General features: G+C 39.4%; 171 protein-coding genes, 1 tRNA gene and 3 riboswitches (2 of these 175 only partly in view). Of the genes, 70 read left to right on the plus strand and 102 right to left on the minus strand.

Annotation, left to right across the window (positions count from 1 at the left end):
* From R2Q84_RS02590 to R2Q84_RS02630, 9 genes are all read right to left on the minus strand, one after another.
* Positions 1–276: the beginning of a glycosyl hydrolase family 95 catalytic domain-containing protein gene (locus R2Q84_RS02590; RefSeq protein WP_316814963.1), read on the minus strand. The gene continues 2,277 nt to the left of window position 1, outside the view; only the first 276 of its 2,553 coding nucleotides appear in the window; the start codon lies at positions 274–276; the stop codon falls past the left edge of the window.
* On the minus strand, positions 273–2,324 hold the full coding sequence (locus R2Q84_RS02595) for a DUF5696 domain-containing protein (RefSeq protein WP_316814964.1): 2,052 nt from the start codon (positions 2,322–2,324) through the stop codon (positions 273–275). Before R2Q84_RS02595 ends, R2Q84_RS02590 begins: the two co-directional genes overlap by 4 nt.
* Positions 2,325–2,379: 55 nt before the next feature.
* Complete coding sequence (locus R2Q84_RS02600) at positions 2,380–3,939, minus strand: RagB/SusD family nutrient uptake outer membrane protein (protein WP_316814965.1); 1,560 nt, start codon at positions 3,937–3,939, stop codon at positions 2,380–2,382.
* A 10-nt stretch (positions 3,940–3,949) separates the two neighbouring features.
* The gene (locus R2Q84_RS02605; RefSeq protein ID WP_316814966.1) at positions 3,950–7,273 is read right to left on the minus strand and encodes a TonB-dependent receptor; all 3,324 of its coding nucleotides are present in this window, start codon (positions 7,271–7,273) and stop codon (positions 3,950–3,952) included.
* Between the two features lie 261 nt (positions 7,274–7,534).
* On the minus strand, positions 7,535–8,683 hold the full coding sequence (locus R2Q84_RS02610) for a FecR family protein (RefSeq protein ID WP_316814967.1): 1,149 nt from the start codon (positions 8,681–8,683) through the stop codon (positions 7,535–7,537).
* 131 nt (positions 8,684–8,814) lie between these two features.
* Positions 8,815–9,390, minus strand: coding sequence for an RNA polymerase sigma-70 factor (locus R2Q84_RS02615; protein ID WP_316814968.1), 576 nt, complete (start codon positions 9,388–9,390; stop codon positions 8,815–8,817).
* A 29-nt stretch (positions 9,391–9,419) separates the two neighbouring features.
* On the minus strand, positions 9,420–10,628 hold the full coding sequence (locus R2Q84_RS02620) for an alpha/beta hydrolase family protein (protein WP_316814969.1): 1,209 nt from the start codon (positions 10,626–10,628) through the stop codon (positions 9,420–9,422).
* A gap of 261 nt (positions 10,629–10,889) precedes the next feature.
* The gene (locus tag R2Q84_RS02625; RefSeq protein ID WP_316814970.1) at positions 10,890–14,972 is read right to left on the minus strand and encodes a two-component regulator propeller domain-containing protein; all 4,083 of its coding nucleotides are present in this window, start codon (positions 14,970–14,972) and stop codon (positions 10,890–10,892) included.
* Positions 14,973–15,122: 150 nt separating this feature from the next.
* Positions 15,123–16,283, minus strand: a complete 1,161-nt coding sequence (locus R2Q84_RS02630) for an aldose epimerase family protein (RefSeq protein ID WP_316814971.1) — start codon at positions 16,281–16,283, stop codon at positions 15,123–15,125.
* A 157-nt stretch (positions 16,284–16,440) separates the two neighbouring features.
* Between R2Q84_RS02630 and R2Q84_RS02635 the strand changes: the two genes are divergently transcribed.
* From R2Q84_RS02635 to R2Q84_RS02660, 6 genes are all read left to right on the plus strand, one after another.
* Complete coding sequence (locus tag R2Q84_RS02635; RefSeq protein WP_316814972.1) at positions 16,441–17,151, plus strand: NUDIX hydrolase; 711 nt, start codon at positions 16,441–16,443, stop codon at positions 17,149–17,151.
* Between the two features lie 88 nt (positions 17,152–17,239).
* A complete protein-coding gene (locus tag R2Q84_RS02640; RefSeq protein WP_316814973.1) occupies positions 17,240–18,943 on the plus strand; it encodes a ribulokinase in 1,704 nt (567 codons plus the stop codon).
* 30 nt (positions 18,944–18,973) lie between these two features.
* Positions 18,974–19,672, plus strand: coding sequence for an L-ribulose-5-phosphate 4-epimerase (locus tag R2Q84_RS02645; protein ID WP_316814974.1), 699 nt, complete (start codon positions 18,974–18,976; stop codon positions 19,670–19,672).
* Between the two features lie 28 nt (positions 19,673–19,700).
* Positions 19,701–21,191 carry an L-arabinose isomerase gene (gene araA / locus R2Q84_RS02650; RefSeq protein WP_316814975.1) on the plus strand — a complete coding sequence of 497 codons (1,491 nt, stop codon included), beginning with the start codon at positions 19,701–19,703 and terminating at the stop codon, positions 21,189–21,191.
* Between the two features lie 60 nt (positions 21,192–21,251).
* Positions 21,252–22,937 carry a sodium/sugar symporter gene (locus R2Q84_RS02655; protein ID WP_316814976.1) on the plus strand — a complete coding sequence of 562 codons (1,686 nt, stop codon included), beginning with the start codon at positions 21,252–21,254 and terminating at the stop codon, positions 22,935–22,937.
* A gap of 165 nt (positions 22,938–23,102) precedes the next feature.
* Positions 23,103–23,501: a c-type cytochrome gene (locus R2Q84_RS02660; protein WP_316814977.1), complete on the plus strand. Its 399-nt coding sequence runs from the start codon at positions 23,103–23,105 to the stop codon at positions 23,499–23,501.
* A gap of 4 nt (positions 23,502–23,505) precedes the next feature.
* On the opposite strand, the gene R2Q84_RS02665 is transcribed toward R2Q84_RS02660, so the two are convergent.
* The 22 genes from R2Q84_RS02665 to R2Q84_RS02770 form a co-directional block, all read right to left on the minus strand.
* Positions 23,506–24,837, minus strand: a complete 1,332-nt coding sequence (locus R2Q84_RS02665) for a putative sensor domain DACNV-containing protein (protein ID WP_316814978.1) — start codon at positions 24,835–24,837, stop codon at positions 23,506–23,508.
* A 77-nt stretch (positions 24,838–24,914) separates the two neighbouring features.
* Positions 24,915–25,928, minus strand: coding sequence for a zinc-binding alcohol dehydrogenase family protein (locus tag R2Q84_RS02670; protein WP_316814979.1), 1,014 nt, complete (start codon positions 25,926–25,928; stop codon positions 24,915–24,917).
* A gap of 19 nt (positions 25,929–25,947) precedes the next feature.
* Positions 25,948–26,736, minus strand: a complete 789-nt coding sequence (locus tag R2Q84_RS02675; protein ID WP_316814980.1) for an SDR family oxidoreductase — start codon at positions 26,734–26,736, stop codon at positions 25,948–25,950.
* Positions 26,737–26,750: 14 nt separating this feature from the next.
* Entirely contained in the window at positions 26,751–28,667 is a 1,917-nt protein-coding gene (locus R2Q84_RS02680) for a glycoside hydrolase family 105 protein (RefSeq protein WP_316814981.1), read from the minus strand.
* A gap of 100 nt (positions 28,668–28,767) precedes the next feature.
* Positions 28,768–31,074, minus strand: a complete 2,307-nt coding sequence (locus R2Q84_RS02685) for a DUF5703 domain-containing protein (RefSeq protein ID WP_316814982.1) — start codon at positions 31,072–31,074, stop codon at positions 28,768–28,770.
* 12 nt (positions 31,075–31,086) lie between these two features.
* Positions 31,087–32,538: a sialate O-acetylesterase gene (locus R2Q84_RS02690; RefSeq protein ID WP_316814983.1), complete on the minus strand. Its 1,452-nt coding sequence runs from the start codon at positions 32,536–32,538 to the stop codon at positions 31,087–31,089.
* 7 nt (positions 32,539–32,545) lie between these two features.
* Positions 32,546–33,838: a bile acid:sodium symporter family protein gene (locus R2Q84_RS02695; RefSeq protein WP_316814984.1), complete on the minus strand. Its 1,293-nt coding sequence runs from the start codon at positions 33,836–33,838 to the stop codon at positions 32,546–32,548.
* A 6-nt stretch (positions 33,839–33,844) separates the two neighbouring features.
* Positions 33,845–34,507, minus strand: coding sequence for an aspartate/glutamate racemase family protein (locus R2Q84_RS02700; RefSeq protein ID WP_316814985.1), 663 nt, complete (start codon positions 34,505–34,507; stop codon positions 33,845–33,847).
* A gap of 8 nt (positions 34,508–34,515) precedes the next feature.
* Positions 34,516–35,904 (minus strand): four-carbon acid sugar kinase family protein, encoded by a 1,389-nt coding sequence (locus tag R2Q84_RS02705; protein WP_316814986.1) that lies wholly within the window; start codon positions 35,902–35,904, stop codon positions 34,516–34,518.
* A gap of 18 nt (positions 35,905–35,922) precedes the next feature.
* Entirely contained in the window at positions 35,923–37,167 is a 1,245-nt protein-coding gene (locus R2Q84_RS02710) for a ribulose-bisphosphate carboxylase large subunit family protein (protein ID WP_316814987.1), read from the minus strand.
* Between the two features lie 11 nt (positions 37,168–37,178).
* On the minus strand, positions 37,179–39,227 hold the full coding sequence (locus R2Q84_RS02715) for a glycoside hydrolase family 127 protein (protein WP_316814988.1): 2,049 nt from the start codon (positions 39,225–39,227) through the stop codon (positions 37,179–37,181).
* 36 nt (positions 39,228–39,263) lie between these two features.
* On the minus strand, positions 39,264–42,638 hold the full coding sequence (locus R2Q84_RS02720) for a glycosyl hydrolase (RefSeq protein ID WP_316814989.1): 3,375 nt from the start codon (positions 42,636–42,638) through the stop codon (positions 39,264–39,266).
* Positions 42,639–42,649: 11 nt separating this feature from the next.
* Complete coding sequence (gene fucP / locus R2Q84_RS02725) at positions 42,650–43,942, minus strand: L-fucose:H+ symporter permease (protein WP_316814990.1); 1,293 nt, start codon at positions 43,940–43,942, stop codon at positions 42,650–42,652.
* A 47-nt stretch (positions 43,943–43,989) separates the two neighbouring features.
* On the minus strand, positions 43,990–44,430 hold the full coding sequence (locus tag R2Q84_RS02730) for a MaoC/PaaZ C-terminal domain-containing protein (RefSeq protein WP_316814991.1): 441 nt from the start codon (positions 44,428–44,430) through the stop codon (positions 43,990–43,992).
* 86 nt (positions 44,431–44,516) lie between these two features.
* A complete protein-coding gene (locus tag R2Q84_RS02735; RefSeq protein WP_316814992.1) occupies positions 44,517–45,593 on the minus strand; it encodes a Gfo/Idh/MocA family oxidoreductase in 1,077 nt (358 codons plus the stop codon).
* A 6-nt stretch (positions 45,594–45,599) separates the two neighbouring features.
* Complete coding sequence (locus R2Q84_RS02740; protein ID WP_316814993.1) at positions 45,600–46,835, minus strand: extracellular solute-binding protein; 1,236 nt, start codon at positions 46,833–46,835, stop codon at positions 45,600–45,602.
* A gap of 14 nt (positions 46,836–46,849) precedes the next feature.
* Positions 46,850–47,989: a CaiB/BaiF CoA-transferase family protein gene (locus R2Q84_RS02745; RefSeq protein ID WP_316814994.1), complete on the minus strand. Its 1,140-nt coding sequence runs from the start codon at positions 47,987–47,989 to the stop codon at positions 46,850–46,852.
* Between the two features lie 3 nt (positions 47,990–47,992).
* Entirely contained in the window at positions 47,993–49,144 is a 1,152-nt protein-coding gene (locus R2Q84_RS02750; protein ID WP_316814995.1) for a CaiB/BaiF CoA-transferase family protein, read from the minus strand.
* Positions 49,141–50,301, minus strand: a complete 1,161-nt coding sequence (locus R2Q84_RS02755) for an ABC transporter substrate-binding protein (protein WP_316814996.1) — start codon at positions 50,299–50,301, stop codon at positions 49,141–49,143. Before R2Q84_RS02755 ends, R2Q84_RS02750 begins: the two co-directional genes overlap by 4 nt.
* Before the next feature lie 32 nt (positions 50,302–50,333).
* Positions 50,334–52,745, minus strand: coding sequence for a beta-galactosidase GalB (galB, locus tag R2Q84_RS02760; RefSeq protein WP_316814997.1), 2,412 nt, complete (start codon positions 52,743–52,745; stop codon positions 50,334–50,336).
* 15 nt (positions 52,746–52,760) lie between these two features.
* Positions 52,761–53,876 (minus strand): glycosylase, encoded by a 1,116-nt coding sequence (locus R2Q84_RS02765; protein WP_316814998.1) that lies wholly within the window; start codon positions 53,874–53,876, stop codon positions 52,761–52,763.
* Positions 53,877–53,884: 8 nt separating this feature from the next.
* Positions 53,885–56,653, minus strand: coding sequence for a glycoside hydrolase family 78 protein (locus R2Q84_RS02770; RefSeq protein WP_316814999.1), 2,769 nt, complete (start codon positions 56,651–56,653; stop codon positions 53,885–53,887).
* A gap of 213 nt (positions 56,654–56,866) precedes the next feature.
* On the opposite strand from R2Q84_RS02770, the gene R2Q84_RS02775 reads away from it, so the two are divergent.
* Positions 56,867–57,646, plus strand: coding sequence for an IclR family transcriptional regulator (locus tag R2Q84_RS02775; protein WP_316815000.1), 780 nt, complete (start codon positions 56,867–56,869; stop codon positions 57,644–57,646).
* A 72-nt stretch (positions 57,647–57,718) separates the two neighbouring features.
* Here R2Q84_RS02775 and R2Q84_RS02780 read toward each other — a convergent pair whose 3' ends face one another.
* The 7 genes from R2Q84_RS02780 to R2Q84_RS02810 form a co-directional block, all read right to left on the minus strand.
* Positions 57,719–58,288, minus strand: a complete 570-nt coding sequence (locus R2Q84_RS02780; RefSeq protein WP_316815001.1) for a DUF6580 family putative transport protein — start codon at positions 58,286–58,288, stop codon at positions 57,719–57,721.
* Between the two features lie 79 nt (positions 58,289–58,367).
* Positions 58,368–59,465 carry a DUF5074 domain-containing protein gene (locus tag R2Q84_RS02785; protein WP_316815002.1) on the minus strand — a complete coding sequence of 366 codons (1,098 nt, stop codon included), beginning with the start codon at positions 59,463–59,465 and terminating at the stop codon, positions 58,368–58,370.
* A gap of 77 nt (positions 59,466–59,542) precedes the next feature.
* Positions 59,543–60,649 carry a cell surface protein gene (locus tag R2Q84_RS02790; protein ID WP_316815003.1) on the minus strand — a complete coding sequence of 369 codons (1,107 nt, stop codon included), beginning with the start codon at positions 60,647–60,649 and terminating at the stop codon, positions 59,543–59,545.
* 93 nt (positions 60,650–60,742) lie between these two features.
* Positions 60,743–61,885 carry a YncE family protein gene (locus R2Q84_RS02795; RefSeq protein ID WP_316815004.1) on the minus strand — a complete coding sequence of 381 codons (1,143 nt, stop codon included), beginning with the start codon at positions 61,883–61,885 and terminating at the stop codon, positions 60,743–60,745.
* Positions 61,886–61,887: 2 nt separating this feature from the next.
* Positions 61,888–63,939 (minus strand): TonB-dependent receptor plug domain-containing protein, encoded by a 2,052-nt coding sequence (locus tag R2Q84_RS02800; protein ID WP_316815005.1) that lies wholly within the window; start codon positions 63,937–63,939, stop codon positions 61,888–61,890.
* A 94-nt stretch (positions 63,940–64,033) separates the two neighbouring features.
* Positions 64,034–64,238, minus strand: a riboswitch (cobalamin riboswitch).
* Positions 64,239–64,326: 88 nt separating this feature from the next.
* On the minus strand, positions 64,327–66,189 hold the full coding sequence (locus R2Q84_RS02805; RefSeq protein WP_316815006.1) for a TonB-dependent receptor plug domain-containing protein: 1,863 nt from the start codon (positions 66,187–66,189) through the stop codon (positions 64,327–64,329).
* Between the two features lie 106 nt (positions 66,190–66,295).
* A riboswitch (cobalamin riboswitch) is annotated at positions 66,296–66,503 on the minus strand.
* A gap of 52 nt (positions 66,504–66,555) precedes the next feature.
* Positions 66,556–67,437, minus strand: coding sequence for a polyphosphate kinase 2 family protein (locus R2Q84_RS02810; RefSeq protein WP_316815007.1), 882 nt, complete (start codon positions 67,435–67,437; stop codon positions 66,556–66,558).
* A 215-nt stretch (positions 67,438–67,652) separates the two neighbouring features.
* On the opposite strand from R2Q84_RS02810, the gene R2Q84_RS02815 reads away from it, so the two are divergent.
* Both R2Q84_RS02815 and R2Q84_RS02820 read left to right on the plus strand, forming a co-directional pair.
* Entirely contained in the window at positions 67,653–70,100 is a 2,448-nt protein-coding gene (locus tag R2Q84_RS02815; protein WP_316815008.1) for a penicillin-binding protein 1A, read from the plus strand.
* 111 nt (positions 70,101–70,211) lie between these two features.
* On the plus strand, positions 70,212–73,397 hold the full coding sequence (locus R2Q84_RS02820) for a basic secretory protein-like protein (protein WP_316815009.1): 3,186 nt from the start codon (positions 70,212–70,214) through the stop codon (positions 73,395–73,397).
* A 103-nt stretch (positions 73,398–73,500) separates the two neighbouring features.
* On the opposite strand, the gene R2Q84_RS02825 is transcribed toward R2Q84_RS02820, so the two are convergent.
* Positions 73,501–73,851 (minus strand): GIY-YIG nuclease family protein, encoded by a 351-nt coding sequence (locus R2Q84_RS02825; protein ID WP_316815010.1) that lies wholly within the window; start codon positions 73,849–73,851, stop codon positions 73,501–73,503.
* A 134-nt stretch (positions 73,852–73,985) separates the two neighbouring features.
* On the opposite strand from R2Q84_RS02825, the gene R2Q84_RS02830 reads away from it, so the two are divergent.
* From R2Q84_RS02830 to bioD, 3 genes are all read left to right on the plus strand, one after another.
* Positions 73,986–74,762 carry a LexA family transcriptional regulator gene (locus R2Q84_RS02830; RefSeq protein WP_316815011.1) on the plus strand — a complete coding sequence of 259 codons (777 nt, stop codon included), beginning with the start codon at positions 73,986–73,988 and terminating at the stop codon, positions 74,760–74,762.
* Positions 74,763–74,869: 107 nt separating this feature from the next.
* Positions 74,870–76,009, plus strand: coding sequence for an aminotransferase class I/II-fold pyridoxal phosphate-dependent enzyme (locus tag R2Q84_RS02835; RefSeq protein ID WP_316815012.1), 1,140 nt, complete (start codon positions 74,870–74,872; stop codon positions 76,007–76,009).
* Positions 76,002–76,610 (plus strand): dethiobiotin synthase, encoded by a 609-nt coding sequence (gene bioD, locus R2Q84_RS02840; RefSeq protein WP_316815013.1) that lies wholly within the window; start codon positions 76,002–76,004, stop codon positions 76,608–76,610. Before R2Q84_RS02835 ends, bioD begins: the two co-directional genes overlap by 8 nt.
* Before the next feature lie 59 nt (positions 76,611–76,669).
* On the opposite strand, the gene rplT is transcribed toward bioD, so the two are convergent.
* The 8 genes from rplT to R2Q84_RS02880 form a co-directional block, all read right to left on the minus strand.
* Positions 76,670–77,014 (minus strand): 50S ribosomal protein L20, encoded by a 345-nt coding sequence (gene rplT, locus R2Q84_RS02845; RefSeq protein ID WP_008238152.1) that lies wholly within the window; start codon positions 77,012–77,014, stop codon positions 76,670–76,672.
* 73 nt (positions 77,015–77,087) lie between these two features.
* Positions 77,088–77,288: a 50S ribosomal protein L35 gene (gene rpmI / locus R2Q84_RS02850; protein WP_090783772.1), complete on the minus strand. Its 201-nt coding sequence runs from the start codon at positions 77,286–77,288 to the stop codon at positions 77,088–77,090.
* A 26-nt stretch (positions 77,289–77,314) separates the two neighbouring features.
* On the minus strand, positions 77,315–77,884 hold the full coding sequence (gene infC, locus R2Q84_RS02855) for a translation initiation factor IF-3 (RefSeq protein ID WP_316815014.1): 570 nt from the start codon (positions 77,882–77,884) through the stop codon (positions 77,315–77,317).
* 13 nt (positions 77,885–77,897) lie between these two features.
* A complete protein-coding gene (thrS, locus tag R2Q84_RS02860; RefSeq protein WP_316815015.1) occupies positions 77,898–79,823 on the minus strand; it encodes a threonine--tRNA ligase in 1,926 nt (641 codons plus the stop codon).
* 80 nt (positions 79,824–79,903) lie between these two features.
* Positions 79,904–80,641, minus strand: a complete 738-nt coding sequence (locus R2Q84_RS02865) for a (Fe-S)-binding protein (protein ID WP_316815016.1) — start codon at positions 80,639–80,641, stop codon at positions 79,904–79,906.
* A 27-nt stretch (positions 80,642–80,668) separates the two neighbouring features.
* Positions 80,669–81,982: an MFS transporter gene (locus R2Q84_RS02870; RefSeq protein WP_316815017.1), complete on the minus strand. Its 1,314-nt coding sequence runs from the start codon at positions 81,980–81,982 to the stop codon at positions 80,669–80,671.
* Positions 81,983–82,026: 44 nt separating this feature from the next.
* A complete protein-coding gene (locus R2Q84_RS02875; protein WP_316815018.1) occupies positions 82,027–82,737 on the minus strand; it encodes a head GIN domain-containing protein in 711 nt (236 codons plus the stop codon).
* A 4-nt stretch (positions 82,738–82,741) separates the two neighbouring features.
* Positions 82,742–84,634 (minus strand): ATP-dependent DNA helicase RecQ, encoded by a 1,893-nt coding sequence (locus R2Q84_RS02880; RefSeq protein ID WP_316815019.1) that lies wholly within the window; start codon positions 84,632–84,634, stop codon positions 82,742–82,744.
* 148 nt (positions 84,635–84,782) lie between these two features.
* On the opposite strand from R2Q84_RS02880, the gene R2Q84_RS02885 reads away from it, so the two are divergent.
* Entirely contained in the window at positions 84,783–88,043 is a 3,261-nt protein-coding gene (locus tag R2Q84_RS02885) for an amidohydrolase family protein (protein WP_316815020.1), read from the plus strand.
* 213 nt (positions 88,044–88,256) lie between these two features.
* On the opposite strand, the gene R2Q84_RS02890 is transcribed toward R2Q84_RS02885, so the two are convergent.
* On the minus strand, positions 88,257–89,447 hold the full coding sequence (locus tag R2Q84_RS02890; protein ID WP_316815944.1) for an NAD(P)/FAD-dependent oxidoreductase: 1,191 nt from the start codon (positions 89,445–89,447) through the stop codon (positions 88,257–88,259).
* A 57-nt stretch (positions 89,448–89,504) separates the two neighbouring features.
* Between R2Q84_RS02890 and R2Q84_RS02895 the strand changes: the two genes are divergently transcribed.
* Both R2Q84_RS02895 and purE read left to right on the plus strand, forming a co-directional pair.
* Entirely contained in the window at positions 89,505–90,644 is a 1,140-nt protein-coding gene (locus tag R2Q84_RS02895) for a 5-(carboxyamino)imidazole ribonucleotide synthase (protein WP_316815021.1), read from the plus strand.
* Positions 90,645–91,127 carry a 5-(carboxyamino)imidazole ribonucleotide mutase gene (purE, locus tag R2Q84_RS02900; protein WP_316815022.1) on the plus strand — a complete coding sequence of 161 codons (483 nt, stop codon included), beginning with the start codon at positions 90,645–90,647 and terminating at the stop codon, positions 91,125–91,127.
* A gap of 60 nt (positions 91,128–91,187) precedes the next feature.
* Here the strand turns inward: purE and R2Q84_RS02905 are convergent, their stop codons facing one another.
* Entirely contained in the window at positions 91,188–91,751 is a 564-nt protein-coding gene (locus R2Q84_RS02905; protein ID WP_316815023.1) for a YqgE/AlgH family protein, read from the minus strand.
* Between the two features lie 49 nt (positions 91,752–91,800).
* On the opposite strand from R2Q84_RS02905, the gene pdxH reads away from it, so the two are divergent.
* From pdxH to R2Q84_RS02925, 4 genes are read left to right on the plus strand one after another with little or no spacing between them, the layout of a single operon-like run.
* A complete protein-coding gene (gene pdxH, locus R2Q84_RS02910) occupies positions 91,801–92,451 on the plus strand; it encodes a pyridoxamine 5'-phosphate oxidase (protein ID WP_316815024.1) in 651 nt (216 codons plus the stop codon).
* Positions 92,452–92,481: 30 nt separating this feature from the next.
* The gene (locus tag R2Q84_RS02915) at positions 92,482–93,369 is read left to right on the plus strand and encodes a 3-hydroxybutyryl-CoA dehydrogenase (protein WP_316815025.1); all 888 of its coding nucleotides are present in this window, start codon (positions 92,482–92,484) and stop codon (positions 93,367–93,369) included.
* Positions 93,370–93,409: 40 nt separating this feature from the next.
* A complete protein-coding gene (gene ruvB, locus R2Q84_RS02920) occupies positions 93,410–94,432 on the plus strand; it encodes a Holliday junction branch migration DNA helicase RuvB (RefSeq protein ID WP_316815026.1) in 1,023 nt (340 codons plus the stop codon).
* Between the two features lie 53 nt (positions 94,433–94,485).
* Positions 94,486–95,991: a bifunctional GNAT family N-acetyltransferase/carbon-nitrogen hydrolase family protein gene (locus tag R2Q84_RS02925; RefSeq protein WP_316815027.1), complete on the plus strand. Its 1,506-nt coding sequence runs from the start codon at positions 94,486–94,488 to the stop codon at positions 95,989–95,991.
* Between the two features lie 5 nt (positions 95,992–95,996).
* On the opposite strand, the gene R2Q84_RS02930 is transcribed toward R2Q84_RS02925, so the two are convergent.
* On the minus strand, positions 95,997–96,203 hold the full coding sequence (locus R2Q84_RS02930) for a hypothetical protein (protein ID WP_316815028.1): 207 nt from the start codon (positions 96,201–96,203) through the stop codon (positions 95,997–95,999).
* A gap of 81 nt (positions 96,204–96,284) precedes the next feature.
* On the opposite strand from R2Q84_RS02930, the gene queG reads away from it, so the two are divergent.
* The gene (gene queG, locus R2Q84_RS02935; RefSeq protein WP_316815029.1) at positions 96,285–97,223 is read left to right on the plus strand and encodes a tRNA epoxyqueuosine(34) reductase QueG; all 939 of its coding nucleotides are present in this window, start codon (positions 96,285–96,287) and stop codon (positions 97,221–97,223) included.
* Between the two features lie 22 nt (positions 97,224–97,245).
* Here queG and R2Q84_RS02940 read toward each other — a convergent pair whose 3' ends face one another.
* Positions 97,246–98,226, minus strand: a complete 981-nt coding sequence (locus R2Q84_RS02940; protein WP_316815030.1) for an exonuclease domain-containing protein — start codon at positions 98,224–98,226, stop codon at positions 97,246–97,248.
* Positions 98,227–98,391: 165 nt separating this feature from the next.
* Between R2Q84_RS02940 and R2Q84_RS02945 the strand changes: the two genes are divergently transcribed.
* Positions 98,392–100,368, plus strand: coding sequence for a DUF3857 domain-containing protein (locus R2Q84_RS02945; protein WP_316815031.1), 1,977 nt, complete (start codon positions 98,392–98,394; stop codon positions 100,366–100,368).
* Positions 100,365–102,281 carry a DUF3857 domain-containing protein gene (locus tag R2Q84_RS02950; RefSeq protein WP_316815032.1) on the plus strand — a complete coding sequence of 639 codons (1,917 nt, stop codon included), beginning with the start codon at positions 100,365–100,367 and terminating at the stop codon, positions 102,279–102,281. The genes R2Q84_RS02945 and R2Q84_RS02950 overlap by 4 nt, the downstream gene beginning before the upstream one ends.
* On the opposite strand, the gene R2Q84_RS02955 is transcribed toward R2Q84_RS02950, so the two are convergent.
* The 7 genes from R2Q84_RS02955 to R2Q84_RS02985 all read right to left on the minus strand — a co-directional run bounded on the left by R2Q84_RS02955 (position 102,267) and on the right by R2Q84_RS02985 (position 109,020).
* The gene (locus R2Q84_RS02955) at positions 102,267–102,389 is read right to left on the minus strand and encodes a hypothetical protein (RefSeq protein ID WP_316815033.1); all 123 of its coding nucleotides are present in this window, start codon (positions 102,387–102,389) and stop codon (positions 102,267–102,269) included. The two genes, R2Q84_RS02950 and R2Q84_RS02955, sit on opposite strands and share 15 nt — an antisense overlap.
* 2 nt (positions 102,390–102,391) lie before the next feature.
* Positions 102,392–102,904, minus strand: coding sequence for a C40 family peptidase (locus tag R2Q84_RS02960; RefSeq protein WP_316815034.1), 513 nt, complete (start codon positions 102,902–102,904; stop codon positions 102,392–102,394).
* A 1-nt stretch (position 102,905) separates the two neighbouring features.
* Complete coding sequence (gene mutS, locus R2Q84_RS02965) at positions 102,906–105,515, minus strand: DNA mismatch repair protein MutS (protein ID WP_316815035.1); 2,610 nt, start codon at positions 105,513–105,515, stop codon at positions 102,906–102,908.
* A gap of 87 nt (positions 105,516–105,602) precedes the next feature.
* Positions 105,603–106,328: a menaquinone biosynthesis protein gene (locus R2Q84_RS02970; protein ID WP_316815036.1), complete on the minus strand. Its 726-nt coding sequence runs from the start codon at positions 106,326–106,328 to the stop codon at positions 105,603–105,605.
* 9 nt (positions 106,329–106,337) lie between these two features.
* Entirely contained in the window at positions 106,338–106,949 is a 612-nt protein-coding gene (locus tag R2Q84_RS02975) for a histidine phosphatase family protein (protein WP_316815037.1), read from the minus strand.
* Position 106,950: 1 nt separating this feature from the next.
* A complete protein-coding gene (gene mqnE / locus R2Q84_RS02980) occupies positions 106,951–108,144 on the minus strand; it encodes an aminofutalosine synthase MqnE (RefSeq protein ID WP_316815038.1) in 1,194 nt (397 codons plus the stop codon).
* Between the two features lie 390 nt (positions 108,145–108,534).
* On the minus strand, positions 108,535–109,020 hold the full coding sequence (locus R2Q84_RS02985; RefSeq protein WP_316815039.1) for a lipocalin family protein: 486 nt from the start codon (positions 109,018–109,020) through the stop codon (positions 108,535–108,537).
* Between the two features lie 116 nt (positions 109,021–109,136).
* Between R2Q84_RS02985 and R2Q84_RS02990 the strand changes: the two genes are divergently transcribed.
* The 4 genes from R2Q84_RS02990 (at position 109,137) to R2Q84_RS03005 (ending at position 114,408) form a co-directional block, all read left to right on the plus strand.
* Positions 109,137–110,252 (plus strand): trans-sulfuration enzyme family protein, encoded by a 1,116-nt coding sequence (locus tag R2Q84_RS02990; protein WP_316815040.1) that lies wholly within the window; start codon positions 109,137–109,139, stop codon positions 110,250–110,252.
* Between the two features lie 161 nt (positions 110,253–110,413).
* A riboswitch (SAM riboswitch) is annotated at positions 110,414–110,527 on the plus strand.
* Positions 110,528–110,759: 232 nt separating this feature from the next.
* Positions 110,760–112,064 carry an O-acetylhomoserine aminocarboxypropyltransferase/cysteine synthase gene (locus tag R2Q84_RS02995; RefSeq protein WP_316815041.1) on the plus strand — a complete coding sequence of 435 codons (1,305 nt, stop codon included), beginning with the start codon at positions 110,760–110,762 and terminating at the stop codon, positions 112,062–112,064.
* Between the two features lie 29 nt (positions 112,065–112,093).
* The gene (gene metX, locus R2Q84_RS03000) at positions 112,094–113,152 is read left to right on the plus strand and encodes an alpha/beta fold hydrolase (protein ID WP_316815042.1); all 1,059 of its coding nucleotides are present in this window, start codon (positions 112,094–112,096) and stop codon (positions 113,150–113,152) included.
* A 14-nt stretch (positions 113,153–113,166) separates the two neighbouring features.
* A complete protein-coding gene (locus R2Q84_RS03005; RefSeq protein ID WP_316815043.1) occupies positions 113,167–114,408 on the plus strand; it encodes a homoserine dehydrogenase in 1,242 nt (413 codons plus the stop codon).
* A 63-nt stretch (positions 114,409–114,471) separates the two neighbouring features.
* On the opposite strand, the gene R2Q84_RS03010 is transcribed toward R2Q84_RS03005, so the two are convergent.
* Genes R2Q84_RS03010 through R2Q84_RS03020 form a run of 3 tightly spaced genes read right to left on the minus strand, consistent with a single transcriptional unit; the run spans position 114,472 to position 119,811 of the window.
* Positions 114,472–115,806 carry a dihydrolipoamide acetyltransferase family protein gene (locus R2Q84_RS03010; RefSeq protein ID WP_316815044.1) on the minus strand — a complete coding sequence of 445 codons (1,335 nt, stop codon included), beginning with the start codon at positions 115,804–115,806 and terminating at the stop codon, positions 114,472–114,474.
* A 50-nt stretch (positions 115,807–115,856) separates the two neighbouring features.
* Complete coding sequence (locus R2Q84_RS03015; RefSeq protein WP_316815045.1) at positions 115,857–117,104, minus strand: competence/damage-inducible protein A; 1,248 nt, start codon at positions 117,102–117,104, stop codon at positions 115,857–115,859.
* A 10-nt stretch (positions 117,105–117,114) separates the two neighbouring features.
* Positions 117,115–119,811, minus strand: a complete 2,697-nt coding sequence (locus R2Q84_RS03020; protein ID WP_316815046.1) for a putative LPS assembly protein LptD — start codon at positions 119,809–119,811, stop codon at positions 117,115–117,117.
* Between the two features lie 56 nt (positions 119,812–119,867).
* On the opposite strand from R2Q84_RS03020, the gene R2Q84_RS03025 reads away from it, so the two are divergent.
* From R2Q84_RS03025 to R2Q84_RS03035, 3 genes are read left to right on the plus strand one after another with little or no spacing between them, the layout of a single operon-like run.
* Positions 119,868–120,743 carry an N-acetylmuramoyl-L-alanine amidase family protein gene (locus R2Q84_RS03025; protein ID WP_410478402.1) on the plus strand — a complete coding sequence of 292 codons (876 nt, stop codon included), beginning with the start codon at positions 119,868–119,870 and terminating at the stop codon, positions 120,741–120,743.
* A 40-nt stretch (positions 120,744–120,783) separates the two neighbouring features.
* Positions 120,784–121,629 carry an N-acetylmuramoyl-L-alanine amidase gene (locus tag R2Q84_RS03030; RefSeq protein ID WP_316815048.1) on the plus strand — a complete coding sequence of 282 codons (846 nt, stop codon included), beginning with the start codon at positions 120,784–120,786 and terminating at the stop codon, positions 121,627–121,629.
* A 10-nt stretch (positions 121,630–121,639) separates the two neighbouring features.
* Positions 121,640–122,590: an MlaD family protein gene (locus R2Q84_RS03035; protein ID WP_316815049.1), complete on the plus strand. Its 951-nt coding sequence runs from the start codon at positions 121,640–121,642 to the stop codon at positions 122,588–122,590.
* A gap of 72 nt (positions 122,591–122,662) precedes the next feature.
* Here R2Q84_RS03035 and R2Q84_RS03040 read toward each other — a convergent pair whose 3' ends face one another.
* The 4 genes from R2Q84_RS03040 to R2Q84_RS03055 form a co-directional block, all read right to left on the minus strand.
* Positions 122,663–123,574, minus strand: a complete 912-nt coding sequence (locus R2Q84_RS03040; protein ID WP_316815050.1) for a ribonuclease Z — start codon at positions 123,572–123,574, stop codon at positions 122,663–122,665.
* Complete coding sequence (locus R2Q84_RS03045) at positions 123,574–123,960, minus strand: STAS domain-containing protein (RefSeq protein WP_316815051.1); 387 nt, start codon at positions 123,958–123,960, stop codon at positions 123,574–123,576. Before R2Q84_RS03045 ends, R2Q84_RS03040 begins: the two co-directional genes overlap by 1 nt.
* Positions 123,961–124,107: 147 nt before the next feature.
* Positions 124,108–125,052 carry a phosphoribosylaminoimidazolesuccinocarboxamide synthase gene (locus R2Q84_RS03050; RefSeq protein ID WP_316815052.1) on the minus strand — a complete coding sequence of 315 codons (945 nt, stop codon included), beginning with the start codon at positions 125,050–125,052 and terminating at the stop codon, positions 124,108–124,110.
* 171 nt (positions 125,053–125,223) lie between these two features.
* Complete coding sequence (locus R2Q84_RS03055; protein ID WP_316815053.1) at positions 125,224–126,192, minus strand: PhoH family protein; 969 nt, start codon at positions 126,190–126,192, stop codon at positions 125,224–125,226.
* A gap of 102 nt (positions 126,193–126,294) precedes the next feature.
* Here R2Q84_RS03055 and R2Q84_RS03060 point away from each other — a divergent pair, with 102 nt between their 5' ends.
* From R2Q84_RS03060 to R2Q84_RS03075, 4 genes are read left to right on the plus strand one after another with little or no spacing between them, the layout of a single operon-like run.
* A complete protein-coding gene (locus R2Q84_RS03060) occupies positions 126,295–127,074 on the plus strand; it encodes an SAM-dependent chlorinase/fluorinase (RefSeq protein ID WP_316815054.1) in 780 nt (259 codons plus the stop codon).
* A 9-nt stretch (positions 127,075–127,083) separates the two neighbouring features.
* A complete protein-coding gene (locus R2Q84_RS03065) occupies positions 127,084–127,368 on the plus strand; it encodes an antibiotic biosynthesis monooxygenase (RefSeq protein WP_316815055.1) in 285 nt (94 codons plus the stop codon).
* Between the two features lie 14 nt (positions 127,369–127,382).
* Positions 127,383–127,919, plus strand: coding sequence for a hypothetical protein (locus R2Q84_RS03070; RefSeq protein ID WP_316815056.1), 537 nt, complete (start codon positions 127,383–127,385; stop codon positions 127,917–127,919).
* Positions 127,900–128,043, plus strand: coding sequence for a hypothetical protein (locus R2Q84_RS03075; protein ID WP_316815057.1), 144 nt, complete (start codon positions 127,900–127,902; stop codon positions 128,041–128,043). Before R2Q84_RS03070 ends, R2Q84_RS03075 begins: the two co-directional genes overlap by 20 nt.
* On the opposite strand, the gene R2Q84_RS03080 is transcribed toward R2Q84_RS03075, so the two are convergent.
* The 7 genes from R2Q84_RS03080 to rpsO all read right to left on the minus strand — a co-directional run bounded on the left by R2Q84_RS03080 (position 128,040) and on the right by rpsO (position 137,191).
* A complete protein-coding gene (locus R2Q84_RS03080; protein WP_316815058.1) occupies positions 128,040–129,284 on the minus strand; it encodes a DUF1015 domain-containing protein in 1,245 nt (414 codons plus the stop codon). The genes R2Q84_RS03075 and R2Q84_RS03080 overlap by 4 nt on opposite strands.
* A gap of 65 nt (positions 129,285–129,349) precedes the next feature.
* The gene (locus R2Q84_RS03085; RefSeq protein ID WP_316815059.1) at positions 129,350–130,300 is read right to left on the minus strand and encodes a D-2-hydroxyacid dehydrogenase; all 951 of its coding nucleotides are present in this window, start codon (positions 130,298–130,300) and stop codon (positions 129,350–129,352) included.
* A 9-nt stretch (positions 130,301–130,309) separates the two neighbouring features.
* Complete coding sequence (gene serC, locus R2Q84_RS03090; protein WP_316815060.1) at positions 130,310–131,374, minus strand: 3-phosphoserine/phosphohydroxythreonine transaminase; 1,065 nt, start codon at positions 131,372–131,374, stop codon at positions 130,310–130,312.
* A 50-nt stretch (positions 131,375–131,424) separates the two neighbouring features.
* On the minus strand, positions 131,425–133,854 hold the full coding sequence (locus R2Q84_RS03095; protein WP_316815061.1) for a carboxypeptidase-like regulatory domain-containing protein: 2,430 nt from the start codon (positions 133,852–133,854) through the stop codon (positions 131,425–131,427).
* Entirely contained in the window at positions 133,808–134,482 is a 675-nt protein-coding gene (gene rpe, locus R2Q84_RS03100) for a ribulose-phosphate 3-epimerase (RefSeq protein ID WP_316815062.1), read from the minus strand. The genes R2Q84_RS03095 and rpe overlap by 47 nt, the downstream gene beginning before the upstream one ends.
* A 101-nt stretch (positions 134,483–134,583) precedes the next feature.
* On the minus strand, positions 134,584–136,734 hold the full coding sequence (gene pnp / locus R2Q84_RS03105; RefSeq protein ID WP_316815063.1) for a polyribonucleotide nucleotidyltransferase: 2,151 nt from the start codon (positions 136,732–136,734) through the stop codon (positions 134,584–134,586).
* A 154-nt stretch (positions 136,735–136,888) separates the two neighbouring features.
* On the minus strand, positions 136,889–137,191 hold the full coding sequence (gene rpsO, locus R2Q84_RS03110) for a 30S ribosomal protein S15 (RefSeq protein ID WP_316815064.1): 303 nt from the start codon (positions 137,189–137,191) through the stop codon (positions 136,889–136,891).
* A 167-nt stretch (positions 137,192–137,358) separates the two neighbouring features.
* Here rpsO and R2Q84_RS03115 point away from each other — a divergent pair, with 167 nt between their 5' ends.
* Together R2Q84_RS03115 and R2Q84_RS03120 are read left to right on the plus strand one after the other, a co-directional pair.
* Complete coding sequence (locus R2Q84_RS03115) at positions 137,359–137,778, plus strand: acyl-CoA thioesterase (protein WP_316815065.1); 420 nt, start codon at positions 137,359–137,361, stop codon at positions 137,776–137,778.
* 435 nt (positions 137,779–138,213) lie between these two features.
* Positions 138,214–139,641 carry an MATE family efflux transporter gene (locus tag R2Q84_RS03120; RefSeq protein WP_316815066.1) on the plus strand — a complete coding sequence of 476 codons (1,428 nt, stop codon included), beginning with the start codon at positions 138,214–138,216 and terminating at the stop codon, positions 139,639–139,641.
* Here R2Q84_RS03120 and R2Q84_RS03125 read toward each other — a convergent pair.
* Both R2Q84_RS03125 and R2Q84_RS03130 read right to left on the minus strand, forming a co-directional pair.
* Positions 139,631–140,023 (minus strand): DUF983 domain-containing protein, encoded by a 393-nt coding sequence (locus tag R2Q84_RS03125; RefSeq protein ID WP_316815067.1) that lies wholly within the window; start codon positions 140,021–140,023, stop codon positions 139,631–139,633. The genes R2Q84_RS03120 and R2Q84_RS03125 overlap by 11 nt on opposite strands.
* An 81-nt stretch (positions 140,024–140,104) precedes the next feature.
* Positions 140,105–140,692 (minus strand): Crp/Fnr family transcriptional regulator, encoded by a 588-nt coding sequence (locus R2Q84_RS03130; RefSeq protein ID WP_316815068.1) that lies wholly within the window; start codon positions 140,690–140,692, stop codon positions 140,105–140,107.
* 129 nt (positions 140,693–140,821) lie between these two features.
* Between R2Q84_RS03130 and R2Q84_RS03135 the strand changes: the two genes are divergently transcribed.
* Complete coding sequence (locus tag R2Q84_RS03135) at positions 140,822–141,610, plus strand: DUF3575 domain-containing protein (RefSeq protein ID WP_316815069.1); 789 nt, start codon at positions 140,822–140,824, stop codon at positions 141,608–141,610.
* Between the two features lie 114 nt (positions 141,611–141,724).
* Here R2Q84_RS03135 and R2Q84_RS03140 read toward each other — a convergent pair whose 3' ends face one another.
* On the minus strand, positions 141,725–142,711 hold the full coding sequence (locus tag R2Q84_RS03140) for a D-alanine--D-alanine ligase (protein WP_316815070.1): 987 nt from the start codon (positions 142,709–142,711) through the stop codon (positions 141,725–141,727).
* A 144-nt stretch (positions 142,712–142,855) separates the two neighbouring features.
* Between R2Q84_RS03140 and R2Q84_RS03145 the strand changes: the two genes are divergently transcribed.
* The 7 genes from R2Q84_RS03145 (at position 142,856) to R2Q84_RS03175 (ending at position 148,259) form a co-directional block, all read left to right on the plus strand.
* Entirely contained in the window at positions 142,856–143,623 is a 768-nt protein-coding gene (locus tag R2Q84_RS03145) for a PASTA domain-containing protein (RefSeq protein WP_316815071.1), read from the plus strand.
* 16 nt (positions 143,624–143,639) lie between these two features.
* Entirely contained in the window at positions 143,640–144,692 is a 1,053-nt protein-coding gene (mltG, locus tag R2Q84_RS03150; RefSeq protein WP_316815072.1) for an endolytic transglycosylase MltG, read from the plus strand.
* Positions 144,692–145,102, plus strand: a complete 411-nt coding sequence (locus R2Q84_RS03155) for a thioesterase family protein (RefSeq protein WP_316815073.1) — start codon at positions 144,692–144,694, stop codon at positions 145,100–145,102. Before mltG ends, R2Q84_RS03155 begins: the two co-directional genes overlap by 1 nt.
* A 13-nt stretch (positions 145,103–145,115) precedes the next feature.
* A complete protein-coding gene (locus tag R2Q84_RS03160; RefSeq protein WP_316815074.1) occupies positions 145,116–146,105 on the plus strand; it encodes a YihY/virulence factor BrkB family protein in 990 nt (329 codons plus the stop codon).
* A 96-nt stretch (positions 146,106–146,201) separates the two neighbouring features.
* Positions 146,202–146,289: transfer RNA gene (locus R2Q84_RS03165), tRNA-Ser, on the plus strand.
* A 286-nt stretch (positions 146,290–146,575) separates the two neighbouring features.
* Positions 146,576–146,884, plus strand: coding sequence for an ORF6N domain-containing protein (locus R2Q84_RS03170; protein WP_316815075.1), 309 nt, complete (start codon positions 146,576–146,578; stop codon positions 146,882–146,884).
* A 61-nt stretch (positions 146,885–146,945) separates the two neighbouring features.
* Positions 146,946–148,259, plus strand: a complete 1,314-nt coding sequence (locus tag R2Q84_RS03175; RefSeq protein WP_316815076.1) for a HAMP domain-containing sensor histidine kinase — start codon at positions 146,946–146,948, stop codon at positions 148,257–148,259.
* A gap of 53 nt (positions 148,260–148,312) precedes the next feature.
* Here R2Q84_RS03175 and R2Q84_RS03180 read toward each other — a convergent pair whose 3' ends face one another.
* The 11 genes from R2Q84_RS03180 to R2Q84_RS03230 are packed head-to-tail and all read right to left on the minus strand — an operon-like array spanning position 148,313 to position 165,991.
* Positions 148,313–149,356: a PKD domain-containing protein gene (locus tag R2Q84_RS03180; RefSeq protein ID WP_316815077.1), complete on the minus strand. Its 1,044-nt coding sequence runs from the start codon at positions 149,354–149,356 to the stop codon at positions 148,313–148,315.
* A complete protein-coding gene (locus R2Q84_RS03185) occupies positions 149,353–150,384 on the minus strand; it encodes a hypothetical protein (protein ID WP_316815078.1) in 1,032 nt (343 codons plus the stop codon). The genes R2Q84_RS03180 and R2Q84_RS03185 overlap by 4 nt, the downstream gene beginning before the upstream one ends.
* Before the next feature lie 31 nt (positions 150,385–150,415).
* A complete protein-coding gene (locus tag R2Q84_RS03190) occupies positions 150,416–152,107 on the minus strand; it encodes a LamG-like jellyroll fold domain-containing protein (protein ID WP_316815079.1) in 1,692 nt (563 codons plus the stop codon).
* Between the two features lie 36 nt (positions 152,108–152,143).
* Complete coding sequence (locus tag R2Q84_RS03195) at positions 152,144–153,766, minus strand: DUF5008 domain-containing protein (RefSeq protein WP_316815080.1); 1,623 nt, start codon at positions 153,764–153,766, stop codon at positions 152,144–152,146.
* Positions 153,767–153,798: 32 nt separating this feature from the next.
* Positions 153,799–154,524: a hypothetical protein gene (locus tag R2Q84_RS03200; RefSeq protein ID WP_316815081.1), complete on the minus strand. Its 726-nt coding sequence runs from the start codon at positions 154,522–154,524 to the stop codon at positions 153,799–153,801.
* Between the two features lie 10 nt (positions 154,525–154,534).
* Positions 154,535–156,064, minus strand: coding sequence for a RagB/SusD family nutrient uptake outer membrane protein (locus R2Q84_RS03205; RefSeq protein WP_316815082.1), 1,530 nt, complete (start codon positions 156,062–156,064; stop codon positions 154,535–154,537).
* A gap of 11 nt (positions 156,065–156,075) precedes the next feature.
* A complete protein-coding gene (locus tag R2Q84_RS03210) occupies positions 156,076–159,216 on the minus strand; it encodes a SusC/RagA family TonB-linked outer membrane protein (RefSeq protein ID WP_316815083.1) in 3,141 nt (1,046 codons plus the stop codon).
* A gap of 25 nt (positions 159,217–159,241) precedes the next feature.
* Positions 159,242–160,357: a DUF5007 domain-containing protein gene (locus R2Q84_RS03215; protein ID WP_316815084.1), complete on the minus strand. Its 1,116-nt coding sequence runs from the start codon at positions 160,355–160,357 to the stop codon at positions 159,242–159,244.
* A 29-nt stretch (positions 160,358–160,386) separates the two neighbouring features.
* Positions 160,387–161,502: a fasciclin domain-containing protein gene (locus R2Q84_RS03220; RefSeq protein WP_316815085.1), complete on the minus strand. Its 1,116-nt coding sequence runs from the start codon at positions 161,500–161,502 to the stop codon at positions 160,387–160,389.
* The gene (locus R2Q84_RS03225) at positions 161,502–163,061 is read right to left on the minus strand and encodes a RagB/SusD family nutrient uptake outer membrane protein (RefSeq protein WP_316815086.1); all 1,560 of its coding nucleotides are present in this window, start codon (positions 163,059–163,061) and stop codon (positions 161,502–161,504) included. The genes R2Q84_RS03220 and R2Q84_RS03225 overlap by 1 nt, the downstream gene beginning before the upstream one ends.
* Positions 163,061–165,991 carry a SusC/RagA family TonB-linked outer membrane protein gene (locus R2Q84_RS03230; protein WP_316815087.1) on the minus strand — a complete coding sequence of 977 codons (2,931 nt, stop codon included), beginning with the start codon at positions 165,989–165,991 and terminating at the stop codon, positions 163,061–163,063. Before R2Q84_RS03230 ends, R2Q84_RS03225 begins: the two co-directional genes overlap by 1 nt.
* Positions 165,992–166,729: 738 nt before the next feature.
* Between R2Q84_RS03230 and R2Q84_RS03235 the strand changes: the two genes are divergently transcribed.
* From R2Q84_RS03235 to R2Q84_RS03260, 6 genes are all read left to right on the plus strand, one after another.
* The gene (locus tag R2Q84_RS03235; RefSeq protein WP_316815088.1) at positions 166,730–168,703 is read left to right on the plus strand and encodes a neutral/alkaline non-lysosomal ceramidase N-terminal domain-containing protein; all 1,974 of its coding nucleotides are present in this window, start codon (positions 166,730–166,732) and stop codon (positions 168,701–168,703) included.
* Positions 168,704–168,737: 34 nt separating this feature from the next.
* Positions 168,738–170,705: a zinc dependent phospholipase C family protein gene (locus tag R2Q84_RS03240; RefSeq protein ID WP_316815089.1), complete on the plus strand. Its 1,968-nt coding sequence runs from the start codon at positions 168,738–168,740 to the stop codon at positions 170,703–170,705.
* An 11-nt stretch (positions 170,706–170,716) separates the two neighbouring features.
* A complete protein-coding gene (locus R2Q84_RS03245; protein ID WP_316815090.1) occupies positions 170,717–171,859 on the plus strand; it encodes a hypothetical protein in 1,143 nt (380 codons plus the stop codon).
* A gap of 182 nt (positions 171,860–172,041) precedes the next feature.
* Positions 172,042–174,231: a right-handed parallel beta-helix repeat-containing protein gene (locus tag R2Q84_RS03250; protein ID WP_316815091.1), complete on the plus strand. Its 2,190-nt coding sequence runs from the start codon at positions 172,042–172,044 to the stop codon at positions 174,229–174,231.
* Positions 174,232–174,347: 116 nt separating this feature from the next.
* Positions 174,348–176,612 carry a family 20 glycosylhydrolase gene (locus R2Q84_RS03255; protein ID WP_316815092.1) on the plus strand — a complete coding sequence of 755 codons (2,265 nt, stop codon included), beginning with the start codon at positions 174,348–174,350 and terminating at the stop codon, positions 176,610–176,612.
* A 74-nt stretch (positions 176,613–176,686) separates the two neighbouring features.
* Positions 176,687–177,130, plus strand: a complete 444-nt coding sequence (locus R2Q84_RS03260; RefSeq protein ID WP_316815093.1) for a c-type cytochrome — start codon at positions 176,687–176,689, stop codon at positions 177,128–177,130.
* 119 nt (positions 177,131–177,249) lie between these two features.
* On the opposite strand, the gene R2Q84_RS03265 is transcribed toward R2Q84_RS03260, so the two are convergent.
* The 6 genes from R2Q84_RS03265 to R2Q84_RS03290 all read right to left on the minus strand — a co-directional run bounded on the left by R2Q84_RS03265 (position 177,250) and on the right by R2Q84_RS03290 (position 186,807).
* Positions 177,250–178,233 (minus strand): DUF4998 domain-containing protein, encoded by a 984-nt coding sequence (locus R2Q84_RS03265; protein WP_316815094.1) that lies wholly within the window; start codon positions 178,231–178,233, stop codon positions 177,250–177,252.
* A 32-nt stretch (positions 178,234–178,265) separates the two neighbouring features.
* A complete protein-coding gene (locus R2Q84_RS03270; RefSeq protein WP_316815095.1) occupies positions 178,266–179,456 on the minus strand; it encodes a DUF4959 domain-containing protein in 1,191 nt (396 codons plus the stop codon).
* 19 nt (positions 179,457–179,475) lie between these two features.
* Positions 179,476–181,374 (minus strand): RagB/SusD family nutrient uptake outer membrane protein, encoded by a 1,899-nt coding sequence (locus R2Q84_RS03275; RefSeq protein ID WP_316815096.1) that lies wholly within the window; start codon positions 181,372–181,374, stop codon positions 179,476–179,478.
* Positions 181,375–181,412: 38 nt separating this feature from the next.
* Positions 181,413–184,853 (minus strand): TonB-dependent receptor, encoded by a 3,441-nt coding sequence (locus R2Q84_RS03280; protein ID WP_316815097.1) that lies wholly within the window; start codon positions 184,851–184,853, stop codon positions 181,413–181,415.
* Between the two features lie 132 nt (positions 184,854–184,985).
* Complete coding sequence (locus R2Q84_RS03285) at positions 184,986–186,176, minus strand: FecR family protein (protein WP_316815098.1); 1,191 nt, start codon at positions 186,174–186,176, stop codon at positions 184,986–184,988.
* A gap of 70 nt (positions 186,177–186,246) precedes the next feature.
* Positions 186,247–186,807, minus strand: coding sequence for an RNA polymerase sigma-70 factor (locus tag R2Q84_RS03290; protein ID WP_316815099.1), 561 nt, complete (start codon positions 186,805–186,807; stop codon positions 186,247–186,249).
* Positions 186,808–187,229: 422 nt separating this feature from the next.
* Between R2Q84_RS03290 and R2Q84_RS03295 the strand changes: the two genes are divergently transcribed.
* Both R2Q84_RS03295 and R2Q84_RS03300 read left to right on the plus strand, forming a co-directional pair.
* The gene (locus R2Q84_RS03295) at positions 187,230–187,502 is read left to right on the plus strand and encodes a DUF4242 domain-containing protein (RefSeq protein ID WP_316815100.1); all 273 of its coding nucleotides are present in this window, start codon (positions 187,230–187,232) and stop codon (positions 187,500–187,502) included.
* Between the two features lie 62 nt (positions 187,503–187,564).
* Positions 187,565–188,515: an NmrA/HSCARG family protein gene (locus R2Q84_RS03300; RefSeq protein ID WP_316815101.1), complete on the plus strand. Its 951-nt coding sequence runs from the start codon at positions 187,565–187,567 to the stop codon at positions 188,513–188,515.
* Positions 188,516–188,713: 198 nt separating this feature from the next.
* Here R2Q84_RS03300 and R2Q84_RS03305 read toward each other — a convergent pair whose 3' ends face one another.
* On the minus strand, positions 188,714–190,990 hold the full coding sequence (locus R2Q84_RS03305) for a glycosyl hydrolase family 18 protein (RefSeq protein ID WP_316815102.1): 2,277 nt from the start codon (positions 190,988–190,990) through the stop codon (positions 188,714–188,716).
* Between the two features lie 189 nt (positions 190,991–191,179).
* On the opposite strand from R2Q84_RS03305, the gene R2Q84_RS03310 reads away from it, so the two are divergent.
* The 17 genes from R2Q84_RS03310 (at position 191,180) to R2Q84_RS03390 (ending at position 212,907) form a co-directional block, all read left to right on the plus strand.
* Positions 191,180–191,746: a DUF4255 domain-containing protein gene (locus R2Q84_RS03310; RefSeq protein ID WP_316815103.1), complete on the plus strand. Its 567-nt coding sequence runs from the start codon at positions 191,180–191,182 to the stop codon at positions 191,744–191,746.
* A gap of 2 nt (positions 191,747–191,748) precedes the next feature.
* Positions 191,749–192,618, plus strand: coding sequence for a hypothetical protein (locus R2Q84_RS03315; RefSeq protein WP_316815104.1), 870 nt, complete (start codon positions 191,749–191,751; stop codon positions 192,616–192,618).
* Between the two features lie 45 nt (positions 192,619–192,663).
* On the plus strand, positions 192,664–194,160 hold the full coding sequence (locus R2Q84_RS03320; RefSeq protein WP_316815105.1) for a phage tail sheath family protein: 1,497 nt from the start codon (positions 192,664–192,666) through the stop codon (positions 194,158–194,160).
* A 47-nt stretch (positions 194,161–194,207) separates the two neighbouring features.
* Positions 194,208–194,663 (plus strand): phage tail protein, encoded by a 456-nt coding sequence (locus tag R2Q84_RS03325; RefSeq protein ID WP_316815106.1) that lies wholly within the window; start codon positions 194,208–194,210, stop codon positions 194,661–194,663.
* A gap of 11 nt (positions 194,664–194,674) precedes the next feature.
* The gene (locus R2Q84_RS03330; protein ID WP_316815107.1) at positions 194,675–195,118 is read left to right on the plus strand and encodes a phage tail protein; all 444 of its coding nucleotides are present in this window, start codon (positions 194,675–194,677) and stop codon (positions 195,116–195,118) included.
* A gap of 14 nt (positions 195,119–195,132) precedes the next feature.
* The gene (locus R2Q84_RS03335) at positions 195,133–195,297 is read left to right on the plus strand and encodes a DUF5908 family protein (RefSeq protein ID WP_316815108.1); all 165 of its coding nucleotides are present in this window, start codon (positions 195,133–195,135) and stop codon (positions 195,295–195,297) included.
* A 1-nt stretch (position 195,298) separates the two neighbouring features.
* Positions 195,299–195,964 (plus strand): hypothetical protein, encoded by a 666-nt coding sequence (locus R2Q84_RS03340; protein WP_316815109.1) that lies wholly within the window; start codon positions 195,299–195,301, stop codon positions 195,962–195,964.
* Between the two features lie 78 nt (positions 195,965–196,042).
* Positions 196,043–197,782, plus strand: coding sequence for a type VI secretion system tip protein VgrG (vgrG, locus tag R2Q84_RS03345; protein ID WP_316815110.1), 1,740 nt, complete (start codon positions 196,043–196,045; stop codon positions 197,780–197,782).
* A 29-nt stretch (positions 197,783–197,811) separates the two neighbouring features.
* Positions 197,812–198,105, plus strand: coding sequence for a PAAR domain-containing protein (locus R2Q84_RS03350; protein ID WP_316815111.1), 294 nt, complete (start codon positions 197,812–197,814; stop codon positions 198,103–198,105).
* Between the two features lies 1 nt (position 198,106).
* Positions 198,107–198,526, plus strand: coding sequence for a GPW/gp25 family protein (locus R2Q84_RS03355; protein ID WP_316815112.1), 420 nt, complete (start codon positions 198,107–198,109; stop codon positions 198,524–198,526).
* A gap of 8 nt (positions 198,527–198,534) precedes the next feature.
* Complete coding sequence (locus R2Q84_RS03360; RefSeq protein ID WP_316815114.1) at positions 198,535–202,341, plus strand: hypothetical protein; 3,807 nt, start codon at positions 198,535–198,537, stop codon at positions 202,339–202,341.
* Between the two features lie 12 nt (positions 202,342–202,353).
* Positions 202,354–203,130 (plus strand): hypothetical protein, encoded by a 777-nt coding sequence (locus R2Q84_RS03365; protein ID WP_316815115.1) that lies wholly within the window; start codon positions 202,354–202,356, stop codon positions 203,128–203,130.
* A 17-nt stretch (positions 203,131–203,147) separates the two neighbouring features.
* Positions 203,148–205,994: a hypothetical protein gene (locus tag R2Q84_RS03370; protein WP_316815116.1), complete on the plus strand. Its 2,847-nt coding sequence runs from the start codon at positions 203,148–203,150 to the stop codon at positions 205,992–205,994.
* Positions 205,991–209,743 carry a contractile injection system tape measure protein gene (locus tag R2Q84_RS03375; protein WP_316815117.1) on the plus strand — a complete coding sequence of 1,251 codons (3,753 nt, stop codon included), beginning with the start codon at positions 205,991–205,993 and terminating at the stop codon, positions 209,741–209,743. The genes R2Q84_RS03370 and R2Q84_RS03375 overlap by 4 nt, the downstream gene beginning before the upstream one ends.
* Complete coding sequence (locus R2Q84_RS03380) at positions 209,734–211,086, plus strand: ATP-binding protein (RefSeq protein ID WP_316815118.1); 1,353 nt, start codon at positions 209,734–209,736, stop codon at positions 211,084–211,086. Before R2Q84_RS03375 ends, R2Q84_RS03380 begins: the two co-directional genes overlap by 10 nt.
* A 485-nt stretch (positions 211,087–211,571) precedes the next feature.
* A complete protein-coding gene (locus R2Q84_RS03385; protein WP_316815119.1) occupies positions 211,572–212,249 on the plus strand; it encodes a sensor histidine kinase in 678 nt (225 codons plus the stop codon).
* Positions 212,239–212,907, plus strand: a complete 669-nt coding sequence (locus R2Q84_RS03390) for a response regulator transcription factor (protein ID WP_316815120.1) — start codon at positions 212,239–212,241, stop codon at positions 212,905–212,907. The genes R2Q84_RS03385 and R2Q84_RS03390 overlap by 11 nt, the downstream gene beginning before the upstream one ends.
* 124 nt (positions 212,908–213,031) lie before the next feature.
* Here the strand turns inward: R2Q84_RS03390 and R2Q84_RS03395 are convergent, their stop codons facing one another.
* From R2Q84_RS03395 to R2Q84_RS03415, 5 genes are all read right to left on the minus strand, one after another.
* On the minus strand, positions 213,032–214,972 hold the full coding sequence (locus R2Q84_RS03395; protein ID WP_316815121.1) for a protein-disulfide reductase DsbD domain-containing protein: 1,941 nt from the start codon (positions 214,970–214,972) through the stop codon (positions 213,032–213,034).
* Positions 214,973–214,994: 22 nt separating this feature from the next.
* The gene (locus R2Q84_RS03400) at positions 214,995–216,545 is read right to left on the minus strand and encodes a redoxin domain-containing protein (RefSeq protein WP_316815122.1); all 1,551 of its coding nucleotides are present in this window, start codon (positions 216,543–216,545) and stop codon (positions 214,995–214,997) included.
* Positions 216,546–216,585: 40 nt separating this feature from the next.
* Complete coding sequence (locus tag R2Q84_RS03405) at positions 216,586–218,061, minus strand: RagB/SusD family nutrient uptake outer membrane protein (RefSeq protein ID WP_316815123.1); 1,476 nt, start codon at positions 218,059–218,061, stop codon at positions 216,586–216,588.
* A 4-nt stretch (positions 218,062–218,065) separates the two neighbouring features.
* Positions 218,066–221,695 carry a SusC/RagA family TonB-linked outer membrane protein gene (locus tag R2Q84_RS03410; RefSeq protein ID WP_316815124.1) on the minus strand — a complete coding sequence of 1,210 codons (3,630 nt, stop codon included), beginning with the start codon at positions 221,693–221,695 and terminating at the stop codon, positions 218,066–218,068.
* Between the two features lie 121 nt (positions 221,696–221,816).
* On the minus strand, positions 221,817–223,019 hold the full coding sequence (locus R2Q84_RS03415) for a FecR family protein (protein ID WP_316815125.1): 1,203 nt from the start codon (positions 223,017–223,019) through the stop codon (positions 221,817–221,819).
* A 137-nt stretch (positions 223,020–223,156) separates the two neighbouring features.
* Here R2Q84_RS03415 and R2Q84_RS03420 point away from each other — a divergent pair, with 137 nt between their 5' ends.
* Positions 223,157–223,747, plus strand: coding sequence for an RNA polymerase sigma-70 factor (locus tag R2Q84_RS03420; protein WP_316815126.1), 591 nt, complete (start codon positions 223,157–223,159; stop codon positions 223,745–223,747).
* 34 nt (positions 223,748–223,781) lie between these two features.
* On the opposite strand, the gene R2Q84_RS03425 is transcribed toward R2Q84_RS03420, so the two are convergent.
* Positions 223,782–226,430: a gliding motility-associated C-terminal domain-containing protein gene (locus R2Q84_RS03425; RefSeq protein WP_316815127.1), complete on the minus strand. Its 2,649-nt coding sequence runs from the start codon at positions 226,428–226,430 to the stop codon at positions 223,782–223,784.
* A gap of 353 nt (positions 226,431–226,783) precedes the next feature.
* Here R2Q84_RS03425 and R2Q84_RS03430 point away from each other — a divergent pair, with 353 nt between their 5' ends.
* Positions 226,784–227,233, plus strand: a complete 450-nt coding sequence (locus R2Q84_RS03430) for an SRPBCC family protein (protein WP_316815128.1) — start codon at positions 226,784–226,786, stop codon at positions 227,231–227,233.
* 85 nt (positions 227,234–227,318) lie between these two features.
* On the opposite strand, the gene R2Q84_RS03435 is transcribed toward R2Q84_RS03430, so the two are convergent.
* From R2Q84_RS03435 to tal, 3 genes are all read right to left on the minus strand, one after another.
* Entirely contained in the window at positions 227,319–228,542 is a 1,224-nt protein-coding gene (locus tag R2Q84_RS03435) for an MFS transporter (RefSeq protein WP_316815129.1), read from the minus strand.
* Positions 228,543–228,996: 454 nt separating this feature from the next.
* On the minus strand, positions 228,997–229,575 hold the full coding sequence (locus R2Q84_RS03440; protein ID WP_316815130.1) for a DUF4142 domain-containing protein: 579 nt from the start codon (positions 229,573–229,575) through the stop codon (positions 228,997–228,999).
* 14 nt (positions 229,576–229,589) lie between these two features.
* Positions 229,590–230,686 carry the 3' portion of a transaldolase gene (gene tal, locus R2Q84_RS03445; RefSeq protein WP_316815131.1) on the minus strand. It continues 10 nt past the right edge of the window, so the window shows 1,097 of its 1,107 coding nt (coding positions 11–1,107); its start codon lies off the right edge, out of view — the gene reads right to left on this strand; it ends in the stop codon at positions 229,590–229,592.

Below are 230,686 nucleotides of genomic sequence, written 5' to 3' on the forward strand. Positions count from 1 at the left end.
TGAACTGAAAACATCAACTCTGTTTACCTGCATTTTTAACTGCGCGGGCGTTGTCCAGAAAAGACTTCCCATAGTACCATTACCTACCGGAATTCCGGCCTCGCTTTTATTTACAGGCTCCGTATAATCCAGATCTGCTCTTGACACCAGGCTTTTATAATCGACCTTTAATAGCGAAGAAATCTGATTGTTTGACGCCACACTGGGCGACTGGCCCTGCACCGACATATTTGCAAGCAGGCTGCAAATTCCTGTTATTAATATTTTTCTGATCATTTCGTTTGTAATTCAGGTGATATATCTACAGTGTTTTTATCCCAGTCTACCGTAACAGTAGTTCCATCAGAAAAAGTACTGCGTTCTTTCCTATAGTTTTTGTCTAAAAATTCGTGATTCGTCATTTCCAGCAGCGCTACCCGTTTGCTCATTTCGGTCATGCGATCAATCAGCTTTATCGTTTTTTCCTCTATTCCCTTGTTGAAGGAAACCTGGGGAGTTCCACCGTACAATAGCCCACGCAAATCATCCGGATGGTAAGGTGTGAGAATTGCGTCATGATAAATCAGGTCCCAAAGCGGCAGGGTAATCCCATTTTTTGCGCTTAATGGTGAAGAAAAATCTACATAAGGAATAGTCCAGTCGCAGGCCGTTTCCGTTCCCACAAAGCCAAGGTTATTTCTCGACCAGTTGTAACACTTTATCCTGTCGTTCAAACCATCGGTTCGGGTTGACGGATGTTGAGGATTAAAATCCTCATCGGGAGGCACATAACCAAACACATCAAGATAGTTGCCCTGTGGATAAATATCGTGTTTAAACAACCACTGATAGTTCTTATTTAAATGTCCTGTCATAAACCGGCCGCTCAGATAAGCCATTTTCCCTCCATCCCAGTAATCCATAAAAGGGATTTTACCTTCTTTGCTATCGCCAAACCGCGTACCGGGAAACACATTTGGTTTACTACGTTCATCTTCAGCATGAATAGCAAACTGTTTATTATAGGACGGCGCATCCAGGTAGTAATCACGATACTGATCGTGCAGACTAAACAAGTACCCCAATTCTTTACATGTTTCAGCAAGCCTTTTCATTCCTTCCCACCCACCGGCAGTGGGCGCCGGGGGCATGGCATCAGGATGTTGCCTGTCGTAACCTAAATTTGGCCATCCGGTAAGCACGACACAAAGACTTTTCAGCCCCATCGCTTTATACTTACGAAATTCTTCAGCACGCTGGTCAAAAGTCACCATCTTATACCTTGTTGTTGAATCTCTCTTCCACCTCGCCCCTTCCGGTAGATAATTAGTCAGAATACTCGAGCGGATAATGGGGGTACCAATCAGTTCTTTAACGATTGGCTTCCTTGCAATTTTATCCTTCAGTGATACAAAAAGGCCGGTATTGATGACGTAACTACGATATCGCTTAGCCATATCTACGTAGTTTCCCTCCTGAAAAAAACACATTCTTGCTGTCCTCGGATAACCTAGTTTACCTAACTGCGGTCTCCAGCGTGGCCCGATTACAGTTGGGCCACCGGCAGGATGGTTAAATTGGTAAGCTGCATCATTAGGTGTTTCAACAATAACCATCATGGCTGATTTACCTTTCTGGAAGCCCCACCACGACATACACCAATCTTCAATTACATTGCTTTGCAATTCACTTCTGTCACTTTTTGTAATTGTGCCGTCCGGGTCAGAAGTCCGGATAGGATGATAAGCTTTTGGCCAGTTTCGAGGTAGCAAAACGCCTCTTACATTACTGAGCAGCGTACAATCTATCTTTCCGGCGTCAAGCGCTGTCGGCCAGTTTAATTCTCTGACCACAGCATTATGTTCTTCTGCAGCGATATCGAATACTAAATCTTCTTCATCACCTTCCAGACAAATAGTCAAATACAATTTAAGGTCAATACCCGGCCAGCCCTGAAGCGTAAGTTGTACCCCGGTTTTATAACCGGTATCGTAAAAGCTAATCTGTTTATTTTTTGCATCAGACAGCCTAATTTTATGTGTCTTACCCTGAACTTTAACCTCCATGTCGTTCGCAGCAGAAGGTACCATCGACCAGTTTTCCTTGCCAGCCTTAACAGCTAGCTGGAGATCAGCCTCCTTTAGTTCCACCTGCTGTTTTTTGCCATTGATCAGCCATTGTCCATTGGCTTGCGTTACTTTGATTTCTGTTGCTCCCCAATCGGCCCTCGACAATTTTTGCCCGGAACCATTTGTTTGCGCAATCACTCCGGTTCCTGATCCTAAAACCAGAAAACACGATAAGAAATAGAAATAAATTCCAGGAATTATTGGACGTACTTTCATAATTAATCTTTTTGAGTTAATGATTATTCCGTTCAGCTTGATATTTTAAGTATCCTTACCTATAGGCCGGATTCTGGAAATCAATTCCCATTTTATCTACTTCTGACTGTGGAACTGGCCAGAAATAATGTTTATCCTCAAATACTCGGGTTACATTACCCGGATCTTTAAAGCCGTTCATTACTGCTTTCGCGATTTTCCATCTCTTGATATCGAAGTATCTTAAGCCTTCAAATGCCAGTTCTACCCTACGCTCGTTCCGTACCAGATCACGTGTCAGTTCCACTTTTGCCGGCATATTAATGCCGGGTCTCGCCCGTACATCGTTCAACGCTTTTAATGCGGTAGCATCTGTGGTTGTTCCCCCGCCGATCTCTGTCATCGCTTCAGCATACATGAGTAAAACATCCGCAAAGCGAAGTTTAACCATCGCCTGTTCACTTCCTGTTGGCCCCGAGTTACCGTCCTCCACATTGATATTGATGTATTTACGAACGCCGAGATTATTTACTGAAGGTGATTCTGCCTTACCTTTATCCACATTATTAAAACCGATAGTTTTGTTATATGCCCATGTTGCGCCTGGCGTATAAATAGTCAGTTTTAAACGGGGATCCCTGTTCTGGTAAAAGTCGTTCCGCATTCTGTTATTCGGATCGTAAGAAGACGGAACAATCGGCGCAACGGGCTTTGTACCATCGCTCATTTCATATGCATCGGCAAGACTGTGCAAAGGCACCATTGCGAACCGTGAACCATAAAGCAAGTCCATATTGTGTGTCGCATTAGGGCTTAGTGCTTTGATTGAAAAGATGATCTCCGGATTATTGGCCTGGGCACCGTAAAATATACCCTGATAACTATTGGCGATAGAGAATTTTTTCTCATCAATCACCAGCTTCGCTGCCGCTGCAGCCTCCGGCCACATCTCATTATACAAACATATACGGGCTTTTAAAGCTAATGCAGATCCTCTTACAGGATGTCCGTTTGTATATGCGGTATTCGGGAGTCCCGTGCTGGCCAGGTCCAGGTCTTTAATGATTTTAGCGACTACTTCAGCCCTTGGCGATTTTTTAATTTTGAATACATCGGGCCCAAAACCTAATTCCTCTGTTACCAGGGGCACATCACCGTACACCATAGTTAGCTCGTTATAAAAGAATGCCCTCAGGAAGTAAGCTTCCCCCAACATCAGGTTCTTCTCCGTCACGCTTAATCCTGGTACCCGGTCAACATTTCCTAAAAACCAGTTGCAACGGGCAATTCCCCGGTAAGCATCCACCCACATGCGCGATTGTATTCCGCCTGTTGCGGAAGTAAGCACTCCTCTCGAAATATCGGTATAGTTATCCAGTGTGGAATTACTATAGGCATTATCTGTAAGACTTTCAAACTGCATGGAAGAGAAAGAACTGGCATCGATAGCAAATGCAGGTGTACGCAAAGTACTGTAGCAACCTGCAAGCGCCAGTTCAGCATCTTTTTTTGATGTCCAGAATACCTCATTCGTTAATTTATCTGTGGGCTGTTTGTCAAGAAAATCACTTTTACAACCCATAAAACCCATTACCGAAACTATCAGTAGTGTATATTTTATATATTTTACTTTCATCGTCCTAAGTTTAAAATGTTGTTTTAATTCCGAAGGTATATACATTGGCCTGCGGATAAATAGCAAAACGGCCGCTGGTATTGTCCAGGATTACGCGTTCCGGATCTCCGACAAAATCACTGATGGTAAACAGGTTATCACCAGAAAAATAAAGTCTTAGGTTCTGCATACCAATCTTCTTTATAAAGTCGTTTTTAAACGTATAGCCTACCACCAGGTTTTTAAGTCTCAGATAAGAAGCGTCCTGAAGCCAAAATGAGGAAGCAGTAGTAATTGGCGCATAAGTATCTACATACATACCCGGTAATTTATTGGTAGGATTCTCAGGCGTCCAGCGATCACGCCAAAATGTTGGTGGTGGCGACCATTGTCTAAATGCCCCATACCCCCAATCAGTGGTGTATACTTTTCTTCCGGCTACTCCCAGAAAAAATGCGGACAAGTCGAACCCTTTGTATTCCAGCCCCAGGTTAAAACCATAATTGAAATCGGGATGCTGTCCATCAACAACTATCCTGTCAAAAGGATCAATCTTCCCGTCCGGCACACCATTAGGCCCGCTATGGTCCGCAAACATTAAATCGCCCGGCTTTGGACTATTCTGATGTTTTGGCGCAGCATTGATCTGATCCTGATTTTGGAAAACACCTATCCAGTCGAGCATATACCAGGAGTTCCATGGCAGCCCTTCACGACGGATTTTATTACCCTGGATCTCTTCAGGGCCAAATTTGGTTACTGTATTTTTGTACGTATAAAAGTTAGCACCGATCTCGTAACCAACCTGTCCTATTTTGTTTTTATGGGAGATGATGAATTCAAATCCGGTATTTTTCATCGCTCCGGAATTAACCGTCGGTGCGCCCATTCCTACAAAATCAGGGAGTTGTGCAACGCGTAAAATATCTTTTGTCTTCTTATTGAAATAATCAAAAGTACCGGTCAGCTTACCTTTAAAGAAATCAAAATCAAGACCTACACCTGCTGCAGTAGTTGTTTCCCAGGTAATATTAGGGTCTGATAAGTTTTGCGATACGACACCAGTATTAAGAATATCATAAACATAGTTACCATAATCCAAAAGGTTCTGATAAGGATAATTGGCAATATTCTGATTACCCAACTGTCCCCATGAACCGCGTAGTTTAATATTACTGATCCATTCCGAATCTTTTAAAAATGCTTCCTGAGAAATTCTCCATCCGGCCGACAATGCAGGGAACATTCCCCAGCGTTTACCTGCTCTAAATCTTGAAGATCCATCATAACGTACTGTTGCTTCGAACAGATAACGTTCGTCGAAAGCATAGTTAACCCTGCCAAATACAGATTGTAATGCCCACTGGTAAGCATAACCATTTGCAGTCTGGGCATCATTTCCTCCAGCATTAAGATCTGGCAGGTTTGGTGATGGAAAATCTCTTCTGAAGCCGGCCTGCTGTTCATAATTAAAGTTTTCCTGGTTGTACCCGCCTACTGCTGTAAAATGATGTTTTTCGTTAAAAGTCTCATCATAGCTTAAGGTAGCATAAGCTGTATAGTTGACTGATTCCTGCTGCGTTTTACGCAATGTTATAAAATTACCTAGATAATTTTGCTGTGGTTTATATACTCCCTGGTTATCAGGCTGAAATAAGAACGTAGGCAACGGGATACGCTGTGCCGTTTGTCTGTCAGTATTGTAACGAACAGCACCTCTGATTTCGCCAACCAGCCCTTTCGCAAGGTTTAAATTCAGATAACTGATGCCCGAAATACCATATTCCTTGTTCAGGTCTTTACTGGTTTGCATTACTGCGTAAGCATTTTGATTGGTCGTTTCAAAATCGTACGCCTTGCTTACCACCCTTCCACTACCATCAGGTAAATAAGGGCTCCATAAAGGATGCTGCGCATAAATACTTAATACCAGGTTTTCAGCATTGTCCACCGGATCTCTTCTATCGCCTTGCATGAAGTTAATGTTACTACCAAAAGTCACGATCTTGTTCATTTTGGTTTTAAAATTCAAAGAGGCATTGTATTTCTTGTAACCGGTATTGATGAGAATACCTTTTTGATCCAGATAGCCCAACCCAAAATTGTAGGTAGTTTTACCTTCGCCGCCATTTACACTTAAAAAATGTTGTTGCATACTGGCGTTTTTAAACATCAGGTCTGTCCAGTTGGTATTCGGAAACTGTGCTGAACCGTTACCATTTCTGTAGGCGTCGATTTGTTCCTGACTATATCGCTTTGCTATGTTTTGACCGGTTCTGTTAATGCCCTCATTACTAAGTTCCATGAACTCTGCGGAGTTCCAGATCAGATCAGGTACACCGGCTGGTTTTTGTATTCCATAATTATACGAATACTCAATGTTCATTCGCCCCTGTGTACCCATTTTTGTGGTAACCAAAATAACGCCATTGGCACCCTGAACCCCATAAATAGCAGCAGATGCAGCATCTTTCAATACCGAAATATTTTCTATCATATTCGGATTGATATTGCTCAGGGAACCAGGAACTCCATCAATGAGTACAAGCGGATTGTTACCCGTTGCACCAAAAGTTCCAACCCCATGAATTTGTATAGATGGATTTTCAAGTCCTGGTTGTGCTGAATTCTGAATAATCTGCAAGCCTGGTACTTTTCCCTGCAATAATACAGAGGCATTTGGTGCGGGCCTTTTAATCAACTCCTGTGCAGCAACAGTAGAAACAGAACCGGTAAGGTTCACTTTTTTCTGTGTTCCGTAGCCCACTACCACGACTTCAGTCAAACTTGCATTTTCTTCTTTCAGCACAACATTAATGTTGGTTTTACCTTCACTTGCAACCTCCTGAATCGTGTAACCTATATAGCTAAAAATAAGCACTGCATTGTTTTCAGTAACTGTAAGTGAGTAATTTCCACTCTGATCGGTTACAGTCCCGGTTTTGCTTCCCTTGACTTTTATACTTACGCCTGGCAAAGCACCACCTTTCTCATCCGTTACCTTCCCTTTTATTACGGTTTGCTGAACAGTAAGAGGTATTCCCTGTGGACCATTTTGTTTTACCTGCTCTCTGATGATCACAGTTTTGTCTTTCAGGACATAGGTAAAAGGCTGGTTTTCAAAGCATCTGTTCAAAACCTTTTCAATGGTTTCATTGGCGACAGAGATGTCTATCTTTTTTGCCTTTTTTATATCTTCCAGGTCAAAGAAAAAATCATACCCGCTTTGTTTTCTTATTTCTTTGAACAGTTGTTCAAGTGTCGCATTTTTTTGCGTTAGCGTAATTCTCTGGGCCTTCGATGCCTGAGCGATCTGCAAAAAAGCCGTGATTAATAAAATTGATGTAAATTTCATTATCAACAGGATTTTATGTACATAGCCGGGTGGCTTACATACAGATTGTTTGTAAAAGTTCATACATTTGATAAGTTGGGTTAAACGAAAAATTAACTGTTTGAGGGTAATCCCAGCCATTTTACCGGGAGTGGTTCGAAGCACTTCCGGTTTTTTTTGACTCATTCTGCATACTGCAGTAATTTTCAGGGTTTAACGGGACTATGATGAATTTTGTGTAATGGCTTTCTTTTTCATGCTGTTTAAATTATTGGTTTTGGTTTATTTTGTAACTGTAATTTTTTTTCCTTCAATTCTGAACTTTACCTTTCCTGTAGATTCCATAATACCCAGTACAGAAGAAATATTTTTACTACGCGAAATGTAGCCACCGAATTTTAAATCTTCAAAATCCCCTTTATACACTACATCTACATCATACCACCTCGCTATTTTCCTCATGATACTGCTAAAGTCGTCTCCTTTAAAAATAAAGTCCCCATTCTTCCAGGCCATTACATTTTCTGTATCTACACTTCGTATGTCGATCGTTTTTCCCGACATTTCACTTTGCTGTCCGGGTTTAAGTAGCTTAGATTCTTCTTCTTTTTGACCTGTTGACAGGGATATACGCACTGCTCCTTCCAGCAAAGTTGTTTTTACGGTAGCTTCGTCTTTGTAACCATTGATATTAAAATGTGTACCTAAAACTTCTACTTCCTGGTTATCTGTTTTTACAATAAACTTCTGGTTTTTACTTTTTGCCACCTCAAAATACCCTTCACCCTCAAGCTCCACAATCCTCTTACTACCAGAAAATTGTGTCGGATATTTAAGTAGAGATGCAGCGTTTAACCAAACCTTTGTACCATCGGGTAAATTGATCTCGTACTGGCCACCTCTGGGTGTTTCGATAGTGTTATACAAGGCCTTTCCACTCTTTTCCTGAAGCCCAGATTTGGCAACTTCATAAACCAGGGTTCCATCGTTAGTTTTACTGATCTTCAGCCCCATCTGTTGCTGAATGGTTCCATTTTCAGCATCAGTAAGCGATATTTTCTTACCATCCGCAAGGGTTAAATAAGCTTTATTGCCCCCCGGGTTAATTTCTCCGTTTTTTGTGTTTGCAGGCCTACTGGTTTGCTCAACTGAAAAGTTGGAGCGGAAATAAAGCGCGGCAGAAATCAACACAAAAGCCACAGTAGCAGCGACTTTAACTGAGTTATACAATCGTTTTGTGTTAAGGTTTTGTCCCTTATGCATGCTGAGCTCTTTCCACGCCTTATCCTTTGTATTTTCAATCACGGTATGAGAGGGGCTTTCTTCTCCAGACTGCAGTTCCAGGTACCAGCTTTCTACAAGTGCTTTTTCTTTTTCAGAACATTGACCTGCCTTATACTTTTCTAACAGTTTTCTCGGATCCGTTTGCATACAATATATTTGGTATTTTACTTTATGCTATTAAGACAGGGAACCCGGGGGGTATGGGGTACTTATTTTTAATAAAAAATAAAAAAATATATTAAAGCCTATTTTGTCTATTCACAGCTATTTAAAGCCTATTAAATATTAAAGTATAGAAAGAGATAAGCAATGATACTTAGTTTGGGTTTAAGTATACGCAATGCTTTTTTCACATGCATACGAACTGTTTGTTCTGAGATCTGAAGCTTTACGGCTATTTGTTTATAAGTGAGGTAATCACGTCGGCTCAACTCAAATACCTCCTTCATTTTGGCAGGTAAGGCGGAAATTTCACGTTCAATCATTTTCCTCATTTCCCCTTCCCTTACCCGGTAGTCCGCAAAATAATTATCATGGACTATAAAGCTTTTAAGAGAATCGATGTATTTATGTTCTACCGCATAGTGGGAAATACGGTTTATGATACGGTTTCTGACAGATGAATATAAATAAGCCGATAAGCTACGTTCAAATGAAATGGTTTCACGCTGGTTCCACAGTTTTTCAAAAAGCTCCTGTACCACATCTTTTGCTTCATCATGATCCTTCAGCAATTTACAGGCATGAACAAACAGCAAACCATAAAAACGATCAAAAATGACATTGAAGGCTTTATGATCTCCTTTTTTAAGAAGTTCAGCCAATTCCTCGTCACTTAATTCGTTATACAACATAAATTAAAACGTACTTAATTTTAAGTCTTTTAATGGACAACTGCCCAGTTTAATTCGCCAGATACCTGAAGGCCTCTATTATCTGTTACCGACAAATACCAAATTGTAATTTTGTCTGAGACCAAAGGTAATGAAACCTTGCTGTCTTTTATCGTGACTTCTTTACGTTCCCATTTACGGTCTTTCAATATCTGATTGGTATCAGTGGTGTAGTTCAAATAAGCCTTTTCAACAGGAACAATACTTTTAATTTTTGCAGTGACCTGATCTTTTTTAATTTCTATGCGGCCTAACTTCGGCAATGGTTCTGTTCCGTTAATGTAGCTATTTATAAAGTAATAAATTTCCTCATTTCCCCACCCGTAGCTATGATTATGCTTTAGCCCTACTTTTATTGATAGATTTCTATTCTTTACAAGCTGATATGTTTTTGCATAGCTATCCAGGAAAAAATGTCCATCGTTAGTGCCGTTGACAAATAATAGGGGCATTTTTGCTTTTCCGATATACCGGGAAGGATCATATTGTCTGACCCATACTGCCCGGCTCTCCACATCCATTGTATTCAGGTCTTTTTTCATGCCACTATTTTGAAACAGGTAACCGCAGCCATAAACTGGAACTACCGCCTTATACCTGTTATCAATTCCCGCAAGGACAGAACTTATGATACCACCCCAGCTGATCCCTGTCAACGCTGTTCTGTTGCTATCAACTCCTTTAAAACTTCTGATTAAATTGTGGGCCATAATTACATCTGCTACAGCCTGATACATCCATTGCTCATTTAAATTCTGAGTAATAGTAAAGTAAGGTGTCAGGCCAGCAGGCTCTTCAAAACCACCGGCGATATGTTGTTTTGTTGCATCGTTCCCTCTCAAGTCCATCGCGATCGCTGCATAACCTTTCTTAGCCCATAGCATTACCCAAGCCTTGAATGCGGTACCTCCGCCCCCATGAACCAATACCACTGCAGGCAAGTTTTTATCTTTTGACGGATCACCGCTTAAAGTTCCCGGACTGGCATAATAGGCAAATATATTTTTAGGATGTCCTTTATAATTTAATCCCTGATAAACGATTCCAATCACTGAATCCTTCGTTAAAACTTTATAGTCCGGAACCTTATAAATCCCTTCTGTATCCCAGATACTTCCCCTTATTTGAGCATTACTCTTTTGCAGGCCCAATAAAAGAGGAACAAATATTAAAAGTATTGTATTATATCTGGTTAGCATATTAATCAAATATACCTCATTATTAAGCATCAATCTCTCAAAAAAATTGGCATTTCAGTCAGCTTTCTCAGCATTAAAACTTTCTTAATAGTTAACTCACCCAAGTATCAGCCTTCAGTATTACTAGGGTGTTAGTAGGGCCTTAGTAGGGCGTTACTAGGGCCTTGCTTTACCCCCTAGCCCTACTAAGGCCCTACTAACACCCTATTAAGTATAAGTTAACACCCAGGTAAATGTAAACTCAGGACAGGAACTAACACACTACCCTTCCTCAGCATAGTCACTAGGCGTTCTACCGAACTGTTTGGTAAACTCCTTACTAAAGTATTTACTATCGCCAAAACCTACCATATAAGCGACCTCGTAAACAGTATAAGCATTCTGTTTCAGCAACTGGGCAGCTCTTTTTAAACGAACAGATTTAATGAAATTATTCACCGTTAAGCCGGTTAATGCTTTAATTTTCTTGTACAAAATCGGTGTACTCATTCCGACCTCCGAAGCAAGTATATTTACATTAAAGTCGTCAACGCTAAAATTGTGTTCAATGATCCCCATGATTTTATTAAGAAACTCTTCATCAGTTGATTCGATCAGAATATTAGTAGGTTGCAAGGTAATCTGCTGACTAAACTTCCTGCGCATATTACTTTGCAAGGTTAATAAGTTGCTAATATTCAATTGCAAAACATCAATGCTAAAAGGTTTGGTAATATATGCCTCTGCTCCTGTTTTAAGTCCACTAACCTCATGAATAATTCCCGAACGGGCAGTCAATAATATAATCGGAATATGGCTTGTACGCAAATCCGTTTTCAATACGCGACACATTTCCAATCCATCCATCACCGGCATCATCACATCACTGACAATGATATCTGGTATTTTTTCCAATGCAAGTTCTGCTCCCTGAGCGCCATCCTCTGCTTCAATAATATTATAAAATAACCTAAGCGATTGCTTTATAAAGTCGCGTATTTCCCGGTTGTCCTCAACAATAAGTAAAGTAATCCGCTCTTCAATTGCCTTTTCATCAAATCCGTCCTGATCAGGAAGCTCACCTAATTCTTGTGGCAACTGATAGAGTACAGGATTTTCTACGCTTACAAACTGAGAAACGAGTTCTTCCTTTTTAAAATGATTACTTCCAGTCTTTAATGTTAAACAAAAACAAGTTTGCACCTGCTTATCATTTGAGGGAACATCTGGTAACAACACCAGGTCCCCATGGTGCAATTTTGCAATTCTTTTAGACAAAGCAAGGCCTATTCCTGTTCCACTGTTCCGTGATAACGGATCTTTTACCTGGTAAAAATCAGTAAACAGTTTATCCCTGCTCTCTTCAGGAATGCCCTTTCCATTGTCAAGTACCATGATTTCTATATACCTATTTTCTGTTCTTTTTACACTAAGCCTGATCATACCATGTTCAGGTGTAAACTTAAATGCATTAGACAACAGGTTAAAAAACACCTTTTCCAACTGACCGGGATCGAAATATACTTCTATATGATCTTCAGAACTGATAAACTGGTAATCAATATGATGTCTAATGGCAAGATATTGGAATGACAAATAGATCTCCTTAGCAAATTCAACAATGTTCTCAGGTGATACATTTAACGTCATTTTCCCAGCTTCCTGTTTTCTAAAATCCATTAATTCGTTCACAAGCCGGGTTAACCTACCCGCATTCTTTTTAACTGTCAACAATCTGCGGTTTATTCCCGGATACTCCTTTGTATCATTAATTAAATGCTCTAATGGGCCGATGATAAGTGTTAGCGGGGTCCTGATCTCATGAGAAACATTGGTAAAGAAGTCCATCTTCATTTGATAAACCTCATGTTCCTTTCTTAACAAGGCCCTTATCCATAAAAACCTGAAAACAAGAAATAAAATAGCGCCTAATAACAGTACATAAATTGAATAGGCCCACCATGTTTTCCAGAATGGTGGCTGGATATGAATAATCATCTGTTCAGCCTGGCTGGTCCATACCCCATCATTATTTGAACCTTTGATCAGCAACTTATATGTTCCAGAAGGTAAATTGTAAAAAGTAGCAATAGGAGAACTTACATAATTCCATTCTTTATCCAATCCTTCAAGTTTATATGCATATTGATTTTTCTCCGATTTGATATAATTCAGCACAGCAAACTCAATACTAAAAATATTTTGAGCGTGCGAAAAAGTAAGCTCTTTAGTCAAACTTATATTTCGTTTCAACAGGTCGTTTTCATCTCCAATAACTACCGTCTTGTTAAAAAGTCTTAAACGGGTAAAAATAACTTTCGGAACTTTCTTGTTTTCCTTAATCTGTTCCGGGAAAAAGCTCACCAGGCCACTATAACCTCCAAAAAAGAACTCTCCTTTGGCATCTTTATAAAAGGAATTATAATTAAACACATTACCGGGTAATCCATCCTCTACTGTATAATTTTTAATGGTTTTACGGTCAAATTTAGCAAGTCCATTATCTGTGCTGATCCATAAATTGCGTTTTTCATCTTCCAGAACCCCGAGGATCACATTACTGGGCAAACCATCTTTAGTGGTATAGAATCTAACTACATTTTTTTCGGGATGATAACGAATCAGTCCATCATCATAACTTCCCAACCAAATTATCCCCTGCGAATCCTCTCTGATCACATTGATATCATCAAATTTAGAGCGGTTATCACTAACTGTAAAAGCACGCATTTTATTGGAAACAGGGTCAAGAATATAGGTTCCGGAATTGGTTGCAATCCAGATATTCCCCTTCGTATCCTGAAAAAAGCATCTTAAAAATTTTAGCTCACGATATTTACTTACATTACTATAAGGTGTGAAGTTATTCTCCTTTTCATTATATATAAAAATCCCCTGCGCCCGGGTACCTATCCACAACTTGTTATTACGATCATGTAATAAACACACAATACGATTAGAGTTTAGTGCCTTCGGGTCGGCGTGATTAGGTTTATAGTGTCTAAAAGTTTTTGTTGAAGGTTGATAAACATCAAGTCCTCCTTCATAAGTACCAATCCAGACTTCACCATTTTTGGCAATAGAAATGGTCTTAACCAGGTTAGAGCTTAATGAATTGGAATTCTCCAGGTCGTGCTTAAAACTGGTAAACCTCCCCGAAGTTCTGTCGTAGTAATTTAGCCCTTCGGCCTCCGTTCCTATCCATAAATTATGATTTTTATCTTCAACGATTGCACTTACCACATTACTACTGATACCATTCTTTCCAAGACTGGTCTTATACCATCTAAATGGTGTAGCATTGGCATGATAAAAGTTTACGCCACCAAAATAAGTCCCCGCCCACATTGAACCTGTTGCATCCTGAAGGATGTCATATATGGAATTATGGTTCAGACTACCCTGATCTTCAGGGTTATGATGGAGTGCACTGAATTTAAAATTATCTAAATCAAGTATATTTATCCCATTTAATGTAGACACCCACAGCTTTCCATCGCTTGCCATTTTAATTCTCCGGATCACGTTGCTACTGATACTGCCGGGATCTCCCTTTTTAGAAGTAAAATGTCTGAATGTTTCGGTTTCATGATTAAACAACACCAATCCGCTGCTGTGCGTACCAATCCAGAGGTTCCGTCTTTGATCTTCAAAAACAGCACTAATATCGTTCTCCATCAAACTTTTAGGATTATCTTTCCTATGGAAATAAGACTGAAAATGATATGTTCCATTTACAACGTCCATTTTGGTAAGGCCATTAGCAGTCCCCAGCCAAATGGATCCTTTGTAATCCTGACAAATTGCTTTAACCAGCTGATGCGCAGGTCCTGAATCATTTCCATTTCCCGGCAAAAAACGGTTGAAAGTGTCGTCTCTATTTAATTTGTTTAACCCACTATCAGTCCCGATCCAGATCTGCCCTTTATTGTCTTCAAAAAGACTTCTAATAATATTGTCGCTAATGCTGCTCTTGTTTTTTGGATCGTGCAGATAGCGTTTAAATGAGTTACTCTCCGGTAAATATTTATTTAAGCCCTTTTGTGTACCAACCCATAAATTGCCCTTACTATCCGTTAATAAAGCATTGATATTCTGACTACTGCTTAACGACGAACTGTTGCCTTTTTCGCGTTTATATATTTCGAAATTACGGGTATTGTATTTATTCAGTCCGTCCTTGGTCCCAAACCACATAAAGCCCATACTGTCCTGGGCAATAGACAGCACGCTACTTTGAGATAGTCCATTTTCAACGGTTAAATGCTTGAAGCTAATTTTATCTTTTTGAGCTATTGCCGGTCTGTATCCAAACAAGAGTATGAAAAACAGACTAGCTTTAATCCAAAAAAAAGAAGGGGACATCTACGATTGGTATTTGGTTTAGCGTAAAAATATGATTTTAGTTTTGTAATCATCAAAAAGGCCAAACAAAAAAGGCAATTGATGTAGGCATATCCATACGCCTACATCAATTGCCTTTTTAAACTACACTGTACAGTGTTTTAATGTCTATTACTGCACACTAAATCTATAAATAGTTACAGTTTTATAAATTTCACCAGGTTTCAAAGTTGTTGATGCAAATGAAGGTTGGTTAGGTGCATCAGGAAAATGCTGTGTCTCTAAACAAAATGCGGACCGATGCGGATAACTCATTTGGCCTTTACCATCTTTATCTTCACCAGTAAGGAAATTACCGCTATAAAACTGTAATCCTGGCTCTTCTGTAAGTACATCCATTACAATTCCCGTTTTAGGACTGGATACCGTAGCCACTTTTTGTAAGCCATTACCTTTTCTCAATACATAATTATGATCGTAACCTTTTCCATATTTCAACTGTTGATCATCATCGTTAATTCTTTTACCAATTAAAGTGGCAGTATTAAAATCAAACGGTGTACCTGCTACCGGATCAATTTTACCCGTTGGAATTAAAGTTGAATCTACAGGAGTATATCCGTCTGCGTAGATCGCCAATAAATGATCAGTTATGGTTGAATCTCCGGCACCATTTAAATTGAAATAAGCATGGTTGGTCAGGTTAACTACCGTAGCTTTATCCGTTATTGCTGTGTAACTTATTTTAAGTTCATTGTCATCATTTAATTCATAAACTACTTTAACGGCTAAATTACCAGGGTAACCAGCTTCTCCATCTTTAGAAAAATAGTTTAACTCTAGTGTTTTATCATTTATTTTTTTTGCATCCCAAACCTGGCTAAAAAAGCCGTTAAATCCACCATGCAAAGTATTTACACCATCATTCAATTCAAGTTGATATGACCTTCCGTCCAGTGTAAACATTCCCTTAGCAATGCGATTTCCATAACGACCAATTAATGCTCCAAAGAAAGGTTCACCTTTTTTCTGATAGGACTTCAGATTTTCATAGCCTAAAACAACATCTTTAAACTGCTTATTTTTATCAGGTACCAATAAAGACACTATCCGCCCACCATAGTTCGTAACAGCCACCTGGGCGCCACTCTCATTTTTTAATACAAAGAGTGAAACCACTTTTCCTTCAATATTTGCAGTGAAGCCAGCGGAGTTAGGGATAGAAACCGTAGCACCCTCATCAGCAGCCCCTCCATTAGTGGTATTTCCGCAGCTGCATAGCATCCACATCGAAATAAAAACTAAACAGATGGCTTTGAAATTCTTGTTCATATAGTCTTTTTTTATATTTGATCGTATTACTAATGTATAGAAAAGAATATTAAATGTCAAATAAACAATTAATATTAACTATTATAATATATTTACATCGCTAATGCTTGAACTATTACCATCAGAGTCTGAAACTGATAAAACCAAATATAAACTAATGAAAACATATAATAATCAAACCCGTTTCTTAATTGCTGTAGACTGTATCGTATTTGGGTTTGACGGAGAACACTTAAAAATTCTATTAATAAAAAGGGACTTTGAACCTGAAAAAGACAAATGGAGCTTGATGGGCGGATTTGTAAGAACAGATGAAAGTCTGGATGGAGCTGCCAACCGTGTGCTTACCCAACTTACCGGACTGAAAGGGGTTTACCTCGAACAAATTCAGGCATATGGTGATCCGATGCGGGACCCAATTGAAAGAACCTTATCTGTTACCTATTTTGCTTTGATAGACATCAATAAGTATCAAACACAAATTAACGATCAATATCACGCAGAATGGTTTCTTTTAAAAGATGCACCGCCACTGATATTTGACCATGATGCTATGGTGGAAACAGCCAAAAAGAAAATAAGGTATAAAGCCGCACTCCACCCTATCCTTTTTGAACTCTTACCTAAGAAGTTTACAATACCACAACTGCAGAACCTGTATGAAGATGTATACAATACGCAGATAGATAACCGTAACTTTATCAGGAAATTAACGGCAACAAAATTACTGATTAAACTGGCAGAAAAAGATAAATCAGGATCAAAAAAAGGCGCCTTTTATTTTAAGCTGGATAAGAAAAAATACCAGGCAAACTTCCAGGCATTTCTAAATATCATCCCGAACCCCGACAAACTACTAACTGTATAATAAGCTTTTAGCTCATTCTGAAGGAATGTTTAAATAAATTCTTTTATTAAAAATAATAAACGTTAATTAGACATTTATTTAACTAAATATGAGCAAAGATCAATACGTTATAGGGATTGATTATGGATCGGATTCTGTGCGTTCAGTAATTATCAACGCAAACAACGGGGCAGAACTGGCTTCATCCGTTTTCTATTATCCCCGCTGGCAGAAAGGTTTATTCTGTAACCCAGCACAAAATCAGTTTAGGCAACATCCCCTCGATTATATTGAAGGTTTGGAGCAAAGTATAAAAGACTGTATTCAAAAAGCTGGTGGCGACAATATAGCTACAGCAATTAAGGCAATTGCCGTAGACACGACAGGCTCCACTCCTGTCGCAGTAAACCAGCAAGGCACGCCCCTTGCATTATTACCTGAATTTGAAAGCAATCCAAACGCAATGTTTGTACTTTGGAAAGACCACACCTCGGTAAAAGAGGCTATGCAAATTAATCAGCATGCCGCTCAGCAGGAAATCAATTACCTTCAGTATTGTGGCGGAATCTATTCTTCAGAATGGTTTTGGTCTAAGTTGCTACACATTTTAAGAGCTGATACTGCTGTAAAAGATGCCTGTTACTCCTGGGTAGAGCATTGTGACTGGGTACCTTTTCTCCTGACTGGTGGTAATGATGTTTCAAAAATGAAAAGAAGCCGTTGTGCGGCAGGACATAAAGCACTTTGGGCTGAAGATTTTGACGGCTTACCGCCTAATGATTTCTTTAAAAGTCTGGATCCATTATTAGACGGTTTTACTGACCGTTTATTTAAAGACACTTATACTTCCGACGAGTCTGCAGGTGTAATCAGCTCAGAATGGGCGTCCCGCCTAGGCTTGAATACCGATGTAGTAATTGGTGTTGGTGCATTTGACGCACACATGGGTGCTGTTGGCGGACAAATAGAACCTTACTATTTAAGCAAGGTAATGGGGACATCTACATGCGATATTTTAGTTGTACCACAAGCAGATATAGATGGTAAATTGATTAAGGGTATATGTGGTCAGGTAAATGGTTCTGTTATACCTGGAATGACAGGTCTGGAAGCGGGTCAATCTGCTTTCGGCGATGTATATGCGTGGTTCAAGGAAGTATTAGCCTGGCCGATAAAGAACCTGCTTCGTAATTCGCCTTCACTAGATGCAAACACATTGGCTAAACTGGAGCAGGAGCTACTGGATCAAATTATACCAGAGTTGAGTAAACAAGCAGCTGTTTTACCAAAAACCAATGATGATGAACTGGCTTTAGACTGGCTAAATGGAAGAAGAACACCAGATGCTAATCAGGAGCTTAAGGGGGCTATCAGTAACCTCGACCTTGGCAGCGATTCACCACGGATATTCAGGGCATTAGTAGAAGCCACTTGTTTTGGTGCTAAAAATATAGTAGACCGTTTTATTGAAGAAGGTATTCCGGTTAAAGGAATTATTGGTATTGGTGGAGTTGCTAAAAAGTCGCCATTTGTAATGCAAACTATGGCGAACGTCTTAAACATGCCAATCAGAATACACCAGTTTGAGCATACCTGCGCATTGGGTGCTGCCATGTTTGCAGCTGTCGTGGCCGGAGTTTATCCTAATGTTGAAGCGGCAATGAAAGGCATGGGCAGTGGTTTCGATAAGGAGTACATTCCTGAACCCGAAAATGTGGCTTACTATGAAGCCCGTTTTATCAAATACAAAACTTTAGGTGTTTATATCGAAGAAACCACCAGTGCCGAACATCGCGTTGCAGAAAATGCATAATTGTGAATTAAATCGCTAATTAAAAAAGAGATGAGTAATTATCAGGATATAAAAGAAAAAGCTTACCGGGCAAATATGCAACTGCCCAAGCTGGGACTGGTACTGTTTACTTTTGGTAATGCGAGCGCTGCCGACAGAGCTAAGGGCGTATTTGCCATTAAACCAAGTGGTGTTGCTTACGAAGAGCTAAGTCCGGAAAAAATGGTCATTGTTGATTTTGACGGCAATATTATCGAAGGTACCCTTCGCCCTTCATCAGATACCAAAACCCATGCAGTACTCTATAAGTACTGGGAAGAAATTGGTGGTATTGTACACACGCATTCTACTTATGGAACGGCCTGGGCCCAATCGCAAAGAGCTATTCCAATTTATGGTACAACCCATGCTGATCACCTTACAGTTGATATTCCATGTGCCGCTCCTATGCCCGATGACATGATCAAAGGGAACTATGAGTATGAAACTGGTTTTCAGATTATGAATCATTTTAAGGAAGCCGGGCTAAGCTATAAAGAGGTAGAGATGATCCTGGTGGGCAATCACGCTCCGTTCACCTGGGGCAAAACAGCCGAAAAAGCCGTTTACAACAGTGCAGTACTGGAAGAGGTAGGCCGAATGGCCCTCCTCACCGAACAGATACGCGGAGATGTACCGAAGCTAAAAGAAGCATTGATTAAAAAGCACTATGAAAGAAAGCATGGTGCCGATTCTTATTATGGACAATAACAAAACAATTAAATAATCTTATTCAATAATGATCAATTTAAAAAATTTAGAAGTTTGGTTTATTACCGGAACTCAAGACCTTTATGGTGACGAAACTTTAAAACAAGTAGCCCTACATGCACAAGAGGTGGCTTCATCTTTAGATGCAGCACAGCCAATACAAGTGCGCGTTGTATATAAACCTATCGTAAAAACATCACAGGAGATTTTTGATACCCTTCAACAGGCGAATAGTACACCTAATTGTATTGGGGTTATTACCTGGATGCATACTTTCTCTCCGGCAAAAATGTGGATCAGGGGATTAAACATCCTTCAAAAACCGTTATTGCACCTGCATACACAGTTTAACAGAGATATTCCATGGGCTACTATCGACATGGATTTCATGAACCTCAACCAAAGTGCACATGGTGACCGTGAGTTCGGTTTTATGGTGACCAGGATGCGTAAAGACCGCAAAGTAGTTGTTGGTCACTGGCAGGATGAAGAAGTTGTAAAAGAAATTGATACCTGGACACGTGCTGCAGCTGGATGGCATGACTGGCAAGGTGCTAAATTTGTGCGTTTTGGAGATAATATGCGCTATGTAGCGGTTACAGATGGTGATAAAGTTGAAGCAGAACTTAAATTCGGCTTTGAAGTCAATACTTATGGTATCGGCGATCTGGTTGCTGTCATCAACGCTATCCCCGAAACGGCTATCCAGGAATTGCTGACCGAGTATGAAGCTACTTACACCATGTCTGCCGACCTGCTTCGCGGTGGGGACAGACATGAGTCAGTTTATGAAGCTGCAAAAATAGAACTGGGCTTAAAGAAATTTCTGGAAGACGGTGGATTCAAAGGTTTTACTGATACTTTCGAAGATCTGCATGGCATGCTGCAGTTGCCTGGTATCGCGTCTCAGCGTTTAATGGCTGCTGGTTACGGTTTTGGTGGAGAAGGGGACTGGAAAACCGCTGCTTTAGTAAGATTATGTAAAGTAATGGGTTCCGGACTTCCTGGTGCCAATGCTTTTATGGAAGATTATACTTATCATTTCGATCCTGCCAATTCAATGGTATTGGGTTCACATATGCTTGAAGTAGATGCTTCGCTGGCCAATGGCAAAGCTCGTCTTGAGGTACACCCATTGGGAATTGGTGGCAAGGCAGACCCGGCAAGGTTAATATTTAATGTAGCGGGTGGCAATGCGCTCAACGCTTCTATTGTTGATATGGGCAACCGTTTCCGTTTACTCGTTAATGAAGTAGAAGCCGTTGAGCCTGAACACCAGCTTCCGAATCTTCCTGTAGCACAGGTATTATGGAAGCCATTGCCTGATATGAAAACAGGATGTGCAGCATGGATTTATGCCGGAGGTGCACACCATACCGCATACAGTCAGAACTTAACTACCGCACACATGCTGGACTTCGCCAACATTGCTGGTATTGAATATGTAAACATCGGTGCTGATACGAAGATTAACCAGTTCAGAAATGAACTGCAATGGAACGAAGTCTTTTATAAGTAATTGTTTTGTGCCGGATTTTTTCCGGCACAAAATCGATTTAAAACAACCAAATACCCTATTATGAACAATAGTTTAGTAACTACAGATTATGTAGTTTTCATCATTTACTTTTTAGTCGTATCCGGCTATGGGTATTATATTTACCGCCAGCGCAAAAAAGATGAACATGATGCCAAGGCTTTTTTTCTGGCGGAAGGCACATTAACCTGGTGGGCAATTGGTGCATCGCTTATCGCTTCCAATATCTCTGCAGAACAATTTATTGGTATGAGTGGCGAAGGCTTTTTCCTGGGAATTGCCGTAGCTGCTTACGAATGGATTGCAGCGATTGCGCTAATCATTGTTGCGGTATGGTTTATTCCTGTATATCTTAAGAATAAGATATACACCATGCCCCAGTTCCTCAAGACCAGGTACAATGAATCTGTTGCTTTAATTATGGCCATATTCTGGTTATTTTTATATGTATTTGTAAACCTGACCTCTATCCTTTATTTAGGTGCTGTTGCTATTAATGGTTTAACAGGAGGTGATTACCTGCACGTTATTATGATCGGACTTGCTGTTTTTGCATTGATCATCTCTTTGGGTGGAATGAAGGTGGTAGCTTATACAGACGTAATTCAGGTAGGTGTTTTGATTTTTGGGGGACTGGTAACTACTTACATTGCCTTAACTGTTGTTGGTCAAAAATTTGGCGTTGGTGCCAATGCTATTGCAGGTTTTAACGTACTGATGGAGCAGGCTCCGGAGCATTTTAAAATGATTATTCCAAAACCTACAGCCGAATCTTCTCAAATTGAGATCAATAAATACCTTACTTTCCCGGGCTTAGCTTCCTATGTTGCTGGGATCTGGATCATCAACCTGAACTATTGGGGATGTAACCAATACATCACACAGCGTGCATTAGGTGCCGATCTTCAAACTGCAAGAACTGGTATTTTATTCGCTGGGTTCTTAAAACTCCTGATGCCATTAATTGTAATGCTACCTGGAATTGCAGCTTATGTTTTATATAAAGGCGGACATTTGCCACAGCTTATTGGCGGTAAAGACGGAGCTTATTCTGCGGTACTGACTTTCTTACCTACGGGCCTCAAAGGCTTGTCTGTAGCTGCACTTACCGCGGCTATTGTGGCTTCCCTGGCTGGTAAAGTAAACAGCATCTCTACCATTTTTACATTGGATATCTACTCAAAATACTTTAAGAGTGGTACCGAAGAAAAGAACCTCGTTTTTGTAGGCAGGGCAACTGTATTTGTCGGTATGATCCTGGCTGTATTATTTACCTGGAATGATCTTTTAGGTATAGGTGGTGAAGGTGGCTTTACCTTTATCCAGAAATATACTGGCTTTATCAGTCCGGGCGTATTTGCCATGTTTATTCTGGGTATGTTCTGGAAAAGAACCACGGGAAGTGCAGCCATTGCAGGTGTGTTAGCAGGTTTCTTCTTATCCGTTTTCTTTAACGAAATGGCACCATCAATTTTAGGTACTGATACCTGGTTGTATACTGCTTATCCAAATGGAAAAGGTGGGTTTGAAATTCCTTTTCACATTTGTATGGGGCTCTCATTTGCTTTTACCATGATCATTATGATTGCCATCAGTTTAGGTGGACCAAAAGTAAACCCTAAAGCTTTCGAACTGGATAAAGCGATGTTTAAAGTTGCTCCATCTACTATGGTATTGATCGTGATTACATTATTAATCATTGCTGCATTGTATGTGAAATTCTGGTAATCCGGATAATTACAATTTTTAAATTACAGAATGAAGAGGGTGAATCATGTTCACCCTCTTTTTTTAGTAGCGATCAGATTATTAAGAATAATTCCCGATAAACAATAGATTTGTCATACTAATCTAATCTCGCTACATTAGTTATGTAACTAAATCAAACGCTTTATGCACTATAGAAAAACCATTACATTTTCAATATTATTGGGTACAGTTGTGATGTTAAGTGCTTTTATGCCGCAGCAGCAAGAGCCTAAGCCGACTAATCTTAAGGTACTTCCTAAAAATATCAGTCATGATGACCTGGACAAAGTAATGGATGGTTTTAAGGCTGCCTTAGGTGTAAAATGTGGCTACTGTCATTCCCCAAGAAAAGATAATCCTAAAAAACTTGATTTCGCTAGTGATGAAAACCCTAAAAAGGAAATCGCAAGGAATATGATGCGTATGACGAACAAAATCAACAAGAAATATTTCCACGAAAAAGATAAAGAAGGAAAATTAATAAATATCTCCTGCGCAAGCTGCCACAACGGAAAAGAAGAGCCTGTAACCATCAAGATATAATAAACTAATTTTTCCTCGGTGGCATCTTTGGCATTTTACTGCTTCTTTCGAATTGGTAAACTTTTATATTTTCCCACATCATCACCTCTCCTCCTACATTCTTAATTGCCCTGATTTCCCCGTCCTGGGAAACTACAAAACCCAGGCTTTCCGGATGTTTATAGCAATAGGAGAACATTGACTGGTGCCGGGTACCAAAATGCTTTGGATCAATTTTCACCTTGTTAACCGAAATCTTAGATGATCTGTTTAAATAAACATAAGGCGGCAGTGTTTTTTCACTGATTACTGCACCAAATCCATTAACGTTTAAATGAGGAGAAAGCACAACCAGACCGTCAACACAACTTAATGAAGACACAAACCTAACCGCACCGATCAGTTCATTGTAACTATCCTCAATATCCATTTCATTTTGGTTAAACTCCTCATGGAGCACTGAAGGAATATCCTTTTCTTTCCGCTTATAAGCTTCGATTTCGTCCAGCAACAGGTCATTGTCAGTTACACTATTCAGAATATGTAATACGGCCGATTCTATACGATTATATTTTAACTCGTATTTTGTGATCAGGTCATCATTCGGATTTCGTGTAATCAATATTGCACCGCCGTGATGGTAAGTTTTTATTCTTAACAGGATCCTGCTGATCGATTGTATGACATATTCGAAAATAATCTCATTGTAAACCGCAGTATCATCGATAGACAATTGATGTCCTACCTTTTTTTCGATAAAACTTTTGCTGTAGGTTGATTTCTTTCTTATAAAGTCCGATACCGGACCATATTCAAAAACATTAGGGTATAATTTAACCAGCGAATTCTGATTTAAGGTAGCTATTGGGTGATAGTCCAGCATCACATTCAATATACCTATACCGTTGATCATCGTCTGGATAATTCCCGGATACATAGGTTTTTCATCTTCTTCATAATTCAGATAACTCTGATAATGAAAAGTCTGATCAATCATACCATAAATAAACAGTTTGTTATTTTCGTCGTAATAGACAGAAAGACTAGAACTCCAGGGATCAGCAGCTTTAGATAATTTAACCAGGTTTTTAATCGTAAACTCAATCTTCGGTTCAAAAGCAAAGAAATTCCATTGATCATATTGCAGCGACTCTGTAGACTCAATATTGCTATGGTCAAACAACGTAACAGTTACCTTTATAAATTGTCCTTCTTCTGTTTGCAAACTAGCATAATACAGGGTATTGAACAATTCTTTCAAAATAGCTTCTGTAGGCTTTTCCTCTTTTATTTTCGACCTTTGCAATTCAACATATACAAAGGTTGCAAGGTCACCGGGTGTAAAATGTTTAGCCATACGGTAGGTTTATTAATCCATCACAAATGACTTATTAAATTTTAACTAATCAAAGTTTGTTTTTGCGATGCTTTCAGTTAAACCGTAACCATCGCTTTTATCACCCCATTCTTAGGATCCAGCCAACTTTGAAACTCATCTTTTACCTCAGCAAACTGAACTTTATGGGTAATATAAGTTGTAGGTTCTACATGCCCGGCCTTCATAGAAGCAATTACATGCTCAAAATCCTGCCTGGTTGCATTTCTGCTACTCATTAAAGTTGCTTCGCGCTTGTGAAACTCGGGATGACTAAATGAAATATTTTCCTTCTGCAGGCCAATCAGTACAAATCTCGCACCATGGGCCATATATTGAAAAGCATTATTAATCGCTTTTAAGCTTCCGGTGGCATCAATTACCACAGTAGGCATATCTCCACCCGTAATTTCTTTTAGCTGCTCCAATACGTCTGGTGCAAGTGCATTCACTACATGAGGAACTTTGAGCTTGTCCTTGCAGAACGCCAGACGTGCATCATTGATATCCAATGCAATTACATTTGCCCCTGCTATCCTCGCGAACTCCATTGTTCCCAAACCGATCGGACCGGCACCAATCACCAGTACAAACTCATCCTTTTGGATGTCGGCACGACGAACCCCATGTGCACCTATCGCCAATGGCTCTACTAATGCCAGTTCATCAAAGCTTAACCCTTCTCCATGAATCAAAGTATGCGAGGGAACAGAAAGATATTCTACCATCCCGCCATCTACATGTACACCACAAACTTTAATGTCCGTACAGCAGTTTGGTTTACCCCTGCGACAAGCAATACATATACCACAGTTAAAATAGGGTATAAACGTAACATTTTCTCCTTTTTCAAAACCATCAGCGCCATCAAATTCCAGCAGCTCGCCAGAAAGTTCATGTCCTAATATTCTGGGATAACTAAAAAATGGCTGGGTACCTTCAAAAGCATGTAAATCAGTACCGCAGATTCCAATTCTCTTAATCTTTATAATTGCGTTGCCCGGTGTTAACACAGGCTTCTCGCCTGTTGCATACTCAAATATACCCGGTGTGGTGCAAACTAATGTCTTCATTCTCTTTTCTATAATCTGATTAAGCGTTCGCTAAAGCCCTGTCCAGGTGCACATAACCTCCGTCCACATGAATAATCTGTCCAGTGGTATGACTTGATCTGCCCGACATTAAAAAAACAGCCATATCTGCAATTTCCTGTGCAGTCGTCATTCTGTTTTCAAATGGTATTTTCGAAGTAATCTCTTTCAATTTCTGCTCTGCATCGGGCAGTGTTTCTATCCAGGTTTCGTAGGCCGGCGTCCAGCATTCGGCCACTACCACTGCATTTACCCTAATGCCATGCTTCAGTAGTTCAACCGCCCATTCTCTGGTCAACGCATTTCTGCCTCCATTCGCAGCAGCATAAGCTGAAGTATTTCCCTGTCCGGTTTCGGCAGTTTTAGAGGTAATATTTACAATTGCACCTTTACTTTTAATCAGTTCCGGCAAGGCAAAATGTGCCATCAAATAATAATGAACTACATTTCTATGCAAGGAAGCCATGAAGTCTTTGTAATTACCATGCTCCAACCCAACACCATCATTAACACCCGCGTTATTCACCAGTCCATCAATTCTTCCAAACTGACCAACAATAGTTTTTACCGCATTTTCACAATCTTCGGGATTGCTCAGCTCAGCTGAAACCTGGAAGGCTTTTCCTCCGGCAGCCAAAATCTCTTCTACTACCTTCAGATTATCTTTATCCTTCCTACCAACGACTACTGCAATTGCACCTTCGGCAGCAAATGATGCAGCTGTTGCTTTTCCTATTCCTTTAGCCCCACCGGTAACGATAATGACTTTATCTTTTAATTGTAAATCCATAATGATTAATAAATTTATTTCTTCATCAATTGTCCAGCAATCCAGCTCACTAAATCCTGTCCGGCATTAAAATTATCGTATTCAGCAGGTAACTTTCTCCCATCCACATATTCGTTGTACAACCATGGATCACCAATAGCGAATACTGTTCCTTTACCAAATTTAGCAACTGCCATCACATTATCACCATCTTTATCTTTAAAAACTGATCTGGCAGGTGATACTAATTTTAAACTACTATATTCTTTAATATACAATTGTTTAGCTGTTTTAAAGATCTCATTGTCTGCAGGAACAACCGCCTTTCCCATTTCGAACTGGCTTTTTACCACTCGTCCTTTGCTATCTTTATTAAACTGCATCCCGAAACTTTTAGCCAACTGGTTAAAATGATCAAATTCCACATTTCCGGTATCATTACCCATCAATACCAATACACCTCCTGCTTTCACCCAGTCGGTAATATTTTTATTGTCATTCGCCGCGATAAAATTAGGTGTAGGTGTTTCTTTTTTTGTATCCGGATCTACAATGATGTAAACCGAAGCTTTTTTAAGGTTAGCCGCAGTAGGGGCTGCATACAAAGTTGAAGTTTTGAAACCTGCATTGTTAAACTGTTCTCCCCACATAGAAAAACCTCCGTTTGCCATTTCTTCCCACTTGTAATGCCATGAGACCTCGTTACCACTCTGGTCCTTTTTCTTTTCGTTGTTGAAATAAGAATCCAGTACTACCGTTTTGCCTAATCCCGGTTTAGGCATTGCCGCCATTTCCATTTCATTGATGGCCTTTAAAAAAGCTCCAACGCCTTTAGGGTCATTAGTAATTACTTTTTCGCTCATGTAATATGCAAAACTGCCATCACGGTAAGGCTTGCCACCCAAACCAGAAACCGAAACCGTACCTTTAAGATTGATCATGTTTTCAGCACGCTGTTCAACAAACTCTTGCTGTATACCTTTATAGGCCTTCTCTGCAACATTCAAAAATGACGCTGGCAAATATTCCATTCTAACGCCTTTGGCAATAGAATACACAAACATCGCAGATGCCGAAGATTCAAAATAGTTTCCTTTATCATTCGGGCGGTCTAAAATATCATACCATACCCCTGTCTTATTGTTTTGTACACTTTTGATCGCTACAGCCAGTCGGTTCAAAATGTTGATCAGTTCTTTTCTCTTTGGATGGTCCTTAGGGAAATTATCAAGCACATCTACCAGTGCCATAGCATACCAGCCCATTGCCCTGGCCCAAATATGGGGTGACAAACCCGTTTTAGGATCAGCCCAACGTTCTACCCTAGATTCATCCCACCCATGATACAATAACCCGGTTTTTGTATCCCTGGCATTTCTTTCCATATAGATGAACTGATTAGCAATATCGTTAAAGGCTTCTTTATTGTTGATCAGCCCGGCATACTCAGCATAAAATGGCTGTCCCATATACAAACCATCCAGCCACATTTGATTTGGATAGATCTGCTTATGCCAGAAACCACCTTGTTTTGTTCTTGGATGCTTCTGCAACTGTTTCCAAAGGATAGTTGCAGCTTTAAAATATTTCAGTTGCCCGGTTACCTTATAAAGTGTAAGTAAAACCGTACCATTCTTTACATTATCAATATTAAAATGCCCCTCACTATAAGTATCAATCGCGCCTTCCGGGGAAATGAATTCATCCATTTTAGTCTGAACATATTTGAAATAGGTGCTGTTGCCAGTTCTTCTCCAAACCTCTGTCATACCATCCTGTACAACCCCATCGTCGTACGACCATCTTTTAGATCTTTCCTTCCAAACTTCCATCACTGTCGCTGCCATCTGATCGGATAAAGGTTTAGCCTTTGTTCCTACATCTTGTGCAGTGGACTGAAAGGTAATCATGAAGGCAAATACGCTAACTAAAAGGGATTTCTTTTTCATCATACTGTTGTGTCTTATAAATGGTTTCATTACAAGTCTACACAGTTTTTAACAGTGATTTTAGTAAACACTGCAAAATAAATACGCAATCGTTTCCGGAACGTTATTTCAACAAGATTACCACGTCTTTTCTTCTTGATTCGGGGCTTACTTTTAAACTTTCGACTTTACCATTCTTTAATACAGCTTCAATAACAGTATGTTGAGGAGCATGTAATTTGAAATGCACATCCCATTCTTTTGGCCATGCTGGAAATAGATACAGTTTTTCCTCATGGCTTTGTAAGAGCATTTCCTGTAAACCAATCATTCCGGATCCTCCCCAGTTATGATCGGGAACCCAATCAAAACCTGGCCCCCAGAATGCTGGAAACCTTCTGCCAGAATCTTTTAATTTCAATAAGGTCAATTCCGCAGTTTCCTTAGTTAAACCCAATCTGGCTGCAAAAATGTTGTCCTGTTTCCAGCCTATATGACTCCTGAATTTCAATACGTCTGTATCGTACTTAAAGGTATTGATAGCCGTATCCAAACCCGGTCGGCCAATACCATAAATACCCCAGGGGTAAACCGGATATAACTGTGGACTTTCTGTATTGTTTACTCTTTCCCAAACTTTTGCCGGAGCAATAGTTGTATGGCCGTTAAATGAACTAAACGTAATTGGTGGAATACGCTTTAACATTGCAGTCCATCCCGTTCTTTGCGCCTCACTGATCGATTTTAGTTCCAGCAAACTGTTCAAAACCGTCTTTAATGCCGCAATTGTAGAAGTCGCATTATAAGTCATTTTATAGGTTTCTGCAGCCGAACCCGGATATAAAACCAGATGACCATTACCATCCAATGCTTTGCTCCCTCTTTGTTTAGCCAGGTAGGTATAGTGTGCATCAAAAAATGTCAAACAGCTTTCTATAAACGGAAGGTACACTTTGACATCTTTTCCTGCATAGCTTCCTGTTTCCAGCATCATCTGACAAAATTCCAGAACGGTATCCCATTCATATTCAAGCCAGGCGTTGTACTCCATCCCTTTATCATAGTCTGCTGGTCGCTTCCAGTTATATTCAGCAGGATTAGGTAAGCCAAAATTTTCCAGCTGTTCGGTAAAGCTAGCGCCTTGATGGTTCCAGTAAAATTCACTTCTCAATTCCGCATTACGTAAAATGCGCATATAGAAGTCGAATTGCGGACGCATCATATCGGTGTCACCACTTTTCAGCATCGGCCAGTAAACTAATCTCTGATTTTGTGCCGTATGCGTACCACCTCCCCAATTTCTAAAATCAGGGGTGTATTTTAAGGTTGAGTCTACAAAAACAGGGTCATAGGTAAAAAGTCCGCCGTTAAATTTCGTCGGATAATCCCCGAAAGCATTACAGCCCAGCATATAACGAAACAGCTGATAGTTACGGCCAACCTGAGCTACCAGTGGTTCGTTACGGCTCTTCATATCAATAAAACTGCGCTGCCAGTAGCTTTTCCACCAGTTTTTGCTTGCTTCAAAAGCGCCTTTATTTTTGGCGGTCGCCATTACAGTTTTCTTTAGCCCGACCTCCCATTCAGCTATAGCCGGACTTTGAGCCGTATGTAGTGCAATGCTCAGTTGAATTGCTTTTTCGGCATTTACACTCTTCAGTTTCCACCCTGTAAAAGGTGTTCCAGCGTAAATACCGGAATAAGTACCAGAGGGCATCATACCTGTTCCTCTCATCACTCCGCCAAAAACAAGGTTTTTAATCGGGTTGAACAGCTCCGATTTGCGTGCTTCCATCCCCTGCTGCTTTACTGCAACATCAAAAACAGTTTTCGCTTTATTCTGATGAAAAAATAACAAGCCATTGTCTTTAAATGCAAGGCTGTCTTTAAACGTCTTAACTTCACCCTGGGGCGCCCATTTATAAGAATTCTGATTATTTTCTTTGCCTTTAGTTGCGCGATCTTTATCCCTCCAGCTTTCAAATCCAGCTTCTACAAAGGATTTTTTATTACTTTTAACCTCTATGTTTATCAATGGCTTAAAAACGTCTACCCATACTTTAACTTCAGCACTCAGTCCTGCTTTTGTACCCGTAATTTTCACATAACCTTCGTTTAACACCAATTCCTGTTTAAAGGTATCACCTGCATCAAAAGGGTTCGGGCTTAATTTTAACCGTACCCGTCCCAGCTTCAGCAGCGTATTATTTTCGTCAAATGTCCCACTTCGGGAGAGGTAAAAAAACACTTCTCCTTTTTCAACCCATACGTTAAGACCTATATCGCCACCGCCACAAGGCATGGATCCCGCGGAGTTGTCGCTCTGACTAGTCCATACCAAATTGGCATCAACCTGTTTATTTTGGGCATTAACCTTCAACAAACAAGCTGAAATTAAAACGATACCGATGAAAATTAACTTCTTCTTCAAAATAATTAGTTTTTATTGGTCCCAGTCGTCCGTTCTGAAAGACGATACCGGTAAACCTTCATTGCTATATAAATCACCCACCACAAAATCCTTAAATGCGTAACGTACCGCAACGGGGATAGGAACGGATTCAGATGAGACTGTTACACTGCTCCCTGTAATCCTGGCTTTTGCAGGATAAAATACCTTATCAGCGCCTGCCACCTCGAATAAACTCAGTGTCTTTCCAAAAGAGGTTAATCCGTTGGGTACATTCATAAATTTAATTTGTGCAGCCCCCTCTTTCACACTTATCGATTCGTAATCCGGACTGGCAAAGCCCAAACCTTTGATGCCGTAGGTATTTCCTAAAGCCAGGTAGGCAAGGCGTAAACCACCCTTTTCCTTATTCGCCGGATGAATACACTGTTCTTCCCCAACATCCATCAATACTGCCATTCCTGAATTGGGAATCTTTGCCATAGATTTACGCTGTGCATCCCTGATAAAAGCAGAATTCATTTTTCCTGCACTTTGAACCTCCGATGGTTTTAAATAGGCAAATGGAGCAATCTGTGCATAATAAAATGGGAATTCTCCCATCTCCCATACATTCCTCCATTCTTTAACCATTGCAGGAAAAAGATCTTCATAACGATCAGGACGTGTCTGATTGGATTCCCCCTGATACCAGATCGCACCGCGAATGCCGTAGCCGATAACAGGATATAGCATGCCATTGTATAAAGTGGTTGGTGTACGGCTGACTTCTTTAATGCTATCCGTTTTTGAAGGTATCTTAACTTCCGGAAATGATTTTAAAAGTTCCGGTGACATCCATGCTTCAATGCTAGAACCACCATAACTATCGTTGATCAATCCAACAGGCACCTGTAACATTTCGCTTAGCAATTTGCCAAAATAATAAGCTGTAGCACTAAAGTTAGCCACAGCTTCCGGAGCAGCAGCTTTCCAGTTCGAGGGCTTACTGTTATCCTGTCTTTCTGTAATAGAAGAACGCGGCACCGTATACAATCTGATCTGCGAATTAGCAGATTTCAGAACTGCCTCATTGGCGCCCAGAATAGGTTGATTTTTAAATCCTTTCATTGGCATTTCCATATTGGACTGACCACCGCAAAACCATACCTCGCCAATTAAAATATCTTTTAAAGTCATAGCAATACCGTCACTAATGGTCATTTCGTAAGGACCACCGGCTTTTGGTGTGGCTATTTTCAGTTTCCATTTTCCATTTGCATCTGCCTTTACCGTATATTTCTTTTTATCCCATGATGGTGTTAAAGTAACCTGGCTATTGTTTTTTGCCCAACCCCATATTGCTACTTCAGCTTGCTGTTGAAGTACCATATGATCCGTAAAAATAGAGGCCGGCTTTACCTCAGCAAATGAAGAACTTGCGTATAAAGCAAGCAACAATGCAGTAGCACCTGATCTTGAAATGATGTTTTTAAGCCTCTTCATGTATTTTTTAACTTGATTTTTCCAATTCTTCTTCTTTTAAAGCCTGTTTCCTCCAATAATTGGCGAGGATTGATCCTGAAATATTCATCCATGGACTAAATACAGCTGCTGCAAGACCAACGGTTCCCAACTTACCCATAGAACCTGCTAAACCAGAGGCCATGCCACCATTTTGCAAGCCCACTTCGAAAGCAACCGTCCTTGATGATCTTTTATCCAAACCAAATACCCGGCTTAACATATAACCAAACAGGTAACCAGCTCCATTATGGATCACCGATGCAAGAAACAAAATAAAACCGACTTTTAACAGGTTGTCCCTACCAGCTGCAGTGGTAACTGTTGTAAAATAAACTATACCAAACATAGAAATATAAGGCATCAGCTGATCCAGATTATTGAATTTCAGTGTAAATAGGTGATAGATCAATCCAACAAGGAATGCTCCGGTAAAGAAGCTCAGTATTTCAACAGATTCCATCCCCTCGGTAGAAAAGAACTGTTCAAGCCCGGTCCACATCCCAAAAGGCAATGTCAGCAGCCAAAGCGCACAAACCGCAGCAATCAGCTTAACACGCTTCCAGTCTTTTGGCGCTGCCCGCTTCAGGTAGTCATGGACCAGTGCTGCGCCGATAGGAACAATGACAATCTTGATGATCTCCATCATCATATTAAAAAACTTAATCTCAATCAGCGTACCTGCCAGTAATTTCATCAACAATGGTGTCAAAAATGGTGCAATCAACGTAGCCATTGCGGTAACGGCTACTGATAACACAAGATTTGCACGGGCAATGTAAACCATTACATTAGAAGCTAAACCACTGGAACATGATCCGATTAAGATGATCCCGGCTGCAATTTCAGTTTCGAAATGAAATACACGTGTCAGCAAATATCCCATCAGCGGCATAATGGTAAAATGACAAAGCAAGCCGATAATCACTCCTTTGCCCGTACTACCTAAGCCGGTGAAATCGCGCAGGCTCATGTGTATCCCCATGCCAAACATCACCATCTGCACCACAATAAGAATGAGCCATTTGTTACGGAGATCAAAATCTCCCCATTTCAAAAAAGCAGCCGGATAAACCATCCCTGCAACTACGGCAGTAATGATCCATGCTGTATACTGATAATTTTTTAAGGTTTCCAGTGCCCCTATTCCTATAGCGGCTGTTACGGCCATCACTACTGCGGCTGGTTGCCATAGTGCAGCATCTGATCTAAAAAGACCAGCAAGCAATACTACAAATGCAATGAGCGCCAATAGCAGACATAATCTGCGAAAGTTATACATGACGGTCTACTTAAACAGATCAGCAATGTGTTGAATCGCCAGGGCAGGACTTGCAAGTATTGGAACACGTTTTTCCGCCTCGGGCAACCCATCCACCACGCGCGACATAGAGGCTTGTGCCAATACAATTACTTCCACTTTTGCAGAAAGTTCGACCAGTGCTTTTGCCACCATTTCATCATGCTTTTCAGGTTCTCCGCCCATTAAAGCTTCAAAGGCCCCCTCACATAGTATCGAGGTAAGTTCTATTTCTTTACCTGCAACTGCTGCGCGACGTTTAACCAGGTCACTTGTTGGTCCAAGGGTGGTAGGCAATGTAGCAATCACTCCTATCTTTTTACCCGTTTTCACTGCAAGATCGGCCATAGGCTGATCTACCCTTAAAACAGGTACACCGGTTAAACCAGCAGCGGTTTCGATAGCTGAACCGATAGAAGAACAGGTAACCAGGATAAAATCTGCGCCGGCAGTTTCTGCTGAGGCTACATGATCTACTACCCTTCTGGAAGTTAATTTCGTTAGTTCATTACGATTAATGACATCTTTAATCAGACTATCATCTACTATATTAAACACGTTTACACCTGGTAGATAATCACTACAAAGTTTCTGAAAAACAGGAACTAATGTAGCCGAGGTGTGAACAAGTCCGAGTGTTTTAGTTTTCATATTTTAGGTTATATTAGGTTAATGTTAAAAAATTCTTCTTTACCTACCTGCCCTCCCTTAAAGACAACTTGCAAGCCGTCTACAGCAGAACCAGGGGCGTAAGCGCGACACAATGGCGCTCCGGGCGAAAGTGGGGCGATCATTTCAACGGCCTCTACACCCATTGCCCTTGCGGCATAGCTGGAAGTATCGCCACCGGCGATAATGATTCTTTTAAGATCAGTCTTTTCTGCCGTCAGCCTTGTAATCAGACCAAGTAACTGACCATATAATTGTGCCGTAGCAGCTTTGCCGAAGCCTTTATCTCTGAATATTTTATCTGTAGCGGATACACGGGGATCGTCATTACCCAGACTGGTATGAATCAAGAGGTATTTTCCTTCGTTAATTAATCCAATGGCTTTCTGCGCATATTGTTCAGCTGCAGTTTTAATGAAACCAGTCTCCGTAGACAAATCATTATCAGCCACCTGAGTAGCCAACATCACGGTGTCAATCGCCAATTCAGTGAAGCCATGATTCAAAGCATAACGAATCTGTCCGGCAGTTACCGAAGAACAACTTCCTGAAGCAACCAATACAGGCCCACTTGCTTTAATCGACTTCCACTCTTTTTGTTCCTGTACAATTCCTGTCTCTTGCCAGTAATTTCCCAAAGCCATTTCTATAGCTGAGGATCCTGCTGAGAAAACGGTATGTACATCATCTGCCTGTCCGTCTATCAGTTCTCCGATGCTTTTAAGTTCTTCCTCTGCCAATGCATCAAATAGTACAATTTCATGTGCTGAAAAATCAGGTTCAAAAGCCTGATCCTGGTATTTATGTAATTCAAGGATATTAAACAAGCCTATGTTTTTAGCGGTTTGTTTACCCAGATGTAAACGAATATCACTTTCATCGGCCGGAGTGATGGGATGGTTGCGCATGGAAGGATGCCTGTCGAGACGATAAATTTCGCCTTCACTTCCTATCCCCATGCGGGCGAAAAGGTTACCAAACAAAACATAGCGACCCAGATGCGGTGCTGCTGCAAGCAATGGCACCATGGCTGTTTTAAATACGGATATACCAATATCAATTGCCTTACCAATGCTGCCAATAGCTGGCGATGAATCGAAAGTAGAGCAAACTTTATAGTGTACGTGACGGGGATTGAGTTTCTGTAATGCATTAAAAGCAGGCTTTAGTGCCTCTTCCATTTCTACAGGCGAAAGTGTACGGCTCTTGCCGGCCACTCCAATGGCTTGCAATCCGGGATAGCGCGCTAACTGTTCCGTTGAAGGTGATTCAATAAACAGGACTGTTTTGATGCCAGACCTACTTAAAAACTCCAGCGCATCCGTTGATCCCGTAAAATCATCCCCGTAAAAAGCAATGAGTAAGCGATTGTTTTCCATATCTACTTAATGGTTATTTTATTTTTTACCAAATACAGATACGGAATGAGCAAACTCCAGGTATTTTTTCGCGGCTTCGGCTACTGATAAACCATCAACTGCTGCCTTCCAGGCTTGTTGCAAGGCAACTACTCCACCAGCAGGTCCATCAGGATGAGCCATAATGCCACCTCCTGCCATATACAACAAATCGACAGTTTTAGTGCGTCGGTAGGTTTCAGGTGCCTGACCTCCCCATTGTCCGGAGGAGACAACAGGTAATATGGAATAACCACCTAACAAGGGCTTCAAACAAGCTTCAATAGATTTAACCACAGAATCATCAGACTCCCAGAACTTATTCTGAATCCCATTTACATGAATCTGATCTACACCTGCCAATCGCCATAATTTCTGATACGCCGGAAATTCGATCCCCAGTAAAGGATGGCGGTTGAGCATACCCCAGCCATTGCGATGCCCATGGATAGCCAGTTCCCCCATATCTCCTATTTTTTTCACGCCAGCCAAGCCGACGCTATTCAAACTGATCATTACTGAAGTACCTCCAGATTTTAATACCTTTTCATAATTGCGCTGCATCTGATCAATATCATCACTAATATTAAAAGCATACATCACCTTTTTCCCTGTCCTGTCCGCATGTTTATTGATCACGGCCATTACTGCATCTACCCTCATATCAAAAGGAGAATTGGCGGATGAACCCAGCAGTTCATCATCCTTAACAAAGTCAATACCAGCGACTGAAAGGGTTTCAACTAATGTAGCCGTTTGCTCGGGTGTCATACCTATGCTGGGCTTGATGATTGTCCCAATCAGTGGCCTGTCGTACACACCTGTTAACTTTCTGCAGCCTTCGATCCCGAATCTGGGACCTTTAAATGCCCCGGCGTAAGAGGCAGGCAATTCCAGGTCCATCAGCTTCAAGCCGGTAAACTGAGTCAGCTCATACAAATTACCTTGTAGCGTGGATACCAGTACGGGTAGATTGTACCCAAAGTTCTCGACCGACCAGGACACTTCTATCATTGCCCGCTGATATTTACCTCCTGAGGAAATGCCCCCCGGAATTGCAGGAGCATCTGCGGTATCTAAAACCGTTATGTTCTCTACCCTTGCAGCAAAACGTTGTTTCAACTCTTCTGTCTCTCCCGGAACAGCAATAAAAGTTCCAGACGATTGTTCTCCAGCCAGCACCTGAGCTGATTTTTCAAGATCAAGCGGCGTTTCTATATAATATTTTGCAGTTACTCTTTCCATCTTTGTTGTTCTTATCTGCTTACCGGTAACCAAACCGACATTTCTGAATGCCCACGGTTACCCCAGGCAAAGTAAGGCACCAACCTGATTGGCGTAGTGGTATTTGATTCATTGAGCGGCCGATAAAGCACATTTTTCCAGTCTTTATTTTCAATCAGCTGGGCATTACCTTCCAGGCTCATCATGTCTGCCCCATCAATTTGAATGGGACTAGCTTTTAGATCAATTTTAGCTGGTATAAAGACGTTAAAAATTCTTTTACCAGGCAAATCCTGAGATTCCAGACAATAAACTACCGGGCCGCGTTTAACCGCCACCTGGTTCCTTGTTTCTTCGACAAGCGGATTCGACTCGACCAACTGTGCCTCCATCGGCAATACCAATTCAACCTGATCGCCGGCTTTCCATTTACGGTTCAGTTCCGCATAAGTTCCAGGTGTCAATACCAGGTTTTCCGTTTGTCCATTTACCTTTAAAGTTGCATTAGATGTCCATCCGGGAATACGGAAAAACATCGAATAAGGCTTACTACCAGTTGCTTTAACACTAATCTTAATGTTACCATCCCATGGATAATTTGTTTCCTGCACAAGACTAACTTTCGCCCGATCACTTAAACTAGTCTGAAGGGTATTACCACCATACAAATTGAACCACAATCCTTTATCAGAAATACTATAAGCATAATCGCTCACTTCTGCGATGGTACGTACTACGTTTGGCGGACAACAGTTTGACAAGCCGATGTATGGCACGCGCTCTTTAGACCAGCGCTGTTTAAAAGGCAGATCATCCGAATAGCTTAAAGGATTGGTATATAAAAATTTCTTACCGTCCAGACTGATACCCGAAAGTACGCTATTGTGTAAAGCCAGTTCCATTACATCAGCATATTTTGCGTCTCCGCTGATTTGTAACATCCTCCAGTTCCAGAGTACATTACCAATGTTAGCACAGGTTTCATTATGAGCAGTGAAGTTAGGTAGTTGAAAATCTCTACCGAAGGCCTGGTGGATCTTTTGCACCTCAGTGGGGTTATATGATGTCCCATCAGGAGAAGTGCCGTCATACAGCGAGCCACAGCCTCCAGTGATGTACATCTTGTGTTGGTTCACATCATCCCACATCAGATTCAAGGTATGCATCAGGGAATCATTACCTGTTTCCGCATATAGATCGGCCACACCGGCATAGAGATAATTCGCCCTTACCGCATGCCCCATTGCCTTGGTCTGCTTTAAAAATGGTATTCTATCCTGGTTATCATCCGTTCCATCTTCAATTTTACCTTTAATGGCAATAAGGTGTTTCGCCAATTCCAGATAACGAGCGTCTCTGGTCGTCCTGTACATTTCAATCACCCCCATGTAATGAGAGGGACAAATAGCATTCCTGGCTAATGCAGGTGATGCCTTCTGATAAAAATTATACAAGTATTCTGTAGCTTTTTTTGCTACTTCCAATAAATTGGTTTTACCTGTAGCCCTGTAATGCACGCAGGCAGCAGTCATCAAATGACCGATATTGTATGCTTCAAAACTCAACCTATCCTGAAACTGATTGTTTGAACCGGTTTTACGCTGCTCTATCATGGCCTTTGTGTAGATATAACCATCTTCCCGTTGCGATTTTGCAATTACGGCAATGGCTTTATCCATCTTAACCTCTAATTTCTTATCATGGGTTGAAGCGTACATGCTGGCCATTGCTTCCAGCGTTTTATAGTAGTCACCATCGTGAAAAGAGGGTCCCTTATGTGATCCGGTATCCAATCCGGCGGCAATTTCAAAATTCTTAAACGCATGACTAATGTGCTCATCGTTATAGATGTCCCACATATTTGGCACCATGGTTTCTCTCGCAACCTTAAACCGGTCGGCCCAAAAACCTTTCGTCCAGTTTACATCCTTCATATTCGGACTATACAATTTAGCATGACTGCTTTCTTTTGTATTCACCAGGCTCTTTTCCTGGGCAGAACTATCCGGCATGGGGAAAAATAGCGCTGTACAAGTACTATACATCAAAACTTTACCCAGCTGTACTTTGATCCTTTTCATGTTTATATATTGGTTTTATGGTTCGGTTAATCGTTTTTATTTTACTGTTTGAATGGTTACAGGTCCCAGAAGCCCCGCTTCCAGTAGCGGTTTACCTTCAAGCGACAACTTGTAAGGTGCAGTAGTCCAGGTGACCCGTTTATTTTCCGGTAGCCGCTGGTCCCCAATCAATCTATTTGCCCAGGTATTGCTGACTTCAATACTAACCTCGTTGGTTCCACTTTTAACTGCCTTACTAATATCTACCCGGTATGGAGGTGTCCAGGCTACCCCACAAGAAATCCCATTTACTTTTACATCAGCTATATTCGCTACTTTCCCCAGGTCTAGCCAGGTTTCAACTTGTTTATCGCCTTTAAGTTTGAAAGTTTTGGTATATATAGCCGTACCGGAATAGTATTTAACTAATGAATCAGCACTAGTACTCCAATCCTGAAGTGCAGCAAAAACCAGGGGTTTTGATGGACCTCCGTATGCAGCGTCAAAACTCACCTTCCAATCTCCTGTCAAAACCTGAGCAGTATCAAATATTGCAAAGTTCGCCTTACCAGCAACCGGCTTTGCAGGTTGCGCATTACGGTCAAAACTCACAAATAGCGAGGCATTGGGCTCTAATTTTACCTGTAAGACTAACCTTCCGTTTTGTACAGTCCAATCGGAAGCTTTCCAGCTTTTCCCTGAAACTGCATCATATAATTCAGGTGCAGCTTTCACATCATCAATACGGAAGAAAAAATTCAACAACCTGGACTTATCCAGCTGATTTGAAATAAAATAAATATCCTTATCAATAGTCTTTCTATGCGTATAAGCAACATACTTTGCATAAGTATCCTGTCCTGCTTCCACAATTGACAAGTCGCGTTCCAATCCCAGCGCACTGAACGTCTCATCCTGATAAGGCCCAATAATTACCCTACCTTCACCAACTTTCCCTGCAGTCCACAACTCATCAACAATCTTTTTAAATTCTGCTTCCGCAACCTGTTTTAAGCCAGACTGGTAAAGAGGTTTCTCATTGAGTATTACCGTCGCTCCTGCTTTTACCAGTGCCAGCAATTGTTTTACAGTCTCGAAGTTCATGTATTGATAATTCGGATCCATCAACGTTTTACCAGGGATAACCAAAATCGCATAACTGGCACCAGCTGCAAATACCACTTTTTTATCCCTTACCACAGCTGTACTTAACACATCAGGATTAAAGGAGTCGTAAGCATACCCACGCAGAGGATTAACCCAGTTCTCCGGATCAGCCATATTTGCAGAATGGTTTACGCCCATCGGCTTTATTCTTAAGGGTTCGCCTTCATTTTTTAACCTGATGCGCTCTGCCTCTACAACATCCTTTCCAAAAATACCCGGTAAGAGAGATACCAAGCGATCTGGTAATACAGATCTCCTCGGATATTCATCACCTATAAAAACAGCTATATCTGCAACGGGTTTTCCCTGCTGCAACAGAGTTTGTACGCGTTCCGCATAACTCACCCATGCTTTTCCCGGTTTCCACCAGGTCTGATCACGCTGAAAATACAGACCTATACCATCCAGGGTCATTCCTGGTTTTCGGTCCGTCCAGGGATTATGGGCAAATACATGATACACCAGTTTATTGATACCCAACGCATAATTCCGGTCTTGTAAAGTCTTCAAGTTGCCTGGGTGCTCAGACCAATCCATTCGGATCGAAGTAAAAGCTTCTGCAGGTATGATATTCTTGCCATAAATATGAGCGCCTGAAATGGCATCCAACATATCATTTGGTTTGTCATGTGTCGGACTATTTAACCAGAACTCACCCATTGGCATGTCCACAGTTTTAAAATGCATCAGTCCATCGCTAATCATAGTTGGCGATACATTTTCGGCAGCAAAATTGACTCCTTTTTCCTTTGCCAGTGCAGCCAAAGGCTTATAGAATTGATCTACAACCAATTCAGCAATGGTTTTACGCAGGTCATATAAAAAACCTTCGGACACTGCTGCTGACTGTACCGGTACACCTGTCATAACTGGCAGGTAAGGCATCATATCATATCCCCTTCGTTTCTTAAACTCACCTGCGAAAAGAGACGACCAGTTCTGACTACCACACTCCCAGCTATCAATAAACAATTCGGTCAAAACTTTAGAAGCGATTTCCGGTCCGCCTCTCTTTAAGGCTTCACCATACCAGCTATCGAATTGTAATTTCACGGCAGCTGGATTGAATTTATCGCATTCCAATCCCTTACCTCCCCCTCCGGTAGCATTTGTATGCCCGGTAGAAGTATGCCCAATCCGCAATATGGTCCAATTTCCTTTAGGTGCTTTCCAGTTTAAGCTACCATCGGCATTTAATTTTGTACTCAGGTCTATGATTTTATTCAGTGGGATACAAAGCGCATCTGGCAATTGAGCAGCCGTACTGCGCTTACTAATGCGCCATACTGCTGCAGATTTCCCTTCATACTGATTGATTTTCCCCTCTGCAGAAAGTTCCAGGTTAAGCAATTTCAAAGAAGGCTTCCACTTCGCCGCATCCAGGTCTTCCGAGCCTGGCTCCGATCCTCTTTTATCATAAACAAAGCGGTAATACCTCGCCGTAACCGGAACGATGGAGTGTGTTACGTCAGCATCCGTATCCTGCCAGCCGTGACGGGGAGGCTCAAGTCGGCCTATATAACGAAAAACCTTTCCATCATCGCTCACCTGTACTTCCAGACGATGAGCCTGATAATTGTTACCACCTAATTTTATTCGGAGACTACGCGCCGTAAAAGGCTGCTCAAAAGCATACTGAAACCAGCATGGTTCGTTACTACCAAAACTTTTTTTATTTCCAGCGACAACCAGTCCGCTAGCATCCGCACCATTACTGGTACTTATTTTTGGCACAATAGTTCGTGTAGAAATACCTGTCCCTTCCGGTGAAGGATAGGCGTATACAGCAATATCTTTGTAATAACCTTCAATTGTTTCGGGTTGTTCAAGCTTTAATTTATTTTGAGATCCCCCCTTGATATTCAATTGAGTATACACCACCTTTTGCATAGATAGTTCAGGTGTAATCCATGGACCACCAGCGAGTGCAAAGCCATCACTGACGTGCATTCCCAGCTTAAGGTTTAAACGTTTGGCCTCCTGCATCGCAAAGGTCACCATGTCCCACCATTGAGGAGTCAGCTGCTGTGCCGGCGGGTTAAATAACGGAGGATCGGTTTCGCCTTTTATCGACAACAGGTAAGCCCCGCCAATACCAGCGGATTTCATAGCCTCCAGATCAGCAGTAATACCAGGTTTTGAAACCCCGGCCTTAATCCAGTGCCATAACACCCAGGGCTTAGCTGAATCATTTTGCTGAGCATATACTACCGTGTTACAGCAGATACCTAAAACCAATAAAATCCCTTTTCCTCTAAAATTCATGCTCAATTATTCTATTTATGGGCAATTTTATAGCCCTTCATTCCAAAATACAAGATGATCATATAACAAACCAGTGGGATGCTGTAACCAATCTGAATATCATCTCCATTAAAATCAATCAGCGTACCCATGGCATATGGTAGGATTGCGCCACCTACAATAGACATAATCAACCAGGAAGATCCAGGTTTTGTATCGTCACCAATACCATCAATACCTAAAGCGAAAATAGTTGGGAACATGATAGACATAAAAAAGCCGATGCCTCCCAACGCATAAACCACATAAGCTCCATTCCCAAAAATAGCTACCATACTAAGCAACACCGAGATGGCTGCATATATAGAAAGTAATTTATGAGAAGAGATGAATTGCAAAATAGCTGTACCGGCAAAACGCCCCACAGTAAACAATAAACCATAAATCGCAAGATAATAAGCTGCTGTTTTTTCATCAAAACCGGCTCCTTGCTGTGCCATTCTGATAAAAAAACTCGTTACACAAACCTGTGCACCAACATAAAAAAACTGTGCAACAACTGCCCACCTTAAGTGCCTGTGACGCAATGCTCCAAAGAAGCTACCTTTAGCAATACCATCGGTACTTTTTGTCTTTATTTCGGGGAGATTTACAAAATAGAAGATAATAGCGATTACCACCAGGACTGTTCCTAAAATGATATAAGGCATTTTTACAGATGCCGCTTCTTCCATGAAATACGCATTACGATTAACTTCTGTCATAGCAGCCAGTTCTGCTTGTGTATGTGATTTCCCGGAAAGGATAAACATAGATCCTATAAACGGCGCCACCATTGCAGCCAGTCCATTAAAGGAAGCTGCAAGGTTTAATCTGCTGGTTGCTTTTGCCGGATCACCCAAAATCGCAGCATAAGGATTTGCTGAGGTTTCCAAAATGGTCAGTCCGCAACCAATAATGAATAAAGCGATTAAAAAAGTAGCATAAGACAATTGATTTGCAGCAGGTACAAATAAGAATGCACCTATTGCAAACACCAGCAACCCGATGATCATGCTGGCTTTATACCCCCACTTTTTGAGGATCATACCCGCCGGAATCGCCATTAAAAAATAAGCTAGGAACACTGATGTATCGATTAATGTAGATTGTCTGTTGTTCAGATCACAGGCTTTTTTTAAATGCGGAATCAAAATAGAATCCAGATTATGTGCCATACCCCATAAGAAGAATAAGCTCACGACCAGGATAAATGGTACTAAGTATTTTTTACCCGCTGCCGGATCTCCGCTGGCAATTACCTCCGGCTCTGTTGTATGGTTCATATATTGGTTGAATTAGGGTTGATTATTTTTATCGCATTAAACAAGTATTATTTCTTTTTTACCAGCAGCAAATGATCGCACACCAAAACGACTTCACCATGCTGGTTCTTAATTTCTACATGCTCGGTTACCGTACCATACTCCGGCTTTTTTGCTTCCGCCTTTTCCGAAATTGTGATTTCGGAGTGAATAGTATCACCAATATATACAGGCTTCACAAAACGTAAACGGTCATAACCTTTAGAGAAGGCCTCCGGATTGATCTCGGAAGCTGTTAAGCCAATACCTATGCTAAATATCATTGTTCCATGTGCAATTCTATGTTTGAATGGTTGTGTTTTACACCATTCTTCATCCATATGATGCGGAAAGAAATCGCCCGTATGCCCTGCATGCACCACAAAATCTGTTTCTGTGATGGTTCTACCTAATGTTACCCGCTTATCTTCCAACAGGTAATCTTCAAAAAATATCGATTTAAAATACATCGCTGTAATATGTTAATGTTTACATTTTCCGCAAAAGCGGTTCTATTTCCACAGAGAGATGCTGAAATAAATTCAGCATGACCTCTCTATCCGTTTAACTGTTCGCTTACTTTCACCCCACCTTTATCACTGGCTATATATGCACTTTCTACTACTGCCATTGTATTAATCACATCTTCTACACTCGTATACAGCACATCAGAAGATCCTTCTTTAAAACGCATTAAATTAGCCATGGTACCAATAAATGCTTCAGGAAACCACGAGCCTTCCAACTCTACCTGTTTCCATTCAGGAGCTTTACCTTCCTCAACCAGGCAATATTCGAAAACATCAGGCACACCGTGCGGATAATCCATCAGTAGTCCCACATTTGCTTTTATCGCTCCTTTTGTACCTTCCCACTTAATAAAACACTCCTGGTTATGCGCCCCGAAATCGTGATCATGATTGGTATTGATTACCGCATGCAACGTATCTCCATAATCCAGTAAAATAGTAGAACGGGATGATGAAAGTGTTTTTGCCGGATGTTTTAAGGTTTTGGCCATGACCGTTTCCGGATCACCTAAAAACGAACGGAGTAAATCCACATAATGGATGCTATGGTAAAGAATTTCCAATCTCGGGTGTACCATTACATGTGGAAAAATCTCCCATGGTGTTTTAATCGTTGCCCGCACTTCCATATCATACACTTCACCAATCATTCCCTGATCAATCATATACCTCGCAGCACTTACAAATGGTGCAAAACGAAGCTGAAAGTTAATTGCAGCGACCAGTTTTTTCCTTCTGCACAAATCCAGGATCTCCTTTGCCTGTGCAAAATTGTCTCCCATAGGTTTCTGAATCAGAACAGCTGAACCATCTGGTAACTGCTCCAGTACTTCTATGTACTGCTCCGGCATAATCGTCAGGTCATATATCGTATTTTCAGGAGCTTTGGCTACTGCTTCTGCTATAGATTCATAAACATTTGGGATCTGAAATTCAGACGCCAGCTTTTCAGCTTTTGTTTTTGTACGGTTTACGATCCCATGAACTGTAAAACCTGCTTTTTTATAGGCCGGAAGATGTGCATCAGCTACAATACCACCGGCGCCAATAATGACAATGGGTTGTATGGTTTCAGGTAACTGAGGTTTATATATAATTTCCATAAAGGTCTATTTATCAATTAAATTAATCTTGCTCTGTGTAGTATTAACAATTTCGGCAATAGCTTCATCTGAATGCAAAACAGTCAATACCATTTCATCTATCAGTGCAGCAATTTCCGCCCAGTTGCTTTTCTGAGGCAGGGTATTGGCATTTTCATGCAGTTGTTCCAGCTTGTGGTAATAAGGCACCAACTGGTTGATTTCAGCATCCTTCCATGTTGATATGCGACAGCCTGTCCCCCCTTCAAGCGTAAGTAGCTTATCATTACTTTCATTCACCGCGAAGCGGATAAAGTCGTAAGCGGTTTGTTTATACCTGCTACCCGATCCCATTGTATATAACCAGTATACGTTCAATGAAGCTGATTTACTCCCTTTAGCAGCTGGTATTTCAGCAACGTCGACTTTCCCTTTTACAGCCGATTCCTGATCAACTTCGCAAACAGACGCAAAGCCAAACCAATTGATCATCATAGCCACTTCCCCTCTGGCAAAAGCTGCCCCTGCCCTTACAGAATCAAAATCAACAGAGCCTGGATGTACGGCATCCAGATCTTTAACCAAACCTTTGTAAAACTCCAATCCCTCAATTGCAGCTTTAGAATTCACATTAACTTTGCCATTTTTACCTACCAAGGCACCACCTCGGCTCCATAATTGCAAGCAGAAATCAAATACGGTATTGTGTCCGTCAGGATAACAAGCGAATGCGCTTCCAAACAGGTTTTGTTCCGGACGGTTAAAAAAACGGGCGACTTGTGTAAAGTCATCCCATGTTTTCGGGACGTCAAGCTCTTTTCCATATTGCGCGAAATAACGTTCCTGCTCTGTCTTATCCTCAAAAAGGTCCTTTCTATAAATCAAACATTCCGGGCCATCATGAAAAGGCAGACCAACGATCTGATCATTAAACTGCTGTAAGCTGCGCAAAGAGCGGCTCCATCCATCAGGAAATGCCACAGGCGGCTGATTGTCGATATAAGGTTTCAAATCTTGAAAAGATCCCCCCGTATAACCTTCATACAGCCAGTCGGTATTGATATGCGCTACATCCCAATCCCCATTTTTTAGTCCTTTATTTATCAATGTACTTTCATGAAGTTCATGCAAATCCATAGGCACCAACTCTACCGTTAATCCGCAACCGGACGAAAGGCAATATTGATCCCATACTTTTTGCATGGCTGATTCGAAGGGGCCGAACTTACGGACAGCTATTCTGAACACTTCATTTTTATTCATGGACATTTTCTTTTTTAATTTACAAACTGGCTAATGATCCTTTCATTATCCTGGCCTAATTTAGGAGAACCTTTGCAAGAAACCAGTAATTCGCCGTCGATCCTTATCGGACAACGGGTAGTTTCGTATCTATAACCATCTCTCATTTCAACCTCCTGAATCATATTTAAGGCTTTAAACCCTTCATGCTCCATCAGTTGCTTCCAGTTCAGCACGTCAGAGCACCAGATATCGGCAGGCTCCAATATAGCAAGCCAATCTTCTGTATTTCTCGTCTGCAAATGCCCTGCAAGAATGGCTTTAATCTCATCACGTCTATCGAAAGCCTCAGCCGGATCAATAAACCGCTCCATTGGCGTACAATCTAATAAACCGCCAAGCACGGGAATTGATCCCATTGCCAATGCAATAAAACCATTGGCAGTTTTATAGATCCCATAAGGTGCACCTAAATACGCATTTGCATTATTGCGTTCGGTTCGTTCCGGAAGCGCTCCGCCATCGTTCATAAAAGTTGTGATCGTTTCAAACTGAAAATCATACGCAGACTCTATCATACTCACCTGTACCAGGGCACCCTCCGAACTGCTAACTTTACGGAACAAACAAGCCAGAATACCTTGTGCAAGGTGTGAACCGGCGAGCATATCTACAATAGATAAACCCATCGCCACCGGCCCTCCGGCATTACCACTTAACCAGGTTAAACCCGTTACTGATTGTAACAATAAATCCTGTCCGGGTTTTCCTTTTCCCTCTCCATCTGTTCCATAGCCGGAGAGTTCCGCATAAATAATATTTTTATTCAGTTGCTGAACCGACCCGTAATCAAATCGAAGTCTTTCCATCACACCGGGACGAAAATTATGAATCATGACATCTGCCTTTTTTAACAGTTCACGAACCATTTCACAATCTGCCTCGTTTTTCAAGTCTACTTCAAAACTCTCTTTATTTCTGTTGATGGCATGAAATACGGAGGATTCTCCGTTCATAATCACATTGGAAGTGTACAATGTACGACAAATATCCCCCACTCCCGACCGTTCTATTTTAATCACCCTTGCGCCCATATCTGCCAATCTCAAACTTGCTGAGGGGCCTGACAGGAACTGGCTAAAATCTACCACTAAATAATCTTCCAGGGGTTTCATATCCTATTTTAAATCAAATTCCTTGTTAATCTTATCATTGTCTGCTCCTATTTTTGGCGCAGCTTTAGCTGAATACAGCTTATTTCCATCAATCCGTATTGGTGCTCTGGTCGTGTCAATTGTCCGTCCTTCACCTAAATCGAGTTGTTGTCTGATTTGTTGGTTTTTGAAAACCTCAAGCTCAACCGCTTCTTTATAATTCAATACCGCAGCACACCATATATCAGCAGGTTCCAATAAACTCAGCCAATGCGAATTGGTATTGGTTTTAAATTTTTGTCCTAATAACTGCAATAACTCATCTCTGTTTTCAAATGAAGCATCTGCATTAGTATAATATTCAGAAATATCACAACCAATCAAAGCGCTAATCTTACTCAGATTACCCATAGCCAAAGCCAGATAACCATCTTGTGTCTGATAAGTACCATAAGGTGCGCTTAAATAAGCATGAGCACTACCATCTACTTTACTTCTCTGAGGTAATTGACCGCCATCATTTAAATAGGTAGTTAATACTTCAAATTGCACATCCAATGCCGATTCCAGTAAACTCACCTCCACCAACACACTTTTATGGGTTTTAGCACGTTTAATCAATGCGGCTATGATACCTTGAGTAAGATGATTACCACACATGATATCTGTTACCGACAAACCAAAAGGCACAGGACCATCTCCGGCATTCCCCGAAAGATGGGTTAAGCCTGATACAGATTGCACCAGTAAATCTTGCCCGGGTTTTGTAGCCCAAGGCCCCTCAGTTCCGTATCCGGTAACCGACGCATATACAATTCTAGGATTGATACTTTGTACTGACGCATAATCCAATCCTATTTTTTCCATAACTCCGGGCCGGAAGTTATGCGTCATCACATCAGCCTTAACAATTAGTTTTCTTAACAAGCCCAGATCCTCAGGGTTCTTCAAATCTGCAGCATAAGATTCTTTATTCCTGTTAATGGTATGAAAAAGTAAACTATCCTGTTCAACAAACAGGTTTTTTATAGCCAGTTGTCTACAGGCATCTCCTTTTTTTGGGCGCTCAATTTTAATGACACGCGCACCAAGGTCGGCCAATTTTAATCCAGCCGAAGGCCCTGCCAGAAACTGGCAAAACTCTAAGACCAATATCCCTTCCAGTGGTTTCCTCATGACAATACCAAACTTCTTGATTCGATGTACAGCTTATTCATTTTTTCCAGCACCTGCAATTCATCACCACCGTTCATCAGGTAATCTCTTACGGTATCACCCGCATGATCCTGAAAAAACATATGACCGTGATAACGTGGACGAAGGAACGCACGTTGCAACGCAGGTAAAGTATTGGTAAAAAAGTCATTGGATCTTCTGTTCACTTCATTGTCTTTCCAGGCACTTAAATGACCGGGCTGACCGCCATTCTCAAAGAAAACGGTCTGCTGACAAGTAGCAGAAGCAACAAACTCAGCATATTTAACAGCCATTTCTATATGTGCTGAGCTTGAGGATACAGCCAGACCGGTTCCTCCTAAAGTGCTGCGCAGATTATCCTGCCCATTTAAAGAAATCATATCATGGAAATGAAGCAATTGACCTGCATAGCCAGCTCTTGAGTAATTGGAGTAGCCATAAGCAAACGGGCAATAAACAATATCATCACCTAATGTCATTGCCTCATATACCTGAATCGGGTTTCTTTTAAAGTTATCAGGGTGAATTTTTGATGCTAGTTCCCTGTACATCTGCAATGCTTTTACACCAGTATCCCTGGAAATAATCTGATCTTCCTGTTGACAAGGATCTTCACCTAACGAACAACAAAAAGTATAAAAATTCATCAATACATCAATCGGAATACCTGCGAAAGCCACCAGACCTCTATCTGCAAGCAACAATAAATCTTCAAATGTAGCAGGACGCTGAAAACCATATTTTTCAAGCAAATCAGGTCTGCTTGATGCCACCGGAGTTGCCGCGTCAATAGGCAATGCCCACTGATGGCCATCATATGCATAACTCTCAAATGAATGTCCTACAGTATTATTTCTTTGATCATCCATATAATCTTTGGACAAGTACTTGTCCAGAGGAAGTATAGACGCAGTTTTTGCTGCAAAACCCGCCCAGGGATGATCTATCACCAGCAAATCAAAACGCTGTGCCAGTTCCTGAATAGAAAAATCAGCAAACTGTTGTAAACTTCTTTTTTCCCAGGTAATTTCTACCTGTGGATTTAATTCTGAAAATCTCTGTGCCGTAGCCACCATAGGTACAAAACCCCTGCTATGGTTCCACGTTATACCTTTTAAATTAATCTTGTCACTCATGACCTCTATCTTATTTTTCGCTCAATTCATCTTTATTTAACAGTGATGACCACTGTCGCAGCTTGCAAACCATCGGCCGTAGCAGTAAGCTTTAACTTTCCTGATTTCTGCTTTGCCTGTATAATAGCCAGACACAACCCACGGTAGGCTTTACGGTAATTCGCCTTAAACGGCTCCAGACTCGCCTGAAAGCCATTATCTACGCCTGCAATAAAACCTTCGCCTTCCAGTTTAAACCGAACCAGGTTATCGGCATCAGGCACCAGGTTGCCTTCCTTATCCAGAATCCTCACCGTTACAAAAGAAAGATCTTTACCGTCTCCGGTCAGGTTAGTTCTATCAGCTAGCACCTCTATTTTCGCAGGCTGACCAGCGGTTTTAATGTCTTTAACCAACACTACCTGGCCATTTTTTCTGGAAATGGCTTTTAGAATACCAGGTTCATATTTTACCTGCCATACTACATGCAGATCCTCGCCTTTTTTTGTTCTTGTACCTAAAGATTTGCCATTCAGGAACAATTCAACTTCATCTGCATTGTTGTAATACGCCCAAACATCAACCGTTTTATCAGCCGACCAGTTCCAATGTGGGAATACATGTAAAACAGACTTGTTTGTCCATTCACTCTGGTACATATAATATGCGTTCTTAGGGAAACCTGCAAGGTCTACAATACCGAAATACGAACTTCTTGCCGGCCATGGATAAGGTAGTGGCTCGCCTAAATAATCAAAGCCTGTCCAGACAAACAGTCCGGATACATGATCATATTTTTTCGCTTCCTTCCAGGTTTCTGCATGTGTAGAGCCCCAATAAGCGGATACATTATCATAAGAAGATGCTGCAAATTCCGCATTGCCTTCTGTGAACTTGGTTTTACCATCTTTTGGCCAGCGGCGAATACTATCAGAAGGCATGTCATAAAATCCCCGGGTATCTAAAGATGACGTAGTTTCGGTAGCAATAAATTTTTGTCCCGGATAGTTTTTAGGGAAATCCTTGTATAGTTTATGATTGTAATTTAAACCGTAGATGTCTAACGCACCAGACTGGTATATAAAATTCTTTTTTGCATCGGTTTCTGTAAGTGCTGATGTAACCGGACGTGTTGTGTCCAGATCTTTCACCAACTTCACCAGTTCTTTAGTTATAGCAACACCTGTACTGTCAAACTGTTCACGAATTTCATTTCCTATGCTCCATGCAATAATCGAAGGATGGTTTCTATCGCGCTTCACCATATCCTGCAAATCCCTTACATGCCATTCCTCCCAATTCACATGATAATCTTGTTTGTTCTTCTTTTTCGCCCACATGTCAAAGGCCTCATCCATTACCAGAAATCCCATCCTGTCACATAGGTCAAGCAGTTCAGGCGCAGGTGGATTATGTGCTGTGCGGATGGCATTAGCCCCCATCTCTTTCATTATCTCCAACTGTCGCTCCATTGCCCTTACATTAATAGCTGCACCTAAAGCACCGAGGTCATGGTGCATACATACACCCAGGATTTTCATGTATTCGCCATTCAGCGTAAAGCCTTTTGCGGCATCAAAATTAAAATATCGAATACCAAGAGGTGTTTCATAGTTATCTATCAGTTTTTTCCCGGAAAACAGGTTTGTAACTACTTTATACAGATGCGGCTGTGTTACCGACCACAATAGCGGATTATTTACTGTTGCAGTTTGCGCAACCTCCATAACCTTACCTTTGAGCAAAACATCATCTGTTCTCACTGACGTAACCAGTTTACCTCGGGCATCGTATACCTGTGATAACACGTCGATCTTACCATTCAAAGTATGCTGATTCCTGATCTTTGTTTTGAAACTAACTTCAGCACTAGCTTTACTTACCATGGGTGTACTTACAAAAGTTCCCCAATGATCAATAGCTATTTTTTCTGTGGATGTTAACCATACGTTCCGGTAAATACCAGAACCAGAATACCAACGTGAATCTGGCTGCGCTGAATTATCAACACGCACAGCAAGCACATTATTTCCGGGTTTTAAATATTTTGTGAGCTCATAGTGAAAAGAAGAGTAACCAAATGGCCGTAACCCCAGCAGATTTCCATTTATCCATACTTCACTATTTTTGTATACTCCGTCAAACTCAATAAAAATGTCTTTTTTCTGCTGCGCAGCTGACAACGTAAATGATTTCCGGTACCAGGCAACACCTGTCGGCAATCCCCCACCTTCCGGTTTTGCCGGGTTCTTAATATCGAACTTTCCTTCAACACTCCAATCATGTGGTAAAGTAAGCCTTCTCCATTTGGTGTCATTAAAGGCCGGCGATTTCGCCGCCTGTTCGTCCCCCAGGTTAAACTTCCAGCCCTCGTTAAAATTCTGACGTATGCGAGGTTGAGCGTCAGCTGTTTGCACTCCAATCCATATTAGCAACAATAAAACCAGGTTCCTTCTTAACATCATGTTCGTATCTTTAACTTATTTAACTGCCGGTTCTACAAATCCGACTTTACTTTTTCCTAAATCCTTGGATGTGGCTACAGCAATGCCACGCTGATCCTTTTTATTTACTGCACAATAAAAATGATATACAATACCTTTATATTTTAAAACAAAGGATTTATGGGCATACATTTCATCATAAGGTTCTGATGATTCTACCAGGTTATCACCCGTCCAATCCGTCCAGTTTACCAGATCATTCGATGCTGCAAATCGGTTAAACCCTCCCTTTCTGTCCTGCCAGAAAGCTCCGAAGTAAAACATCACCCAGGTATCGTTAATTTTTTGAATCACGCCATCACCGGTAATACCCACCGGATGATGCACCACCGGATCCTTCTTAAATCTTTTCCAGTGTTGCATATCATCAGAAACTGCCATTCCTATACGTTCATACCACCTTGTTTTTTTATTATTTTCCAATGAATCTCCTACCGCATTATAATACATTACAAACCGATGCCCGGTGAGCTTTTCTTTATCTTCGATTACGCTGCTTTTGAACAGTTTATTGCGGTTTTCCCACCACCTCACATCTTTATCCAAAGCACTTAGAACAGGTTCCTGCATCCTTGTCCACTCATGTGCCACCCATGGCTGCTTATCAGTGTAAGCCATGCCGATAGATAATGGTTCTGTTTCGTATCCCTTTTCTTTACCGCCGAAATATGACATCCAATATTTGCCGTTAAACTTACTCAGTTTATAATCACCACCCCATTTGGTACTCGTTAAGGCATTATAACCGGCCTTCTGGTTATCGTCCCATTTACCGGCGTCACCAAACGACATCAAACGTCCCATATTTTCCCAGTTCAGGAGGTCCTTACTCTTTGCCAGCCAGGTTTCATACCCCCGCCCACTATAGATCAGATAAGTCATATACCATAGTTTTCCTTCACGAAAGATAGTGGGGCAATCCATTTTATGCTGTTCATCATTCGGCACCATGACCAGACCATATTTATAAGGTGTTTTAACCTCCTCGTAAATTTCCTGCATTTTAGCAGCAGGGATTTCCTTATTCGGCACCTGAGCTAGAGCAGCCGATGAAATAAAAAAAGTAAGACTTAAAACCTTTGTCAACCTCATGATTAAAATTATTGTACTTTAAATGTATAATTTCCTGAGCCCACCTTTAACACTGCTCTTCCTTTTTCGTACCCCATTAGTTTAACTTCAGCGCTATTTTTTACCAAAGAACCATTTTCTGTAAGCGCTTGATTTTCTGTTGCGGGGATATAAACTGTTGCTTGTGTATTTGTAGGTATGGTTACCAATAATTCAAATACCTTATCTGTTTTTTTCCAGTCTGAAACAATCAAACCATAAGGTGAAAGATAACTGCCTTTTGCTGAAGTCAGGTCGCCAACGGGTTCGGGAAAAATCCTGATGTGTTTAAAAGCGACTGTCCCTTCTTCCTGTCTGATTCCTGAAACACCACTGTAAAACCATTCCATAATGTGCCCCAACATAAAGTGGTTGTTAGACACTTCTGGCAATGCAGCCCAGGATTCGGTTAATGCAGTAGCACCATGTGCCAATTGATAACCATACCCCGGTACATCACTCCTGCTATTCATATCAAAAATAACATCTGACCTGTTTTCCTGTTCTAAAACTCTAAGTACATAACGATACCCAATATCACCAGCAGTTAAGGTATTATTCCTGTCACGTATATCTTTTATCAGATTAGCCAACACTTTAGCTTTATATTCTGGCTCCACCAATTGCATATATATAGCCATTGCATTAGCAGCCTGACTACCTGTAGCATATTGCCCGGTTTCACGATTAAAGAAAGTAGCGTTAAAAGACTGCTTTACTGAGTCCGCAAGCCTACCATACTTTTCAGTATCTGCAGGTTTACCCAGCAATGTTGCCATTTTCTGTAACAAGCACAAGTCGTAATAATAAATAGCAGTACCCGTTACGCCCATTGGAGTTTGCTGTGAAACACCTGGTCGCTCAGGACCGATATCATACCAGTCTCCCAATCCTTGTTTTAGAATATTATGCTCAGCTTTAGTCTGTAAATAAGCAATATAACGCTGCATTGTTGGATAAGCACTTTTTAACACCTCGGTATCACCATACCATTTATATAAATACCATGGCAGGATAATTCCGGTACTTCCCCATTCCGGCGAATCGCGAAACATTTCGCCACCCCAGGTAAATTGTATGTACTCAGGAGCAATTTCAGGAATCAGACCATTCTCCAATTGTGAGGTAACCACATCATTCACCACTTTAGTAGCCAGGGTAGCGATATCATAATTGTACATTACTGAAGAAACCATCAGATGCGATTGTTCGAGCCAGCCCAACTTCTCACGATGCGGACAATCGGTAAATACGCTTGCCATATTGCTCTTAATAGCCCAGTCTATCAATTCATCGGTCTTATTAAAAAGTTGATTTGACGAAGTAAATTCGCCTGTTCTGCCCGCCGCGTTGCGGGTATGCAAACCTTTTAATTCCAATATTTCCGGTAACCGACCTTGTTGACTATTTCCAACGGGTGTACCCCCCTGAACCTGCAAATACCTGAAACCATAATAAGTAAACTGCGGTTGCCAGCTTTCCTCTCCTTCACCACTCAATACATATTCAAAATAAAATGGACTACCTGTAGGTTTCTGGTTTACTTTTCCATCTTTAAGCAGCTCTCCCGGATAAACCCTGATGGTATCACCTTTATTTCCTTTTACTTTCAGACTAATGATACCAGAAGCGTTTTGTCCAAGATCATATATCCATTCCTTCTCTGATACTTTTGTGATGGTTTGCGCCTTAAAGTTTTCAAATATCCTGAGCGGCTCTGCCTGTTGTGATCTGATAGCTGGCGGACCTTCTACAATTAATACCTGCTTCCAATGTTTATCATTAAAAGAAGGCAAATTCCAGCCCTTTTGCACTAAACGCGCATCATAATCCTCTCCACCATATATACTTGAAAAGGTAACAGGACCTGGCGCTGTCTTCCAGCTTTTATCACTAATTACATTCTCTGTTGTGCCATCTATATATTCTATTACCAACCTGCATATCATTTTAGGATAACCAAATGCGGGCTTAGATTTCCTGAATCTTCCTTTTACAGGGGGTACATAATAAAAACCGTTCCCCAACATTACCCCAATGGTATTTGCACCCTTCCGCAAGTCTGCAGTTACATCAAAGCTCACATATAGTGCCTCTTTATCATATTTTACCCAACCAGCATCCAGAAAATGATCACCTTGCTTTTTACCATTCAGGCTCATATCAAAGTGTCCAAGACCACTGATAAACATACTGGCTTTTGCAACAGCTTTTTTAACCACAAAATCCTTTCTTAAAAGCGGCAATACATTACTACCAAAATAAGTATCTTTTTTATTGTCTTTTGGTAGTACCGTTACATTTGAATCCGCCAGTTTTTCATAAGCAATCCATTTTGCACCTTTCCAGTCGCCAACAGTTAATAGTCCCATTTGCCATTTTGACACCGGAGTCCATTCTGATACACCTCCTTTATTATCCCAAACTTTCACTTTCCAGTAATAGGTCTTTCCCGATACCAAAGTTTTACCTTTGTAGTTCACCTGGATCGATTGATCAGAGATTGTTTTTTTAGAATCCCAAATATTACCTCTGTTTTTTACTAAGTCAGGCAGATTATCCGATACAAGAACCTGATAGGCGGCCTGCAATACATTCCTATACTTTGAAATTAACTCCCAGCTTAACACAGGTGAGTCTGACTCCACACCGCGTGGATCGGTTTTGTAAACACAACGGAGATTACCTACACTCAAATTTTGAGCAGAAACAGGAACTGAAAGTAATAATAAACCAAGGAAGTATAGTAATCTGCTCATTTTTTTAATAAGATGAATACCTGCTGTAACTAAATTATTTTTTTAGTTTAAAGATTAACAGTGTATTCGGTTTACAAATGGTTATTAATTCAAATATAAATATTTATTTCAAATATGAACATATATATTTAAGTAACTTTTATACATCATTTTAAAGAACAATGAATAAAAAGCATTTAGTATGTTTGTTTAATAAATTACGAGTTAGTTTTTATGAAGGATAAAGAAATGAAGTATCAGGCCCCTGCACTAGATAAAGGCCTAGATATCCTGGAACACCTGTCTTCCCAATCTATTCCGCTTTCTCAGACCGAGATTGCTACTGGTATAGATAAAAGCCCAAATGAGATTTACCGCATGTTGATGAGCCTGGAAAGCCGTGGCTATATTTTGAGAGACGAAGTTTCAGGAAAATACAGACTTTCGTTAAAACTGTTTCATCTTTCTCACCGGCATTCGCCAGTTGATGAATTGCGCAAAGCAGCACAATATCCGCTCGAAGAGCTAGCCAATACGATTATGCAATCCTGCCACCTTAGTATATTATATATGAACCAGGTGATGGTGATCCTTCATGCTAAGAGTCCAGGTCCTATAGCTTTATCTATTGAAGAAGGAAATCTCTTTCCCTTACCTTTAACAGCATCAGGAAAAGTGTTACTAGCCTATATGCCGGAAGCAGAAAAGGGAATTGTATTAAGTGGTAATGATATCTATAAAGCATATCCAGATAAAGAACAGAAAAAGTTTCTCAGTTCATTAAATGAAATACAGACTAAGGGTGCTTATATCCGCACCAGTGATCTGGCTGCAGGTGTGATTGATGTTTCTGTACCCATTGGAAAAGGTAGCAAAGGTCTTATTGCCTGTCTCACTGTTTCCAGCCTTACAGCTTTAAATGCGAATAAGGATATCGACAATGAGGATATTTTGACAGAAGCTATAAAATGCGCAAAGAAGATTGAAGAACGGATAGGGATTGTAAGCCTATAAATAAGCTTTATAAAAAAACGTTGCTCCAAAAGGGCAACGTTTTTTTTTGTTGTAAATATTTTAATATTCTTATTATGCGCTTAAACCTTTTTTTAAGCTTAAGGATGGGTACCATGCCATAAAACCGAACATTACTGCTCCGTATATTATAGTTCCGTACAAAAATTTCAATTCAAATGGAATAGCAGCGATTAAACAAGCTCCAAAACCAGCTAAAGTTGGTGGATATAATCCCGGAACATACATCGCGCTGATATCAGAAACGATCCAGTGAATTAAAATCACCGAAATGGTAGCTGTTACCATATTTTGAACATTTATTTTCTTAAGTAGTACTTTGCTTACCAATACCATCAGGATAAAAGCAATGTAAGTCCAGTACCAGCCTCCATAGAAAAAGCCATATCCAGATGTTTGCGCAATAAATACATCACTGATCAATAAGACCAATAAAGGAAAACCAAAAGCTTTTATATTACTGTTAAAGTATGCTCCACCAAATAAAGCGACAGCACCTACTGCAGAGAAATTAGCGATCTCTTTAAAATTATCAGAATAAGGCGCCGCTATGCGGAAAATACTTACCAGTGCAACAACTGCTACAAGAATTACTGCACTCGGATTAAATTTAGCTCCAGACATGTTCATATAAATTTATAGTACAAAGTTATGTTATTTCTACGGATAATAAAACAACCATTAATAATCGTACTTATCCAGATTAGTGAAACACAAACATCGCAGGAAAATAGAAACCGCTATACGGAATCTGCTTAATCAATGATCCGGTAACCGCATCATAAAAATAGATGTTATTTACCTTATAGTTATCACCCCAGCCATCCTGAACTGTTGTAGTCACAATTTGATTGGTTTTTGGATTATAACCAAGGTTCTTTTTATAGAATGATTGGTTCTCAGGCGTAGTAATAAAAGGCTGATCTAAAGTTGATTTATCTCCTTCAGTGTATTTATAAAGCATTTTTCCACCTCCAAAACTAGGAGCCTTCAACAGGAAGATTGTATTGTCTTTTGTAGATGCGATAATTGGTGATGAGAACCAGGCAAACCAGGTATTTGCGGGTGTAAAAGGCAATTTCACGCTATCAGTTTCCAGCGTTTGAGGGTCGGAACTATACAAGTATTCTTTTTTAGTATACCATACTTTTTTATTTGGGGTTTGTACAAAACCCAAGGTAACCCCAGCTATTTTTTTTACCACACTTAAGTCTTCAGCATTATAAATAATAGCACCTGCTGATTGATTAATTGCATAAATATATTTACCAGCCTTTAGCATATCGCCGGTTTGTCCATTTGCACCCAAAAGCTTAAATGATGGTTTCAATGTTTTGAGGTTAACCATATAGATACCATCAGTGCTACTTAATAAACCACGGTTTTCATCTAACCCCACAAAAGCACGCCAATCGTATTCTGATGATCCCGGGATACGACCAACTTCTTTAAGTGTTTTCGCATCAGCAACCACAACCGGCCCTCTAACCTTGCTCACTACATAAAGGTTATTGTTAAACTTAGCTGCAAATTGCACGGTAGAACTTGTAGGTTTAAAACCTTCGCTATTCGGATTTTCTTTTTGAAACACACTATCTTTCAATGTTCCGGATGCATTATCGAAGAAACTAACTGAACCAGTACCATGTCCCATCCAACCTTCGTTAATCACGAAAAATCCATCTTCATACTTACCAGATACTGATAATTCTTCTTTAACAGTGTCATCCTTTTTACAAGAGAATAACGCACTGGCAATTACCAGTACAAGTGCAGTTTTTTTTAATGTAATTGTATTCATTTTTTATTTAAGTATTTCCGAGCGCATTACTACAATGTATTTCAGGTCCTATCTATCCAGGGTAGATAAAAACTGTTTTATTTTACTAAACTAAGGTCAGCAACACCAGTTACTTCTGTAGACAGCTCACCTAACCAGCCCATATTCGCTTGTATACCTGTCTGAATTTTAATAAAATCAACCCCCGTTAATGATACTTTTTTACCATTCTTATCCACAGCATTGCTAATATCAATCTTATCTCCACCAGCAATATTATCAGCATACCCCCACGAAAATGGAGCACTCGTAATGTAACTAGGGTTAGTCATATCAATACCTGAAGATGGCAATATTGAACCTGTCAAAGTATATTCATCTCCGGCTATCCAAATGGGAAAATAACTCTGTTTGTGAAAAGTGTTTGTCGCTACAATACCTGTATTACCTTCACTATCTTTCCATGGAATTGGAGCAGTATCTGGTTTAGGTCTGGTATAAGTAACAGAATAATTGCGTTTATAACCTGCTTTTCCAAATTCACTTCCTGCTACTTCATACCAGGTATCATCAGGTTTTCCATTATTATTTTCATCCTGCATTACCCATATAATTCCCGGTTCGGCAAAATTTGCCATTGGATTTCCATAAACAATAATATCTTCCTTTTCAGCAGCATTAATTACCGTATGATCAAATCCCAATACGATATAGCCACCCCATGAACCTAATGTAACCATCCCCTTTTTTCCAATGATACCTCGCGCACTTTCTAAATTTCCAGGTGCCTTATTAATAAATTGTCCTGGCGCAGGATTATATTCAAACAATTGTGTTACATACATTGAGCTTTCAGGCGTAACAGGTTTAGTTGGTGCGGCTACTTTAATGGTATATAGAAAAGTAAATGTTCCTGAATTGTTAAAAGCCGTGTATTCGATCAGATAAGTTCCTGATTTTAGAGGTGTAAATTCATATGTATCTTCTGTGCTTTTTACTTCACCATCTAATTTCCACTCTTGTTGGTAAGCAACCGCATTTGAGCTACTGGCTGAAAAGGAAAGCTTTTCGCTTAACTTACCAGTAATCTCTTTATCAGAAACACCCATCTGAATCGAAGGTGCGGGCAAAGCCTCGTCTTTGTTACAGGCAGATAACATACTAATGACTAAACATGCCAGAAAAAGATAATTTTTAATTTTCATTTGATTTATTTATTAATTGATTAATTATTTAATGATTTAACTGATCCAGAGATGACGATTACATTTCAAACCAGATGAGTGCAAAGAATGATCTTACCTGTAAACAAATGCGATATGCGCGGGGATATCCCCGGTTTCGACAGACCACTTCTTTTTTCCGGTATTTTTATCAAAACAGTACAAGGTGCCTGGTGAAACATAATCTTTGGCATCTGTTACATATACATCTTTGCTAACCGGATTAACAGCAATTCCATATGGGATCATAATACTTTCATCTGTCCCATCCATTATAAACTTTTGGGTCGTTAACACCTCGTCTTTTACATTCAGTATGCCGTAACTAATCGTATTCTCACCAGTTAGATAACTAAATTCTGTGCTATAGAAATAAGCCCTATCCCCGTCTATAGTCAAATTACTTACGCCTATATCAAAGGTTTTCTTAACAGTTTCCGTCTTGGTATCAATTACAAAAAGTTTGGAAGCGATATCGTAATAATCCCCTCTCGAAGTCACATATAAATCTCCGTACGGATCAGCCTTAAGACGATGTAGATTAATAGCCACATCAATATTTTTAACGACTTTAAACGTATTTAGATCTATTACCGAAACTGTTCTTTCGTAATTTGGAGGGCTATAACCACCAGAGTTGGCTACATATAGTTTTTCACCAACAATAGCTATTTCTTCAGGTTGTCGGCCAACATCCACCCTTTTCACCTCACTTAAAGTAGTTGTATCTATGCATACCACTACCCCTCGTGGTGCCTTAGGATCACCAACTTCACCCAAATAAGCACTTACATAAGCCTTACCTCTATTGAAGGTGATGTAACGACAATTAAGCACATCAATCTGCTTGATTTTTTTACCTGTTTTAGCATCCAACACCTCTACCTTATTCGATACATTAACCACTACATATAGCTTAGCCCCATATACAGCGATGTCATTCCCAACATCTCCCAAACCTTTTACAACTTCAGGATTAGCCTGACTATAAATATTTCTGCTGTATAAACCTGAATTGAAGTCAAAATAATCCAATGAAGCCTTATTCATATTCATGTTCCCTTCATTGAGTAAGTAAAACCCCTTTAATTCAGCTGATGGCTCTGGGACAAGGATTTCTTTGTCGTCTTTTACAGGTTCTAAATCCTTTCTGCAAGCACTAAATATTAGTGCATAAAGCAGTATAGAGCTTAAAAAATATAGACTTCCTTTGTTCATAATTAATAAGAATAAGATAGTGTGAAACGATACGATCTACCGGGCATTGGAAAATTGGTAATTACTGCATAAGTCTGATTAAGCAGATTATTTATTTCAACCAGAAACCGGATGTTTTTTTGATTAATTTGTTTTTGATATTGAAAAGCGATATCGTGAGTATACCATGGCTGAACATAGTTAACAGCAATATTTGCACTCTGGTCATAGCGTTCGCCAGTATAGATATAACTATAGTTAAAGCTTAAATTTTTATAATCCAGCCCGGCTATTACAGAACCGCTATGTATTGGCGTATATGGAACCTGATGCTTATAGTTCAAATTAACATTACTTACATTAAGTGCCTGCTGATAGGTATAGGTAAGTCCTGCATTTGCCTTTAACATCGTGGTAATTTCCCAGTTAGATTGTGCATTTACATCCAATCCTTTTACTTCTACACTCCCTAAGTTCTGCATACTCCACCTAAACAGATTTGCCCCAGGTACTGCAACAATCTTATCCTTTATCTTATTGTAATAAGCGTCGGACTGTATACTGATCTGATTTAGCCATTTGTTTTCAAACAATTTGATGTAAGTAAAACCTACATCATACTGCTTGGTATACTCAGGTTTAAGAAAGGTGCTGCCAATGAATGTATAATACAAATCATTAAAAGTGGGCATCCTGAATATATGCTTGTAAAATGCACGTAAACGAAACTCCTTTGAACCAAAAGGCTGCCAGGAGGCCATTACAGCCGGCGTAAGCTCAGTCTTATTACCAGCAGAATAATATTGCTTTACTTCATCATTAACGAGTGTCCCTAGTAAGTTGGCTTGAATATTTAACCTGTTTAAATGAATTTCAGTGGCCAGTGCAATAAGCACGGTTTGTCTGGTAGGATACGGGAAGCGGTATAAATTAGCATCTAATGTATTGTGCTGGTAATCTGCAGACAAAACAATATCCCATAGGGAGTTGATTTTGTACCGATTAGACAAAGTTGCATAAAACTCCTGTTGCTTATAAATGTTATTGGTTAATCCCTCATCCTTAACAATATTTGGATCCAGATATCGGGAGTAATCATTAGCATATTTTACTGAGGCCAATAAATTATACCTACCTGCGTCTTTTTTATAGTTACCCTGAACAAAAAAGTTCCGGTTCCATAACCGCTGACTAAAGTCATACACATTGTTAACTATTGCTCCAGGCAAACCCTGCTCGTCAGTGTAAAAATAAACCTTAGCACTCCATACACTACTGTCGGCCAATTTACCGTACAAGCCACCCTCCAATCGCATAGTCTCTATGTCTCCATTTTTCCTAACCAACGTAGTATCATATGTACCGTTGGTATCATGGAATTTATATTTCCCATTTGCGTTTTTATACTCCCCGCTTAACGAGCTGTATACATTGTCATTTACTTTCTTTTGCCAACGTACTGAAGGATTAATTAAACCAAAAGAACCTGATTTAAATGTAGCTGCCAGATGATCTGATTGTCCATTTTCAAAAACTGGCTGTTTTGCATTAAGATACAAGGAGCTTCCTGAAGCAAAGCCTTTAGCTGATTGAAATACTGTACTTTTCTGACCATTATACAACTCTATTTCCTCAATATTATCTAGTGAAAATTTCCCCAGATCGACCTGCCCGTTCTGTGCATTTCCCAATTGTACGCCATCGTAAAACACTGCAGTATGATTACTGCCCATACTCCTTACATTGATAGTTTTTAATCCACCAATACCACCGTAATCTTTTAATTGCACACCAGAGAAATAGCGTACTGCATCCGCAACCGATAAGCTATTCAGTTTTCCCAGTTCCCTTCCCGATAATATTTGTAAAGGTGTGGAAGAAGTTTGTCGACGGCTAATCTTAATGTGCTTTATCTGAACTTCCTTAAGCTCGTTTACCCTATTTAAAGAATCAGCTTTGCCCATACCTGTTTGGGCCTGTAGCAATACAGGAACAAAAACAGCAATGCATATCATGGCAATAAAAGCCAATAAAGTACAATTTACGCCCCTAAAGGCATGTTTGTTTCTTATCATTTTGATGTGAGTATTACCCACAGCAAACAGTTAGATCAAGGAAATGAAATACAATAATTAAGCACTCACTCCTAGCTTCAATCCCCGAAAGCTATGAAATCATAATGCGAGTGGCAGGTCTTCTGACTTACTCCCGGTACCCTGCCTTCCCATTCAACCCTTACAGGTTAAAAAGTGGCTTCGATTTGAATACCGTTTTATAGAGCTTACAGCTGCGGGACAGTTATGGATTTACACCATATTCCCTTTTAATCCAGATAAGTTTAAATTTACCAGGAACCAAAAGCGATGCAAAGGTACCCATTATTTGGCTACCACAAAACATTTAAAATAAAAAGCCCTTTTTGCAAAATGCAAAAAGGGCTAAAGAGTATTGAATCAATTATCTTATTTAATGGTAAAGCTCAGTCCCGCATTCATATTGAAGCCCATGCTATTGTAACCATATATTTCGGTATACTTTTCATTCAGCACATTTTTCATATCTGCAAATAACCTAAGTTGTTTTTTAATCAATGTATATTCTGCATAAACACTCAGTAGCTTATAAGCAGGTAGTTCAACCACTTTCATTGTCGTAAAATCTCCATCATAACTTTTTGAATTGTATTTAAAGTTAGCGCTGACGAAAAAGTCCTTAGTTGCCTGAACACCTGCATTAATCGCATAGATATTTTTTGGCCTGCGGAATAAATAGTCCATAACCGTACTGGTTAAATAGGTATATTCATTACCTTCTACGTAAGCCACATATCCCCTCAGGTTTAAAATCCCAATTTGTGCTGCCGGCTCTATTTCAAAACCTTTAACTTTTTGGCTTAGCTGATTGATGTATCCATTGCCCACATAAACAATTGCATTGGTCAGGTCACGTTTAAATCCTGAAGCACGAAGCGTATACTTTTGATCTGAAAAACTGAAATTCACACCTGCTTCATAATTCTTAGACTCCTCCGGTACCAGATCTAAATTTCCGCCATAGGGAGAGAAAATATAATCCAGGTTAGGTGCCTTAAACGCAGTAGATATGGTTCCAAAAAGTTTTATTTCTTTAATGATATTAATAGATGGGGTAATGTTGTAAGTATAATTTTCACCATATGCTTTTGCTTTGTTGTAACGTCCTCCTATTTCGAGGTTAAAAATGCTTAAATCATGCATAAAAACTGATGCATAGGTACTAAACTGATTGGTAGAAGCAACCAAACTCGTGCTTAATCTCGTAGCCCTGTTATCCAATCCAACCAATACATCTAGTTTTGAACCTATTTTCTGGTTATAGAACAAATCTACCAAATGCATTTTTCCTTCAGAAAAAGGAACAAAACCCGTAGGATCAGCCAACTGTGAATTCTCAAAACTGTAATTCAAATTGATTCTGCCAGTACCGAAATCATATTTTGAATTCGCTCCTCCATTGAAATGTTTTAACTTGATATAAGTACCTTCCCTATCTTTAAAAGGTCCAAGATCGGTACTATAGTTTCCATAAAAATAACGTAAAAATGGATTCACGCTAAGTTTTTCAGTAGCCTGAAGGGAAAAGTTCGCATTTATCGCTGCAGTTTTATTTCCGTCCTTATCAAAAATAGCAGTGCTATTTTCAGGGTTCGCTGCTTCAGAAATACCGTCAGTCTTAGTTTGGGTATAGGCTATATTATAAGAGAAATCCTTACTACCGTAATTCATACCTACAGTTCCTTTGTAAGTATTATATGTTCCAAAACTACCTACTCCGTACACACTATTTCCAGCCTTAGATCCTTTTTTTGTAATGATGTTTACAACTCCGGCAACAGCATCAGAACCATAAATGGTAGATTGTCCACCTTTAAGGATTTCTATACGGTCAACCTGATCAATAGAAAAAGCACGTAAATCAAACGTTGCCCCAATACTAGCTGGATTATTCATTGGAATACCATCAATTAAAATTACAGCATATCCACTTCCTGCTCCCCGAATAAATAAACTCTTGTTAGCACCTGAATTTACAGTACCTCCTCCTACTACAACTCCGGCTTGTTCATTCAAAAGATCCGGAAGGCTCCTACCATGACTACGGTCTAAAACGTCTCTACCAATAATGGTTACCACTTTCCCGGTTTGCGACTGCTTTTGATCAATTTTAGTGGCCGAAATGACTACACTATCAAGATTAACTACGTCCTGTGCCCGCAGGATACTTGTAGCACCTAGCTGGATAAATCCGGCACTCATTGCAATTAATAGTCTGTTATTAATTTTCATTTTATATTGTTTTGTTTGTGAGCTCATTACCCACAGCAAACAGTTAGATCAAGGAAATGAAATACGATAAACGGTATTCATCCCTAGCTTCAATCCCCGAAAGCTATGAAATATTAAAGCTTATGGCAGGTCTTCTGACTTACTCCCGGGTTTCTGCCTTCCCATTTCTTACCTTTTAAAAGGTTGAAAAAGTGGCCTTGATTTGAAACACCGTTACAGAGTTTACAGCTGCGGGACAGTTACGGATTTACACCGTATTCCCTTTTAATCCTGATAGGTAAGCCCTATCAGGAACCAAAAGCGCTGCGAATGTACTTAATTATCCGGCCATCACCAACATACAATACTTATATATTATCTAAAAACTTACACCTCATCCAGCAATTGTTGCTTCATATCTGCCAGCTTATCTGCTTCTGCTTTAGCCAATACAGGGAATATAAGATCCATCTTTTTAAGGGTTTCTTCCAGGATATGACTTATCGCTAATCTTGCATACCATTTTTTATCTGCAGGAATAATATACCATGGCGATGCCTCTGTTGAAGTTTCTTCTATAGCATTCTCATAGGCCTTCATATAATCTGGCCACAGTCCACGCTCAGTGATATCAGAAGACGAAAACTTCCAGTTTTTTGTAGGGTCATTGATGCGATCCAAAAACCGTTGCTTTTGCTCATCCTTAGATACATTCAAAAATATTTTCACAATAGCAGTACCATTATCAGTCACATGTTTTTCAAAGTTCCTGATGCTCTCATACCGTCTTTTCCAAAAATCTTTATCTATTTTTTTAACGTCATTATAACCCGGGATCTTTTCACTTAATACATATTCGGGGTGAACTTTACACACCAGCACATTTTCGTAATGAGAACGGTTATGTATACCTATACGTCCCCGCTCGGGTAAGGCCTTGTAATGACGCCATAAAAAATCATGATCATACTCTTCCGAAGTTGGTGTTTTAAAGCTATACACCTGACAACCCTGAGGATTAAAACCTGTCATCACGTGTTGAATTGCACTATCTTTTCCAGCAGCATCCATAGCCTGGAAAATGATCAGCACAGATCGTGAATCAGCCGCATATAAAGTCTCCTGATAATCAACAAGCCGTGCTTTAATCTCTTCCAACTCTTGCTTTGCAGTTAATTTGTCTTTATCACCACTATAACTGGTATGATAATCATTTAAGGATACCCTTTCGCCTGGAGCAACCAGATATTGTTTAATCTCTTTTTCCATTTCTTATTTTATGATCAGTAATTGTTAAATCCAACTTTACTTATTATTAAAAAACAAACCAGAACAACAAAACACCAGTAATTGTTTATATTAATAAAAGGCCAATCTTTATAAATTTAGGCTAAAATTTAAGTAAATTAATTACGTTAATTTGCATTATAACTTTTAACACTATTTAACACAAACTGTTTTACGTTTTTTTCATCTTTACCCCCATGTTTAAAGAAATTCGCAATAAGTATATTCGTTATTCAAGCATTTTACTTTTTTGTATCATCATATTCTTTTGTGCCCTGCAACTCAATTTCTTATGGTTATTTGGCTACTCTCCTTCTTACAAAGACATCAAACAACCTACACTTCGCGTAGGCTCTGAATTATATACATCTGATGGAAAATTAATCGGACGTTATTATAAAGAAAACCGTACACCCGTAAATTTCAATGAAATATCGCCTAGTGTAATCAAAGCACTGGTGGCAACCGAGGATGTTCGTTTTTATAACCACATGGGTATTGACTTCCGCTCATTACTTTCAAGCGGAATTTCAACAGCCACAGGAGATAAACGTGGGGCCAGCACCATTACGCAGCAACTAGCCAAAAATCTTTACCGTACCAGATACAATAAATCTCAAGGTGCCTTAAGTCGTATTCCTGTGCTAAGAACTATTGTTCCTAAATTAAAAGAATGGCTTACCGCAGTAAAACTGGAATCTAATTACTCTAAAAACGACATCATCACCATGTATTTGAATACCGTTTCTTTCGGTAATAATGCATATGGGATCAAAACTGCATCACGTGTTTATTTTGACAAAGAAGCCAATCAACTTGAAGTACCTGAGTCTGCATTACTTGTAGGCATGTTAAAAGGGACGACAACCTATAACCCGATCAGAAACCCTCAAAAAGCACTGGAACGCCGGAATGTTGCTTTAGCACAAATGAACAAATACGGCTACATATCAACTGCTGAATTAAACGCCTACAAGAATACCCCTATAAAACTTAAAGAAGGAAGAGTAGATGAAGGTAGTGATGGAGATTCCTATCTGAGGGCAGCGGTAGATAAATACCTGGAAAAATGGTGTAAAGACAATGGCTACAACTTGTACGAAGATGGATTAAAGATTTACACAACTATTGATTCTAAATTGCAGCAATATGCTGAGGAAGCAGTTGCTGATCAGATGAAGACTATACAACGCCGCTTTTATAGTGTCTGGGGCAATGAAGATCCCTGGGAAGATTCAGAAAAGAAAAAAGTAGACTACCCTGATCGTGCCATGCGTAACCTACCGATCTATAAAGTACTCGAAAAAAGATATCCTAATAACCCTGATTCTGTTACAGCATGGTTTAACAAAAAGAAAAAGATGAGAATCTTTACCTGGAAGGGCGACCGTGACACCTTATTCTCGACCATGGACTCCATACGTTACTATGGCAAAATAATGAATACCGGGATGATGACACTGGATCCTTTCAATGGTAAGATAAAAGTATGGGTTGGTGGAATTGATCATAAATATTTTAAATACGACCATGTTAACCAGTCAAAAAGACAAGCAGGATCTACCTTTAAACCATTTGCTTACCTGGCAGCACTGGAAAGTGGTATGTCTCCTTGTGATAAATTTACCGATAAACCGGTAAGTATTGCTTATCAGGAAAAAGGAAAAACGGAATACTGGGAGCCAAAAAATGCCAGCTATAGCAATACTTATGGTGAAATGTCGCTCCGTTTGGCTATGGCCAGATCTGTAAACACCATTACCGCACAAGTTACTGAAAAAGTAGGTTGGGATAATGTAGTAAAATGGGCGCACGAGTGTGGCATAGACAGTCAGCTGGAATCTGTTCCTTCTGTAAGTTTAGGTCCAAATGATGTTACAGTTTTTGAAATGGTAAGGGCCTATGGCACCTTTTTGAATGGCGGGTTAAAAACAGACCCGATTCTTGTTGAAAAAATAACGGACCTGGATGACAACATCATAGAAGAGTTTAAAGCAAAAACAAAAAGGGTATTGACAGAAGAAATATCCTGGTTAATGCTTTACATGCTTAGAGGAGGAATGGAAGAACCAGGAGGAACTTCACAAGCACTATGGGAATGGGATCTTTGGAAAAAAGGTAACCAGATTGGTGGTAAAACAGGTACATCAAGCGACTATGTTGATGCCTGGTACATGGGTGTCACCAAAGACCTGGTAACAGGTGTTTGGGTGGGCTGCGATGAACGTACAGCTCATTTTAAAAATGGTGAAACAGGTGAAGGCTCGAGAACCGCACTCCCCATTTTCGCTAAGTTTATGGAAAAGGTTTATAAAGACCCAAGTACAGGCTATACTTTAGGCCCATTTCCGAAAGCCAAAGTAAAAATTACGAAAGAAATCAACTGCCCTACTCCAAGATACGAGGTAGACACAACGGCTAACGACAGTCTGGAAGTAGATTCTACAAATTTTGAAGTTGCCCCGATAGAAGAAATTCAACCAACTCAAAATGAACCCGTAATACAAAAAACAGAAGAAAAGAAAACTCCTGAACCTCCTAAGCAACCTGCTACTCAAGTTCCGCTTACCAAAAAAGAAGAAAGAGAACAAAGAAGAAAACAGCGGCAGGAAGAAAGAGAAAAAAAGAAAAATAGTACCGAATAACTAAAGGTTTGTTCGGTACTATTAATATGTTGTCTACTTAGAAAGCCAGCCACAAACTATGTATTACAATTTTGCGTAAATTTAAACTGTAACTCTTGAAATATAAGCCCTATGAATAAAAGCTATACTTTCCTTCGAAGATCTATTCTCATCCTTTTTATCCTTATAGTCTCTACCGCTGCGCTTCATGCCCAATATTTCGGACAAAATAAGGTGCGCTATAACAATGAGAAATTCAAAGTTTTACAGACTCCTCACTTTGAGATCTACTATTATCTGCAGAATGAAAAACTAATCGCAAAATTTGCTGAAGATGCAGAAACATGGTACAAAATGCACCAGGAAATATTTAAGGAAACTTTTGTAAAAAAGAACCCAATCATTCTCTATAACAATCATCCCGATTTCCAGCAAACAACAGCACTGCAAGGCGAAATTGGAATTGGAACAGGCGGGGTTACCGAAGCGTTTAAAAACAGGGTAATCATGCCGGTTATGGAACTGAACAACCAAACACGTCACGTATTAGGACATGAGCTTGTTCACGCTTTTCAATATCATTTACTTTTAGAGAAAGATTCTATAAATCTGGAAAGCATAAGTCAGATTCCACTATGGATGATCGAAGGTATGGCGGAGTACCTTTCTGTTGGTAAAACCGATGCATTTACATCAATGTGGATGCGCGATGCATTGTTAAACAGAGATATCCCTTCTTTAAAAGATCTGACAAACTCTAATAAATACTTCCCTTATCGTTATGGACAAGCATTCTGGACATTTGTAGGTTCCGTTTATGGAGATACGACTATCGTTCCTCTGTTTAAAGCAACAGCTAAATATGGTTACGAAAATGGTTTAAGATATACTTTTGGTTATGACGACAGAGCATTGTCCGGGTTATGGAAAAATGCGATTGAATCACATTACCGTCCTATGTTAAAAGCAGATAGTTCACAAATTAGAATTACCGGAACAAAAATTATAGATAATAAAAATGCAGGTAACATGAACGTTGCCCCTGCTATCAGTCCTGACGGCAAATATCTCGCCTTTCTCTCTGAAAAAGATTTGTTTGGGATAGACCTCTTTCTCGCCGATGCCAAAACCGGTAAAGTACTCCGAAAACTGAGTAGCCAGGTATCCAATTCACACATAGACGACTTCAACTTCCTGGAATCTGCCGGCACCTGGTCACCAGACGGAAAACAATTTGCTTTTAGTATTTTCAGTAAGGGTAAAAACCAACTGATGATCATCAATGTCGATAACGGAAGCGTAGCCTTACGTGCTGAAATGGGAAATGTTGCACAGTTTGGAAACTTGACCTGGTCACCAAATGGCGAAGACCTTGCTTTTTCTGGTATGGTGCAAGGACAAAGTGATATCTTTTCCTACAATCTTAAAACCAGACAGGTTACTCAGCTAACTAACGATGTTTATTCAGATTATGCTCCTGCTTACTCACAAGATGGAAAAAAAATAGCTTTCTCTTCAGACAGAGTTTCTATGATAACCAACAACAAAACTGCAGTACACCCTATTAACCTCACGATTTATGACATTGAAAGTAAGTCATTAACTGATGTACCTGTATTTCCTGGTGCGAACAACCTTAATGCTCAGTTTTCTGGTGATAGTAAAAGATTATTTTTCTTGTCTAACAGAGACGGGTTCAGAAACTTATATGAGTACACCCTGGCTGACAACAGTGTAAAACAGCTAACTGATTATTTTACTGGAATCAGCGGAATTACGGAATTTTCACCAGCTATATCGGTATCCAGAAACGACGAAATTATATATAGCTATTACCGCTCACAACGCTATACACTCTACAACGCTCCTGTCACTGCATTCAAATCAAAACCTGTAGATCCGACTGCAGTTAACTTTGATGCGGCCATCCTACCTCCAATGGAGAGTTTGGGAGTTGACATTGTAAATGCCAACCTGAACAACTTTGAACGTTTCGAAAAAACTGTGGCCGATTCGATGAGACTTGTTCCTTACAAACCTAAGTTTAAACTGGATTATTTAGCTAACAGTGGCGTTGGTGTATCAACCAGCAGATTTGGAACTGGTGTTCAGGGCGGAATTGTAGGTATGTTTAGTGACATATTGGGCCAGAATCAGATCGTAGCGAACCTATCGGTTAATGGAGAGATTTATGATTTTGGCGGACTCGTTGGTTATATCAATCAGCAAAGCAGAATCAATTGGGGAGTTGCAGTGTCCCACATTCCTTACATTAGTGGCTTCAGAAGTCTGGAGCAAACTCAACTAGATAATAATGGAACTCCAGTAAATGTATGGGATGACAGAACTGACCTGATCAGAACCTTTGAAGATCAGGCGCAATTGTTTGGCGCTTACCCTTTCAATAAGGTACATCGTTTTGAAGCGGGTGGAGCATTTTCCCGTTACAGCTACAGAGTAGACCGAATCAGTAATTATTATGAGGATTTAGGCAATGGCGTTATTGGTTATTACATTACATCCGACAAGAAAAAAATACCTATAGATCAGGCAACCAATTACCTGGGTACCCGACTTGAAGAATTCTCTATTTTTCAGTTAAATGCTGCTTTTGTAGGAGACAACTCCATAACAGGTATCGCCGCTCCTCTTGACGGTTTCAGATACCGTGTTGGAATGGAACAGTATTTTGGTGACTATAAGTTTTCGGCGGCAACTATTGACCTTAGAAAATACTGGCGCTTAAAACCTGTGACTATAGCCGCACGAAGCTATAACTATTTAAGATTGGGCAAAGAAGGAGAAAACCTTTATCCTTTATTTGTAGGATATCCATACTTCATTAGAGGTTATGAAGCGAACTCGCTATATAATAGCAATTCAGGAACAATAAATAGCGGCTTCGACATCAATCAGTTGTCGGGAAGTAAAATGGCCGTATTCAATTTAGAAGTGAGACTTCCATTTACAGGTCCGAAAAAACTAGCGGCAGTCCCTTCTAACTTTCTGTTTACTGACCTGAATCTATTTTTTGATGCCGGTTTAGCCTGGAATGAAGACTCTAAAATTGTTTTCAAAAATCAGCCTGTGAACAATATAGACCCGAAACTTGATGTGAACGGAAATCCAATTCTAGATCAAAATGGAAAACCAATTTATCAGAGAACAAACCAACGTGTTCCTGCATTGAGTGTAGGTATATCAGTAAGGGTAAATGTATTCGGTGCCTTTGTACTGGAACCTTACTATGCAATTCCATTCCAGCGTAAAGACTTATCTTTAGGTACATTCGGCTTAACCTTTGCACCGGGCTGGTAATAAAACTCTCAGGTAACAGTACATTATGATAAGATGTACTGTTACCAATTAGAGCGCTTTGAGAACGTAAGAGCGTATTGAGAACGTTTGAGAGCACATATCTTTAAGAAAGCATACCAAATGACAGGTTTACCTGATTGACCATCTTCCTCCCGGAAGTGATGTGTTCAAAATCCAACCCTATCGTCAGATCAACCCAATCCGGATTACAAGACCTTACCAGCCTTTCTTTTTGCATCCTTGTAAATCTGCTAACCAGTTTAAAGCGACTTAATGCCTGAGCCTCCGTTTTAAACTCTTCAAAATAAACCAGCCTGGTTAACTGCTGCCCACTATCAAAGAATAAACACGGCATTTGCTTATAGAAATCCAACGTTTTAATTAGGTCAGAACTCATCCCCACATGTAAACTAGTTCTGTTCCTGTCTGTTACCACGTACACAAATTTTTTCATAACATTAAGCTTAAATAAAATAAACTAATTTAGTTAGCACACCTATTTGCTATTTGAATAAATATTACTAACTTTATTGGCACAATAATACTAACTATTTTAGTAAAAACAAATTTATTTTAACTTTTTATTTTATGTCAAATATTTCATCCAACCTTAAGTACTTAAGAAAGAAAAAAGGCCACACACAGCAACAATTCGCTGATGCTATGGGAATTAAGCGGTCACTTATTGGAGCTTATGAAGAAGACCGGGCTGAACCGAAATACGATTTGCTAAAAAAAATAGCAGAATATTTTGACTTAACAATAGATGAGTTTATTAACGAAAACATCAATGATGACTGGAAACCGAAGCCAAAAAGCCAGGGGTCAAACCTTCGTATACTAAGTATATCGGTAGATAAAGACGATAACGAGAATATAGAAATGGTTCCGGTAAAAGCCAGCGCTGGCTATCTTAATGGTTTCTCAGACCCCCAATACATAAAAGACCTCCCAAAATTCCAGCTCCCTCTTCCATTTTTAAAACAAGGGACTTTCAGAGCATTTGAAATTATGGGAGATTCCATGCTGCCAATACAACCAGGAAGTATTATTGTTGCTGAATATATGGACAACTGGAATGATGTTAAAACTGGAGAAACCTATATTGTCATTAGTAAAAATGAAGGTGTTGTTTATAAAAGAGCAGGAAACCGTTTTAAAGAGAACAAGGATTTGAAATTGATATCAGACAATCGAATCTATGACCCGTACACCGTTTCAGCGGAAGATATCCTGGAAATCTGGAAAGCTAAAGCTTACATCTCAACCGCATTGCCCGACCCAACTCCGGAACCTAGTATAGAAACGCTAAGTACCATGATGGCCCAAATGCAAAAATCTATTTCGCAACTGAACAAAAATTAAAGACATAAAATTAAGTACCCGTCTGCATCACCACGCAGTAGCTGCGAAGCAAAATAATTTTATGCTGACGGGTATACTTTAACCTGCTTTGCATATTTTTGAAGATCATGAACAAGGCAGAGCAATTCATTCAAAACCGGTTAAAGCAAAGAGCCGACAAAGGCATACTCAGATCCCTCTCATCGCTCTCTTCAACTGAATTTCCTTCGGATTTTTCTTCCAATGACTATCTGGGCTTTGCCCGCTCGGCAGAATTAAAAACACTTACAACAAACATACTGAATGGTCTTCCTGATTACAAAAATGGCGCTACCGGCTCCCGGTTGCTTAGTGGTAACCATATCTTTACTGAACAAACAGAACAGGCCATAGCTACCTTTCATCAAGCAGAAGCAGGACTTATTTTCAATTCCGGTTACGACGCCAATATAGGTCTCATATCAAGCTTAGCACAACGCGGCGATACCATCATAGCTGATGAACTCATCCATGCCAGCCTCATAGATGGAGGCCGTCTTAGTCATGCCAATCGCTATACCTTCAGGCACAATGACCTAAATGACTTAGAAGCTAAACTAAAAGCAGCTAAAGGTAACATTTACGTACTTACAGAAAGTGTATATTCTATGGATGGTGACATTGCTCCGCTTGTTGAAATTAATAAATTATGCATTCAATACCAGGCAGAACTTATCGTAGACGAAGCACATGCCCTTGGTGTATTCGGAGATCATGGAGCAGGAATGGTTCAAATGCTTGGACTCGAGAAGGAAGTATTTGCACGTATTGTAACTTTTGGAAAAGCACTCGGATGTCACGGAGCAATTGTACTTGGAAGCAAAAACCTGCGCACCTATCTTATCAATTTCGCACGTTCGTTTGTTTTTACTACGGCTGCCCCTGTTCATTCCATAGCAACTGTTAACGCAGCTTATCAAATGCTAGCAAGAGCTGATTACAGCGTGAAAATCAGTTCAAAAATTAACTTCTACCTTAACTTAATTAAGTATCAAAGCATCGAGACCATCCAAAGTACAAGTACTATACAAACTGTATTATTTAATAATAGTATAGCAGCAAAGGCAGCTGCCCAAAAATTACAAAATAAAGGACTTGATGTAAGAGCTATACTAAGCCCTACCGTTGCGGAGGGCAGAGAGAGATTAAGAATCTGTCTTCACCTGTTCAATAGCGAATATGAGATAGAAATACTAGTTAACGAATTAAAGACATTAAAACATGAATAACATATATTTTATTACAGGAATTGGTACAGGAATTGGAAAAACGATTGTCAGCGCTGTCCTCACGGAGAAATTAAAAGCCGACTACTGGAAGCCCGTTCAATCGGGCGATCTTGACATCAGCGATAGTTTGTTCGTCAAACACCTTGTCCGCCCTGAAACAATTATACATCCGGAAAGTTACCGCCTTAGCCAGCCTTTATCTCCACACCTGTCTGCAATGCTAGATGGTATTCAGATTTCTCTTGATGCTATAAAAGCACCACAAACCAATAACAATCTGATCATTGAAGGTGCAGGAGGTCTGATGGTCCCATTAAACGACAACGAGTTGATACTAGATTTGATCAAAAGCTTAAAAGTTAAAGTCATTGTGGTATCACAAAACTACCTGGGCAGTATCAACCACACCCTATTGACTTTAGAAGTACTTAAAGCAAATCAAATTGAAGTAGCAGGTTTGATATTCAATGGAACAGAAAACCAGGAAAGTGAACAATACATAGCTAAATATAGCAATGTAAAAGTGCTGGGTAGAATACCAAAAATGAGTGTGGTAGATAACGAAAACATTAAAAGAGCGGGGCATCACATTACCCTATAATTTAAACAAAAAAAGGGAAGTCAAATCGACTCCCCTTTTTTATAACTTATCAGTTATATCTATTTTACTGCATCAATTACAGCTTTAAAAGCTTCTGGATGGTTCATAGCTAAATCTGCTAAAACTTTACGGTTTAAACCGATGTTTTTGCTAGCTAATTTACCAATTAACTGAGAGTAAGATATACCGTGCTGACGTGCTCCAGCATTGATACGCTGAATCCACAGTCCGCGGAATTCTCTTTTCTTAACTTTACGGTCACGGTATGCATATTGCAAACCTTTTTCTACCGTATTTTTAGCAATGGTGAATACCTTGCTTCTTGATCCCCAATAACCTTTGGCTAAATTTAAGACCTTTTTCCTTCTTCTTCTCGAAGCTACTGCGTTTACCGAACGTGGCATGTTTTTGTTGTTTTTGATAAACGGCGTTGCGTATTACAGCAAACTTACTACCGGTTACCTGGTTAAAAATTAATTATTTACCGATTGCAAGCATACGTTTAACGTTGCCCATGTCAGCGTCTGACACCATTGAAGTGTGTCCTAAGTTACGCTTACGTTTAGTCGACATCTTAGTTAAGATGTGGCTTTTGTAGGCATTCTTCCTTGCGATTTTACCTGTTCCAGTAAGCGAAAAACGCTTTTTAGCACTGGAATTGGTTTTCATTTTTGGCATAACCTGTGTTTATTTATGTAATTTATTTATTTCTTAGCAACTTTTGGAGCAAGCGTTAAAAACATACGCTTACCTTCTAATTTTGGTAACAATTCAACTTTACCGATATCTTCAAGGGCCTGTGCAAATTTCAACAAGAGGATCTCTCCCTGCTCTTTGTAAACAATTGCTCTACCTTTAAAGTGAACATAAGCTCTAACTTTCTCTCCGTTCTCAAGGAAACTAATAGCATGCTTTAGCTTAAATTGAAAATCGTGATCGTTAGTGTTAGGTCCAAAACGGATCTCCTTAATTACAGTCTGCTTTGCGTTTGCTTTAATCTCTTTCTGTTTTTTCTTTTGCTCGTAAACAAACTTACTGTAATCAATAATCCTACAAACAGGCGGAACTGCATTCGGAGAAATCTCTACCAGATCCAATTCTAACTCGTCAGCAAGGGCCAAAGCTTTTGCCAAAGGATAGATCCCCGGTTCAACATTATCTCCAGCCAATCGCACCTCTTGTGCTCTGATATGCTGATTAATATTATGTTCTGCTTCTTTTTTCTTAAAAGGAGGACGTGGTCCCCTGTTAAATCCTGGTCTGCCTAATGCCAAATTTGTATTTTATTTAAACTGTTATTTCTTTAATTAATAATTCACTAAACTCTTGCAGTGTCATTTCACCTAAATCACCTTCACCATGTTTTCTTACTGAAGCCTTTCCTTCTGCCATCTCCTTCTCGCCAATAATCAACATATAAGGGATCTTTTTAACCTCTGCATCCCTGATTTTCCTTCCAATCTTCTCATCACGAAAGTCAATCAGCCCGCGAATATCGGAATTATTTAGTTCATCTGAAACTTTTTTTGCATATTCTTCATACTTTTCCGAGATAGGAAGAATAATAAACTGTTCGGGAGAAAGCCACAACGGGAAATTTCCAGCACAATGTTCAATTAAAACAGCAATAAAACGCTCCAGTGACCCAAATGGTGCACGGTGAATCATGACCGGTCTATGCTTCTGGTTATCACTACCAGTATATTCCAATTCAAAACGTTCCGGTAAATTGTAATCCACCTGGATTGTACCCAACTGCCATTTTCTACCCAAAGCATCTTTAACCATGAAATCCAGCTTCGGACCATAAAAAGCAGCCTCACCGTATTCCACTACTGTAGGTAAACCTTTTTCAGCAGCAGCCTCTATAATTGCCGATTCTGCCAAATGCCAGTTCTCATCACTACCAATGTATTTAGCTTTATTTTCTGGATCTCTTAAAGAAACCTGCGCGACATAATTATCAAAACCTAAAGACTTAAATACATAAAGCACCAGATCAATTACTTTTTTAAATTCTTCCTTTACCTGATCTGGACGGCAAAACAAGTGTGCATCATCCTGAGTAAATCCGCGAACACGTGTTAAGCCATGTAACTCACCACTTTGCTCATAACGATATACTGTTCCAAACTCAGCGAACCTTAAAGGAAGATCTTTATAAGAACGAGGTTTCACTTTATAGATCTCGCAATGATGCGGACAGTTCATCGGTTTTAAGAAAAACTCCTCTCCCTCTTGCGGAGTTTTGATCGGCTGAAAAGCATCTTTACCGTACTTTTCATAGTGTCCCGAAGTAATGTATAAATTCTTATGACCGATATGCGGTGTAGCCACCTGCTCATAACCAGCCTTACTTTGTGCTTTTGTTAAAAACTGAACCAGGCGTTCACGCAAAGCAGCACCTTTTGGTAACCACAATGGCAAGCCCATACCCACTTTTTCAGAAAAAGCAAACAGTTCAAGTTCCTTACCTAATTTGCGGTGGTCCCTTTTCTTCGCTTCTTCGATCATGTGAAGATACTCAGTTAACTCACTTGCTTTAGGAAAAGTAACACCATATATACGTGTCAGCTGTTTTTTGGTTTCATCACCACGCCAATAAGCACCGGCAACGTTCATCAGTTTTACAGCCTTTACAAATCCTGTATTTGGAATGTGTGGCCCGCGACAAAGATCTGTAAATTCACCCTGTGTATAAAAAGTAATCTTACCATCTTCTAAACCTTCTAAAAGGTCCAACTTATACTCATCACCTTTTTCTTTAAAATAAGCGATGGCATCAGCTTTAGCAACAGCTTTACGTTCAAAAACTTCTTTCTGTTTTGCCAGCTCAATGATCTTCGTTTCAATTGCCTTAAAATCATCGGAAGAAAACTCTCTGTCCCCAAAATCTACATCATAGTAAAAGCCAGTTTCAATAGCCGGACCAATGCCAAACTTTGTACCTGGGTATAAAGCTTCTAAAGCTTCGGCCATGATGTGTGCAGAAGAATGCCAGAATGTAGCTTTACCAGCCTGATCGTTCCAGGTCAGTAGTTTGACAGTCGCATCAGACTCTATTGGTCTTGATGAATCCCAAACTTCGCCGTTTACTTCGGCAGCTAAAACATTACGGGCTAAACCTTCTGAAATAGATAAAGCGATTTGATGGGCAGTTGTGCCCTTTTCATACTGACGGCTAGAACCATCAGGCAGTGTAATATTAATCATCTACAACTATGATTTAAAAATTAATAAAAAATTTAATATCAATCACTTACAATGTGATTTTATTTCGGGTGCAAAGTTAATTAATATTCTGTACTTTCAAGCCAACCACTAGCTAAAACATCAGCTAAATGCATGGTTTTTAAAGGAATATTATTTTTATCGATATAGCCCTGCAAATGCATCAGACAGGATAAATCAGTAGAAATCACATATTCTGCACCTTGTTCCAGCGCATTATTTACTTTTTGCTCTGCCATAGCAGAAGAAATAGCGTCAAACTTAACCGCAAATGTACCACCAAAACCACAGCACATATCTGTATCCTTCATCTCAACCATTTCCAAACCGTGTACTTTCGACAGCAATTGTCTGGGCTCTTCTTTAATCTTACATTCACGTAAACCACTACAAGAATCATGGTAAACAGCCTTCCCTTCCAGTTCTGCGCCAAAATAATCTCTTTTAAGGACATTCACCAGAAAATCAGAAAGTTCAAAAATGTTACCTTGAATAGTCCTGCATTTGTTATGTACTATTGTATTCGTAAATAAATCATTAAAACCACCCTTTACCATCCCAACACAAGATGCAGAAGGTGCTACAATATAATTAGTTTCTGAAAAATCACTTAAGAACTTCGTACCGGTCTCCTTTGCCTGTTCCCAATATCCTGCATTATAAGCGGGTTGCCCGCAGCAGGTTTGAGCTGAATTATAAAACACTTCACACCCGCACTTTTCCAGCAACTTAATGGTATTAAATGCCGTTTCCGGATACAATTGATCAACAAAACAAGGCACAAATAATTCTATCTTCATCAGTATATAAAATGTTTTACATTAAGTTTAGTCAACCACTACTTTCCTATTTAATTTTTGCTCAACGCTCTTTAATAACAGCAAAAATACCAAACCTATTATAAAAAATGATGCCAAAGCAATAATTGAATTACGCATGCTTCCGGTCTGCTCTTCAATAAAGGCAAAACTGAAAAGTCCAATTACAATGGCCATTTTCTCGGTAACATCATAAAAACTAAAATAAGAGGCTGTATCAGGCGTATCAGCAGGTAAGTGCTTCGAATATGTAGAACGGGATAAAGATTGAATCCCCCCCATAATTAAGCCAACAATAGCAGCCAAACCATAATACTGACTTGCTGTAGTTACATAGTAAGCGCAAAAACAAGTAACAATCCAAATGACCACTACAATGATCAGAACGTTTATGTTACCAATCTTTTTGGCAAACCTAGACATGATAATGGCACCAAGTATGGCTACCAGTTGAATGATTAAAATAACTTTAATCAAATTTTCAGTCCCCAGCTGCAATGTTTTTTCACCAAAGCCCGCAGCCGCCAGCATAATTGTTTGCACCCCCATAGAGTAAAAGAAAAAAGCGATCAGGTATACCTTAAGAAAAGGCATGTGTTTTAGCTGTTTCCAGACTTTACTGAGTTCCTCAAAACCACTGTGTATAACCCTCTTATTAATTTTTTTATAATTGGGGTTATCTGCAGGCAACTTCCTGAAAGGAATCTGGGCAAAACCGATCCACCATAAACCTACCAGCAAAAACGACAATCTTGGTGGAAAAGAAGGATCTATGATCCCAAACCATTCAGGTTTCAATACAAACAAAAAGCAGATCAGCTGCAACAATACACTTCCAATATAACCATAAGCAAAACCTTTCGCACTCACCCGGTCCTGCTGATCTGTCGTCGCAATTTCAGGAAGGTACGAATTGTTAAACATCACTCCTCCCACATAACCCATCGCAGCAAGCGCAAAACAAATAATACCCAATTCCAGGGTATCAAGTTTAAAGAAATACAATCCGACACAAGCTAATCCCCCCATATAGGTAAACAGCTTCATAAACAATTTCTTGTTACCTCTGTAATCTGCCATAGAAGACAGAAAAGGTAATAATATCACCATAATCAAATAAGCAACAGAAAGTGCATAATTGGATAGTGCCGTATTGGTAAATGTCCTGCCAAAAAACATTACCTGATCTCCATGTGCCTGGGTAGTCGTTATAATCGTATAATAAGCAGGAAATATGGTTGAGGTGATGACTAAGTTATAAGCAGAATTGGCCCAGTCGAAAAATGCCCATGACCGGATAACCTTTTTGTCGTTTTTTTCCATGTATTAAATAAGGCAACTAAAGTAGCTAAAAAACAACAATCAGTCTAATTTACTTTCTCCAGTTTAGTGGCTCCGGATTTCTTTTCATCTACTTTTTTAGGATTTCCTTTATAGTAAATCTCACTTGATCCGGAAGTTTTAACCTTTAACTCGTTTAGCACATTAATATTAGCTTTCCCAGTCCCTTCAGTTTCAATATTATAAATCCCGACAATGAAATCAAAAGCATTCACTTTCGCTGTTCCATTAATTTTCAATTCATGCATACCTGCCTGTCCGGTTAAAGCGATTTTTCCGACCCCATCAACTTTAGTCTTCACTTTTGCTGCACTTAAATCCATACTCACGTCGGAAGCTCCTGAAAAATCAAAATTTACGTCGTTGGCATAAATCCTTCCATCACCAACAACTTTAACAGCGCCATCCACATCAAGTTGTTTCAATTCACCGATTCCGGCACGAACAACAATTGAATCTGTACCACAGTATTTATCGTAATCCAATTTCACTTTAAGTTCAGAACCGGAAACATCGGCTTTTACGTAAGCAATAATATTAGAATCAGCATCAACCTGAACCTTATAACTGCTATCCTGCGTAAGGATCAGCTTAATCGCCCCATCTACTTTAATCTTATCAAAATTCTTTACAGATACTGATCTGCTAACGGAATTACCGGAATCTTCAATACACTTGTTTTCACATCCTGCGAGCAGCACAGGTATAAATAAGGCAATAAGGGATATGTTCTTCATAAGATTAAAGGTAATAATTTTTACCGTCTGTTTTAATTTTTCCGGCATCAAGCAATGTACGTATCCTTTTAAGTCGCTCGTTCTCCGTTCCGGTCGCAATGCCATTCATCAGACTATCCAACACATGTGTTTCTACCTGCAAAAGGGTGACAATTTCGAAATCAATCTTATCTTCCAGCTCGTCTGCATCTTTCACTTTTTTCTCTGCCAGGCAGACATCACAAACGCCGCACTTATCAGATTCCGGCTCATCAAAATAAGTAAGTAACTGAACACTTCTGCATTCAGATTTACTCGCATAAGCCAATACGGCTTTAACCTGGTTCGTCTGAAGTTCCCTTCGCTGCTCAATATACTTCACATCGATATCCATATGGTTAAAATCAAGCCTCGGTCGTAAATATTGTAGTTGTGGCTGATCAGACTGGGGTAAATAAGACAACAATCCCTGGTCTTGCAAATTATTGATCATCCGAATTACATCATTAAATGATGCTCTTATTTTCCCTGCAATTTCAGCCTCACTGATTTTCACATATTGTTCAAAACTACCTCCATAAGATCTTAATATTGCTTTTATAAGCGGATCATACCCAGCGTTCTCTATCTGAAAGCGATATACATCTTCACTACCTACAAGAAACAAGACCCTTGATGGTAAAAATACGTTCTCCGACAAAGTAAGATATCCATCATGTTCTAAAAATTTCAACGCGGCCATTGTCTTAAGCACGCCAACATTAAAACGTTTACAAAAATCTGCAATATCAAAATTAAAGGTCAATCCTTCTCCCGCTCCATAAGCCAATTGAAAGTAGTTCCCCAGGTAATGATAAACCTTTTTGATATCCTCCGTATTAGGGAAACTATCAGCATATTTAGCTTTTAAAGAAAGTTCATCAGACTTATTGGCTAATAAAACTGTATAGGCTTTTTGCTCGTCCCGTCCCGCCCTGCCAGCCTCCTGATAATAAGCTTCCAAACTATCCGGAAGGTCTAAATGGACAACAAAACGAACGTCAGGTTTGTCAATTCCCATCCCAAATGCATTTGTAGCCACCATTACCCGAATCCGGTTTCGTTTCCAGGCTTCCTGCTTTCTAAAACGCTCTTCCTTTTCGATTCCCGCATGATAAAAATCTGCCGCAATTCCATTCCTACCTAAAAAAGTAGCCACTTCAGCCGTTTCTCGTCTATTCCTAACATACACTAATCCGCTTCCCTTTACATTCGTGATAATAGTGATTAATCTTTTGTACTTATCTTCATCGTCTAATACCACGTAACTCAGATTTTTACGTGCAAAGCTCTGTACAAAAACATTAGATTGTTTAAACTGTAACTTTTCTACAATATCATTTCTTACAAAACGTGTCGCGGTAGCAGTCAGCGCCAACACAGGAACATCAGGATGAATCTCCCTGATTTCACTGATTTTCATGTAAGGTGGTCTGAAATCATATCCCCACTGAGAAATACAATGCGCCTCATCAACAGCAATTAAATTCACGTTCATATAAGAGATACGAATGCGTACCAATTCAGACAACAAACGTTCGGGCGACAAATACAAAAACTTAATCTTACCGTAAATACAATTGTCTAACAGAATATCGATTTCACGTTTCCCCATTCCTGCATAAATGGCTACAGCCTCAATACCCTTAGCCTTCAGCCCCTCTACCTGGTCTTTCATTAAAGCTACCAAAGGTGATATAACAATACATATCCCTTCATTAACCATAGCTGGCACCTGAAAACAAATAGATTTACCACCACCGGTAGGCAACAAAGCTAAAGTATCATTTCCAGTTAAAACAGATCTGATGATATCATCCTGTAAGGGTCTGAAACCATCATACCCCCAATATCGCTTTAATACTTCTGTTTCGTTCATATAAATTAAGAGTCAGCCGTAATCAGACGTCAGAAAAAAGCGCCATGCAAAAGTCAATTAAGACATGCCTTAAACAGATTTCTAATCTTCAAAACTATAAAAATGAACTGATATTAGTAAATTGCGGACTAAATTAGAACTGGTAAATATGGGAAGATCATTACTACTGTTAATTCTGGTATTAGTATTTCAATCGTCATTCTCTCAGTCACCTGCTCAAACGCGTACTTCGGCAGAGAACAAATGGGATATAGAAAAATACAAAGGGAACACCAAAACCTTTACTTTAAATACCGATGAGGGCACATGGATGAACCTTGATGTAAGCCCGGATGGAAAAGACATTATTTTCGATTTACTTGGTGATCTCTATATCATGCCTGTAACAGGCGGAGCAGCAGTACTATTAAGTGGAGGTCCTGCCTGGGACATTCAGCCGCGCTTTAGCCCTAATGGTAAATACATTTCTTATACAAGTGATAAAAGCGGAGCCGATAACATCTGGATCATGAATCGTGACGGCTCGTCCAAACGCCAGGTAACCAAAGAAACGTTTCGTTTGTTAAATAATGCAACCTGGATGCCCAACAGTGAATACCTGATTGCACGGAAACATTTTACCGCAACCCGCTCTCTTGGTGCAGGAGAAATGTGGATGTACAGTATATATGGAGGTGAAGGCGTTCAACTTACCAAAAGAAAAAATGATCAGCAGGATGCCGGAGAACCCAACGTTTCTCCGAACGGAAGATACCTTTATTATAGTGAAGATATGTCGCCCGGCCCGAGTTTTGAATACAGCAAAGATCCAAATGGTATGATCTACGCCATCAGACAACTTGATCTGACTACAGGAAAAACAATTAACCTTATTGCCCAGCCTGGAGGGGCAGTCAGACCGCAGATCTCGCCAGATGGAAAAATGATGGCTTATGTAAAACGTGTCAGGTTAAAATCCGTACTCGTATTACAAAACCTGCAAACGGCAGAAGAATGGCCAATATATGAAGACCTCTCACATGACCAGCAGGAAACCTGGGCTATCTTTGGAGTTTATCCCAACTATGCTTGGACACCTGATGGCAAAAGCATCATATTTTACGCCCGTGGAAAAATTAAGAAGATTGACCTCAACTCACTTTTTGCCAACAATATTAATTTCCATGTAACTGGTTCTCAAACTGTACAACAAGCTTTACACTTTCCCCAACAGGTATTTAGTAGTGATTTTACGGTAAAAATGATCAGGCAATTGACCACCTCAGCTGATGGAAAGTTTGTGGTATTTAACGCCGCAGGATTTCTCTACAAAAAAGAACTACCGAATGGTGTTCCTGAAAGGGTAACGAAAGGTCTCGACTTCGAATTTGAACCCGAAATCAGCAGCGACGGTAAATCTGTTATTTACGCTACATGGAGTGATGAGTTTAAAGGAGCAATCAAAAAAACAGATCTTAAATCAGGAAAAACAGTTAGTCTTACCGAAGAAAAGGGATTTTACTACTCCCCTTCCTTCTCTAACAAAGGAGATAAAATCGTATTCCGAAAAGGTGTAGGAAATGATGTTTTAGGTTATGCCTATGGTCGTGGAACAGGCATCTTTACTATGCCAGCAGCCGGAGGAACTAAAACACTGATCTCAGAAACTGGTATCAAGCCAAAATTCAATACCGACGACAGCAGAATATACTTCCAATCCTCAGAAGGAGGAAAAAAGGCTTTTAAAAGTATAGACCTAAACGGAGGCAACGAACGAACGCACTATACCTCAACTTACGCAACACAATTTGCACCTAGTCCCGATGGTAAATGGATGGCTTTTACAGAATTGTTTAATGTCTATGTTACACCAATGGTCACTGCGGGAACAGCACTTGACCTATCTTCATCAAATAAAGCAATACCATTAACCCGTATTACTAAAGATGCGGGTACATATGTACACTGGAGTCGCGATAACAGTAAAATATTATGGACTTTAGGCGAACAATATTTCAGCCGGGATATTAACACTGCGTTTAATTTTTCAGAAGATCCAACCCAAAAAGTATCACAACCAGATAGTACTGGCCTGTCCATAGGATTAAACCTTAAAAGTGATACACCTACCGGATTGGTTGCACTGACCGGAGCAAGGATCATCACCATGAAAGGTGATGAAGTGATAGAAAATGGTGCCATACTGATAGAAAACAACAAAATTGTATCTATTGGCAAAAATTTGCCCATCCCGGAAAACACAAGGATAATTGATGTAACAGGAAAAACAATAATGCCGGGAATGATAGATGTCCATGCGCATTTACGTACAAGCCCTGATGGCATCAGCCCGCAAAATGACTGGTCTTATCTCGCTAATGTTGCATTCGGCGTAACAACTGCCCATGACCCTTCCAGTAACACAGAAATGGTTTTCAGTCAGGCCGAAATGATCAAAGCCGGCAACCTGGTTGGTCCACGCTTATATTCTACAGGCTCCATCCTTTATGGTGCTGATGGCGATTTTAAAGTAGTCATTAACAGTCTTGAAGACGCCCTGTCAAATCTCCGAAGATTAAAAGCAGTGGGTGCTTTTTCGGTAAAATCCTATAATCAACCACGTCGCGATCAACGTCAGCAAATTCTCGAAGCCGCCAGGCAACTAAAAATGATGGTAGTTCCCGAAGGAGGCTCTACATTCTTCACAAATATGAATATGGTCGCCGACGGACATACGGGAATTGAACATAGCATACCTGTTGCTCCCGTTTATAAAGATATCACCAGTTTCTGGAATAAGACCGAAGTAGCCTACACACCAACTTTAATTGTCAGTTATGGCAGTCAATGGGGCGAAAATTATTGGTACGACAGAACCAACGTTTGGGAAAACGAACGTTTAATGGCATTTACTCCGAGGTCAATTATTGATCCAAGGGCAAGAAGAAGAACAACCTCAGAATACGGCGACTACGGCCATATTGAAGTGGCTAAAGCGACTAAACAAATTGCAGATGGTGGCACCAAAGTCAACCTTGGGGCACATGGACAGATACAAGGATTAGGCGCTCATTGGGAACTTTGGATGCTTGCACAAGGGGGAATGACACCTTTACAGGCTATCCGTTGTGCAACAGTAAACGGAGCGGCTTACCTTGGAATGAGTAAAGAAATTGGTTCACTTGAAGTTGGTAAGCTGGCTGATCTGATTGTAATGGATGCCAATCCGTTAGATGACATCAGAAATTCTGAGAAGATCAAGTACGTAATGATTAATGGCAGGATCTACGACAGTCTATCCATGAATGAAATTGGCAGTCGGGAACGCCTGCGAGGGAAATTGTGGTTCGAAACCGGCAAAGGAATGGTATACACCTTCCCTACCGGCATTTCTGAAACCTGGACGTATACCATCCCTAATTGTGAGTAAGGCTAAATATTTTTTTACTCCATTAACTTTTCCTTAAATTCATACATTATTTTGCTGAGATGAAATCATTTTCACTCAGCAAATCCTTGAATCATGGCCTTTAAAGCCACTAAAAAATTAGGTCAATTTTTTTTTACAGATTGCTATCCGTCTCAATTTATACCTAAAATTTTCGGTAAAGATTCGATGCGTTATCAGTTAATTCGACCTTTTCTACAAATTTTGGGCAATCACAAAACCACTTGCCCATGCCCATTGAAAGTTATAGCCACCCAACCAGCCAGTCACATCAACACATTCACCGCCAAAATAAAGACCAGGAATATTTTTACATTCCAGCGTTTTAGAAGACAGTTCATCGGTCGCTATACCACCACGCATAACTTCGGCCTTATCATAACCTTTATCTCCTGCTGGTTTAACTTTAAAATGATGAATAGTTTGTTCAATCAATTCCAAATCGGCTTTGGTTAAAGTGGCAACCTGCTTTTCAATAGGTAAAAACTTGGCCATTGCATCGGTAAATTTCTTTGCGTAAAACCGGTTAAACAAAGTTGACAATAGTAATTTCCCATTATCTCTTCGTTCAGCATCGATTAATGCTATAATATCTTGTCCAGGTAAAAGGTCAATCTTGAATACCTCTCCCTTTTTCCAATACGATGAAATCTGTAATATTGCGGGGCCACTCAATCCCCAATGTGTAAACAGAATATTTTCCTCAAATTCAATTCTGTCATTGCTAACCTTACAAAAGACGCTGTTACCCGAGAGCTGCGCATACCATTCTTCATCTTTTCCAGTTATAGTTAAAGGTACCAGTGCCGGCGCCGTGTCCACAATTTTCAACCCATTTTTTCTGGCAAAACGCAGTGCAAAATCAGTTGCTCCCATCTTCGGAATCGGCAATCCACCAGTGGCGATGACCAGTTTAGGGGCAGTTATTGTACGACTTTTACCGGCCTTATTATATTTTACTGTAAATCCATCACCAAGTGCTTCAATATCCAAAACTTCAGTATTACAAATCAGCTGCTGACCAAAATCTTCGCAAATGGAGGTAAATACAGCCACAACATCCCTTGCATTTTTCCCATCCGGAAACAGTTGTCCTAGTGTTTTCTCCTTCCCTTCAATACCGTAGGCTTCAAAAAAACTGATTGTATCTGCTACAGTCCATTGCGTAAATGCCGATTTCACAAAATGTTTGTTATCCGATATAAACTGTTCATCTGTAGCATACAGGTTGGTATAATTACAACGTCCTCCCCCCGAAATCAGAATTTTAGCGCCAGGTTGATCGTTCTTTTCCAGCAAAATAACCCGCTTACCAAGGTAGCCTGCCTGTACAGCACACATCAAACCACAAGCTCCGGCTCCAATAATTATAGCATCAGCATCCATCAATCCGTTTATAATTGTTATTTTTGTGCAAAATAAGCATAACTTTTTCATATAGATATGGCAAAACAAATAAGTGATTTAAAATTGGGAATATTAGGCGGCGGACAATTGGGCAGAATGCTCATTCAGGAAGCCATCAATTATAACCTTACCACCCTGGTTTTAGATCCGGATACCGATGCTCCCTGTAAACATATTGCAAACTACTTTGAATGTGGTTCGATTACCGACTTTGATACCGTTTATAATTTCGGAAAAAAAGCCGACATCATTACCATCGAAATAGAAAAGGTTAATATTGAAGCGCTTGAACAACTTGAAAAAGAAGGTAAACAAGTCTTCCCACAATCAAGGGTAATCCGGTTAATACAGGATAAAGGAGTACAAAAACAGTTTTTCAAAGAAAACGATATTCCTACCGCACCTTTTCAACTCGTAAATAATAAGGACGATATGCGCCGTAGTAACTTTGCATTTCCGTACATTCTTAAACAACGGAAAGATGGCTATGATGGCAAAGGTGTAATGAAAATAAATAATATCGAAGATATTGACAATGCGTTTGACGCTCCTTGTTTAATTGAAGAACTGGTGGATTTTGAAAAAGAAGTTGCCGTAATTGTTGCAAGGAATTCTAAAGGAGACATGAAAACTTTCCCGATGGTAGAAATGGAATTCAATGCAGAAGCTAATCTGGTAGAATTCTTAATCGGCCCTTCAACCTACCCGGAAACCCTACAAAACAAGGCCGAAGTAATTGCTAAGAACATTGCAGCTTCACTTAACATTACCGGACTACTGGCTGTAGAAATGTTTGTTACAAAAAATGGCGATCTGCTGGTAAATGAACTGGCTCCCCGTCCACACAATAGTGGTCACCAAACTATCGAAGGCAACTACGTTTCTCAATTTGCGCAGCACTTACGTGCTATTTTCAATTTACCGTTAGGCGATACACGCTGCATCAGTAACGCGGTTATGATTAACCTCCTTGGCGAAAAAAACCACAATGGCGTTGCCAAATATCATGGACTGGAAAAAATTATGGCAATAGATGGCGTATACATCCACCTTTACGGTAAAAAATATACCAAACCTTTTCGTAAAATGGGACACATTACCGTAGTTGATCAAAATCGGGAAGGTGCAATACAAAAAGCCAATTACATTAAAAACACACTAAAAGTTATTTCATAAATGAGCGTAAAAGCAGGTATTATCATGGGCAGCAAATCAGATCTTCATATTATGCAAGATGCTGCTGATATTTTTAAAGAGTTTGGGGTTGAATTTGAAATGACAGTAGTATCGGCACACCGTACACCTGAAAGAATGTACGATTATGCCAAAAATGCTGCTGAAAGAGGCCTAAAAGTAATCATTGCCGGAGCAGGCGGTGCAGCTCACTTACCAGGTATGGTAGCTTCGATCACTGTACTGCCCGTAATTGGCGTACCAGTAAAATCTTCAAACTCTATTGATGGATGGGATTCCATTCTATCCATATTACAAATGCCAAATGGTATACCAGTAGCAACTGTTGCTTTAAATGCTGCAAAAAATGCTGGTTTACTGGCTGTACAGATACTTTCTACAGCCGATGAATCATTGGCAACTAAAATGCAAGCTTATAAAGACGAGCTTAGAAAAAAGGTTGAAGAGAGCGCAGCAGATATGTAGGATTATCCGTTAGGTTATGGGTTGTCTGTTATGAGTTACAGGTAACCGGCTACCCGTAACCTAATTCAAGTTAGGGTCCTGGGGAAAATTGCTTATGTGAGCATATTTTGGCCCAAGGTTAATAATTACTTCTCGCCAAAGGTTTTCTTCGTTATCCGAGAATACCACATCAGGATGAAACGCATCAGATACGATCCAGGTATTACCTGTCATCTCCATTTTAAGTTGCCCGTCTCCCCATCCTGAATAACCAATAAAAAACTTGATATCGCTACCTTTAATATGCTCTTTCTCAATCAAAACTTTTAAAGTTTCAAAATTCCCGCCCCAATATATCCCTTTAACAATTTCTTGCCCATCGGTTATCAGTTCCGGACATCTGTGTATAAAATGTATAGTATCTGTTTCCACTGGTCCTCCAAGATAAACAGGAAAGTTTGCCTTGGTCAATTCTGGAATTATATCTTTAAGTATCAAAGTACTGGAATGATTAAGAATAAAGCCTACCGTTCCTTCCTCCTGCTGTTCTGTAATCAGAATTACTGAACGCTTAAAGTTAGGATCCATCAGAAATGGTTCGGAGATTAAGAGTCTGCCTAATGCAGGTTGTAACCGGCTTATCATTTTGGAAATTTAGGGATAAATTTGAATAAACTAAAACCTATTTTTGTACATGGAGCTTAACAAAAAGAAATTACATGATTTAAGACAGGAATACCGCAGCGCACAGCTCTCTGAAAAAGATGTGGAAAGCGATCCTATCCTGCAATTTGGGAAATGGTTTTCTGCTGCAGTGGATGCACAGTTGTTTGAACCAAATGTGATGACACTGGCTACCGCCGATCGTTTCGGAAAACCCTCCGCACGTATTGTGTTACTCAAGGAATTTGATGAGAATGGTTTTGTTTTTTACACCAACTACGAAAGTAAAAAGGGTCAGGACCTAGTAGAAAACCCACAGGCAGCCCTCGTGTTTTTTTGGGCTGAACTGGAACGTCAGGTACGTATCGAAGGTGTAGTTAGTAAAGTTGATGTGCAAACCTCTGCTGATTATTTTCACTCACGTCCAACGGGTAGCCAGATTGGAGCCATGGCTTCTCCACAAAGCAGTGTACTAGATAGCCGTGAATCACTGGAAGAAAAGGTTTCTAACCTGGAAAAAGTGTACGAAGGCAAGGAAATTCCTCATCCTATACATTGGGGAGGGTACCTGATAGAACCGATGCATATTGAATTCTGGCAAGGCCGTCAAAGCAGACTGCACGACAGAATTGTTTACGATTTAGTGGATGGTTCATGGATTATAAATAGATTAGCGCCTTAAAACGTTTAACTAACATCATAAAAAAACTAAATGAAGAACATTGCAGTAATCGGTTCCGGCACGATGGGTAATGGAATAGCGCATACTTTTGCACAATTCGGCTACCAGGTAAACCTTATAGACATTAACAATGAGGCTTTAACAAAAGCTATAAACACAATCAGTAAAAATCTGGACCGACAGGTTGCAAAAGGCACGCTTACTGACGTAGAAAAGGCTGCGACGTTAAACAATATCACTACGTATACTGATATGCAATCTGGTGTAACCAACAGCGAACTTGTTGTTGAAGCTGCAACGGAGAATCTTGATCTTAAGCTAAAAATATTTAAGGACCTGGATACTTTTGCCCAGCCGGGTGCTATTCTGGCCAGCAATACCTCTTCTATATCCATCACTAAAATAGCATCAGTTACTGGTCGTGGCGACAAAGTAATTGGCATGCACTTTATGAATCCGGTACCAGTTATGAAGCTGGTAGAGGTTATTCGTGGTTATGCAACCAGCGATGAAACGACAAACCTGGTAATGGAACTTTCGAAAAAGCTAGCTAAAGTGCCTGTTGAAGTAAATGACTATCCAGGTTTTGTTGCCAACAGGATATTAATGCCTATGATTAATGAGGCCATATATACACTTTACGAAAATGTAGCAGGTGTTGAAGAAATTGATACCGTAATGAAATTAGGCATGGCTCATCCAATGGGGCCTTTACAACTGGCAGATTTTATTGGTCTGGATGTTTGTCTGGCTATATTACGTGTATTACAAGATGGCTTCGGAAATCCGAAATATGCTCCTTGTCCACTATTGGTAAACATGGTTACTGCTGGTAATAAAGGTATTAAATCGGGTGAAGGATTTTACAACTATGCCAATGGTGTTAAAGAGGCTGTTGTAGCAGCCAAATTTAGCTAGCCATTCTATAATTCTAATTTTTTAAGCGTATTTTTGAACAATGAACGAGAATCTTGATCCCTCATCCGAAAGCCTGTCCCCTATTGAACGTGATATTGAAAAAGTATTGCGCCCACAGGCATTTGATGATTTTACCGGACAGGAAAAGGTAATGGAAAACCTTAAGATCTTTGTGAAAGCAGCAAAATTACGCGGCGAACCTCTAGATCACGTTTTGTTACACGGCCCTCCGGGATTAGGTAAAACGACACTTTCCCTAATCATTGCCAATGAAATGGGTGTGGGTATTAAGGTTACCTCCGGACCAGTATTGGATAAACCAGGAGATCTTGCCGGCCTTTTAACAGGTCTGGATGAAGGCGACATTCTTTTTATTGACGAAATACACCGTTTAAGCCCCTTAGTTGAAGAATACTTGTATTCGGCAATGGAAGACTTTAAAATAGATATCATGCTGGAGAGCGGGCCAAATGCCCGCTCTGTACAGATCAGTTTAAACCCTTTCACTTTAGTCGGCGCTACTACAAGATCGGGCTTGCTAACTGCACCGTTAAGAGCCAGGTTTGGTATCAACTCCCGACTGGCCTATTACGATGCTAAACTATTGACCACAATTGTATTGAGGTCTTCAGAAATATTAAAAACTCCAATTACCGACGAAGGTGCCTATGAAATCGCACGCAGGAGTCGCGGTACCCCTCGTATCGCCAATGCGCTACTGAGACGTACAAGAGATTTTGCGCAGATTAAAGGTACCGGTGAAATTGATACAGACATTGCCCGTTATGCACTAAAGGCATTAAATGTGGATGAGCATGGTCTGGACGAAATGGACAATAAAATTCTGACTACAATTATCGATAAATTTAAAGGTGGACCAGTGGGCTTAAAAACCATTGCTACTGCTGTAGGAGAAGATGAAGGTACCATTGAAGAAGTTTATGAACCTTTCCTTATCCAGGAAGGTTTCCTGATGCGCACTTCAAGAGGAAGGGAAGCGACAGAAGCAGCATACAAACATTTACAAAGAAATTTTCCCGGACAAACCGGAAGATTGTTTTAAAAAAAACATTTAAGTTCAATTTCTGTTCTCATATAAGTTAAATACAAGCTTATATGAACGTAGAAACAAGAAAACTGACTTTATCAGATTATAACGATTTAAGGGAATCCATGCAACAAGCATACGAAACCCTTGGACAAGTATGGAGTAAAAACAGCATCGAACGTTTGCTCAAGTTATTCCCTGAAGGTCAGCTTTGCATTGCCGTGGATGATAAAGTAGTGGCCTGCTCGTTATCGCTCATTGTTGATTATGATGAATACGGCGATAAACACACTTACAAGAATATTACCGGAGATTATTCCTTTTCCACACACGATCCGGAAGGTGATGTCCTATATGGAATAGAAATATTTGTACACCCAGACTATCGCGGTTTACGCCTGGGCAGAAGGCTATATGAAGCCAGAAAAGAACTTTGTGAAAGCCTGAACTTAAAGAGTATAATCGCCGGAGGGCGCATTCCGGGTTATCATCAGTATGCAGATAAACTAAGTCCACGACAATACATAGATAAGGTAAAAGCCAAAGAGATTTTTGATCCGACTTTAACCTTTCAGCTTTCTAATGATTTCCACGTTAGAAAAGTATTAAAGAATTATTTGCCCGGCGATCATGAATCAAAAGAATTTGCTACCCTGATAGAATGGAATAATATCTATTATCAGGGTATTGATGCCTCTGCCCGCTCTGCCAAAACCATAAGAATTGGCCTGGTACAATGGCAAATGCGCCTATTCCCGGATATAGAAGCCTTTTATGAACAAGTGGAGTTTTTCGTTGATGCCGTTAGCGGCTATAAATCAGATTTCATAGTCTTCCCTGAATTCTTTAACACCCCTTTGTTACACCCTTACAATCATCTGCCTGAAATGGAAGCTATGCGTAAACTGGCTGAACAAACGGCAGAAATTGTTGAGCGGATCCAACAATATGCATTGTCCTATAATGTAAATATCATATCCGGCAGCATGCCCATTCTTGAAAATAATAAGCTTTATAACGCAACTTATTTGTGTCACCGTAGTGGCAAAACCGATGAGTATAGAAAAATTCACATTACACCCAACGAGCAGAAATATTATGGAATGGTTGGTGGAGATAAGATACAGGTATTTGATACCGATTGCGGAAAGGTAGGAATACTTATCTGTTACGATGTCGAGTTCCCGGAATTGAGTAGAATTTATGCCGATCAGGGTATGCAAATCCTGTTTGTACCTTTTTTAACGGATACCCAAAACGGTTATACCAGGGTGAGGCATTGTGCACAGGCCAGGGCTATTGAGAATGAATGTTATGTAGCTATTGCCGGTTGTGTAGGTAATTTACCTAAAGTCAATAACATGGATATACAGTTTGCACAATCGGCAGTATTTACCCCCTCAGACTTTGCTTTTCCGACAAATGCGGTGAAAGCCGAAACTACGCCAAATACTGAAATGATGCTGGTTGTGGATGTAGACTTACATCTTCTGGACGAAATTCATCACTTCGGTACAGTAAGGATATTAAAGGACAGAAGAAAAGATCTGTACGAAGTAAGGTTGTTAAAATAACAGCCTTACTTATAAACTAACCAATATATCACCAATGCAATAACCAATAAAGGTATGAGCCACCTTAATACTACTGACGCGCCATTAATATCCTTCTCCTTAATTGCCTGGGGAGAAGGCCCGGGATCGTCCTGGTGTTTAGCATAGTTATGTTCTATTGGCTTATGTCCTTTGTTTGGATCTTCCGTATGTCTTGATTCCGTATTTTCCATAACTTTAAGTATTAGTAGTTAAACTAACAACAAGTGGTCCTTTAAAAAGTTTCCATCGCAAAGCCTTATCTTTGCAAAACGATGTTAAACAATGCCGCCAAATACAGTAAAGTGATTAAAGCAGAAGCCTTAAGGCTAGGCTTTATGCAATGTGGTATTGCCAAAGCTGATTTCCTGGAAGAAGAAGCTCCAAAACTGGAAAAATGGTTACAAAATAACCACCATGGACAAATGGCCTACATGGAAAACCACTTTGATAAACGACTAGATCCAAGGTTATTGGTAGAGGATTCAAAATCTGTCATTTCACTAACCCTCAATTACTTTCCTGAACAACGGCAATCCGATCCTGATGCCCCTAAAATTTCTAAATATGCGTATGGAGCCGACTACCATGAAGTCATAAAAGACAAACTCTTCCAGCTGTTAAACTTTATTAAAGAAGAAATTGGAGAAGTTGCGGGGCGTGCATTCGTAGATTCGGCACCAGTGTTAGACCGTGCCTGGGCAAAGCGTGCGGGAATTGGCTGGATTGGAAAAAACAGTAACCTCATTAATAAAAAGAGTGGTTCTTTTTTCTTTTTGGCCGAACTGATCATAGATCTGCAGCTCGAATATGATAATCCTTTTGAAACAGACCATTGTGGTACCTGCACAAAGTGTATCGACGCCTGCCCTACTGATGCCATTTTATCGCCTTTTATTATTGATGCAAAAAAATGTATCTCCTACTTAACCATAGAACTAAGGGAGGAAATTGATATGGGGTTTAAAAATAAAATGGACAATTGGATGTTTGGCTGCGATGTTTGTCAGGACGTCTGTCCCTGGAACCGCTTTTCCACTCCCCATTCAGAACCTAAATTTACAGCCAGTACACAATTGCTGGATATGAAAAGAGAAGACTGGCTTGACATTACAGAAGATGTTTTCAAAACCATCTTTAAAAATTCGGCGGTTAAACGCACTAAATTTAAAGGTTTAACCAGAAATATAGACTTTCTAAAAAAGCCCCGGTAAAGGGGCTTAAATCATCGTAATATTATTTACCAAACTTCATTTTAAGTTGTTCTAACATATCGTTAGTAACTTCTACAGCTGGTTTATCTTTCTTTATTGCAGCTTGTGGCCTTGCCGGGGCTTGCTGGGGCTTAGCCTGAGGTTGCTTAGGTCTATTCGTCTCTGCAACCTGCTGTCTTTCTTGCTTAAGCAATTCTTTCTTTTTGCTCCATCTTGTCCAGATTTCATCCAGCTTTTTCTTGGTATACAAAGGGAAATCGCCTTGTTTCATCCATGCATAGTAACTAGGTTCCGTATCAAATACGTGTTCTACAGTTTTACCTTTGTGTTTACCAAAATTGAATGTTTCCTCTTCATTTTCATTAAAAACCATTCGCCCGGCAAAGTCTACCGGTTTATTCATGTTGGTAAATGTATGAAGTGCCTCCACGTCATTGATTACCGGTTTAGAAATCTTTCCTTGCTTGTCTTCAAAGTCAACATCTTTATAACGCTCAATTTGCGCCAGCAACACATGATAAGTTGCTGTTATATCTGCTTCTGCAGAATGTGCATTTACAATATCTTTACCACAGTAAAATTTATAAGCAGCACGTAAAGTACGTTGCTCCATCTGATGAAATATATTCTGAACATCAACAAATTTCCTGTCCGACATGTCAAAATCAATTCCAGCTCTCAAAAATTCTTCCAGCAATACGGGAATATCAAACCTGTTAGAGTTATAACCGGCAAGATCTGCATCACCAATAAAATCAGCTAATTCAGCAGCTACAGCTTTAAACGTAGGAGCATCAGCAATATCTTCATCGTATATTCCATGTATTAGAGAAGAATGCAAAGGAATTGGCATTTCAGGGTTGATGCGCAACGATTTGATCACCTCAGATCCATCCGGCATTGCTTTTAATATAGCAATTTCAACAATACGATCAGCACCGACATTTACACCGGTTGTCTCCAGATCAAAAAAAGCGAGAGGACGTTTTAAATTTAATTTCATTTTAAACCTTTATTGGTAGCGCTTCAAAAGTCGTAAAAATCATTCATTAATCCCTAACTTATTTGATAAGACATTAATTTATATATGAATAGTTTACAAACTATTTTTTTATTTAAAATTCTACCTTTATCTTGCAGTATAGTTACTACAGCTAAACGCTCAAATATGAAATACACGCTGCTACTGATCAGCCTCTTTTACTCCGTACTGTCATTCGGCCAGGATTTCGAATATCTAAAAGTTACTCAACCAGAATTAAATTTAACTCAAACACCCCTTGACAGCAGTGCGAATGCAGTTGTTTTGCGTGAATTTGGTACAGCTTCTATACGCATTAACGATGTACATGGCTATTTATACATCGATTTCCAATATCATGTAAGGATTAAAATATTGAACAAAAATGGCTTTGATCATGCCAATATTGTGATTCCGCTATATACCAATGGAGATAGAGAAGAAACAATAGAGACGCTAAACGCAACGACGATCAACTATACAAACGGAAATATTTCGTACGACCAATTGGATAAAAAGAAAATATTCAAAGAAAAAAGAAACAAATACACTACACTTACAAAATTTACGATGCCTAACCTGGCTGAGGGGAGTATTATTGAATATACTTACCGCATTCACTCTCCACGTATCTTCAATTTTAAAGGCTGGGAATTCCAATCTGACATTCCCAAAATGCATAGCGAATACATAGCCTATATTCCAGGGCTATACAACTACAACGTGACCCTGGTGGGTGAACAAAAGCTAACTTCTCAAAATGCAGAACTCAGCACCGGATGTATGAGAATTCAGGGTAGAGACATTGATTGCTCGAAAATGACCTATATCATGAAGGATATCCCTGCATTGATAGAAGAGGATTACATGACTGCGCCAAGTAATTTCAGATCGGCTATAAAGTTTGAACTGTCTGACTATATCATGCCTACGGGTACTAAGAAAAGTTTCACTAAAGAATGGAAAGACGTTGACCGCGAACTCATGGACGACAAATCCTTTGGTGGTCAGCTTAAAAAGAAAGATCTTTTTGAAGATGTACTTCCAAACGTGCTTAAAGGCACCACAAATGCTTTAAGTAAAGCACAGGCTATTTATTACTACATAAAAAGCAACATTAAGAACAATGGTTTTATCGGTATTTACAGTGAGAACACCATTAAAAAGGCATTGGAAATCCACTCTGGGAATACCGCAGATATTAATCTTGCATTGGTAGCTGCATTAACCGCAGCCGATTTAGATGCGGAAGCCCTGATACTTTCAACCCGCTCAAATGGTTATGTAAGTAAACTTTTCCCTGTCATTAGTGATTTCAATTATGTAGTAGCAAAAGTGAACATCGATGGTACTAGCTATTTACTGGACGCTTCCGAGCCTTTAATGCCTTTCGGATTACTCCCCCTCTACTGTATTAATGGCCAGGGACGAGCAATTCCGCAGAAAAAACCGTCGTATTGGTACGATCTCAAAGCCAGTAAAAAAGAAACCACACGGTATAATTTAAATGCAGAATTAGGGAAGGATGGCAAACTAAAAGGGACGTTAACCACCTATTCCCTGGGTTATGCGGCATTCAACAAACGTAATAAAATATTAGCAGCAAACTCCATAGACGAGTTTGTAGAAAAACTAGACGAAAGCATGCCTAAGATAAGTATTCTTAAGCATGAAATTTTATATCTCGATAGTCTTGAAAACCCACTTGTGGAAAATTACGAAATAGAAATGCCTATTTTCCAGGATATAAACAGTGAGCCATTATTTTTCAATCCTTTTATTGTTGAGAAAATTACGAAGAATCCTTTTAACTTAAATGAACGTACCTACCCAGTAGATCTGGGGACTGAAAGCGAAACACGGATTACGATGTCTATCAAGCTACCAGATAATTATGTGTTTGCAGACAAACCTAAAGACCTCAATCTGGCTTTGGCAAATGGTGGCGGAAAATACTTCTGTATGACATCATTAACAGACGACAGGATTTTATTATTTAATCAGCTCATGCAATTCAATAAACCAATTTACCATCCCGAAGAATACCTTTCCCTTAAAGAACTCTACAGTAGAATCATACAACTGCAAAAAACGGACATTGTACTTAAAAAGCAAGCAAAATGATCTTAAAACAAATTGGCTTAGCAGCACTTATTTTTTGCGCTTGCAACTGCTATTCACAGATTGAATATCCTGCCAGCCAGATCAGCCCTGCATTAAAAACCCGTGCCAATGCAGTTATCAGGAAAATGGAAACCATTGTAGATATGCGTAGTGATGACAATGTAGTCATTACAGTTAAAAAGGTTGTTACTGTTCTCAATAAGAATGGCGATGATGAAGCTGAAACTACCTTACCCTACAATAAAAACACAGCGATTAAATATGCGAAAGGTATCATTTACGATGCTTACGGTATGACAGTTGGTAAATTTGCATTGAACAACTTCTCTGATCATAGTGCGGTGAGCAGCATCTCCCTCTTTGAGGATGACCGGGTAAAGCGTTTTGCACCAACTGTATTGTCTTACCCCTATACAATATCCTGCGAATACGAAATCAGATCAAAACAAAATCTGATGATCCCTAGCTGGTATGCCAGCAGTACACCCGATGTTGCTGTTGAACAAAACAGCTATACATTTACCTCTAAACCCACAGATAAAATAAGGATAAAGGCAGTTAATTATAAAGGAGAACCTACTCTTGTAAGCAATGAAAAGTTTAAAAGTCAGACCTGGGAGGTAAAAAACCTTCCGGCTTTTAAAGCTGAGCCGTTTGCACCCAGTATGAGCAACTACCTTACTCATGTCAAAATTGCACCCCAGGAATTTAATTACTACGGTCATAAAGGAAACTATCAAAACTGGGAAGAACTGGGTAAATGGATCTATAATGATTTGATAAAAGATCGGCAGGCACTAAGCCCTGTGGCTGTTGAAGAGATCAAAAATTTAGTAGTGGGGATAAACAATGACAAAGATAAAGCACGTAAAGTATACGAATATGTGCAGAAAAAGACCCGATACATTAGTGTACAAATAGGAATTGGAGGAAATCAACCCATGCAGGCAAGTGAAGTTCACCAGCTTTCTTACGGGGATTGTAAAGCCTTGGTTAATTACACGCAAAGTTTATTGAAAGTTCTAGATATCCCTTCCTGGTATTGCGTTGTAAATGCCGGCGATTTCAAGAAAGATATGGAACCAGATTTTGCCAGTATGAACCAGGGAAACCATATCATTCTCTGCCTTCCATTTAAAAGTGACACTACCTGGCTCGAGTGTACAAGTCAGGACAGTCCATTCGGTTATTTAGGAAATTTTACAGACGACCGTACCGTTTTAGCTTGCACAGCAGAAGGAGGAAAAATACTAAAAACACCAGCATTACCCACTCAAATGAACCTACAGGACCGAAAAGCTGAACTTGTTCTGGATGTTGAAGGCAATATTAAAGGCTCTTTAAATACTAATTTTTATGGTTCGCAGTACGATAACTATGCACAACTTATTAACGAGCCCATAAAAGAACAGCTGAAATTACTAAAAAAAACCTATGATATAGACAACATCGATTTCGACACTTTTAAGTTCAGTCAAGATAAAGGATCTAACCCCGTTACAAAAGAGAACTTACAACTTAGCATTCAGAAATACGCTCCGAAAACCAATAATCATATTTACCTGGTACTAAATACCTTCAACAAAAAAAGAAATATTCCAGAGGTAAAAAATAGGACCTTACCGGTTTTCATCAATAGGGGGTATACAGATTTGGATGAGATCGTGTATGTCCTCTCAGAGGATCTGGTCATTGAAGTTATGCCCAAAGATGTAGAGATTAAAAACAGTTTCGGGACTTACCATGTTACTGTAAGAAAAGACGATAAAAAACTGGTTTATAACAGAAAATTTGTTTTAAATAACGGTACTTATCCTGCCGACAAATATGCAGATTTTGCTGGCTTTATCAGCGTGGTAAACTCAAACGACAACATGAAAGCTGTCTTTAAAAGCGTATCAGCTAAGAATTAAAATACCTACGGCAATTCCAATTGCCATAATCAGGTACATCAGGATTTCTGTAGTAGCAAACTTTTTATATTTGGTCCAGAAAGATATGTCTTGTTTTGGCTTTGTCATTTTTATTTTTTTAATGTACCCGCCTTTACAATCGCTTTCTGATAAGCTGGGATACTTAAATCATCTACAACTACACCACGAGTAGTTGAGGCATGTACAAAAAAGTTATTGTTAAGGTATACGCCTACGTGATCAACAGCTCCGCCACCAAAAGAAAAAAAGATCAGATCACCTTCATTGAGGCTACCTATCCCCTTTTCTTTTACTACATCAGCCTGGTCTCTTGACCTCCTTGGCAACGAATTACCATAAATATCCTTTTGTAGCAACAATGCAAAACCAGAACAATCAATCCCCCTTTTATCCAGGCCACCCAAACGATATTGCACACCAGTCCAGTCTGTTATAAATCTATACAGTTGTTTGCTTTTTAAATGCGACATGGCTTCAGCTGCTTTAACCGCCGATGCATTAGGCTTTGCTGTATATCTTCGGGAACTACATGCTGATAAAAACAACATGAGCACTAAAACAATCGACCAAGTGCCCCGGGTAAACATCGTTGTTCTATTCATATTACTGTTTAATTAAGCGTTGTATCTCATCCAATTTCAGCAATGCCTCCACGGGTGTCAATACATTCACATCCAAATTATTAAGCATATCCCTTATTTTTACCAAAATGGGATCATCTACTGCAAACATATGCAGCTGATATGCCTGATTTTGAACCTTTTTAATACTGTCTTTAATACTTTGTCCCTCTGTCCTATCTATTTCCAGCTTTTTTAGAATCTCATTCGCTCTGTTGATCAGTTTAGGAGGCATACCCGCCATTTTAGCTACATGAATACCAAAACTATGCTCACTGCCACCTGGAATCAGTTTACGCAGGAAGATCACTTTATTCCCTACCTCCTTTATCGACACATTAAAATTCTTAATTCGGCTCATCGTGTTGGCCAACTCATTCAGTTCATGGTAGTGGGTAGCAAAAAGTGTTTTCGGCTTAGCTGTTGGGTGCGTATGTAAAAATTCAGCAATTGCCCAGGCAATGGAAATCCCGTCGTAAGTACTTGTTCCACGACCTATCTCATCCAATAAAATTAAACTATTGTCAGATATATTGTTCAAAATACTGGCCGTTTCATTCATTTCTACCATGAATGTACTTTCTCCGGACGATAAGTTATCCGAAGCACCAACCCTGGTAAATATCTTGTCAACCAAGCCAATTGTAGCGGCCTTGGCAGGCACAAAACAGCCCATCTGCCCCATCAGTACAATAAGTCCTGTCTGGCGTAAAATAGCCGACTTACCCGACATATTGGGACCGGTAATGATAATGATCTGCTGACTTTCATTATCCAGGAATACATCATTTGTAATATACTCTTCGCCTACAGGCAAGCGTTTTTCAATAACAGGGTGTCTTCCACCCTTAATATCCAAAGCTTTGCCCTTATTGATCTCCGGCTTCACATAATGATTTTTAACAGCCAATTGTGCAAAGCAAAGCAATACATCCAATTGAGCAACTAAAAATGCATTCAGCTGAATTGGTTTAATATAAGTGCTTACCTGATAAATCAGCTCGGCGTATAATCTGACTTCAATCTGCTGAATTTTTTCTTCAGCACCTAAAATCTGCTCTTCATATTCTTTAAGTTCGGGAGTGATGTAACGCTCGGCACTTACCAGTGTCTGCTTCCTGATCCAATCCTCAGGTACTTTATCCTTATGGGTATGTGTAACTTCAAGGTAATAACCAAAAACGTTGTTAAAAGCTACTTTCAATGATGGAATACCAGTTGCTGCAGCTTCGCGTTTCTGTATCTCCACCAGGTAATCTTTTCCACCAAAAGAGATTTTGCGCAAACGGTCCAGTTCCTCATCAATACCATCTGCGATCACGTTTCCTTTAATCAGCAATGCAGGCGGATCTTGCTGCAATTCCCTTTCCAGTTTCTCCCGGATGCTTAAGCAAGGATTTAATTGTTCCGCAAGCGCCATTAAAAATGGATTCTTTGATGCTTCAGCCAGGTTTTTAACAGACTCAATATGGTAAAGGGCCTTTTTTAACTGGCACAACTCTCTTGGGCCAACCTTCTGAAGGCCAACTTTAGAGATCAATCTTTCCAGATCACCAATTTGTTTGATGTGCGATAAAAAATCTTGTAAAAGCGAATCATGCTTCACCAGGAAATCTACCATTCCTAAGCGTTCCTGAATCGGTTTTAACTCCTTTAGTGGCATAATGATCCACTTGTGCAACAAACGGGCACCCATCGGGGTACAAGTTTGATCCAGCACTTCAAAAAGCGTCACCGCGTTGTCGTTGGCCGAACTTACCAATTCGAGGTTACGAATTGTAAAACGATCCAGCCACATATATTTATCTTCCTCCAGTCTGGAAATAGAAGTAATGTGTTTTAAGTTGCGATGTTCTGTTTCGTTCAGGTAATGCAATGCAACACCAGCAGCAACAATACCGGTCTGTAGTTTGTCTACCCCAAAACCTTTCAATGAATTAACCTCAAAATGCTTGGTTAAGATTTCATTCGCATAATCGGTAGTAAAAGCCCAATCGTCAAGGTGAAAAGTATAAAATCTATCACCAAAAAGCTCCATGAACTCTTTCCTTTTGCTCTTTTGAAAAACAACCTCATTGGGTTTAAAACCCTGTAACAGCTTGTCAATATATTCAGTACTTCCCTGAGCCACATGAAATTCCCCTGTAGAAATATCTACAAAAGACACACCCAGCATGTTTTTATCGAAATAGATTGACGCCAGGTAATTGTTAGATTTCTGACTAAGGATATTGTCATTGTAGGCTACCCCCGGTGTAACCAATTCAGTTACCCCACGCTTTACAATGGTCTTGGTCATTTTCGGATCTTCCAGCTGATCGCATATCGCAACCCTTTGTCCGGCCCTAACCAGCTTTGAAAGATAATTATCCAACGAATGGTGAGGAAAGCCCGCCAATTCCAATGCACCATTTGGTCCGGTACCTCTTCGGGTTAATACAATACCCAAAATCTGGGCTGTTTTGACAGCATCCTCGCCAAATGTTTCATAAAAATCACCAACTCTAAATAGCAATAATGCACCCGGATACTTTGCTTTAATCGCATTGTATTGCTGCATTAACGGGGTTTCCTTAGTATTATCTTTAGCCAAAATGATTATGTTTTACAAAATCGTAAAGATACTACTTGAGCCGTAGGCTTTGCGATTTGTTGAAAATTAAAAAAATGTGAATAGGTTTTACAATTTTGTAATATAAGACAAAAACAGGTTTAAAGCCTCACGCTTTTTGTCGGTCAGCTCAAAATCAAGCTTATGCATCAGGTAATCATCCAGGTCAAAATTCGACTGTCTGGGTAATTCCTCAAGCAGTTCTTTTCGCTTAGACAAACCAAAAGAAAGCGCTTCATTAAAATCATTAATAAATGCTTGAGGAATTGGCTTATTGGCAACCCAAGCGGCATATACGAATGGCAAACCTGTAAAATTCATCCATTCCTCGCCCATATCATAAGCGTAGGCAAATTCTTCCTTTTTACCAAAAGTACGATCACCAATTAAAACAATAGCATCCGTCTCCGCTGCCGGATCTGTGGTATAGCTTACCGTTTTTTTGAAATGAAATTTCAAGAGCACTTTTGCGAGGTTATTTGAAGTCCGCGAATGACTGTCCAGTCTTACCGACTTAATTTCGCTTACTGGCATTTTACTAAAAATGAATACCGAGTTTACAGCTCCAACAGATCCAATGCAATAATCTGCAATGATATGGGCATTGGGAACCTGCGGGATCGCAGCCACGGGAATCAATCCTACATCCACTTGTCCATCAATTAATTTAGCAGCGCAATCTGTAGGAATATCTAAACCCAATTCTATCTGTTCCAGTACTGCTGATTGTTCAATTCCGTAAATAAAAGGCTTGGTATTGGTATAGGAAACAGCAGAAATTTTAATCTTATTCAACAGCGTTACTTATTTTAAATGATCGGTATTGTTAAATTCGGTAATCACAAACTCATCCCCCGTTAATTCAAGCTTATAGAGTACGGTATTTTGGTGAGGAAATGAAGTCATTTCAGAAATAGGAGTATTCGTCAGCAGACATAGGAATAACCGCATGGCACGACCATGCATACAAACCAAAATAGTTTTTTCATTTGCTGCATTTTTGATAATCTCAACTGCTTCTTTTTCTCTTATAACTACATCGTTAGGACTCTCACCTCCTTCAAAACGCGCATCATAATCTCCTGATTCCCATTTCTCCATCAAACCTTTAAAAGCGGCAATGGCCTGTTCATCGTTAGGTTTTCCTTCCCAGATTCCCCAGGCAAGCTCGTCTAGCCCACTTAGTTGTTCCCAGGATACACCAGCATCAATAAAACCTTTTACGGTCTGATGCGTACGTTTCAACGTAGAGGTATATATTTTATCAAAAGCAATGTCTTTATAAGTAGCATAAAAAGCTGCTGCCTGTGCACGGCCAGTATCATTCAGATCACTGTTTATTCCACGCCCCTGTACTATCCCCTGTTTATTTAAGTCAGTTTCACCATGTCTGATGATATATATTTCCTTATCCATTCTAATTTATTACCGGCAATTTATAATATTGAGGTTTCACTTCGTCTTCAAAAACAACATCGGTATAATCCGTTACTACATTATACAAAGTATCCCGTTCAATTGGTTTACGGTTCACCTGTTTAATCAGGTTTACCAGTTCCTGGGTATTCATCGCAGGATGTTGTTCTTCTGCACCAGCCATCGAATAGATTTTGGTGGTATCATCCAAAGTTCCGTCAATATCATCCACACCAAAGTTTAAAGATAATTGAGCAGTTTGTCTGCTGATCATTGCCCAATAGGCCTTAATGTGATCGAAATTATCCATATAAATTCTCGCAATAGCGTAATTCCTTAAGTCTTCAATCACAGAAACCTCGGGTACATTATCCATCTGATTATTCTGATTCCTAAATTTAAGCGGTATAAATGCCTGGAAGCCGCCCGATTTATCTTGTTGCTGGCGCAGACGCTCCATATGATCTACCCGGTGCCAAAACTTTTCAATATGGCCATACAACATCGTTGCATTGGTTTTCATACCAATTTTATGCGCCTGTTCGTGTATATCCAGCCATTGTTCAGCATTACATTTATCATGGGCAATCTGCTCCCTGATCTCTGGATGAAATATTTCGGCCCCACCCCCTGGCATAGAATCAAGTCCTGCTTCCTGCAAATATTTCATTCCATCGTAATGACTTAGTTTAGCCTTCTTAAAAATGTAATAATACTCAACCGGAGTTAGCGCTTTGATATGCAAATCGGGGCGGTGCGCCTTAGCTTTCCTAAAAAATTCACTGTAAAACTCGAGGTTCTGTTTAGGCACCACACCACCTGTAATGTGCACCTCTGTAACCGGCTCGTTGTCATACTTTTTCAATACATCCATCATACCATCTACGCTCATCTCCCATCCTTCCTCACGTTGTTTAATCAAACGTGAATAAGAGCAAAACTTGCAATCATAAACACAAACGTTTGTAGGTTCTATATGAAAATTGCGATTGAAGTAAGTATTGTCACCATGTTTTTGCTCTCTGATATAGTTCGCTAAAACACCCAGATAACCAAGTTCAGCATGTTCGTAAAGGTAAACACCTTCATCAAATGTAATTCTTTCCCGATTTTGAACTTTTAAGGCTATTGCTTTTAATGCTGCTGACAGATCAGCATCTTCCAGAATTAAAGCAAGTTTTGAAGTCGTATCCATCTATAATGTATAATGCACAAATCTAGTATAAAATCATAACATACCCGTTTTTTTAACTGATTTAACCTGTCAGTCCTGTGTAAAAGAGCTTTATAAAACAAGTACATCTTACAAAGACCACCCTAACAATTAAAAATAAACTTATAAAAAAATGTAGCTAACAAAAACTCTACACCTACAGGCAATAAACCTATAAAAACTATAGCTGACAAAAAACTGTGCATTAACAAAACAATAAAAACTGTACACAAACAAAAAAGGCCTGTTCCTCCTAGAAAGAACAGACCTTTTAGTTTCCTGTGACTCAAAAAATTACCTTCTCAGAGGAGACCTCAGGCGCTTTTGCTTTTTCAGCAAAAGGTGCCAGGCTCCGAAGAGAACGGTTATTTTTTACTTTTGTGCCTTATTAAAGTTCAACACAATATATGCTGTACCACTACCATACTCAACTGGTGTTTTAATTACCATAGTATCACCACTAGCAGAAGAAAGCAACATTCTATAACCCTCTGTTACATTTTTAGCTTTATCACCTTCATAAATCTTTTTAAACTGGAAAGTATCCTCTTTTGGACTAGCTGACCAGTAAATAGACTGCATTTTACCAGCGCACTCGCTTCCCAAGGTGTAACTTCCATTGCCACTGTTAGTCAATCTCCAGGTACTTCCAACAAAACACTTATAAGATGACTCGCCAAATAAGGACTTTACGGACGACTGAGGTATCCCCTCAAAAGTAATATCATTCAACACCCAGTTACCGGTTACATTCCCTCTTTTAATAGGTTGAGTAGTGGCTGCACCTTTTGGAGAACAGCTTTGCAACACCATTATTGCACTGCAAAAAATGGCTGCTATTAACAATATTCTTTTCATATTCTAGTATTTTTACTTTTTAAATACATAAATCTTGCCAAAACTTCAAGATAATATTTTTTACCTTTAAAGGCGACCTGTCGTACCTTCATTTTTTAGCATTTAACCCCATAATAATGAGAGCAGAAACCGTAGCCATACATGCTGGAAATTTATATAAAATCAGCACACAAGACGTAACCCCTCCCATAAATTTATCTACAACATTTCTAAGAAATGAGGAAGGTGGATATTCCGGTGGACACATGTATAGCAGATTGAGTAATCCGAACAGATCGGCACTGGAGCATATCATCACCGAATTAGAAAAAGGAGTTGATGCCTGCGCCTTATCATCTGGCAACACAGCAGGGATGACCGTTTTCCAGGCATTAAAACCAGGAAGTCATATTATTGCTCCTGACGATATGTATTGGGGTTTAAAAGGGCAATTGCTAACCATTTTTGCCGACACCTTACAATTCGACTTTATTGATCTCACTGATATCAATCTGGTTAAACAAAGTATCAAGGCAAACACTGTAATGATATGGGCAGAAACACCTTCTAACCCATTGTTAAAAATAACCGACATCGTAGCCTTATCAGAAATCAGCAAATCAAACGGACTGATATTAGTATGCGACAGCACTTTTGCTTCTCCATGTTTACAAAATCCAATTACTTTGGGCGCAGATATTGTTATGCATTCATCTACAAAATATATCGGCGGACATAGCGATGTACTGGGCGGAATTTTAATCACTGCAAAAAAAGATGATTTCTGGAATAAAATTAGAAACATTCAGCAGGTTGGAGGTGCGGTCCCTTCTCCCTTTGATTGTTTTCTATTGATACGGAGCATTAAAACTTTGGCTTACCGTATGCGTGGACATTGTGAAAATGGTATTGCGCTGGCATACTACCTGGAAAAACATCCGGCAGTTGAAGCCGTCTATTATCCTGGTCTTCCTAGCCACCCCGGGCATGAAATTGCGAAGAAACAAATGAGTGGCTTTGGCGGTATGTTGTCTATACTGGTAAAAGGCGGGAAAACAGAAGCGAAAAGAATTGTAAACCAGGTAAAACTCTTTGCACAGGCAACCAGCCTTGGCGGTGTTGAAAGTTTAATAGAACATCGTGCTTCTATTGAAGGCCCAAATACCAAGACCCCACAAAATTTAATTCGGATATCTGTTGGACTGGAACATATTGACGACCTAATTGCGGATTTCAAGCAAGCTTTACAATAAAAACCTACCTAAAACCGCTCAATAATTTAACTTTATAAATCTAAATATCAATTGATTACAAAATATTCAGAATTTAATTTTGGTTATTCTCACACTTAGACCTACATTTGTATCATCGTTAGCGAAAGCTAATCAAGTCAACCCTCGAATTTTCAAGGTTTGATTTATAAAGAAGTGGCGAGAGACAGGCTCTTTGACCCACTGGCAACCCTCCCAAAATGGAGAAGGTGCCAATTCCTGACCAACCAGCATGGTGCTGTTTGGAAAGATAAATTTAAACGTATGAAAACTATTACTTCTAATCTTAGTCATTATTGCTGCCCACAACACGTCATGTGTATGTGCTGTCGCATGCAGTAATCTTTAAATCTTCCTTTTGCATTTCTAGTAATTCATCCGGAAGGCCCTTTATGGGTACGCAACACAGCTATATACTTTTATGCGTTTTTAGCATTAATGTATTCCAAAAGAAATTAATTAAACCATATACAAAAAAACTAAAAGAATATGTCAGCTTCTCATAAATTTGAAACATTACAAGTACACGCAGGTCAGGAAATAGATCCAACAACAGGCTCAAGAGCTGTACCTATATATCAAACCACTTCTTACGGATTTAAAAACTCTGAACATGGTGCAAACCTTTTCGCACTTAAAGAGTTTGGAAATATCTATACGCGTATCATGAACCCTACTACGGATGTTTTTGAGAAACGTGTTGCTGCACTTGAAGGCGGTGTTGCTGCATTGGCAGTTGCATCCGGACAAGCTGCACAATTCATTGCATTAAACAACATTTTAGAGGCTGGCGACAACTTCGTTTCCTCTTCACACTTATATGGCGGTTCATACAACCAATTCAAGGTTGGTTTTAAACGCCTGGGCATTGAAGTTAAATTTGCAAATGGCAATGATCCTTCAGACTTCGAAGCGAAGATTGATGAAAATACAAAAGCCATTTACCTGGAAAGTATTGGCAATCCTGCTTACAGCATTATCGATTTCGAAAAGATTTCAGCTATTGCTAACAAACATGATCTGCCATTAATTGTAGACAATACATTTGGCGCAGCAGGTTACCTGTTTAAACCTTTAGAACATGGTGCTCATATCGTTGTGCAATCAGCTACAAAATGGATCGGTGGACACGGTACCAGCATTGGTGGTGTTATCGTAGATGGAGGAAATTACAACTGGGGAAATGGAAAATTCAGTCAGTTTACTGAGCCTTCAGAAGGATATCATGGATTGGTATTTAATGATGTGTTTGGAATTGGCGGACCTTTTGGCAATATCCAGTTTATCATTCGTGCACGGGTAGAAGGCCTAAGAGATTTCGGCCCGGCCATCTCTCCTTTCAACTCTTTCCAGTTATTACAAGGACTTGAAACTTTATCACTGCGTGTTCAACGTCACGTAGACAATGCACTTGCTTTGGCAACCTGGTTAGAAGGTCATCAAGCAGTAAAGAGCGTAAATTACCCTGGTCTGGAAAGCAGTCCATATCATGCCAATGCAAAGAAATACCTGCAAAACGGATTCGGAGCAGTATTGTCGTTCGAATTGCACGGTGAAAAAGAACAGGCAACTACATTGGTAGACAGTTTAAAACTCGTAAGTCACCTGGCTAATGTAGGCGATGCTAAAACTTTGATCATACAGCCATCAGCAACTACACACCAGCAATTGAGTGATGAAGAACAACTGAATGCAGGTGTTACACCTAACTTGTTAAGGGTATCTGTTGGTATTGAACACATCGACGATATCAAGGCCGATTTTGAACAAGCTTTTGCCGCTTTAAAGAGATAAGAATCTAATACATTTTCCAGAAAATAATAATGAGTATAATCTCCACATATAATTACACCAAAACCTTTAAGCTTGAAAGTGGCAAGAAATTACGCAAGGTTGAAATTGCATATCAGACTTATGGTAAGCTAAATGCAAAAAAAGACAATGTGATCTGGGCTTGCCATGCGCTTACAGCTAATTCTGATGTGCTGGATTGGTGGAATGGATTATTTGGAAACAATGCACTGTTTAACCCGGATGAACATTTTATCATCTGTGCAAATGTATTGGGATCTCATTATGGAAGTACAAATCCTTTAAGTGAAAATCCGGTAACCGGCTTACCTTACTACTTGTCTTTCCCTGAGTTTACCATCAGAGACCTGGTTGCTGCACACAAATTGCTGGCTAAACACCTGGCTATCCAGCAAATAAAGGTACTTATCGGTGGATCTTTAGGCGGACAACAAGCGTTAGAATGGGCCATCACTGATCCAAACATTGTAGAAAACCTTATTTTAATTGCTACAAATGCCGTTCACTCTCCATGGGGCATAGCTTTCAATGAAAGTCAGCGACTAGCCATTACTGCTGACCGTAGTTTTTACGCTCAAAAACCTGACGGTGGATTAAAAGGCCTGAAAGTAGCGAGAAGCATTGCTTTGTTATCGTACAGAACTTATGATGCTTATGCCGCAACACAACTGGAAAGCGTAAACGATAAAACAGGCGGCTTCCGGGCAGCTTCTTATCAGAACTACCAGGGAGAAAAACTATGTAAACGTTTCAATGCTTACAGCTACTGGTATCTAAGTAAAGCGATGGACAGTCATAATGTTGGGCGCGGCAGACAAGGCGTTACCGAAGCTTTGGGATTGGTAAAAGCAAACACATTGGTTATAGGAATTGACAACGATGTACTTTTCCCATTATCAGAGCAGGAATTTTTAACAAAACATATTCCAGGTGCAGAATTTTATAACCTAAAAACTGCATACGGACATGATGGTTTCCTTATCGAAACCGATACACTAACCAATGTTATTGGCAATTTCCTTAAAGAAAGTGTCTACAAGAAAATAATTAAATTACATAAAACAGCATAATATTTAGAATTTAGATGAGCAAGAAACTTAAAATTGGGTTATTTGGTTTTGGGGTAGTTGGCCAGGGTTTACATGATATCATCCGCGGTCAGGATTTGAATCTTGAAATCATTAAGATTGCAATTAAAAATCCAGAAAAGAAACGTACGTTAGATGCACACCTTTTTACAACAGATCATGATGAACTGTTAAACAACAGTGAAATCAATACAATTGTAGAATTAATTGATGATGCCGAAGTTGCTTACAACATCGTTAAAAGAGCATTAATCAGTGGTAAAAACGTAGTTTCTGCCAATAAAAAAATGATTGCTACGCACCTTGCTGAGCTGGTTGAATTGCAGGAAAAACACGACGCTTCTTTGCTTTACGAAGGTGCAGTGTGCGGAAGTATTCCAATCATTCGAAATCTGGAAGAATACTACGACAACGAATTACTTCACGGTATCAGCGGCATTTTCAATGGTTCTTCGAACTACATTCTGTCAAAAATATTTAACGAGAACCTGGAATATGGCGTTGCTTTAAAACAAGCTCAGGACCTTGGTTTTGCAGAAACCAACCCTATCCTGGACGTAGGTGGTTACGATCCTAAATTTAAACTGGCTATTGCAACTGCACATGCTTACGGACTGTTTATTAATCCTGATAACATTCTGAACATTGGTATCCAGAATCTTTCTGAGAATGACATCAGATATGCAAGAGAAAAGAACTATAAGATTAAACTGGTTCCTACAGCACGTAAAATAAGCACCAAACAGGTGGTAACTTATGTATTGCCAAAGTTTGTTAAAACTGATGATTTCCTTTTCAATGTAGAAAATGAATATAATGGCGTAACTGTACAGGCTGCTTTTGCAGATAAACAATTCTTCTTCGGAAAAGGAGCTGGTGGTCATCCTACTGGTGCAGCTGTGCTATCTGATATTGCAGCTTTAAGATATGATTACCGTTACGAGTATAAAAAGTATCACCAACACAATGGCCTTATTCATACCGATGATGTACAACTGGAAGTTTACCTGCGTTATGTACATGAATATACAGTTGAAAAACTACAGATCGAAAATATTGTAGAAAGATTCTCACGTGATGATTACAAATATGTAATCGGAAATGTAAGCCTGAAAAACCTTATCGCTAACCGTACATTGCTGGAGCAGAAAGATGTATTCATTGCCCACACAGGCAAATACACTTACACTGAGCAGCAAATTAAGGCACTGGCCGATGAAGGTGTTTTATTAGGCTAACTATTGTTTTGTTTTGATCATGAAAAAGGCCTCTTACGAGGCCTTTTTCTATTATAACGCTTTTTATATTTCTCTGTTTGTATCCCAGTTTTCCAAATAATCGGCAACCCTGCGAACAAATGAACCGCCAAGTGCACCATCTACAACCCTATGATCGTACGATAAAGAAAGGAACATCATATGCCTGATGGCAATTACATCACCAAACTCAGTTTCCAACACGGCAGGTTTCTTTTTAATGGCACCAACAGCTAAAATAGCAACCTGTGGCTGATTAATAATAGGTGTCCCCATGATATTACCAAAAGAACCTACGTTTGTCAGCGTAAAAGTACCATTTTGCGTTTCATCTGGCTTCAACTTAGAATTACGCGCACGTAATGCCAGGTCGTTAACAGATTTGGTCAGGCCCACCAAATTCAACTGATCTGCATTTTTAATAACAGGTACAATCAAATTTCCACTTGGTAGGGCTGCTGCCATACCAATATTAATATCTTTTTTCTTAATAATCTGCGTACCGTTCACCGATACATTGATCATTGGAAAATCTTTGATGGCTTTAGCAACAGCTTCCACAAAAATTGGTGTGAAGGTAATTTTTTCGTTCTCACGTTTTTCAAAATTCCTTTTCACTTTTTCACGCCACATAACCATATTCGTCACATCAGCTTCAACAAATGAAGTTACATGCGGAGAAGTTTGCTTGCTCATAATCATGTGATCAGCGATAAGCTTACGCATTCTATCCATCTCTATAATTTCATCACCACCACTTACACTCGTTGTAGTTGATGGAGCTGTAGCCTTTACAGGTTGCGTAGCCACAGATGGCTGAGCAACAGGCTTCGCTACAGGTGAAGCAGCAGTATCTTTAGCAGGAACTGACTGTCCGCCTTTTCTAGCCTGAATATAATTTAAGAGATCATCCTTTGTTAAACGGCCATCAGATCCTGTTCCGTTAATATTATCTAATTCGGCAAGCTGAATACCTTCCTGCGCAGCAATATTCTTTACTAAGGGCGAATAGAAGCGATCCGATGAAGCAGCAAATTCAAGTTGTTCAACACCCGGTATATTTTCAACAATAGGCGCAGCAGGTGTTTCCTGTGCTACAGCAGATGCTTCAACAACCTCATTAAATACAGCTGAATCTTCATCTGTTTCTATAATTGCAATCACTGCACCAACCTGTACAATATCATCTTCTTTAAATAATTGCTTTACCAACTTCCCGGCTATCGGCGAAGGAACTTCAGAATCCACCTTATCAGTTGCAATTTCTAAAACGGTATCATCAAGTTCAATCCTATCACCAGGCTGTTTAACCCACTTAATAATAGTTGCTTCCGCAACACTCTCCCCCATTTTAGGTAACAATAATTCGTATTGAGCCATTTTTTATTTTATGATTTGTATCGGGTGCAAAAGTAAAGTATTTTGAACACTTAACCCACATCTTGTTTCAGTTCATTCAAAACCATGGCTAAAGCAGCTATGGCCGAACGCTCAATGTTCTGTGCACGACGATTACTAAAATTAAATAAACGGGCAATTACGTGATGCTGGTTTGCAACAGCAATCCACACAGTACCAACAGGTTTATCGGGAGTTCCGCCATCCGGACCTGCCACACCACTTACAGCTACTGCGTAGTCAGTTTTAAAATTAACCCTGGCCCCGTAAGCCATTTCTTTCACAGTTTGTTCACTTACTGCTCCAAAAGCTTCCAGTGTTTCTGCTTTAACACCTAAAACTGACATTTTAAGCGCATTAGAATAGGTTACAGCGCCGCCGGCAAATACAGACGAACATCCCGGGTGCTGTGTAATTAGCTGCGAAATATATCCCCCGGTACAACTTTCGGCGGTTGATAAAGTGAGCTGGTTGGCCTCCATCATATCCAGCAAAGCTTTCTCCAGCGCAATGTCTTCATCAATAACTACATGTTTCTTTACCCTATCGATGATTCTTTGAGCATAACCCTCTACTTCCTTTTTAAGGATAGCTTCATCCGCACCAGTTCCACTAAGCCTTAATCTGATCTGACCCAGTTTTGGTAAATAAGCAAGCCTAATATGTGATGGTAAGCTATCTTCAATATCCTCAATCTCAACCGCTAAAAAAGACTCGCCAATATTAGCTGTCAGTATAGTCTTATGAAAAATAGCAGGGAGTTTAAAGGCCTTTTTCAAACGCGGAAGAATTTCCTCGCTCATCAGGTACATCATTTCAAAAGGGACCCCAGGCATCGATACAAATATCTTTCCATGCTCCTCAAACCACATACAAGGCGCAGTACCATTTTTATTTTTAATAACCGTGCAACCGTCAGGCACATCTGCCTGTTTGCGGTTAACGTCAATCATAGGTTTATTAAACTTTACAAAAATATCCGTTACATGTTCAAGCGTTTCCTGATCCCGTCTAAGGCCCATGTTAAAATACCTCGCCATGGTAATTTTAGTGACATCATCTTTAGTGGGGCCCAAACCACCGGTAATCAAGATAATATCCGCACGTTTTTCGGCAAGCGTTAATGCCTCAATGATATGATCTGCATCATCAGAAACAGAACTAACCTGTTTCACCTTTATGCCAATTAAGTTCAATTCTCTGGCCATCCATGCGGAATTCGTATCCACAATCTGGCCAATCAGTATTTCATCACCAATTGTAATAATTTCTGCTACCATAAAAATCCGTTTAGAATCTAGTGTAATATCCTTTTCTTTTGCTCAGTTTCAAATCCTGAAGTATCGAAGCCTTAACTTTAATATCCACTGAATAACTCTGATAAAAACCAAATGGAACCCATGTAAAGGCCATATCCCAGCAATGTAAATCGCGGTAAATAGAGAAATTAGTTTGAGAAAGTGTCTTACGTTTAAAGTCCCATCCCGAGCTAAAAGTTACCTTCCATTTCGGGGTAATATTGGCATCACCATTAAAGTTCAGTGTATTGGTTATTTGTTCATTTTCTCCAACCCTATCAGTACTGTAGTTAAAGGTGTAAGAGAAAGCAAAGTTCCATGGAATATTAAAATCAACAAATGCATTTGGATCGCGACTTACTCTGGCCAAAGCTTCAGCCTGCTCAGGCGTAATTGCACCTGCATTTTTTTGTTCTTTTAACTTATCTTCCGTATCATTTTTCTTTTTCAAAGCCTCAGGATTTAAACTATAGCTAAATGAAAATCCGAAATTCGTTAAACGAGGCAATTTACCTTGCGTCCAGGTATATTTATCAACTAAAACCCTTTGCCTTCTACCTGTAATTGAATTTGTACTGTCTTTATACAAGTAAGGATCCAATGTACCATAATAGTTAATCCCTAATTTATCGGTAAACTGTGAACGACCACTAAAGCTTAAGGTGGATAGTTTAAATTCTTTTGCCAGCAGGTTATAAGATCCGCTGATACCTAAACCCTGAATAATCGGAATTTTCCTTTCGCCGGTACCTGTAGTATCCTTTGGTGACAATACCTTTGCTTCCACTGTATTATCGAGTGAAAAACCTATAACTGCACTTCTACCCTCTCCAGGTCCTCCATAAGCGGAACCTTCATGGATAGAATATTTAAGTGGTACACGCTGTCCCTCATAATTAGTTGTAAAAACCGTATCCCCATTCTGGTATAGTGCATTTTTATAGTTCCCTTTTCTGACATCAGAAAAATCCGGCGTATAACTAAAGTTAACACTAGGAGTCATTACATGACGTAACGCTTTAAAATTACCGAATTTCTTAAATTGTGCCGTAGAATATACTTTCGTTGACAGACCGGCACTTGCTGAATACTGCCCAGACCTGTTAAAACCTGGTATTGTGTCTATAAAAACTGCATCAGCGCCATTAGGAACTTTGGCGTAGGTTTTTCTGATGGTTTGAAAGTGCCATCTTTCCAGGTAGCTAACTCCAGTATTAAAGTTAAAATATTTCAATACGTTAAATGCCATATTGATGGGAATGTTATGCTGCACACCGCTTCTGAATTTGCTTAGGCTTTCTCTTCTAAAAAGCAAAGAATCCGGAGAGCTAATGCTATTGGTAGCCTGCATACTATAACCTACCGATATCTTCTGATACCACTTTTGTTCACCTACCTGATTTTTAGAACTAAAAGGATTAAATGTAGGTACAGATAAGGTAACATCAGGCAAAGTTAAACTAACATTTTTGGTTGCTGTTTCCTGTGAGTGACGTAAAGCTGAAGTCATATTGATCCCATTACCAAAAACACGTCCGTAAGAAATACTTGAGCCTAAAGTATTTCTTGCAATAACATTTGGATCATAGGTTCCACCTGCTGCAGTCGCCCTGTCGTAAGTATTTGTCCCCGCATCTACACTTGCAGAGAAAGTAGTTCCAGGTTTGGCATTTGGATTCTGCGAATGGCTCCAGTTGATCTTAAAATCCTTACTCCTGCTAAAATCCTGTGTACCTTCAGTCCCAAATTTGTTATTCGCATAATCCAGGTTTATATTACCGTTAAACTTATATCTTTTGGTGTAATTAGAAGCTAGCCTTGCACTATAAGATCCATAAGAATAAATAGAGCCTGTTATTTTTGCATCCCAATAATCACTCAGTCCCAGGTAATATCCACCATCCTGTAAGAAGAAACCCCTCGAGTAATCTTCACCTGGGGTGGGCAAAATAATCCCTGAACTTTTCTTGTTTGGCTTGGGAAAGAATGCAAATGGTAAACCCAGCGGTAGCGGAATATCTTCAATTTTTAAATAAAGCGGCCCCGCAATAATCTGGTTTTCCGTGACAATCGCCTTGGTAAAATGTATACCAAAGTGGGGATGTGGTAAATTACAGGTACTATAAGTTTGTCCCTTACTATGTATCTCATCGTCAGGCTGCTTCTTCGCCTTTCCGCCGGTAAAAAATCCACCCTCCTGCTCTGTATAAACGCCCCATATATTACCGGCCTTCGTAACCGTATTAAACTTCAGGGAATCAGCCTTTGATGTCGACTGTCCTTCCATCTTAAAAATTGGTCGCCCCACATATTTACCTTTGGCATCCATAACGCCTCTGGCATAAATCACATTCGTTTTATTGTTATATGTGATGTATTCAGCATCCAGTTCCAGGCCCTGGTAAATCACCCTGGCCTTTCCATATAAATAAACAATACTACTGTCCTTACTAAAGGAAACAGAGTCTTTTGCCGTATACTGAATTTTCTCGGATGCTGTCGTATCCTGAGCTTTTCCTGGCATACTCCCCTTATTTGCAAGGTTATTTTTTAGGCTGTCCTTTTTAGTGGTGTCCGTTTGCTGAACAACCTGAAAAGTAGAAAAAGAAGTGAAAGCAAGCGCATGGTTACTAACAGATGTTAATAAAACAATCGCTTTTATAAAAATGATATAGCGTAAAAGTTTCAAATTCGTGTGTGAATGTTATTTTTGCATTAATGTTTAATCCAAAACGTTCAAAATTAATGAAAAATATACCATTGCTCAGACCAAATGTAATTTTGATCATATTTATTTCTGCAATCATCAATATTACATCTGGTAATCAAGCATTTACACAAGAATATAAAATAAAAACCATTGTTATTGATGCAGGTCATGGTGGCCGCGACGGATCAACAAGAGGATTATACTCCACAGAAAAAGACGTGGCCTTAAAAACGGCATTACACCTCGGCGCTGCCATAGAAGCAAATATGCACGATGTTAAGGTGATTTATACCCGAACTACAGATGAGTTTATTCCCCTATACGAGCGTATTGCCGTTGCCAACAATGCCAAAGCAGATCTTTTTATTTCAATCCATTGTAATGATATGCCGGTGCACCGTACAACCGTAATTACAGGCTATAAGAAGGTTAAAGGCAAAAGAGTGCCTATTAGAGAAACGGTATCCCGAAAAAGTACATCTACGAAAGGTGTAGAAACGTTCGTATCAGGTATGGGCCGGATGAATGAACAGGATGAAGTAATCAAGCGAGAAAATGCTGCCATATTTCTGGAGGATAACTACAAGGAAAACTACGAAGGTTTCGATCCAAATAACCCTGAAAATTTTATTATCCTATCTTTGATGAAAAATACCTTTCGCACACAGAGTTTAAAACTGGCAAAGCTGGTACAGGATCAATATGTAAATGTAGGTCGCGTTGATCGTGGCGTACAGGAAAAAAGCCTTGCAGTACTGGCAAGAGCAGGGATGCCAGCCATTTTAACTGAGATAGGTTTCATCAGCAATCCGGATGAAGAGAATTACATGAACTCTGAATCAGGACAAAATGAAATTACGGAATGCTTATTGAAAGCTATTCAGAATTACAGGAAAGGTATTGAAGGTTAGTAACACAATACAAATAATTTATAATAAAGATTAAAGACAGATGAGATTAAAAAAAATTGTATTCCTCTTTGCCATTTCATTATTCACAAGTACACAAGCTGCTTTTTCTCAGGGATATAAAGTAAAAACTATTGTTATTGATGCAGGACATGGCGGACCAAAGTCGGGCGCAGCCGGTAGTTATTCTCTCGAAAAGAATGTAGCTTTAAAAGTAGCCTTAAAACTAGGCAAGAAATTTGAAGATGAAATGCCTGATGTTAAAATCCTCTATACCAGAAAAACAGACATTGATGTGGAGTTCCATAAAAGAGCTGCACTGGCTAATGATAACAAAGCTGATATCTTTATTTCCATACACTGTAACTCTATGCCCGACAGAAAAGTGGTAACGGGCTATACCAAAACAAAAAAAGGTAAAAAAGTAGCCAAATATGGTTATGTAAAAAATACATCTACCAGCGGCACTGAAACATTTGTAGCAGGATCACACCGCTTAAATGAGCAGGATGCAGCGATCAGGGAGAATGCAGATATCAAGCTCGAAAAAAATTACAAGGAGAATTATGATGGTTACGACCCTAATGATCCTGAAACATTTATTATACTATCTTTGTTCAAAAATACATTTAGAGACAAGAGCCTTAAACTAGCCCGATTGATTCAGAACAACTATACTGAAGATAGCAAAAGGGTAAATAGAGGTGTAAAGGAACAAGGACTTTTAATTTTACAGCGATGTGGAATGCCTGCTGTTTTAACAGAAATAGGCTTTATTTCCAATCCTAATGAAGAGGATTACATGAATTCGGCAAGCGGACAGGATGAAATTGTAAACTCTATTTATAATGCTGTAAAAACATATAAAAAAGAAACTGAGATAAATTAAATCATACCGAATGAAGATCGCAAACGAAACCAAAGTAGGCATAATGGCAGCCTTTTCTATTACCTTATTGATTATAGGGTATAATTTCCTTAAGGGTAATGCCATTTTTTCGAACGAAACGGTTCTTTACGCCAAATATACCCATGTAGATGGATTGGGTGTATCTAAGCCCGTTTTAATCAATGGTTTTCAGATCGGACGTGTGGATAAACTACAGTTACAATCAGACGGTACCATTCTGGCAACACTAAAAATCAACGGAAAATATGAAATCCCAAAAAACAGTATTGCAAAACTGGAAGGCACCGATCTTTTAGGCAGTAAAGCGATTGTAATGGCGCTGGGGACAGGTACCGACTATGCACAGGATGGTGATACGCTAAATGCTAACGTAGCGAAAGGATTACTGGAAACGGTACAACCGGTTCAGAAAAAAGCAGAACTGATTATTGGCAAAATGGATTCTATACTAACCAGTGTAAACTCTATTTTAAATCCTGATTTCCAGAAAAACGTTGACAAAAGCTTTAACAGCATAGCCTCTACCCTAACTTCCCTGGAAGCTACATCTAAAAAAGTAGATAACCTGGTAGGATCAGAAGGCTCAAGAGTATCTGCTATTTTAGCCAATGTTGAAGCAATTTCAAATAACCTAAAAAAGAACAACGAAAAAATCAATGCTATTTTAGACAACATCAACACGGTTACCGACCAGGTTGCTGCTGCTAATTTTAAACAAACCATTGATAATGCAAATAAAGCAATGGCAGATTTGCAGAGCATTGTTAGTAAAGTGAATAATGGAGAAGGTTCTTTAGGGATGCTGGTTAACGATGCAAAAATGTACGAGAATTTAAACAATGCGTCTAAGAACCTGGATAACCTGATGATCGACCTAAAACAGAATCCTAAACGTTATGTTCATTTCTCTATATTCGGCGGAGGTAAAAAAGACAAATAGTTTAATCAACAGTTATAAACAAAAAAACCTGATCATTTTGATCAGGTTTTTTTATGCTTTCTTCTTCCGGAATTATATAGGATAAGTAATTCCTTCTATTGCCAGTTCCGTATCTTCAAACACCGTTCTCGCCTCATCCAGCAACGGCTGTAAACTCTTATAACGGGATGAAAAATGTCCGATAAGTAGTTTTACGGCTCCAGTAATCTTAGCTACCTCAGCAGCCTGTAATGCTGTTGTATGGTGAGTTTGATTTGCTCTATCTAGCATCTCATGCAAAAAAGTAGCTTCATGATACAAAGTATCACAATTCTTTATGCTTTCCAGATATCCTTCGTCAAACAAAGTATCCGAACAATAACAATATTTTCTCGGGCGTTCCGAATCGGTGGTATAATCTGCATTCAGCAAAACACGACCATCCGGTAAGTCAAGATCTACACCTCTTTTCAATAAAGGGTAATACTCTACAGGTATTTCTTCGCTTTCTAACTTTTCAATCATCAGCTTACGCAACCTTTTCTTCTGTACAAAAGAAAAACCAGTACAGGGAATCCTGTGGTTTAATACAAAAGTATCTACTGACAGGTCCGCATTTTCAAAAATCCTGGCAGGTGTATCAGTTTGCGTTGCCACAAATTCAATCGGATACCTGATCACCGTTTCAGAATGTTTAAACTGTAAGGCGAGAATTTCTTCCAATGCCGCAGGCGCAAATATATACATGGGTTTTATCCGGCCGTTTAAATGCAGACTGGAAAGCAGTCCGATCAGGCCGAAATAATGGTCACCATGTAAATGGCTGATAAAAATATAATCTATCTTGTTTGCTTTAAACCCATATCTGATCAGCTGTTGCTGAGTTCCTTCTCCGCAATCTATCAAATAGAACTTCTCGTTGCAGTTTAAAAGCTGTGCTGTTGGATTCCTATTGTATACAGGGGTTGCAGAACTACTGCCTAAAATAGTAACCTCAAACTTCATTAATCTTTATCTACGCTCCCCAACAATTCTTTCTCTATTTCTTCCATAAAGATCAGGTCAGTTGCTTCGTCTACTTTAGAAACGATTGTTAGTGATTGATCAAGATTAGACATTTCTAAAATCTGTGCTACCACCTGGTTAATGCCGGTAACAATGAACAATCCGTTTGCTTTTTTACAAAGTCTGTCTCCAAAAAGCAAGCTACTCAAATCCTGTGAATCATCACACTGCTTCACTGCTGATAGGTCTAATACGATATTGCAGTATCCCTCTGTGTTCAATAAAATGAACTCAGATTTCAACTTCGGTGTATTGTCGTTTGTTAACTTCGATTCGTTGAGTTTTAAAACAACATACTTTTCATGCTTATCTACTGAAAATTTCATGATATTGATTATTTAGTCTGATACGAAAGTAATTAATTTTATCTGGATATATGTATCTGTTTAAAACTTATAATAATTTTAAACAGATACATATGTAAGTATACTACCTTGCCGGATAGCAGGAATCTGTATTTTTTGTATAAATGTTTAAAGACTATTTAAAAAGCCAATTACATTTTTTTCAATGCGGTCTACCACATTTGCCTGTTCATTTTTCACAAACTTATCGCCTGTAATCTGCTCATAAAGTTCAATATAACGATCAGAGATAGAGTTAACAATTTCCGGGGTCATCAGCGGAATTTCCTGGCCGTCTTTTCCCTGAAAGCCATTCTCAATTAACCATTTGCGTACAAACTCCTTTGACAATTGTTTCTGTGGTTCATTCTTATCCTGACGTTCCGCGTAGCCTTCAGCATAAAAATAACGGGACGAATCTGGCGTATGAATTTCGTCGATCAAAAAGATCTCTTCTCCAACTTTACCAAACTCATATTTGGTATCAACAAGGATCAGTCCTCTTTCAGCTGCCATTTGTGTACCACGCTCATATAAAGCATAAGTATAGTTTTCCAGCTGAACATAATCTGCTAAAGAAACAATTCCTTTTGCTAAAATATCTGCTCTTGAAATATCCTCGTCATGACCAACAGCCGCTTTGGTAGTTGGTGTAATGATAGGTTTTGGAAGTTTATCATTTTCTTTCAGGCCCTCAGGTAATTCTACACCACAAACACTACGTCTGCCAGCACTATATTCTCTCCAGGCATGACCAGCCAGGTATCCCCTCACCACCATTTCAACTTTAAAAGGCTCGCAAATGCGGCCCACCGTTACCATTTCATCCGGTACACTAATCACCCAGTTTGGAACAATATCCTTTGTTGCACTTAAAAACTTAGCCGCAATCTGGTTTAATACCTGTCCTTTAAAAGGTATTGCTTCTGGCAAAACCACATCAAACGCAGAAATCCTGTCTGTAACCACCATCGCCATAAACCGGTTATCGATCGTATATACGTCGCGCACTTTTCCTTTATAAAAACTGGTCTGTTTTGGAAAGCTAAAATTTGTTTCTTTAATTGCTGTCATTTTTGTTATAGTAGTTAGTAATTAGATAAAGACAGGTAGCCTATACCCAGAGCATTCCAATTACATTTTTTTAATCACAAATATCTAAATTCTAATATCTAAATACTAATATCTAAATTCAAAATACCAACATCTGAATTCTAAATATTAACATCTAAATACCAACACCTGTTACTGTATATCGCCGTAGGCTTTTAATATTCTTTTTACGAGTTTATGCCTAACCACATCTTCTCCGGTCAGATAAATAATCTCTATACCAGGAATATCATCTAAGATACGTAATGCATTGTGTAAGCCCGACATCTGCTTCTTTGGTAAATCTATCTGTGTTACATCACCTGTTACAATAAATTTAGCTGAGGGCCCCATGCGGGTAAGGAACATTTTTAACTGTAAATCTGTCGAGTTCTGTGCCTCATCTAAAATTACAAAACAATTATCCAGTGTCCTACCACGCATAAAGGCTAAAGGAGCAATCTCAATCGTTCTGTTCTCAATATAAGTTTTTAATTTCTCCGCAGGGATCATATCGTCCAGGGCATCATATAGCGGTCGAAGATAAGGATCTACCTTTTCCTTTAAATCGCCGGGAAGGAAGCCTAAATTCTCACCAGCCTCTACAGCAGGACGTGTTAATATAATGCGTTTGATTTCTTTATTTTTCAAAGCTCTCACAGCAAGGGCAACAGCGGTATAGGTTTTACCTGTTCCAGCCGGGCCAATAGCAAACAATACATCATTCTTTCCGATGCTGTCAACCATTCTCCGCTGATTTGCGGTTCTGGCTTTTACCATTAAACCATTCGTACCAAAAACGATCACCTCTCCACCTCCGCCACCACCGCTTGGTTTCTCAGCTCCATTTTCAGCAGGTGCCGATGTTTTTTTTGACACTAAAATTGACTCCACATCACTTGGGTTTAGTGAGCTATACTTTTCCAGGTGCTCCAGCAGCTGGTTGTACTTCGCCTCAAAACCTTTAAGCTCCTGATCATCACCAAGTACCTTAACTTCATTACCTCTTGCTACAACTTTTAATTTTGGAAAAGCATTTTTTATAAGCTCGTAATGCTCATTGTTTGTGCCCCAAAATTGTACCGGATCTACCGATTCTAATGTTAATTTCAGTTCGTTCAAAATATTGTTTTTTAGATAGGAGTGTATATTTTGATATAAAAATTGAATATTTGTACGCGATTTGCCGCTTACGCAAGATTAAGAATAAATATTCAATTTTTAATGGCCATTATTACTTTAACAACAGATTTAGGTTCAAAAGATTTCTATCAGGCTGCCCTTAAGGGAAGTATACTGAGTATCTTGCCGACAGCTACAATTGTTGACGTAACACATGAGGTTCCATCCTTCAATATTTCTCATGCGGCCTTCGTTTTAAAAAACGTTTATCCTTACTTTCCAAAAGGTACAGTTCACTTGATTGGTATTGATTCTGTATACAGTGAGCACACAAAATACATCGCTTTAAAACATAAAGATCATTTTTTTGTAGGTGCCGATAATGGTATTTTCTCTTTGTTATTTGAAGACAAGCCTGAAGAAATTGTAGAACTAAATATTATGCAGGATTTAAAGTACCTGCATTTTCCACTGGTCGATATTTTTGTAAAGGCTGCCACCCAACTGGCAAAAGGTGCCAAGCTAAAAGACATTGGTGTACCTACCGAAAGTGTAGAAGAAAGAATGCTGCTAAATCCGGTAATTGAGCGCGATATCATCAGGGGTAGCGTGATCTATATCGATACTTTCAGTAATGTCATCACCAACATTACTAAAGAGCTCTTTACCAAAATTCAAAGGAACAGAGATTTCACCCTGTACTTTAGAAAAAGCGAAACTATCAGTCAGCTTAGCTGGCATTATAACGAAGTACCTGAAGGAGAAAAACTCTGCCTGTTCGGTATTAGTAACCACCTGGAAATTGCCATCAACAAAGGAAAAGCAAGTGGCTTACTTGGCTTACATCTCAACGATATTGTCAGGGTAGAATTTCACCCATAAACAAATTATATGTTAGTCCGCCTGGTTAAAATGCACTTCAATGCAAGTTTTATTGCCGAGTTTAAAACTGTATTCAAAGCTGTACAACCTAAAATAGCCAGCTTTAAAGGCTGCACCTCCGTACAATTACTACAAGATCATACCCATCCGGAAATATTCTTTACCATCAGTCACTGGCAGGATGAAGAACATTTAAATGCTTACCGCAACTCTGAACTTTTCAAAACTACCTGGGCTATTGTAAAACCAAATTTCAAAATTAAAGCCGAGGCATGGAGTTTGCTTGATACCTGACAAACCCTAAAATAATGGTTAAAAAAATATTCCTGCTCTTATTGATTTGCCTCTCTTTTGACGCGATAGCATTCCAGGCAGATACAAGTGCCTATCAAACACAGCGGCTAAGAGTCAATGCTTTATTAGCAGAACGCAGTGCTAAATTTGGTCAATACGATGAGAGTCTGAATGCACGCACAGGGATATTCGGCTTTCAAACAAAAAGAGACATTAAAAACTCCAATGAAATATTAAGGCAGATTGTCCTGAATGACAACAATATCTTTAAAGAACTTAAAACCTTAATGGAATATAAAGACCTTGAAGTAACCGCCGTTAAAAATAATGCGAATCAAACGAGTGATAGAATAGAAAATTACAAGCAGGCAATAAAAACGCTGCAAGATCAAAACGAACAGCTTAGCAAAGAAGCATTATCATTAAATGCAGATAACAACTTCTTAAAAATGACTATTGCATCATTAGTCTTAGCAATTGCAGTGCTGTTTTGGTTTTTCACAAAAAAAATAAACCGTCTAACAAAAAGAAATGAAGAAACAGTTTTTTAGAATACTCGTTAAGCTGAATAAACTACTATTACCAAAATTATACAAAGTGGATCCAATGAAATTGACCAAGCTACAAAAAGCAATACTAGGTTATAAATACTGGACGCTTACCAATTCGCTTTAATTAAAATAGCTGGTCAGCAACCCCACTAAAAACTTAGGCTCTACCCAGGTCGACTTAGGTGGCATTACCCCTCCTGCATCAGCTACAGCTATAACTTGTGACACAGAGGTCGGGTACAATACGAAAGCTACCGCAAACAGCCCATTATCCACCTTAATCTGCAAATCACTAACTGGTGTCCTCCCTCCTTCAAAAGTAAGTCTTGCATCCGTTCTTGGATCTTTAATTTTCAGCAAAGGTTCCAGAATAAAATTCTGCAGAATACTTACGTCAAGTACATCAACCGGATTGTGTTCATCGTATATTTCAGGCTTCGGAATAAGCACATACCATTGTCCGTCAAAGTACATCCCTATTCTATGCAATCCATCAGGCCGTACCGGTCCATTCACCATCTCTACTAAAAAAGATCGTGTTAACCCCGACATAAACTCTTCGTTACTCAAACCACCAATATCCCTCACCAATCTATTAAATTCAAGTACCTTAACCTCCTCGGTATTCATATATACGGTACTAAAATAATTATACAGTTCAGTGCCCTGGTGTTTCTTTTCATTAAGTTTTTTCTTCTGTAGCCCCATTTTTGCCATTGATGCAGCACGATGATGACCGTCGGCTATATACACAGCCGGAATCTCGTCAAATGCCTTTACAATAGCCTCAATATCCTGCTTATCCGAAATTGCCCATACTTTATGTGCCGAGCCATCCGCAAAAACAAAATCCAGCAAGGGTTGCAACTCCACATATTGCCTTATAATGCCATCTACAACAGCATTGGGGTGATAAGTAATCAACACAGGATTGGCATCCAACCCTGTTTGCTGCAAGTAGTCCGCCAATAGCTTCTCCCTGCGTTCCACCGTCGATTCATGTTTTTTAATCCTGCCCTCCAGGTAATCATCAATATGCGTTAATGTCCAGATACCAGTTTGAACCAGCCCATCGTGTAATACCTGGTAGACGTAAATGGAAGGATCAGCCTGTTTATCCAGGTATTTATGCTCAATAAACCCTTCTAAATTTTCACTGATTTTTTTAAAGACGAGTTCTTGTTTTGTACCGCGTAAATAGGGGTTATCCAGTTCAGGATCTATCAGGTGCAAAAAACTACAAGCATTTTCCGAAGCAATCAAACGTGCTTCACCAGTACTGTAATTTTCAAGCGGCCGCGTTACAACAAGCGATTGCAAAGACACTGCGGGCATAAACGCGCAGAAGGGTTTAATACAGGGCATATTTGGTTAAAATAAAAGCGGTTGTTCAAAAGTATACTTTTAAACAACCGCTTTCTGAATTCTTACTATTTATTAAAGTGCTCGATAATTAACGAAGCCAGTTCAGTACCGATACGTTCCTGAGCTTCATTGGTAGCAGCACCAATATGAGGCGTTAAAGATATTTTAGCATGCTGTAAAATTGCAGCATCCGGAGTTGGTTCGTTATCAAAAACGTCTAATCCTGCAAAAGCCAGTTTACCACTGTCTAAAGCTGCAATTAAAGCCGCCTCATCAATGGTTCCACCTCTTGAACAGTTTACCACACCAACACCTTGTTTCATTTTAGCAAACTCTTCTGCACCTAAAATAGGTTTATCAGCAAAAGGCGTATGTAAGCTAATGAAATCACTGTTAGCAATTACTTCATCCAACGATACCGTTTTGAATGGGATCTCTACAGAAACACCACCCTGGAAAGTTAAAGGTAAAGTACCTTCAGCAGGATAAAGGTCATAAGCCAAAACATTCATTCCCAATCTAAGGGCAACTTTAGCTGTTTCACGACCAATACGACCGAAACCGATGATACCCATAGTTTTGCCTTGTAATTCAACGCCACCAGCATAAGCTTTTTTCAAAGCATTAAATTTAGTAGCACCTTCAACAGGCATTTTTCTATTGGAATCCTGTAAAAAACGGATACCTGTAAACAAATGTGCAAATACCAGCTCAGCAACAGATAATGAAGAAGCAGCAGGTGTGTTTACCACCGCCACACCCTTACTACGGGCATATTCTACATCAATATTATCCATACCTACGCCACCTCTGCCAATCAGTTTAATATTAGGCACCTGATCAATCAGTTCTTTACGTAATTTGGTAGCACTTCTAACCGTAATACCGTCATAGTTTTTTAAAGCTTCAACCAATTGATCCTGAGGAACAGTTTCGGTATCCACCACAAAACCGGCTTCTTCTAATAATTTTTTACCGATAGGATCGATCCCATCGTTTGCAAGTATTCTAATCATTAATTTATTTTATTTGTGGTTCTCTGCAAAAATCTGCATTAATTCTATTAGGGCATGAACGCTTGTAATTGGCAAAGCATTATACATTGATGCTCTGAAACCACCCACACTTCTATGTCCTTTTATACCTTCAATGCCATTTTCTTCAGCAAATTTCAGGAAAGGTTTTTCAAGTTCAGGGTTCTCCATTACAAAGCAAACGTTCATTCTTGAACGGTCTTCCACTGCACAGGTACCTTTAAACAAAGGATTTCTGTCAATTTCAGTATATAAAGCATTCGCTTTCGCGATGTTCTCTTTTTCAATTTCGGCAACACCACCTTTTGATTTTAACCATCTCAGGTTTAACATCGCTACATAGATAGAAAACACAGGCGGCGTATTGTACATAGATCCACCATCAATATGAACTTTATAGTCAAGCATAGAAGGAATACCTCTACCTGATTTACCTAAAATTTCATCTTTAACAATTACGATGGTCAAACCGGCAGGGCCGATGTTTTTTTGTGCACCAGCATAGATCAGGTCATATTGAGACACATCGATCACACGGCTCATAATATCAGAAGACATATCACAAACTACAGGAACTTTTGTTACCGGTAATTCGAACATTTCCGTTCCATAAATCGTATTGTTAGAAGTGCAGTGGAAATAAGCACTATCTTCAGGAATACTATATCCTTTTGGAACAAAAGTATAGTTAGCATCTTTAGAAGAAGCAACAATATTTGCTTTTCCAAAGTTCTTCACTTCTTTGATGGCTTTGTTAGCCCACACACCTGTTTCCAGGTAAGCAGCAGTACCACCTTCAGGCAATAGATTCATAGGTACCATAGCAAACTGTAAGCTGGCACCACCTTGTAAAAATAAAACGGAATAACCGGAAGGAACATTTAACAATTCTTTAACCAATTTTCCAGTCTCTTCAACAACAGCTTCGAATTCTGATGTACGATGTGAGATCTCTAGAATAGACAGGCCGTCCTTGAAATCTAAAACAGCCCTTGATGCTTGCTTGAATACTTCCTGCGGTAAAATACAGGGTCCTGCGCCGAAATTATGTCTCATTTTTTATAGTAGTTTTATTGATGGTAAATGTAACATTTTTATGCCGTTTATCATTTCGATTTTTTAAACTTCATGACCACTTTAACATTAAGTCTTCTACCCGTTAAGTAGTTAGGAACAGCATATTGTACGTTATCCACATCTTTCAACCACAAATAAGAAACTGTATTATTGATATTCAACAAATTAAATACTTCAACATATGCGGTAAACGAACTAAAATATTTCTCTAAAAAACCTGATTTTTTGACACTAAAATCATCTAAAAAATCTTTGGAGAAGCCAATATCCGCACGCTTATAGGCTGGGATGTGAAAATCATCGCTATATTGTTGTGCAAGTGGCGATCCCACAGGCAGTTTGGCGCCATAAAGCAAACTCAAATGTACCTTGTAAGTCGGGCTATTCAACAAACGGTCCTGAAAGTAAGCCGAAAAGTTGATCCGCTGATCAGTAGGTCGCTTCATATACCCCTGAGCATCATTTCTGATGTTCTGTCCGGCCTTCATAACCGATAACCGAAAGTACGACAGCAGATCTTTAACAAACTCTCCCCCCAGGTTAAAATCAACACCATAAGTATAACCCTTCGCTTGTGCATCGGCCAGGTATTTTACCCTTACATTGTCCATCATATAAGGGACCAGCCTGTCCATATATTTAAAGTAAAGTTCTGAACTAAACTTCAGCCGTGTTCCCAATCCGTCAAACGCATAATCTAAGCCCGCCGAAGTCGTATAAGCACGTTGTGCCTCCTGTTTTAAATTAAGTACTCCATTAAAATTTCTGATGCTTCTATAATCTGGAGCCTGTTGATAAACACCGGCAGTAAAACGAAATATCTTATTATTACTACCTGGGCGATAAGCCAGTAGTAACCTCGGACTCAATAAAAACTGGTTGCTTAAATCATTGTAATTCCCTCTAACTCCCAGTTGCAGATTGGTATTGGCCGACAAGCTATAGCTATCCTGCAGATATGCACTATAATACTGAATAGCCAATTTATTTTCTACATCAATCTGCTCCTCCTGATAAATACCATTAACTACCGGCAGGGTACTTTCAAAAGACTCAGCGCGGGTGTACTCCTTTAAGTTATCATTGTAATTTTTACGTTCAAACCGTACTCCCCATGAAAACGTATGATTTTTAAAGATCTGATCGACTTTAAGTTCCGTGCTAAAAATTCCAGAAGTAAGCGCGTTCATTGCGTAGTTCGTATATGTCCCCACTCCTCTGCTTCCCGATACAATTCCAGCGCTCGAACCATCAGTTTTTCCCTCAAATTCGTACCATGCTTTCGTGTCAATATGTTCCTTTTCATCTGTTCTGAAATAGCTGTTTATCCATTTCATTACATAGTTAGACCTGGGAATAAATTTAAAAGTAACAGCTCCACCTGCGGTCTGATAACTATCTTTTTCTTCACCATCATAGTCCACATTCATGCGTACCGATGCATTTAAAGTCCCGAACTCTGTTTCACGACTTTCAGGAACCAGTTTAAATATTCCACTATTGAAATTCCCCAATAAATTCACACTGAATTTATCCGACAAATCATGGTTATAAAGCAACTGTACATCAGTAAAGTTGGGCGTATAAACACCTCTAGTATCCTGACTGTTTAATATCCCGGCGTTATTTTTGTACCTCAATCCTGCCAGCAGGTAACTGTTTTTCTGTGAAATTTTCGAGCTCAGTGACAAACCTAATAAACCAGCGTTTAAAACTGCGCTACTGCTGTCAGGCCTGTCGTACTTTACATCCAGTACCGACGATAGTTTATCTCCGTACCGCGCTTCAAAACCACCGGCAGAAAACCTGGCAGAACTAAGCAGATCTGTGTTAATGAAACTCAGACCCTCCTGCTGCGCATTTCGAACCATTATTGGTCTGCTAATCTCCACGCCATTCACATACACCAGGTTCTCATCAAAACTCCCTCCACGAACACTGTACTGACTGCTCATCTCGTTATTGGGTGATACACCGGGTAGTGTTTTCAAAATGGCCTCAAAATTTCCGGAAACTGAAGGCAAATTTGAGGCATCATTAATATTAATAGTAATACTGTTGCTCAACTGGTTCTGCTTGTTAGTAATGGTTACCTGTTCCAGCTCATTCGGATTAACACTCAATACAATATCCTGCACAATCCTACCTGCTTTATCCTGTCTTACGTTGACCAAAACCGGGTTATACCCTAACAAAGTGTATTTGATGGTAAAAACCTTTTGACTGGAATAAATATGATAAGCACCATGTATATCTGTAACGGTAGATTGCCGCTGTCCCAATACCGTCACCGTTACCTGTTGTAAAGGGCGTTTCGATTCATCTGCCACCAGCCCGGATATTTTAATCAGTGGCTGTGCATACAGTTGTGTAAAGCCTAAAAAAACGAGAAAGAATAACAGGCAGGCCCTACTACCCATGTTGCACCAGCCTACCCTCAACCTGTTTAAGTGCTGCAATCATTTCTGTAGGCGACGGAGCGGCGAACACGGCATTTCCAGCCACCAGTACATTAGCACCAGCATTTAACAGCAAAGCTGCATTGTGTATACCAATTCCCCCATCTACCTCGATCAGCAGATCAGGATTTACCATTGCGGCCATCGCCCTTAATTCAGCAATCTTATTCAAAGAATTGACAATAAACTGCTGTCCGCCAAACCCGGGGTTTACCGACATAATCAGTACCATATCCAAATCTACCAATATATCTTTAAGTAATGCCACGGGTGTATGCGGATTTAAGGCAACACCAGCTTTACATCCTGTCGCATGGATGGCCTGCACCGTTCTATGTAAGTGCGTACAAGCTTCATAATGCACTGTAATTACCGCCGCACCAGCAGCAGCAAAACGTTCAATATACTGATCAGGATTAACGATCATCAAATGTATATCCAAAGGTTTCTTAGCATGTTTTTTTATAGCTTCCACCACCGGAAACCCAAAAGAAATATTGGGCACAAACACCCCATCCATTACATCCACATGAAACCAATCGGCCTCGCTTGAATTGATCATTTCAATATCACGCTGCAAATTTGCGAAGTCTGCTGATAGTACGGATGGTGCGATAAGGTGAGACATTTTAATAGATATTTTTTTGTGTATGTAAAGATAATGAAATACCTGTGTAAACAAAAAACCCCGCAAATTGCGGGGTTCTTCAATATTTGGGTCAGCTAAAATTAAGCTGGCTTATTTTCCGTAGCAGCTGCTTCTGGTCTTGGTGGACGAGGCAATAACGCTTTTCTTGAAAGCTTCATTTTACCTTGTTTATCAACATCCAAAAGTTTAACCTGAATTTTATCACCTTCTTTAAGTACGCCATCCATAGTTTCTAAACGTTCCCATGCAATCTCAGAGATATGCAATAATCCGTCTTTACCTGGCATAATTTCTACGAACGCACCAAATGGCATGATAGATTTTACTTTACCATCGTAAGTAGCACCAATTTCCGGTTTAGCAGCAATTGCATTAATACGGCCAACAGCAGCATCAATTGCAGCTTTATTATCAGCAAAGATTTCAACGATACCTTTGTTACCAACCTCTTCGATAGAGATAGATGCACCAGTTTCACGTTGCATTTCCTGAATAATTTTACCACCTGGGCCAATTACAGCGCCAATAAATTCTTTATCAATAGTTAAAGAAACGATACGCGGAGCGTGGTCTTTATAATCCTCACGAGGTGCAGAGATTGTTTTTTTCATCTCATTCAAGATGTGTAAACGAGCCTCTTTAGCCTGGTTTAAAGCATTTGTTAACACTTCCCACTTCAAGCCATTGATTTTTAAGTCCATCTGGCAAGCTACAATACCTTTTTCAGTACCAGTAACTTTAAAGTCCATATCTCCTAAATGATCTTCATCACCTAGAATATCAGAAAGGATTGCATATTTACCAGTTTTCTCATCAGTGATCAATCCCATTGCAATACCCGACACCGGAGCTTTGATTTTAATACCAGCATCCATTAATGCTAAAGTACCAGCACAAACAGTTGCCATTGATGAAGAACCGTTAGATTCAAGGATATCAGAAACGATACGGATTGTGTATGGATTTTCTTCTAATCCAGGTAATACTTTCTTCAATGAACGCATAGCCAGGTTACCATGACCAATTTCGCGACGACCAGCACCTCTGTTCGGACGAACCTCACCAGTTGAGAAACCTGGGAAATTATAGTGTAAAAGGAATTTATTGTATCCATTGATGAAAGCACCATCAATCATTTGCTCATCATCTTTAGAACCTAAAGTAACTGTAGTTAATGATTGAGTTTCTCCACGTGTAAATACAGCCGATCCGTGAGCAGCAGGCAAATAACCAACTTCACTCCAGATAGGACGTACTGTACGTACATCACGGCCATCTAAACGAATTCCTTCGTCTAATACCAGGTTACGGATGGCATCATACTGTACATCATGGAAATATTTTTTAGCCAGGAAGCCAGTTACATCATCAATATCTTCACCTAAAGTAGCGATGAAATCCATTAAGATAGTTCCAAATGCATCTCCACGCTCACCTTTGCTTGTATTACTTTTCGCAACAGCGTATACTTTATCATAAGTAGCAGCAAACACCTGAGCTCTTAACTCCAGGTTGCTGTCTTCATGAGAATATTCGCGTTTTACTGTTTTACCTACCAATTCAGTCAGTTCTTTCTGAGCCTGAACCTGAACGATGATAGCTTTATGTGCAAACTCGATTGCTTCCACCATTTCAGCTTCAGAAATCTCATCACACTCACCTTCCACCATTACGATATCTCTTTCTGTACCTGCAACAAGGAATTCCATTGTAGCACGTTCCAAATCACTTACGTAAGGGTTGATCACCAATTTACCGTCAATTTTAGCTACACGTACTTCAGAGATTGGTCCGTTAAACGGGATATCTGAAACCGCGATCGCAGCAGAGGCTGCTAAACCAGCTAAACAATCAGGCATAATATTTTTATCAGACGAGATCAAAGAGATCATCACCTGCGTATCAGAGTGGTAATCCTCTGGGAACATTGGGCGTAAAGCACGGTCAACCAATCTTGAAATCAAAACTTCATAGTCTGACAATCTTGCCTCGCGACGAAGAAAACCACCCGGAATACGTCCTGCGGCAGCATATTTCTCCTGATAATCTACCGATAAAGGTAAAAAATCAACACCTGCTTTTGCGCCAACTGTCGATACTACTGTAGCCAATAGCATGGTATCACCCATTCTTACCACTACCGAACCATCAGCCTGTTTAGCTAATTTACCTGTTTCAATTTCAATTGTTCTTCCATCGCCCAGATCGAACGTCTTTTTTATTACATTCATTTAATAATAGTTGTGGTGTATTTTCCTCTTTCGACACACCTTGTTTATATATTGTTTTTTTTGTTTTCCAAACTTAAGATAAAACTCAAACAATTTTATCAGAAAAGTAAAAAAGCCATCCCCTGAAGAATGGCTTTTCTTGATATAAGTACGCTTATTTGTTGTCTTTCGACCCCAAAGGCTTGATGATATCTCTTAGACCTAAAGTCTTGATGATAGCACGATAGCGCTCAATATCTTTTTTAAACAGGTAAGCCAAAATACCGCGACGTTTACCTACTAATTTTTGTAGTGCTAACTGAGTAGAGAAATCTTTACGATTTTTCTTTAAATGCTCTGTTAAGTGCGCTATACGATATGTAAATAACGCTACCTGACCTTCTGCAGAACCCGTGTTTGTTTCTACTTCGCCGTGTTTTTTGAAAATCTCGGCTTTTGATTCTTTACTTAAATACATTCTTGAATGATACTAAAGTGTTTATAAATTAATTAATTGCTGCAAAGATACTGTATGTTTTGGTGATTAACAACTATATATACAAATGTCATCTGGTTTTAATATCCACATCAAGCCTAAACATATTAAAATCTAAACCCTATTTTTGCGGCAACAATCATTTAAACATGGAAAAAAGTCAATACAGCATATTTCAAAGTGAATTAAAAGTACGTCCTGATGATATTGACATGTTTAACCATGTTCATAACAGCAAATATTTCGACTATGTACTTGCTGCCCGTTATGATCAAATGGCTGAATTTTATAAAATGCCAATGGAATCATTTCTAAAAAGTGGTTTTGGTTGGGTAGTGCGCACTGCATTGGTTGATTTTAAACGTCCGCTGGTACTTGGTGATGTGATCCTGATTCGTACAGGCATCCTGACCATTAATGAAAAAGGCTGTCGTGTTCAGTTTGAGATCGAAAACAAGCGCACGGGAAAGATTGCTTCGGATGGCTGGTTTGATTACGTGATGATCGACACTACAACTGGTAGAGGCTGCAAAGTCAACGAAGAAATGATCCAGGCTTACAGCATCTAACATTTCAATAAATTATCCTTTAAATATAGCTGGTTAAAACAAAGTAACCAGCTCCCATCTAGGTTGGGAAAGCGTTCACTATGTGAGCACAGTGAGAGCGCCATGAGTCCGCGGTGAGTCCGCCTTTTTTCAGTAAAAAGGCGGACTCACCACGCTAGAGTTATTTAAGCAGGGCGCACTCATAACAAACGCTTTCCGAACTCAATAGATCTGTATACTCCAGGCTGCTAAAAACGTTTTTTTTAATAAAAATTCAGCTGTGATAAAACATTTTAAGTATATAATTATATATTTGTGTTATACCTAACCGCAAAACGATGAGAATTTTTGCAGTCCGTATGAGGTTCTAAGACCGAGGACTCCAACTTCCCGACAAACATCATCCCCAGTATTTCATACTGGCAATAGGTTTTTACATTATACTTTTCTTTTTTTATGCCACAACAACAAACAGCTGCCATGGGCAAGCTATCTCAAATTTTCACTCTTTTAAAACAAGCCTTTAAAGGCGAAGAACTCGACTTTACGCAAGGTAGCATGCGTCGCGCTGTGCTCCTGCTCGCTATACCTATGATGCTCGAAATGGCTATGGAATCGGTATTCGCGCTGGTAGATCTTTACTTTGTTGGGCACCTACACAACAGCAGTCATGCTATACAAACTGTTGGCCTTACTGAATCTGTATTGACCATTATCTATTCTCTGGCTATCGGGATGAGCATGGCCGCTACCGCCGTTGTAGCCAGACGCGTGGGCGAGAAAGATCCCGAAGCGGCCGGAAAGGCCGGTATGCAAGCCATCTTTGTAGCAGTATGCTTTAACATCCTCATTAGCATTGTAGGGTTAATTTACGCCACCGATATCTTATTACTGATGGGCGCATCAGAAGAAACAGCCAGGCAGGGTACTCCATTTATGCGTATTATGATGGGCGGAAGTGTTATCATAGTACTACTTTTCCTAATCAACGGAATATTCAGAGGCGCAGGAAATGCTGCCATCGCCATGAAAAGCCTATGGATTGCAAACATTGCCAATATCATTTTATGTCCTGTACTCATCAATGGTTTCGGTCCAATTCCTGGATTTGGTTTAACTGGTGCTGCCTTAGCTACTTCTATTGGCCGGGGTATTGGTGTATGCTATCAACTTTACCATTTATTTAATGGCAGGGGTGTTTTAAAAATCAAACTAGCTTATTTGAAGCCACATTGGGAACAAATTAAGGCCTTATTAAAAATTGCGACCCCCGGTATTTTCCAATTTGTAATTGCTTCCTGCAGCTGGATCTTTCTGGCGCAACTGGTGGCAACAACCGGTGGCGATCATGGCTCAGCGGGTTATCAAACAGCTTTACGGTTAATGATGTTCTTCATGTTACCGGCCTGGGGCATGAGTAACGCTGCAGCGACATTAGTGGGGCAAAATCTCGGAGCAAAACAATTGCTACGTGCTGAGCAGTCGGTGATGAAGACAGCCAAGTATATCGTTATATATATGGTATTGGTGATGATCTTTACTTTCGCGGGTGGCAGGTACTTTATTTCCTTCTTTAGTAACGACAGGCTGATACAGGATGTGGCCATCACTGCATTGCAGATTATGAGCGTTGGTTATATCTGTTACGGAATCGGCATGGTATTGATGAGTACCTTTAATGGTGCCGGCGATACCTGGACACCAACATGGGTTAACTTTTTTGGATTCTGGTTATTTCAAATCCCGCTGGCTTATATTTTAGCCAAACAATTTGGCATGGGGCCAACGGGAGTTTTTATTGCTATTCCGGTTGCAGAAACAGGCATTGCTCTTGCCGGGTTCATCCTGTTTAAAAAAGGAAAATGGAAAACGGTTAAGGTTTAGCCTTAGGCTCATAACCTAAACCAGGAGTTAACCAGTGTAACAGGAAAACACGTGAGTACCGGTAGTTAAAAGGTGAGAACAACAATACACCTACCAGTATAATCCCTGCATAAATCCATAGGTTTTCGTAAACCAGGTCGAGGCCAAGAATATAAGCCGCCACGCTAATGGTAATCATTTCAGCAACGTTCATCGCATAGCTGATAAACATCGCTACATAGAAAAATCCAGGCTCACGTTCAAAGCGCAGGTTGCAAACAGGACAAAACTCGTTTGTACCCTGTGCTTTTAAAGCATACATATTACCTGTAAAGATTGCACCTTCACGGCATCTTGGACATTTACATTGTATTACAGCTTGTAATTTTGATATCGGTTTCATCGCTCTTCTAGTTATCTGTTACCTCTTTTTGTTATCTAAGACAAAGATACGCAACCTACGATTCCCAATTTATGACATAGATCATATTTGCAGTTTTATAATCTTTCCACGCTGTAATTTCAAGACTTTCTGATCGGCCAGTTTTTTCACAATACGGATGACTGTTTCGACCCTCAAACCGCTCATATCAGCCAATTGTTGCCTTGTTATATCCAATACAGCGTCTTTTTCAAGGTTTTTAAACAGATAGCTGATCAGGGTAATGATACGATGTTCAGCCTGCTCATTAGCCAGCTCCTCCAACATCATCGATTTGTAAAATAAGCGATCACTTAACGTTTTAATCAAATCCATACTAAAAGAACGCTCCTCTTCGAGTAATTTAAAAAACTGATCTTTGTTAACGGTTATAATTTCGGCATCTCTGGTTACAATGGTATAAGCCAGATAAGGTTTATTCACCAGCAAAGCTGGTTCACCAAAATATTGGTTCGCTTTAAATATCCCCTGAATGAATTCTTTGCCGTCATCATTTACCGTAACCATGCGTACTTCCCCGCTTTTAATGAAGTAAACAGCTTTTGGCTGAGCTCCGGGTTCGTAAATTACAGTTCCTTTTTTATAGAGAACCGGCTGGTAATGATGACTTAGCAAATATTTTATGATCATAGGTCAGGTAAATTTTGGCCTGTCCGAAGTTAAGCATAGCGATTTAAAAATACCTATAAGTAGGTATTTTTAAATCGGGGCCACTTTTCTAACTTTGGAGAAAAAATATTTAAATATAAAGATTATTTTATGCAAAAAAACATTACTAAACATTCATTATTTCTTCTAGTGGCTTTAGTTTTCTGTTCCGCAGGATCAGTAAATGCCCAGGACACCACAACTGAGGCAGAGAGCAAAAACCTTGTGAAATGGAATTTTGCTGCACTTGCATTAAAAAACTATTCTTTTCAATACGAGCGTGCTGTTGCTAAAAAAATAGCGGTAGCAGTTGGCGTTAGGTTCGCACCAAAATCAAACGTTCCTTTCTCGTCAAAAGTAAAAGACCTTATTGATGATGAAGAAACCTGGAATAGCATCAAGGATTTCAAAACCGGAAACTTTGCCATTACACCAGAGGTTAGATTTTACATGGGTAAAGGCGTATTTAGAGGCTTTTATGTAGCTCCTTTTGTAAGATACTCAAAGTTTAGCGCAGATGTTCCTTTTAACTTCGAGGTAGACGTAACTAATGGAACAAATACAATAACAAGAGAAGAACAAATAAACCTTAGTGGTGACGTTACTGCATTAACAGGTGGTTTACTATTCGGTGCACAATGGAAATTAAGCAAATTGGTTTACCTGGATTGGTGGATTTTAGGTCCTAATTACGGTACTTCAAAAGGCTATATTTCTGGAAAAAGTGCCAATGGATTTGATGCTGACGAGCAGCAAGCATTAAGAGATGCACTTGAAGACCTTCAAGGCCTTCCTTTGGTTAAAGTTAAATCTGAAGTTACCGCCGAAGGTGCAAAAGTTGATTTCGATGGTCCATGGGCAGGATTAAGATCTGGTTTAAGTATTGGGTTCAGGTTTTAAATCCTTTCTTTGAGGGACCCTCACCTTCGTCAAGATGACGACCGTATACGGACAATTGTATATAATAAAAAAGCGTGGCACAATGTGCCACGCTTTTTTATTATATAGGCTCTACTACCCTATTGTTTCTCTGATTAGTTTGGTATAAAAATCATTCAGTTTCATTCCAGCTGCCGCCACTTGCTGTGGTATAAAGCTGGTTGCTGTTTGTCCGGGTATGGTATTGATCTCGATAAAATAAAAGTCACCCTCATCTTCCGACAAGATAAAATCTATCCGCACCACACCACGGCAGTTCAACTTCAGGTATACTTCCTGAGCAATCTGCTCCACGCGTTCACGGGTTTCAATTCTTATTTTCGCAGGAGTAGTTTCTGTGGCAACCCCTGGAGTATATTTAGCTTCGAAATCAAAAAACTCTTTAGCAGTTTCTACTTCAGTAGCAGGTAATACCACAATCTTTCCGTCCAGCTTAACTACGCCAACCGTAAACTCCCTGCCTGAAATAAACTCCTCAATCAACACCTGACTATCCTCTTTAAAGGCTTTATCTATTGCATTTTGCAAATCGTTTGCATGGTTAACTTTCGTCATACCAATACTACTGCCACCGTTGTTTGGTTTTACAAAATATGGCGTATTAAGGTCTTTTTTTAGCTGCTCAATATTGTATGCGGTATTTTTAAATATCTGGGCCGACTTAGCAATATTTAAGTTGTTAATTCCATTCACAATTGCTTTTGTGTACCCCTTGTTCATAGTAACTGCCGAAGTCAGCGCATCACAAGTGGTGTAAGGCAAGCCAAGCATATCAAAGTATCCCTGTAATTTGCCATCCTCGCCCGGCGCACCATGAATGGCTATAAACACCCCGTCAAAGGTGATTTTTTTTCCTTTTATGGTTAATGAAAAGTCGTTTCTGTCTACCTCAATTTTCACAGAGCCTGCGGGTTCATAAAACCAGCCCTGCTGCGTCAGCATAATTTTATATACTTCAAACTTATCCGTATCTAAATTTTGTGCGATAGTAGCAGCGCTTTTAACCGAAACTACCCACTCTCCGGTAGTTCCTCCGGTTAGTAATGCTATTATTTTCTTCATTATATAAGCGTATTAAAGGAGTTTAGAGACACTCCCAATTGTATGCACAAATATAAATTAGTTGGTGCAGATGTTATTTTAATTCCAATAAAATATTTTTTTAGCCTAAATTTGGACCTCATACCTTAAAAGAAACAAATCAATATGGGCAAATTCATATCTTATCTAAAGACTACCTCTTTTAGAAACAACCTCATTGCTGCAATACTTACTGTTGTGGTGCTGTTGATGGTTGCTTTCTTTAGCTTAAGATATTATACCAAACACGGACAAGGTTTAAATGTACCCGAATTAAAAGGCCTTGCATTTACACAAGCTGTTGAAAAACTTGAAGCACTGGGCTTGCGTTACGAAGTAGATTCTGTATACATTATGGACTCTCCTCCGGGTATGGTGATAGATCAGGATCCGATAGCCAATACTTTTGTAAAAGACAACCGTACCATTTACTTAACCATCAATACAGCTCTGGCACCTAATGCCAAGTTCCCTGATGTAGAATTTAAATCCTTAAGGGAAGCGCAGGCACTTATTGAGAGCTTTGGTTTGAAATTAGGTGATACGAGCTACAAACCAGATGTAAGCAGAGACGTAGTATTACAGGCTACATTTGGTGGACAAATCATTAAAGCTGGTGAGAGCCTTCCTAAAGGATCAAGAATAAACCTGGTACTTGGTGATGGGAAAGGAAACGAAGAAGTAGAAATACCTTCTCTAATCGGCTTAACAAAGGATGAAGCTTTATTTGCGCTTAGAAACGGTGCTATGCTTAACCTTGGCATCATCAGCTATGAAGGTACCATTACCGACTCTACAACTGCTGTTGTTGTCAGACAAGATCCTTTTGCTACAGATTCATTAATTAAAGTTAAAATTGGTACCCCGGTAAACATTACCCTTTCCAACAAATAATATCTATTTTCAGTATATGACTAACGAAAAGAAAAGTATGAAAACCAGCACTAAAATTATATTGCTTGGTTTATTAGCTATTTTAGCCGTAGGTGGCTATTTTGGGGTAAAGTTTTACAAAGTGTTTTTCGCTGCAAACACATCTGGTAAAGTGAAATATCTATATGTAAGGACCGGACATCATCTGGATGATTTATTTGAAGAAATCCGCCGTACAGACGCTTTAACTGAGATTGGTACTTTTAGTCAGGCTGCTGCAAAAATGGATCTTGCCCGTTCTTTAAAACCTGGACGTTATAAACTCACAAAAGGGATGAACAACCGCAGCATTATCAATATGCTGAAATCCGGAAATCAGGATCCCGTAAAACTGAAGTTTCAAAACCTGAGAAAAAAGGAGAACTTTGCAGCGTATTTGTCAGCCAACCTTGAGCCCGATTCTTTAACTTTTATCAATGTGCTTGATTCTGTTGCCCTGATAGAAAAATACGGTTTCAATAAAGACAACAGCTATGTGATGTTTATTCCAAATACTTATGAAATGTACTGGAATGTAACTGCACTTGACTTTTTTGACCGCATGCACAAAGAATATGAAAAGTTCTGGACCGATGAGCGCAAGCAAAAAGCTGCTGCTTTAAACCTTACACCTATCCAGGTTTCTATTTTGGCTTCTATTGTTGATGCTGAGGCTTTGTACGACAAGGAAATGCCAATTATTGCTGGTCTTTATCTGAACAGGTTAAACAAAGGCATTTTGTTACAGGCTGATCCGACGGTTATTTTTGCCAACAATGATTTTACGGTAAAAAGGGTCACAAACTCTCTATTGCAGGTACAGTCGAAATACAATACTTATAAATATGCAGGCTTGCCTCCTGGTCCTATTATGATGCCAAGTATCAATGCCATTGATGCTGTACTGAATAGAGATCAGAACAATTACATCTATATGTGCGCTAAAGAAGATTTTTCAGGCTACCACAACTTTGCGGTTACGGTTCAGGAACATGAGCTAAACGCGAAAAAATACAGAGAGGCTTTAAATAAACGTAACATCTTTAAATAATGTTTATATACGAGAGTAAGGTTAGGGTACGTTATGTAGAAACTGATCAAATGGGTGTGGTACACCATAGTAACTACGCTCAATATTATGAACTGGCGAGAACAGAGTGTTTTGAGGCCTGTTCTGGCATGAGTTATGAGGCTATGGAAGCCGAAGGTGTAATGCTGCCAATTTTAGATTTACAGTCTAAATTTTTAAAACCTGCATTGTACAACCAGGTACTTACAATAAAATCAATAGTAAGTAACCTCCCTACTGTTCGGTTGAAGGTAGATTATGAAATTTATAATGAGGCTAACGAATTGATTAATGTAGGTAACACTACACTTGTCTTTGTAAATAAAGAAACCCGGAGACCATGTGCTCCTCCGGAGAGTTTCATGAAAAATGTTAGAAAGTATTTTGTTTAATTTTCTCTAAGAAATGGAATGGGTACATAGACAGTTATTAAAAATCAGGATTTATGCTTTGTTTATAGACTGGACAAAAGTATGTGTTCTTCCTGGTTTTAGCCCACTTCCCTTGTATACTGTTGCTTCTTTCTTTTTTAAAGAGATTGGCAAAGATTCTCTGGTCAACAAAGCTTCCTCACTGGCCTATAATTTTATGCTGGCCTTATTTCCGGCTATCATCTTTTTATTTACGCTTATTCCTTTTATACCAAAGCGAATTGGCTTCCAGAAACAGCTGATGGAGTTTATTCAGCTCATCTTACCAGGTGATGCTTTTAAGGCTTTTGAGACCACGTTAAATGAGATTGTAAACAAACAAAACGGAGGCTTACTATCATTCGGATTTTTGTTGTCTTTATTTTTCGCTACCAATGGGGTGCATAGTTTGATGATGGCTTTTAACAAATCATCGTTGATCATTGAAACCCGTTCCTGGCTCAAACAACGTTTAATTGCGATAATTTTAACAGTTATCATTGCATTTTCGGTAATAACCTGTATCACCGCTATGTTTGTTGGCGAGTTTGCGTTAAAATACATTGACAAACAACTGGACATAGAAGGTAATTTGATTGCTTATGTGATTCAATTAGTCAGGTGGTCGCTCCTGGGTATTTTATATTTTGTGACGATATCTATTTTGTACCGCTACGGTCCTGCTCATGCTAAGAAATGGCATTTCTTTAGTGCCGGTTCCTGGTTAGCCACCATTCTTGCTTTTTTAACCATCCTTGGTTTTTCTTTTTACATCAACAACTTCAGTTCTTACAATAAAGTATACGGTTCTATCAGTGTGTTGATCATCCTGATGATCTGGCTTTATTTAAATTCTTTGATCTTGCTGATCGGTTTTGAGCTGAATGCAAGTGTAGATCTGTCGAAACGGAGTGTAAAAATCATCAAACCGAACTTCAATATGTTCAAAAAACCGGCTTCTACACCTCAAAATTCCGAAAAATAAAAAATTTACTAACTCATTTTTAAGCCCTTATCAATTTACTATTAATTTTTCATGCACTTAGTTTGCAGAACCGGGCTGTATTCGTACTTTTGCAGCGGAGAGCTGGCAGAGTGGTCGAATGCGGCAGTCTTGAAAACTGTTGACTGTCATAGGTCCGGGGGTTCGAATCCCTCGCTCTCCGCCAAGGTATCAAAGCCTACAAAAATCCTGGAATCGTAAGACTTCAGGATTTTTTGTTTTCAGAAGATTCCAGAAATACGGCGAAATTCATATCACAAGGTGAATCATTCGGAATCCAAAATGCTTAGTCATACCGACATTCAAACTACACAACATTACGCCCCAAAGTCTTAGCTATTAAGGTGGGTGCTGATATGGCATTATTAAGAGAATTTTATATATAATCAACAGTAGATTGTTGTTAAGTCCATAAAAATACTGACGTTTAACTTGGCACTTAATAAAGCAATATGACTGATAAAAAAGATATTATAACAATTCCTGACGAAGTTGTCATGAACCAAATCTACTATATACGCGAACAAAAAGTGATGCTAGATAGCGATCTGGCAGCACTTTATGAAGTAGATACGAAACAACTTAAAAGGCAGGTTAAAAGAAATATTGATCGTTTCCCCGACGATTTCATGTTTGAACTGACCCCTGAAGAGTATAAATTTTCAAGGAGCCAAAATGGCACCTTGAAACAAGGAGGTAATATAAAGTATGCACCTATGGTTTTACTGAACAAGGTGTTTCTATGCTTTCAAGTGTTTTGAACAGCAAAAGGGTAACAATTTCCCCTGCCTACGATCTCCATGGTCAAATTATTTTCTATATTTGAATTTATATCAACCTAAATTGAAGTTCCCAGCCCTGATAAAGAAAAATTGGTCTGCATTAATTGGAGATGAATTGCAATACTCCATGGAATCCCGCATTTTTAATGCCGTCAGTATTTTTGCCGCTATTGTGGCATCCATAAATGCCATAATAAACTTTGCAATCGGATTAGATTTGTATAGCTACCTAATGCTTCCTTTAATTGCCGTTTTGTTATTTGGTTATTATTTGTCGAGATATAAGAATAAATTAAACATCGCTATTGGAATATTTGCCATCTCGTTTAACCTACTTTGTGGAGGAACTTATTTTGTTGCAGATGGATCCAATGGGGTCAACCTGTTTACATTTATTGTCATCATCTTCATCCTTAGTACAGTAACCCCAAAAAAGCAATTTTGGATATGGATACCATTAAACATTATTTTTTTGGCCATCCTTTTAACTATAGAATACTTGCATCCCGAAATGGTAAAAACAGTTTATATTGACCGGCAGCATAAACTTATAGATACAGCGCAAACGTTTTTTGAAGTTATCATTCTCATCTCCATCATTACGATGTATATGAAAAAAAACTACAATCGGGAGAAAGAACTGGCAAAAAATAGTCTTATTGCTTTAGAAAATAGTAACCAAACTAAAACCAAATTATTTTCAATTGTTGCTCATGACCTCAACTCCCCCCTATCATCTATAGAAACCTACCTTTCTCTACTTAATGAGATGGATCTCAACAATGAAGAAAAAATAGAAATCGAAAGGCAACTGCTATCCTCTACCAGACAAACTTCCGAAATGCTCCAGAATATATTGTCATGGGCTAAAGATCAAATGGATGAAATTAAGGTAAACCTAAGTCCAATTTTTATTTACGAGACCTTAAAACATACAGTCAATTTGCAAAAAAGTATAGCGAAAGAGAAAGAGATCAATCTTCTCTTTTTTGCAGATGAAAGCCTTAAGGTAATTGCAGATCCTGATATGTTACAGCTCATTGTCAGGAATTTATTAAATAATGCTATAAAATTTTCTTTACCAGGCGGAACAGTGACATTAAGCATATCTGATATGAATGGCAAATGCATCATATCAGTAAAGGATGATGGTATTGGAATTGCACAGGATCAGCAGTCATCCATATTTTCTTTAAAGAGTAATTCGACATATGGAACCAATAAGGAAAAAGGTGTAGGCTTAGGGTTAAAACTAACTAAAACCTATGTAGAATTACAAAACGGAAAAATCTGGCTTGAAAGCGAATTGAATAAAGGAACCAATTTCTTTGTCAGCTTAGATTTATTTAACTGATGACGAATTTAAAAACTTGCTCTTCCAAAATGGAAGAGCAAGTTGGGGGTACACTACTTCGTATACATCAACCGCCATTCAGCCATTTGCATAGTTGTGCCGCCCTTAACAGCCTTAACATTCAGTCGGTAATAGCGATAAGCCACAGTATTATCAAAAAGGAATAATCTTGTTTCAAAACGCAACGGACTCAGATAATTAGCACGGGAATCCAACTTCACCCAGGTTACACCATCATGAGAACCTAAAAAATCCCAATCCTTTGGATCTCTATCCTGCACATCATTTGCGGAAATAATTATATACCCGTTTACTACCGTTGGCGTTAGGATTTCCTGTTGGGCCCAGTATGCATTGGTATAGCCTGAATTTACGAACATTTTCGTGCTCGATAATCCATCTACCAACTTCAACGACCCCTCAGCGCCAGTTGTACCACCATTTCCTTCTTTTGAAACGGTAAGCTCTATTCCATTTGATGTAATATCAATCAGACTTCCCTTATTGGTGACAATTTTTGAAATACTAGCTGCGGCTCCCTCTTTTGTTTTAATCTTCATTGTAACATAAGTAAAGATAACATCTTTAAGTTCGGGAATAGTAGTTATAGGTGCACTCCCTATCAGCGCTCCATTAACATTTTCTCCATAATACCAACTAAATTCTTCCACATCAGCAACCAGCTCAGGTTCCAGCTTAATTGTACCATCGGGCTGCGGTTTAACTGAAAAATCGAGTATATCTTCAGCCTTGATGGTGATTTTGGCCTCCTGCTGCGCCCAATATCCGAGACTATTCTGTGCTTTCATCATTATTTTAAACACGCCCGGACTTTTGAAGGTATGGGTAACGTCAACTCCAAAAGCGTTACTTCCATCACCGAACGACCAGATGACGTCCTTATAATTTATAGCCCCTCCTTTAAAAGAAAAAGTAAAAGGATCTTTTTCAGTAGCCGGAATTATCGTAAAATTCACTTGAGGCTTAAGCTCATCCGGCTCTGATTCAATTGGTTCCAATTCTTTTTTGCATCCAGCAGAAAGCAACATTACAATCAAAAGAATAGGAGCTAACATAATTGCATACTTACTTCTCATGAGTTTAAAACATTAAAATATAAGTTAAAAAATGAATTGTTTTTTCCGGGGAAGGATAGTGCGTAACTATTCGCCAGAATTATACTGGCAGGATCAATTAACAATACCACAGTCCTATTTTCCGGATGGATAACATGTCGGCTACTTCCCGTTAACTGAACGACGAGGGCAATTTTATTTCCCTTGTACTTCAACAATGTTGATGAAGGAATGATTACATCCAGTTTACCAGAATTACTGCTCTGGTCAATCGCAACACTTGTACGCAGATCAAACTCGGTGGTATTCATCAATACTGCATCAGCAGGCAGCACATTGTTGGATTTAAGTACAGCAACAGTATCTTTATTTACAGAAACATCAACCGTAAATGAACGACCAGCTGCTCCGCTCAATGCAATATCCAGAGGGATACTTATTGAAGCCACACTTGGCAGATAATTGGCGGTACCAGAAACTTCTAGTTTAGTTCCACCCCCATTTACAATGGATAAAGCATGCATTTGATTAGGGGCGATGATTTCCTGAGGATCAATTGTAATAATTGTGGTGCTTTTTTTCTGATCGATACTGTTTCCTTTTGCTACTCCGGTTAACCTCAGTCCGAATGCAACCTTTTTACCTGAAAAATAGAATTTCTCAAGCTCAGGAACACTCATTACCGCCTCAAAAATAGCACTGGTTGCACCATACGGTATAATTACTGTTTGCGGAACGATTAATGTTTCACTAGGTATAGCCACCGTATTCGGCAGCAAATTACCTGTAATTGCACTGGTAACAACCTGCTCGTCCAATGTTAAATGTGCATCAAAACTCTGGGCAGCACTGGTAGTGAGTTTAACCTCAATTGGAATTTTTATGTTTTCGGCATCCCTGCTCACCTGCCCCAATATACCTTTAAGAGAAACACTCGTTGGAACTTCCTTTCCTGCACCAAAATATTCCATCTCTTCCTCCTTACAGGATTGAAATAAGACAATAAACAATAGTACAAGGCACTTATTTGTATTAGATAGTATCTTCATTTTATTATTTTCTAAGTTTTTCTGCTGTCAATTATTGATCTTGCCAAACACGGCCGTCTAACAGCCAGCTTTCTTGTCTCGGTATCCTTAACCAACTGTAAATCTGTGCCGGAATATCAACTGCTCCCGGAACAAGAAGCGCTAAATTACTTGCTGGTGGCGAACAGATCAGGTCAGAGAAACTATCCCATGTAAAAGCTGCCCCTTCTAATTTAAGATCGACCTTTGCAAGCCCCTGATCTTCAAACACATCACCAGAACCGTCAATCATCGGCCAGTAGCTAATCAGATAATCGTAGTAAGGGTGTCCGGGATCAACATAAGTATCGCATGAAAATTGCTTGATTTTATCATCAGGAATAGCAACTTTCCAGATTTTAACATCGCTGATGAAACCGTTCATAGATCCATTGCTCGCAAACTTCCCTATTGTTATTGGAAAACTATTGTCAAAAAGTCCCAAATCTGTAATCTCCGACTGCACATTGAAATTCCCATTGGTAAAAGTTCGGATATAACGCTTTCCATCCTTATTCACACAAACTAAAGCGATAGAATTCCAGGTATCAATAGCCATATCGGCCCCCTTAACCTGCCTGGTGACATTCTTATTACCTCTACCGTTAAACATCCAATACCCACTTTCCAAAAAGATATTCCATCCGATATCATTATGCGTCCAATCCTTACGCTTTCCGATCATACTCGGATAATTGGTATTTGCATTCTTTTTCACTTTTAGTTCAATCGTAAACTCCGAATCCCCGAAATTGTAAATTGAATTGTCTGCAGCTGCATTAACAGCCTTTAAATTTCCAGAAAACTTCATAAAACTTCCCGGAAACTTACTTCCTAAAAATGGTTTGGTTATAATTCTGGTGAAATATTCTGTATTGTGAAAAATGGTAAAAGTATTCAGTTCAGGCTTGCTAAAAGCAGTCTTATCATCTTCAGCCGCAGGAATTTGAAATGGTCCACCCTTACTTGAAGAAATTACGACCAGCCATTTTTCGGTTTTATAGCTTTTTCGCCTTTTCAGGGCAGAAATCATTTCGCCTACATAACCATCAAATTTTAGGATGGCTTCTTTATATGCCGGAAATGACAAATCGTAACCCGATGTTTTCCCTGCTTCGTCTACTCCTGAAAACTGCGCGACGATCATGGATGACTCTTCATTTTCAAGATCGGTTACCACTGCCGATTTAACTGCTGCATCATCACTATATGCTGTGCTTAATGTAGCTCCTGTACAAAGATGGTTTTTAAGCAAGGTCGATCTTGCAAACACCACGCTCCTGATTTCCGGATCAAAATCCTTGATCCTTTCAAATAACACAGGATATTGTGTCAATTCATTTTGTGAAAAATCATCAGATTTCACTCCATGTTTAGTTGCTTTTACTCCTGTTAACATGCTGGCAAAATTCGCAGCATTGGTAGTGGCATCAATATCAGAAAGTCCGTTCCATGTATAAATAGATCCGGGTAACAAACTGTTGATATTTGAAGCCTGTGCATTACGCACCGAAGTTCCCCTGGCGCCATCAACAATGATATAGAGCACCTTGGGTTTACCAAATACAACTTTGGCCGAATCAGAATATTCACGCTCAGGAATCATACGCTCAAATGGAGAGTTACAGGCAGCAAGCATCCCCAAAAAGCAGAGGCATACCCAGCGTAGCTTCATGTTTTTTTTGATATAATGGATTGTTTTCATTTTTATATTTTTATGATTTTCAAAATATGTGGCTGATTATTCCAGAACGATCCGGATGATGTTATTTGCGATTTCGTTATTGAAACGCGTAAAAGATCCGATCAGTAATAGCGCACGTTTGTTGTCGTCCGACTTCGTTTCAATGGCGTCCTTAAGTACGCCGTTAAACGATCCGGTAGCATTATAGCCAGGGGCAAGATTACCACTTCTATCCAATATCAGGAAACCACTTCGGGCCACTCCACCATAGCTATTAAAAAAACCTGTTACCACCATTAAGCCATCATCAAGTAGCTTGGCAAAATTCAAACCGGGCGCATTGAATGCTTTTGGAACAAAGCTCTCATCCAATGATCCATCAGATTTCAGCACGGCTAAAAACTCCTGTGCTTTCCCATTATAGGTCCTGAACAGTCCGGTAACAACATAGCGATCAAGCACCTCATTATAGATTGCTGATTGCACAGCATTATCAGGGCCTAGACCCAAACTGAAGGTTTTGTCGATCGTTCCATCAGCATTAAGCCTTACAATATTTTTTGCAGCCTGTTCATCAAAACTGGTAAATTTACCATAAAGCAAAACTTTTCCCTGGTGCCTCACATCTTTATGAATAAACGCATTAACAGGCCCGTTAGCAGCTTTGAACCCTTCGTTAAGTGCTTCACTGAAACGATATGATTTATCCAGCGTTCCGTCTGCATTTAACCTCAGAATCTGCGGTATCCTTATGCTATCCAGTATTACAGAATCGTTCTCCTTGCGCTTATCAGGCTGGTCATAACGGCGACTAATAAAGAAATTAAATCCGCCGGCTACAAGTAATTTACCATCTGGAGTTTGATGAATCTGATTAATCGCCCGATCTGTTCCGGCATTAAACCTTGGATAATATTTGATGGTATCATTTTGATCCGGTCTTCTGAACGGATGTATACCCATTGTATCTATTGATCCATTTTTGTTTAACATCGTAAGGTTACTTATATTTTCCCCACGTTGATCATATCCGCTAAAGGATCCCGCAATCAGGTATTTCCCTTTGTATTCAATAATGGAATTGACCCCCCCATTTGCACCCTTGCCACTTTTTAAACTAGGATCGTAGGAATAGTCACTAAACACACTGACAATACGATTGATTGGTCTCACGGCTCCCTTATTGTTGTAATTGGTGAAACGTCCAACGATTAAACGCTTGGAATCAGCAAGGTTTAATATTTGCATCACGTCACCATTAGCCCCACTCGGCACCCTGAATGTAGGATCTGCACTGATTAGTCCGGTTACTTTAAATTGAGGACCAAATGCCAGTACATCGTCAACCGCAACTGAAAGTACGCCTGTACTTGCATATTCAGGAACTTTCACTTTGATATGGGTTTCAGCAACCTCCAGCACTTCCGCTTTCTCCCCGTTAAACATAAATACCAAACGGTCTTTATAGGGCATCATACCAGTAGCAGCAACGGTTACCACCGTACCTGCAATACCGCTTGACGGAACCGGGGGTTTAACTCTATCCATAATAATTCCCAGGCCTTCGGTACTTGTTGTATATGGCTCTGTGAACTCTTTGGTCTCCTTTTTACACGAACTCAGTATAAATATTAAAGCTAAGACCTTAAATATTGATTTGTTAATAAATCGCATCTTCATTTCTTTCTTTGATTTGTAATGTCTAGTTATCTCTATCGAATGATCATATCAGAGATCAGATCTCCAGAATTAAGCCCAAATGCATAGCCGTAGAGGGCCAGGGAATGAACTACCCCATTCTTAGGTTTGATATCTGATGATGAGATACGAAACATGTTAGATATCTGATCCGGATTCGACACATCGTCTATGAAGCCGATGGTTAATGATCTATGACCGATATACTGAACACCGCCTACATCTCCATAAATGACCCCTATTCTGGATACCGTTTTGTTGTAAGCATAATAAGTCTGACCTGGATAAACAGCACGGAGATCGGGATCATATTGCGGATAATCCGACAAACGTTTTGCTCCCCTGAAGATATGCCTTTGCAAATACTTGGCCCATATTGTGCCATCGATATCGTCCAGCGCTTTTACCGTATCCTTACCATTTCTATATAAAGCTGCATTTAAGCTACCTAACTTTTTAACATCGCCGATTAACTCCTTGATTTCATAATCTGTAGGCGCAAAAAACGTAATTTCCTCTTTGTTAAAAAGATCTTCCATACCGGCTAGTTTAACAATGGTAGCAATAGTATCAAAAGGAACAGGTCTTGATTTAAGATATTCCAGCATTGTACCATTAAAATTAGCCTCAGCTTTACCCCCATCTATATAATATTCGTCACGCTTACATCCTGCCAGGCAAAAGAACATGGCCATTACTAAAAGGAAATAGGTTTTACTAATAATTTTTATCTTATTCATTTTTTCTTATTTAGATTCCCTCACTATTTATCCAGTAATCATTAAGTGTCATTAAAGGATTGTTTCTCAAGGACTCCCTGTCAATCGGCCAGGTCCATGCTCCCCTATTAAACTGATCAAGTGTTAAGGGATTATTAGCCCAGCGCTGACTTAAAATTCTTTTTGTTCTTACCAAATCAAACCAAGCATGCCCTTCTCCCTGAAGTTCCCTGCATCGCTCCAGGAATATAAAATCTTTCAAATCCCCTTGCCCGGCCGAATAAGGCGTGGCCTTAGCTCTTGCGCGAACCAGATTCAAATGAGAGATAGCCTCCCCATCACGATTTAGCTCTGCCAATGCTTCTGCCTGTAACAGGATCGCATCAGCTAAGCGGAAGATCAAAAAGCTGTTCTCCGGATTCCTATCCTCCTCACCTGATGCAAAAACGTTTCCTGCAAATTTTGGAATGGTGAACCGACCATCATCGGCGTAGATATCCTCGTACCAAAGTTCCTTTCTCATATCAGCAACATCTGGCGGAAACAATTTTTGCATATAACTTGCTCTGAACACCATAAAAGAGGTAAGAAAAAGGTTAGCCGGGAATTTATATGGATATCTTAGAAAAAGGTCGGCAAATGGAGCAGTACTCCCCGTACCATCGCCATAGTTAATACTCCGATAAAATTCAAATAAGCTTTCCTCCGAGCGTCCTTTTGTTACGTCAGCCCATCTTTCTATCGGCAGCAATGAGTAAGCAAGATTATTCTGTGCCATTAGTTCGCTACCGTACTTTACGGTTTCCTGGTAATAGGCTGTTTCATTTCCAGTATCAAAACCTGCATTCCACATGCTCATATGCATAATCAATGCGATCGCAGCCCCCTTAGTTCCCCTCACACCACGTAATGCAGGGTCATCATATACCCAGGGCAACTGATCAACATGCGCCTTCATATCGGCAATACACTTTTTAATCACCGTCACCATGTTTTCGCGAGGTAAAGGTTCAGACTGATAGGCCTGAGTATAATATACCACATCACCATATAGCCTTACCATCCAGAAATAGGTGAAACAACGTATAAAAGTAGCTTCTGCTATATATTTGGCTTTCTCGGTTTCGGAAACTCCGGGAACTCCTTTATTAAGTTTATCAATTAAGATATTGCAATTTTGTATGGCCTGATAGTAACCGGTCCAGTTAATAATCTTACGATAGCCAGAAAAATCTCCATCGCTAAGCACCGTGTTTAAATTGTTTTTACCAAGGATATCTACCACTCTTGTGCTGGCAAACTTTCTGTTGCCAGGAACGGCAAACACCTCGCCTGATCGGGTTTCACCGATGGCTCCTATCACCCATGTTTCATTAATTTTTTCAAAAAATTTAAGATAAATACTGGTAACATTTGCTTCTACATCTCCCTTAGATTTAAAGAAATTATTACCCGTAAGTTCAGTAAGCGGCTTTACATCCAGATAATTCTTGCAACCCATTGGTAATACAAGACAACTTCCTATTATAGCCGCTGATATATATATTTTTATTGCTTTCATAATTGTATCTGTTAAAGTTCCAGGTTGATTCCAAATATATAGTCTCTCGAAGGCGGATAGCCGGCCGAAAGATCCCTGCCCAGAGCCGTTACGTTTTCAGGATTGGGTCCGGAATAACTCGAAAAGGTTATCACATTACTAGCACTTGCTTGTACCCTCAGGTTGCTTGCACCCAAACGTCTCGAAAAACTCTTAGGAAAAGTATAATAAACAGTTACGTTATTTACTTTAAGATAAGTTCCATCTTCCTCCCATAAACTCTGATCATATCTGAAAGGTCGTACCGCCCCATAACGCTTATAATCATAAGCATAGGGATAAGTAGCAATATCACCCTCCTTACGCCACATATCTACATCAGGAAGAGAAACAACAGCTTTCGCAGCAAATGGATCGTTCATAATACTCAAACGACTTGCCAGGGCATTGTTCAGAATAGTTCTTTTTGCTGTATACGAAGTATATATATTGACTCCCAACGACTTATACTGCAGTGTAGCCGACATCCCTCCCGTTAGCAGAGGTTGTGAATTCCCCGTAATCTGATAATCATTTCTGTCCATAATATAATCACCGTTTACATCTTTAATGATCGGATCACCCGCCATATAAAAACGCTGCTGAACCTGATAGCGCAATCCTGTTACCGGATCAACAGGAACATCTCTGTCATAAGCATACACACCTTCATTGATATACAGATAATTAGACAATGAATTTCTTCCGACCCTTAAAATGGTATGTTGTCCGTCCTCACCAGAGAAAACAATATGCTGTCCGTTATATCCTGTAGGCAAACGGGTCAGAATGTTATTGTTCCATGCACCATTAAATGAAAGGTTTAGTCTGAACGGACTATTATTGGATAACGGACGAACTGCGAAATACAACTCATATCCATAATTTACCATTCCGGTCTCGTTACTTGGCAGGTTACTGAATCCGATGGTATTGGACATCGTTCTATCAAACAACTCGTTTTTTATTTCACTAAAATAAGCATCGAAATTCAGGTCTACTTTCCCCTTAAACAAACTAAGCTCAGTACCTAAATTGTACATTTCGCGTGTTTTAGGCTGCAAATTTGGATTCGGTATAGCACCAAAATCAATACCTATACTTTGCTGTCCGTTATAGTTGCCACCTATGTTATATTTACCATAAATACTTCTTAAACTACCTGTTGGGGTAATGTTCTTTCCCCAGCTTATTCTGATTGATCCTGAATTCAACCAGCTAAGGCTCGACAACCATTCCTCCTTATTGAAGTTCCATCTCAAGCCTACTGCCGGATTTTTAGAGTAAGGATTATTTAATCCACTGGCAGAAGTTCCATCCATACGGTAAGACAAATCCAATACATATTTACGCATAAAATCATAGGAGGCTGATCCCCAGAAAGAGGCTCTGCGATCATTGCTATAACCTAAAACTCCTCCACCTTTCGAATAATACCCATCAAAGCCCAATGGTCCCTGTAATTGATCGTTAGGCGTACGGTCCTGTCGTACAGAAGACTGTTGCCCATTTGACTCATTGATATCGTTGGCCAGTGATGCATAAACACTGTGCTTTTCTTTAAATGTAGCAGAGTAATTAATCATATTCCTATTGTATAAGGAATGAGTTCTTCCGTTAAAGCCATAAACCCTGGAGAATTGTCCATTGGCCGCTGCTGGAGTAAAGGTGTCTTCAAGGTTCGAAGTATAACTATAGTTTACAGTGGACAATAACCTGAAGCCCGGTAAAAACATATATGAAGCGTCAATACTGGTTCTGATATTTCGTGATGAATTATCATTAATGGTTTCCAATGCCGATACCACTCCACTACTGGCCTGATAAAATGATGGTCCGGGAAGTAAAGACGAAGCCTGGGCATTGTCGGCTACACCACGTTGTAGAAAACCTAGTCCATCACCCTTTTGCTGCTTTCCTACACCGCCGGTAAAGTAGGCTGTAAATCTGAAACGGTCATTAGGTTTTAGTTCCGCGTTCATATTCAGCGTATACCTGCTAAATCCCGTATTCTTCAACACCCCCTTATTGGCAAAATACCCCATATTTGCTTTATAATTAAACTCCTTATCACCTCCATCGATTGAAAGGTTATGCGTTTGATTATAAGTGCTATGGTAAAATATATCCTGCCAGTTTGTTGAATTATTATAGTAACTGTTCAAACTATCCGACAACATCGGAACCTGGGAAATCCTCATGATATCGGCGAAATTCAGCGCATTACCATAAATCTGCTCCAGTTTTAACCGACGCTCACTATTGCCCCCCAGTGTTTTCCTCAGGGCGGGTGGTGAGCTTACAAAAAAGTTACTGACATACCTGATTCTTGGAATTAAAGACTGTCCTCTTTTTGTAGTAATAATGATTACTCCATATACTGCTTTAGAGCCATACAATGCAGTTGCCTGCGCATCACGTAAAATTTCAATACTCTCGATATCTTCCTGTGGGATAAGTGATAAAGGACTGATTCCCGGCCCCTGAAGATCAAATCCCATCTCCGTTGCCACGTCCGCATCAACAGGAATTCCATCAATTACATAAAGTGGAGAAGTTGGTTCCAAAAATGCATCGTTATTACTTGAATTACTTACATTCAAGGTAGATAAACCACGAAGCTGGGTAGTTCCCCTGAATCCCGGAGCACCAGTATTGTTCTGAATGTTCAATCCAGGTACCTTTCCTTGCAGTAACTGTTCAATATTTGCAACCGGAACATCCTGTAATTCTTCACCTTTAATGGTGAATGATGAACCTGTAGTTACCTCTTTTGAACGCGCAACATAACCACGAATTACCACTTCATCCATACTTTCATTCGTTTCCTTGAGCTTGATATTCAGATTCAATTGTTCTGTTGTGACCTTTATTTTATGCGGATGGTAACCCATATATCTAAACTCAAGTGTAGCTCCTACTGGCAACAAGGTTGTAAAACCTCCATTTCCATTGGTAAAAGTTATCGGCTTTGCTGGAGTTCCCGACATCAAAGTCACAGCCGGAATCGGCTGTTTCGTTCGTTCATCAGTTACGATACCTTTTAGCGTCACCTGTTTAACCTGCTTAACCTGTGCTTTCAGGCCTGCAGACATAAATGCCAGACAAGCCAAAACCTTTAAAATTATCTTCATTTTCATATATTAATAGGTATTAGCTTTATTCATCTTCAAATTTTGGATTGTCATTACGGAAATGAAAAACAACTTCCCAATCACCTTCTCTGTAAATACTGAAATCAAGCCCTAAACTCCCCGTTTCGCGAATTCCTCCGAAACCCAATCTGGAGTAACTAAAATTCACATTCGCCCTTCCGCCACTGGCATAAGGAGTAGTTATGTTAATTAAAGGGATTGGATAGGCCACATCATACTGCACATACTCACTGGTTATTGTGCGATTAAATCCGTGAACCAGCTGATCCCATCTGGTTTCATTAAATCGGGTAGGATCAATTGGCATAGCATCCTTGTCCAGGAACTTAAATCGCAAAGATTTACCATTGCCACCAGTAAATGGTCTGATATACACCACCACATCCTGAGTGGCATCGTTTGAAATCAATTCTTTTCGGGAACTTTTCCCAATGATATTGGATAAACGTGATGGACGAATGCGGTTTACTTTATAAGCACCTACAAAATCCTCTGGTTTAGAACCGATTTTTCCTGTGTAAGGATTAAAATCAGAAGATGGCTCATACGGACGTTCACGCCACAATCGCAGTTCCATGTCTTTTATAAGCACTTCACCACCAATATTTTTTATCCGCACGTCAAAATAGCGTCGTTCCTGTACCAGGTTGGTGCTGTCCGGATTTCTTGCTTCCACAAGGTCATCAGTAGCTGAATTCCATAGGATAAGTTGTCCCGATGAACGCACCTCCAAAAGCGGTCTGGTTTCTTTTCTCCGCTTACTGTTAATTTCCTCCAGGCTCTTCTCCTTACCGTCGTAAGCAGCTGTCCACACCCAGACCTCCTTTGTTTTAAACAAATCGGTCATCGGACGGCCATCTCCATATCGTGCGTTAATTATACTAAAAGTTAAAGGTTGAGTCGAATTATCGGCATTCACAGTACCCATTAGCACTGTACGTCCCAATACCGGCTCGAAGAATTTAGAGCCGTAAGTTATTTTATTACTGATATATTCCCGCTCTGCAGGTACTTCAAACAATTTCCCACAGCCCATGAAAGATAGAATAAAGGGCACAGAAAATAGCAGCTTCCTGCACTTACCTGGAATGATACGATTACTATTAATATTGAAAGTCATTTCTATATTTTGGTTTTATGATCTGTTTATTATTTAAAGCCAAGGATATATTCAGCTATTTGTAGTTCGTTTCCTGATCCATTATTTTGTGTAATGTTCATACGATAATGTTTGTAAGCCTTGGTATTCTCAAAACGGTAGATTTTTTGCAAAAAGAAATCTTCGAAATTCTGTCCGCTCCTTTCATCCAAAATTTCCCAGTTAATCATATCGTCAGAACCTTGTAAATTCCAGGCCTTTGGATTACGTCCCGGAACATCATTAGCAGAGGTAAAGGCATAAGAATTACACACCTGAGATTCAGGAAATTCAACATTCATCCAGAACGGTTTCGTAACCAATGCATTTCTATTCAGGAATTTTGTGAGTCGGTTTTCATCAATCATAAAATAGGACCCCTCCTGACCTCTTGGCCCTCCTCCTCCTTCGGCTGACACGGTAAATATTCCCCGATACAGTTTGATGTAGTTTATCGGTGGGAAAGTAATCGTAAAACGAATTACAAAATCCCTGAAACCTGTAACATGATCCTGATCAATGGTATGAATTACACCATTTACGGCAAAGAGATTAGTAGAGCTGGTAGTAGTAGTAGTCCAGTTTCTGGAAAACTGACTCCATTTCATGTCACTGTAGCTAATTACTTTCGGTCCTCCGTGTTGAAAACCTGAAGTTGCTACAGTATTCAATTTTGCATTCATTTTATATCCAAACCGTACTCCGCGTAAAACTACCCCGTCCTGATTAGCTAATTCCTCAGTTGAATACTGACCTCGCATGATATATTGGGTCATAATGGTATCCAGCTGAATGTAATCCATGTTCGACAAATTCACCGGTCCTCTTCCTGCTAATTTCCGCGTGTTGTTTAAATTAGCTACAGCTAAGCGAAAGCTGGAATTTGTCACCGCAAAAACGGTGATGTTGCTATCCATCAATGTTGGCTTCAGACCAAGACGATCCACTACCAGAATCATAGAATCGTAAATGCCCTTTTTACTTTTCAGATAATCGTAAACATTTACCTGAACTCTTTGACTAATAGGTTTATGATCATAATACCCAGAATCCTTACGACAGGCAATTAAACTTATTGTAGCCATTCCTATAAGGAACAAATACTTTTTTATTCCACTGATTTTCATTATTTCCAATAAGAATTTTGATTTAACAATTTATTTTGTTGCAATAACACCTCCGATACAGGCCAGTATATTCCGCCAGAATTAATTAGTTTCATGAAGTCACTATTATTTTGTCTGATCTTATTGTAGCGGATCTGATCATACCAAAAATGGCCCTCCCCCATTAATTCTCTTTTTCGCTCTTTAAAAATGGCATCAATCACCAAACCGTTTACAGCTTCACTATAGGCTGGTAATCCACGTCTTGTTCTCATGGTATTCAGGTCATTAATTGCTCCCTGTCTGTCACCAAGTACCGAATTAGCTTCTGCACGCAACAAATACATATCCTCCAATCGGGTGAACAATGCAACGCTGGAGAAGAAACTGAACTTAGGATCATTTGGGGAAGTTGAAGCGGAACCTCCCATAATGGCCTTAATTTTACTAAAAATCGGGTAGCGTCCATCAAAATTATAGAAGTAGCGATCAGTCGTTGGCCTGCCAAGGGTATCCTGCCCAAAGCGTGAGTCCTTCTTTTCATCGAAAACCTTAAGAATAGAATCTTTCGGCATATAGATATCTGGAACCTCTTTATTTACAAATGGAAAAGCAAGTGTCAATTCCTCGATGTTACCCGACATACCTCCCTCTCCTTGTGCATAGCTTGTATTAAATCCGAATAGATGGCCTGATTTTCTACCGTTGAAAAAACCGTCTGCATTGGTCAGTGAACCTATATCACTCAAGCCTACGTCAGCAGTACCAGCCTCATTGATAATTTTAGATGTATAAGTCGCCACCTTTGGATACTCACCCTGCCAAGCTGCAATATGTGCTAGAACAGCATAAGCAGAAACACGGCGTGCCAGTCCACCCGACCAACGCCCACCATCCTGACCATAATAGAGTCCCGGTTGTTTCGGATCGTTCTGACCATATCTATTTGGTAAGACCTCTATAACTTCAATCAATTCCCTCTCGGCCCAAGCCAATACTTCAGCGCTACTATTCTGGGCTTTATTTTCAAACTTCCCATCATGCGAAGAAATGATCAGCGGAACATCCCCCCAGATCCTGACCATATAGAAATAGGCATAAGCCCTTAGAAAACGGGCCTGAGCAATATCAACCTCCATATTGTTAACTGTATAGCGAAGGTCAGCTTCCCTGACCTTATGCACCCGCTCAATGAAAACGTTTGCAGAATTGATAACAGAATACCATCTTCTCCAATTAGAAAGCTCATTCAGCGTTTTGTAGGAAGCCATAAGACGATTATCATTAACCGCTTTTAAATCCTGACGGGAAGGACTAATAAATTGTCTTCCACGCACATCCCCATAAATCCAATGGGCATTGTTGTCTACCATTGCCGCTCGGCCCAATCCATAAATACCCATTAGCGCTGCACGGGCATCTTCCAGCTTGTTCCACATGTTAATTTCCCCAACAACTCGAGTGGAGGGAGTATCTGTCAGTTTTTTACAACTATTCATCAGCATTAACAGCATGGGAACAGCCATCAAAAGGACACTTTTAACAGGACTAAAATCCTTATATTTAAGTTTTCTTTTCATTACAAATTCATTTTTAATCCAAGCGTGTAAGTTCGTGCAAGAGGCAACCCATATCCTGTATCATACCCCGTGTATGAAACTAATTCAGGATCAAGGCCTTTATAAGAGGTGATGGTGAAAAGATTGTTCGCCATCAAATAAACATACAAACCGTTAAGTTTAATTTTCGACCCAGCCAACTCTGATGTCAGATCATAACCCACTGATAGTGTCCGCAGTTTAAGAAAAGATGCATTCTCTAGAAACAGGTCCTGATCCACACGGAAAGGAATCACGCTACTCCAGGGATTATACAATGGATAATCGCTTCTATTTCCTCTTTTCTCCCAGAACGTAATTTCCTTTACGGCGTCGATAGAGTTGCTTCCTTCCCTATTGATAAAGTCAAGAGAGTTAGACATCCTCTGATTCACCACACTGCGCCCCAGATTAAAATAGAAATTCATATTAAATGACCATTTGTTGTATTCGAAGTCATTGTTAAAACCTCCGATTACCACCGGAAGGCTATGACCGAACAAGGATTTGTCTCGGTTATCAATCAGATTGTCACCATTTAAATCCTTCCAATTCGGATCACCGGGCTGAATTGTTGTTCCAGTATATTGCTTGGTTACCCCATTTACAACCGGAATATCATCGATGGAAGTATATATACCTTCATTAGTGAATAGCCAGAATCTATCCATGGCTTCACCTACTTTTAATAATTGATTACCAACTATGATTTCCTTAAATCCGCCTGGCAAGGCCAACAATTTATTGGTATTATAGGCCAAATTAATAGCTGGAGACCATGAAAATCCATTAGTCGTTGATTTAATTGCATCATAACTGAGCATTAATTCTGCGCCCTTGTTGTTTACCGACATGCCCGACTCTAATGAAGATTTATATCCATATTCAGCATAGGCAGGAATAGCCAATAATTGATTTTTATCCGTTTTTGTATATAAATCAATACTTCCGTGCAGACGATCCTTCGCCAATCCGAAATCTATTCCAAAATTGATTTGATCGGTATGTGCCCAGGGTACATTATAACCTACCCAACCCAGATTATAAGGACGGGCAAGAGTAGATGTTGCGTTAAATCCCGGCACGGTTATATTGCCAGTATATCCGATATCGGCAGTATACTGGGGACCTTGTCCGTAATGATCATATGTATTTAACTTTCCTAATCGACCTACACTTAAACGCATTTTAAGTTCAGTAACGTTTGTATTATTAGTAAGTAAATCAGCCTTAATATTCCATCCTGCTGAAGCAACTGTTGACATGAACCATCTGCTGGTAGGTTGCGCATTTGACGAAGCATCTCCTCTCAACAATAGTGAGAAATTATATTTGTTTTTGAATTCATAGGAGCCACGTCCATAAACTGAAAGCAAATTATGACGCGTTTTATCCAGAAATTTAAAAAGCAATTGCTGTGGGAATGACGTGGGATTAAGATCTTTATCTATCATATTTAATTTGATAAAATCATTAACCCCTCTATAAGCATATCCATAATTATATTTTGAATAATCCCACTGAATAGATTGTCCAGCAGTTAGATTCAATTGGTGATCTGTACCAATTTTTTTTGCATATGACAATACATTATCGAAAAGTAACCTTTGGTTATACCCAAAATAATTTGAGGCATAACTATTGGCTTCCATCAATGGCCTTGCAAAAAAAATATCCCTATTAGCTTCATTATAGTCGACAGCTATTTTAGAAGTAATTTCTATGTTCTTTAAATCAACTGTTAAAATTCCATATCCATCCAGGAGGTTGTTGAAATTTCTATCGTAGCCCTTTCCGAATTGTTGAAGATAATCTCCATAAACCTCTTTGTTAGGTGCCAACGGCATTGCCAGTGAAGGAACATAATTAGTTTGTCCGAAGCGGTCTCTCAAGCTCCTGTTTCGATCACGCTGCAAACGGTTGGCATTCACCATAATCGAGGCTGTCAACCACTTCAAAGGCTTCATGTTCACATTAAACATTACCGCATATCGATCGAATCCTGTAGAATCGGCTAATCCCTGATTTTTGGTATTACCTACTGAAAATCTGAAGTTTGCACGTTCTCCACCGCCCGACAAATCAGCAGAAAGATTATGTATAAACGCATTACGATAATAGTAATCTGTCCAGTTAGAAGGGCCATTATATAAGGTACTTGCCGTATCACTCAGGTATTGAGGATAAAAATCTTCATCTGAGTACCTTCCTGTTGCAGTATATCTATCGTAAAACTGCTTTCTGAAGGCATTTTCATAAGTAGCATTTACTGTAGTTACCTGCGGACGAGGTGCAAAGCCAAAATAGCTGTTAATACTGATCCTTCTGAGTTTGGCTGCTTTTTTAGACGTAAGAACAATTACACCATTAGCAGCATTAGGTCCGTAAAGGGCAACCGCAGCAATATCACGCAATATTTTAACATCCTCAATATTGTTCATATCAATATTGGTGAGCAGGTTTGTGGCCGTACCAATACGATTATATTGATGAGATTGGATGTCGTAAGCAAAAGGATGCTCACCAATAAGTGGTATACCATCCAAAACTACCAAAGGTTGCTGTTGTGAAACATCTGCCGGCGATATTAGTGGAGCTGAAATGCCTCTTACAAACATATTCTGAACAGTGCCGGGCTCGCCGCTTTGTTCCTGAACATTAAGTCCGGCAACCTGCCCTTTTAGATATTGCTGTAATGAAATAACAGGAATCTCAGCAAGTTTAGCCGGTTTTACAGTTGATGAATTTTTTTCTTTTTTTACTTTTTTTGTAACAAAAAGCTTGTTAGTATCAAGCTTAGTGGTATCTCTCGAAGGTGCTTGAAAAAGACATACGTCTGATTCCGCAGCATAAGAATAAGAAACTTCAATGCACAATAAAGCGCATAGCAATAACTTAAATTTACTACACATAGTAATTAAATTAATTTATTTTATTAATTAGAAAATTTTAAACTTATAGACTATATTTAAATAGCTACGTGCGGCATAACGAAAATTGTAGATTTTTGTTCATAGTTGGTGTGTGTGTTTTTAAAGTGTTTTATCTCCAAACGTTATAAAAAATAACATAAAGAAACTTGAGAATAAATAGCGAAAATCAGTGCACTAAAATTTGCTTTTTATAAACAATAACTATTTGGTTTAAGAAAGGGAAAATTAACAAAAGGCCCACCGGTGAACTACAAGAAATTTGACTAATTATTATGCTTTCTTTGCAATTGATCAATAAATTTTGAGCATTCCGTTACCGCAGATAATCATAAAAAATGCGCTCAGACTATTCCTATCCACCATAGCGCAATCTAAGGCGTCACTTTATACAAAAAAACGCGCCTCCCTAGTATTTCATTTTTATCGATTCCCTCTATGATAACTCTATAGGTGCCGGTAGGATCAGAATTATAATAACTGAAAGTTGCTTTTCCACTGGCAATAGTTCCAGAATGCCTAATCCTCCAAGAAAAAGAATCGGTTTTAAACCTAATGACTTGTAATTGTTTATTAGCATATACAATGGCATTAAATACATAAAGGATACCATCTCCATAAATCACTCTAATTGTGATATTTAAGAAAATTAAATCCATTTTACAGGAATAATATATAAGTTTTTTTTATGTAGATTTATATGAAGAAAACATCTAAAGAATGAAGCTTAAAGTAAACCTGCTAACCTCTTTAATTATTATTCTAGTGGTTACACTCACCGTTCTTGTGCCATCTTGTAAATTAGCTCAGGTCATCACAAAGCCTGCTCCGGTCGAATACAATATAGGAACCGGCATTGCTATAGTTACCGACCCCGCTATTGGCCTGGGTATGCAAGGCATGTCTGATGACAATCAAAAAACTGCCGGTGTAGAATCCGAGCTGTACGCAAGAACATTCATCGTCCATCATATCGGCACAAATAAAAGAGTGGTGCTGTTGAATGCCGATATCTGGTCTTGCACCCATTCCATCAAAACAGAAGTCATCAAAAGATTGCAATCAGAGTTTGGCAATCTTTATAATGATGAGAATGTACTTATTAGCGGCACACATAATCATAGTGGCCCTGGTGGTTACAACTATTATTATCTGTACAACCACAGTATGCGCGGGTTTGATGCACATAACTTTGAGTGTATTGTATCAGGGATGGTAACTTCTATCAGAAAAGCCCATAACAACCTTGCACCCGGGAGAATATATATGCAATCCGGAGAAATAGCTGATTGTGGAAGAAACAGATCAACAGAAGCCTATAACAATAATCCTCAACAAGAGCAGGATCAGTATAAGGACAATACAGATAAAGAAATAATACTGCTCAAATTTGTAAAAGTTCCGGACAGCACAACGGAAAAACCGGCAGGGATACTCACCTGGTATGGAATACACCCTACTGACCGCGGGCAGAAAAACACTATGGTTAATGGTGATAATAAAGGCTATGCCTCTTCTCTTTTTGAAAATGACATGGACACTAACGCTATGGTGCAAAAACCATTTGTAGCTGCTTTTGCCAATAGTATTGCTGGCGATGTATCAGGTAATGTAGAATACGGACAAAGACCCGATGGTACTAACGATGTAGCGCATATGAAAGTACATGGCAGAAGGCAATATGCGGCAGCTAAAGACCTCTACAAAAACGCAGTTACCAACCTTACGCTTATAAGCGGACCAATTGACTTCAGATATCAGTATGTAGATATGGTTGCAAAAACGGGTGCTCCCGGCTGTTTAGGATTGTCGATGTTTGCTGGCAGTACTGAAGATAGCGATCCAGGTTCAGGCTTGAAAGAGGGAATTGTAGAAGGGAATGTCCTGGCTACAGAACGAACGGCACAGGCAGTTATAGGCATGGGGTTTGGTCTGGCTTCCGGCGTTCCCTATGCAAAACTGGTAGACCTTAATTCGTCTGAAGTTAATATCCAATTACCAAAGCCCATTACGCTTATTCCCGGATACACAGGAAATGGAATGGTTCCGCTAAGCCCCACTATCCTACCTATACAGATTATCAAAATCGGAAACCTTGCTATTGTTGGTTTCCCAGGCGAGTTGACAACTATGGCCGGAAGAAGATTAAGAACCGCTGTTTTTAATGAATTGAATGGATCAGGTATCAATAAAGTGGCCATTAATACTTATGCTAATGATTATTCGCAATATACCGCTACTAATGAGGAATACCAGAAGCAGCATTATGAAGGAGCTTCAACGCTTTTTGGCCCTAAAGCCTTAGAGACCTACATTACCGAATATACAGCATTAGCCAAAGCTATAAAAACGGGAAGCAGTGTTGTTCTGGGGCCGCTCCCACCTGATTTATCTGCTTCCTGCAAAAAAATACAAAGAATTACGATCAGGAATGAGACGGCCGACAGCAAAGCCCTTTCATTTTATAATATCAATGATCCTGATATGCTCGCTTCACGTCCATCTGCGCCCAATACCATTCCCGGGAATGCAGATTTGTTTTTTAGTGTGGAAGGGCTGCCCGGTGGGAAAGATGTGAAAATAATTGTGAACAACAATAAGCAGAATGTGGTGTCGGTACACTACGGTCAGCTATTGCGCATATTGCCAGACGGCTCTTTGCAGGTAACAGCTTACGTACCCCCTCCAAGATAAAGACTAAAAGAATTATCACCTAAAAAACAATATTATGCCAGGACCAGCATTACACCACATGATAGCAGATAAGCTCAAAGCCCGCATCTCGCAGAATGAAGGCTTAGGCGATAATGCAACTGCCGCCCAATACGCCGCTTTGCAAAACCTGTTGGCAGACCCCAAAAACCTGCCGTATCTTTTCCTTGGCTGTCAGGGCCCCGACTATCTTTTCTTTAATACAAAAGATATGCCTGGCCCAACGGGAGCAATTGCCAAACTTTACTTCGAAGTAGGGGATTTTATTGAAGAATTTAAGCGAACACTTTTAGCAGCAGTACCGCAACCCGTGTTGGATGCCCTTGCAGCATTTGACGAAGCGGCAAACGAGGTTATTGAAGACTCTGTGCTTTTAAGCGAATTACAGCAAACTTTTGAAGACCTGAGCCGACTGATGGATGGTTTTTCTGCCACATTGATGGAAGCGGTCAAAAAATTTATTACAGAATTTAATGTCTTTGAAATGGTATCGCATCCTTACCGAGATGGAGCGGAGCCAGAAAAATGGTGGTGGTTTGATGCACTTCATTATCGTAAAACAGGAAAATTCGCGCAGGCGCTTTTAGACGCCACTTCCAGCGATTTGAACGACCCGAAAATATTGTACGCACTCGGTTATCTAACCCATTATTGTGCCGATACCGTTGGTCATCCATATGTTAACCTGGTATCCGGTGGTCCTTATCGCTCCCATGCACAAAGACACAAAACAGGAGAAAATTATCAGGACGTGTTTAACATGAAAAATGAAACCGGTGCCGACTGGAACCGATCAAAGCTACATGCTTTATACAATTTCAATTTTAGTGGTACAATTGACACAGAAAATAACGAACCAGACAGTTTCACCAATCTGCCTGATGACCTGGCAGAAATGATTGCTAAAACAATGAATACTGTATTTCAGGAAGATACCGATGTTACGCCTGAATATGGTCCTGAAATATCTGCTGACGACGTGAACAATGCCTATCGCCTCTATTACAAGTGGTTAAAAAACGCCACTGAAACAGGTACATTGCCCCTACCCGTTGCTTACTCCTTTTCAGCAGAGATGAGGGAAGTTTGGGAAAAAACCATGGACAATTTGGGAGATGTCGGCGACTTTCTGGAGAATGCCTTTGATGAAGCAGGCGATTGGGGCATCTTATCTATTTTTATTGCACTCGGAGCGCTGATTGTAGGTGCAGTTATGGCTGCAGCGGCTTTGGCCGATGGCATAGCTGGTGCTATCACTACTTTAGGTACTGCTACTATTCGCGCGGCGGCTTGTTTAATTTACGATCAAATTTATAATGCGTATCAGAACTTCAGACTGGGCGTAGCTATGAACGGACTTGCATTTCCGATGCAGGAACATTTGAATGACCCAAGACTTACACAATTTGCAAATCCTGCAAATGCAGATCCAACGGGCGTTAACGGAATTGCAGTTGCACCATTTTTGCCATTGCTTAAATTTATTCCCGATGGTTTGTCGCAAAGCGTATTTCATCAGGAGCGGCACCTTGTTTATCCAACCACACAACCTGAAAAAGACCAGGTAATGGGTATGTTGAGCAGCTATCTTACTCAGGCGTCTACACATTATGCATTTGGAGATATTCCGTTTAGACCTGAAGATCTTTTAGATAAATTAGAAAATCTGACACCTGATCCAGATCCTAAAAACAATGATGATGGACAAAAACTGGCACAACTTTTTGGAAAATCACGTTTTGGAAATGCGAGTTTGGGAAATGCAATGACATTGATTGAGAAATCACATCAGCGTTTTCAGGAGAAGAAAAATTTAATAGACTTTAATCTTGATGGTGACAGAGGTTATGGCTACCTGTGCTGGACACAAAACAGAATAACACCAGAGCCGCCAGAAAAGCCCGATCAACTAAAAGTAAACAATCCTACGGATACGGATCCAACTAATGATAACGTTCGCGTACAACTTAATTTCTTAAAATAAATATTGTACCCATGCCTTCAGAAAATTTAAAACGTGCCAGCAGCTTCATTAAAGAAATATTGGAGCAGCGCAAAGTAAAAGCATCACGAATAGATGAATATTGGAAAGCAACCAATGCTGAATCGCCTGTACGAAGAGAAAGAAAACCTCCGCGCGAATTCAAAGACAGCTCTTATTTATACATACGGTCTTATGATGGTGATAATGGTATACGTCCCGGGCTTTCAGGCGTTCCTTATTGGATCTCCCCAGATATAAATATTGCCCCACTTGCTTCGTTAAATTCTTATACCACAGAGCTAAACGTAGGTACGACTTATAATATCGACTGTTTGGTACACAACCGGGGTGACCTGAATGTTCCTGCTGCAAACGTTGAATTTTATTTAGTAACACCCAGTCTTGGCTTCGACACCAGGTTTGCAAAAAAACTGGGGGTTGTCAATACCTGGGTAGGCTGCTATCAATCTTCCAAAGTGAGTATTCAATATCTTATCCCTCCTGATCATGCCGGGCACAGGTGCTTGTTTGCCAGGGTATTTTCATTCTCACCAAAAGATTATCCGGCTTACGACACCCTTTTGAACCCTTATTATGACAGGCACATCGGGCAGAAAAACCTCAATATCGCTGTTCAGGAAACAAACATGGAGATACAATTATTACACATGCCCCAGGGGGATATCACGGTGCGCCTTATTCCTATGAACAGGGAGGATATTTTAGCGGTACGTCATCCTTCTGCCGGTGATTTTAAAATATTAGAAGGAGATCGGGTGAAAGAAATAATAAATGAATTCTATTTTGGTTTTGCAGAAAAAGAATCTGGAGCCGAACTCGCAATGGAAAGAGGTATCGCGCATATTAAATTCAATCGCAAGGGAAAATTAACACTTAAAGACCAGATACGAATGCCCGGCCGGATGGAAGAGCTTAGAAGAGCAATGTTGTCCGGAAGGAAATTACTCCCCCGGTTCAGGAATGTTATGAACGCAAACCGCATGATGAAACAGGAACAAACCATGACCCCTTTGAACTTTAAGATCCCCAATCTGGGATTGCAAAAGGGAGAAATGACGGGGATTGAAATTATAGCGACCAACAATGCGAGTAAGGAAATATTTGGTGGTATTACGTTATTGATAATCGGATAATACAAACTGTCCCTATGATTCCATTATAAAATGGAAATTTTAGAGATCAAAGGATGCTGATATGGCGTCAAAATAATGAAGTTTGACTTCGTGTTCAATTGAGTTGAGAAAAAAATAAATATTATTGTCCGAGATAATTTATCCCGGACAATAATATTTATTTTTTTTAAATTACCCCAATTATGTTTAAAACTCAACGACAATTAACACTTCTTAATGGACTAGATTTTTCCGGAGTGTCCAGGCTTAAATTAGTCTTTAGCATCCTTTTATCTTTCTTTACACTGCAAGCAGCAGCACTTGATCTGTATGTATCAGTAAACGGGAATGATCAGTGGTCAGGTAAACTTGCAAAAGCCAACTCTGCAAACACTGATGGACCTTTTGCTACTATAAAAGCGGCTAAAGAAGCAATAAGAAAATTAAAAAATAACCAGGTTTTAAATGAGCCAATCACTGTTTATATTCAGGAAGGCACCTATTTTTTAAACGAGACAATAGAATTTAACCCAGAGGATTCTGGTAGTGATAAGTATCCTGTAAAATACATAGGGAAAGGTAAAGGAGCCGTTTTTATCGGAGGTATTTCAATTGAAAAATGGCAAACTGAAAATGGATTATGGGTGTCCAGATTGGATAAAAACCTGGTAGATCAATATCATTTTGAGCAATTATATATTAATGGTTTACGTGCCCAAAGAGCAAAGACCCCAAATCAGGGCTTTTATTCACCTAAGAAAGTAAGGGAGACTGTGCTGGAAAAAGGAACCTCGAGTATCGCCAACAAAGCTGAACAACAAGTGTTTATTAGGGCTGGAGAATGGGGTTGGCTGAAAAGTATGACCGGGTCTGAAATCAATAATGCAGTTGTAACTTTTTATCATAAATGGGACAACACACGTAAGTATATTGCTGATGTTAATCTTCAGGATTCCAGCCTCACTATAAAAGGTAAAGGAATGAAACCCTGGAACCCAATAGATGAAAAGTCACTTTATATTGCCGAAAATTTTAAGGCGGCTTTGGATACTGCCGGCGAATGGTATCTGGAACCTTCCGGTAAGTTGTATTATATGCCTTTAAAGGATCAAAAAATGGATCAGCTTAGTGCATATCTACCTACTTTGCAACAATTACTGGTTATCAAAGGCGATTCAGATCATCCGGTAAGCAACGTCAGTTTTCAAAACATTACCTTTAAAGTGTCGGGGTATAAACTTCCTTTAGAAGGTCAGGATCCGGTACAATTGGCCGCGCCAACATTGGCAGCCATTATGCTTGATTATGCACAAGGTGTTAATTTTATAAATTGTGAAATTGCAAATACAGGGGCTAATGCGATTTGGTTCAGGACTGGCTGTTTAAACAGTTCGATATCTCAAAGCTTTATGCACGATTTAGGGGCCGGCGGTGTTAAAGTTGGTGTATTTGAGGCACCTGCAAACCGAACCGAAATTACCAGAAATATTACTGTTGATAACTGTATTATTCAATCGGGAGGTTACATATTTCCATGTGCGGCAGGTGTGGCGATTTTTCATGCGGCCGACAATAGGATCAGACATAACGACATCGGTGATTTTAGATACACGGGTGTCTCGGTTGGCTGGGTATGGGGATACAAGGAAAGTCTGGCCACGGGGAACATTATCGAGTATAATCATATACATCACCTGGGCTGGGGCGAATTGAGTGATATGGGAGGTGTATATACCTTGGGAATATCGCCAGACACTATTATTCGCAATAATGTAATCCATCATGTTTTTTCTTATACTTATGGTGGATGGGGCTTATATACTGATGAAGGATCAAGTGATATTATCATGGAAAAAAATCTGGTTTATCTAACTAAAAACACTGGTTTTCATCAACATTATGGTAAAAATAATACCATAAGGAATAATATTTTCGCCTTTGGCAAAGAAGCACAAATACAATTGACCAGGCCTGAAGATCATTTGTCGTTTAAGCTGACGAATAATATTATCTACTATAATCAGGGTGATTTGTTTCAAAAAAACATGAATAAATCCTGGAAAAAAGCATCAACCTTTATTGATTCTAACGTGTATTGGAACAGTGCTAAGAAGGCGGTTACATTTCCTGACGGGAATAGTGGTGAATGGCAAGCTAAGGGGCATGATCTTCATTCGGTAATTGCGGATCCGGAATTTGTTAATGTTCACAAATTTGATTTTCGTATTAAAAATAAAAAATTGGCATATAGTATTGGTTTTAAACCTTTTGATTATAAAAATGCAGGTGTATATGGAACGGCTGCCTGGAAAAATAAAGCACACCTATCGCAGACTAAACAAAAAGCGTTTGACCTGTTGCTGGCTAATCAACATATGAAGTTTAATGACTGATAGGCAAGCTTTAAAACATCCTTATTTAGTGTAAGTGGTGCGGAGTTCACGAAGCTCATAGCAGATTAATGGAAGCAATTCGTAAATTTGAGATCCACAAAAATGAAATCAAAATCATGAACATTACTAAATGGGTCGCAGCCCTTTCTTTTGCTGCAACGTTATATTTAACACCACAAATTACTGCGGCACAGGATTCTTTATTTATCATCCCAAAACCAACAATTCAAATTGCTAAAACAGGACATTATCTATATAAACCGAAAACTGAAGTTTTTGCCAGTGTCGATTTCAAAGACGCAGCGGCACTGCTCAGGGAACATCCCTACTTGAAATTCGATCAGGTAAAAACATTAAAAAATGCTAAACGTCTGCCAAATCAAGGAGTAGTCCTGGTTAAGGCTTCTAAAGAAGATACGCTTGCCCAAAATGCCTATCGTCTTGAAATCAGGAAAGACAGGATTGTAATTACTGCACATCAGCCACAGAGCCTGCTTCATGGAATCTCTACTTTGCGGCAAATCGCTTATACGAGAAAAGACACCAAATCGCTTCCTGCTGTATGGATCGAAGATCGTCCCGCGTTTGGTTACCGGGGATTAATGCTGGATGTATCCCGTCACTTTTTACCCCTTACTTTTCTAAAAAAATATATTGATCTTTTATCTCTATATAAGTTGAACACCTTCCACTGGCACCTTACCGATGGTGCAGGATGGCGCTTAGAAATTAAGAAATATCCTGAACTTACTCAGTTTGCCGCCTGGAGATCTGATGCCAGCTGGAAAAACTGGTGGAACAATGACCGGAAATATGCAGAAATGGGTAGTCCGGCTGCTTTTGGCGGCTTCTATACTGCCGAACAAGTAAAAGAACTGATTAACTACGCTGCTAAAAGAGGCATTACCGTGATTCCTGAAATTGAGATGCCTGCACATAGCGAAGAAGTGCTTGCAGCATACCCAAATTTATCCTGTTATGGCCTGCCTTACAAGAATTCGGAATTCTGTATTGGCAATGAAGATACTTTTACCTTTCTTCAAAACGTGTTGGATGAGGTATTGGAAATCTTTCCTTCCAAATACATCCACATTGGAGGTGATGAGGCAGACAAAGCAGCCTGGAAACAATGTCCGAAATGCCAAAAGGTAATTAAAGATCATAACCTGAAGGACGAACATGGTTTACAAAGTTACGCGATCAAGAGAATGGAAGCTTTCCTATCCAGTAAAGGCAGAAAATTGATTGGCTGGGATGAAATTTTAGAAGGAGGATTAGCTCCAGGTGCCACCGTAATGAGCTGGCGTGGTGAAAATGGAGGAATTGAAGCAGCGAATTCCGGACATGATGTGATCATGACGCCAGGCTCGCATCTTTACCTGGACTCCTATCAAACAAACCCGATCGGGCAACCGGAAGCTATTGGTGGTTACCTTCCTTTAAAAAAAGTATACAGCTATCAACCAATTCCTGCTGAAATTGCTCCTGCAAAACGAAAACATATCCTAGGCGTTCAAGCCAATGTATGGGCAGAATATATGCCGACTTCTAATCAGGTTGATTATATGGTTTTCCCGAGAGCCATTGCACTTTCAGAAATTGCATGGACACCTGTATCCCAGAAAAACTGGGATGATTTTCACTCCCGCTTACAAAAACACTACCGGTTGTTACAGCAATTTAATGTAAATTATTATCCACCATCCAGTAACTTGAGTATCCTTTCTAATTTTGATATGGTCAATAAAATTGCTCAGGTCAAAATCAATTCAGAACAATTCCGACCAGAAATCAGGTATACTTTGGATGGAACAACGCCAACAACTAACTCGCCACTGTATCAGGATGGGATTTCCTTATCACAAACCGGAATAGTGAAAGCCGGGATTTTCAAAAATCAACTCCCTGCAGGAAAAGTACAGGAATTGGAAGTCGACCTGCATAAAGCGATCGGTAAAAAAGTAACTTATAATAATAAGTACAGCAGTAATTATCCGGCACAAAAAGAATTGACACTGGTGAATGGCCAAACCGGTGACCTTACATATGGTGATGGACAATGGCAAGGCTTCCTTGGCGACCTGGATGTGACAATTGATCTGGAAAACCAGCAAGCATTGCAACAATTAAAAATGAGGTATATGCAGTTAACCGGTCCGGGAGTATATATGCCGGCCAACGTTAAAGTTGCCCTTTCTACTGATGGAATCAATTTCAAAACTATACAACAAGTAGACAACGACGTGCCTTATACAGATGCTTCGTTAAGGTTTAAAACGTTCATTTTTGACCTTAAAGGAAATGCCGCCCGTTACATTAGGATTACCGCAAAGAATGAGAAAAAAGGTTTTATGTTTAGTGACGAAGTAGTCGTTTATTAGTTTTCATATCCTTTGGCGATCATTTTTCGAATATTAATCCTAATTTAACGAAGATTTAAGAAACCAAACTTAAAATGAGGTATCTGTTGCTGCAAAAAAAAAGTAAAATCTTTATTTATATTTTAATCATTAGCCTTTATTCTACATCCTGTAATTCATCCAATACGGATAAAGAAGTGACTATATCTGAAAAAACTGATAGTATAGCTGATTATATTAAGCCTATTGAGGGAAAAAATGATACCATATCATTAGAAGCTATAGAAAAAGGAAAAGTACTAATTTCGTATTCTGATTGTTATACCTGTCATAAAGAAGATAAAAGATCATTTGGGCCGGCATTTCGTGATATTGCCAAAAGATACCCCGCAAATAAAGTGTTTATTCAAATGTTGGCACAAAAAGTCATTGTGGGAGGTAGCAGAGGATGGGGCTATGCAGTGATGTTACCCCACCCTAAACTTTCGGCTAAAGACGCGGAGCTGATGGTAAGCTATATATTATCTTTAAAGGAATGATATCATTGCAACTGGCAGAGGTACTAGATTTTCTCAGCTTTATATAAAAAGAGGGTACCCAAAAAGGTGGCTTTTTGGATACCCTCCCGCTAAAATTTATTATTCTTAATAAAAATGAGCTATTTTAATTTGATCGTTTCTTCTACTTTGCGTGGTGCAGCAATATTATAGGAGTAAAACAAATGAAAAGATTTCGTTGCAGGATCATAATAATTTGGTCCCCAATGCTGATCAATATCAGGTGTCGCCCCGGCAGGAGTAATAGTCACTGTTAAATCCGCATTGACTTTTAACTGCATTAAATAACCAGACGATCCCAGATCACCTAAATTACATTGGACTATCTCATCCGTTATCCTGGTAAATACTTTGTCTTCATTAATAGTACGATCACCATTGGCCGGATGATGAAACACTCCTGTAGCCTTATAATTCCCGGCATAGGCATTAAATGTTTGAATTGCAGTAGCACTATAAAACATATCAATACCATTACTAGGAACAAATGCAGACTTCAATTCAATTTGTTTCCCTTTGTTATCTGCAATGACATAAGTATTAACTGATGAAGGAACCTTAACCGTTGATAGATTCCCTAACATATTGGTATATGTTACTTCCGTTTCCACGTTAAAAGTTTCTGCGGCAGAAAAGTTCAATTCTAATCCTGCCGTGGTATTACCAATGGTAACCCCTCTGGTTAACAATTCCGATTCGTAAACAGAACCATAAGCCTTACCGCTTTTTAATACCTCCAAAGAAGAGTTGCCCATTTTATCGATGGAAACAATTTCAAAATTATACGACTGTTCTTTTAATCCGGGAATAATGGTTTTTAGAACCCCTGCGCCAGCGACAGGCAATACAATTACAGAATCGGCCCGATCGTTCCAGTAAATTACATATTTAACAATATTTGGATCCAGACTTTGCTCAAACTGCACTTCAACTCTATTTCTTCCGGAGTGAAGTTCTATCGCACTTGGCTTTCCAGGGTAATATCTTTCTCCATCTGCCAGGTATGGTTTATAAGTATTATCCATTTTAGTACATGAGGTGATTATCCCGATGCACACCATAAGAAAATATATTTTATTTTTCATAATCATCTTTTTGTTGAAACAGTTGTTTAGGATTATTGAGGATCACCCCAGAACTTTAAGCAGGAAATCTCCATTGCATAACTCTGTGAATAATTTGACACCAGTACCAATCTCCAATATCTGATAGGCTGGGCCGGTAATGGCAATACAAATTCAAATCCTTCATACTTAGCTGCGTCATCTTCAGCATTTCTTTTACCATAAGGTAATCCTGAAGGTTTTTTTAATTCATAAAGTCCTCCCAATTGGGTCCAGGTAGCATCTAAAGTTCCATCTGGATTTGGATTGTTACTACCATATAGTTTAAAAGTTTTTGGCGTACCATTTGCAAATTCTGCAATACCATTTACCCTAAACCAAAGCTTAAACCTACTCATTTTAACTGTTTTACCTAAGTCATACGTTATTCTAGTCGGGTATTTTGTATCAGGAAGTGTAATTCCATAAAGGCACCAGTCGCCTGCTCCATTATTAGTTAAAGGAACGCTCAAATTTGAACCACAGCATCCCGTCATATCACCAGGTAAGTATAGCCCTGACATTTTTGACCTGTCTAGTTCAACTTCTCTCAAAGGAGCAAGTTTCGCATATACCGTGTCCGACTTATTTCCCCATCTATCCCTAACATAAGCGCCAAAAGTTCGTTCTTTTGTTGGAAGCCCTCGAACTGAAAAATTACCTTCAATCTCTTTCGTGTATTTTGTATCCATATACTCAAAACTATCCAGAGAGTCAATAACAGTTACAATGCCCAATTCACTCTCAGTAGGGTTTAAATAACTTACGTTTACCCCTCCAAAATCTGCAAGTAGTTTCAATGATTTACCAACAGTAAGATAGCTTGGCGTAAGCGGATTAACAGTAATTTCAATAGGATCTGATTTTACTTCACTTCTGCTTATTGAATGTAATATAACCTTATACGGACCAGCTTTAGCAAAACCTCCTACAGCAAGGGTATCAGAATAATATGATGATTTTGCCTGCCTGGTAACTTTATCATTTACAGAATAATCTGCTTGTACATAAAGGATAGACGGATCCGCATGAACATCGTAAGTAATAATGGCCCCGCCTGGGACATTAGTTATTTTTATGTTTGTTACCGGAGAAGGTTTGGTTTTGTCGCCAAACAAAGGTTGATGATTTAACTCTTCATTCTTACAGGAAAAAATAGCACCCGAAATGAATAAGAATATTAAAAATATATTAAATTTTTTCATAATCATGTGAAATTATATTTTACCATTTAGGGTTTTGAACAAGGTTAGGGTTTACTGACAAGTCATATTCCATTATTGGGAACAGATAGTCTCTATAGCTGTAATTTGGAGTGAAAATGGTTTTAAGTCTATAAAAATTCTCTGTAGTTGTTTGAAACACATCCCAGCCTTTTATAGGTTTGTTCATAACGTCCAATTTTTTCCATCTCCTTACATTCCAATAGTTCTCACCTTCAAACATCATTTCTATCATCGTTTCCTGATGAACAATTGACCTGAAGCCTTCTTTGGTGGTCGGTTTTGAAGGGTTTTTAGCATAATTTGTCCAGGATTCAACTACACCTTTTAAACCAGCTCTGGCACGAACCAGATCTATCCACTTGTAAACCTCTGCCGAAGGTCCCTCTGCTTCGTTCAATGATTCCGCATACAAAAGATATAAACTGGCCAAACGGACCGCAGGCCATACATAAGAAACTATATTGTAACTACCGCTACTACCATCATTCTTATAGTTAATCAATTTTTTTGGCCAATAACCTGTACAAGAAAACCGGCTATTACTTCCTGTAGAATTACCCTGGCCCCAAATGGTACTTACGTACAATAAACTGGTCTCATTTGTACGGCCAAAACCAAATAACGAAGCTCTGTCAAAAACCAGATCGGCATAAAAACGATATTCCCTATCCATGTTAAAACTCGAAGTCGTATAATTCGGATTTAACAAACTACTTTCAGATTGAGGAATAGTTTTCAACTTGGTAAACCTACCTGCATAATCCCAGTTCTTATCTTCATCAATTGGCACTCCATTTCGGGTATAGAACATTTCTGCTGCAGTAATAGATGCAGCAAGAAGGGCACCTGAAGTTTGCTGTACATCATTTCTTGGCGTACACATATTTTGAAGGGTTCCAGAGCTACCTTTAGAATTAGAAAATCCCCAAATTATTTCGCTGTTCCACTCCTCAGTAATCGCAGATCTAACGTTCATGCAATAGGTAGTGGCATCACTTAGGGCCCCCATGTTAAAAGGCTTTTCAAAATAATGGATTGCATTTGCAGCTTCATGACAAATATCAATAGCCTCTTTACAAGCATCTGCAGCCTTTTTCCATTTTGTATTATCTACAGTGGAATTTAATAAAGCTTGTCCGTCTTTGTTTTTGAAATTAACATAATCAGGATTCCCGTTAAACAACGGGCTTGCGGCCAATACCAGTGCCTGAGCTTTTATGGTTGCTGCTATTGGTTTTGTAACTCTTCCCAACTCCTTTGCCTGATTAGAAATCTCAATAGGCAAATCTGGAATAGCTTCATTCAGGGTTGTTACAACATAATTCACTACAGAATCCACAGGTTCACGTTTTACCTTTACCTCATCTACAGAAGCAGATATGGGCAGGTTTTTTCGGATTACAGGGATAGGTCCGTACATCTTTAATAAGCTCAGGTGATAATAGGCTTTCAGAAACTTCACCTCTGCAATCCATTTGTTTCTTTCTGAAGTTTGTATATCAGGAACTTTGACAATGTTTTCCAGAAAAATATTACAATGACGTATCGCTATGTAATAAGACTTCCCCCCTGCCGGAGCATCCCAGGTATTACCGATTGGCGCTACTTTATTCTGGCCTCCATAAGCCAGATCAATAATATTCTGATAACCGTCCATTGGTGATATTCCTGGATTAGGGGTAACCAATTCACCGGAGCCCATCAATGTTGGGTTTGCGATATCACCAAGCCTCGGTAAGAAAGAATAACAAGTGAACAAATACTTTTCTGCCTGATTACGTAGCGTAAAAGCATTGTCAATGGTCGCTATATTATCGGGAACAACATTTAGATATTTTTTACACGAAGAAAAAGCAATCGCCATCAATCCGAGTATTATAATTTTATAAAATTTCATACAATTACAGTTTATTATTAAGGAAAGTGGACATTGTTTTAATTAATTGAGATTAACATTCCAAGATTCATCACTCTTTGAACCGGGTAACCCAGACCATTCCCCCCCATTTCAACGTCCCATAATTTAAAATTGCTCCACAGCAATAAATTTGTTCCATTTAAATAGAACCTGACACTCGATAAATTCGCCTTTTTCGTGATGCTACTTGGCATGGTGTAGCCAAGTTCAAGTGATTTTAAACGAAGAAATGCGCCATTTTGCATTAACCAGGTACTTGTTTGGGTGTTGTTTCTATTAACCGTTGTACTAAGTCTAGGCCAAAGGGCATAAATGTTTCTATTTTCTTCACTCCAGTGATTATCAGCGTAAGCCTTTAACAGGGCCCCCTGGTCATTCACAAATGGCGATGTGGCTACACCATCAATCCAAAAAGACTCGCGTGCTAAGCCCTGAAAAAAACAAGATAAATCAAATCGTTTGTAACCTGCCGAAACACCAAAACCATAAACAATTTCAGGAGATGTTGGAAATCCTATTGGCGCCTGATCTAGTTCAGTAATCTGTCCATCATGATTTATATCCCTGTATTTAATATCCCCCGCACCATATTCTCCAAAGTTTTGTTTCGGAGAATAAGCAACGTCGTTATTATCAATAAACAAACGTTCAGCAATATAACCCCAGTTTTGCGTTAAAGAATAACCAACATGCGATTTATTTTTCTCTGCATATTGAGGTTCTTCATACACGTCAAATTTACTGGTAGCATAAGTGAAGTTTGCCAGCCCTTTGATCCATATATCGGAACCAATATTTTGAGAATAATCAAAAGCAACATCAACACCATGTGATGATGCTGCACCAACATTAGCCCTAACATTTGCAGACAAGCCCATTGTACTTGGGATAGAAGACCTCGTCATTAAGATATTTTTTCTTTTTTCATTAAATATATCGACCTGTATACCTAATTTGTTGAAAAGGTTAGATTCAATTCCTAAATTGAATTTTTTAGCGGTCTCCCAGGTAATGTCGTTATTTGCATATCTGCTAATGTTAACCCCGGTAAGGCGATTATCCGTTAATGTTCCAAAAACAGCACCATTTGCACCACTATTCATATCAACATTGGATAAATAAAAAAACCTATCAGTTGGACTACCAATCTGATCATTTCCTACCAGACCATAAGTCGCCCTTAATTTCAATATTGGCATTACGCCTTTAAGCGGCTTCCAGAAATTTTCGTTTGATACCGTGTAAGCTACACCCGCAGAAGGGAAGAATCCAAAACGACGAGATTCATGAAAGCGCTCCGAACCATTATAGCCAAAATTAAATTCACTCGCATAACGATCATTATAAACATAAGTGAACCTGCCCGACAATCCCATATTTCTGAAAGGAAGAGAACTTTGTAAATCTGAGGCCCCACCTGTTAAACTACTTTTAGCGATACCGATTAACATACCACTGATGCTATGCACCTCATTAAAAGTGCGTTTATAATTTAAAGATGCCTCACTATAAAAACTAGTGGAAACATTTTTTTCTCCAGGATCATATCCTAAAAATTCGGTACCTGGAACGACTCCGGAAGGCGTTGTCTGAAGGTCATTAAGCGCTCTAAGTGTATAAGTTTTGTTCACCCTATCGTAATTACCAGCTGTGTAGTAGTACGGATTATAAAATCTGCTTACATCAAAGAAAGCGTAGCGCTGGGTATTAGCCATCGCTCTGGCAGTTAGTCCTTGAGTTACAAAAGATAAATCCTGTGACAATTGAAGCTGAGCGGACATTGTTGACTGAGAATAGTCTTTATAACCTTTTTGTAAACTGGCGTAAGGGTTATTATATTCCCCATCCCCGTAGTTACCAAACATAATGTGTTTTACAAATTTGGTGTCTTCTGTAGGCGCATATCTAGCTGGAAATCTTACCGGATTAGAGTTAACTATTTGATTATATATTGCGGTTCCACTATTTATAGGACCTCTATAGTCATCGAATGTACCCGATATACGTGTAATTAACTCTGTAGTTTTGGTTAAATTAATATTCACATTACTTCTTAATGAGTATGTTTTTAAGTTGGCATTACTGTTAAAATTATTCATGGGATCAACTTTCATGATGCCATGATCTTGGGTTAACGCACCTGCCACAAAATACCTCGCTACTTTTCCACCGCCACTAACATTCAAGTTATACCTTTGGTTCATGGTGTAATCTTTTAACAACATTTTTTGCCAGTCAGTAGTTGGAAAGGCTACCGGATCTGTGCCTCTGATGGTATTGTCTATTTTGCCTTGCTGATAAAGATATCCGCCCAAAGGATTTCTGGTATAACTGGCTTCATTTGCTAAAGTCATATAAGTTACCGGATCTGCAAACTCTATATCCTTTGTCGATTGTGATAAGGAATTCTCTGCTCTTACAGATAAATTTACTTTACCTTCCTTACCTTCCTTGGTTGTAATCAAAATAACACCATTCGCACCCTTAGCCCCATATAGTGCGGTAGAGGTCGCATCTTTCATAATAGAAAAACTAGCAATGTCATCTACCTGAAGTCGCGCTAAATCAGTAGAGGTTGATTCAATACCGTCAACTAAAATCAGGGGAGACACTTTATAACCAAAAGTAGTAACACCCCTGATGAAAAAATCTGCATTATCTGCACCGGGTTCACCACTTCTTTGATAAGCGATTATACCTGCCAGTTTTCCCGCAAGAGCGGTCGTTAAATTGCTTGAAGGTACTTTTAAGTCCCCGGGCTTTATTGAGGTAACTGACCCTACTACTTCTGTTTTCTTTTGCTTCCCGAAAGCTACAACCACCACATCATCAAGTTTAGCTTCCACTGATTGCATGGTCACATTGATACTCGTCCGGCCATTGATTTCTACTTCAATCGGCTTCATACCCACAGACGTAAAAACAAGTATTTTGGCATCGTCCGGAACAGTAAGTACATACCTGCCGTTACCGTCGGTAACTGTCCCAATAGCGGATCCTTTAGGCATTCCTTTGACAGTTACACTAACCCCAGGCAATGAAACTCCGGTTGAGTCCTTTACAACACCTGTGATTTTAATATCCACTATAGCTCGCTTTTCCTTCTTTCGGATGACCACAGTTTTCTCTGTGATAGCATAATCCATTGGCTGATTAATAAAACAAAGGCCGAGTACCTTTTCTATGGAAGCATTCTGAACATTAATGTCAATTGGCTTTGCCTGTCTGATTAGTTTAGTATCACCAATAAAAGAATAATTTGTTTGGTCTATTATCTTATTGATGATAGATTCCAAAGAAGCATTTTTTTCATTTAGTGATATCACCTGTGCTTTGGTCGCAGCACTTATTTGCAGAAAACATGCTGTAATTATGATGATGATGATTCTCATTATGCGTAATAATTGCATCGTATTGAAAGTCCATAACTTAGCTATGAACCGATCGTAAATTTTCATACATTTGTTTGTTTGGGTTTTAAACTGGTTTGGTTGTGTCGTAACAATTTTAAAAGGGTAGACCTAAAAACAGGTCAGGGATGTTCGTAGCATCTCTGACTATTTTTTTGATCACCGTATTCCTGGGTAGTTTTATGGCATAACGACAATCCTCCTTCCTGAAATTTTAAAGTGAACATTTCCGGTTAATTCTAAAACCTTTAATAAAGAGGATAATTTTCTTGATCTTTCTACCTGCCCCAAAAATGACCGTTTCTCATCAAACTCACCTTCATAAACTACCTCCACGTCATACCATCTCGAAACTTTAGCCATAATACTTTCTAATTTCTCATCATTAAATAAGAAATAGCCATTCTTCCAGGCAATGGCTTCTTTCATATTCCCTTTGGCCACAAGCATTTCTCCAGTTCTTTTATTGGTCTCTGCCTGCTCGCCAGGGCTTAGCATACAGAATTTTGCAGGAACAGAAGGTGACAATATTTTAACCGAGCCCTCCAATAAAGTTGTTCTGTCATAATTTTCATTAGCATAACTATTCACATTAAAATGAGTGCCCTTTACTTCAATCTCCTGATGACGCGTAAGTACTTTAAAAGGAGCGTTCTTGTTTTTAGCCACTTCAAAATACCCCTCTCCAATAAGTTCAACCTTACGTTCATTTCCACAAAATTTTACAGGAAACCGTAATTCTGACATCGCATTTAACCAAACATTTGTTCCGTCTGGCAACCGTAAATTGTAAGTACCTCCACGCGGAACAATTAGTGTATTATACAATATTTCCTCTTTATCAGATGCGTCATTATTCGAGTAAGCTAATCCTCCTTGATTACCGGACAATTGGGTTCCATCCTTTTCTTTTAATGCAACCTTTCCAGTATCCAACGTTACTTTTTTTCCGTCTGATAAAACTAATACTGCGACACTACTTCCTGGTAATACATCATTTATAGATTTATTGATCGCTGATGGCGTAATCATTTTATTATCCCTTTTACCAAAGATCAACCATACCCCAACTGAACTTACCATTATTGCAAATACTGCGACGTATTTTAGAATACTGTACCTTCTATTATTCCCTGGCTTACTATTATAGTAGCGTTGACGTAACTTATTACATGCTGCATCAATGTCCAAACTGTTCATGTAATTAATTCTATCCTGTACTGGTGCAGTTTTCTTATAGTATTCCAAAATTTCACGTTTATGCTCATCGTTTTCAAGTATCTGCATAAGATGAACTTCTTCTTCTTTAGAAAGTTCATTGCATAAATATCCCGAAATTAGTTCTGCAAAATCGTAAGGCTCGTTTTTCATAAATAGTTTCTTCGCTATATCTATAGAGAAACCTGAAACTGAAAAATGGGTGATATTATTTTCAAATAATTTATTTGTGTATTAAAAAGGTAATAAACATGAGGTAAACAGTATCACCAAGCATTACTCTCATTAAGCTAAGCGCTTTCTGTTTTTGGTATTTAACCGCATCTATACTTATATTTAATTGTTCAGCAATTTTACGATTTTGTAATCCTTCCAGATACCCATATCTCAATACCATAGCACAATCGGCAGGTAACATGTTAATCGCCTTATGTATCTTGGCAACAATCTCGGCGTGTATAATCCCATCTAATAGTTTAGGGTCATCAAACATTTCGAAGGGATTTTTTTTGTTATATGTATCTATAACTTTATGATGCCGGAGCTTATTTAAGCATGCATGCTTAACTGATGAATACAGGAATGATTTTACAGCATTAGGATGCGAAGAAATATTTCCCCGTTGCTCCAGAAATACCATAAATGTATCCTGTACAACATCTTCAGCCTCGTCCTGATCCTTTATTAGATAACAAGCAAAATCGCACAACCTGGGATAAAACTCCTTAAAAAGTGCTTCAGGAAACACTTCAATACCCTCGTCACTACGTCTCTTAAACATCATTTCAATTTAATTGGTTGTTTATGCTTACAAGTCAGTCGCATGGCTATTCTAAAAGATTTTTTTAGAACAACCATTTAGTCCGTTCGATGTTAAAACTAAATATTTTAAAGAGTATAAAAGTGATGCTATATTGCTCAATATCGATGCTTTTTTTGCATAGTTAATAGTTTCTGTAATCCAGATTGCGCCCTTAATGAGCTTCAGTAATAATTATGATTTCGTTGAACATTATTAACATGATATCCTATTCTTATTCTCTATTTGAAAAAAAGTTATCACTTATTATTCGTAAATTTAGGTGTCGATTTTATGCTGCTGCAATTCAGAATTCCCCCTGGTTGCCAAGTACTCCTCCCTCCTGCAGTAGCAAGCTTTAACTGTCCCTATTGAATTGGTTGATTAGAAACTTAAAAACGATTGCCATGCCTAAATATGTAATTGAAAGGGAAATTCCTGAAGCAGGAAAACTAACCGCCGAACAATTGAAAACAATCTCACAGACATCTTGTGGAGTAATCAGAGAAATGGGACCAGAAATACAATGGGTGAACAGCTATGTGACTACGGATAAAATCTATTGTATTTACAATGCACCAAATGAGGAAATGATTCTTGAGCACGCAAAACAAGGAGGGTTCCCTGCAAATTCGATAAGTAAGGTCTCTGTAATTATAGATCCTGTAACAGCTGAATAATACAGAACTGATGTCTCCAACAAATTAATTATCTTAACATTTATTAAAAACAAAACAGAGTTATGTCTCAAAAAAAGATTATTGTAATCTTCGGAGCAACAGGTGCTCAGGGAGGTAGTTTAGCCAGAGCTATTCTCAACGACAGCAACAGTGAATTTGCTGTTCGTGCTGTTACAAGAGATACCGAATCTGACAAGGCAAAAGAACTCGCTAAAATGGGAGCCGAAGTGGTAGCGGGTGATATTGATAACATACAAAGTATAAAACGCGCTTTAGAGAATGCATATGGTGCTTATTTTGTCACATTTTTTTGGGCACATTTTTCACCGGAAAAAGAAATGGCCGAAGCAAAAAATATGGCGACCGCAGCCAAGGAAGCGGGATTAAAACACGTCATCTGGTCAACCCTTGAAGATGTAAGAAAATACGTTCCTCTTGATGACGATAGCATGCCAACCCTTCAAGAAAAATATAAAGTCCCTCATTTCGATGCCAAAGGAGAATCCGATCAGTATTTTATTGATGCGGGTGTGCCAGTTACTTTTTTGCTGACATCCTATTATTGGGATAACCTGATTTATTTTGGGATGGGGCCAAAACGAGCTGAGGATGGTAAACTATACCTAACCTTCCCTATGGGAGATAAAAAGATGTCTGGTATAGCTGCTAGCGATATCGGAAAATGTGCATACGGAATATTTAAAAAGGGACAAGAAATGGTTGGTAAAAGAGTTGGTATTGTTGGTGAACAGCTCAGTTGTACTGAAATGGCCGAAGTTTTATCAGAATCCTTAGGCGAAAAAGTTTCCTACAATGAAGTTACACCGGAACAATACCGAAACTTTGGCTTTCCAGGAGCGGACGACCTGGGAAATATGTTCCAGTTTTATCGTGATTTCGATGGTGTATTTAATGGTAGCCGGGACGTAAAGTTTTCCAGAATATTAAACCCTGAACTACTGTCATTTGAAATGTGGCTTGCAGATAATTCGAAACGTATACCACTTGATTAGTGCCAGTTCTTCTCTCCTATTGAAATAGAAAATTGCTAATTATTTATTGTAGAACACAATATTTAGTTCGGATTAACGTCTTTATTTATGAGAGCGTTAATTAGATGAAGCGGGGGTGGTCGGAGATCATTCCCGCTTTCTTTTAGCTATAAGGCAAACGCCAATTCAGTTAACCAAAAAATACTTTATTGTTTGAGATTAAGGCAAGTCATCTTTCTTAATTAATGGTGTAATCAGGTAATTAAAAATAAGAAAGCCTAGTAATACGCTCATCGCAATGATCAATAATAGCGTATTGAGCGGTATATTTACGCAATCAGGATCTACTACGCAGCCGGCCTTATTAGCAGAGGCCGCAGATACACCAAACATCGGAATCAAATCACTTGTAAAACAGTAGGTAAACCCAAAAAGAACAGACAAAGAAAAGAATACGAATAATATCCCTGCTACTATTTTTTTATAGCGCCAATCGGCGGTATAATATTTTACTCCCCAAATATAATAAATGGTAATTCCAGTACTGATGATAAAAACAATAACCGTAAGGTATTTTAAAAAGGTATTTAATTCATGATTTACATAATTAAATACTTCTTTAAATGTAATTTTATGGTAGTTCCCGTTATCCTTATCAAGGATCGTTGCATTTTCCAACTTTTCTTCTCTAACAAGAGCATACACTTCCAGTTCACGTAAATAGGTATTAATTTTTGAGTATCCTGTATTGGTTCCGGCGCTTTCGAAACAGGTAGCACAGGGATTTTGCAGAATAAAACCCCACAATGTAAGGTGTCTTTTTATTTTTTCAAAAAAGGAAATCTTAGGTTTTACAGGCTCAATATTACTTTTTAAAAAGGTCGTGTCAACATCCGTAAATTTATACATCAGCTCATCATTCAGTACTGCAAACGAATCATCATAATTAACATAATAGATCCCAATTCCCTTTACGTTGTTCTTTAAGACGTAATCATATTTTTTAGACAATGTAACTTCATTGTCATACCAGATTCGGTAACTGCGAGAATTATGGAAGATAGTATCGATATACATACTTTCATTAGCAGCATTATACAGTGCATGACTCTGGGTCATGAGTTGAATCTCATTAAAAGGTAAATAACCAGAGAATGAAATAGGTGCTAATGTAACCGGATCTGTTTCGCACTTGGCCCCACGGTAAGGCAAAATGACAATCAACTTCTCCGCATCAATCCCTTTTGCAAGATACCAGGTATAAGAAGCATCAATAGTTTCATGTTCCTTTCCTGTGAGCGGGGCCAGTGCCCCCCCTTTACTTTCAAAGTTCGTTGCGAAGTCTATAAAAAATCTATCGGTATATTTATTCAGTTCCTCCAGTTCATACGCCTCGCCAAAATTTGTTCGGGGCAGGGTAACCAATACTTCAGCAGCTTTATCCTCCGCCTGAACAGCCTGATGAAGAAGTGCAATAAATTCCGAGAAGCGTTTGCTATCTTTCTTAGCTAAATTCTTAAAACTAATATTAACTCCGTTAGCTTTGTTTTTTTTAAGCTGTATCAGGATGTTGGCAATACTTTTTCTCTGAAGCTCCGGGGCATGCAATAGAGATGATCTCGCATTTTTATTGGCGATCAACACTGTAAAATATACTTTCGACCTATTTTTTTGTGCCTTTCCAACAACAGTAGCCATATCCCATCCATGCTGAGGATCAAAATCACCGGTTAATTCGTTTAAAGACAACGCATGATAAATCAATGAAGTTGCTGAATTGAAAAATGTACTTGCATCACCTTTATAAGAGGCATCGAAGAAACCGTAAACCTCTGCTTTGTTTTTTAATTGAAGTGTGTATTTACGGGTAACCGAATCCCCGACCTTCAGCGTATAAATTGTCGCCGGATCTGCATTTTTTACCCGGTTTAATTTCCTCAGCTTTTCGAATTTATCAACACTACTGGTCTCGCTAACGGCCCGCTGATCTAATATTGGGATGAGCTGATTGACAAGTGCAGCCAGATCGGCATTTGATGGTGTTAAAGCGGTCTCATTATCGCCCGGCTGTCCGGAAGCATTAGCTTCTTCCTGCTTTTTTATGAGGACTGATAAAACCGACTGAAGCGAATCCAGATCATGATATTTAGTCTTTTTCAACTCGGCAATCATCACCCTGACATTTGCCGAAGTTGCGGCTATAGAATCTGTTAAGCCCATTTTTTCAATCGCAAGAATGATTTTTCCGTTCAGCTTCTTATCGGCTTTACTTTTGAATTTTAAAAAATCCAATATTGCTTTCCAGACATTCTTCTTCTCGGGGTCTTGCTTTGATTGTCCTTTTTTTGGGTCCTGCTCCTGCTTTTCGGACGGTACCTGATCAGTACTATGGGCAGATAAAAGTACAAGAGAAGCATTTCTATTTTCTGCTGAATGGCCTTGAAAAAATAGAATTAAAAAAAGAAATAAAAGAAAATTTACAACTATTCTTTTCATAAGTAGCGCGAAATTATTGGGTAGCACATTTCTACATATACGCCACGCTAATTTGACTTTTATCACCAGTATAAAGTCACGTAAAATTACCTGATTTCGAATTCGCGTAATTATACCGGCAAGCCCTCCGGTTATATTGGATAGTTTTGGTTTACACAATCGAAAATCAAACGCTAACCCAGTTTTGTAATGATCTATGCTTGTTTAAACTGCCTCGCCGACGAAATGAATGCCTTTTTTAAAAGCAGGCTCAAAATCCATGAGGACAAAGTTGTTGTTTCTGCTATAGTAAACCAGAACGGAAGTATTGCAGTACAGGGGGAGAACAAAGTTCTGATTACGCTGGTTAACGTCGTTCGCGATACAAATATGAAACGTGAAGGCCTATCTGCTGCTGGATTAAGCGCAAATACGGCCAAACCAATATGCGTACAGCTTCATTTAATGATCTCCTGCTACTTCTCAGACAGCAATTATCCGGAGGCATTGAGGTTTTTATCTTTTGCAATTGGTTTTTTGCAGGAAAAAAATGTCTTTGACCATACCAATACACCCCGGATGGATAAAGATTTAGAAAAACTGATTTTTGAGATGGAATCTGTTGAGCCGGAACGGTTAAGTAACATCTGGTCGGTACTAGGTGCCAAATACATGCCTTCTGTTCTATACAAAGTACGACTCATCATTTACGACTCAAACAAAGTAAGTGAATACCGTCCTGTAGTAACCGGCATAGCTGAAAATAATCTTCAATAAATATGATGCAGCAATACCATAAAGCATTTAGCATTTTTTTTAAACATAATTATTTTCCAGATGAAAAGCTGAGGTCTTTAAGCGTTAAACCCACAGCAGAAACGAGCCTCATCCTCAGAAATAACGGAGGAATGGTTGTCCCATTTCAGGATGGTGTACATGTGCTTTATGATTCTCTTTGCTATGGAAGTAAAAGATTAAGAACTGATTTTTTAGAAAGTGCAGGGTATCTGGAGTTTTTAATCATGAACAAGGATCATCACTTTTTTAATTATACCAGCGATTTTGACACTGACATCTCCGGCAATTATTTCTTTTTTACAAATGCCGGTAGTGCAGAGCCCAATAATGTTGTGTTAGCCACCAAAGAAACTTCAAATGAAACTGTGCTTTTACATGCAACTGAATATGTTGGAAAAGAGGATATGATACCGGTAGATTTAAAGAATATCAATCTTTTCTCCAAACCCTTTGGCCTTATAGGTATTCATTTACATGGCGCACTTGAGGAAAACCTTAACATTTCTTTTAGTACCATTTCTACCTATTGGTGTTATGTGGTAGCTACTGATTACCTTCAGGAATTGGTTAACCCCGCAATCCTGAATAAAGAAACAGAGGAACTATTTTCCGGTCCCGAGCCGGCTCAGCTTTCCGAGGATAAGAAGGTATTGTTATTTTTCTCCAGGGATCCTATTCCCCATCGCCAGCAGATGCCTCATACTTTTCAACTGGTAGAAGAATATCAGCCGGAAACACACTACTACAAAGTGGTACTCCCGGCGCTACCAGGTCCGAGCCCTCAGCACATTTCATCCATTAAAACTTCTAAAGAACATCAAAACAAAAAACTCTCTTTTATTTTCATCTGACGAATCAATAATCAATCCCTATATAAACACTTAATCTAAAAAACTATGGCAATAGATTACAAGACCCCCGGTGTGTACATCGAGGAAAAAAATGCCTTTCCCGGATCCGCAGTAGCTGTAGAAACTGCTATTCCCGTTTTTATTGGCTACACAGAAAAAGCAGAACGGAATGGAAAATCCCTGGTTTATAAACCTACTCGTGTCACTTCTCTGGCTGTATTTGTTGAATATTTTGGCAGGGGCTTCAATTCTCAGTTTACTATTGAAAAATCGAAAACACCTGGTGAGGAAACCTTCAAAATTGGCGATGAAGATCAGGTTGTAACGATTAACCCTAAACATGTAGCTTTACTTTACAATGCCATCAGATTATTTTATTACAACGGCGGCAGTACCTGCTACATCCTTGCTGTAGATACTTATGGCGATAAACCTGATGGATTTGATATTAACATCAATGATTTCACCGACAAGGATGGCCAGAATGTTTTTGCAGTACTGGAAAAGGAATATGAGCCTACAATGGTCATCTTGCCGGACGTAGTTTCCTTAGGTAAACCCGCTTATGATTTATACAAACTTGTTTTAGCGCATTGTTTAAAAATGCAAAGCCGCTTCGGCATATTTGATGTTTACAATAAAACAGGGAATTTAATTGAAGATGACAATAAAGAATTTCGAGAAAGCATTGGTACTGAGAGTTTAAATTATGGTGCGGCATACTATCCTTTCCTTAAAACTTCGGTGACACAAACCAATGAAATTGATTACCGAAACCTTGATCCCTCAGTAAAACTGGGTACACTATTGCCAGAGAAAAATGTAAAAGAGATTGTCGATGCGTTTGAAGGATTGAAAGAGGAGGATTTAACACCTGCTGCAAAAATCAACTACCATCAATCTTTAAAAGCTGCAAGCCCAACCTATGTCAGCATCCTGGAAGAAATCAGATCCAAGCTAAATTTACTCCCACCAAGTGCTGCTATTGCGGGCATTTTTACTTTTATCGATACCACAAGAGGTGTTTGGAAATCACCCGCCAATGTATCCTTAAACATGGTAAACGAACCTGCGATTGCTGTTTCGCATGAAGAACAGCAAATGTTAAATGTAGATGTGATGGCAGGCAAGTCTATCAACGTTATCCGTCCTTTTCCAGGAGTTGGTACACTGGTATGGGGCGCACGTACTTTAGATGGCAATAGCCAGGACTGGAGATACATCAATGTAAGACGTACCCTGATTATGATTGAACAATCTTTAAAATTAGCAACCAGGTCCTATGTTTTTGAAGCCAATGATGCAAACACCTGGGTAACGATCAGTAGTATGATTAATAATTTCCTATATAACTTATGGAAACAGGGAGCCCTGGCAGGTGCAGCTCCAGAACAAGCCTACAATGTTCAAATTGGCTTGGGAAGCACCATGACCCCAAATGATATACTAGATGGAATTATGCGCATTACAGTTAGATTGGCCATTGTTCGTCCTGCTGAATTTATCGTGTTAACGTTCCAGCAGCAGCAACAACAATCTTAATTTAGTTTTTTCAGTTTATATATTAACCTCATAATAAAAAATATTTTATGGCAGATAATGGAGCCGCTCAGGCAGCCACAACGTGGCCGTTAGTTAAATTTCAATTTTCAGTAAAAATAGGAAGTGATGAATTGCTATTTCAGGAGGTAACCGGCCTTTCTTCTGAAACACAGGTAATAGAATACAGGGTTGGCAATAGTGCTGTATTTTCTACGGTAAAGATGCCGGGTATCCAAAAATTCGGAAACGTGACCTTAAAGAAAGGCATATTTAAAGACGACAAGAAATTGTGGGATATGTACAACAAAATTAAGATGAACACTTTCGAAAGACAGACTGTTGTGATCAGTTTGTTAGACGAGTCGAATGCAGTAGCTATGTCCTGGAACCTAAAAAATGCATTTCCGGTTAAAATGTCTGTTTCAGACATGAAAGCAGATGCCAACGAACCGGCAGTAGAAACAATAGAACTTGCTCACGAAGGGTTTAATCTGGCTAGCTAAAACAACATCCTATGGCGTATCCCTACGAGGTTCCTGTAGCTTTTAGCTTTGAAGTAAGAATACCTGGTTTTAGCAATGACGGTGAGTGTAGCTTTCGCGATGTGGGCGGACTTACCGTCAAAATTGACCTGGAAACGGTGATCGAAGGCGGCGTAAATGATTATGAACATAAGCTCCCCAAAAGAGCGCAGTACAATCAGCTGGTGCTTAAACGAGGAATTCTCAGAGGCTCTCAATTTACAGCCTGGATAAATGATGCCGTTAGAAATTTCAACTTCAAGCCCAAACAGATTTATATAAGTCTAGTCAATGAGCAACGGACGCCCACGGTTAGATGGAGAATTGAAAATGCCTTTCCTGTTGGAATAGAGATCGCCGAATTTAAAGCGGAGGAAAATGCGTTAGCGATTGAAACGCTGACCATTTCCTACGATTATTTTGTAAGAATGGACTAACCATCATTTTATTTATGTCATTAGAAATACGGGAACTGGTTATAAAAGTGAATATAGAAACTGCGGCTGAGACACCAAATGTGGATCTAAAGGAACAGATGATCGAATTAGAAGAAAGGATAATAGAAAAATGCCTGGAAAAAATTCAAAGAAGAATTGAAAAAAGTTTAGAAAGGTAATATGGCACTGATAAAGTTAAAGATAGAATCTTTTGGTAAAGCGGATTATAGCAGCGATAGCAAAGGCACCATCGATGCTTTTATAAATCCGGATAGCTACTCACAAAACAACTCCAATAACTTCAGTTCATTTAACATTAAGGGTGATTCTGCACAAACATTCTTCTTCAACAATTCGGGCGGGAGTACATTAAAGATTGATAAACTTCTGGTCGACGGTACAGGAATCATTCCCCTACCAGGCTTTAAAAGTGTAGATGACTACCTGGCTAAGCTGTCAAAACTCGTTTACAAATATGACGGGTCAATACACATGCCGCCTTATGTTAAAATCACCTGGGGCAATCTTTTATTTCAGGGGATATGTACAGCATACAACGTAAAATATACCTTATTTAAACCAGATGGAACGTGTTTAAGGGCTGAAGTTTCTCTTGAATTTAAAGCTTCCATTGATCCGCAAACAAAGGTCAATCAGGCAGCTAACAGCTCTCCTGATTTAACGCATGCCCGCACAGTAAAAGCCGGTGATACTTTGCCGCTCATGACCTATCGGATTTATGGAACCAGTGCCTATTACCTGGAGGTTGCAAGAATCAATAACCTTCAAAATATCAATGCTATCAAACCAGGAGATCAAATATACTTTCCACCGTTAAAAAAATAATATGCCATGCCCGTAAGTCCCTGGGAAATTATAAAAAACATGTCTCTTCGATGTACCGTCAAAATTAACGGCACAAAAATGAAGGAGGAATATGGAATTGAATCTATTTCTATTTCTCATAAAATTGGGACAATATCCTCAGCAGAACTGTCTGTTGTCGGGAACTATTCCAGCGACTTTTCTAGTCTGAGTGTTGCCGATGACGAAATATTCAGTCCGGGCAACACCATCGAAATTACCGGAGGTTACGACGATAAGGGTGAAACCGTATTATTCAAAGGCTGCATTGTAAGCCATTCTATTCAGTTAAGTGCTGATCAGCCTGTTAGCCTGAAACTCAGTTGTAAGCACGATGCGGTAAAAATGACGATGGAAAAGAAAACGAGAACCTATGAAAATCAAACAGATAGTGCGATCATCAGTAAGATTCTTTCTGAAAATAAAATCCAGAATTTCTCAGTTGAAAGTACAAGCATTGAAAACAAGAAGTTTTCTCAAACAAAGGCGACCGACTGGGACATTTTACTTTCAAGAGCAGAAGAAAATGGGTTTATGGTTTGTCTGGATGCAGATACCTTCAGCATTAAGTCTCCCGACATTAGTCAATCACCTGCACTAAGGTTAGCGTCAGGAGAATCAATACTTGATTTTTCAGGAGAACTGATTGCTGAACACCAACCATCTATAGTTAAGGGAAATGGATATGATAACAAGCTGGCTTTGCTATCGGTGACTGCAAAAGAGCCTTCCGTTAACAATCAGGGGGACTTACAAGCACAAGCACTGGCCAAAAAATTTGGCGAACTTACACAGTCTTACTTTTTAAATACACCAACCACTACAGCAGATCTGGAATCATTTGTAAACAGCAAATTATTACGTATCCGTTTAAGTGCAATCAGAGGCAGTGTTAGTTTTATCGGTTCACCGCTGGTAAAAACCGGGGGAATTATCCAGCTGGAAGGCGTAGGTAAAAGATACAATGGTAGTGCCTATGTATCTGCTGTATCTCATTCTATTAACAAAGGGATATGGAAAACTACGGCAAAGTTTGGACTAGACATTAAACCCATCAGCAAAAGTATAGATTTCTCAGAACAGCCAGCTAATGGGCAGGTGCCGATTGTACATGGTTTGCGAACCGCTAAGGTAATCAAACTGGCACAGGACCCTGAAAATCCAGACTCTTTGTACAAAGTACTGGTAGCTTTACCATCAACAACTGAAGAGCAAAATACCGTTTGGGCAAGAATGGCCAACTTTTATGCAACCTCGGGGGCAGGCTTGGAGTTTTTACCAGAAGTAGGCGATGAAGTTGCTGTTGCTTTTGTTGATAGTAACCCGAATAATCCTATCATCCTGGGTGCACTTTTCAGCGCAAAGAATGTAGCACCAAATCCTGCTGCCGATGAAAACAATTTCATCAAAAGAATCACCACAAAAAGTAAGCTGAAGATCTCTTTCGATGATGAAAATAAAGTTATACAAATTGAGACCCCAAGTTCAAATCGCATCACCATCAGTGAGCAGGACGATAAACATATGATTGAGGTTAAAGACAACAATAACAACCTGATCAGTATGACTGCCGATGGTATAAAGATCAGCAGTGACAAAGATATTGTCATGGATGCCAAAGGTAGTATGAAGCTTTCTGCTACTGGTAAAATTACCTTATCCTCCAATGATGATGTCACTATTTCAGGGAACAATATTAAAAGCACCGCACTGGCAGGGTTTACTGCAAAAGGAAGTACTGCAGAAGTATCGGCTTCAGGCCCAACTACCATTAAAGGTGCTATGGTCATGATTAACTAACAGAAATTAAAAAAACGAATATGGGATCAATGGCCGCAAGATTTACAGATATGCATACTTGTCCGATGCAAACCCCGGGTCTACCGCCCATACCTCATGTGGGAGGGCCGATTACAGGACCTGGCGCGCCTACTGTGCTGATCGGAAAACTGATCGCCGCAGTAGTTGGGGATATCGCGGTCTGTGTTGGTCCCCCGGATTCGATCATTAAAGGATCAACAACAGTTTTTATCTGCGGAAAACCCGCAGCGCGTATGGGCGACCCTACCGCCCATGGAGGAAGCATAGTAATTGGCTGCCCAACAGTTTTAATAGGAGGATAATATGGAACAAGAGGATAGAACCTTTTTAGGTCGTGGCTGGAGTTTTCCACCATCGTTTGACAAAATAAACAATACCAATCAGATGTCTTCAGGACTAACTGATATTGAAGAAAGTATACATATCATACTGGGTACCACACCCGGTGAACGAATCATGCAGCCAGAATTTGGTTGTAATCTTAAAAAGATGGTATTTGAGCAGCTGACATCTAACTTAATTACTGAATTAAACCAGATGATTGGCCGGGCTTTGTTAAATTTTGAACCCAGGATCAGATTTCATCAGGTTGAAGTTTCTGAAATGTCCAGCTTAGACGGCATGGTACACATGCATATAGAGTACACGGTAATTACGACCAATACCAGGCATAACATTGTATATCCTTTTTATTTGGCAGAAGGCACTAACGTTCCTACTTAAAAAACCTTATGGCAACAGAATTAAAGCCCGACATTAAAGATGGAATGAGCCAATCAGAACGGTATCTCCCCTCTCTCGACACCTCCTATTTTGGTATTGACGAGAAGGATAGCGCTGATTTGTTCAAATTTCTTTACGAGCTTTCCGGTCAGTTTAACTATTACAATGATGCCAATCAGATTAGCGGGGACTGGAAAGACTTCCTAAGTTCAGATATTGACATCCTGATTGCACTCCTGGGAAGTCTGGAGACCCGAACCACAACAGATCAGTTTAAAGAACTAACCAATGCACTAAAGATTGCCGAAAGTCAGGAAGAACTCACTGTCAAGTTAAAAGACATCTTTATGTTTATTCAAGGCTTTACACTACTTCAGATTGAATTTCATAAAAGATTGGAAATGGCGAATAACCTTGGACGTTCCAATCAATTTGAGCTAAGCAAGGAAACCTTCAGCCATCACCTTCAACGGCTTTATGATTATAATCAAAATGCTAAAAATCTGTTAGGCGAAGCAGTACGTATTCCATTTGACCGTAAAATTTTCGGCTTTATCTTTAAAAACCAGTTTGAAGTCATTCAAGAACCTTTCCATAACGATGGAAGTATCCGTGAAAAGGTATTATTGTCTATTCCTTACTTCGACAACCTGATGGCCGAATTGGTCGCCAAATTCACAAAACTATTAAATACTTCCAAACAGTACTTACAAAAACCTTCGAACGATGGCGATATCTATGATCCACACATCGCTTTGCTCCTCTCATTTTTACAGTTATATACCCATTTGCAGCAACCGGTTAACCAGTTACTGCAAAAACACCTGGATTATTTTTATAAAGACACGATCGGCATAAAGCCAAAAAAAGAACAACTAGACAAAATACACCTCATCGTCGAACCAAGTTCTGCCAGCCCCTCATTCGTTTTAAATAAAGGAGAAGAAGTTGTTGCAGAAATAGAGGGATACCAGGAAAAACTGATCTACACCTTAACAAACGACGCTGAAATTACAGAGACACAGGTTAAGGAATTAAAAACTGTATTCGTAAGTAATAAACCACAGCTAAAAGGGAGATCGAGTAGTGCAGAAGATGTAAAAGAGCTTCAGGTATTTCAGGGTGCCTACCCTATTTCGCTTCCCGAAGATTTTCAAAAAGAAGGGGCTTCTTTTCCATGGCCTTTACTAGGTGAGGACCAAAGTGAATTACCACTTCAGGAAAAAACAATGGCACAGGCAGATATGGGTTTACTTGTGGCCTCCCCACTTTTTTATCAGGTAGATGGACAAAGAAATTTTAGCATAAAATTCTTCCTTCAGCAACAATCCTTTGTACAATTTGAAGAACATGTAAGCCGGATGGCTGATACTTTAAACATCAATAAAGAGGTCTTAATACTAGAATTGCTCAATCAGAGTTTCGACATCAGCATTACCGGAGCGACCCAATGGCTTTCCATAAAGCACCATGCTGTATCCTATATTCCTGCTGATGCTACCGGAAGCTGTTGCATAGAAGTAAAATTTAATATGGATGCCAATGAGGAAGCTGTTGCAGTGTATACCCCTCTAGTACATGGACTTGGTCTTAACCTACACTTGCCTGTAGTACGCCTTATCCTCAACAACTCCTCTTTCCACCATCCCTACACTTTTCTGTCTTATTTTATTATGGAAAGGGTAACGATAAAAGTAGACGTAAAAAATGCAGAACATTTTAAATTGAGAAATAATCTGGTCGATTTATACGGAAATTTGCCTTTTCAACTATTTGGTCAGATCCCCGTTAAAGGCTCCTATCTCGATATCAATAACAGCAATATTTTTAACCGATATACCACAAATTTCAGTCTCAAGTTTCAATGGTTCGATCTTCCTGCTGACGAAGAGGGCTTCGCAGGTTATTATGAGGGATATCCCTATCCATTTACAAACGAATCTTTTAAAATTACATTAAGTAGCAATACAGATTCAAACGGTATACCCGGATCTGAAGAACAACAAGTATTTAACTTATTTGAGTGCCAGTCAGTTCATGGAAAAGCTTCCCTAAAAAATCACAGCACCATAAACGGGATTGACCTAAAACGAATAAAATTTGAAAATGCTCCGGCGCTGGATGCTGATGAAACAAAACAAGATTTCAAACAAGGTAACCTCCGCGTTGAATTAACCAGTCCGGATGAGGCATTTGGACAGCGCCTGTATACCAAAACATTTATTGACGTAGCAGAACACAATGCAAAAAGGTTCGTCAAAAAAAAGGCTGCCCCTAATCCAGCTTACGTGCCTGTAGTTAAATCGCTGTCTATAAACTACAGCCTCGAACATTCTGAATTAACCCATGGAACCTCTCAGGATAGTAACCAGGACCTGACCATGTTTCACCTTTACCCCTTTGGATATGACCAATTCTATTGCAGTAAAAATTTAAATGATAACTTTTTTATACCACCGCCAAACCACGAAAGCAATCTCTTTCTGGGGTTAAACAAACTCACAGAAAATCAAGAGTTATCTCTTTTGTTTCAATTATCGGAGGAAAACCTGCATCATTCAATCCATGAACCGGAATTGATTAACTGGAGCCATTTGGTAAAAAACAAATGGGTTCAATTTCCTGCCGCAGGAGTACTGATGGATACGACAAATAATTTTATGAACACAGGAGTTGTTACCCTGAAAATCCCGGAAAGAATTGAAAAAAACAACACCATCCTCAACCCTGATCTATACTGGATACGGGCATCCTTACCGAATGCAAGCTCCTTAAAATCTAAGATGATCGCCATATTCACACAAGCGATCATTGTAGAACGGGCACCAGAACAATCGATATTTCCTGACTACACTTATAGCATACCAAAAGGCTCGGTTAAAGGATTCAGAGGTAGTTTTCCTGCAATTAAGCGTTTGATGCAATTTTTCCCCTCTTTTGGTGGATATCCAAAAGAATCAGGTAGCCAATACAATGTAAGGGTAAGCGAAAGGTTAAGGCATAAACAACGGCTCTTGTCTACACTCGATATTTCTCAGGCTGTATTGGATAACTTCCCTCAGATCATGATGGTAAAATGCTATGGTACTGACGATCATGATCACATGATTCTGCCAGGCGTAAATATTCATTTGATTGTAATCCCTAAAGAGCGGGAAGACGGCAGCTTTATCAGTCAGGAGCCCAAGGTCAGTTTATCCGTATTGTATCAAATAAAAAAAATGATTACCGGTTCGATTTCTGATTTCATCCGCGTTGAAGTTGGAAATCCTGTTTATGAAAGAATTATGGTTGTAGCCAAGGTAAAATTTAAAGCTATCGACAACATCGCGCAAAGCAACGGGTATTATCTAAAACAAATGAACCAGGACATTAAAAAGTTTATCTCTGCATGGCTTTATGATCCTAAAGCTGATTTTAAAATGGGCTCAAAGCTATACGTTATGGAAGTTTTAAACTACCTGCAGCAACAAGCTTATATCGACTACATCACCGGGTTTTCATTAATCCATTTCTATAAAGTATGGAACCGGGAAGAAGGAATATTTCATGCGCAGATTACAGACACGGCAATTACCGCTACAGATAGCTTACAAGGTTCAGTCCCGGGAGCTATACTCATCTCGGCCGACGATCATCAGCTGACGGTGATTGATCAGACCTTACCTGTGGAACCTACAAAATCAGGAATCGGAGATTTCTCCATTGGCTCGGATTTATTAATTATCCAGCCACCAGGCTCCGGAAAAAAAACAACTAAGGAAACCTCCACTTCAGAGGAAGCTTTATATGACTTTACCGTTTACCATCAATAAAACAATGAAATTATGCTTAAGAGTAAAATCCATGGCCGCGAAGACCTAAAGAAATTTTTTCGTAATGGCGGAATACCTACAGAAAACCATTTCTCCGACCTTATAGATTCCATGCTCAACAGGCATGATGATGGTTTTGCAAAAGATAATGAAAACGGATTGATACTAGCTTCCAGCAAAATATCAAAAAAGCTAATTACTTTATACAAAAGCATAGATGACGTAAATCCCTTCTTTTTTATTGAAAAGGATGAGCAGGAAATTACAGGATTAAAATTTAGCCCTGCAGATGATCTAAATGATCATCTAAGAGAAAAAAACAGTTTCTTTTTCCATGTGAACGGAAGCTTGGGTGTAGGCAAAAGAAGCCACAAAGATTATAGCCTTGATGTAAATGGATTCGCTGCTACGGAAGGTCGCGTAGGAACTTTTGCACAAGGAAAAGTTCCAGCCAACGGTCAGTGGCACACCATTATTGACGGGTTGGACAATTGCCAGGCCTTTGAAGTCATTGCCCGCACGGGAAAAAAGAGGTCTGGAAAATTTGCAATCCTACATGCTTACGCCCTAAGTGCTTTTGGTAAATCCAGAAGTAAAATCAGAAAAACATCTGCCTACTATGGTTTTTTCTGGAATAAGATCAGTATCCGATGGAAAAGCAAAAGCACGCACGATTATGCACTCCAGTTAAGGACAAATTGCAATTACGGAACACCCATAGCTATTGATTACAAAGTGACCAGACTGTGGGATGATGAAAGCTTTTTAAGTGACGAACATTACTATTAACCAAAAGATCAGCCAAAATGGGGCATCAGCCGAAGAAAAATAGCGTGATTGAAAAAGATGTAGTGCTGGATCATGCGCTGGATTTTGATTTTCTACGGGCAAAAGGAATTGAGCTCATTCAAAAATATGCCGGTAAAAACTGGTCTGATTTTAATTTACACGATCCGGGGGTAACCATATTAGAATATATATGTTACGGTTTAACAGATGTAGCCTATAGGACCACTTTTCCTATTCACGATATTCTGGCTGATAAAAAAGGACTTATCAATCGCGAAAAGAACTTTTTTGTACCAAAAGAACTGGCCCTTTCTTCCGGGCCTGTTACTGTAAGCGATTACAGAAAATTATTAATAGATAGCATTCCGGAAGTAGAAAATATCTGGATAGAGCCTATCAAATCAAGATTTTCTTCCAGCTATAGCAAAGGTTCCTACCGTGTAATTATAAAACCGGCTGCAGCCTTTACCGAGCAGTTTGAGGGTTCACCTGAAACCGCTGGCATCGAACATGTGGATCAATTAAGTCAAAAGGTAAAGACCCTGCTAATGACCCACAGGAATATTGGAGATAATTACGAATGTTTTAAAGTCTTAAAATCGTTCTCAGTTTATTTAAAAGCAGATATTGTTATAGAAAAAAATGTCTCGCCTACTCAGGTACTAACAGAAATATACAATGCGCTGGAAAAAACCATCAGTCCGGCAGTAACTTATTATACAGAAAATGAGCTACTGGGGAAAGGATACGCCATTGAAGATATATACACCGGCCCATTACTACAAAATGGAATCCTCCCAGATACAGAGCTTCATAAAAGACTAACCGCACTTGATCCTTTTGATTTAATTAAAGCCATCTCCAGCATAAACGGGGTAGTCATTATTAAAGATTTAAAACTCTCTTCCGATGGGATAAATTATCAAACCGGCATCGTGAACTTTGACGATGAATACTTTCCGGTATTGAGAATGGATGACCTCCATCCAGATATTACCTTGTATCATGATACATATAACTTATATATCCGAAGACTTGAGGTCCTTAAGAATGAACAGAAAATAAAAAGACAACTGCTCAGTTCCAGTGTACCAAAAAGAACTACCCCGATCTTAGAAGGTGAATATAAAAATTTAAAAGATTATGTCTCAATTCAAACCTTATTCCCTGCCATTTATGGAATTGGAGAAGAAGGATCATTTTCTGAAACACCCGCTTCAATTGCAAAAAGCCGCCAGTTAAAGGCTTATCTCATGCTATTTGAACAGTTAATGGTCAACTCACTTGCCCAGTTATCTCATATTAGTGACCTTTTTTCTACAGATACATCTCTGGCTTCTACCTACTTTTTTCAACCACTTTACCTTGTTCCCAATGCAAAATATATTCTAAAAGCCTATACCAATAAAGGCTATTCTTCGAGTGCTGTAAACTGGGAGAATTTCAAAAACGATCCTGATCAAAAATTTACTGCGGAAATCAGTCGGTTTATAGAAACTGATGAGCAATACAAAGACAGGAAAAAAAGGGCATTAGACCATATACTTTCACGTTTTAATATTGCGGTCCACAAACATCCGGTGTTTCTATATGAATATTACTACGATCAGAACAATCATGTACAACGCAATGACCTTGAAATAAAGTGGAAGTCGGCAATACTCAATAATCTTACAACCTTCACTTCGAATAGAGTTAAAGGGGATAATTATTTGACACCGGTAAAAGATGAGGGGCTGAGAAGCGGCTTTGGAAGAAAAATGGCCCTGTTACTTCATATTCGAAATAGTAGAAGATTTAAACTTAGTAAGGCCGTAGAAAAACACAAAAACCAGATAACCTTAACAGAATCAGAAAAGTATCACGACCAGGTTGAAAAAGAAAGTACCATAGATTGGCGTGGGGAAGAACTAAACATTTTGATCAGTCCTGACAAAAACGAAATAGAAACTATTGACCCCAACCTACTGAGTTCTAACTTAACATTTAAACGGCAATCAGAAAGACTATTTAAATCAGCTATTGAATTTAAAAATTATAGAATTGTGCCTTATCCGTCTGAACAGAGTAAAACAGCGGCTATTTTGTTTAAACATCCACAGGAGATTAAGGATCAAAAGTCTGATAAATGGAGTATAATCAGTAAACATAAAGACGAATATGAAGCTTTGATCGCTTTAAAAAAAACAATTCATTTCTTTAAAGAGCTGAGTATGGAAAGCGAAGGTTTCTATATTGTAGAACATCTGCTATTAAAACCAGCATTCGAATCGGAACAATATGGATTTACCTTTTCCGGACAGTGTGGGAAAGTACTGATTGAACAGCTCGACTGGCATTCTTTTTTTAAAAGGGAAAACATAATCTCCGAGTTGCTATCACTGTCCAGAAACTACAAAACAAGTCACTATTCCGAAACGGTAGATAAACTAAAAGAGTTGTGCAACTTTAGGCAACCTTTAACAAAAGAAATCGTCGAATATCTGTTATACAACCTAAGGTTGTTTGATTTAAATGATATAAATTTTTTCCCATCCTTTAACTATAGGATTAAACAGTTAGATGGACAAGAGATCGCAGAAGATTTTTATAATTTCAGGATGACTGTTGTTTTTCCTTCATGGCCGGCAAGGTTTCAGGATGAAAGCTTCAGAAAACTGGCAAAACAGCTGTTTATCGAGGAATGTCCTGCACACATAAAAATATCTTTTTTATGGTTGTCTCTTTCACAAATGACAGTTTTTGACTCGATATATTTTGACTGGCTGGAAGGTTCTACCCCTCTATCTTCTCAAAAAATCAGTGACTTTATAATTAACCATGCCCAAAAAGAGGCAGATGTAGAAAGCTCGGGTCAGTTATGAAAAGCCAGTACTACAGTATCCAGCAGTTAAAATTTGATGTCGGTTTCTTCTCAAAAGAAATGGCACATGAACTCCAGAACAGATTGAGCCGTCTGCATCATCAGCAGGTCCAACGTGTGTTACGCGATTTTTTTCAGCGTAATATTCCGGAAAACTTATTGATCAGAAAAGATAGCCTGGTTCTTGATCTGGGAAATATACCTTACGAACGGCTGGAGAACGAACTTCCAGAACGTTTAGAAGAAGCACTGGAAGAGCTATTCGCCCCACTTCTTACTGCAAAAGACAATCTACAATGGAACAATCTTGATTTTGAACATCTACCCACTGAAAAGGGATACCTATCTATTCTCGAATTTTATTTAATACACGGTACATTGCCCTGGCAAGCTGCCAGCCAGCATGGACTGACCTGGAAAAATGTCCTTCATTTACTGTATCAGCATGACCGCGATCAGTTGCGCAATTCCTTACTGCGTTTAGGCAGGCAACAGAATATCAGAAAAAGACTCGCATTTCAGTCTTCAGAACAGGATATAGAAAAAATAATTATAACCATTATCCCAAATGAGGCTACCATCATTTTCTCCTATAAAAAAAACATAGAAAAGGTACAGCATCAACGACAACTTGTAAAATCGGATGCCGGAGGTTTTACCCAGGCGATTTCATTTTTCATCTTAACTTACCTCTTAGAAGAGCGCAGGAGTTTATTTAGTCAGAAGACATTCATCAAGAGCCTACTGGACCAAATGGCTGCTCATTATAATGTTTCCTATCTTTCGTTACTGGATATTTTACATGACTCATTACCTGTGTACAGTTATTCGGCCAGCACTGGCAGTACGCTTTTTGAACTCATAAATGAACTCAAACTTGAAAGCCATGCGCCTTTAAAATTAAATAACTCCACCGCACCTGTTACTGAGCCTGGACTTACATTAAATGAGAAAGCTGAGCTGTTACAATACTATTTAAATGAGGGGTCTCTTTCTTCGAAATGGGCTACTCTAGACATCAGCAAGGAAAAACTGGCTACTTATTTCAATGAAACGATTGAAAAAACACCTTCTACAATTAGAAAAACCATTTTTTCATTAACACCAGGTACAAGTTCGGTCCAACGAATTACCGATCTTTTACCAGTCAATGAATTAACCGGTTTTATTGGCTGTCTATGGACTAACGAAGCTAATTTTATAATAGAGTATTTACATTTATTAATCCGTACGAATGCCGGAGGTGCGCTGGGGATGATTGCTGGAAATTCATTTGGAGTCCTGCTGCGAAAAATGATGATACAATATATTTTTAGCACAGGAAGTTCATCCATAAAGAAGTCAGATTTTATTCAATTCAGTCTACAATTCCTTTCTAATCAAAGAAATGTAACAATTCCTGCACTATTAAATGCATTTATATCCACGGCCGACACCCCTGGGTTAAAAGATCACATGCAGATTTTCAAAAGTTTAATAAAATCTCCATTTCCAGCACCCGAACCGGCTGAAGCTAATGCTTTCCTTAAATCGAATACGGGAACCGATAAAGAAGAAATTAAACAAACTATATCGCCCCAAAATACATTAGTAAACCTCCTTCATTACTACCTTCAATATGGTAACCTGCCATGGTGGAGCAAAGAACATCAGCATCATTCTCCCGAAGCCTTGTTCAAAATGCTCCTTAAGCAATCAGTTAGTGAAGCTTTAATCCTGATCGAAAAGGCAGGAAAACAGCCAGCAACCAGAAGACGGTTTTTATGGCAATTTTCAGAAGACCTGATTTACACAGTGTTTAGCTATTTTCCGGATTGGGATTTCGTAACGATGGCAATCGAAGTTGTTATTGAACTCATAGAATCGATCTCTGTGCTTTCAAAAATCACCCAATTATCTTTAAAACATATTGTAATGGAGGCTGTTTGGCTCAGTTATCTTGAAATGAGGTATGAGGCCTTTAGTGAAAGACACTTCTATCTGAATATTTTTAACAGTCTTTCCAGTAGCCAAAATATTGAAATCGTAACACTCCGCCGACTTTTTGTTGAGACAATGGAAGTACATGCTTCATTTTCTTCTACAACAGGAAATAGCGATCCGCGGGATATTATTCTTTCAAAAATAAAACAGCTCCTGATATTAAGTGATACTGAGGTGCAACATATTGCTGCTCCTCCTACCAAAAATAGGATTGAAGTTAGCCGTTATGTTACGTTCGACACTTTTCTTTTACACCAGCAGGAGCAATCACTTCCTTTAAACACAAAGCAGCGACAAGAAAGGGCGCTTTACTTCCTGGAATACTATCTTACCTGGAACCGTTTACCAGAAAATAGCCCGGCACTAAGCCATGGGGAACTGGAGAACATGCTTACAGAGTTACTACTTTTTTTATACATGGAGGACCGAGAGGCCTTAAAGCGCATCTTAAGAAGTGAAAAGCACTCCGTTAATGCGCGGATGCAGGTGCACGGATTATTTTTACCTGATCATAAGGGTGGCGATTATAAACAACTGAGTCAGCTACTGGAGGATTATATTGAAAAGGATGCTTTACAATATGTGAAGGAAGTTTTTGGTAACGGAAGTGTAATAGGAAACGAGGCACTGAAACCTGTGCTTGACCGTTTACTGGAAAAAGCAAGATCGGGAGATACAGAAGAACAGTTCAAATTACTACTAAAATCTGCTGCGTTAACCAAGTACATGGCCTCAAATTACGGAAATGAAACGATGGAATGGCTTATAGAGCAGCGCGCAGGGAGTAGCGCTACTTTCAGCCATCAAACCGCATTGATAAGAAAGCTAATTTTAAGTATTGCACCCAATACCAACGAGTACCAAAGGATCAGGATCTTATTAAATGAAGCCGCCCTTTTCTATTTTTCCGGAACAGAACATGCAAGAAATCTTAACAGCTACATTAGCTTTACCTTTCACTATTTGACAAGGTCATTTTACACTGCGGCATTTGCTGATTTTTTCCGAATTTTACTTAATAAAATACAAACCAGCACTAATTTTCTTCCTGTTTACAACGATATACTCTTGCCAGTAAAGTATGAACTGGAGTCTCAGTTAAGGATACAGGAACGAGAATTGTTTTTAAAAAAGAAAGCCACGGCGGAGCTTAAAGACCGGGAATTGCTAGCTAAACTGGCAGAAAAAAAATTAAAAGAAGAACAGTACAAACAGCAACAGGAAGAACAATCAAAAAAGAAAATGGCGCAGCTGTTGAAGAAAGGAGATAAATTATATGTTGGCAATGCAGGGCTTGTGCTATTACATCCTTTTTTAGGCACTTATTTTACGCGGCTCAACCTGATTGAAAAAGGCCAGTTTACTGATCTTGAAGCCAGAGGTAGGGCTGTTCACCTATTGCAATATCTGGCTTTCAAAACTTCAGAGAACCCTGAACACGAACTGGTACTTAATAAAATTTTGTGCAACTACCCCTTACATGAACCTTTGCCTCTTGAAATTACCATGACTACAGAAGAGATCAACTTATCAGCTGAATTATTACAGGTGGTAATTCAGCGTGCTGGTAAATTGTCGGCCTCCTCTGAAGATGGCTTTAGGGTATCCTTTTTACAAAGAGATGGTGTAATTACGGAAACCGCTGAAGAATGGACACTTAGAGTAGATCAAAGGGGTTATGACCTTATTTTACAAACCTTACCCTGGGCTTTTGGCATGATCAAATTCCAGTGGATGGATAAACCAATGATTACAGAATGGATTTAAACCCGATGCAACAAAATGCATTAAGCCTTAGCGCGGAGATGCAATGGCTTAGCAAAGTAATAGAAACCCGAATGACGCTTTATTGGAACCGTCCCTGCTCCTATCAATGTGTTACAGAAATAACACCTCCTTTATTGAGAGATCAGGATTCTGTATATGCCCAGATTGTAAACTATTATAGGTTTAATTTTGAAGAAAGGATTGTACTTGCGCTAGCTTTAGCTCCTCATCTCATGCCAAATTTACTGGATATTTTTTTTGTTAAAAACAATGTCTACGATCGCTTTTTTACAGAATTTGGAGGTACAACAGCTCAGAATTTCAACGGGTTCTTACCTACAGGCGAGACTGCTTCTTTTATCCTGGCTGCCAACAATCTGGGAAAACGCTTCTCGCTAATGCAACTTTTTAATGAAACCCATCCTTTTCGAAAGCACGGCATTTTAAAACTTACATCCTTACATCCCGAAGAACCATTTTTAAGTTCCGCACTTAAAATCAGCCCTGAGTATCTAAGTTACTTTACCAACGGGGTTGCGCACCAGCCAGATTTTGGACCAGGCTTTCCAGCCAAACGTATTCATACGAATCTGGACTGGGACGAGCTGGTACTAAGTGATCATACCAGAAGAGAAATCGAAGAAATTCAGGACTGGATCAAACATGGGGATACATTGTTGAACGACTGGGGTATGAAACGAACAATAAAACCAGGTTACAGGGCACTATTCTACGGTCCGCCAGGAACAGGAAAAACACTAACGGCAAGTTTATTGGGAAAGACCAGCGGATTGGAAGTTTATAGGGTTGACCTTTCCATGGTCGTTTCTAAATACATTGGAGAAACAGAAAAAAACCTCGCTAATGTTTTTGACCAGGCCGAAAACAAGAATTGGATTTTATTTTTTGATGAGGCAGATGCTCTGTTTGGTAAACGAACCGAAACCAGTAGCTCTAATGACAGGCATGCCAACCAGGAAGTATCCTATTTGCTGCAACGCATAGAAGATTTTCCAGGGGTCGTGATCCTGGCCACTAATCTTAAGGCCAACATTGACGATGCTTTTAGCCGAAGATTCCAGGCCATGATATACTTTGCACAGCCAGATGCCGAACAACGGTTAAAACTATGGAAACTAGCCTTCTCAGACAAAGTGAAGCTGGAAGATGCACTGGACCTAAAGGAGATTGCAAAGAAGTATGAGGTTACCGGAGGAACCATCATCAACATTGTTCGTTATGCCGCCTTAAAAGCAATAAAAAGAGAAAGTAATACACTCCTAAACAGAGATATCATCGACAGCATCAGGCGTGAACTTGGAAAAAATGGTAAGATCATTTAAATCTCACCGACTTACATTACATTAACAGATAAATTACATCAAGATCTCTCAGATCAGGGTAATAATTTTTCTATATTTACGACAATCAAATCAACCCTTATGTCTAATTTAGAAAAATACCTTATTTTTCCTGAACATGCAGTTACCAATTCGGAAAAACAGAAAAAAAAACATAATCCACCTCCCTGCAGATCTTATTATTTTGGTCGGGGCATTTACTGTAGGCCTAAGTAGCTGTCGATAGCCCCTTCCAACTATTTATTTTACCAGCTCTCCTTTGCTTTTAACCTTAAGGAACAATTGGATAATATCTGAATGAGCAGATGCATGATTCATGCAATGGCATTTCCGTGCATTTTTTTTACGCTTTATGACCTGCTTTTATTTTTTGGATTATGGATAATATAGATATCAATGTTCTGTACATCTTAATTACAGGCGCAATAACACTACTAATTCCCTTTATATGGTTTGTAAACATTTATATGAAATGCTTACGAAAATTAGCAAATGAACAAAAAAAACTTCTTGATCTTGAAAAAACACATCAGCAGGAGTTATTGGAAAATATGATAGCATCTGTTGAAATTGAGCGAACCAGGATTGCCAGAGACTTTCATGATCAGGTAGGGAATATTTTCTCCTTACTTTCTTTAGTGCTTCAGCAGTCTGAAGATGAAAAAATCCAGGAAGCAAAATTTCTGATTGATAAGGGCCTAAACAATACCCGTGAGTTGATTTATCAGATTATGCCGCCCGAACTAAAACTATTTGGATTGGAATACGCACTGGAAGAAATCTTTATCAGGGTGAATAAGAGCGGTAGTTTAATTGCCAAATGGCTTTTTAAATGCGAGTTGAATACTTACAACCTCAGTATCCAACTTTCCATATATAGGATCATTCAGGAACTGGTCAGCAACACCATTAAGCATTCCAATGCAAATCAACTGACATTAACTTTTTCCAGAACGGGTGAAGAGATGCAAATCCTATATAAAGACAACGGCACCTTGCAAAATGATTGCGTTATAGATAGCAGAAAAGGATATGGCCTCCGGAACATTGAAACCAGGGTACAATTGTTAAGTGGAAGTTTTGATTTTAATTTTAAACAAGGTTTTGAATCGAATATTATAATAAAAAGTTCTTATGCAAATTAATATAGGTATTGTAGATGATCAACGTCTATTTCTAAAGGGAATGGTCTCTCTTTTAGAGAAATACAAAGGTTTTAATGTATTATGGGAGGCCCAAAGTGGAGCAGAGGCAATGACCCGCCTACGCGAATATGCTGCTGAAACGGACATCATACTTTTAGATTTAAATATGCCCGATACAGATGGAATTGAGGTAATAAAACAAATTAAGCTGATCTTCCCAAAGATAAAAGTCATTATTCTTTCCATACATGATGAAGAACGTTTTACTATACGGTTAATTGAATTAGGCGCAAATAGCTACCTGGTAAAAAGCGCATCACCGGAAGAAGTAGAGAAAGCAATAAAGATTACTTCAGAAAAGGGATTTTACTTCAATGACAGGATTACTAAGGTCTTGTACAATAATATTGGCGAAGTAAGAAAAAGAACAGCTTTAGCTACAGATTTTACTAAAAGAGAACAAGAGATACTTCAATGTATATGTGAAGATCTCACAACAAAAGATATTGCCAGAAAGCTATTCATTAGTGAAAGAACTGTAGAAGGGCACCGCAATAGTTTAATTCTAAAAACCAAGGTTAAAAATACGGCAGGACTGGTTATCTACGCTGTAAAAAACAACCATGTAAATCTAAATTTTTATCTGAGCAAATGCTGACTGATAGGTTCACCATATCTATTTTGTCCTGAATTAACTTAAGGCATCGATTTATACATTACATTCCTTGTAGTTGTTAAATTACAAGGAGTGTAATGTATATAAATTCAAATCAACCCTCAATCTAGTCTAACTGCATTCTGTATTCTTTATCGTTTACCGGTGGAAAACAAATATGCGTGTCGCAGCACTGGTAAGAGATCGCACAGATTACTTCTCCCTTTCCACTACCACTTATTTCCTGGGTAAACAGAATTTCATCTTCATAAATAGTTGTACCATTATTACTAAAGTGCTTAAAAGATGGCTTTTTTAAATCCCCAACCTTTTTGTAGCCCTCAGGAAGATTAATTTTCAGTGCTGTTTGGATGTATGGATCTACATTTGCGACAAAAGCATAAATGTGATAGCCAGGATGAATCTTAACTTTAACCACGATCTCTTTATTTGTACCCTTTGCCACTATACCGGTAGCCACGCTTACGGCATTGTGATCATCCGTTTCTGCGGGTTTGATATTATTGTAAGATAACTCAGTTTGCTTTTTTTTATAGTTATTCCCCTCAGCGTCTTTATCAAAGCTGTTTATCATAAAATAGTAACCGCCACTTTCAGTAAAGAAGATCTTGTTCTTATTCTTTTCATACCAGTTTCTCCACTCTCCAGCCGTTTTATAAGCCAATAGGGTATAGCGATCGAGGATGCGTTTTGCCTTTTCTACATCCTGTCCTTTTTCCAGCATAATGATACATTTTTCCAGTAAGCGCTTGTCGGTGTTTGGAATACCCAGGCTTTTAACATCTTCATCTACTGTAAAGACGTAACTGGCATCTTCTGCATAGAAGTAATCTTTGTTTTCATCATAATATTTAAGGTAAGCTGCTGAATTGGTTCCAAATTTATCAAACAGATCTTTTTTCTGATATCTTTTCAGATAGTCTTCAAAGGATTGTTTAGGTGCAGTCTCATAACTCAAAGAATATTCTTCGCGTTCATTTAGTTTTTCATTTTTGGCTTTCTTTTCTTCAGCCTTCTTTTTTTCCAAATGCATTTCCTTGTCAAACTGCAGGTTCATTTTAGCATCATCGTCAAACGCCGCTTTCGTTGCCAGGTATTTCAATTCTTTTAGATATTCCTTAGTAGCACGTCTATCATTATATTTCCGTGCAATAACCCCTTTGCTTTTAAAAGTTGAAATGTAAACAATTGCGTTCGCCAGCACCGTCTGTGCTTCCTGCGTCATGTATTCAGGTGATGCCGAAAATCCCCAGTGAAAAAAATTACCATGCCGACCTATAGCAACTGCATCGAGTGTTTTATCACATACTCCACTTGAGATAGACTCTGCATCGGGGGAATCCTCAAAGCCCCAGGGCCTGGATACCATTCCAATTCGGAATCCTTCATCAGTACGATATCCCTTTGTTTGTACCCTCCACATTGGTAAGGACTTAGGTGTAGCCTTACCCAAATAGTACTCGTAGTGAAAAGCACCATCTGGAGTAGGTTGTTGTGCAATAGTCATTTTTACTGGAAATGGTCCTTTGAAGATAGGATGATCTTTGCGAAAACTATGCGCATGTGCATCCAAACAAAGGCAATACCAATCGAGTTTTAAACCTATGGTGGATCCCAGCTTTTCTCCTGTCTCACCTATAAACAGCATTGGTGAGCTGAAATCCCCGGTCAGATACGCCGGGGGAATATATTTAGTTATATTCCCGTTTGCGTCTTTTATTATCTGTTTTTCCGCTATTGCTTTAGGTGTTCCATCAATAACTGTTACATCATAAGCCCTGGACATATCTTCAGTATAAGATTTCGCATCTATTACTTTCACCTTACTGAAATACTGTTTCAGCATGGTTTCGAATGAAGCCATACGCCGTTTTACATCCTGTTCTTTTTCTTCAGGATTTTTGAAAGTATCATTTTCCCAATTCGCGGAACCACCAACGTACAGCACATTGAGCGGGCTTAAACTGATATCTTTTTGTGCCATTACCGGGACAAAGAAACACAGCGTTAAAATGAACAGTATGGAGTGAAATAAAATCTTTTTCATTATTAATAAGATTTGCGTTAAACTATGCCTTTTTAGGATTGAGTAATAGATTGATCATCAGCTCCAGATCCTCCTCATTGTTACCGTCTGTTCTGAAATTAGAAAAGATAAGCCGGCCTTCTTTATCGATGAGAAAGTTCATAGGGGCTGCATTGCGGTTATCCAGGTTTCCTTTTGCTCTTCCCTCTACATCTTCCAAAGGTGTAAAACTATAGCCACTCCCTTTCATAAATGGTACAACGTAATCGTTTTGTTTTGACACGATGTTGATACCCAGATACTCAAGATCTTTCCCTTTGAATTTTTTAACTACATTTTCAAAATGAGGAAACTCTCCGCGACAAGGCCCGCAACCTGGAAACCAATAAGTTAACAAAACTACTTTACCTTTGTAATCAGCCAATGAAGCTTTACCGGGTGTCAGGTAACGGTTTAAATTATTAAATGGGGTAGCAATTTTTGCATTCGCATTTAACGTTGTCCATATGTCCCCATCCACCTGTTCTTTATTTTTATCCATTTTTTCGCCATAACTGCCTATCGCAATCCTTAAGTCTGTTGATGGACTTTTAGCAAAAACGACGATCAGACTGTCATATGCCCCTGCAGTATTACCGGCTATGTCATTTGCTGCTGCTTTTAGTAATTCCAGATCTGTTTTAAACTGTGAGTACCTGGACAGTTTGATTTGTTTCAACACAGTTAAAGCTTCAGCCCCTTTCTTTTGCTCCATGAAAGTTTTTGCCTGCGCAACAGCTTGCGCCTGTACTACCATTGCCGGCCATTCTTTTTTCTCTTCTTTTTCCGTTTTGGCCATTTCCTGAGCCAGCGCTATCGCCTTTTCCGGATTTTCAGAAAGCAGGATATTGTAATACGACGACATGCCACCAGACGACCAGTTGAACTTCTCCGGTGCGTAGCTGTCATGCAGCAATTCGAAATATTTCATTTTGTCGGCCGCCTTTTTCGATCGTTCAGCAAGCCAATACAAAGACTGCGCTCCACGTTCATGATTTGGAAAACGTTTGGCTATATCCAGGCTCATCGCTATCCATTTTGCTTCATCAACGTTATCGAAAGACGAAGCGTAATAAAATGCATAACTTGGATTGGAAGGGTCTGATTCCGCTGCTTTGGCCAGATAGCCACGTGATACGGTAAAATCTCCCCACCTTTCTCCATCCTGCCATAATCCACCCCATGCATCTGCAAATTTCGGATCAATAGCTACTGCTTTTAAAAGATAAGGCTTGGCTTTAGGACTTTCTTCATCCAGATAAGCGTCGGCAATAGCATAAGGTACCATTGCCGATTTCGGATATTTCTTCATCCACAATTCATACTGGGCGATAACTTTGGGATTTTCTGCTCCTGCAGCCTTAATATAGGCGGCATGCACATTTAAGCTATCGGGAGAGGCTTCGACAGCAGCTTTAAGTTTAGCCAGTTTCGCTGGATCAGTTACTATTGCAGTCTTCACATGTTGGGCATAGCCAGTAGCAACACCCATGGTTATCAGCACCGTAGCAACTACAAGTAGCCTGCCGGTCAGTTTTATTTTTTTTAACATCATTTTCGTATTTCTTGGAGTTTCTTATTCTATTGCCTGATTATCAGTAAGGATTTTGCACAAGCTGGCCTTTACTGGCCTGGATGTCCAGATTTGTGATCGGAACAAGATATCGTTTGGCATCCAGCGTGTAAGTTTTAGGAGAATTTACAGCTACCCCCGTTATGCTTACATTAAAGAAATCACGGGTTACTGTAATGTCATCTGCCGGATAATCATTTACGCTGAACCTGCGGATGTCGTACCAGCGCATTACAAATGGCAACTCGCGTCGTCTTTCTTCCAGGACTTTCTTAATTGCATCATCTTTACCTGTAGCCGATAAAGCTACAAACTGACCTGTAACCATACGCTTCATTCTTAGCTGGTTTACGGGATCCATCGCAGTCGGATTGCCTTTACGCGCCAATACTTCAGCCTTGTTTAATAAAACCTCTGAAATGGTCATTCCTTCAAGCAGATGGGAACCATCATGAAACATAGTATACCTAAAAGTTTCAGGATCACTTACCGCCATTCTCAATCCGCCATTAGGAATCATTAATTTTTTATAGCGTAAATCATTTTGCGTATCATACAATGCAAGCAGAGCAGAACTTGGTACATACCACTGCATAGGGTTAGTCACATATCTTGTATAGTAAGATTCTTTCCAGTACAAATACTTAGAACCATTAAAAGAACTCCAATCATTAAGTTCTGAATAATTCAGGGTGATAACCGTGTTGTTAACCGGGTAAGTTTCCGGATTTCCTGCTGCTAGCAAATTATAATCAACTAACTCCCGCTTTGTTGTAGCCAATGCTTTATCAGACTCGGCCAGACTTCTATCGTAATCGCCGGTAAACAAATAAAAACGGCTCAAAAAGGCAGAAATAGCCTTCTGACTAACACGCCATGCTAAGCGCGGATCCACATCGTCAGGAGCCGTTTTTTGCGCTTCTGCAATGTCGGACAAGATAAAGTCATAGGTTTCTTTTAATGTGGCCCTTTTCCCGGACTCTTCATAATCTACCGTCTTTTTCAGGGGTAAACCTAAACTAGTCAGGTTAGCAGCACTATAAGGCGCACAATAATTATTTACCAGTACCCAGTTCGCATAGGCCCTGATAAAATAAGCATCTGCTTTTACCCTATTTCGAATTGCGTTGTCTCCTTTTACTTCGTCAATGTTTTCCAGTATCAGATTGGCGGCAAATATTTTTTTATACTCGCCCGACCAAAGCATATCGGAAGATTGACCGGCCACACCATCAACACTAAAAACATAATATTGAAGCTGATCGTTACCAAACGCACTGGGGTTCTTTTCGTACAGTGCTCTGGTAATTTCATAGTCATCAGTAGAAAATGCAGCTGTGGAATTCTGTTCTTCAGCAAACCTTGGTGCATTATTCACCAAAGCTTCCAATTGATCAACGGTTTGAACACTGGTTAATTTTGTAGGTTCTTCGGAAAGATATTTTTTGCAACCCGCAAGAAGAAATATCCCTATAATCGAATATTTTAATAGTTTCATAATCTTAAAATTGAAGGTTTACACCAAATGTATAGGTCTGAACAGGGCGGTTGGTACCCGGAAGCCAGTCGGGATGATAACCCTTACTATTCGCTTTCCAGATTAACCCCGGATTTCTGGTCTGTGCAAAAACCCTGATGTTCCCCACCTGTATGGCTTTAGCTAATCTGTCCGCCAGTGTATAACCCAGCGTAAGTTCCTTACATTCAATATAAGAAGAACTCTCAACCAAACTACTCAGATAAGGTGTATAACGGTCCCAGAAATAGAGCTGCGTTTCATTTTGTTTTGCAAAACCCGGAATACCAGGGTTACCAGCCAGTACATCGCTTACGAAACGGTTCACGGCTGTTTTATTCGATCCTACTGTTGCTGACGAATAATTAAAAGTCGGGTTGCGGTAAACTCCTCCAAACGTACCGTTAAATATAGCCGTCAATGTAAAATCACCAACTTCAATATTATTTACCCAACCTAAAGTATGTGGAGGTGTCGCCGTTCCCTCATAATTTTTTTCATTAAGATAAGCACCCAGGGTATAATAGATCAGTTGCGAATCATTTAATGAATAAGAGGCACCATTTGGCCCGGCCACCTGTGGTATTCCATCCTCCATGCCCTTATAAGTAAGTGAATAGACCGAATTTACCGGATGGCCTTCCACAAACTGCGCCGGATCAAGATAATCAACTACATATAAGCCGGGGTTGTACAAACTGGTAACCCTATTATAATTGTAAGCATAGGTGAGTGAAGTGGTATATCGTACAGGAGTATTTGGGATGTTAAAGTTTGCACCCAAAGTGAGCTCAATACCTCTGTTGGTGATTCCGGCATTATTAAATTTCTGGCTATTGGTTCCGGTATATGATGGAAGGGCAATGTCACCTATAATCCCTTCACCTATTTTATTGTATAAATCAATGGAACCAAAAACCTTATTGTTGAACAAAGCAAAATCAATCCCAAGATTGGTAGTAGTTGTTTTTTCCCAACGCAGGTTAGGGTTTCCGTTACTGGTAATGTTAGCAATGATAGTCCCTGTATTAATGTTTGGGGCGGCACCTACGCTCAATAACGCTTTAGTAGAGGTAGACTTTTCTACATTTCCGTTTTTACCGTAGGTCAGTCGTAATTCCAGACGGTCAACAGGAGCAACATTTTCCATGAACTTTTCATTCTTCATATTCCATTTTGCCCCTACAGACCAAAGCGGCGACCAACGTAGTTTTGGATCATCTGTAATAAAATTAGAGGCATCACTTCTTACACTTCCACTAATGGTGTATTTATTGTTATAAGTATAAGAGGCATTGCTATAAAATGAAACATATTTATCACGTCCCCATCCAAACCAGGTATTCCCTCCGGGAACTGTGTTTGAAAATATACCACCCAGGAAATCAGAAAGCGGATCAAGCGAACTTCCATAACCATATGGGGGCAATGTAGACTGGAGTTTATCTGGATAATAGCCGTATACATAAGGGTTAGCCCTGGTAGTTCTCGTATATTTAGACAATTCCATTCCGGCAATAATTGAAATGCTGTGCTTGTCAGTCAGGTTTTTTTCAAAATTTAATTGGTTCCTAATCAGGTAACTTTCCAGTTCCGAAGTACTGATATCTTTTGATGGATCGTAATCACTAAAGGCTCTGGGTCTCAGAATTCCACCTTTAGGAATATAAGAAAGTCCAACTGTTTTGGTATCATCATTATATTCTGTCATACTGTTAACCAGCTCTCTAACATAAAAAGTACTTTCATCGTAGTAATCTTTATAATCAACTCTCGACCTTTCGTACTGGAATTTAGAATCAAATGTCAACCCTTTTAAGAGTTTAAGGTTAAGTCCGGCCTGAACCCGCGCACTCAGATTTTCATTACTCAGATTTCTGCCATTTACTTCCTGTAAAAGATTATAAGACCAGTCGGCATAGGGGAAAAGTCCAGACGGTATTTTCCCAAGTAATTCCCTGTTGTATTCATTCAGGTTTGCACCATAACTGCCGTCGGGATTTAGCAACACCTCATACGGCGACAGGTTCTGGATTTCCTCTACCGTGGCACCACTGGTTTCCTGCTTTTTATATTGAAAATTGGCTCCGAAATTGAAGCTCAAAAAATTGGTCAGTTTAAAATCATTGTTAAAATTCAGGTTAAAACGGTCATAACCATTCTTCTTGTATGCTCCTTTATCGTTTTCATACATGATCGAGGCATAGGTCTTTGAATGATCTGTACCGGTTTGTAAGTTTAGGTTATACTGGTTTAATACAGCTTTTTGCATCAGCAGGTCCTGAATTTGCGACCTGTTATCGACTTTACTTAACCTGTCCAGCCCGGCATTCATTGTTTGGGCATCAATTTTTCCGTATTTATTTGCGTATATCAGCTCCTGAGCTAAAGTTAATGGGTTTAATACATCATAATAAAAAGATCCGGTATACGGAAAAAATGTCCAGTTGCTGTCATAAGCTTTGCGTTCGTAGGCAATATGATCTGCAGAACTGGCCTGGGTAAGTACCTGATTAAGATCTACTCTGTCTGATATTCTTGTAAATGCATTTACATCTACACGCAATTTGTTACTCCCTTTTGCCCTTTTCGTGGTAATCACAATCACTCCGTTTGCAGAACGGGCACCCCAAATTGAAGCTGCCGCCGCGTCCTTTAATACCGTTACAGACTCCACATCATTCGGATTGATATCTGAAAAATCACTACTGGAAATTGGAAAACCGTCCACTACAATTAAAGGTTTAGAATCCGCAAATAAAGACGTGTTTCCCCGGATGAGAAAATTTACACTGCCATCTTCATTTTCCTTGCCCTGCATACCAGCTACCATGCCCTGCAATGCGGAAGATAAGTTAGAAACTGGCCGATTATCCAGGGTCGTACGGTTAACCTGGCTGAAAGCACCTGTTGCACGTTCTTTCGGAAGATTCTGATATCCCGTACTCACAACAACCACAGAGGCCAATTCCGAAGAGGATACATCAAGAATGACATTCATAAACCCAGGCTTACTTATTATTTCCTTGGATCTGTAGCCTATATAAGAAATAATAAGAACTGCGCCTTCCTCTACATCATTCAACTGAAAATTCCCTTGCGCATTGGTAACAACCGCTCTATCAGTGCTTTTAATACGTATAGTTGCACCAGGTAAAGGATTTCCCTTTTCATCAGTGACTTTTCCAGTGATGTTTATTTTTTTAAAATAGTCGACAATGACATCGAGATAGTTTTTTTCCTTCCTTCTTACCACAATGGTATTCTGATCGATGGCGTAACTAAGAGGCTGCTGGCTAAAGGCCTCATCAAGTACATTTTTCAATTGTGCATTTTTTACATTGATGCTAATACGCGTGGCATTCTTCAATTCCGTTGGTTCATATAAGAAATCGTATCCACTTTGCGCCTTGATTTCCCTAAACAGCTGTTCCAGCGTAATGTTCTTTTTTGACAAGGTCAATCTTTGGGCAAAGCTTGATGCAGCTACTTGCATTAGCGAAATTAAGAGCAGTATACAGGTTAGGTTTATCCGCATTACTGTTTGTTTTGATAATATACGTTTGGTTGAGACGTAAAGCAATAGCTTACGCCTCAATTGAATGTAAAATTTCATACATTTGAATTGTTTAGGTTAGTTGATATGGTTGTGTGAAGACAATTTAAAAGGTAACCTAAATTTACCAGGGGTGACGCCAATCACTCCTGGCTCTTTCAGTTACCGTTACAATGTAAATTTATGGCATAACGGTAATCCTCCTTCCTTCTACTTTAAAATGGACACCTCCTGTTAGTTCAAACTTTCTGAGTATTTCTGATACATCTTTAAACTGTGAAACAGAACCTTCATAACGTTTGTCGGGTATGTTTTTGCTGTATATCACATCGACATCATACCAGCGTGATATTTTACGCATGATACTGGGTAAATCCTCATTTTTAAATACGAAATAATCATTTTTCCAGGCCATGGCTACCTCCAGATCTGCAGGCTGGACGTGGAGCGCTCCCTCTGTTAAAACGGATTGCTGCCCTGGCGCCAGGATTAAGCCATTCTGTGGATCTCTTCCCTGGTTCTTGGTCACTTTAACCACCCCTTCAATTAAAGTTGTTCTGGTTTCATTTTCTTCGGCATAATTACTAATATTAAAATGAGTCCCTAATACTTGTACATCCTGTTGCGCTGTTTTCACAACAAAAGGCTGCTTCCTATTGTGGGCCACTTCAAAATAAGCCTCTCCCCTCAATTCTACCTCACGTTTTTTCCGACCAGAAAAGCTCTCCGGGTATCTAAGCCTGGAACTATTATTTAACCAAATTTTAGTCCCGTCCGGAAGTATAATCTGATATTTCCCTCCTCTGGGCGTTTCAATCGTATTGTAAGTCAACTGGCCAGTTTTAACCGAATGATCATAAACCAGCTGTCCTTCAGAAGCTTTTGCAATGTTGGCTGCATTTTTCATTAAGGAATCATTTTCGGAACCGGTTAGCACAACACGGCTTCCATCACCTAAAGTTAATATGGCCTTGCTGGTACCCGGCTTTATGTCATTTTTTATAATGTTTTTTGATACGAACTCCTTCTCCTTATAAAATCCACTGTTATTAAGCATCAGCACTGCTGTGAGTGTCAACAGTGCCAGACTCGCTGCGATACCGTACCACATTTTATAAGCGGGTGTTTTAATTTTAACAGTTGATCCAGTGAAACGTTTATCACTTAAAATCTGCTGGTACAATACTTTAGATTCTAATTCAGAAAAAGGTTTCATAACTTGCTGAGCGTTCCAAACCTGCTTCATAAAAACATGTAATTCCCCGTCGTTCTTTGCTTCCTGCAAATAATCCATTAACTCGTTATAATCAGCATACGGAATATCATTGCTAATATAAGCAATGAGTAATTGACGTATTTTAGATTTATCGAAGTTTTTTGCCATAACAATATAATGAGATAATATAGGTAATACACGCCAGCAATGAAATACAACTAGTCGGAATATAGATTTTTTTATTTTTTTATGTAAAGGCAAATTGCCGAGTTATTTTTACCTTGTGCAGGTGAATCAACCGGGGCATGGAAGGGCAAATACATAGTGAAACTAAACTTATATTGGGACTTCGCAATAGTGAAGAGCCTATATTTGCTATGGTTTATAATACTTACAAAACTAAACTTTATAGTTTTGCATGGCGCTTTTTGAAAAACAAGGAACTGAGTCAGGAAATTGTTCAGGAAACACTAATCAGTTTATGGACCAGCAGACATCAGCTAGATCCTCGCTACCCACTAGGGCCTTATTTATATACAATTGCACGAAGACTAACGCTTAACGCATTACGTAACGCAGCAACAGCTGGCATTGCACGGGAGAAACTATGGTCAGATCTTAATGAGGCCCACAATGAAACAGAAGAAGCGATATTACTGGCAGACCTGCAAGAGTTTACAGATCAATCTGTAGCTAAACTACCCAGGCAACAGCAACTTGTTTTTAAACTGAGTCGTTACGAAGGACTTAACCATGATGAAATTGCAGCTAAATTAAACATTTCAAAAAACACCGTAAACAATCATCTTGTAGAGGCACTAAAAAATCTCCGGCAACAATTCAGAGAATCCGGAATTTCTTACAGTATTCTAATAGGTTGGCTACTTTTGAAGTGAGGAATTCTTATTAGGCTAAATCCTGGTGGAAAATTTATCGTATCAGCGTAATACTACCTTTTAATGGCATTGTACTTTGCTTACTTTTAATAATATAATAATAAACTCCCACAGGAGCATCATTCCCGTTAATTTTACCATCCCATTGTGCATTTGACCCAGTGGTTTTAAACACTGAATTTCCTAAACGATTATAGATTTGTAAAGACGCTTGTGGATCAGATTCCAACCCTCCTACACGCCATACATCATTACTACCATCATTATTTGGACTAAAAGCATTGGCAACAACCAGCTCTTTACACCATGCAATCACCTTAAATACAATACTAGCCTTACATCCCATTGCATCAGTTATTTCAAGGTTATAATTTCCGGGGGCCTTTACCTTCATGGTATTAGAAACAGTTTTAACACCATTCCAGGTATAACTTTCATAGCCCTGATCTGCTACAAGCGTAATTTCTTCACCTGTAAAAGTGCAAACCTTTGATTCTGGGGGCCTACTGAGGTTAATTTGGGAATTAATGATAACTTCAACAGCCTCGCTAACATTGCTACATTCATATTCATTTGTAACCGTTACTGTATAAGTACCCGAACTTACTGCATTTATACTTGCTGTAGTTTCACCATTGCTCCAGGTATATCGGTAACCAGGGAATGAAGGCACAGTTAAAGTAGCACTTTCATTATAACACAATAATCGGTCTGGACGCTTTGAAACAACAATCACTGGTTTCTTATGGATTGCTAACGCAAAGTTATCCGACGGTTTCTCACAACCAAGATCAGTTACAAATACTGCTTTATAATTACCTTCAGTAGAAGCTTGAATCCTATCATTATTTGCAAATTCTGTTTGTTCAATTCCATTAAAATACCATTTTACGTTATGATGTTCAAGATTTTGAATCGATAATTCAGGCACTTCACCTTCACAATAAACAAGTCGGTTGGCAGTAACATGGGGTTTTGCAAGGGTTAAGATATTAATTTCTACTTCTGATGACGGTACATAAACGCCTTCACAATTACTTACTGCAACCTTATACGTTCCACTTTCGGAAACTAAATAACTATGGTTTCTTTCTCCAGGTAATTCAATTCCATTTTTAAACCATTTATAATGATAACCAGTTTTATTTACTGTCTGTAACTCCTGCGTTTGATCTTCACAGAGATTGACTACAGGTGGATAATTGAAGGTGATTTCCGGAGCAGACTTATGATGAATAAAGAAAAATGGAGACTTCATCCGCACATTTTCACAAAGGGCGGTAACATGTGCCCTATATTTGCCTTCTTCACTAAACGAAACATTAAACTTTCCTACCAATTCTGGCATTTCCACATCATCTTTATACCACTGGATTAAAATAGGACCAGCTAAATATCCAGGAATCGAGCTAAAAATTTCAACTGCTTCGCCGCTGCAGGAATTAAAATGATACTCATTTCCATTCAGAAGTTCCGACGGCTTAAAGCTTGTAAACTCACCAAGTTGCTTGTCCTGGAACTCCTCTCCGTCAAAAATCGTATAGAGTTTCTTTACCCCTTCATCGGTGGCTAACCAGATCACCCTTTCGCAAGCATAATAGTTAGGATCGCGGAGGGTCTCCTCGATAGATACAAAGTTTGTAAAGTCAATTGCTAAGGTATTTACCTTTAACCCCAATAATGGTGGAAATGGAATAAAGTTAATCCTATCAAGATCCTCATTACTACTATAGACATTTCTATAAATACGGTCAGATGTATAATAAAGTCCGTTGTTTGTCGCTGCCAGTATAAAAGTATTCTTCTCCATAACCGAAAGCATATGGATCGCTTCCAGACTATTGATTGTTTGATCAGTTATAACTGTTTTTATAGGGTTTCTGTCTTCACAGAACCCAAACCATTTCACATATAAACCTTGTGCCGTGCCCCAAAAATCAATTGCATAATCGTAAGACAATGTTGAACTGTAATCAAAAAGCGAACAACGTATATCTGAATAAGGTGCCCGGTCTGGAATTGTAGAAGTAAAAGTCGTTGGCTTCTTTGTCTTTACTATAGAATAATCAGACTCCCAACCCGGACACCTTGCTGTGGTAGAATACCGACCTTTAAATTCTACAGATTTTATGCTTGTACGAGCAAGACTAAAGTCTTTGACATTGGGATCTCCGTATATCTCATATTTATTGGGAGTCGTTTCTCCTCTCAATATCATATACAAATACTCATCTGTTGCTACAACCAGTCTATCCTGGAAAAGCGGGTCATCACTAAATGTTTCCGCAGCCTTTGGCGCCTTGGTTGCATCAAGTACTAATGCTATACCTCTGATATCGGAAACTGCCGCGGGGATAATAAGCTCATTTTTTACATTATTTCTCACCTGAATCAGTTTTTTTGGTTTGATCAGAAAGTACATTTCTGTTTCACTATAACCACTAATATCATCAACTATTTCCCCTGCCATTAGGTTATATATGCTAAAGTCGGATTCAGCGTTTCTTTTGATATATACCTGTCCTGATGTACTAATCGCCCATACGGTATGATCATCATAGGATACCACAACCTTCTTCATGGCTATGCCTTGCAAGTATTGTTCTCCTGACTGCAAACTCAGCTGACTAAAAGCACCTAATCCAAAAAAGGACAATACAACAAGAGCAAATATAGATTTCAATGGATTAAGAGTTAATTCATATTACCGCAATATAGATAAATTCTCCATTTTCACCACCACTTTCAGCACGAAACAGCCCTCACGCGTGTTTCTATTGTATAATTTTCTTACGATCGTTTACGTCTCTCTTTACAATAGAATCGGGTACTTTAAAAAATAAACACTTGTAAAACAAGTCGCAAATCCCCCTTTAGATTGTCACATTTTGCCAGTATAAAAATGATTTTTTCCTGCCACCTTTGTAGTGTTGAAGTTAAAAGGTAAAACGATTAACAGCAAATTGGAGCAGCGACCAATACAAAAACGGGCGAAACCGAAAAGCCAGACGAGTAGGAAACGAAAAAATAGATTTTATGTCAAACAATAATGTTTCACTACACAGAGTCCTTAAAGCATCTCCAGAAAAAGTATACCGGGCATTCACTGAATCTTTGGCAATAGCTTCATGGCTTCCTCCATATGGTTTCCTTTGTACAGTCCATGAAATGGATGTAAAAACAGGAGGCTCTTTTCGAATGTCGTTTCTGAATTTCACTACTGGTAACGGCCATTCATTTGGTGGAGAATACCTGGAGATCAAACCCAATGAATTTCTGAAATACACCGATAAATTTGACGATCCCAATCTTCCGGGCGAAATGATCACATCCGTTTGGCTTCGAAAAACAATCGCCGGTACAGAAATAAAAATTACACAGGAAGGCATCCCTGCAGTTATACCAGCAGAAATGTGCTATTTGGGCTGGCAGGATTCATTAGATAAATTAGCCAGACTGGTAGAGCCTGAAATCCCAGATGCCTGATTCAATACCATTAATCGCCAAAAAAGCCACCAGGTAAATTAGTTTTCACTTGGTGGCTTTTTTTATGTAGCTATTGCTTATTTTTTTAATGTGCTTCTACTGCAACAACTGACTTTCTTTGCCAGAAAAACAATATGATAAATAACACCATTAGTATCGAAGGAAATGTAAGCATCTTTACCAGGGTGTCCTGTCCTGCTGCAAGTTCTAACTGGGCACCGGTTAACCCCATTGCTGTTTTAGCAGCTCTTGCCGAATCAATCCAGCTGCCGATGAAGGGCTGAAATATCGCTGTCGAAAACATACCTATCCCTCCAACAATTGACATGCCTAAAGCGCCACTACGCGGCACGCGCTGAGCGACTACACCAACCATCACAGGCCAGAAATAACATACACCCAAGGCAAATATTACGGTAGCAACATAAGCAAGAGGTCCTGTAACCACGCTGAACATATAAATACCTATAGCTGCTAAAACTGCTGAAGTTAGCAACACTCCCGTCTGCCCCAGCGTTTTCACAACCGGGCCTGCAAAAAACCGGCCCAGTGCCATAAGCCCACTGGTCAATGCCAGTATCAACATGGGACTTGCGCCACTGTTACTCATAATCACGCTTACCCACTGGTTCGGGCCGAACTCTGTAATAGCTGTAAGGGCCATACAAAGAAATATAAATATATAAAGTGGACTGAGCATTGCTTTGAAATTGTCGCCAAGTGAGACATTGGTTTCCTCTTTTGATGTAACGAAAGTTTTTCCATAAAACAGTACTGCATAAATAACTGTTGGAATCATAGTAACCCACATTTGAGCTTGCCAACCTAACCCAAAATCAGTCATAAATTTGGAGATGAGGGCGCCGATTAAAATTCCACCTGGAAACCACATATGGAACCTGTTCAGCATTTTATTCATTTTCGGTCCGGCATAAGTATCTGCGATTAATGGATTACATGCAGCTTCTGTACATCCATTACCAAATCCGATAAAAAGTGTGGAAATTAGCAAACCTGTATAACCTCCTGCAAAAATTGTCAGTAGAATTCCAAGCGTATGCGCTACAAATGCAGCCTTCATGATATTTTTTGGACCGAAGGTATGGTAAACCAGTCCCCCAATAATCATAGAAATAGGAAAACCTAAAAAGAACATAAGGTTAATAAATCCAAGTTGTTCCGCAGTCAGGTTAAACTGCGCCCCAAGCTGGGGTAAAATGCCTGCCCTAATAGAAAAGGTAAATGCGGTGGTGATGAGCGCAAAGCAACTCCCGCTAAATAAGGCACTTTTGTTAATCGTTTGTTTCATAATTAAAAGCTATTTGGTTAGTAAAGTTTCATAATGTGGTTAAAAAGCAATTACGGAATATACAAATTAATTAGATTTTAGACCAACAATAAATAAAAAGGGGCTGCAGATTTTTTTTCTACCGCCCCTTTAAGATATTATAGTATCATCTCAATAGCTTATGCATGACCTGAATCGTGCTTTTCAGGTTTAATCTCTGAATCGATTATTTCCTTTTCCATTTTTTTTCTATCCTTAATGTTCCTTCGGATTAAAAAAATAATCAATGCTGCTACGACAATTAAGACAGCGACTACGATTGTGTAGTTAATTTCCATAATAATGACTGAAATATGTGTAAATAATACTTTCCCACTTAATGTAAAATAACAAGCGTTATGATACACTTAAAATTATAAAAAAAACAGCACACAAATACACGCACCACACTAAAAATCAAACAATTAACAATATGTTAATACAATTTTAAAGCTTTTTCTCTGTTTGCTTCCAAAACAGGTAAAAACTTATGGGCAAAATTACTGACTGCCGTATCCGGACTGTTACCAGCACCTTTAAAAAGTTCAATATTTTTGTTATGATACTCAATCATCATTTTCAAATATAGCTTTTCAAAATAAGCAGGTTCCATTTCCCGCATTTGTCGGATCTGTTCCTGTTCTTTTACCGGTAACTCCATAGGAAGGTTCAATCTTTTAGCTGATGACAAAACTTTTAGTGCGGCACTGATCCGTTTCTGGTCCTGTTCCATAAGTTTACCAAATGCACTGACTCCCCGGTTAGTTGACTTTTCAATCGCAAGTTTCCCCAAAGTATCTCCCATGAGGCTACTCAACGCTACTTTTTCAATAAACATGACAGTCTGTATCTCATTTTCCAGTTTTGCCCTGCCAGTCATCTCAGCCGTATCTACAATAGTCCGATCGACCACTAAACTATCTCCTAATTTAGCATTTCTGTCCGCAGGCTGGCACCTTTGAAAAAATAAACCACCAGCGGCCAATATTAACAATGACAAGGTTCTGTTTTTCATCACCTTTACTCCTTTTATAATTTAGGTATTGCAATCCTAAGCGCTTTTTTTTCTTCAATAACCTGTAACAGCTGATCATAGGGACGGTTGAATTTCTCTATACCTTCATCTTCCAATTGCTTACTGATCTGCGTGAGATCAATGCCAATCCTTTGCAACTGTTCCATGGTAAGCATCACTTTATCCATATCATGTTCCAGGCGACTGGCGGGATGTCCCTGGTCTCTGTAAGCGATCAGCGTCTCCATAGGAACCGTATTAATGGTTTCCGGACCAATCAATGCTTCTACATATTTGATAGCTGAAAACGACGGATCTTTGGTTCCTGTACTTGCCCATAAAACACGTTGAGGAGTAGCCCCCATTGCCTGAAGTTTTAAGAAACGCTCACTACTAAAAATACGTTTATAAATCTGATATGCCTGTTTAGCGCAGGCAATCGCTACCTCTCCCTTCATTTCGGCATGCCCTTTTGCTACCAATTGCGGATCCACCAGCACATCAATCCGGCTCAGGAAAAAACTAGCCACTGAAGCAATCTGATCAATGGGCTGACCAGCAGCTACCCGGTCTTCGAGTCCTGATAAATATGCATCAACCACCTGCTGATATCTTTCCAATCCAAATAACAGCGTCACATTAATGTTCAACCCCTCACTAATTGTTTTTCGGATGGCGGGTATTCCTTCAGCTGTTGCAGGTATCTTGATCATTACATTTTCCCGGTCCAGTTTTCTCCAAAGTTCTACAGCTTGTTTAATTGTTTTATTGGTATCATTTGCCAGGCGCGGAGAAACCTCCAAACTTACAAAACCATCTAATTCCCGGGCAAAAATAGCTTCAAACTGGTCGGCTGCATTTTGGATATCAGTTACAGCCAGTTCATAAAAAATAGCTTCATTGTTTTGGTGAGCGGCAGCAAGTTCCCTGATTTGCGTATCGTAAGCTGTACTACCAGTAACCGCCTTTTCAAAAATAGCTGGGTTCGAGGTCATGCCACGCAGGCCATCCTGTTCAATAAGCTTTTTTAATTGGCCAGAATTAATCAGGTTGCGATCAAGAAAATCAAGCCAGATGCTCTGACCTAATTCATGAAGTTGTTTTATCTTAT

It is taken from the genome of Pedobacter nyackensis (genome assembly GCF_032678475.1).
Lineage (GTDB): Bacteria > Bacteroidota > Bacteroidia > Sphingobacteriales > Sphingobacteriaceae > Pedobacter > Pedobacter nyackensis_A.

Excerpts from the sequence above, each read along its gene's own strand:
- R2Q84_RS02670 (WP_316814979.1), bottom strand. The coding sequence starts at position 25,928 with ATGAAGACATTAGTTTGCACCACACCGGGTATATTTGAGTATGCAACA.
- R2Q84_RS03350 (WP_316815111.1), top strand. The coding sequence starts at position 197,812 with ATGGCCGCAAGATTTACAGATATGCATACTTGTCCGATGCAAACCCCG.
- mltG (WP_316815072.1), top strand. The coding sequence starts at position 143,640 with ATGACTAACGAAAAGAAAAGTATGAAAACCAGCACTAAAATTATATTG.
- R2Q84_RS03200 (WP_316815081.1), bottom strand. The coding sequence starts at position 154,524 with ATGAATAAGATAAAAATTATTAGTAAAACCTATTTCCTTTTAGTAATG.
- R2Q84_RS02885 (WP_316815020.1), top strand. The coding sequence starts at position 84,783 with ATGGGAAGATCATTACTACTGTTAATTCTGGTATTAGTATTTCAATCG.
- R2Q84_RS03235 (WP_316815088.1), top strand. The coding sequence starts at position 166,730 with ATGAAGCTTAAAGTAAACCTGCTAACCTCTTTAATTATTATTCTAGTG.
- R2Q84_RS02610 (WP_316814967.1), bottom strand. The coding sequence starts at position 8,683 with ATGCAAACGGATCCGAGAAAACTGTTAGAAAAGTATAAGGCAGGTCAA.
- R2Q84_RS03335 (WP_316815108.1), top strand. The coding sequence starts at position 195,133 with ATGTCATTAGAAATACGGGAACTGGTTATAAAAGTGAATATAGAAACT.
- R2Q84_RS03045 (WP_316815051.1), bottom strand. The coding sequence starts at position 123,960 with ATGAAATTTTCAGTAGATAAGCATGAAAAGTATGTTGTTTTAAAACTC.
- R2Q84_RS03125 (WP_316815067.1), bottom strand. The coding sequence starts at position 140,023 with ATGAAACCGATATCAAAATTACAAGCTGTAATACAATGTAAATGTCCA.
- R2Q84_RS03275 (WP_316815096.1), bottom strand. The coding sequence starts at position 181,374 with ATGAAATTTTATAAAATTATAATACTCGGATTGATGGCGATTGCTTTT.
- ruvB (WP_316815026.1), top strand. The coding sequence starts at position 93,410 with ATGAACGAGAATCTTGATCCCTCATCCGAAAGCCTGTCCCCTATTGAA.
- R2Q84_RS02955 (WP_316815033.1), bottom strand. The coding sequence starts at position 102,389 with ATGACAAAGCCAAAACAAGACATATCTTTCTGGACCAAATATAAAAAG.
- R2Q84_RS03195 (WP_316815080.1), bottom strand. The coding sequence starts at position 153,766 with ATGAAGATGCGATTTATTAACAAATCAATATTTAAGGTCTTAGCTTTA.
- fucP (WP_316814990.1), bottom strand. The coding sequence starts at position 43,942 with ATGAACCATACAACAGAGCCGGAGGTAATTGCCAGCGGAGATCCGGCA.
- R2Q84_RS03225 (WP_316815086.1), bottom strand. The coding sequence starts at position 163,061 with ATGAAAAGAAAACTTAAATATAAGGATTTTAGTCCTGTTAAAAGTGTC.
- R2Q84_RS02880 (WP_316815019.1), bottom strand. The coding sequence starts at position 84,634 with ATGAACGAAACAGAAGTATTAAAGCGATATTGGGGGTATGATGGTTTC.
- R2Q84_RS02830 (WP_316815011.1), top strand. The coding sequence starts at position 73,986 with ATGTCAAATATTTCATCCAACCTTAAGTACTTAAGAAAGAAAAAAGGC.
- purE (WP_316815022.1), top strand. The coding sequence starts at position 90,645 with ATGAGCGTAAAAGCAGGTATTATCATGGGCAGCAAATCAGATCTTCAT.
- R2Q84_RS02925 (WP_316815027.1), top strand. The coding sequence starts at position 94,486 with ATGAACGTAGAAACAAGAAAACTGACTTTATCAGATTATAACGATTTA.
- R2Q84_RS02995 (WP_316815041.1), top strand. The coding sequence starts at position 110,760 with ATGTCAGCTTCTCATAAATTTGAAACATTACAAGTACACGCAGGTCAG.
- R2Q84_RS02835 (WP_316815012.1), top strand. The coding sequence starts at position 74,870 with ATGAACAAGGCAGAGCAATTCATTCAAAACCGGTTAAAGCAAAGAGCC.
- R2Q84_RS03085 (WP_316815059.1), bottom strand. The coding sequence starts at position 130,300 with ATGATTAGAATACTTGCAAACGATGGGATCGATCCTATCGGTAAAAAA.
- R2Q84_RS02805 (WP_316815006.1), bottom strand. The coding sequence starts at position 66,189 with ATGAAAATTAATAACAGACTATTAATTGCAATGAGTGCCGGATTTATC.
- R2Q84_RS02705 (WP_316814986.1), bottom strand. The coding sequence starts at position 35,904 with ATGGAAAACAATCGCTTACTCATTGCTTTTTACGGGGATGATTTTACG.
- R2Q84_RS02635 (WP_316814972.1), top strand. The coding sequence starts at position 16,441 with ATGAAAACATATAATAATCAAACCCGTTTCTTAATTGCTGTAGACTGT.
- thrS (WP_316815015.1), bottom strand. The coding sequence starts at position 79,823 with ATGATTAATATTACACTGCCTGATGGTTCTAGCCGTCAGTATGAAAAG.
- R2Q84_RS03065 (WP_316815055.1), top strand. The coding sequence starts at position 127,084 with ATGTTAGTCCGCCTGGTTAAAATGCACTTCAATGCAAGTTTTATTGCC.
- R2Q84_RS03230 (WP_316815087.1), bottom strand. The coding sequence starts at position 165,991 with ATGTGTAGTAAATTTAAGTTATTGCTATGCGCTTTATTGTGCATTGAA.
- R2Q84_RS03060 (WP_316815054.1), top strand. The coding sequence starts at position 126,295 with ATGGCCATTATTACTTTAACAACAGATTTAGGTTCAAAAGATTTCTAT.
- R2Q84_RS02790 (WP_316815003.1), bottom strand. The coding sequence starts at position 60,649 with ATGAAAATTAAAAATTATCTTTTTCTGGCATGTTTAGTCATTAGTATG.
- R2Q84_RS02715 (WP_316814988.1), bottom strand. The coding sequence starts at position 39,227 with ATGAAAAGGATCAAAGTACAGCTGGGTAAAGTTTTGATGTATAGTACT.
- queG (WP_316815029.1), top strand. The coding sequence starts at position 96,285 with ATGTTAAACAATGCCGCCAAATACAGTAAAGTGATTAAAGCAGAAGCC.
- R2Q84_RS02675 (WP_316814980.1), bottom strand. The coding sequence starts at position 26,736 with ATGGATTTACAATTAAAAGATAAAGTCATTATCGTTACCGGTGGGGCT.
- R2Q84_RS03075 (WP_316815057.1), top strand. The coding sequence starts at position 127,900 with ATGAAGAAACAGTTTTTTAGAATACTCGTTAAGCTGAATAAACTACTA.
- R2Q84_RS02930 (WP_316815028.1), bottom strand. The coding sequence starts at position 96,203 with ATGGAAAATACGGAATCAAGACATACGGAAGATCCAAACAAAGGACAT.
- bioD (WP_316815013.1), top strand. The coding sequence starts at position 76,002 with ATGAATAACATATATTTTATTACAGGAATTGGTACAGGAATTGGAAAA.
- rpsO (WP_316815064.1), bottom strand. The coding sequence starts at position 137,191 with ATGTATTTAAGTAAAGAATCAAAAGCCGAGATTTTCAAAAAACACGGC.
- R2Q84_RS02820 (WP_316815009.1), top strand. The coding sequence starts at position 70,212 with ATGAATAAAAGCTATACTTTCCTTCGAAGATCTATTCTCATCCTTTTT.
- galB (WP_316814997.1), bottom strand. The coding sequence starts at position 52,745 with ATGATGTTAAGAAGGAACCTGGTTTTATTGTTGCTAATATGGATTGGA.
- R2Q84_RS03325 (WP_316815106.1), top strand. The coding sequence starts at position 194,208 with ATGGCAGATAATGGAGCCGCTCAGGCAGCCACAACGTGGCCGTTAGTT.
- R2Q84_RS03180 (WP_316815077.1), bottom strand. The coding sequence starts at position 149,356 with ATGAGAAGTAAGTATGCAATTATGTTAGCTCCTATTCTTTTGATTGTA.
- R2Q84_RS03240 (WP_316815089.1), top strand. The coding sequence starts at position 168,738 with ATGCCAGGACCAGCATTACACCACATGATAGCAGATAAGCTCAAAGCC.
- R2Q84_RS02755 (WP_316814996.1), bottom strand. The coding sequence starts at position 50,301 with ATGAGTGACAAGATTAATTTAAAAGGTATAACGTGGAACCATAGCAGG.
- R2Q84_RS02865 (WP_316815016.1), bottom strand. The coding sequence starts at position 80,641 with ATGAAGATAGAATTATTTGTGCCTTGTTTTGTTGATCAATTGTATCCG.
- mqnE (WP_316815038.1), bottom strand. The coding sequence starts at position 108,144 with ATGGATACGACTTCAAAACTTGCTTTAATTCTGGAAGATGCTGATCTG.
- R2Q84_RS02720 (WP_316814989.1), bottom strand. The coding sequence starts at position 42,638 with ATGAATTTTAGAGGAAAAGGGATTTTATTGGTTTTAGGTATCTGCTGT.
- R2Q84_RS02875 (WP_316815018.1), bottom strand. The coding sequence starts at position 82,737 with ATGAAGAACATATCCCTTATTGCCTTATTTATACCTGTGCTGCTCGCA.
- R2Q84_RS02950 (WP_316815032.1), top strand. The coding sequence starts at position 100,365 with ATGATCTTAAAACAAATTGGCTTAGCAGCACTTATTTTTTGCGCTTGC.
- R2Q84_RS03380 (WP_316815118.1), top strand. The coding sequence starts at position 209,734 with ATGGATTTAAACCCGATGCAACAAAATGCATTAAGCCTTAGCGCGGAG.
- R2Q84_RS02710 (WP_316814987.1), bottom strand. The coding sequence starts at position 37,167 with ATGGAAAGAGTAACTGCAAAATATTATATAGAAACGCCGCTTGATCTT.
- R2Q84_RS02800 (WP_316815005.1), bottom strand. The coding sequence starts at position 63,939 with ATGATAAGAAACAAACATGCCTTTAGGGGCGTAAATTGTACTTTATTG.
- R2Q84_RS03315 (WP_316815104.1), top strand. The coding sequence starts at position 191,749 with ATGATGCAGCAATACCATAAAGCATTTAGCATTTTTTTTAAACATAAT.
- pnp (WP_316815063.1), bottom strand. The coding sequence starts at position 136,734 with ATGAATGTAATAAAAAAGACGTTCGATCTGGGCGATGGAAGAACAATT.
- R2Q84_RS02740 (WP_316814993.1), bottom strand. The coding sequence starts at position 46,835 with ATGAATAAAAATGAAGTGTTCAGAATAGCTGTCCGTAAGTTCGGCCCC.
- R2Q84_RS03430 (WP_316815128.1), top strand. The coding sequence starts at position 226,784 with ATGTCAAACAATAATGTTTCACTACACAGAGTCCTTAAAGCATCTCCA.
- R2Q84_RS02890 (WP_316815944.1), bottom strand. The coding sequence starts at position 89,447 with ATGGATGCTGATGCTATAATTATTGGAGCCGGAGCTTGTGGTTTGATG.
- R2Q84_RS02960 (WP_316815034.1), bottom strand. The coding sequence starts at position 102,904 with ATGAATAGAACAACGATGTTTACCCGGGGCACTTGGTCGATTGTTTTA.
- R2Q84_RS03400 (WP_316815122.1), bottom strand. The coding sequence starts at position 216,545 with ATGATGTTAAAAAAAATAAAACTGACCGGCAGGCTACTTGTAGTTGCT.
- R2Q84_RS02645 (WP_316814974.1), top strand. The coding sequence starts at position 18,974 with ATGAGTAATTATCAGGATATAAAAGAAAAAGCTTACCGGGCAAATATG.
- R2Q84_RS03210 (WP_316815083.1), bottom strand. The coding sequence starts at position 159,216 with ATGAAGATAATTTTAAAGGTTTTGGCTTGTCTGGCATTTATGTCTGCA.
- R2Q84_RS03030 (WP_316815048.1), top strand. The coding sequence starts at position 120,784 with ATGAGATTAAAAAAAATTGTATTCCTCTTTGCCATTTCATTATTCACA.
- R2Q84_RS02630 (WP_316814971.1), bottom strand. The coding sequence starts at position 16,283 with ATGAACAAGAATTTCAAAGCCATCTGTTTAGTTTTTATTTCGATGTGG.
- R2Q84_RS03355 (WP_316815112.1), top strand. The coding sequence starts at position 198,107 with ATGGAACAAGAGGATAGAACCTTTTTAGGTCGTGGCTGGAGTTTTCCA.
- R2Q84_RS03270 (WP_316815095.1), bottom strand. The coding sequence starts at position 179,456 with ATGAAAAAATTTAATATATTTTTAATATTCTTATTCATTTCGGGTGCT.
- R2Q84_RS03280 (WP_316815097.1), bottom strand. The coding sequence starts at position 184,853 with ATGAAAATTTACGATCGGTTCATAGCTAAGTTATGGACTTTCAATACG.
- R2Q84_RS03395 (WP_316815121.1), bottom strand. The coding sequence starts at position 214,972 with ATGAAAAAGATTTTATTTCACTCCATACTGTTCATTTTAACGCTGTGT.
- R2Q84_RS02735 (WP_316814992.1), bottom strand. The coding sequence starts at position 45,593 with ATGGAAATTATATATAAACCTCAGTTACCTGAAACCATACAACCCATT.
- R2Q84_RS02905 (WP_316815023.1), bottom strand. The coding sequence starts at position 91,751 with ATGATAAGCCGGTTACAACCTGCATTAGGCAGACTCTTAATCTCCGAA.
- R2Q84_RS03170 (WP_316815075.1), top strand. The coding sequence starts at position 146,576 with ATGACTGATAAAAAAGATATTATAACAATTCCTGACGAAGTTGTCATG.
- R2Q84_RS03435 (WP_316815129.1), bottom strand. The coding sequence starts at position 228,542 with ATGAAACAAACGATTAACAAAAGTGCCTTATTTAGCGGGAGTTGCTTT.
- R2Q84_RS02615 (WP_316814968.1), bottom strand. The coding sequence starts at position 9,390 with ATGTTGTATAACGAATTAAGTGACGAGGAATTGGCTGAACTTCTTAAA.
- R2Q84_RS02600 (WP_316814965.1), bottom strand. The coding sequence starts at position 3,939 with ATGAAAGTAAAATATATAAAATATACACTACTGATAGTTTCGGTAATG.
- R2Q84_RS03190 (WP_316815079.1), bottom strand. The coding sequence starts at position 152,107 with ATGAAAACAATCCATTATATCAAAAAAAACATGAAGCTACGCTGGGTA.
- R2Q84_RS02815 (WP_316815008.1), top strand. The coding sequence starts at position 67,653 with ATGTTTAAAGAAATTCGCAATAAGTATATTCGTTATTCAAGCATTTTA.
- R2Q84_RS02940 (WP_316815030.1), bottom strand. The coding sequence starts at position 98,226 with ATGAAATTAAATTTAAAACGTCCTCTCGCTTTTTTTGATCTGGAGACA.
- R2Q84_RS03410 (WP_316815124.1), bottom strand. The coding sequence starts at position 221,695 with ATGAAATTTTACATTCAATTGAGGCGTAAGCTATTGCTTTACGTCTCA.
- R2Q84_RS02665 (WP_316814978.1), bottom strand. The coding sequence starts at position 24,837 with ATGGCTAAACATTTTACACCCGGTGACCTTGCAACCTTTGTATATGTT.
- R2Q84_RS02655 (WP_316814976.1), top strand. The coding sequence starts at position 21,252 with ATGAACAATAGTTTAGTAACTACAGATTATGTAGTTTTCATCATTTAC.
- R2Q84_RS03040 (WP_316815050.1), bottom strand. The coding sequence starts at position 123,574 with ATGAAGTTTGAGGTTACTATTTTAGGCAGTAGTTCTGCAACCCCTGTA.
- R2Q84_RS03300 (WP_316815101.1), top strand. The coding sequence starts at position 187,565 with ATGTCTCAAAAAAAGATTATTGTAATCTTCGGAGCAACAGGTGCTCAG.
- R2Q84_RS03145 (WP_316815071.1), top strand. The coding sequence starts at position 142,856 with ATGGGCAAATTCATATCTTATCTAAAGACTACCTCTTTTAGAAACAAC.
- R2Q84_RS02730 (WP_316814991.1), bottom strand. The coding sequence starts at position 44,430 with ATGTATTTTAAATCGATATTTTTTGAAGATTACCTGTTGGAAGATAAG.
- R2Q84_RS02605 (WP_316814966.1), bottom strand. The coding sequence starts at position 7,273 with ATGAAATTTACATCAATTTTATTAATCACGGCTTTTTTGCAGATCGCT.
- R2Q84_RS03255 (WP_316815092.1), top strand. The coding sequence starts at position 174,348 with ATGAACATTACTAAATGGGTCGCAGCCCTTTCTTTTGCTGCAACGTTA.
- R2Q84_RS02795 (WP_316815004.1), bottom strand. The coding sequence starts at position 61,885 with ATGAACAAAGGAAGTCTATATTTTTTAAGCTCTATACTGCTTTATGCA.
- R2Q84_RS03340 (WP_316815109.1), top strand. The coding sequence starts at position 195,299 with ATGGCACTGATAAAGTTAAAGATAGAATCTTTTGGTAAAGCGGATTAT.
- R2Q84_RS03295 (WP_316815100.1), top strand. The coding sequence starts at position 187,230 with ATGCCTAAATATGTAATTGAAAGGGAAATTCCTGAAGCAGGAAAACTA.
- R2Q84_RS02695 (WP_316814984.1), bottom strand. The coding sequence starts at position 33,838 with ATGTATAACTTTCGCAGATTATGTCTGCTATTGGCGCTCATTGCATTT.
- rpmI (WP_090783772.1), bottom strand. The coding sequence starts at position 77,288 with ATGCCAAAAATGAAAACCAATTCCAGTGCTAAAAAGCGTTTTTCGCTT.
- R2Q84_RS02750 (WP_316814995.1), bottom strand. The coding sequence starts at position 49,144 with ATGAGGAAACCACTGGAAGGGATATTGGTCTTAGAGTTTTGCCAGTTT.
- R2Q84_RS03320 (WP_316815105.1), top strand. The coding sequence starts at position 192,664 with ATGGCAATAGATTACAAGACCCCCGGTGTGTACATCGAGGAAAAAAAT.
- R2Q84_RS03385 (WP_316815119.1), top strand. The coding sequence starts at position 211,572 with ATGAAATGCTTACGAAAATTAGCAAATGAACAAAAAAAACTTCTTGAT.
- R2Q84_RS03330 (WP_316815107.1), top strand. The coding sequence starts at position 194,675 with ATGGCGTATCCCTACGAGGTTCCTGTAGCTTTTAGCTTTGAAGTAAGA.
- R2Q84_RS03025 (WP_410478402.1), top strand. The coding sequence starts at position 119,868 with ATGAAAAATATACCATTGCTCAGACCAAATGTAATTTTGATCATATTT.
- R2Q84_RS02745 (WP_316814994.1), bottom strand. The coding sequence starts at position 47,989 with ATGAAACCCCTGGAAGATTATTTAGTGGTAGATTTTAGCCAGTTCCTG.
- R2Q84_RS02765 (WP_316814998.1), bottom strand. The coding sequence starts at position 53,876 with ATGAGGTTGACAAAGGTTTTAAGTCTTACTTTTTTTATTTCATCGGCT.
- R2Q84_RS02975 (WP_316815037.1), bottom strand. The coding sequence starts at position 106,949 with ATGGATAAGGAAATATATATCATCAGACATGGTGAAACTGACTTAAAT.
- R2Q84_RS03440 (WP_316815130.1), bottom strand. The coding sequence starts at position 229,575 with ATGAAAAACAGAACCTTGTCATTGTTAATATTGGCCGCTGGTGGTTTA.
- R2Q84_RS03420 (WP_316815126.1), top strand. The coding sequence starts at position 223,157 with ATGGAAGGGCAAATACATAGTGAAACTAAACTTATATTGGGACTTCGC.
- R2Q84_RS02640 (WP_316814973.1), top strand. The coding sequence starts at position 17,240 with ATGAGCAAAGATCAATACGTTATAGGGATTGATTATGGATCGGATTCT.
- R2Q84_RS03080 (WP_316815058.1), bottom strand. The coding sequence starts at position 129,284 with ATGCCCTGTATTAAACCCTTCTGCGCGTTTATGCCCGCAGTGTCTTTG.
- R2Q84_RS02915 (WP_316815025.1), top strand. The coding sequence starts at position 92,482 with ATGAAGAACATTGCAGTAATCGGTTCCGGCACGATGGGTAATGGAATA.
- R2Q84_RS02785 (WP_316815002.1), bottom strand. The coding sequence starts at position 59,465 with ATGAATACAATTACATTAAAAAAAACTGCACTTGTACTGGTAATTGCC.
- R2Q84_RS03120 (WP_316815066.1), top strand. The coding sequence starts at position 138,214 with ATGCCACAACAACAAACAGCTGCCATGGGCAAGCTATCTCAAATTTTC.
- araA (WP_316814975.1), top strand. The coding sequence starts at position 19,701 with ATGATCAATTTAAAAAATTTAGAAGTTTGGTTTATTACCGGAACTCAA.
- R2Q84_RS03205 (WP_316815082.1), bottom strand. The coding sequence starts at position 156,064 with ATGAAAGCAATAAAAATATATATATCAGCGGCTATAATAGGAAGTTGT.
- R2Q84_RS02945 (WP_316815031.1), top strand. The coding sequence starts at position 98,392 with ATGAAATACACGCTGCTACTGATCAGCCTCTTTTACTCCGTACTGTCA.
- R2Q84_RS03310 (WP_316815103.1), top strand. The coding sequence starts at position 191,180 with ATGATCTATGCTTGTTTAAACTGCCTCGCCGACGAAATGAATGCCTTT.
- R2Q84_RS03155 (WP_316815073.1), top strand. The coding sequence starts at position 144,692 with ATGTTTATATACGAGAGTAAGGTTAGGGTACGTTATGTAGAAACTGAT.
- R2Q84_RS03285 (WP_316815098.1), bottom strand. The coding sequence starts at position 186,176 with ATGAAAAACGAGCCTTACGATTTTGCAGAACTAATTTCGGGATATTTA.
- R2Q84_RS03360 (WP_316815114.1), top strand. The coding sequence starts at position 198,535 with ATGGCAACAGAATTAAAGCCCGACATTAAAGATGGAATGAGCCAATCA.
- serC (WP_316815060.1), bottom strand. The coding sequence starts at position 131,374 with ATGAGACATAATTTCGGCGCAGGACCCTGTATTTTACCGCAGGAAGTA.
- R2Q84_RS02985 (WP_316815039.1), bottom strand. The coding sequence starts at position 109,020 with ATGAAAAGAATATTGTTAATAGCAGCCATTTTTTGCAGTGCAATAATG.
- R2Q84_RS03135 (WP_316815069.1), top strand. The coding sequence starts at position 140,822 with ATGCAAAAAAACATTACTAAACATTCATTATTTCTTCTAGTGGCTTTA.
- R2Q84_RS03050 (WP_316815052.1), bottom strand. The coding sequence starts at position 125,052 with ATGACAGCAATTAAAGAAACAAATTTTAGCTTTCCAAAACAGACCAGT.
- R2Q84_RS02595 (WP_316814964.1), bottom strand. The coding sequence starts at position 2,324 with ATGAAAGTACGTCCAATAATTCCTGGAATTTATTTCTATTTCTTATCG.
- R2Q84_RS02775 (WP_316815000.1), top strand. The coding sequence starts at position 56,867 with ATGAAGGATAAAGAAATGAAGTATCAGGCCCCTGCACTAGATAAAGGC.
- R2Q84_RS03115 (WP_316815065.1), top strand. The coding sequence starts at position 137,359 with ATGGAAAAAAGTCAATACAGCATATTTCAAAGTGAATTAAAAGTACGT.
- rplT (WP_008238152.1), bottom strand. The coding sequence starts at position 77,014 with ATGCCACGTTCGGTAAACGCAGTAGCTTCGAGAAGAAGAAGGAAAAAG.
- R2Q84_RS02620 (WP_316814969.1), bottom strand. The coding sequence starts at position 10,628 with ATGCTAACCAGATATAATACAATACTTTTAATATTTGTTCCTCTTTTA.
- R2Q84_RS02895 (WP_316815021.1), top strand. The coding sequence starts at position 89,505 with ATGGCAAAACAAATAAGTGATTTAAAATTGGGAATATTAGGCGGCGGA.
- R2Q84_RS03375 (WP_316815117.1), top strand. The coding sequence starts at position 205,991 with ATGAAAAGCCAGTACTACAGTATCCAGCAGTTAAAATTTGATGTCGGT.
- R2Q84_RS03070 (WP_316815056.1), top strand. The coding sequence starts at position 127,383 with ATGGTTAAAAAAATATTCCTGCTCTTATTGATTTGCCTCTCTTTTGAC.
- R2Q84_RS03015 (WP_316815045.1), bottom strand. The coding sequence starts at position 117,104 with ATGGTAGCAGAAATTATTACAATTGGTGATGAAATACTGATTGGCCAG.
- R2Q84_RS03365 (WP_316815115.1), top strand. The coding sequence starts at position 202,354 with ATGCTTAAGAGTAAAATCCATGGCCGCGAAGACCTAAAGAAATTTTTT.
- R2Q84_RS02810 (WP_316815007.1), bottom strand. The coding sequence starts at position 67,437 with ATGGAAAAAGAGATTAAACAATATCTGGTTGCTCCAGGCGAAAGGGTA.
- R2Q84_RS03370 (WP_316815116.1), top strand. The coding sequence starts at position 203,148 with ATGGGGCATCAGCCGAAGAAAAATAGCGTGATTGAAAAAGATGTAGTG.
- R2Q84_RS02700 (WP_316814985.1), bottom strand. The coding sequence starts at position 34,507 with ATGAAAACTAAAACACTCGGACTTGTTCACACCTCGGCTACATTAGTT.
- R2Q84_RS03390 (WP_316815120.1), top strand. The coding sequence starts at position 212,239 with ATGCAAATTAATATAGGTATTGTAGATGATCAACGTCTATTTCTAAAG.
- R2Q84_RS03415 (WP_316815125.1), bottom strand. The coding sequence starts at position 223,019 with ATGGCAAAAAACTTCGATAAATCTAAAATACGTCAATTACTCATTGCT.
- pdxH (WP_316815024.1), top strand. The coding sequence starts at position 91,801 with ATGGAGCTTAACAAAAAGAAATTACATGATTTAAGACAGGAATACCGC.
- R2Q84_RS03160 (WP_316815074.1), top strand. The coding sequence starts at position 145,116 with ATGGAATGGGTACATAGACAGTTATTAAAAATCAGGATTTATGCTTTG.
- vgrG (WP_316815110.1), top strand. The coding sequence starts at position 196,043 with ATGAAGGAGGAATATGGAATTGAATCTATTTCTATTTCTCATAAAATT.
- R2Q84_RS03250 (WP_316815091.1), top strand. The coding sequence starts at position 172,042 with ATGTTTAAAACTCAACGACAATTAACACTTCTTAATGGACTAGATTTT.
- R2Q84_RS03245 (WP_316815090.1), top strand. The coding sequence starts at position 170,717 with ATGCCTTCAGAAAATTTAAAACGTGCCAGCAGCTTCATTAAAGAAATA.
- R2Q84_RS03185 (WP_316815078.1), bottom strand. The coding sequence starts at position 150,384 with ATGAAGATACTATCTAATACAAATAAGTGCCTTGTACTATTGTTTATT.
- R2Q84_RS03035 (WP_316815049.1), top strand. The coding sequence starts at position 121,640 with ATGAAGATCGCAAACGAAACCAAAGTAGGCATAATGGCAGCCTTTTCT.
- R2Q84_RS02780 (WP_316815001.1), bottom strand. The coding sequence starts at position 58,288 with ATGTCTGGAGCTAAATTTAATCCGAGTGCAGTAATTCTTGTAGCAGTT.
- R2Q84_RS02990 (WP_316815040.1), top strand. The coding sequence starts at position 109,137 with ATGAGAGCAGAAACCGTAGCCATACATGCTGGAAATTTATATAAAATC.
- R2Q84_RS03130 (WP_316815068.1), bottom strand. The coding sequence starts at position 140,692 with ATGATCATAAAATATTTGCTAAGTCATCATTACCAGCCGGTTCTCTAT.
- R2Q84_RS03005 (WP_316815043.1), top strand. The coding sequence starts at position 113,167 with ATGAGCAAGAAACTTAAAATTGGGTTATTTGGTTTTGGGGTAGTTGGC.
- R2Q84_RS03405 (WP_316815123.1), bottom strand. The coding sequence starts at position 218,061 with ATGAAACTATTAAAATATTCGATTATAGGGATATTTCTTCTTGCGGGT.
- R2Q84_RS03290 (WP_316815099.1), bottom strand. The coding sequence starts at position 186,807 with ATGATGTTTAAGAGACGTAGTGACGAGGGTATTGAAGTGTTTCCTGAA.
- rpe (WP_316815062.1), bottom strand. The coding sequence starts at position 134,482 with ATGTCTCACCTTATCGCACCATCCGTACTATCAGCAGACTTCGCAAAT.
- R2Q84_RS02660 (WP_316814977.1), top strand. The coding sequence starts at position 23,103 with ATGCACTATAGAAAAACCATTACATTTTCAATATTATTGGGTACAGTT.
- R2Q84_RS02870 (WP_316815017.1), bottom strand. The coding sequence starts at position 81,982 with ATGGAAAAAAACGACAAAAAGGTTATCCGGTCATGGGCATTTTTCGAC.
- R2Q84_RS02680 (WP_316814981.1), bottom strand. The coding sequence starts at position 28,667 with ATGATGAAAAAGAAATCCCTTTTAGTTAGCGTATTTGCCTTCATGATT.
- R2Q84_RS03305 (WP_316815102.1), bottom strand. The coding sequence starts at position 190,990 with ATGAAAAGAATAGTTGTAAATTTTCTTTTATTTCTTTTTTTAATTCTA.
- R2Q84_RS03010 (WP_316815044.1), bottom strand. The coding sequence starts at position 115,806 with ATGGCTCAATACGAATTATTGTTACCTAAAATGGGGGAGAGTGTTGCG.
- metX (WP_316815042.1), top strand. The coding sequence starts at position 112,094 with ATGAGTATAATCTCCACATATAATTACACCAAAACCTTTAAGCTTGAA.
- R2Q84_RS02770 (WP_316814999.1), bottom strand. The coding sequence starts at position 56,653 with ATGAGCAGATTACTATACTTCCTTGGTTTATTATTACTTTCAGTTCCT.
- R2Q84_RS02625 (WP_316814970.1), bottom strand. The coding sequence starts at position 14,972 with ATGTCCCCTTCTTTTTTTTGGATTAAAGCTAGTCTGTTTTTCATACTC.
- R2Q84_RS03220 (WP_316815085.1), bottom strand. The coding sequence starts at position 161,502 with ATGAAAATCAGTGGAATAAAAAAGTATTTGTTCCTTATAGGAATGGCT.
- R2Q84_RS03260 (WP_316815093.1), top strand. The coding sequence starts at position 176,687 with ATGAGGTATCTGTTGCTGCAAAAAAAAAGTAAAATCTTTATTTATATT.
- R2Q84_RS03265 (WP_316815094.1), bottom strand. The coding sequence starts at position 178,233 with ATGAAAAATAAAATATATTTTCTTATGGTGTGCATCGGGATAATCACC.
- R2Q84_RS02690 (WP_316814983.1), bottom strand. The coding sequence starts at position 32,538 with ATGAAGAGGCTTAAAAACATCATTTCAAGATCAGGTGCTACTGCATTG.
- R2Q84_RS03140 (WP_316815070.1), bottom strand. The coding sequence starts at position 142,711 with ATGAAGAAAATAATAGCATTACTAACCGGAGGAACTACCGGAGAGTGG.
- R2Q84_RS03215 (WP_316815084.1), bottom strand. The coding sequence starts at position 160,357 with ATGACTTTCAATATTAATAGTAATCGTATCATTCCAGGTAAGTGCAGG.
- R2Q84_RS02825 (WP_316815010.1), bottom strand. The coding sequence starts at position 73,851 with ATGAAAAAATTTGTGTACGTGGTAACAGACAGGAACAGAACTAGTTTA.